The organism is Vibrio hepatarius, from assembly GCF_001274785.1.
Classification (GTDB): Bacteria; Pseudomonadota; Gammaproteobacteria; order Enterobacterales; family Vibrionaceae; genus Vibrio; species Vibrio hepatarius.
In genome coordinates this window covers 1-230,686 of record NZ_LHPI01000012.1, presented here as the reverse complement: position 1 = coordinate 230,686, position 230,686 = coordinate 1, and the positions used below count along the sequence as shown (strand labels likewise).

General features: G+C 47.0%; 205 protein-coding genes, 1 tRNA gene, 1 other RNA gene and 1 pseudogene (1 of these 208 cut by a window edge). 135 read left to right on the top strand and 73 right to left on the bottom strand.

The window, feature by feature from the left end:
- The 3 genes from phoB to AKJ31_RS13670 all read left to right on the top strand — a co-directional run.
- On the top strand, nucleotides 1-208 hold the end of the coding sequence (gene phoB, locus AKJ31_RS13680; protein WP_053409657.1) for a phosphate regulon transcriptional regulator PhoB. It extends 482 nt beyond the left edge of the window; the window shows 208 of its 690 coding nt (coding positions 483-690); its start codon lies beyond the left edge, outside the window; the stop codon is at nucleotides 206-208.
- A gap of 67 nt (nucleotides 209-275) precedes the next feature.
- Nucleotides 276-1,574: a phosphate regulon sensor histidine kinase PhoR gene (gene phoR, locus AKJ31_RS13675; protein ID WP_053409656.1), complete on the top strand. Its 1,299-nt coding sequence runs from the start codon at nucleotides 276-278 to the stop codon at nucleotides 1,572-1,574.
- Nucleotides 1,574-2,533 (top strand): PstS family phosphate ABC transporter substrate-binding protein, encoded by a 960-nt coding sequence (locus AKJ31_RS13670; RefSeq protein WP_053409655.1) that lies wholly within the window; start codon nucleotides 1,574-1,576, stop codon nucleotides 2,531-2,533. Before phoR ends, AKJ31_RS13670 begins: the two co-directional genes overlap by 1 nt.
- 36 nt (nucleotides 2,534-2,569) lie before the next feature.
- On the opposite strand, the gene ppx is transcribed toward AKJ31_RS13670, so the two are convergent.
- On the bottom strand, nucleotides 2,570-4,072 hold the full coding sequence (ppx, locus tag AKJ31_RS13665; protein ID WP_053409654.1) for an exopolyphosphatase: 1,503 nt from the start codon (nucleotides 4,070-4,072) through the stop codon (nucleotides 2,570-2,572).
- Complete coding sequence (gene ppk1 / locus AKJ31_RS13660) at nucleotides 4,029-6,155, bottom strand: polyphosphate kinase 1 (protein ID WP_053409653.1); 2,127 nt, start codon at nucleotides 6,153-6,155, stop codon at nucleotides 4,029-4,031. Before ppk1 ends, ppx begins: the two co-directional genes overlap by 44 nt.
- 196 nt (nucleotides 6,156-6,351) lie before the next feature.
- On the opposite strand from ppk1, the gene AKJ31_RS13655 reads away from it, so the two are divergent.
- The 4 genes from AKJ31_RS13655 to phoU are packed head-to-tail and all read left to right on the top strand — an operon-like array spanning nucleotide 6,352 to nucleotide 11,755.
- Nucleotides 6,352-8,535: an ABC transporter permease subunit gene (locus tag AKJ31_RS13655; RefSeq protein WP_053409652.1), complete on the top strand. Its 2,184-nt coding sequence runs from the start codon at nucleotides 6,352-6,354 to the stop codon at nucleotides 8,533-8,535.
- A 26-nt stretch (nucleotides 8,536-8,561) separates the two neighbouring features.
- Nucleotides 8,562-10,208: a phosphate ABC transporter permease PstA gene (pstA, locus tag AKJ31_RS13650; RefSeq protein WP_053409651.1), complete on the top strand. Its 1,647-nt coding sequence runs from the start codon at nucleotides 8,562-8,564 to the stop codon at nucleotides 10,206-10,208.
- A 2-nt stretch (nucleotides 10,209-10,210) separates the two neighbouring features.
- Nucleotides 10,211-11,029: a phosphate ABC transporter ATP-binding protein PstB gene (gene pstB / locus AKJ31_RS13645; protein WP_053409650.1), complete on the top strand. Its 819-nt coding sequence runs from the start codon at nucleotides 10,211-10,213 to the stop codon at nucleotides 11,027-11,029.
- Nucleotides 11,030-11,056: 27 nt separating this feature from the next.
- Nucleotides 11,057-11,755: a phosphate signaling complex protein PhoU gene (gene phoU, locus AKJ31_RS13640; protein ID WP_053409649.1), complete on the top strand. Its 699-nt coding sequence runs from the start codon at nucleotides 11,057-11,059 to the stop codon at nucleotides 11,753-11,755.
- A gap of 6 nt (nucleotides 11,756-11,761) precedes the next feature.
- Here phoU and ppk2 read toward each other — a convergent pair whose 3' ends face one another.
- From ppk2 to AKJ31_RS13620, 4 genes are all read right to left on the bottom strand, one after another.
- Complete coding sequence (gene ppk2, locus AKJ31_RS13635) at nucleotides 11,762-12,544, bottom strand: polyphosphate kinase 2 (protein ID WP_053409648.1); 783 nt, start codon at nucleotides 12,542-12,544, stop codon at nucleotides 11,762-11,764.
- An 84-nt stretch (nucleotides 12,545-12,628) separates the two neighbouring features.
- Nucleotides 12,629-13,375 (bottom strand): copper homeostasis protein CutC, encoded by a 747-nt coding sequence (locus AKJ31_RS13630; RefSeq protein WP_053409647.1) that lies wholly within the window; start codon nucleotides 13,373-13,375, stop codon nucleotides 12,629-12,631.
- A gap of 142 nt (nucleotides 13,376-13,517) precedes the next feature.
- The gene (locus AKJ31_RS13625; RefSeq protein ID WP_053409646.1) at nucleotides 13,518-13,820 is read right to left on the bottom strand and encodes a YebG family protein; all 303 of its coding nucleotides are present in this window, start codon (nucleotides 13,818-13,820) and stop codon (nucleotides 13,518-13,520) included.
- Nucleotides 13,821-13,921: 101 nt separating this feature from the next.
- Entirely contained in the window at nucleotides 13,922-14,815 is an 894-nt protein-coding gene (locus AKJ31_RS13620; protein ID WP_053409645.1) for a LysR substrate-binding domain-containing protein, read from the bottom strand.
- A gap of 111 nt (nucleotides 14,816-14,926) precedes the next feature.
- On the opposite strand from AKJ31_RS13620, the gene AKJ31_RS13615 reads away from it, so the two are divergent.
- Entirely contained in the window at nucleotides 14,927-15,901 is a 975-nt protein-coding gene (locus AKJ31_RS13615) for a TDT family transporter (RefSeq protein WP_053409644.1), read from the top strand.
- Between the two features lie 60 nt (nucleotides 15,902-15,961).
- Here AKJ31_RS13615 and AKJ31_RS13610 read toward each other — a convergent pair whose 3' ends face one another.
- Together AKJ31_RS13610 and AKJ31_RS13605 are read right to left on the bottom strand one after the other, a co-directional pair.
- On the bottom strand, nucleotides 15,962-17,275 hold the full coding sequence (locus tag AKJ31_RS13610) for a mechanosensitive ion channel family protein (protein ID WP_157052360.1): 1,314 nt from the start codon (nucleotides 17,273-17,275) through the stop codon (nucleotides 15,962-15,964).
- Between the two features lie 265 nt (nucleotides 17,276-17,540).
- Complete coding sequence (locus AKJ31_RS13605) at nucleotides 17,541-19,361, bottom strand: DUF3413 domain-containing protein (RefSeq protein WP_053409642.1); 1,821 nt, start codon at nucleotides 19,359-19,361, stop codon at nucleotides 17,541-17,543.
- A 249-nt stretch (nucleotides 19,362-19,610) separates the two neighbouring features.
- Between AKJ31_RS13605 and recC the strand changes: the two genes are divergently transcribed.
- From recC to recD, 3 genes are all read left to right on the top strand, one after another.
- Nucleotides 19,611-23,075: an exodeoxyribonuclease V subunit gamma gene (recC, locus tag AKJ31_RS13600; protein WP_053409641.1), complete on the top strand. Its 3,465-nt coding sequence runs from the start codon at nucleotides 19,611-19,613 to the stop codon at nucleotides 23,073-23,075.
- Between the two features lie 273 nt (nucleotides 23,076-23,348).
- Complete coding sequence (gene recB, locus AKJ31_RS13595; protein ID WP_053409640.1) at nucleotides 23,349-26,969, top strand: exodeoxyribonuclease V subunit beta; 3,621 nt, start codon at nucleotides 23,349-23,351, stop codon at nucleotides 26,967-26,969.
- A gap of 2 nt (nucleotides 26,970-26,971) precedes the next feature.
- Complete coding sequence (gene recD / locus AKJ31_RS13590) at nucleotides 26,972-29,080, top strand: exodeoxyribonuclease V subunit alpha (protein WP_053409639.1); 2,109 nt, start codon at nucleotides 26,972-26,974, stop codon at nucleotides 29,078-29,080.
- Between the two features lie 69 nt (nucleotides 29,081-29,149).
- On the opposite strand, the gene AKJ31_RS13585 is transcribed toward recD, so the two are convergent.
- Nucleotides 29,150-29,335, bottom strand: a complete 186-nt coding sequence (locus AKJ31_RS13585; protein WP_072161342.1) for a hypothetical protein — start codon at nucleotides 29,333-29,335, stop codon at nucleotides 29,150-29,152.
- A 210-nt stretch (nucleotides 29,336-29,545) separates the two neighbouring features.
- On the bottom strand, nucleotides 29,546-30,883 hold the full coding sequence (gene argA / locus AKJ31_RS13580; RefSeq protein ID WP_053409638.1) for an amino-acid N-acetyltransferase: 1,338 nt from the start codon (nucleotides 30,881-30,883) through the stop codon (nucleotides 29,546-29,548).
- Nucleotides 30,884-31,167: 284 nt separating this feature from the next.
- Between argA and AKJ31_RS13575 the strand changes: the two genes are divergently transcribed.
- The 12 genes from AKJ31_RS13575 (at nucleotide 31,168) to AKJ31_RS13520 (ending at nucleotide 43,550) form a co-directional block, all read left to right on the top strand.
- A complete protein-coding gene (locus AKJ31_RS13575) occupies nucleotides 31,168-31,527 on the top strand; it encodes a DUF2850 domain-containing protein (RefSeq protein ID WP_053409637.1) in 360 nt (119 codons plus the stop codon).
- 69 nt (nucleotides 31,528-31,596) lie between these two features.
- A complete protein-coding gene (gene mltA / locus AKJ31_RS13570) occupies nucleotides 31,597-32,700 on the top strand; it encodes a murein transglycosylase A (protein WP_053409636.1) in 1,104 nt (367 codons plus the stop codon).
- An 88-nt stretch (nucleotides 32,701-32,788) separates the two neighbouring features.
- Nucleotides 32,789-33,598: a tRNA cyclic N6-threonylcarbamoyladenosine(37) synthase TcdA gene (tcdA, locus tag AKJ31_RS13565; protein ID WP_053409635.1), complete on the top strand. Its 810-nt coding sequence runs from the start codon at nucleotides 32,789-32,791 to the stop codon at nucleotides 33,596-33,598.
- A gap of 47 nt (nucleotides 33,599-33,645) precedes the next feature.
- Nucleotides 33,646-34,077 carry a cysteine desulfurase sulfur acceptor subunit CsdE gene (gene csdE / locus AKJ31_RS13560; protein WP_053409634.1) on the top strand — a complete coding sequence of 144 codons (432 nt, stop codon included), beginning with the start codon at nucleotides 33,646-33,648 and terminating at the stop codon, nucleotides 34,075-34,077.
- Nucleotides 34,078-34,289: 212 nt separating this feature from the next.
- Nucleotides 34,290-35,414: a dual-specificity RNA methyltransferase RlmN gene (gene rlmN, locus AKJ31_RS13555; protein ID WP_053409633.1), complete on the top strand. Its 1,125-nt coding sequence runs from the start codon at nucleotides 34,290-34,292 to the stop codon at nucleotides 35,412-35,414.
- A 349-nt stretch (nucleotides 35,415-35,763) separates the two neighbouring features.
- Nucleotides 35,764-36,693, top strand: coding sequence for a RodZ domain-containing protein (locus AKJ31_RS13550; RefSeq protein WP_053409632.1), 930 nt, complete (start codon nucleotides 35,764-35,766; stop codon nucleotides 36,691-36,693).
- Nucleotides 36,694-36,701: 8 nt separating this feature from the next.
- Nucleotides 36,702-37,820, top strand: coding sequence for a flavodoxin-dependent (E)-4-hydroxy-3-methylbut-2-enyl-diphosphate synthase (gene ispG / locus AKJ31_RS13545; RefSeq protein ID WP_053409631.1), 1,119 nt, complete (start codon nucleotides 36,702-36,704; stop codon nucleotides 37,818-37,820).
- A 30-nt stretch (nucleotides 37,821-37,850) separates the two neighbouring features.
- A complete protein-coding gene (hisS, locus tag AKJ31_RS13540; protein ID WP_053409630.1) occupies nucleotides 37,851-39,119 on the top strand; it encodes a histidine--tRNA ligase in 1,269 nt (422 codons plus the stop codon).
- Between the two features lie 62 nt (nucleotides 39,120-39,181).
- On the top strand, nucleotides 39,182-39,796 hold the full coding sequence (locus AKJ31_RS13535) for a YfgM family protein (protein WP_053409629.1): 615 nt from the start codon (nucleotides 39,182-39,184) through the stop codon (nucleotides 39,794-39,796).
- 11 nt (nucleotides 39,797-39,807) lie between these two features.
- On the top strand, nucleotides 39,808-40,968 hold the full coding sequence (gene bamB, locus AKJ31_RS13530; RefSeq protein ID WP_053409628.1) for an outer membrane protein assembly factor BamB: 1,161 nt from the start codon (nucleotides 39,808-39,810) through the stop codon (nucleotides 40,966-40,968).
- 156 nt (nucleotides 40,969-41,124) lie between these two features.
- A complete protein-coding gene (gene der / locus AKJ31_RS13525) occupies nucleotides 41,125-42,612 on the top strand; it encodes a ribosome biogenesis GTPase Der (RefSeq protein WP_053409627.1) in 1,488 nt (495 codons plus the stop codon).
- Nucleotides 42,613-42,683: 71 nt separating this feature from the next.
- Complete coding sequence (locus tag AKJ31_RS13520) at nucleotides 42,684-43,550, top strand: metal-dependent hydrolase (RefSeq protein ID WP_053409626.1); 867 nt, start codon at nucleotides 42,684-42,686, stop codon at nucleotides 43,548-43,550.
- An 85-nt stretch (nucleotides 43,551-43,635) separates the two neighbouring features.
- Here the strand turns inward: AKJ31_RS13520 and AKJ31_RS13515 are convergent, their stop codons facing one another.
- Nucleotides 43,636-45,042, bottom strand: coding sequence for an anion permease (locus tag AKJ31_RS13515; protein WP_053409625.1), 1,407 nt, complete (start codon nucleotides 45,040-45,042; stop codon nucleotides 43,636-43,638).
- A 271-nt stretch (nucleotides 45,043-45,313) separates the two neighbouring features.
- Here AKJ31_RS13515 and AKJ31_RS13510 point away from each other — a divergent pair, with 271 nt between their 5' ends.
- The 3 genes from AKJ31_RS13510 (at nucleotide 45,314) to AKJ31_RS13500 (ending at nucleotide 48,182) form a co-directional block, all read left to right on the top strand.
- Complete coding sequence (locus AKJ31_RS13510) at nucleotides 45,314-46,903, top strand: ATP-binding protein (RefSeq protein ID WP_053409624.1); 1,590 nt, start codon at nucleotides 45,314-45,316, stop codon at nucleotides 46,901-46,903.
- Nucleotides 46,896-47,570: a response regulator gene (locus tag AKJ31_RS13505; RefSeq protein WP_053409623.1), complete on the top strand. Its 675-nt coding sequence runs from the start codon at nucleotides 46,896-46,898 to the stop codon at nucleotides 47,568-47,570. The genes AKJ31_RS13510 and AKJ31_RS13505 overlap by 8 nt, the downstream gene beginning before the upstream one ends.
- A 384-nt stretch (nucleotides 47,571-47,954) precedes the next feature.
- On the top strand, nucleotides 47,955-48,182 hold the full coding sequence (locus AKJ31_RS13500) for a zinc ribbon domain-containing protein (RefSeq protein WP_053409622.1): 228 nt from the start codon (nucleotides 47,955-47,957) through the stop codon (nucleotides 48,180-48,182).
- Here the strand turns inward: AKJ31_RS13500 and xseA are convergent.
- Nucleotides 48,179-49,510 (bottom strand): exodeoxyribonuclease VII large subunit, encoded by a 1,332-nt coding sequence (xseA, locus tag AKJ31_RS13495; protein ID WP_053409621.1) that lies wholly within the window; start codon nucleotides 49,508-49,510, stop codon nucleotides 48,179-48,181. The genes AKJ31_RS13500 and xseA overlap by 4 nt on opposite strands.
- Before the next feature lie 233 nt (nucleotides 49,511-49,743).
- Here xseA and guaB point away from each other — a divergent pair, with 233 nt between their 5' ends.
- From guaB to AKJ31_RS13475, 4 genes are all read left to right on the top strand, one after another.
- On the top strand, nucleotides 49,744-51,210 hold the full coding sequence (gene guaB, locus AKJ31_RS13490) for an IMP dehydrogenase (RefSeq protein WP_053409620.1): 1,467 nt from the start codon (nucleotides 49,744-49,746) through the stop codon (nucleotides 51,208-51,210).
- A gap of 99 nt (nucleotides 51,211-51,309) precedes the next feature.
- Nucleotides 51,310-52,863 carry a glutamine-hydrolyzing GMP synthase gene (guaA, locus tag AKJ31_RS13485; RefSeq protein ID WP_053409619.1) on the top strand — a complete coding sequence of 518 codons (1,554 nt, stop codon included), beginning with the start codon at nucleotides 51,310-51,312 and terminating at the stop codon, nucleotides 52,861-52,863.
- A 159-nt stretch (nucleotides 52,864-53,022) separates the two neighbouring features.
- Entirely contained in the window at nucleotides 53,023-54,543 is a 1,521-nt protein-coding gene (locus AKJ31_RS13480; RefSeq protein WP_053409618.1) for a Na+/H+ antiporter NhaC family protein, read from the top strand.
- Nucleotides 54,544-54,757: 214 nt separating this feature from the next.
- A complete protein-coding gene (locus tag AKJ31_RS13475) occupies nucleotides 54,758-56,467 on the top strand; it encodes a glycoside hydrolase family 19 protein (RefSeq protein WP_053409617.1) in 1,710 nt (569 codons plus the stop codon).
- A gap of 119 nt (nucleotides 56,468-56,586) precedes the next feature.
- Here AKJ31_RS13475 and AKJ31_RS13470 read toward each other — a convergent pair whose 3' ends face one another.
- Nucleotides 56,587-59,013 (bottom strand): ABC transporter substrate binding protein, encoded by a 2,427-nt coding sequence (locus AKJ31_RS13470; RefSeq protein WP_169780633.1) that lies wholly within the window; start codon nucleotides 59,011-59,013, stop codon nucleotides 56,587-56,589.
- A 480-nt stretch (nucleotides 59,014-59,493) separates the two neighbouring features.
- Here AKJ31_RS13470 and AKJ31_RS13465 point away from each other — a divergent pair, with 480 nt between their 5' ends.
- The 3 genes from AKJ31_RS13465 to AKJ31_RS13455 all read left to right on the top strand — a co-directional run bounded on the left by AKJ31_RS13465 (nucleotide 59,494) and on the right by AKJ31_RS13455 (nucleotide 62,408).
- Nucleotides 59,494-60,087, top strand: a complete 594-nt coding sequence (locus AKJ31_RS13465; protein ID WP_053409615.1) for an acetate uptake transporter — start codon at nucleotides 59,494-59,496, stop codon at nucleotides 60,085-60,087.
- Between the two features lie 220 nt (nucleotides 60,088-60,307).
- Complete coding sequence (locus tag AKJ31_RS13460) at nucleotides 60,308-61,249, top strand: bile acid:sodium symporter family protein (protein WP_053409614.1); 942 nt, start codon at nucleotides 60,308-60,310, stop codon at nucleotides 61,247-61,249.
- Nucleotides 61,250-61,427: 178 nt separating this feature from the next.
- On the top strand, nucleotides 61,428-62,408 hold the full coding sequence (locus AKJ31_RS13455) for an HAD family hydrolase (RefSeq protein WP_053409613.1): 981 nt from the start codon (nucleotides 61,428-61,430) through the stop codon (nucleotides 62,406-62,408).
- Nucleotides 62,409-62,534: 126 nt separating this feature from the next.
- Here AKJ31_RS13455 and AKJ31_RS13450 read toward each other — a convergent pair whose 3' ends face one another.
- Together AKJ31_RS13450 and AKJ31_RS13445 are read right to left on the bottom strand one after the other, a co-directional pair.
- A complete protein-coding gene (locus tag AKJ31_RS13450) occupies nucleotides 62,535-64,073 on the bottom strand; it encodes an alanine/glycine:cation symporter family protein (RefSeq protein WP_053409612.1) in 1,539 nt (512 codons plus the stop codon).
- Between the two features lie 281 nt (nucleotides 64,074-64,354).
- The gene (locus AKJ31_RS13445; protein WP_053409611.1) at nucleotides 64,355-65,605 is read right to left on the bottom strand and encodes a D-amino acid dehydrogenase; all 1,251 of its coding nucleotides are present in this window, start codon (nucleotides 65,603-65,605) and stop codon (nucleotides 64,355-64,357) included.
- 102 nt (nucleotides 65,606-65,707) lie between these two features.
- Between AKJ31_RS13445 and AKJ31_RS13440 the strand changes: the two genes are divergently transcribed.
- Nucleotides 65,708-66,604, top strand: a complete 897-nt coding sequence (locus AKJ31_RS13440; RefSeq protein WP_053409610.1) for a LysR substrate-binding domain-containing protein — start codon at nucleotides 65,708-65,710, stop codon at nucleotides 66,602-66,604.
- Nucleotides 66,605-66,665: 61 nt separating this feature from the next.
- On the opposite strand, the gene AKJ31_RS13435 is transcribed toward AKJ31_RS13440, so the two are convergent.
- The gene (locus tag AKJ31_RS13435) at nucleotides 66,666-67,391 is read right to left on the bottom strand and encodes a DUF3581 domain-containing protein (RefSeq protein WP_053409609.1); all 726 of its coding nucleotides are present in this window, start codon (nucleotides 67,389-67,391) and stop codon (nucleotides 66,666-66,668) included.
- Between the two features lie 159 nt (nucleotides 67,392-67,550).
- Nucleotides 67,551-68,099, bottom strand: coding sequence for a hypothetical protein (locus tag AKJ31_RS13430; protein WP_053409608.1), 549 nt, complete (start codon nucleotides 68,097-68,099; stop codon nucleotides 67,551-67,553).
- Nucleotides 68,100-68,377: 278 nt separating this feature from the next.
- On the opposite strand from AKJ31_RS13430, the gene AKJ31_RS13425 reads away from it, so the two are divergent.
- Nucleotides 68,378-69,646, top strand: a complete 1,269-nt coding sequence (locus tag AKJ31_RS13425; protein WP_053409607.1) for an O-acetylhomoserine aminocarboxypropyltransferase/cysteine synthase family protein — start codon at nucleotides 68,378-68,380, stop codon at nucleotides 69,644-69,646.
- A gap of 77 nt (nucleotides 69,647-69,723) precedes the next feature.
- On the opposite strand, the gene AKJ31_RS13420 is transcribed toward AKJ31_RS13425, so the two are convergent.
- Together AKJ31_RS13420 and AKJ31_RS13415 are read right to left on the bottom strand one after the other, a co-directional pair.
- A complete protein-coding gene (locus AKJ31_RS13420) occupies nucleotides 69,724-71,262 on the bottom strand; it encodes a bifunctional GNAT family N-acetyltransferase/carbon-nitrogen hydrolase family protein (RefSeq protein WP_053409606.1) in 1,539 nt (512 codons plus the stop codon).
- A gap of 57 nt (nucleotides 71,263-71,319) precedes the next feature.
- Complete coding sequence (locus tag AKJ31_RS13415) at nucleotides 71,320-72,201, bottom strand: LysR family transcriptional regulator (protein ID WP_053409605.1); 882 nt, start codon at nucleotides 72,199-72,201, stop codon at nucleotides 71,320-71,322.
- 108 nt (nucleotides 72,202-72,309) lie between these two features.
- Here AKJ31_RS13415 and AKJ31_RS13410 point away from each other — a divergent pair, with 108 nt between their 5' ends.
- The gene (locus AKJ31_RS13410) at nucleotides 72,310-73,170 is read left to right on the top strand and encodes an MBL fold metallo-hydrolase (protein WP_053409604.1); all 861 of its coding nucleotides are present in this window, start codon (nucleotides 72,310-72,312) and stop codon (nucleotides 73,168-73,170) included.
- 54 nt (nucleotides 73,171-73,224) lie between these two features.
- On the opposite strand, the gene AKJ31_RS13405 is transcribed toward AKJ31_RS13410, so the two are convergent.
- On the bottom strand, nucleotides 73,225-74,559 hold the full coding sequence (locus tag AKJ31_RS13405) for an MBL fold metallo-hydrolase RNA specificity domain-containing protein (protein ID WP_053409603.1): 1,335 nt from the start codon (nucleotides 74,557-74,559) through the stop codon (nucleotides 73,225-73,227).
- Between the two features lie 348 nt (nucleotides 74,560-74,907).
- Between AKJ31_RS13405 and AKJ31_RS13400 the strand changes: the two genes are divergently transcribed.
- On the top strand, nucleotides 74,908-77,796 hold the full coding sequence (locus AKJ31_RS13400) for a ligand-binding sensor domain-containing protein (protein ID WP_083439982.1): 2,889 nt from the start codon (nucleotides 74,908-74,910) through the stop codon (nucleotides 77,794-77,796).
- Between the two features lie 62 nt (nucleotides 77,797-77,858).
- Here the strand turns inward: AKJ31_RS13400 and AKJ31_RS13395 are convergent, their stop codons facing one another.
- Complete coding sequence (locus AKJ31_RS13395; protein ID WP_053409602.1) at nucleotides 77,859-78,821, bottom strand: L-threonylcarbamoyladenylate synthase; 963 nt, start codon at nucleotides 78,819-78,821, stop codon at nucleotides 77,859-77,861.
- Between the two features lie 624 nt (nucleotides 78,822-79,445).
- Here AKJ31_RS13395 and AKJ31_RS13390 point away from each other — a divergent pair.
- The 4 genes from AKJ31_RS13390 (at nucleotide 79,446) to pepE (ending at nucleotide 83,715) form a co-directional block, all read left to right on the top strand.
- Nucleotides 79,446-80,300, top strand: coding sequence for a MurR/RpiR family transcriptional regulator (locus AKJ31_RS13390; protein ID WP_053409601.1), 855 nt, complete (start codon nucleotides 79,446-79,448; stop codon nucleotides 80,298-80,300).
- A 65-nt stretch (nucleotides 80,301-80,365) separates the two neighbouring features.
- Nucleotides 80,366-81,727: a C4-dicarboxylate transporter DcuC gene (gene dcuC / locus AKJ31_RS13385; RefSeq protein ID WP_053409600.1), complete on the top strand. Its 1,362-nt coding sequence runs from the start codon at nucleotides 80,366-80,368 to the stop codon at nucleotides 81,725-81,727.
- 11 nt (nucleotides 81,728-81,738) lie between these two features.
- On the top strand, nucleotides 81,739-82,980 hold the full coding sequence (pepT, locus tag AKJ31_RS13380; RefSeq protein ID WP_053409599.1) for a peptidase T: 1,242 nt from the start codon (nucleotides 81,739-81,741) through the stop codon (nucleotides 82,978-82,980).
- Nucleotides 82,981-82,992: 12 nt separating this feature from the next.
- Nucleotides 82,993-83,715: a dipeptidase PepE gene (pepE, locus tag AKJ31_RS13375; RefSeq protein ID WP_053409598.1), complete on the top strand. Its 723-nt coding sequence runs from the start codon at nucleotides 82,993-82,995 to the stop codon at nucleotides 83,713-83,715.
- A gap of 324 nt (nucleotides 83,716-84,039) precedes the next feature.
- Here the strand turns inward: pepE and AKJ31_RS13370 are convergent, their stop codons facing one another.
- Entirely contained in the window at nucleotides 84,040-84,609 is a 570-nt protein-coding gene (locus AKJ31_RS13370) for a hypothetical protein (protein ID WP_245639058.1), read from the bottom strand.
- Between the two features lie 179 nt (nucleotides 84,610-84,788).
- On the opposite strand from AKJ31_RS13370, the gene AKJ31_RS13365 reads away from it, so the two are divergent.
- Together AKJ31_RS13365 and AKJ31_RS13360 are read left to right on the top strand one after the other, a co-directional pair.
- Nucleotides 84,789-85,061 (top strand): helix-turn-helix transcriptional regulator, encoded by a 273-nt coding sequence (locus AKJ31_RS13365; RefSeq protein WP_245639057.1) that lies wholly within the window; start codon nucleotides 84,789-84,791, stop codon nucleotides 85,059-85,061.
- Complete coding sequence (locus tag AKJ31_RS13360) at nucleotides 85,058-85,903, top strand: hypothetical protein (RefSeq protein ID WP_053409597.1); 846 nt, start codon at nucleotides 85,058-85,060, stop codon at nucleotides 85,901-85,903. The genes AKJ31_RS13365 and AKJ31_RS13360 overlap by 4 nt, the downstream gene beginning before the upstream one ends.
- 136 nt (nucleotides 85,904-86,039) lie before the next feature.
- Here the strand turns inward: AKJ31_RS13360 and AKJ31_RS13355 are convergent, their stop codons facing one another.
- From AKJ31_RS13355 to smpB, 5 genes are all read right to left on the bottom strand, one after another.
- Nucleotides 86,040-86,783 carry a helix-turn-helix transcriptional regulator gene (locus AKJ31_RS13355; RefSeq protein ID WP_032551361.1) on the bottom strand — a complete coding sequence of 248 codons (744 nt, stop codon included), beginning with the start codon at nucleotides 86,781-86,783 and terminating at the stop codon, nucleotides 86,040-86,042.
- Nucleotides 86,776-87,624, bottom strand: coding sequence for an EAL domain-containing protein (locus AKJ31_RS13350; protein ID WP_245639056.1), 849 nt, complete (start codon nucleotides 87,622-87,624; stop codon nucleotides 86,776-86,778). The genes AKJ31_RS13355 and AKJ31_RS13350 overlap by 8 nt, the downstream gene beginning before the upstream one ends.
- Nucleotides 87,625-88,141: 517 nt before the next feature.
- A complete protein-coding gene (locus tag AKJ31_RS13345; protein WP_053409596.1) occupies nucleotides 88,142-89,356 on the bottom strand; it encodes an integrase domain-containing protein in 1,215 nt (404 codons plus the stop codon).
- Between the two features lie 185 nt (nucleotides 89,357-89,541).
- Nucleotides 89,542-89,909, bottom strand: a transfer-messenger RNA (tmRNA) gene (gene ssrA / locus AKJ31_RS22610).
- A 68-nt stretch (nucleotides 89,910-89,977) separates the two neighbouring features.
- Nucleotides 89,978-90,466 (bottom strand): SsrA-binding protein SmpB, encoded by a 489-nt coding sequence (smpB, locus tag AKJ31_RS13340; protein WP_053409595.1) that lies wholly within the window; start codon nucleotides 90,464-90,466, stop codon nucleotides 89,978-89,980.
- A gap of 118 nt (nucleotides 90,467-90,584) precedes the next feature.
- Between smpB and AKJ31_RS13335 the strand changes: the two genes are divergently transcribed.
- Together AKJ31_RS13335 and AKJ31_RS13330 are read left to right on the top strand one after the other, a co-directional pair.
- Nucleotides 90,585-91,013 carry an SRPBCC family protein gene (locus tag AKJ31_RS13335; RefSeq protein ID WP_053409594.1) on the top strand — a complete coding sequence of 143 codons (429 nt, stop codon included), beginning with the start codon at nucleotides 90,585-90,587 and terminating at the stop codon, nucleotides 91,011-91,013.
- A gap of 4 nt (nucleotides 91,014-91,017) precedes the next feature.
- Entirely contained in the window at nucleotides 91,018-91,365 is a 348-nt protein-coding gene (locus tag AKJ31_RS13330; protein ID WP_053409593.1) for an RnfH family protein, read from the top strand.
- A 92-nt stretch (nucleotides 91,366-91,457) separates the two neighbouring features.
- Here the strand turns inward: AKJ31_RS13330 and bamE are convergent, their stop codons facing one another.
- The 3 genes from bamE to nadK form a co-directional block, all read right to left on the bottom strand.
- Nucleotides 91,458-91,817 (bottom strand): outer membrane protein assembly factor BamE, encoded by a 360-nt coding sequence (gene bamE / locus AKJ31_RS13325; protein ID WP_053409592.1) that lies wholly within the window; start codon nucleotides 91,815-91,817, stop codon nucleotides 91,458-91,460.
- Between the two features lie 182 nt (nucleotides 91,818-91,999).
- Nucleotides 92,000-93,664 (bottom strand): DNA repair protein RecN, encoded by a 1,665-nt coding sequence (gene recN / locus AKJ31_RS13320; protein ID WP_053409591.1) that lies wholly within the window; start codon nucleotides 93,662-93,664, stop codon nucleotides 92,000-92,002.
- 243 nt (nucleotides 93,665-93,907) lie between these two features.
- Nucleotides 93,908-94,792 carry an NAD(+) kinase gene (gene nadK / locus AKJ31_RS13315; RefSeq protein ID WP_053409590.1) on the bottom strand — a complete coding sequence of 295 codons (885 nt, stop codon included), beginning with the start codon at nucleotides 94,790-94,792 and terminating at the stop codon, nucleotides 93,908-93,910.
- 145 nt (nucleotides 94,793-94,937) lie between these two features.
- On the opposite strand from nadK, the gene grpE reads away from it, so the two are divergent.
- From grpE to dnaJ, 4 genes are all read left to right on the top strand, one after another.
- A complete protein-coding gene (gene grpE, locus AKJ31_RS13310; RefSeq protein ID WP_053409589.1) occupies nucleotides 94,938-95,534 on the top strand; it encodes a nucleotide exchange factor GrpE in 597 nt (198 codons plus the stop codon).
- Between the two features lie 292 nt (nucleotides 95,535-95,826).
- Complete coding sequence (locus AKJ31_RS13305) at nucleotides 95,827-97,110, top strand: dicarboxylate/amino acid:cation symporter (protein WP_053409588.1); 1,284 nt, start codon at nucleotides 95,827-95,829, stop codon at nucleotides 97,108-97,110.
- Nucleotides 97,111-97,423: 313 nt separating this feature from the next.
- Nucleotides 97,424-99,337, top strand: a complete 1,914-nt coding sequence (dnaK, locus tag AKJ31_RS13300; RefSeq protein WP_053409587.1) for a molecular chaperone DnaK — start codon at nucleotides 97,424-97,426, stop codon at nucleotides 99,335-99,337.
- 211 nt (nucleotides 99,338-99,548) lie between these two features.
- Complete coding sequence (dnaJ, locus tag AKJ31_RS13295) at nucleotides 99,549-100,691, top strand: molecular chaperone DnaJ (RefSeq protein ID WP_053409725.1); 1,143 nt, start codon at nucleotides 99,549-99,551, stop codon at nucleotides 100,689-100,691.
- Between the two features lie 61 nt (nucleotides 100,692-100,752).
- Here dnaJ and AKJ31_RS13290 read toward each other — a convergent pair whose 3' ends face one another.
- Entirely contained in the window at nucleotides 100,753-101,190 is a 438-nt protein-coding gene (locus AKJ31_RS13290) for a type IV pilin protein (RefSeq protein WP_053409724.1), read from the bottom strand.
- A 96-nt stretch (nucleotides 101,191-101,286) separates the two neighbouring features.
- Between AKJ31_RS13290 and AKJ31_RS13285 the strand changes: the two genes are divergently transcribed.
- From AKJ31_RS13285 to tadA, 6 genes are all read left to right on the top strand, one after another.
- A complete protein-coding gene (locus AKJ31_RS13285) occupies nucleotides 101,287-101,793 on the top strand; it encodes a GspH/FimT family pseudopilin (RefSeq protein ID WP_053409586.1) in 507 nt (168 codons plus the stop codon).
- Nucleotides 101,774-102,412 (top strand): PilW family protein, encoded by a 639-nt coding sequence (locus tag AKJ31_RS13280; protein ID WP_053409585.1) that lies wholly within the window; start codon nucleotides 101,774-101,776, stop codon nucleotides 102,410-102,412. Before AKJ31_RS13285 ends, AKJ31_RS13280 begins: the two co-directional genes overlap by 20 nt.
- On the top strand, nucleotides 102,409-103,659 hold the full coding sequence (locus tag AKJ31_RS13275; protein ID WP_053409584.1) for a hypothetical protein: 1,251 nt from the start codon (nucleotides 102,409-102,411) through the stop codon (nucleotides 103,657-103,659). Before AKJ31_RS13280 ends, AKJ31_RS13275 begins: the two co-directional genes overlap by 4 nt.
- Before the next feature lie 22 nt (nucleotides 103,660-103,681).
- Nucleotides 103,682-104,101 (top strand): type IV pilus modification PilV family protein, encoded by a 420-nt coding sequence (locus AKJ31_RS13270; protein ID WP_053409723.1) that lies wholly within the window; start codon nucleotides 103,682-103,684, stop codon nucleotides 104,099-104,101.
- A gap of 275 nt (nucleotides 104,102-104,376) precedes the next feature.
- The gene (locus tag AKJ31_RS13265) at nucleotides 104,377-105,936 is read left to right on the top strand and encodes an AbgT family transporter (RefSeq protein WP_053409583.1); all 1,560 of its coding nucleotides are present in this window, start codon (nucleotides 104,377-104,379) and stop codon (nucleotides 105,934-105,936) included.
- Nucleotides 105,937-106,053: 117 nt separating this feature from the next.
- Entirely contained in the window at nucleotides 106,054-106,575 is a 522-nt protein-coding gene (gene tadA, locus AKJ31_RS13260) for a tRNA adenosine(34) deaminase TadA (protein WP_053409582.1), read from the top strand.
- Nucleotides 106,576-106,619: 44 nt separating this feature from the next.
- On the opposite strand, the gene AKJ31_RS23535 is transcribed toward tadA, so the two are convergent.
- Both AKJ31_RS23535 and mltF read right to left on the bottom strand, forming a co-directional pair.
- Complete coding sequence (locus AKJ31_RS23535) at nucleotides 106,620-106,754, bottom strand: hypothetical protein (RefSeq protein ID WP_281173353.1); 135 nt, start codon at nucleotides 106,752-106,754, stop codon at nucleotides 106,620-106,622.
- Between the two features lie 238 nt (nucleotides 106,755-106,992).
- Entirely contained in the window at nucleotides 106,993-108,522 is a 1,530-nt protein-coding gene (mltF, locus tag AKJ31_RS13255) for a membrane-bound lytic murein transglycosylase MltF (protein ID WP_053409581.1), read from the bottom strand.
- 283 nt (nucleotides 108,523-108,805) lie between these two features.
- Between mltF and purL the strand changes: the two genes are divergently transcribed.
- Both purL and AKJ31_RS13245 read left to right on the top strand, forming a co-directional pair.
- A complete protein-coding gene (gene purL / locus AKJ31_RS13250; protein ID WP_053409580.1) occupies nucleotides 108,806-112,699 on the top strand; it encodes a phosphoribosylformylglycinamidine synthase in 3,894 nt (1,297 codons plus the stop codon).
- Nucleotides 112,700-112,919: 220 nt separating this feature from the next.
- Nucleotides 112,920-113,144, top strand: a pseudogene (locus AKJ31_RS13245) (DUF3622 domain-containing protein); the annotation flags it as partial.
- 55 nt (nucleotides 113,145-113,199) lie between these two features.
- Here AKJ31_RS13245 and AKJ31_RS13240 read toward each other — a convergent pair.
- The 5 genes from AKJ31_RS13240 to purM all read right to left on the bottom strand — a co-directional run bounded on the left by AKJ31_RS13240 (nucleotide 113,200) and on the right by purM (nucleotide 116,163).
- Nucleotides 113,200-113,391 carry a DUF4250 domain-containing protein gene (locus AKJ31_RS13240; protein WP_053409579.1) on the bottom strand — a complete coding sequence of 64 codons (192 nt, stop codon included), beginning with the start codon at nucleotides 113,389-113,391 and terminating at the stop codon, nucleotides 113,200-113,202.
- 2 nt (nucleotides 113,392-113,393) lie between these two features.
- Entirely contained in the window at nucleotides 113,394-113,597 is a 204-nt protein-coding gene (locus AKJ31_RS13235; RefSeq protein ID WP_053409578.1) for a YaeP family protein, read from the bottom strand.
- A 122-nt stretch (nucleotides 113,598-113,719) separates the two neighbouring features.
- Entirely contained in the window at nucleotides 113,720-114,370 is a 651-nt protein-coding gene (locus AKJ31_RS13230; RefSeq protein WP_053409577.1) for a tellurite resistance TerB family protein, read from the bottom strand.
- A 111-nt stretch (nucleotides 114,371-114,481) separates the two neighbouring features.
- Nucleotides 114,482-115,120, bottom strand: coding sequence for a phosphoribosylglycinamide formyltransferase (gene purN, locus AKJ31_RS13225; protein ID WP_053409576.1), 639 nt, complete (start codon nucleotides 115,118-115,120; stop codon nucleotides 114,482-114,484).
- A gap of 2 nt (nucleotides 115,121-115,122) precedes the next feature.
- Nucleotides 115,123-116,163, bottom strand: a complete 1,041-nt coding sequence (gene purM, locus AKJ31_RS13220) for a phosphoribosylformylglycinamidine cyclo-ligase (protein WP_053409575.1) — start codon at nucleotides 116,161-116,163, stop codon at nucleotides 115,123-115,125.
- Nucleotides 116,164-116,340: 177 nt separating this feature from the next.
- Between purM and upp the strand changes: the two genes are divergently transcribed.
- On the top strand, nucleotides 116,341-116,967 hold the full coding sequence (gene upp, locus AKJ31_RS13215; RefSeq protein ID WP_053409574.1) for a uracil phosphoribosyltransferase: 627 nt from the start codon (nucleotides 116,341-116,343) through the stop codon (nucleotides 116,965-116,967).
- 71 nt (nucleotides 116,968-117,038) lie between these two features.
- Here the strand turns inward: upp and rluF are convergent, their stop codons facing one another.
- The 3 genes from rluF to AKJ31_RS22605 form a co-directional block, all read right to left on the bottom strand.
- On the bottom strand, nucleotides 117,039-118,070 hold the full coding sequence (rluF, locus tag AKJ31_RS13210) for a 23S rRNA pseudouridine(2604) synthase RluF (RefSeq protein ID WP_053409573.1): 1,032 nt from the start codon (nucleotides 118,068-118,070) through the stop codon (nucleotides 117,039-117,041).
- A gap of 93 nt (nucleotides 118,071-118,163) precedes the next feature.
- Entirely contained in the window at nucleotides 118,164-118,745 is a 582-nt protein-coding gene (gene smrA, locus AKJ31_RS13205; RefSeq protein ID WP_053409572.1) for a DNA endonuclease SmrA, read from the bottom strand.
- Between the two features lie 145 nt (nucleotides 118,746-118,890).
- A complete protein-coding gene (locus tag AKJ31_RS22605) occupies nucleotides 118,891-119,031 on the bottom strand; it encodes a DUF3149 domain-containing protein (RefSeq protein WP_072161340.1) in 141 nt (46 codons plus the stop codon).
- A 265-nt stretch (nucleotides 119,032-119,296) separates the two neighbouring features.
- Between AKJ31_RS22605 and AKJ31_RS13200 the strand changes: the two genes are divergently transcribed.
- A tRNA-Pro gene (locus AKJ31_RS13200) sits at nucleotides 119,297-119,373 on the top strand.
- A 63-nt stretch (nucleotides 119,374-119,436) separates the two neighbouring features.
- Here AKJ31_RS13200 and AKJ31_RS13195 read toward each other — a convergent pair.
- Both AKJ31_RS13195 and AKJ31_RS13190 read right to left on the bottom strand, forming a co-directional pair.
- Complete coding sequence (locus AKJ31_RS13195) at nucleotides 119,437-120,303, bottom strand: TraB/GumN family protein (protein WP_053409571.1); 867 nt, start codon at nucleotides 120,301-120,303, stop codon at nucleotides 119,437-119,439.
- 205 nt (nucleotides 120,304-120,508) lie between these two features.
- A complete protein-coding gene (locus AKJ31_RS13190; protein ID WP_053409570.1) occupies nucleotides 120,509-121,894 on the bottom strand; it encodes a peptide MFS transporter in 1,386 nt (461 codons plus the stop codon).
- Nucleotides 121,895-122,188: 294 nt separating this feature from the next.
- Between AKJ31_RS13190 and rfaH the strand changes: the two genes are divergently transcribed.
- Nucleotides 122,189-122,683, top strand: a complete 495-nt coding sequence (gene rfaH / locus AKJ31_RS13185; protein WP_053409569.1) for a transcription/translation regulatory transformer protein RfaH — start codon at nucleotides 122,189-122,191, stop codon at nucleotides 122,681-122,683.
- Nucleotides 122,684-122,715: 32 nt separating this feature from the next.
- On the opposite strand, the gene asnB is transcribed toward rfaH, so the two are convergent.
- The 4 genes from asnB to nagA form a co-directional block, all read right to left on the bottom strand.
- Nucleotides 122,716-124,380 carry an asparagine synthase B gene (gene asnB, locus AKJ31_RS13180; RefSeq protein WP_053409568.1) on the bottom strand — a complete coding sequence of 555 codons (1,665 nt, stop codon included), beginning with the start codon at nucleotides 124,378-124,380 and terminating at the stop codon, nucleotides 122,716-122,718.
- A 208-nt stretch (nucleotides 124,381-124,588) separates the two neighbouring features.
- The gene (locus AKJ31_RS13175; RefSeq protein ID WP_053409567.1) at nucleotides 124,589-126,181 is read right to left on the bottom strand and encodes a cation:proton antiporter family protein; all 1,593 of its coding nucleotides are present in this window, start codon (nucleotides 126,179-126,181) and stop codon (nucleotides 124,589-124,591) included.
- 85 nt (nucleotides 126,182-126,266) lie between these two features.
- Nucleotides 126,267-127,481 (bottom strand): DNA-binding transcriptional regulator NagC, encoded by a 1,215-nt coding sequence (gene nagC / locus AKJ31_RS13170; RefSeq protein WP_053409566.1) that lies wholly within the window; start codon nucleotides 127,479-127,481, stop codon nucleotides 126,267-126,269.
- A gap of 2 nt (nucleotides 127,482-127,483) precedes the next feature.
- Nucleotides 127,484-128,620 carry an N-acetylglucosamine-6-phosphate deacetylase gene (gene nagA, locus AKJ31_RS13165; protein ID WP_053409565.1) on the bottom strand — a complete coding sequence of 379 codons (1,137 nt, stop codon included), beginning with the start codon at nucleotides 128,618-128,620 and terminating at the stop codon, nucleotides 127,484-127,486.
- Nucleotides 128,621-129,100: 480 nt separating this feature from the next.
- Here nagA and nagE point away from each other — a divergent pair, with 480 nt between their 5' ends.
- Both nagE and glnS read left to right on the top strand, forming a co-directional pair.
- Nucleotides 129,101-130,672: an N-acetylglucosamine-specific PTS transporter subunit IIBC gene (gene nagE, locus AKJ31_RS13160; protein WP_053409564.1), complete on the top strand. Its 1,572-nt coding sequence runs from the start codon at nucleotides 129,101-129,103 to the stop codon at nucleotides 130,670-130,672.
- Between the two features lie 264 nt (nucleotides 130,673-130,936).
- Nucleotides 130,937-132,607: a glutamine--tRNA ligase gene (glnS, locus tag AKJ31_RS13155; protein ID WP_053409563.1), complete on the top strand. Its 1,671-nt coding sequence runs from the start codon at nucleotides 130,937-130,939 to the stop codon at nucleotides 132,605-132,607.
- A 104-nt stretch (nucleotides 132,608-132,711) separates the two neighbouring features.
- Here the strand turns inward: glnS and fcrX are convergent, their stop codons facing one another.
- The gene (gene fcrX, locus AKJ31_RS13150) at nucleotides 132,712-133,161 is read right to left on the bottom strand and encodes a ferric iron uptake transcriptional regulator FcrX (RefSeq protein WP_053409562.1); all 450 of its coding nucleotides are present in this window, start codon (nucleotides 133,159-133,161) and stop codon (nucleotides 132,712-132,714) included.
- 199 nt (nucleotides 133,162-133,360) lie between these two features.
- Here fcrX and AKJ31_RS13145 point away from each other — a divergent pair, with 199 nt between their 5' ends.
- A complete protein-coding gene (locus AKJ31_RS13145) occupies nucleotides 133,361-133,861 on the top strand; it encodes a DUF4442 domain-containing protein (protein WP_053409561.1) in 501 nt (166 codons plus the stop codon).
- A gap of 53 nt (nucleotides 133,862-133,914) precedes the next feature.
- Here AKJ31_RS13145 and fldA read toward each other — a convergent pair whose 3' ends face one another.
- From fldA to AKJ31_RS13130, 3 genes are all read right to left on the bottom strand, one after another.
- The gene (gene fldA, locus AKJ31_RS13140; RefSeq protein ID WP_053409560.1) at nucleotides 133,915-134,448 is read right to left on the bottom strand and encodes a flavodoxin FldA; all 534 of its coding nucleotides are present in this window, start codon (nucleotides 134,446-134,448) and stop codon (nucleotides 133,915-133,917) included.
- Between the two features lie 45 nt (nucleotides 134,449-134,493).
- Nucleotides 134,494-134,715, bottom strand: a complete 222-nt coding sequence (locus AKJ31_RS13135) for a DUF2788 domain-containing protein (protein ID WP_053409559.1) — start codon at nucleotides 134,713-134,715, stop codon at nucleotides 134,494-134,496.
- A gap of 94 nt (nucleotides 134,716-134,809) precedes the next feature.
- Nucleotides 134,810-135,574 (bottom strand): alpha/beta fold hydrolase, encoded by a 765-nt coding sequence (locus AKJ31_RS13130; protein WP_053409558.1) that lies wholly within the window; start codon nucleotides 135,572-135,574, stop codon nucleotides 134,810-134,812.
- 141 nt (nucleotides 135,575-135,715) lie between these two features.
- Here AKJ31_RS13130 and seqA point away from each other — a divergent pair, with 141 nt between their 5' ends.
- Together seqA and pgm are read left to right on the top strand one after the other, a co-directional pair.
- Nucleotides 135,716-136,255, top strand: coding sequence for a replication initiation negative regulator SeqA (gene seqA / locus AKJ31_RS13125; RefSeq protein WP_053409557.1), 540 nt, complete (start codon nucleotides 135,716-135,718; stop codon nucleotides 136,253-136,255).
- An 87-nt stretch (nucleotides 136,256-136,342) separates the two neighbouring features.
- Entirely contained in the window at nucleotides 136,343-137,989 is a 1,647-nt protein-coding gene (gene pgm, locus AKJ31_RS13120) for a phosphoglucomutase (alpha-D-glucose-1,6-bisphosphate-dependent) (RefSeq protein WP_053409556.1), read from the top strand.
- A 68-nt stretch (nucleotides 137,990-138,057) separates the two neighbouring features.
- Here the strand turns inward: pgm and AKJ31_RS13115 are convergent, their stop codons facing one another.
- A complete protein-coding gene (locus tag AKJ31_RS13115; protein WP_053409555.1) occupies nucleotides 138,058-138,822 on the bottom strand; it encodes a DUF1853 family protein in 765 nt (254 codons plus the stop codon).
- 127 nt (nucleotides 138,823-138,949) lie between these two features.
- Between AKJ31_RS13115 and AKJ31_RS13110 the strand changes: the two genes are divergently transcribed.
- Nucleotides 138,950-139,708, top strand: coding sequence for a Nif3-like dinuclear metal center hexameric protein (locus AKJ31_RS13110; RefSeq protein ID WP_053409554.1), 759 nt, complete (start codon nucleotides 138,950-138,952; stop codon nucleotides 139,706-139,708).
- Nucleotides 139,709-139,780: 72 nt separating this feature from the next.
- Here AKJ31_RS13110 and AKJ31_RS13105 read toward each other — a convergent pair whose 3' ends face one another.
- Nucleotides 139,781-141,070, bottom strand: a complete 1,290-nt coding sequence (locus tag AKJ31_RS13105) for a citrate synthase (protein ID WP_053409553.1) — start codon at nucleotides 141,068-141,070, stop codon at nucleotides 139,781-139,783.
- A 395-nt stretch (nucleotides 141,071-141,465) separates the two neighbouring features.
- On the opposite strand from AKJ31_RS13105, the gene sdhC reads away from it, so the two are divergent.
- From sdhC to sucD, 8 genes are all read left to right on the top strand, one after another.
- A complete protein-coding gene (sdhC, locus tag AKJ31_RS13100) occupies nucleotides 141,466-141,858 on the top strand; it encodes a succinate dehydrogenase cytochrome b556 subunit (protein ID WP_053409552.1) in 393 nt (130 codons plus the stop codon).
- A complete protein-coding gene (sdhD, locus tag AKJ31_RS13095; protein ID WP_053409551.1) occupies nucleotides 141,852-142,196 on the top strand; it encodes a succinate dehydrogenase, hydrophobic membrane anchor protein in 345 nt (114 codons plus the stop codon). Before sdhC ends, sdhD begins: the two co-directional genes overlap by 7 nt.
- Nucleotides 142,197-143,963, top strand: coding sequence for a succinate dehydrogenase flavoprotein subunit (gene sdhA, locus AKJ31_RS13090; RefSeq protein WP_053409550.1), 1,767 nt, complete (start codon nucleotides 142,197-142,199; stop codon nucleotides 143,961-143,963).
- Nucleotides 143,964-143,981: 18 nt separating this feature from the next.
- Nucleotides 143,982-144,692 (top strand): succinate dehydrogenase iron-sulfur subunit, encoded by a 711-nt coding sequence (locus AKJ31_RS13085; RefSeq protein WP_053409549.1) that lies wholly within the window; start codon nucleotides 143,982-143,984, stop codon nucleotides 144,690-144,692.
- A 97-nt stretch (nucleotides 144,693-144,789) separates the two neighbouring features.
- Nucleotides 144,790-147,615 carry a 2-oxoglutarate dehydrogenase E1 component gene (sucA, locus tag AKJ31_RS13080; RefSeq protein WP_053409548.1) on the top strand — a complete coding sequence of 942 codons (2,826 nt, stop codon included), beginning with the start codon at nucleotides 144,790-144,792 and terminating at the stop codon, nucleotides 147,613-147,615.
- 28 nt (nucleotides 147,616-147,643) lie between these two features.
- Nucleotides 147,644-148,849 (top strand): 2-oxoglutarate dehydrogenase complex dihydrolipoyllysine-residue succinyltransferase, encoded by a 1,206-nt coding sequence (gene odhB / locus AKJ31_RS13075; protein WP_053409547.1) that lies wholly within the window; start codon nucleotides 147,644-147,646, stop codon nucleotides 148,847-148,849.
- Between the two features lie 190 nt (nucleotides 148,850-149,039).
- Complete coding sequence (gene sucC, locus AKJ31_RS13070; RefSeq protein ID WP_053409546.1) at nucleotides 149,040-150,206, top strand: ADP-forming succinate--CoA ligase subunit beta; 1,167 nt, start codon at nucleotides 149,040-149,042, stop codon at nucleotides 150,204-150,206.
- Nucleotides 150,206-151,078, top strand: coding sequence for a succinate--CoA ligase subunit alpha (gene sucD, locus AKJ31_RS13065; RefSeq protein ID WP_045953798.1), 873 nt, complete (start codon nucleotides 150,206-150,208; stop codon nucleotides 151,076-151,078). Before sucC ends, sucD begins: the two co-directional genes overlap by 1 nt.
- Nucleotides 151,079-151,162: 84 nt before the next feature.
- On the opposite strand, the gene AKJ31_RS13060 is transcribed toward sucD, so the two are convergent.
- Nucleotides 151,163-151,444, bottom strand: coding sequence for a hypothetical protein (locus AKJ31_RS13060; RefSeq protein ID WP_053409545.1), 282 nt, complete (start codon nucleotides 151,442-151,444; stop codon nucleotides 151,163-151,165).
- Nucleotides 151,445-152,232: 788 nt separating this feature from the next.
- Between AKJ31_RS13060 and AKJ31_RS13055 the strand changes: the two genes are divergently transcribed.
- Nucleotides 152,233-152,751 (top strand): GNAT family N-acetyltransferase, encoded by a 519-nt coding sequence (locus tag AKJ31_RS13055; protein WP_053409544.1) that lies wholly within the window; start codon nucleotides 152,233-152,235, stop codon nucleotides 152,749-152,751.
- Here the strand turns inward: AKJ31_RS13055 and AKJ31_RS13050 are convergent.
- Both AKJ31_RS13050 and AKJ31_RS13045 read right to left on the bottom strand, forming a co-directional pair.
- The gene (locus AKJ31_RS13050; protein WP_053409543.1) at nucleotides 152,699-152,998 is read right to left on the bottom strand and encodes a DUF3301 domain-containing protein; all 300 of its coding nucleotides are present in this window, start codon (nucleotides 152,996-152,998) and stop codon (nucleotides 152,699-152,701) included. The two genes, AKJ31_RS13055 and AKJ31_RS13050, sit on opposite strands and share 53 nt — an antisense overlap.
- A complete protein-coding gene (locus AKJ31_RS13045; protein ID WP_053409542.1) occupies nucleotides 152,995-154,038 on the bottom strand; it encodes a DUF3549 family protein in 1,044 nt (347 codons plus the stop codon). Before AKJ31_RS13045 ends, AKJ31_RS13050 begins: the two co-directional genes overlap by 4 nt.
- Nucleotides 154,039-154,114: 76 nt before the next feature.
- On the opposite strand from AKJ31_RS13045, the gene AKJ31_RS13040 reads away from it, so the two are divergent.
- The 3 genes from AKJ31_RS13040 to AKJ31_RS13030 all read left to right on the top strand — a co-directional run bounded on the left by AKJ31_RS13040 (nucleotide 154,115) and on the right by AKJ31_RS13030 (nucleotide 156,029).
- Entirely contained in the window at nucleotides 154,115-154,429 is a 315-nt protein-coding gene (locus AKJ31_RS13040) for a YqcC family protein (RefSeq protein ID WP_053409541.1), read from the top strand.
- Nucleotides 154,429-155,151: a tRNA pseudouridine(65) synthase TruC gene (gene truC / locus AKJ31_RS13035; protein WP_053409540.1), complete on the top strand. Its 723-nt coding sequence runs from the start codon at nucleotides 154,429-154,431 to the stop codon at nucleotides 155,149-155,151. The genes AKJ31_RS13040 and truC overlap by 1 nt, the downstream gene beginning before the upstream one ends.
- Before the next feature lie 257 nt (nucleotides 155,152-155,408).
- Entirely contained in the window at nucleotides 155,409-156,029 is a 621-nt protein-coding gene (locus AKJ31_RS13030; RefSeq protein ID WP_169780632.1) for a YrbL family protein, read from the top strand.
- 64 nt (nucleotides 156,030-156,093) lie between these two features.
- On the opposite strand, the gene dxs is transcribed toward AKJ31_RS13030, so the two are convergent.
- Genes dxs through xseB form a run of 3 tightly spaced genes read right to left on the bottom strand, consistent with a single transcriptional unit; the run spans nucleotide 156,094 to nucleotide 159,127 of the window.
- On the bottom strand, nucleotides 156,094-157,959 hold the full coding sequence (gene dxs, locus AKJ31_RS13025) for a 1-deoxy-D-xylulose-5-phosphate synthase (RefSeq protein WP_053409538.1): 1,866 nt from the start codon (nucleotides 157,957-157,959) through the stop codon (nucleotides 156,094-156,096).
- A 20-nt stretch (nucleotides 157,960-157,979) separates the two neighbouring features.
- On the bottom strand, nucleotides 157,980-158,864 hold the full coding sequence (gene ispA / locus AKJ31_RS13020; protein WP_053409537.1) for a (2E,6E)-farnesyl diphosphate synthase: 885 nt from the start codon (nucleotides 158,862-158,864) through the stop codon (nucleotides 157,980-157,982).
- A 20-nt stretch (nucleotides 158,865-158,884) separates the two neighbouring features.
- Nucleotides 158,885-159,127, bottom strand: a complete 243-nt coding sequence (gene xseB, locus AKJ31_RS13015) for an exodeoxyribonuclease VII small subunit (RefSeq protein WP_053409536.1) — start codon at nucleotides 159,125-159,127, stop codon at nucleotides 158,885-158,887.
- A 249-nt stretch (nucleotides 159,128-159,376) separates the two neighbouring features.
- Between xseB and pomA the strand changes: the two genes are divergently transcribed.
- From pomA to rlmM, 12 genes are all read left to right on the top strand, one after another.
- Nucleotides 159,377-160,141 (top strand): flagellar motor protein PomA, encoded by a 765-nt coding sequence (gene pomA / locus AKJ31_RS13010; protein WP_053409535.1) that lies wholly within the window; start codon nucleotides 159,377-159,379, stop codon nucleotides 160,139-160,141.
- Between the two features lie 9 nt (nucleotides 160,142-160,150).
- Nucleotides 160,151-161,101: a flagellar motor protein MotB gene (locus AKJ31_RS13005; protein ID WP_053409534.1), complete on the top strand. Its 951-nt coding sequence runs from the start codon at nucleotides 160,151-160,153 to the stop codon at nucleotides 161,099-161,101.
- 162 nt (nucleotides 161,102-161,263) lie between these two features.
- A complete protein-coding gene (gene thiI / locus AKJ31_RS13000; RefSeq protein WP_053409533.1) occupies nucleotides 161,264-162,712 on the top strand; it encodes a tRNA uracil 4-sulfurtransferase ThiI in 1,449 nt (482 codons plus the stop codon).
- A 713-nt stretch (nucleotides 162,713-163,425) separates the two neighbouring features.
- Nucleotides 163,426-164,307 (top strand): ubiquinol oxidase subunit II, encoded by an 882-nt coding sequence (gene cyoA, locus AKJ31_RS12995; RefSeq protein ID WP_083439980.1) that lies wholly within the window; start codon nucleotides 163,426-163,428, stop codon nucleotides 164,305-164,307.
- Nucleotides 164,308-164,311: 4 nt separating this feature from the next.
- Nucleotides 164,312-166,348, top strand: coding sequence for a cytochrome o ubiquinol oxidase subunit I (cyoB, locus tag AKJ31_RS12990; protein WP_053409531.1), 2,037 nt, complete (start codon nucleotides 164,312-164,314; stop codon nucleotides 166,346-166,348).
- On the top strand, nucleotides 166,338-166,940 hold the full coding sequence (cyoC, locus tag AKJ31_RS12985; RefSeq protein WP_045954971.1) for a cytochrome o ubiquinol oxidase subunit III: 603 nt from the start codon (nucleotides 166,338-166,340) through the stop codon (nucleotides 166,938-166,940). Before cyoB ends, cyoC begins: the two co-directional genes overlap by 11 nt.
- Complete coding sequence (gene cyoD, locus AKJ31_RS12980; RefSeq protein WP_053409530.1) at nucleotides 166,940-167,251, top strand: cytochrome o ubiquinol oxidase subunit IV; 312 nt, start codon at nucleotides 166,940-166,942, stop codon at nucleotides 167,249-167,251. Before cyoC ends, cyoD begins: the two co-directional genes overlap by 1 nt.
- Nucleotides 167,212-168,126, top strand: a complete 915-nt coding sequence (gene cyoE, locus AKJ31_RS12975) for a heme o synthase (protein ID WP_211263061.1) — start codon at nucleotides 167,212-167,214, stop codon at nucleotides 168,124-168,126. The genes cyoD and cyoE overlap by 40 nt, the downstream gene beginning before the upstream one ends.
- A 413-nt stretch (nucleotides 168,127-168,539) precedes the next feature.
- Nucleotides 168,540-169,448 carry a transcriptional regulator GcvA gene (locus AKJ31_RS12970; RefSeq protein WP_053409528.1) on the top strand — a complete coding sequence of 303 codons (909 nt, stop codon included), beginning with the start codon at nucleotides 168,540-168,542 and terminating at the stop codon, nucleotides 169,446-169,448.
- The gene (locus tag AKJ31_RS12965) at nucleotides 169,441-170,067 is read left to right on the top strand and encodes an alpha/beta fold hydrolase (protein WP_053409527.1); all 627 of its coding nucleotides are present in this window, start codon (nucleotides 169,441-169,443) and stop codon (nucleotides 170,065-170,067) included. The genes AKJ31_RS12970 and AKJ31_RS12965 overlap by 8 nt, the downstream gene beginning before the upstream one ends.
- Nucleotides 170,054-170,455 (top strand): DUF423 domain-containing protein, encoded by a 402-nt coding sequence (locus tag AKJ31_RS12960; RefSeq protein ID WP_416340951.1) that lies wholly within the window; start codon nucleotides 170,054-170,056, stop codon nucleotides 170,453-170,455. The genes AKJ31_RS12965 and AKJ31_RS12960 overlap by 14 nt, the downstream gene beginning before the upstream one ends.
- Nucleotides 170,452-171,543 carry a 23S rRNA (cytidine(2498)-2'-O)-methyltransferase RlmM gene (rlmM, locus tag AKJ31_RS12955; protein ID WP_053409526.1) on the top strand — a complete coding sequence of 364 codons (1,092 nt, stop codon included), beginning with the start codon at nucleotides 170,452-170,454 and terminating at the stop codon, nucleotides 171,541-171,543. The genes AKJ31_RS12960 and rlmM overlap by 4 nt, the downstream gene beginning before the upstream one ends.
- 67 nt (nucleotides 171,544-171,610) lie before the next feature.
- Here rlmM and xni read toward each other — a convergent pair whose 3' ends face one another.
- The 5 genes from xni to queF form a co-directional block, all read right to left on the bottom strand.
- The gene (xni, locus tag AKJ31_RS12950; RefSeq protein WP_053409525.1) at nucleotides 171,611-172,390 is read right to left on the bottom strand and encodes a flap endonuclease Xni; all 780 of its coding nucleotides are present in this window, start codon (nucleotides 172,388-172,390) and stop codon (nucleotides 171,611-171,613) included.
- 65 nt (nucleotides 172,391-172,455) lie between these two features.
- Nucleotides 172,456-173,820, bottom strand: coding sequence for a nucleotide 5'-monophosphate nucleosidase PpnN (gene ppnN / locus AKJ31_RS12945; RefSeq protein ID WP_053409524.1), 1,365 nt, complete (start codon nucleotides 173,818-173,820; stop codon nucleotides 172,456-172,458).
- 161 nt (nucleotides 173,821-173,981) lie between these two features.
- Entirely contained in the window at nucleotides 173,982-175,535 is a 1,554-nt protein-coding gene (locus AKJ31_RS12940; RefSeq protein WP_053409523.1) for a GGDEF domain-containing protein, read from the bottom strand.
- Nucleotides 175,536-175,647: 112 nt separating this feature from the next.
- Entirely contained in the window at nucleotides 175,648-177,918 is a 2,271-nt protein-coding gene (locus AKJ31_RS12935) for a tetratricopeptide repeat protein (protein ID WP_053409522.1), read from the bottom strand.
- Between the two features lie 14 nt (nucleotides 177,919-177,932).
- Nucleotides 177,933-178,778 (bottom strand): NADPH-dependent 7-cyano-7-deazaguanine reductase QueF, encoded by an 846-nt coding sequence (queF, locus tag AKJ31_RS12930; RefSeq protein ID WP_053409521.1) that lies wholly within the window; start codon nucleotides 178,776-178,778, stop codon nucleotides 177,933-177,935.
- 133 nt (nucleotides 178,779-178,911) lie between these two features.
- Here queF and syd point away from each other — a divergent pair, with 133 nt between their 5' ends.
- Nucleotides 178,912-179,457, top strand: a complete 546-nt coding sequence (syd, locus tag AKJ31_RS12925) for a SecY-interacting protein (RefSeq protein ID WP_053409520.1) — start codon at nucleotides 178,912-178,914, stop codon at nucleotides 179,455-179,457.
- 2 nt (nucleotides 179,458-179,459) lie between these two features.
- A complete protein-coding gene (locus AKJ31_RS12920) occupies nucleotides 179,460-180,236 on the top strand; it encodes a Zn-ribbon-containing protein (protein ID WP_053409519.1) in 777 nt (258 codons plus the stop codon).
- A 26-nt stretch (nucleotides 180,237-180,262) separates the two neighbouring features.
- Here AKJ31_RS12920 and AKJ31_RS12915 read toward each other — a convergent pair whose 3' ends face one another.
- The 4 genes from AKJ31_RS12915 to AKJ31_RS12900 are packed head-to-tail and all read right to left on the bottom strand — an operon-like array spanning nucleotide 180,263 to nucleotide 182,631.
- Nucleotides 180,263-180,442, bottom strand: a complete 180-nt coding sequence (locus AKJ31_RS12915) for a DUF2897 family protein (protein ID WP_053409518.1) — start codon at nucleotides 180,440-180,442, stop codon at nucleotides 180,263-180,265.
- A 9-nt stretch (nucleotides 180,443-180,451) separates the two neighbouring features.
- A complete protein-coding gene (locus AKJ31_RS12910) occupies nucleotides 180,452-181,126 on the bottom strand; it encodes a M15 family metallopeptidase (RefSeq protein ID WP_053409517.1) in 675 nt (224 codons plus the stop codon).
- A gap of 2 nt (nucleotides 181,127-181,128) precedes the next feature.
- Nucleotides 181,129-182,262, bottom strand: coding sequence for a succinyl-diaminopimelate desuccinylase (gene dapE, locus AKJ31_RS12905; protein WP_053409516.1), 1,134 nt, complete (start codon nucleotides 182,260-182,262; stop codon nucleotides 181,129-181,131).
- A gap of 21 nt (nucleotides 182,263-182,283) precedes the next feature.
- Nucleotides 182,284-182,631 (bottom strand): ArsC family reductase, encoded by a 348-nt coding sequence (locus tag AKJ31_RS12900; protein ID WP_053409515.1) that lies wholly within the window; start codon nucleotides 182,629-182,631, stop codon nucleotides 182,284-182,286.
- A gap of 212 nt (nucleotides 182,632-182,843) precedes the next feature.
- On the opposite strand from AKJ31_RS12900, the gene AKJ31_RS12895 reads away from it, so the two are divergent.
- The gene (locus tag AKJ31_RS12895) at nucleotides 182,844-183,131 is read left to right on the top strand and encodes a winged helix-turn-helix domain-containing protein (protein WP_053409514.1); all 288 of its coding nucleotides are present in this window, start codon (nucleotides 182,844-182,846) and stop codon (nucleotides 183,129-183,131) included.
- A gap of 101 nt (nucleotides 183,132-183,232) precedes the next feature.
- Here AKJ31_RS12895 and AKJ31_RS12890 read toward each other — a convergent pair whose 3' ends face one another.
- On the bottom strand, nucleotides 183,233-183,583 hold the full coding sequence (locus AKJ31_RS12890) for a DUF2956 domain-containing protein (RefSeq protein ID WP_416340962.1): 351 nt from the start codon (nucleotides 183,581-183,583) through the stop codon (nucleotides 183,233-183,235).
- A gap of 87 nt (nucleotides 183,584-183,670) precedes the next feature.
- Here AKJ31_RS12890 and AKJ31_RS12885 point away from each other — a divergent pair, with 87 nt between their 5' ends.
- Nucleotides 183,671-184,204, top strand: a complete 534-nt coding sequence (locus AKJ31_RS12885; protein ID WP_053409513.1) for a TPR domain-containing protein — start codon at nucleotides 183,671-183,673, stop codon at nucleotides 184,202-184,204.
- Nucleotides 184,205-184,272: 68 nt separating this feature from the next.
- Here AKJ31_RS12885 and nrfA read toward each other — a convergent pair whose 3' ends face one another.
- Nucleotides 184,273-185,664: an ammonia-forming nitrite reductase cytochrome c552 subunit gene (gene nrfA / locus AKJ31_RS12880; RefSeq protein WP_211263060.1), complete on the bottom strand. Its 1,392-nt coding sequence runs from the start codon at nucleotides 185,662-185,664 to the stop codon at nucleotides 184,273-184,275.
- Between the two features lie 516 nt (nucleotides 185,665-186,180).
- Here nrfA and nrfB point away from each other — a divergent pair.
- From nrfB to flhB, 33 genes are all read left to right on the top strand, one after another.
- Entirely contained in the window at nucleotides 186,181-186,768 is a 588-nt protein-coding gene (nrfB, locus tag AKJ31_RS12875; protein ID WP_053409511.1) for a cytochrome c nitrite reductase pentaheme subunit, read from the top strand.
- Between the two features lies 1 nt (nucleotide 186,769).
- Nucleotides 186,770-187,456 carry a cytochrome c nitrite reductase Fe-S protein gene (gene nrfC / locus AKJ31_RS12870; RefSeq protein ID WP_053409510.1) on the top strand — a complete coding sequence of 229 codons (687 nt, stop codon included), beginning with the start codon at nucleotides 186,770-186,772 and terminating at the stop codon, nucleotides 187,454-187,456.
- Nucleotides 187,457-187,458: 2 nt separating this feature from the next.
- Nucleotides 187,459-188,430 carry a cytochrome c nitrite reductase subunit NrfD gene (gene nrfD, locus AKJ31_RS12865; RefSeq protein WP_053409509.1) on the top strand — a complete coding sequence of 324 codons (972 nt, stop codon included), beginning with the start codon at nucleotides 187,459-187,461 and terminating at the stop codon, nucleotides 188,428-188,430.
- Between the two features lie 2 nt (nucleotides 188,431-188,432).
- Complete coding sequence (locus AKJ31_RS12860; RefSeq protein WP_053409508.1) at nucleotides 188,433-190,340, top strand: heme lyase CcmF/NrfE family subunit; 1,908 nt, start codon at nucleotides 188,433-188,435, stop codon at nucleotides 190,338-190,340.
- On the top strand, nucleotides 190,318-190,857 hold the full coding sequence (locus AKJ31_RS12855) for a DsbE family thiol:disulfide interchange protein (RefSeq protein WP_053409507.1): 540 nt from the start codon (nucleotides 190,318-190,320) through the stop codon (nucleotides 190,855-190,857). Before AKJ31_RS12860 ends, AKJ31_RS12855 begins: the two co-directional genes overlap by 23 nt.
- The gene (gene nrfF / locus AKJ31_RS12850) at nucleotides 190,854-191,297 is read left to right on the top strand and encodes a heme lyase NrfEFG subunit NrfF (RefSeq protein WP_053409506.1); all 444 of its coding nucleotides are present in this window, start codon (nucleotides 190,854-190,856) and stop codon (nucleotides 191,295-191,297) included. The genes AKJ31_RS12855 and nrfF overlap by 4 nt, the downstream gene beginning before the upstream one ends.
- 121 nt (nucleotides 191,298-191,418) lie before the next feature.
- Nucleotides 191,419-191,877, top strand: a complete 459-nt coding sequence (locus AKJ31_RS12845) for a DUF2919 domain-containing protein (protein ID WP_053409505.1) — start codon at nucleotides 191,419-191,421, stop codon at nucleotides 191,875-191,877.
- A 158-nt stretch (nucleotides 191,878-192,035) separates the two neighbouring features.
- Nucleotides 192,036-192,938 (top strand): Dyp-type peroxidase, encoded by a 903-nt coding sequence (locus tag AKJ31_RS12840; RefSeq protein WP_053409504.1) that lies wholly within the window; start codon nucleotides 192,036-192,038, stop codon nucleotides 192,936-192,938.
- A gap of 124 nt (nucleotides 192,939-193,062) precedes the next feature.
- A complete protein-coding gene (locus AKJ31_RS12835) occupies nucleotides 193,063-194,196 on the top strand; it encodes a flagellin (RefSeq protein ID WP_053409503.1) in 1,134 nt (377 codons plus the stop codon).
- Between the two features lie 244 nt (nucleotides 194,197-194,440).
- Complete coding sequence (locus tag AKJ31_RS12830; protein WP_053409502.1) at nucleotides 194,441-195,574, top strand: flagellin; 1,134 nt, start codon at nucleotides 194,441-194,443, stop codon at nucleotides 195,572-195,574.
- A 246-nt stretch (nucleotides 195,575-195,820) separates the two neighbouring features.
- Nucleotides 195,821-196,954 carry a flagellin gene (locus AKJ31_RS12825; RefSeq protein WP_053409501.1) on the top strand — a complete coding sequence of 378 codons (1,134 nt, stop codon included), beginning with the start codon at nucleotides 195,821-195,823 and terminating at the stop codon, nucleotides 196,952-196,954.
- Between the two features lie 71 nt (nucleotides 196,955-197,025).
- Nucleotides 197,026-197,454, top strand: a complete 429-nt coding sequence (gene flaG / locus AKJ31_RS12820; RefSeq protein ID WP_053409500.1) for a flagellar protein FlaG — start codon at nucleotides 197,026-197,028, stop codon at nucleotides 197,452-197,454.
- 20 nt (nucleotides 197,455-197,474) lie between these two features.
- A complete protein-coding gene (gene fliD, locus AKJ31_RS12815) occupies nucleotides 197,475-199,499 on the top strand; it encodes a flagellar filament capping protein FliD (RefSeq protein ID WP_053409499.1) in 2,025 nt (674 codons plus the stop codon).
- Nucleotides 199,500-199,542: 43 nt separating this feature from the next.
- Nucleotides 199,543-199,806: a flagellar protein FliT gene (gene fliT / locus AKJ31_RS12810; protein ID WP_245639055.1), complete on the top strand. Its 264-nt coding sequence runs from the start codon at nucleotides 199,543-199,545 to the stop codon at nucleotides 199,804-199,806.
- Nucleotides 199,807-199,822: 16 nt separating this feature from the next.
- Nucleotides 199,823-200,233: a flagellar export chaperone FliS gene (gene fliS / locus AKJ31_RS12805; protein WP_053409497.1), complete on the top strand. Its 411-nt coding sequence runs from the start codon at nucleotides 199,823-199,825 to the stop codon at nucleotides 200,231-200,233.
- 260 nt (nucleotides 200,234-200,493) lie between these two features.
- Nucleotides 200,494-201,948: a sigma-54 dependent transcriptional regulator gene (locus tag AKJ31_RS12800; protein WP_053409496.1), complete on the top strand. Its 1,455-nt coding sequence runs from the start codon at nucleotides 200,494-200,496 to the stop codon at nucleotides 201,946-201,948.
- A 110-nt stretch (nucleotides 201,949-202,058) separates the two neighbouring features.
- On the top strand, nucleotides 202,059-203,117 hold the full coding sequence (locus AKJ31_RS12795; RefSeq protein ID WP_053409495.1) for a sensor histidine kinase: 1,059 nt from the start codon (nucleotides 202,059-202,061) through the stop codon (nucleotides 203,115-203,117).
- 2 nt (nucleotides 203,118-203,119) lie between these two features.
- On the top strand, nucleotides 203,120-204,526 hold the full coding sequence (locus AKJ31_RS12790) for a sigma-54-dependent transcriptional regulator (RefSeq protein ID WP_053409494.1): 1,407 nt from the start codon (nucleotides 203,120-203,122) through the stop codon (nucleotides 204,524-204,526).
- A 97-nt stretch (nucleotides 204,527-204,623) separates the two neighbouring features.
- Entirely contained in the window at nucleotides 204,624-204,935 is a 312-nt protein-coding gene (fliE, locus tag AKJ31_RS12785; RefSeq protein ID WP_053409493.1) for a flagellar hook-basal body complex protein FliE, read from the top strand.
- 16 nt (nucleotides 204,936-204,951) lie between these two features.
- Nucleotides 204,952-206,703, top strand: coding sequence for a flagellar basal-body MS-ring/collar protein FliF (gene fliF, locus AKJ31_RS12780; protein ID WP_053409492.1), 1,752 nt, complete (start codon nucleotides 204,952-204,954; stop codon nucleotides 206,701-206,703).
- A complete protein-coding gene (gene fliG / locus AKJ31_RS12775) occupies nucleotides 206,696-207,757 on the top strand; it encodes a flagellar motor switch protein FliG (protein WP_053409491.1) in 1,062 nt (353 codons plus the stop codon). The genes fliF and fliG overlap by 8 nt, the downstream gene beginning before the upstream one ends.
- 23 nt (nucleotides 207,758-207,780) lie before the next feature.
- Nucleotides 207,781-208,581, top strand: coding sequence for a flagellar assembly protein FliH (gene fliH, locus AKJ31_RS12770; RefSeq protein WP_053409490.1), 801 nt, complete (start codon nucleotides 207,781-207,783; stop codon nucleotides 208,579-208,581).
- A complete protein-coding gene (gene fliI / locus AKJ31_RS12765; protein ID WP_053409489.1) occupies nucleotides 208,581-209,903 on the top strand; it encodes a flagellar protein export ATPase FliI in 1,323 nt (440 codons plus the stop codon). Before fliH ends, fliI begins: the two co-directional genes overlap by 1 nt.
- Before the next feature lie 6 nt (nucleotides 209,904-209,909).
- Nucleotides 209,910-210,353, top strand: coding sequence for a flagellar export protein FliJ (gene fliJ, locus AKJ31_RS12760; RefSeq protein ID WP_053409488.1), 444 nt, complete (start codon nucleotides 209,910-209,912; stop codon nucleotides 210,351-210,353).
- A 109-nt stretch (nucleotides 210,354-210,462) separates the two neighbouring features.
- Complete coding sequence (locus AKJ31_RS12755) at nucleotides 210,463-212,337, top strand: flagellar hook-length control protein FliK (RefSeq protein ID WP_053409487.1); 1,875 nt, start codon at nucleotides 210,463-210,465, stop codon at nucleotides 212,335-212,337.
- Between the two features lie 36 nt (nucleotides 212,338-212,373).
- Nucleotides 212,374-212,871, top strand: a complete 498-nt coding sequence (gene fliL / locus AKJ31_RS12750; RefSeq protein WP_053409486.1) for a flagellar basal body-associated protein FliL — start codon at nucleotides 212,374-212,376, stop codon at nucleotides 212,869-212,871.
- 7 nt (nucleotides 212,872-212,878) lie between these two features.
- Entirely contained in the window at nucleotides 212,879-213,928 is a 1,050-nt protein-coding gene (gene fliM / locus AKJ31_RS12745; protein WP_053409485.1) for a flagellar motor switch protein FliM, read from the top strand.
- 21 nt (nucleotides 213,929-213,949) lie between these two features.
- Complete coding sequence (gene fliN, locus AKJ31_RS12740) at nucleotides 213,950-214,360, top strand: flagellar motor switch protein FliN (RefSeq protein WP_053409484.1); 411 nt, start codon at nucleotides 213,950-213,952, stop codon at nucleotides 214,358-214,360.
- 3 nt (nucleotides 214,361-214,363) lie between these two features.
- On the top strand, nucleotides 214,364-214,780 hold the full coding sequence (gene fliO, locus AKJ31_RS12735) for a flagellar biosynthetic protein FliO (RefSeq protein WP_053409483.1): 417 nt from the start codon (nucleotides 214,364-214,366) through the stop codon (nucleotides 214,778-214,780).
- Nucleotides 214,767-215,642, top strand: a complete 876-nt coding sequence (fliP, locus tag AKJ31_RS12730; protein WP_053409482.1) for a flagellar type III secretion system pore protein FliP — start codon at nucleotides 214,767-214,769, stop codon at nucleotides 215,640-215,642. Before fliO ends, fliP begins: the two co-directional genes overlap by 14 nt.
- A 12-nt stretch (nucleotides 215,643-215,654) precedes the next feature.
- On the top strand, nucleotides 215,655-215,924 hold the full coding sequence (fliQ, locus tag AKJ31_RS12725; protein ID WP_053409481.1) for a flagellar biosynthesis protein FliQ: 270 nt from the start codon (nucleotides 215,655-215,657) through the stop codon (nucleotides 215,922-215,924).
- 3 nt (nucleotides 215,925-215,927) lie between these two features.
- On the top strand, nucleotides 215,928-216,710 hold the full coding sequence (fliR, locus tag AKJ31_RS12720; RefSeq protein ID WP_053409480.1) for a flagellar biosynthetic protein FliR: 783 nt from the start codon (nucleotides 215,928-215,930) through the stop codon (nucleotides 216,708-216,710).
- A 14-nt stretch (nucleotides 216,711-216,724) separates the two neighbouring features.
- Complete coding sequence (flhB, locus tag AKJ31_RS12715) at nucleotides 216,725-217,855, top strand: flagellar biosynthesis protein FlhB (RefSeq protein WP_053409479.1); 1,131 nt, start codon at nucleotides 216,725-216,727, stop codon at nucleotides 217,853-217,855.
- Nucleotides 217,856-217,874: 19 nt separating this feature from the next.
- Here the strand turns inward: flhB and smrB are convergent, their stop codons facing one another.
- The gene (smrB, locus tag AKJ31_RS12710; RefSeq protein ID WP_053409478.1) at nucleotides 217,875-218,405 is read right to left on the bottom strand and encodes an endonuclease SmrB; all 531 of its coding nucleotides are present in this window, start codon (nucleotides 218,403-218,405) and stop codon (nucleotides 217,875-217,877) included.
- Nucleotides 218,406-218,468: 63 nt separating this feature from the next.
- On the opposite strand from smrB, the gene prmB reads away from it, so the two are divergent.
- Entirely contained in the window at nucleotides 218,469-219,401 is a 933-nt protein-coding gene (prmB, locus tag AKJ31_RS12705) for a 50S ribosomal protein L3 N(5)-glutamine methyltransferase (protein ID WP_053409477.1), read from the top strand.
- A gap of 187 nt (nucleotides 219,402-219,588) precedes the next feature.
- On the top strand, nucleotides 219,589-220,674 hold the full coding sequence (gene aroC, locus AKJ31_RS12700; RefSeq protein ID WP_053409476.1) for a chorismate synthase: 1,086 nt from the start codon (nucleotides 219,589-219,591) through the stop codon (nucleotides 220,672-220,674).
- A gap of 62 nt (nucleotides 220,675-220,736) precedes the next feature.
- Here the strand turns inward: aroC and AKJ31_RS12695 are convergent, their stop codons facing one another.
- On the bottom strand, nucleotides 220,737-221,360 hold the full coding sequence (locus tag AKJ31_RS12695) for a trimeric intracellular cation channel family protein (RefSeq protein ID WP_053409475.1): 624 nt from the start codon (nucleotides 221,358-221,360) through the stop codon (nucleotides 220,737-220,739).
- A 222-nt stretch (nucleotides 221,361-221,582) separates the two neighbouring features.
- On the opposite strand from AKJ31_RS12695, the gene AKJ31_RS12690 reads away from it, so the two are divergent.
- Nucleotides 221,583-222,113: an elongation factor P hydroxylase gene (locus AKJ31_RS12690; RefSeq protein WP_053409474.1), complete on the top strand. Its 531-nt coding sequence runs from the start codon at nucleotides 221,583-221,585 to the stop codon at nucleotides 222,111-222,113.
- 110 nt (nucleotides 222,114-222,223) lie between these two features.
- Nucleotides 222,224-222,487 carry a YfcL family protein gene (locus AKJ31_RS12685; protein WP_053409473.1) on the top strand — a complete coding sequence of 88 codons (264 nt, stop codon included), beginning with the start codon at nucleotides 222,224-222,226 and terminating at the stop codon, nucleotides 222,485-222,487.
- Between the two features lie 66 nt (nucleotides 222,488-222,553).
- Here AKJ31_RS12685 and mnmC read toward each other — a convergent pair whose 3' ends face one another.
- Nucleotides 222,554-224,572, bottom strand: a complete 2,019-nt coding sequence (gene mnmC / locus AKJ31_RS12680) for a bifunctional tRNA (5-methylaminomethyl-2-thiouridine)(34)-methyltransferase MnmC2/FAD-dependent 5-carboxymethylaminomethyl-2-thiouridine(34) oxidoreductase MnmC1 (RefSeq protein ID WP_053409472.1) — start codon at nucleotides 224,570-224,572, stop codon at nucleotides 222,554-222,556.
- 128 nt (nucleotides 224,573-224,700) lie between these two features.
- Between mnmC and fabB the strand changes: the two genes are divergently transcribed.
- From fabB to AKJ31_RS12660, 4 genes are all read left to right on the top strand, one after another.
- On the top strand, nucleotides 224,701-225,912 hold the full coding sequence (gene fabB, locus AKJ31_RS12675; protein WP_053409471.1) for a beta-ketoacyl-ACP synthase I: 1,212 nt from the start codon (nucleotides 224,701-224,703) through the stop codon (nucleotides 225,910-225,912).
- A gap of 253 nt (nucleotides 225,913-226,165) precedes the next feature.
- A complete protein-coding gene (locus AKJ31_RS12670; RefSeq protein WP_053409470.1) occupies nucleotides 226,166-227,299 on the top strand; it encodes a 4-phosphoerythronate dehydrogenase in 1,134 nt (377 codons plus the stop codon).
- Nucleotides 227,296-228,309: an aspartate-semialdehyde dehydrogenase gene (locus AKJ31_RS12665; RefSeq protein WP_053409469.1), complete on the top strand. Its 1,014-nt coding sequence runs from the start codon at nucleotides 227,296-227,298 to the stop codon at nucleotides 228,307-228,309. Before AKJ31_RS12670 ends, AKJ31_RS12665 begins: the two co-directional genes overlap by 4 nt.
- A 200-nt stretch (nucleotides 228,310-228,509) precedes the next feature.
- A partial coding sequence (locus AKJ31_RS12660; protein ID WP_281173352.1) for a FimV/HubP family polar landmark protein occupies nucleotides 228,510-230,686 on the top strand: 2,177 nt, incomplete at its 3' end.

Below are 230,686 nucleotides of genomic sequence, written 5' to 3'. Positions count from 1 at the left end.
AATGCTGCATTTCTTTATGACTCACCAAGAACGCGTTTACAGCCGTGAGCAGCTACTCAACAACGTTTGGGGCACCAACGTATACGTTGAGGACCGTACGGTCGACGTGCATATTCGTCGCCTACGCAAAGCACTAGAAAATGCAGGCCACGACAAACTGATTCAGACAGTACGTGGCGCGGGATATCGTTTCTCAACGAAATCATAGTACCTAGCTAGAGCAACTCCGCCCAAGTCTTGTGGGCGGAACTCATTGGTACATATTGGAGAGGTAAGTGGTAGAACGGTTAACTTGGAAGAAGCTAGCCTGGGAGCTGGCTTTTTTTTACACCCCTTGGATAGTGGTCGGGTGGATATTCGGCTACATGCCGTGGTTGCTGCTGGCAGCAACGGTGATTCAACTTGTTTGGCACCTGCACAATCAAATGCGATTGTCGGCGTGGTTATGGGACGAAAAGCGCTTAACGCCACCGTCTGGTACTGGTAACTGGGAGTCGTTGTTCAACGGCATCTACCGTCTGCAACAACGCCAACGTAAAAAACGTAAAGAGTTAACCAACCTCATTCGCCGTTTCCGTAACGGTGCGGAATCGTTACCCGATGCCGTTGTGGTCTTCCGTGGTGAAGGCAACATTGTCTGGTGCAACCGACTCGCACAACATCTATTAGGCTTTAAATGGCCTGACGATTCTGGTCAACCGATCTCCAACCTGATCCGCACGCCCGATTTTATCAAATACCTCAATAAGAAAGACTTCTCTGAGCCGTTGGAAATGCGCTCGCCGCTTAATGTCGAGCGTATGCTGGAACTGCGTATTGTACCGTACACAGAAGGTGAACACCTGATGGTGGTACGTGATGTCAGCCAGCTTAAACAATTGGAAGGCATGCGCCGTAACTTCTTTGCCAACGTTTCGCATGAATTACGTACGCCGATGACCGTGTTACAAGGTTATCTGGAAATGACCGAAGACCCGGATATGGTCGTCGGCCCGATGTGGAGCAAAGCGCACGGTGTGATGACCGAGCAGCTTAACCGTATGAACAGTCTGGTCAACCAACTGCTTACTTTGTCTAAAATTGAAGCTGCGCCGATGCACGAGCTCGACGAAGTGGTCAACGTGCCAGCGATGCTGGAAGTGCTAGAAAAAGAAGCCGCCAGCTTGAGTGGCGACCAAGAACATAAGCTCAAGTTTGAAGTTGACGAAAAGCTGCGTGTGCTGGGGGATGAAGACCAGTTGCGCAGTGCGATTTCTAACTTGGTTTACAACGCGGTTAAGTACACGCCTGCTGGCGCAGAGATTAATGTGCGTTGGTATAAAACACCGCAAGGTGCTTGTTTAGAAGTGCAGGACAGTGGTGATGGTATCGAACCTCAACACTTGCACCGTTTGACCGAACGTTTCTACCGCGTCGATAAAGCGCGCTCACGTGATACGGGCGGTAGCGGTCTTGGTCTAGCGATCGTTAAGCACGCCTTAACGCACCACGACTCACACCTCAATATCCAGAGCCAAGTGGGCGTAGGCAGTAAGTTCTCGTTCGTACTGCCAAAACGCTTAGTGGTGTACTAATGAAGTTAGTGCTCACTACGATTTTATCAGCGTCTTTAACCAGCTTTGCTGCGCATGCAGAAGCCATTCCCGATTATCACAAGGTGCACGGTATTACCGGTACCTTAACCAGTGTTGGCTCTGATACCTTGGCGGGCATGACGACGCTATGGTTTGAAGAGTTCAAACAGATGTATCCAAGCGTGAATGGTCAAGTACAGGCCTCTGGCTCGTCAACCGCACCGCCAGCACTCACCGAACGAACCGCGCAATTTGGACCGATGAGCCGTCCGATGCGTAATCGTGAGATAGAAGCGTTTGAGCGTGAACACGGCTATAAACCGACTGAATTGCGCGTAGCGATTGATGCGATTGGTATTTTTGTCCATCGGGACAACCCGATCAAAGGCATCAATTTCCAGCAGTTAGACAGCATCTTCTCCGCTACATTGCGTTGCGGGGCAACACAATCTATCTCTACTTGGTCAGAACTTGGCTTGGATTATCAGTGGGCGAAACGCAGTATCCAGTTGTTTGGCCGTAACTCGGTATCAGGCACGTATGGCTACTTTAAAAACAATGCGCTGTGCGGCGGCGACTTTAAAAATAGCGTTAACGAACAACCAGGCTCAGCCTCTGTAGTCCAGTCGGTGGCCTCTGCGGTAAATACCATTGGCTACTCAGGGGTAGGGTATAAAGTTTCGGGGGTGAAGCTGTTACCTGTTGCTAAACAGGGCAATCAGTACATCGAAGCGAATCAAGCTAACATCTTGTCAGGTAAGTACCCACTATCGCGTTACTTGTATGTATACGTGAATAAGCATCCGTCGAAACCGCTTTCTCCGGTAGCGAGTGAGTTTATTCGTTACATCTTTTCTGCTCAGGGACAAGAGCAAGTCGAGAAAGACGGTTACATCCCAATCTCAGCGGACATTGCCCGTCAGGAGCTACAAAAAGTCGGGTTGTTAAGCGCAGAGTAGACTTGCTCTGCGCTGAGAATGTTTCACAACCTGAAGTTAGAAATCGAGTTCCCAACCTACGTTGTGCCAATACTCCTGCTCGGTTAGCAAATCCGCGTGGAGCAACTTGTTATGCTCCAGCCAATCTGGCTCATCCGAATTGAGTGTCCACTTATCGCCGTCGACGGTTAATGACAACGGTGGCAACGGGTCATCGTTACGCTGGCCGTTGACCAATATCGCAAGGCGCAAGATGCGGATCAGACCGATGATGTGCTTTTTCTTGTAGAGAGAAAACTCTTCCATTTCATTCAGTTTGAGCGCTTTACGTTGAAAGCGCACCAACATCGCCAATACACGCTGTTGCTCGCGGTTGAAGCCGGGCATATAAGTGTGACGAAGGATGTAGGCAGAATGGCGATGAAATGCCTGTAAGCTGATGTTGAGTCCGACTTCGTGCAGTAGCGCACTCCATTCGAGTAAGTCCGACAGCTCAGAGCTTTTCTTGATGCTCAGATCAGAATGGACCTGCTGGAAAAACTCCTGAGCCTGACCTTTGATCTTAGCTGCGTGCTCGAGGTCGACCAGATGTTTGCTGGCAAGGTTTTCTGTGGTGCGCATGCGGATGTCAGAACGCTTAAACGCATCTTCCATCTCGAACAGTAGACCTTCACGTAACGCGCCCTCAGAGAAGTGCATTTCGCTGATTTTCAGGTCTTTGATAATCGCTGACAGAATCGCGACACCAGCGGCAAACACGGGTTTACGCTCCGGCGTTAAGCCAGCAAGCTCGATATCGTCGATGGTTTGCCATTCGCACAGTTTCTCGACCAGTTTATCCAGGCGCTTGGCGTTGATTAAACCGTCTTCAAACCCGAGACCAATTAGAACCTCCCGGATGGCTTTGATGGTTCCCGAAGAGCCAAAGGCGATATCCCAGCCTTTTTTACGGTAGCGATGAGCGATCGATTCTAGTTTTTGCTCTGCCGCGAGTGTGGCGTTGGCAAAGTTCTTTTTCGACAGTTTACCGTTAGCAAAATAGCGGTTGGTGTAGCTCACACAACCCATTTGCTTACTGTTGATCAGCTCGGGTTCAAACCCTTTGCCGATGATCATCTCGGTACTTCCACCACCGATATCGACCACCAGCTTAGAATCAGACTCTGGCTGGGTGTGGGCAACGCCAAGATAAATCAAACGCGCTTCTTCTACGCCGGGAATGATTTCAATCGGAAATGGCAGCACTTCTTGAGCGCGCTGCAAAAAGATATGGGCGTTGTTTGCCTGACGCAAAGTATGGGTCGCAGCGATACGGACGTTGTCTTCTTCGAATCCCTGCAGGCGCTCGGCAAACATGGCCAGCACTTCTAATCCACGCTCGATGGAGGCGTTATCGAGGTTTTTCTGGCTGTCTAAACCCGACGCAAGACGAACGCGCTGTTTGTGGCGGCTGACGAGTTGTAAGTCTTGGTCGACGACTTTCGCCACCACCATGTGGAAACTGTTAGAGCCGAGATCAATCGCGGCTACGTCTCGAATCTGCGGGGATTGATTCTTCATATTTAGGCTGTTCTTTACGTTTTTTGGTTTGTCTTTCTACATTTTTAAGATAGTCGTAAATAGCAATCTGCGAACGGACTTTCTTGCGGTTTCCGCGCGGAACATAAGTGTTGCTCATTTCTTTATCGATCCAGCGTGCTTTCACTGTATCGGTAAAGTGGATATTAATGATATCAATAATGCGCTGTTTTAGACGTTCGTCACGCACTGGGGCGGTCACTTCGATACGGTAGTCGATATTACGCGTCATCCAGTCAGCCGAAGAGATATAAACTTGTGGGTCTCCGTCGTTATGGGTGATCAGTACACGAGGATGCTCCAAGAATCGGTCGACAATACTGATGATCTGGATATTGTCGCTCACCCCTTCCACGCCAGGAACCAGCGAACACATACCGCGAATGATCATTTTAATGTCGACGCCGAAGGTGCTGGCGCCGTACAGTTTGTTGATTAAACCACGGTCGACCAAGTTGTTCACTTTGAGTGTAATCGACGCTTTTTTGCCTAGCTTGGCGTTGGTGATTTCGTTGTCGATCAAACGATAAAGCTGCTTACGCGAGTTACGCGGCGAGACCAATAAATGGTTGAAGCGCACCGGACGGTAAGGGTTTTCTATGTAGCCAAAGACATTACGCACTTCGTCGGTTAAATCTGGGTCGGCGGTCAGTAACGAGAAGTCGGTGTAGATACGCGCGGTTTTCTCGTGGAAGTTACCGGTACCTATGTGCGCGTAGCTAACTACCTCGTCGCCTTCTTTGCGGCTGATCAGCAGTAGCTTAGAGTGGATCTTAAGCCCCGGCGCGCCAAAGATGACGTGCACGCCGGCTTCGGTTAGTACGCGAGACCATTCGATATTTGCCTCTTCGTCAAAACGCGCTTGTAGCTCGACCACCACGGTCACTTGCTTGCCATTGTGGACCGCATCGATCAGTGAGTTCATCAGGCGCGAGTCTTTTGCCACGCGATAGATGTTGATTTTGATGCTCAGGACTTTCGGGTCAAATGAGGCTTGCCTTACCAGTTCACTGATGTGGTCAAAGGTGTGGTACGGGTAATAGAGGAGAATATCTTGCGCTCTGATCGCGTCAAATTTGTTGGCGTAGCCTTCAAAATCGGCACATTTCATCGGTGGCAGCGGTTTATTCTCTAAATAGTCGCGACCGACATTAGGGAAACCGATAAAGTCTTTGAAGTTGTGGTAACGTGCGCCGGGGATTAGGCTGTCATAGTTAGAAATTTGCAGTTTTTCACACAACAGCGCCAGCATTTCAGGTGGCATGTCGCGCTGATAAACAAAGCGTACTGGCATCGCGGTTAAACGCTGACTTAAACCTTCCGACATTTGTTCCAGTAAGCTGTGTTCAACCTCGTGGCTCAAGTCGTATTCCGCGTCACGTGTCATTTTCATCGCGTAGCCGTGCAGCTCTTCAAAATCGAAAAAACCGCGGAACAGTTCATCCAAGCAGTAGCGGATAATATTATCGAGCAGAATAATGGTTTTACGACGTTTGCCTTTTTGCTCCGGTACCATGACAAAGCGAGGCAAGTGGTCGGTCGGGATTTCGATCAGCGCGTATTGGCTTTGCTCCTGATTTTTAATGTCGACCGCAATGTAAGCGTATTCGTCTTTTAAGAATTGCAGTACATCGATATCGTCATGCAGCAGCAACGGGGTGATATGCGGAAGGACTTCACTGGTAAAATATTTTTTTACCCACTTTTGTTGCGCTTCGCTGAGTTGGGTTTCGTTGACCAGAAAAATTCGCCGACGCGCCATTTCTCGGATCAGTTCGGCGTACAGTTCGTCAAAGCTTTCATTCAATCTGAGCGCTTTGGTCTGCATTTTTGTCAGTAAGTGTTTGGAGTTGTCGTTGCCGCCACGTTCTTGGTTAATCAGAATTCGGCGTTTTACATCGGCAAAGCGAACTTTGTAGAACTCGTCTAAATTGTTGGAAAATATACCTAAAAAGCGAATGCGCTCGATGAGAGGAACACTCTTGTCGGCTGCTTCTTGTAGCACCCGTTCATTGAATGACAACCAGCTTAGTTCCTTCTCGATATACAGCTTCTCTGCGCTCATGGTCTTATCTTCCTAACGTAACTGACGAAAGTGGAGGACTGATTTGTCCTTCAAGCGTAGCAAATTAAGATCTTTATATGACACTTTTATGGCAATTTTTTATTGCATTGTTTTCAGCGGTTTAATGGGATCTGTAATATAATTGTCACCTAATCGACATATTATACATCTGGGTTAATTTAAGTAAGTGAGACAAATGGCCAAAGCCGAATTTTCATTACGTGAGCGTGATCGAAAGCGATTGATTAAAGACCGTTTGGTTCGGTTTGCGGTATCGACAGGTGGTGTCGGTGTTTTAGCGGCTTTGGTGCTGATCTTTGTTTATCTTGCGATGATGGTTCTGCCGTTGTTTTCCGACGCGCAGCTGACGCCAAACGTCGCCAAACAGAGCGTGCAAGTTGCGCAACCTGTCGCGCTTGGCGTGGATGATTACGGTGAGCATGCTTATTTAATTTCCCAGCAAGGCTCCATCGATTTTTGGCAACTCAATAGCCTTGCTACTCAGCCAACACATAGCGTGCAAATCTCGGGTGACTACAGCTTGTTTGCGAAAAGTGTCGCCGCTCAAGGTTGGTTTGCTTTTGCCAATCCATCTGGTGAAGTGACGTTATTTCGACCTGAAATGACCAGTACTCTGCAAGGACAAAAACGCGCATTTTCTCCTTCTGTTGAACAGCAAACAGTACCGCTTAGCTTAAAGGGTGAAGATGACTTAAAGCAGTTCGCGTTTGCTTATGACGAGCAGATTACTTTAGCGGGTTACTACCAGGACGGGCGCGTGAAAGTGGTGTGGCAAGACCAAGCGGAGTCGCCTGTCAGCTATACCTTTAATCAACCGTTTGCTGGTTTAGAACAACTGATTTTAACGCCAGACGGCAATACACTTTATCTGCGTACTGGCTCAGAGCTGGTCGTGGCGAAGAAAGTGCAGCAACGTTTTGTCGTTCGTGAAATTGTCGATTTGAGTCTAGGCGAAGAAAAACACGTCGTGAGCGATATCCAGTTGTTGTCAGGCGCGTACTCGCTACTGGTTAGCCATCGTGACGGATTGGTCTCGCAATGGTTTGACGTGCTCAGTGACGGCGAGCGAAAACTGACTCATATTCGTGAATTTAAGCTCGCGTCGGCGCTGCAGTTTTTATTGCCAGATACGTACCGCAAGGGCTTCTACAGCTTCTACATCAATGGCACGGTCCAAAGCCATTACACCACCAGTGAAAAGCTGGTGATCTTCAATCGCGCTTATGAAAAAGCGCCGCAACTGGCGGCGATGTCGAGCAATGAAAAGTTCTTAATTGCGCTGTCATCATCGACGCTGTCGTTGGCGAAAATCGATAATCCGTTCCCTGAAATTTCATTGTCGTCGCTGTGGCAAAAGGTCTGGTATGAAAGCTACCCAGAGCCTGCCTATGTTTGGCAGACAACCTCAGCTAATGATTCGTTTGAAGCGAAATTTAGCTTAGTTCCAATTGCATTTGGTACGTTGAAAGCGGCTGCGTTTGCGATGTTGTTTGCTGTACCGATCGCGGTGCTGGGCGCGGTTTATACGGCCTACTTTATGACGCCGAAAATGCGCCGCGTAGTGAAACCTTCGATTGAACTGATGGAAGCGCTGCCCACGGTAATCATCGGCTTCTTAGCGGGGTTGTGGTTTGCGCCGATTGTCGAGCGCCACCTTGCCGCTGTGGTCAGCCTGATGCTGTTTTTACCATTGCTGATTGTATTGGTGGGATTGGCGTGGCATAAGCTTCCTCGCGCTTGGGTGAGCCGCTTTGCCAATGGTTGGCACGCGGTGATCTTAATGCCAGTCATCGTGTTATTTGTTAGCGCGATTTTGTCGCAAAGCGGCGCAATCGAGCAGTGGTTGTTCGCGGGTGATGTGCGCGTCTTCCTAGCCGAACAGGGCATCGACTTTGACCAGCGCAACGCGTTAGTGGTCGGCTTTGCGATGGGCTTCGCCGTAATACCGACCATTTTTACCATCGCCGAAGACGCGATTTTCTCGGTTCCGAAACACTTGTCTGATGGCTCATTAGCGCTTGGTGCCACCCAATGGCAAACCCTGATTCACGTGGTGCTACTGACTGCAAGCCCAGGTATTTTCTCCGCGATTATGATGGGTCTGGGCCGTGCGGTGGGAGAAACGATGATAGTACTGATGGCGACAGGTAACACTCCGGTGATGGACTGGAACATCCTTGAAGGGATGCGCACCTTATCAGCCACCATTGCGGTGGAAATGCCAGAGTCGGAAGTCGGCAGCTCGCATTACCGAATATTATTCCTCGCTGCGCTGATACTGTTGGTGTTTACCTTTGCGGTGAACTCAGTCGCGGAGTGGGTAAGACAAAGATTAAGAGAAAAATATCGTGCGCTTTGAGCAAGTTATGGAAGGAACAGATAGCCGTGTTTAAGTGGCTCAAATCAGGCTCTCCATGGATATGGTTAACCGGCGGTGCGGTCAGCATCAGTCTGTTGTCCGTATTGGGTTTGCTGCTGCTTATTGGTTGGAAAGGACTGTCTTATTTTTGGCCTGCGCCTTTGTATCAGTGGGAAACTGAACAAGGCAAAGTATTGGTAGGTCAGCTCTACGCAGAAGAGTATGTTCAGATCAGTCACCTTGAAGAAATGGATGTCGAACTGCCGAAAGAGATACAAGAAAAGGGCTTAGTCAAACGTCTTAGCATCAAAGTTGCTAACCGAGACATCTATCCGGCCGACTTTGTCTCTATCTTAGAAATCGATGTGTTGAAGCGCACTAAACCGCAGGGTTGGGCGGTGGTCGAGCGTACACGAGGCGGCGACTTCTACGGTGTGCCTCAGGGCTACTACCTAGAAGACGGTTCAGTCGTCAAAAACTACCAACAACAGATGCAGCTGGGTTTGGAGTTCGCCGACTCAGTGCGTAGTGACATCGATAAACTGGTGAGCAAACAGATTCGTGTGTTAAGTGCTCAAGCGGAAAAGTTGCGACTAGAGCAACGCAAAAGAGAACTCAACGGCACGCTGGACCAAGCGTTTATGACCCGTTTTGATAGTCAGTCGGCGATCATTAGCGAGCAGTTGACAGAAATGGAGTCGCGTTTGGATGACTTACGCCGCCAACTAGAGCAGCAAGGGTTGCTGATCCAAGACATGTACGGCGATGTGCACAAAATTCCGCTCAATTACGCTTTAGATATTTGGTATCCAAATCAAATGTCGTTGGGTGAAAAGTTGATCCATTGGGGTAAACAAGGTTGGAAGTTCTTGTCTCAAGACCCGCGCGAGTCAAACTCAGAAGGTGGTGTATTCCCGGCGATGTTTGGCACCGTATTGATGGTGTTGATCATGTCGATCATTGTGATGCCACTCGGTGTGATTGCGGCAATCTATCTGCACGAATACGCGAAGAACAATGCTTTCACCCGTATCATTCGCGTCGCGGTCATTAACTTGGCGGGTGTACCATCCATTGTCTACGGGGTATTTGGTTTAGGCTTTTTCGTTTATACCCTAGGTGGTTCGATTGACGCGCTGTTTTACGAAGAGCGCTTACCGGCGCCGACATTCGGTACACCTGGTCTATTGTGGTCAGCGTTGACGCTGGCGGTTCTGACGCTACCAGTCGTGATTGTTGCGACGGAAGAAGGCTTAACCCGTATACCTAGTTCGGTTCGTCACGGCTCGCTGGCATTAGGCGCAACGCAGTTTGAAACCATGTGGCGAATCGTGTTGCCGATGGCGAGTCCAGCAATCATCACCGGATTAATTCTTGCGGTAGCCCGTGCCGCTGGCGAAGTAGCGCCGTTAATGCTGGTGGGGGTGGTGAAACTGGCCTCAAGCTTACCAGTCGACAGCCAGTTCCCGTTCTTACACCTAGAGCGTAAATTTATGCACTTAGGCTTTCATGTCTATGATGTTGGCTTCCAAACCACTAATATTGAAAGTGCAAGGCCACTGGTTTATGCCACGTCATTTTTGCTCGTTACGGTGATCATTGGGTTGAACCTGACCGCAATTAGCATCCGCAATAACTTGCGCGAGAAATATCGAACCTTGGGACAAGATTAAAGATGTTTTCAGTAGATCAAACTCTGGGGTATCCAGCCCCGTTAGATGTGAACAACTTAAGCGATGAGCAAACCGCGATTGCCATCGAAGAGCTTAATTTGTTCTATCAAAACGCCCAAGCGTTGACCGATATCTCGATGCGAATCCCCAAAGGTCAGGTAACGGCGTTTATCGGTCCGTCGGGCTGCGGTAAATCGACGCTGCTGCGTTGCATCAATCGTATGAACGATCTGGTGGAAGGGTGCCGAGTGGAAGGCAAGGTCAAGCTGTACAATAAAAACGTCTACCATCCGGAAGTGGATGTTGCGACCTTGCGCCGCCGAGTCGGAATGGTCTTCCAAAGACCGAATCCATTCCCCAAATCGATTTATGAAAATGTGGTTTACGGGCTACGTCTGCAAGGCATTAAGAACAGTCGAGTGTTGGATGATGCGGTGGAACGTTCGTTGCGTTCAGCAGCGCTTTGGGATGAAGTCAAAGACCGACTGCACGAAAACGCATTTGGTTTGTCTGGTGGTCAGCAGCAACGTTTGGTGATTGCCCGCGCGATTGCGATTGAACCAGAGGTGCTATTGCTCGACGAACCAACATCGGCGTTGGATCCAATCTCAACCTTGACCATTGAAGAACTGATCAATGACCTGAAAACCAAATATACTGTAGTTATCGTTACGCATAACATGCAGCAAGCGGCGAGGGTAAGCGATCACACGGCGTTTATTCATATGGGTAAGTTGATAGAGTACTCAGATACCGATTCTATTTTTACTTCACCATTGAAAAAGCAGACCGAAGACTACATTACTGGTAGATACGGTTAAGAAAACTAAGGGAGTTAGAGACATTTCATGAATTTTGGTCGTCACATTTCAGGTCAGTTTAATGTCGAGCTCGAATCGATCCGTACCCATGTATTAACCATGGGGGGTTTGGTTGAGCAGCAATTGTCATTCGCTATGCAGGCGTTGAATAAAGAGGACATTGAACTAGCAAGAAAAGTGGTGCGCGACGACCATAAAGTCAACGCGATGGAAGTCTCTATCGACGAAGCTTGTACCCGTATTATCGCTAAGCGACAGCCGACCGCGAAAGATTTACGTTTGATCATGGCGATCATCAAAACCATTACCGACCTTGAACGTATCGGCGATGTCGCGACTAAGATGGCGTATGTGGCGATCGAAAGTCCTTCCTCTAAAGAGCGCCAATTTCAGGTTTCGCTCGAGCCTTTGTGCCGTCAGGCGATCACTATGCTGCACCAAGTACTGGATGCGTTCGCGCGTATGGACGTAGATGCAGCGGCAGAAGTGTACAAGCTAGATGATAAAATTGATGCAGAATACGAAGCGGTGATCCGTCAGCTAATGACCTACATGATGGAAGACCCGAAAAACATTCCCAATATCCTACAGGTCATGTGGTCAGCGCGCGCAATTGAGCGAGTTGGTGACCGCTGCCAAAACATTTGTGAATACATCATCTACTTCGTCAAAGGCAAAGACGTTCGCCACCTTGGTGAGCAAAGCATCGATGACGCGTTGAAGTAATACGCCCTAATACCTCTGCGGGACAAAGGTTTGTTCTTCGACGGGGGCGCGTATATAGCCTTCTTTATTCAACTCGGGTAGCTCAATTGGTGGGTAATCCACTTCCTGATAATCAATCTGGCTCAACAAATGGCTGATGCAGTTTAGCCGCGCGCGCTTTTTGTCATCAGAAGGCACAACCCACCACGGGCAATGTTTCGAATCAGTGTGCAGAAACATCTTGTCTTTGGCTTCTGAATATTCCACCCAGCGGTTGCGTGATTCCAAATCCATTGGGCTGAATTTCCATCGTTTCAGCGGAGTGTTGATGCGGTCCAGAAAGCGCTGTTCTTGCTCTTCGTCGGAAACGGAAAACCAGTATTTGATCAGGATAATCCCCGAGCGTTGCAGCATGCGTTCGAATTCTGGACAAGAGCGGAGAAATTCTTCGTACTCATCTTCGTTACAAAAGCCCATCACTTTTTCGACCCCTGCGCGGTTATACCAACTGCGGTCAAACAGCACGATTTCTCCGGCAGAAGGTAAATGCGCCACATAACGCTGGAAGTACCACTGGGTCTTTTCTTTTTCCGTTGGGGCAGGTAGGGCTGCGACGCGGCAGATACGAGGGTTGAGCTTTTCGGTAATGCGTTTGATGACGCCACCTTTGCCAGCGGCGTCTCGACCTTCAAAGATTACGACGACTTTGAGTCCGTCACGTTTTACCCATTCTTGCAGTTTCACTAACTCGACTTGCAAGCGTTCTAGCTCTTTGTGATAGAACTTTTTATCCAGCTTTCCGTTGCCCATACTCTGCTCCTTGCGAGATAGCTAACTATTGGTCTCTATATTCAATATGTTAGCATCGCGAGTGTGCAAAGACGTATCTCGAAGTTAAGAACTGAGAGCCTCAACGACCTGACGAATGGCGTTGGAATCGGTAACCGGAATCGCAAAATCATCGACGTCCTGTGCGCCCATTTTTGCGCTCTCGGCCACTAACGCCATTTTACTTGGGCGAGTGGTTTTTCCGGACAGATGTACTTCTCGCACGCCAGTTTTTTCCACCAACTTCGCCACATTGCTGGCGTTAAGTCCTGCGCCAGCCATGATTGAAATTCGTCCGTCTGCTTGTTTGACCATCTTGGCTAATGTGTCGGCCCCTTGTTCGACATTCGCCGCTAAGCCAGAGGTTAATACTCGTTCGCAACCTAGACCAATAATCGCTTCCAGCGCTTGTTCTGCGTTTCTGCACTGGTCGATAGCTCGGTGGAAAGTCACGCCCAGTCCGTATAATTTTGCTCTCTCTACCAATTGCTGAGCTAAGAGGAGATCAACGTCACCATTGGCTTTTAGGACGCCAAACACAACCCCTTGCAGTCCTGCTTCTGCGGCAGCTTCGATGTCATGCATCATTGAATCAATGTCATCTTGGTCGTAGAGAAAATCCCCTTGGCGCGGACGAATCATGGCGTAAACGGGTACGGTTGAGATCTCGGCGGCTTTTTTCATCAGGCCAAAGCTTGGCGTCAATCCGCCTAACGACAGGGACGAGCACAGCTCGATGCGCGTTGCTCCGCCAGATATTGCATTGTGTAGGGATTCTAAGTTGTCGATACAAACTTCAATGTGGTAGTTCATTGGACTGCTCTCAGGTGAGGAATAGAGGTATTTTAGCCTGTTTGAAATAGTGCAATTAGGGTAAAGATAACGGTTTTGCTTTTCCCTAAATAGAAAAAACCTCAGCAATGGCTGAGGTTTTCTGATTGGCTGGTTTGGGTGCTTATGCCGCGTCTTCTTGAGCTTCTGGCTCTTCTTTATCAACCGCAGCCACTTTTGCTTTCTTTGGTGCAGGTTTGCGTTTTGCGCCCAGTGCGTACAGCACTTCTTCTTTGTTTTGTGCCAGAAACATAGCCAAGTCTTCTTGCTTGCCTTCGTCTTCCAGCAGTTCACTTTTACCTAGTAGCTCAAATAGCTCGTCCGCCATATCAAGCATTTTATCGTATGCGTCAGCTTCCGCTTTAGAGGTAAAAGTCATTTTCTCTTCTCCATTGCGTTCTACCACGTACTTGACGATTACAGCCATGGTTGGTCCTCTAGTTAAATTTGCCCAAGTAATTACTGTCTGTTTATACAGTTTTTGACCAGTTAAGTCCAGACAACCCCTAGGATATGCGAACTAGGTGGTTACTCTTTACTCCACTGGTCACAGAATTCGATAAAGCTTTTCAATAAAGGGCTTTGGTATTTCTCTTTGTGCACCAGCAGCCAATAACGGCGTTTCATATCCAGTGGCAATTTGAGCTCTACCACACGGCCATCTTTTAGCGCTGGTTCGGCGGCGAGTTTAGATAAGCAGCCTAGTCCTAATCCTGCCGATACACAGTTAATCAGCGCCTCGGTTGTGTTGAGCTGAAACGCTTCTTGCCACTGCTCGATACGTGGGGCGATCGCGCGGAGGAAAAACTCTCTCGAGCCCGAGCCTGCTTCGCGCAAAATCCAATCGCTGTTTTCTAAGTGGCCGACAGTAAAGCTTTGTTGAGTGGCTAACGGAGATGACGGTGAGCATATCACGCACATTTCATCTTCGCTAAACTGCTGAGAAATCAACTGCGGGTGCAGAGTTTTACCTTCGATCAAGGCAATATCGAGCTCGTAATCGACCAACTTTTCACAAATCAATGCCGAGTTGGAAATGAATAGGCTTTGCGATTTGTGCCCGGTGTGGTTTCTGAAATCGCTTAACAAATAAGGCGCGACTTGATTGCCAATAGTGTCACTGGCGCCAATTCTCAACGCACCAACAAGCGTTTGGTCACCCTCAAACAGCTGCTCAATGTTCTCTGCGCGCTCGATCAGTTCATCGGCGAGAGGCAGAAGTTTTTGTCCTTCCTGATTGAGAATCAGTCGGTTATTGACCCGGTCAAATAAAGAATGACCGATCTGCTTTTCCAGTTCGGCGAGCGACATACTCACCGCCGCTTTGGAGAGAAACAAGGCTTCCGACGCGGACGTTAGCGTGTCGTGTTGGGTGATGGCGATAAACACCCGTAACTGTTTAAGTGAGATATTGCTGGCCATAATATGATGTTTAGTATTACTGAACGTTTGTTTTAAATAATTAGATATATTAGAACGAAGTGCAAGTGTAATATCGCTGACATCAACAGTGAGTCTGTCTGTGAGGTCAACATGATTCAGAAAACAAAAGCGAAAGTAATGGCTGCACCAACCCCAATGGCGGGTTTGGCGCTTGGTATCGCCAGCTTGGGCTGGAGTTGGGAGAATGCGATTGAGCTACAAGGCTACGGACAGTGGATGAGCTCTGGGATCGCGAGTGTGTTGCTGGTGGTATTGGCGACGAAGTTTTTGCTGCATAACCACCTGCTAAGAGAGGACCTTGCTCATCCTGTAGTCGGCAGTGTTGTGCCGACGTTTGCGATGGCGACCATGGTAGTGTCGAACTCACTTGGTCATTTTTACTCAATCGTAGGTGATGTGCTTTGGTTGATTGCGGTTCTTTTGCATATTGTGTTTTTGGTGAGCTTTGTTTACCACCGTTTGCAAGATTTTGAATTGCATCATATGGTTCCAAGCTGGTTTGTACCGCCGGTGGGCATTATCGTCGCGGACGTGTCGTTTTCGGGTAACCCAGCGTTAGCGCCGATCGCACATGGCGCTTTAGTGTTTGGCATGTGTGCGTACGCCGTCATGTTACCTATGATGATTTATCGCTTTATGTTTACTCATGAGATTCCTGACGCGGCAAAACCGACGATGGCGATCATGGCAGCGCCAGCGAGTCTTTCGCTGGCGGGGTATCTAACTGTTGTCAGCACGCCATCTCCGGTGGTGATTGCGTTGCTGTTTGGTATTGCAGTGTTGATGACGGCGATTATCTACTTGGCGTTTTTCAAACTGCTGAGACTGCCATTCAGTCCAGGTTATGCCGCCTTTACCTTTCCGATGGTGATTGGTGCGACGGCGTTATTTAAAATGGCGAACTGGATGGAAACACACGGACTAGCCGAGCACTATATCGCGCAAGTGCGTGGGTTGGCGGGTATTGAGTTAGTGGTTGCGACGCTTGTGGTGGGTTATGTTGCACTGCAGTACATCAATCATCTGTTGGTCAAACCGCGTTTAATGACCGCGCACCACGCTTAATGTCCGTTCTCAATCGAGCCCCTTGGCTGACTCCAAGGGGCTTTTTTGTTGCTCCAGTATTTAAGGTTTCTTGGCAAACTCCTCGCCATCGCCAGTAGACACCACCCGAATATCGCGTTGTGGGAATGGAATCTCGATGCCATTGTTTTGCAGGGTTTCGAGAATGATTAGCAATAGGTCACCTCCGACCCGATTGCGCCCGTCATCAATCCCTTCCATCCAAAATTCTACAAACATATTGATCCCTGAATCCCCGAAGCTGTCTATTTCACAATCCGGGCGCTCTTCAAACGGAACACTCGGGCCGCTCAATACTTGCGGGTGAGAGGCCACCGCAGTTTTGATTAGCTCTACCATGCTGCGAACATCGGTTTTATAAGCGACTGAAAAATCGACTCGGTAGCGTTGTTTGGTGTTTTTGTGCGTCCAGTTGGTAAACGAGCTGGAGATGAACTTTTCGTTCGGAACCACAATATCTTTACCATCAAAGGTTTCGAGTGTGGTTGAGCGCATATTGAGCTCGGTGACCGTTCCCGTACGGCCGTCTTCCATCTCTATGTAATCTCCGACGGAAATCGAGCGGTCAAAAATAATGATGATGCCGGAGATAAAGTTCGAGGCTATTGCTTGTAGACCAAAACCCAGCCCAACACCGACCGCGCCACCGAATACCGCCAACGCGGTGAGGTTGATGCCCATCAACTGCAGGATCAGAAGAATAACGGTAAAAAACAGCGTGACTTCAAACACTTTGGCGACAATTTCACGCGTACGAAAGTCGAGTGATTGTTGCTTACGAATGATGGTTTGACCGGTGGCGTTTGAGACGCGCCCGAGCCAGAAAAGTAACGAGCCAAAAATCAGCGTTCTGACCAGGCCGTACGCGGACAAATGAATATTGCCCAGTTCAATCGACATCGATTCGAGGATGTTAATGATGTCATCGAGTATCCCGATGGCGTAAAACACCAGAATCGGAATACCAATCCAGCGAAACGCGATCGCAACCAGAGGAGTTCTGATCACTAGCGTAATAAAGGAGTTGAACAGCAACAGAATAGCAATCGCAAATGCCACTTTGATCACCCAACCATGTTGGATATAGAGCTGGCTGAACTCGAGAGAAATCCTCAGTAGCAGTATCGCCAAGATAGGGAATAGCAGTTTGCCGCAGCGATAGACCAAGGTTCGAATTGGGAAGTCACTCTCTGGAGACGGTGGTGCGCGCAGAATGGGGACGTACTTATACACCCGATTCGCCAGAAGATACGCGAGCAAATAGATTAGAGTGATAATACCAATCTGACTGTATGTTTCGACACTGGACATGGAGGCAATAAAAGAGTGGTAGTAACCAGTGATAAAATCCATCATCGACTCCTTACTTTGCTTGTCCTATGTGTGGGCAAACTCAGAGATTGAGATACAAGGCATCTCGGTAAGGGCATATCCAAGGCGCTTTAAATTTTGGATTAATAAGTGTTTAACGTTGTGATTAAGTGTTGTAGCAATTTGCTTATTCGTCCAGAAACGAACTCTGACAGAAAGGCTTTAGTACGAGAGTTAGTGTGATAGTCGTGAATGGAAAAATACACCCCAGCAGGAACGGTGCTGGGGTGCTTTGTTGAGATTTTTGAGGTTAACGGTGATAGAAACGGGACATATCGCCCAAGGCTGAACGAATCACATCAACCGGAACTGGTTGATCATCCTCGACTTGCAATTGACGATCAAATTGCTGTGAATGACCGCCGGGGTTGACCACCAGCATTGTCTCTTTCCCTACCAGAGCGTAGTTGTAGTAACTGCCAGCGATAAACCAGTCGCGAGATTCGTTATCGTCAAACAGATCGTAACCGACACTGTAAGAAGAGGTATCGGCATCGACATCAAACAGCATATTCATTAACGTCGGCACAATATCGTAATGGGTGGTGCGATAGTCGATTTGCGCTGGTTGCTGGTCGGGAAGATAGACATACAGCGGCACTTTAACCTGCGTATCGCTGTAGTTACCCGAATGCCCCCAATAGTTCATCTTGTGATCGTTAAACTCTTCACCGTGATCGGACGTTATCACCACGATAGTGTTGTCCAAATCGACGTTCTCCAGCACCTTTTCGATCAAGTTATCAATGTAGTAGAGCGAGTTCTTATATCGATTGTGGTACAGCGACGCGTCAAACTCATTGTCGAGTAGGATATGGTCAACACGTTCCCAGTAAGGCTTAAACTTGGCAAAGTCAGGCTCAGGAAAATCGGTACCATGAGCCGCGTCGTAGAACAAGAAACTGAAGTAAGGCTTATCGCTTTGCTCACTCTGGAACTGAATAAACTCGTCGGTAATTTCTTGATCGCGCTCAGATTTGCTATCACCACCACGCTGCAACGTCAGGTTTTTCACATTCTTAAATACCGTACGTGACAGCGGTGGACTGGTCAGTGGCGCAGAACCAAAGATTCCCATCCGGTAGCCTTGTTGTTGCAGGGTATTGATGAATACCGGAGAGGTTTGGCTAGCATGAAAACTGTCCCAATAAGTCGCAGGCAAACTGTAGAACAGGCTGAATATGCCCGCTTGCGTCGAGTTGCCACCGCTCATGTGTTGGGTGAAGTTAGAGGTTTTGCCGATAAACTGACTGACGTTAGGCATCACGTCTGGCGTTACATCGCTATAACGCCAGGCATCGATTAAGATGAACAAAACATTGGGTTGTTTGTTTTTGGCGACCACATTCACTGGCTCTAGCGGGTAGTTGAGCGCACTGCTTTCAACGTTGGTCAACTCAACGCGATTCTTTGACGCGATACTCTCATCCACTAGCTGATGTTTATAGATAAACTTGCGTGCGGTGAGCGGGTAGTAAAGCGGCCAGTTATTGGAAAACTGGCTGACTTCATCGTCGTACAATGCATTTTTGTACGCGTGCACGGCTTGGGTACTAAGCAACAATGCGAACCACACACCAATCAGAACGAACTTCGCTCGGCTATGAAGCAATCTAGTGCTCAGCCAAACCGTGCACGCCAGACCAAGGACCAGTAACGCCACATCGCCGATAAAAATCAGCCAACTCATCCAAGAGATACCAAAGACTTCGTCAGCGCCTTCAAAGAACATCCGAATCATGAGTGCGTTGATGTGCAGTTTGTATTGCTGGAAGACCAAAATATCGACTTTAAGCATCACCAACATAAAGATCGCGATAGCAATAACCACACCTTTAAACCAGCGTGGTGGCAGAACAGAAAACAGCAAGCTTAGCAGCATGAATGGCACAGCAATCAAGCCCAGCCATGCGTATTGAGTTGAGAGCAGGTAGTAACCCTGCAATAACGTCAGTGGTTCAGATTGGTTGCTTGACACTAAAAAGGGATAGCAAGCTATTGCCAAGTAAGGGACAAAGCAAGCAAAAAAGGCAACTAGCCAAGCGCTGTTAGAAGTAACTTTACGAAACATACGTTTTTTTACTTATATTAATATCAGTGCTGAAGTATAAAACAGTGTTTTTTATTTCGGAATATTGCGACGTAAATCACACTGTGTACTGAAGTGTAAGATTTCGCTTACATGTTAAATTTAGATGTTTCGTGACCAGTTTGTGTATTAGCTAACCTTTTGTTATCTCGAGTCTCAAGATTGCTGCGGGAAAAATTTTCCCTGTGCTAAGCTAGCTCACAGTTTAAACTGGCGCTCGGTGCACTTATTTTGTTTACTGTTTACCACTCCAACCAAGTTGATATCCTCAAGTCGCTGTTAGTTGAGCTGATTCGTCTCAATCCACTCGAAAATCCGTTCGAAGCGGAGCAGATTCTGGTGCAAAGCCCAGGTATGTCTCAGTGGTTAAAAATGGAGTTGGCGAAAGAGTTTGGTGTGGCTGCCAACATCGAATTTCCGCTGCCTGCGACCTTTATCTGGAACATGTTTACCGAAGTGCTTCCCGATGTGCCAAAACGCAGTGCTTTCAACAAAGAAGCGATGACGTGGAAGTTGATGACGATCTTGCCAAGCATGTTGGAGCTGCCAGAGTTCGCCGCGCTCAACCGTTACTTGGACAATGACCCTGATGCCAGTAAGTTGTACCAATTGGCGGAAAAAATCGCCGATATTTTTGATGGCTACTTGGTGTATCGCCCAGAATGGATAGCCGCGTGGGAAGCAGGGCAACGCGTAGCCGAGCTTGAAGATGAGCACCCATGGCAGCCACTACTTTGGCAGGCGCTTTATGATCATACTGTTGCCCTCGACCAATCACCGTATCATCGCGCCAATTTATACGAGCATTTTATCGAAACGCTCGATAACTACAGCGGCAATTTTGAACACCTACCGAAGCGTTTATTTGTTTTTGGTATCACTTCACTGCCGCCGCGCTACATGGATGCACTGAAAGCCATCGGTGAACACATTGATGTGCATTTAATGTTCACCAACCCGTGTCGTTATTACTGGGGTGAAGTGCGCGATCGAAAATACCTTGCGCGATTGGCAGCCCAGCACCGTAAACACCTCGTCTGGCAACAAGATCATTCAGAACAAGATGGGGAAAGCGCCCAGCTTAAAGGCAGCCTCGAAGACAATCTCTCTGACGAGCTCCATACCAACGTGGTTGGCAACAGCTTGTTGGCGTCAATGGGCAAACTTGGCCGCGATAATATGTATTTGTTGTCGCAGTTGGAGTCGCACGAAATTGAAGCTTTTGTCGATGTTGAGCGCGATTCGCTGCTCCATCAACTGCAAGCCGATATCCTTAACCTTGAGGAACACCAAGACGACCAAGCGCTAGAAACCAGCCAGCATAAACAAGTCGTTTTGACTGGCGACCGCTCGTTGTCTCTGCACGCTTGTCATAGTCCAATGCGTGAAGTGGAAGTGCTGCACGACCAACTGTTGGCGATGTTTGACGCTGACCCAACGCTTAAGCCGCGCGATATCATCGTCATGGTTGCCGACATCAATGCCTACAGCCCGGCTATCCAAGCTGTATTCGGTAATGCGCCGGGTGAACGTTATATTCCTTATTCGATTTCAGACCGTACGGCAGACCAAGAAAGCCCGATCTTAAACGCCTTTATGCAGTTGGTGAGCCTGCCGAACACCCGTTGTCTGGCCTCTGAGCTGCTAGAGCTTTTGGAAACACCGGCGATCTTGGCGCGCTTTGCGTTGAGCGAAGACGATTTCATCCAAGCCAAACAGTGGGTTGAAGAGTCTGGCATTCGCTGGGGACTGAACGCATCGACCGGACGCGAATTTGATCTGCCAGAGACGGTACAGAACACGTGGCAATTTGGTATTCAGCGGATGTTATTGGGCTATGCGATGCCAGAATCTGCGGGGCTGTTTGCTTCAACCTCTGGCGCGATTTCGCCGTTTAACGAAGTTCAGGGCATGGGCGCAGAGCTGGCGGGTAAACTGGCACACTTTATCGAAACCATTGATAGCTACCGCACTAAGCTGGCTCGCACGCAATCCGTCGACAGTTGGCGAGAAGTGTTAACCCATTTGTTGGATGACTTTTTCACCGTCGAGTTAGAAGGCGAAGCGGCGCTTAAATCGATCCGCGATACCTTGGCGGCGCTCAAAGAGCAGCTTACCGATGCGGCGTTTGAGCAACCACTGACGCCATCGATCATCAGCCAATATCTACAAAATAAGTTGTCTGGTACAAGAGTGAGTCAGCGTTTCCTCGCCGGACAAGTCAACTTCTGTACCTTGATGCCAATGCGCTCAATACCTTTCAAAACCGTCTGTTTGCTGGGGATGAATGACGGGATCTACCCGCGTTCTGTTCCGCCAGAAGGGTTTGACTTAATGAACGGCCGCGCGAAACCTGGTGACCGTTCGCGCCGAGACGATGACCGCTATCTGTTCTTAGAAGCGATGTTATCGGCGCAGCAAACTTTGTACATCAGCTACGTTGGCCGTTCGATACAAGACAACACCGAGCGAGTTCCGTCGGTATTGGTATCTGAGCTGATGGAATATTGCCACCAGAACTATTGTTTAGCTGGTGACGAAGCACTGCCTTGTGATGATTCAGGTGACCAACTGCTGAAAGTTTTGATTCACCACCATCCTATGGTGCCGTTTTCTGTTGATGCGTTTGTCGGTGAACAAGCCAGTTATGCGAAAGAGTGGTTGCCGGCGGCGAATCGACAAGGACAAGGTGGTGGCGAGTTTAATCGTCAGTTGAGTGACTACCTTGACGGTGCGACGTATCCATTGGAGCTCGATTTGGTCGAGTTGCAACGGTTTTGGCGTTTGCCCGTGCAGTATTTCTTCAACCGACGCTTAAAGGTGGTGTTTGAACCGCCATTGCCAGTCATGGAAGATGATGAACCGTTTGTTCTGGGCGGGCTGGAAAGCTATCAAATGCGCGACAACTTACTCGCTACTTTGCTAGGGCAGCAACTGGAGGGACAAGCCGATACTCAAGCGATCATTTCCCAATTTGTTGAGCAGCAGCGAGCGCAGGGCAAACTGCCTGTCGGTGCATTTGGTGACATCGAATTCGAAACCAACCGCGTGCAAACGCAAGAGCTAGTAGAGAAACTGACTTGGTTGTGTCAATCCCAAGGTGATGACTTAGAAGTCAAACTCACTTTTGATCTGCTCGGTGAAAGTAAACCGATCCATTTAACCGGTTGGTTAACCCAGCACTACGCCTCTGGTCTAATTCGTTTTCGCAGCGGGGCTATTCGCGCGCAAGATTATCTGGCCGCATGGATTGACCACCTTGCGATGTGTGCGATGAAACAAGCTAAGCGAACCCATCTTATCGGTTATGACCGCAAAGAGGGCGTAGTTCACCTTGTTTACCCACCGATTGACGACGCATCACAAGCTAAGTCGTTGTTGGCTGAGTTGGTTCGTTTGTTCTATCAAGGGATGACGCAGCCTTTGGCCTATTTCCCTAAAACCGCACTCGCGAGCGTTGAAGCGGGCTTTAGCCGTGGTAATTGGGTCGATGATGAAGAAAAATCATTGAAGAAAATGGCAGACACATTTAACGATGGTTACATGGTGAATGGCGAAGGTAACAACGCGTATATTGCACGCATTTGGCCAACGTGGAACGAGGAACTAGCGAAACAGGTTCGCACTCTGGCGGCGTTAGTGATTCAAGCACCAAGATTGGCGGCGAAAACACTCGAAGATATGGAATCGTCGTGAAGATCAAATTGGGAAATTAAGTGGCCGCCAGTAAATCATTATTGTGTAGGGCGTTCGCTGTACGGCCACAGGTCAGAGGGACCATGATTGGGTTGGTATCTTGCAGCGGTTGCTGCTCAACGCGTGCGGTGGATACTAGCGGTTCGTACAGCGTTCTGCCGTGAGGCAGATCTCATTAAGATCTTATGTACCAAGCAGTTTTACTAATAATTTGCATTTTTAAGTCAGGATCACATTGGCATTCCGACTTTTTGTTTTAAAGGCTAGATATTTATGACAGCAACGTCAGTAGCGACAACGCTAAATACTATGACTTTTCCATTGCACGGAGCGCGTTTGATCGAAGCATCGGCGGGCACAGGCAAGACCTTCACCATTGCTGGTTTATACCTCCGTTTGCTTTTGGGTCATGGCAGTCCTGAAACAAAACATCGGGTGCCGTTAACGGTCGACCAAATCCTTGTCGTAACGTTTACCGAAGCTGCGACCGCCGAATTACGTGACCGTATCCGCGCGCGTATCCACGCCGCAAGGCTTGCTTTTTCGCGAAGCAAAAGTGATGACCCAGTCATCGCGCCGTTGCTGGAAGAGATTGCCGACCACAAGCAAGCAGCAGAAATACTGCTTCAAGCCGAAAGACAAATGGACGAAGCCGCGGTGTATACCATTCACGGTTTCTGCCAACGGATGTTAACGCAAAACGCGTTTGAGTCTGGCAGCCGTTTTAGCAACGAGTTCGTTACCGACGAAAGCCACCTCAAAGCGCAGATTGTCGCGGACTACTGGCGACGCAACTTCTATCCGTTGCCGATCCATCTTGCGGGTGAAGTGCGCCGAATTTGGTCTGCGCCGTCTGATCTGCTGGGTGATATCAGTCGTTATCTTACGGGCGCGCCGCTGAAACTGACGGTCGAAGCGATGCAAGGCAGCTTGGCCGATCTGCACCAAGCCAACTTAGCGCGCATCAACGAGTTGAAAGCTGCATGGCGTGAAAGCCAAGACGACTACCTCACGCTGATCAGCGATTCGGACGTGAACAAGCGCAGTTATAGCAAAAAATCATTGCCTGCGTGGCTTGAAGCAGTGAACGAATGGGCGGCGAGTGAAACCAGCGGCTATGACTATCCGGATAAGCTGGAGAAGTTTGCGCAAAACGTGCTGGTCGAAAAGACTCCGAAAGGCACGCCGCCTACACATCCGGTGTTTGCGGAGATTGAAAGCTTCCTTGCCCAGCCCATTTCACTTAAAGCGCCGATTCTGGCTCATGCGATCGAACATTGTCGTGACATGCTTGCTCAAGCAAAACAGCAGAAACAGTGGCTATCATTTGATGACTTATTGACGAATCTCTCTGCGTCGATTGATAGCGATGAATCAATGCTGTTGGCAGAGCGCATTCGCTCACTTTATCCGGTGGCGATGATCGATGAATTTCAGGATACCGACCCACTGCAATACAGTATTTTTAGCCGCATTTATCTGCATAACCCTGAATGCGGTTTGTTTATGATCGGTGACCCGAAACAGGCGATTTATGGCTTCCGTGGCGCAGATATTTTTACCTACATTAAAGCACGTAAGCAGGTCTCTTCTCATTTTACGCTTGGGACTAACTGGCGCTCGAGTGCTGAAATGGTCTCGGCGGTGAATCAGGTGTTTGCATTGCCTGACAGCCCATTTATCTACGACCAAGACATCCCATTTACCCCTGTCCATTACAGTCCGAATGCCGAACAACGGATTTGGACCATCGATGGTCAAAAGCAACCTGCGTTAACCTATTGGCTGCAGGACGCCGACGACAAACCGCTTGCTAAAGGCGAGTATTTAAACGCGATGGCGCAAGCGAGCGCAGACCAAATCCACGCGATTCTTAGCGCTGCACAACAAGAGCAAGCCTACTTTGAAACCGGTAAAGGTAAACAAGTTATCCAAGCGGGTGACATTGCCGTGTTGGTCAGGACGGGTAACGAAGGGCGGATGATCAAAGAGGCGTTGGCGAAACAAGGCATTGCCAGCGTTTATCTTTCAAACCGAGACAGTGTGTTTACCTCCACGGTTGCACAGGACTTGCAGCGACTATTGCAAGCGGTGCTGACGCCGGAAAATGATCGAGCGTTGCGCGCAAGTTTGGCGTCTGAACTGTTTGCCCTTGATGCCGGCACACTCGATAAGCTCAATAACGATGAGAATGAGTGGGAAAACGCGATCAATGAGTTCAAGGAATACCGTAAGCTTTGGACTCAGCGCGGTGTGCTGCCGATGCTGCGCAGCGTGATCAGCAAGCGTCATATTGCCGAGCGATTACTTGAAGAGCAAAGCGGTGAGCGCACTTTGACCGATTTAATGCACATCGGGGAACTGTTACAGCAGGCGAGTATTGAACTCGATAGCGACCACGGTCTATTGCGTTGGCTGGCACAGTCGATCAGTGATGCAGAAAATGGCTTGGGCGGCAGTGAGGACGAAATCCAGCGCTTAGAATCCGAAAGGAACTTGGTACAAATCGTCACGATTCACAAATCGAAAGGTCTTGAGTATGACTTGGTGATGTTGCCGTTTGTGCTCAGTTATCGAGAAGCGAGTGAAGCCAAATACTACGATGCAGAAAGTGACCGCACTGTGCTGGATATAAGCGGGCAGGGTGACTCACTCAAGCAAGCGGACAAAGAACGCCTTGCGGAAGATTTACGCTTAATCTATGTGGCGCTGACCCGTGCAGTCTACGGCTGTTTTATCGGCGCTGCCCCGATTCGTAACGGACGTTCAAGCAAAGAGCCAACTGGCGTGCACCGCAGTGCAATGGGCTACCTGTTGCAAAATGGCCAAGAAGGTGGCATCAACGATTTAACCCTCGCTATTCAGAAACAGGTCGAGCAGCTTGATTGTGTCGCGTTGGCTGATTTACCAGAACCACACGACACGCCGTTTGTTGCTAGCCAATCACAAGCGCAATCATTGCGCGCGCGCGAGCTGCAAAATGGCATCGACCGCAGCTGGCGTATCACCAGTTATTCTGGCTTGATTAAGCAAGGCCACTCGACCCATGGCGACGATGCGCTGACAGACTTAATGCGCCTGGATGTTGACTCGTCTGGAGAGCAAGACCAAGAAGAAGTGCTTGAGCCAGAACGAACGATTTTCACTTTTCCACGCGGTGCAAGGCCAGGTACGTTCCTGCACAGCTTGTTTGAAGAAGTAGAGTTTACGCAACCCGCGACCGGCGATGAGAACACGCAGGTGATCTTGGCGCTGATGGAAAGCGAACAGCTCGAAGAAGAGTGGCTACCCGTCTTACAACAGCTGATCGATACGGTGCTAGCAACGCCACTCGACGGTAAGAAGTTAACACTCAACCATAAGCAGCCGTCACAACGCTTGGTGGAAATGGAATTCTTGTTACCGATAGAAGTGCTGGCGGCGCCAGCGTTAAACCGCGTGATTCAACGTCATGACCCATTATCAGCCAAAGCGGGTGATCTTGGTTTTCAAACTGTGCACGGCATGCTCAAGGGCTTTATCGACTTAGTGTTTGAACACAATGGTCAGTATTTTGTCTTGGACTGGAAGTCGAACTATTTAGGCGATGACGTAAGCCACTATCACGGCGAGGCGCTGAAATCGGCGATGGCTGAGCACAGATACGACCTGCAATATCAAATCTACGCGTTAGCACTGCACCGCTTTTTACGCAGCCGCTTACCGAACTACGATTATCAGCAACATTTTGGCGGTGTCTACTATCTCTTCCTACGTGGTATGGATGGTGAAAGCGAGCACGGCATCTTCTCGGCCAAACCGAGCTTGGAGTTTTTACAAGATATGGACCGCTTAATTGACGGACAAAATATCGATACCAGACACAACAGTTCTGGCCAGATGGAGTTGATTTAATCATGCAGAACTTGGTAGAGAAATTAAAACAACTAGCAGAGAAAGGTTCAATTCGTCAGCTTGATTACCAATTTGCCCGCTTTATCTTGGCGCAGTCACAAGACCAAGCATTAGCGTTTATTGCAGGTGTAGTCAGCAGTGAGTTGGGCAAAGGTCATATCTGTTTGCCATTGCATGATTCACAAGGACAGCCGGTTGATTTGGCCGCCAAACTCGGGTTGTTTGGCGATGCTGCACTTGAACTTAACCAGCAGCTCATTGCGACTGATTGGCGTGAGTTGCTTACGGCTTCGGCTTTGGTTGGTCAACAAGGTGAAGCATTACCTTTGATGTTTGACGGTGAACGACTCTATTTGCACCGCTACTGGCATTATGAAATCGCCCTTGCTGAGAGATTAAATAGCTTTGGGACACCCATGCTCCTAAAGCCCGATGAAGTACAAAAACTTTCAGAGCTGCTCGCGCACTTGTTTGCGAGAAACTATCGCTATCTGTTTGAAGATATTAAGAAATTAGAGCAAGAGTCGAAAGTTACACCGGTCGCTTTACAGCGTTTGGTGTGTGACCACTTAGATGTCGTTGACGATGAAAATCTCGATTGGCCTACGATAGGCCAAAAGCTCCAAGGCGTATCAAAAATCGAGCAACTATCTGTGTTGGAACAGTTGGTGCCGTTGTCTGCGTGTGTTAACTGGCAAAAAGTCGCAGCCGCGATTGCGTTGAGCAAACGCTTTGCGGTGATCTCCGGCGGACCGGGCACGGGTAAAACGACGACGGTAACCAAACTGCTTGCGGCACTGATTGAACAAGCGAAACAACTGGGTGAGCTGCCTACGATTAAGCTGGTGGCGCCGACCGGTAAAGCCGCCGCAAGGTTAACCGAGTCGATTGGTAAAGCGATTGACGAGCTTCCGGTTTCACCAGAGCTAAAGCAAGCGATCCCGACTGACGCGAGCACAATTCACCGTTTGCTGGGCGCAATCCCAAACAGCGCGGAATTCAGACATAACCACGATAATCCATTGCACCTAGATATTTTGGTGGTCGACGAAGCGTCGATGGTTGATTTACCTATGATGTACAAGTTGGTCGACGCGCTGCCAAAGCACGCACGTTTAATTCTACTGGGTGACAAAGATCAGTTGGCGTCTGTAGAAGCCGGCGCTGTGCTGGGAGATATTTGCTCGTTTAACCAGTTTGGTTACAGCGCTCAGCAAGGCGCTCTGGTTGCACAATTGACGGGTTATCAAACCCTTGCTCAAGGAAATAGTCAAACAACGAGTATCGCCGATAGTCTGTGTATGCTGCAAAAAAGTTATCGCTTCGATGCGCGCTCCGGTATCGGACAACTGGCTAAAGCGGTTAACTCAGGTTCGGCGCAAAACGTCGATAATGTTTGGCACAAAGACTTTAGCGACATCGCGAAGTTTCCAATCGACAGCCAGCATTACAACCAGCTGATTCAGTCGTTAGTGACCGAATACGCGCCTTACCTCAAACGTGCCTCGCAAGCCGAGATGGATCCAGACAGCGGCGAACCAGAGCGCATTGAGCGCCGAGCAAAAGCTGCGTTAGATGCTTTTGCACAATGTCGTCTGCTGTGTGCTGTGCGCGAAGGAGACTTTGGCGTGGCAGGGCTTAACTTGCGGATCGAAAAAGCACTCGCGGCACGAAAGTTAATCCAAGTTCAGGATGAGATCTGGTATCACGGCCGACCGGTTATGGTTACGCGCAATGACCATGCGCTTGGTCTGTACAATGGTGACATCGGCATTTGTATTCGTGATGAGGTCGAAGGTGAGAGTAAGTTAAAGGTGTTCTTTGAATTACCTGACGGTAGCGTGAAGTCGGTACTGCCAAGCCGAGTGCCGGAGCATGAAACTGCCTACGCGATGACGATCCATAAATCACAGGGTAGTGAGTTTAGTCATACCTTGATGATTTTGCCGCCGGACTTTACCCCGATACTGACGCGAGAGCTAATCTACACAGGCATTACACGGGCTAAACATCGTTTAAGCTTGTATGTTGATGATCGAGTAGTGAAGCGTGGGATTAAAGTGAAAACCGAACGAGCCAGTGGTTTAGTCAGTCGATTGTCGCGCAGTTAATTAAGTACCATTAGTTAAATTACGAGTGGGGTGGGGAAGCGCATAACCATCCCTGGTTTGCTGTTAGGTTTACAGTGATGTGGTAAATGAGATACTGCGGATTTGGTATTTTTCCTGATAGTTAAGGATAAATGCCTTCATCCCTTCGGTCACTGGAAATACACAGTGAACGTCTAGCCCTGCTAGCAATTGGTTATCGGCCATATCCCAAAAGCTCTGAACCGAGTTACAAATTATAGTTTTGATGGGTTTCATCGAATGTTGCTCTTAATGACGTTGTTTCAGTCTCAAGCAATCCGTGCGACTTAATCACAAGATTAAGCGGAGATAAGTCCAATAGGCTCCCGAAACGGGAGCCTAAATTTTAACCAAGAGATGATATGAAATAAAGGGCATCCTAGTAAGAAATTTCATCAAGTTAACCAAATAACGTACTGAGACGATAAATTTCATACTTTTGATTGATCAAAGTTCTATCGCGAGCACCTTCGATTTTCGCTGATAGTTGTAGAAGTTTTGTTTTTGCGACGGCAGGAAGTTCACCCCCATCTCGTGGAAGCCTTGCTCTCTGAACCAGTGTAAACTGTGGGTCGTGAGAACAAATAGATACTTCAAACCTTGTGCTTTTGATTGCAGCTTCATGTGATTGAGCAACAACAATCCTCGATTTCCGTCGCGGTATTCTGGGTGAATCGCCACGCAGGCCATTTCTGCCATCTTGTCCTGCACATAGGGGTAAAGCGCCGCGCAACCGATGATCAGGCCGTCTTTCTCAATGATGGTGAACTGATGGATCTCTTGCTCCAACTGCTCGCGGGAGCGTCTGACCAAAATGCCTTGTTCCTCAAGCGGGCGAATCAAATCCAAGATACCACCGATGTCATCGATGTCGGCCAGGCGAACTTGCTCCGCACTGGCTTCGACGATTTGCGTACCGATACCGTCTAGCGAGAACAATTCCTGAATCAATGCACCGTCTACTTTGTAGCTCACCAAGTGGCTGCGAGGAACGCCTGCGCGACAGGCAGTAGTTGCCGCACGCAAGAAACGTAGTGTGCCTGACGAATTGCCACCCTCAAGCTCAGAATCAGTGACCAGCTTTTGCAATATCTGCTCTGCTTCTCGAGGGAACAGTTCGGCAACCGCGTTACCTTGTTCGTCAATGACCCCTTGCTCAGAACAAAAGCCGATCAGCTTGTCGGCCTTGAGTTTGACCGCAACCTGAGTCGCGACTTCTTCTGATAACAGGTTAAATGATTCACCAGTCACTGAGCTGGCGATTGGCCCAAGTAACACAATCGAGCCTTGGTCAAGCATACGGTTAATGCCCGCGACATCAATACGACGAATGCGCCCGCTGTGGCAGTAATCGACGCCATCATCCACCCCAAGTGGTTGCGAGATTACAAAGTTACCGCTGACGACGTTAAGCTGTGCACCAGCCATCGGCGTATTGCTCAAGCTCATAGAAAGCTGGGCTGTGATCGAAAGCTGTAGCTGTCCCGCGGCCTGCATAACGTATTGCAGCGAGGTTTCGTCGGTTATGCGCACCCCTTTGTGGTAGGGCGTGTCGTAGTTGTTTTGTTCGAGTATGGCATTGATTTGTGGGCGTGCGCCGTGCACCAAGACGATTTTTACCCCAAGACTATGCAACAGGGCGAGATCGCTGATGATGTTAGAAAAGTTATGATCTGCCACCGCTTCACCACCAATCATGATCACCATGGTTTTTCCACGGTGAGCGTTGACGTAAGGAACAGACTGTCTAAATCCTTTTACTAATGCTGTGTTTCTAATCTTCACGCTACAATCCGAAATGAATTTATATTTATGGATAGTGCAATTTTATTCTTTTTTCGGCAAGTGGTTTTTCTATGCAGATGAACAAAGTCTTTATTTAGATCATTGTTCGGTATTGTCACTGGTGGTATTTAAACAAGCCTGAACAATGGACTCATGCGATTGAGCTGTGATGCCATTGTGATGATCTTAGATTTCAATCAACAGGTGATCTTATCAATACCGCAATAGTTAAACAGAAAGTCAACGCACTCAGTGTAAGCAAGAAGAAGCGCTTTGAGCGTTTGATGCAAGCCAGCATTATCGCTATCGCGGCGGTAATTGTCGCGCTATCCATGCCGATCTTTGAACGCATTCAAGATGCGATTCACCCGAAAGCACCTTTATATGGCACTTGGGTTGAGCAAGATGTCGCTGGTTATTCTGTTGACTCTTTTACGCTCAGTGACAAGGGCGTGAAAATTGCTGGGCGCTATGTAGGTACGCGGTTTTCTTTTGATGGAACATTGGTCGAATTTAGCGTTGGCGAAGAGCGAAAAACGTTCAAAGTGCTAGATGCAAATATGAGCGAAATGAAGCTGATCTCCGAGTCTCACTACCAACCTGTTTATCGATTGTCAGAGAAATTCAAAAATAACATTCGTTAACGTCTCTCTCGTTGCGCTATTCCTTTGAGTTTGTCATCCTGAGCGGATTGCTGGAAAGGAATAAAATCTGTGTTCAAAAAATATCTTCCAATCGCCGCAGCCAGTTTACTGTTTGGCTGTGCGCAACCGACCGACCGTGCCCAACAATATCTTGATGGAGAGTTCAACTCCATTTTGAATAAATCTGCAGTCGTTGAATCGGATAAACCGCGAGACTTTACTGAGTTTCAAAAGCAAGCTGAGCAAGTGGTAAATAAGTCATCGTCAATGGCGGCGATGTATCAGCCTTTGTATGCCAAGCTCAACGAGTGGGTGCTGCAAAGCGGCGATCCAAGTGAGCTAGCCAACTTTGATATCCAAGCTGCGCAACTTGGCGGTGGCGACAAGAAAGGTAATGTGTTGTTCACTGGCTATTTTTCTCCGGTGATTGAGCTACGCCACGAACCAAACGAAACCTTCAAATACCCTTTATACCGCAAACCGAGTTGTAGTTCAGACTGTCCAACACGCGCGCAAATCTATGCAGGTGCGCTTGAAGGTCAAGGTCTAGAGTTGGGCTACGCAGCGAACATGATTGATCCGTTTTTGATGGAAGTGCAGGGCAGTGGCTTTGTGCATTTTGAAGATGACGACACGCTTGAGTATTTTGCCTACGGCGGTAAAAACAACAAGGCTTACATCAGTATCGGTAAAGTGCTGATCGAGCGAGAGCTGGTCACACGTGAAAACATGTCGATGAAAGCCATCAAAGAGTGGGTATTAGCGAATGATGAAGAGACGGTACGCGAACTGCTAGAGCAAAACCCGTCTTACGTGTTCTTTAACCCTCAAGCCGATGCGCCAGTGACGGGCTCGGCTGGAATCCCGTTGTTGCCAATGGCGTCTGTCGCGGGAGACCGTTCTATCTTACCGATGGGGACGCCAATTCTTGCAGAAGTGCCATTATTAAACGCGGATGGCAGCTGGAGTGGCGCGCACCAGTTACGTCTGCTGATCGTGTTGGATACCGGTGGCGCAGTTAAGCAAAACCATCTGGACCTTTACCACGGTATGGGACCACGAGCGGGAACCGAGGCCGGCCATTACAAACACTTTGGTCGAGTCTGGAAGCTAGGGTTAGACAACTCAAGTACGCAAGCTCCTTGGGCATTGCCACCAGAAAAGCTACAATAACCCTCTGACCTAGACTTTTTAATAAAGAGTGCGTATAAAACGCACTCTTTATTTTTGTATCACGATATTTTGGCGGAAAACTAGCACCATGCGCGAACTCGACACTCCGGCTTCTGACAACTACAACCAACGTTTTGGCGGCACGCGTCGTCTATACGGTAACAGCGAAGTTGAAATTCTTCGTGCCGCTCACGTTTGTGTGATTGGCATTGGTGGTGTCGGCTCTTGGGCCGTGGAAGCGCTGGCGCGTACTGGGATTGGTGAGTTAACACTGATCGATATGGACGACGTGTGCGTGACCAATATCAACCGCCAAATCCACGCGATGTCTGGTACGGTTGGGCAAAGCAAAATCGAAGTGATGGCTGAGCGCGTTAAGCTGATTAATCCTGAGTGTAAAGTGAATCTGATTGATGACTTCATTACGCCAGACAATCAACACCAATACCTCAGCAAAGAGTTTGACTACGTGTTGGATGCGATTGATAGCGTCAAAGCGAAAGCGTCTTTGCTGGCGTACTGTCGCAGTAATAAAATCAAAGTAATTACTACGGGCGGTGCTGGCGGGCAGGTGGATCCGACACAAATCCAAGTAGCGGACCTGACCAAAACCATTCAGGACCCGTTGGCAAAGAAAATCAAAGATACGTTGCGTCGTCATCATAATTTTCCAAAGAATCCACAGCGTAAGTTTGGTATTGATTGTGTTTTCTCGACCGAGCAACTTAAATACCCACAACCTGATGGCAGCGTGTGTGGCGTAAAGTCGACCGCAGAAGGACCCAAACGCATGGACTGTGCGAGTGGTTTTGGTGCAGCGACCGTTGTCACTGCTACGTTCGGTTTTGTTGCTGTTTCGCGCATTGTTGAAAAACTCATTCAGAAATACAGCAAATAAGCGTTAAAGCGCGTTACGCTGATTGCCACATTGATTTGGAGCGTGTTATGTCATCTTTTCCTGTTTCTCCATTTGGTCAAGAGATCACCGCAGAGGCGATAGTCTCTACTATGCAGAACTTTAAAGGTTGGGAAGACCGTTACCGCCAAGTGATTCAGTGGGGGAAAAAGCTGCCTCAGATGCCGGAAGAGCTGAAGTCTGAGCAGGTAACTGTATCTGGGTGTGAAAGCCAAGTATGGCTAGTGAGCGAACAAGTGAACGGTCACTGGCATTTTTGTGCAGATTCCGACGCTCGTATCGTGCGCGGGTTAATTGCTTTGGTGATGGCAGCGTATGAAGGAAAATCGAGTCAAGAAATCCAACAGTTCGATATCGATGCTTATTTCGAGCAACTAGGATTGATCGCGCATTTGAGCCCGTCTCGAGGCAATGGATTAAAAGCGATTGTCGAGCAAATCAAACAACAGACCGCGCTGTAACCACGTCTATAAATTCTATCCAAATTATCTAAATGGCTCATCAGTGAGCCATTTTTTATGCCGATTTTACGTAGTCAAAATTGCTGTGTAAAATTTAATCACACGATTTATTAATGCCTTAATAAATCAAGGGACTTGCTGCTCTTGTTGTCACTGCGTAAAGGCTGTACAATTCGCGCCCTTAATCTATGTTCCGTCGTTTGAGAGGCCACATGACCACTGAAAAAATCAATCTACTCGACTTTGATCGCAAGGGTATGCGTCAGTTTTTCGCTGAAGAGTTAGGTGAAAAAGCGTTCCGTGCAGATCAGGTAATGAAGTGGATCTACCATTTCGGTGTTGATGACTTTAACAACATGACCAACCTCAACAAGAAGTTGCGTGAGAAGCTACTGCACAAGTGCGAAATCAAAGCACCAACGGTTGCAGAAGCTCAGCACTCTTCTGACGGTACGATCAAGTGGGCGATGAAAGTAGGCGACCAAGACGTTGAAACGGTATACATCCCAGAAGATGACCGTGCAACGTTGTGTGTGTCTTCGCAGGTAGGTTGTGCGCTGGAATGTAAATTCTGCTCAACGGCTCAACAAGGCTTTAACCGTAACCTTAAAGTCTCTGAAATCATTGGTCAGGTATGGCGCGCTGCGCGTGAAATCGGCTTGCAGAAAGAGACTGGTCGTCGCCCAATTACCAACGTGGTAATGATGGGTATGGGTGAGCCTCTACTGAACATGAAGAACCTGATCCCGGCATTAGAAATTATGCTGGATGATCTTGGTTTTGGTCTTTCTAAGCGTCGCGTTACCGTTTCTACTTCTGGTGTCGTTTCTGGCCTTGACCAAATGACGGGCAAAATCGATGTAGCACTGGCGATTTCTCTACACGCGCCGAACGATAAATTGCGTAGCGAAATCATGCCAATTAACGACCGCTGGGATATCCAAGATTTCTTGGCGTCAGTTCGTCGTTATATCGCGTCTTCAAACGCAAACCGCGGTAAGGTAACGGTAGAGTATGTGCTGCTCGACCACGTCAACGACGATATGGACCACGCACGTGAACTAGCGGAGCTGATGAAAGACACGCCTTGTAAGATCAACTTGATTCCGTTTAACCCGTACCCAGGTTCACCTTACAAAAAACCAAGTAACTCGCGCATCGACCGTTTCCAGAAAACACTGATGCAATACGAACATACAGTGACGGTACGTAAGACTCGTGGAGACGACATTGACGCGGCATGTGGTCAGTTGGTTGGTGATGTCATTGACCGAACCAAACGTACAGCGATGCTCAAAGCCGCGAAAGGCGATACCATCGCCGTGAAAGCGGTATAAGTAAATATTCACATGAAAAAGCCAGAGCAATGCTCTGGCTTTTTTATCGTCGCTAGGACGATAAAATGGAATATATCACCGAGATGTGCCGCGATCTTATGTCAATTTAAGGAAAAACCTTGAGCTGCCTGTAAATTATGCACTTCTTCTATGTTGTTTCATCTTTGATATCTATTAGAATGAAAAGTTAGCGTTCTAGAGAATTAACTCTGCATTTAGTAGCACGCACGAGATTTGGAGTCTGTTTCCAAACGAATAAGTATTTGAGTACGTCCACGACATCGCTACCCATAACGAATAAAAAAAGTGATGTGAAATCCACTCATTCAGTCGAGAGATAAGTTAAGACATGACAGCTGACAAAGAGATTACAGCACCAGAAGAACAAACCAATGTGGTACAAGCCGGTACCTTATTAAAACAAAAACGAGAGCAACTAGGTTTAAGCCAAAAACAAATCGCCGACCGTCTGCGTCTGCGCGTTTCGATTATTCAAAGTATCGAGAGCAACCAGTTTGCTTCTGATCAAGTCGCCACTTTCACTAAAGGTTATCTTCGTTCATACGCCAAAGCGGTCGGTATGGACGTAAACACGGTATTGAAAGCCTATTCCAGCGAAGAAAAAGCCGTAGAGCCAGAAGCGCAAGAAATGAAAAGCTTTTCGCGCAAAACCAATCGTGAAAAACACGACAGCCGCATTATGACGCTGACTTGGGGTATCGTGATTGTCATTATCGGTATTTCTTCATTGTGGTGGTGGCAAAACCAAGAGACTGCGGTTGAAGACCTCACCTCGTCAACCGAGCAAGAACAAGAGATCGAACAACAGTTAAGTGACGAGCAGTTAGCGGAGTTGCCTGCTGAGCATGACTTCACCACTTTAGAAGCTGATGCGCCTCTAGACGTTGAACCTCAAGCGGGAGTGACAACCGAAGAGCAAGACAATACCGTCGTTGAGGCAGAAGAGCCGATGACGGGCGAAGAAGCGCTAAATGACAGCCCGGCAGAAGAACCTGTCTCTGCAGCAGAACTGACCAGTGCGGGCAATACACTAAAGATTACGTTCAACGGTGATTGCTGGATTTCGGTCAAAGACGATCTGGGTAACACACTTTCTACTGGTGTGAAAAAAGCCGGACAAAGCCTCGAATTGGCGGGTCAACTGCCATATAAAGTGATTTTAGGTGCGCCAGAAAACGTTTCAATGACATTATCAAGTGAACCTGTCGACCTTTCTGGGTATACTTCAGGCAAAGTAGCAAGATTCACCTTACCTTAGACATTACTATGCAACACGAATCTCCTATCAAACGTCGCCCATCGACTCGTATTTACGTGGGCGATGTACCTATTGGTGATGGTGCACCGATAGCGGTGCAGTCAATGACAAACACCAGAACAACAGACGTAGCAGCGACTGTTGCACAAATTAAAGCGCTCGAGAATGTTGGTGCAGATATTGTGCGCGTGTCGGTTCCGACCATGGAAGCGGCGGAAGCATTCAAGCTGATCAAACAACAAGTCAACATTCCATTGGTGGCTGATATTCACTTCGACTACCGCATTGCGCTGAAAGTAGCTGAATATGGTGTCGATTGTTTGCGTATTAACCCGGGCAATATCGGTAAAGAAGACCGTATTCGCGCGGTGGTTGATTGCGCTCGTGACAAGAACATCCCAATCCGTATCGGTGTGAATGGTGGCTCGTTAGAGAAAGACATTCAGATGAAATACGGTGAGCCAACACCAGAGGCGTTGGTGGAATCGGCGATGCGTCATGTGGATATTCTTGACCGTCTTAACTTCGACCAATTCAAAGTCAGCGTGAAAGCGTCAGATGTTTTCCTTGCCGTAGACTCTTACCGTTTGTTGGCGAAGAAAATCGACCAGCCTCTGCACTTGGGTATCACCGAAGCGGGTGGTGCTCGTGCGGGCGCGGTGAAGTCGTCGGTCGGTCTGGGCATGCTTTTGGCGGAAGGGATTGGTGATACGCTGCGTATCTCTTTGGCAGCGAACCCTGTTGAAGAGATCAAAGTCGGTTTTGATATCCTTAAATCGCTAAGAATCCGCTCTCGTGGCATCAACTTTATTGCCTGTCCGAGCTGTTCACGTCAGGAATTTGATGTAATTGGTACGGTGAACGCACTGGAAGAGCGCCTAGAAGACATTATTACGCCAATGGATGTATCGATCATCGGTTGTGTGGTGAATGGTCCGGGTGAAGCAGAAGTGTCGCACTTAGGTCTGGCGGGCAGTAACAAGAAGAGCGCTTTTTACGAAGACGGCAAACGTCAGAAAGAGCGTTTTGACAACGATGATCTTGTTAGTCAGCTAGAAGCGAAAATTCGTGCAAAAGCGGCGCTAATGGACGAGCAAAACCGCATTAACGTTAAAGTTCAAGATTAAATAAATTCAACGAAGATTACGGTAACTATCGTGGCAAAAACTATTCAAGCAATTCGAGGCATGAACGACTGCCTCCCAACTCAATCTCCACTGTGGCAAAAGCTAGAGAACACAGTGAAACACGTAATCAGCGCATACGGTTACAACGAAGTGCGCATGCCAATCGTTGAAGAAACAAATCTGTTCAGTCGTGCTGTTGGTGAAGAGACTGATGTGGTTTCAAAAGAGATGTACACGTTCGAAGACCGTAACGGTGATAGCTTAACGCTGCGCCCAGAAGGTACGGCCGGTTGTGTACGTGCATGTATTCAAAATAGCCTTATCAACCGTGACGAGCAGCGTCTTTGGTACATGGGCCCAATGTTCCGCCATGAGCGCCCGCAAAAAGGTCGTTACCGTCAATTCCACCAGTGTGGTGTGGAAGTCTTTGGTCTAAACGGTCCAGACGTTGACGCAGAACTTATTATGATGACGGCGCGTCTATGGCGTGAGCTCGGCATCGATAAGCACGTTCGCCTTGAACTGAACTCAATCGGTTCTCTAGAAGATCGTGCAAACTACCGCATTGCGTTGGTTGCTTTCCTTGAACAGCACGTCGACGTTCTGGATGATGATTGTAAGCGTCGCATGCACACCAACCCGCTACGTGTACTGGATACTAAGAACCCAGACATCCAAGCGGTTTTAGGTGATGCGCCTCGCTTATCTGACTATTTAGGTGATGAATCTAAACAACATTTTGCTGGTTTGTGTGAACTTCTTGACGCGGCTGGTATCGAATACACAGTGAACGAACGTTTAGTTCGTGGCTTGGATTACTACAACCGCACGGTATTTGAATGGATCACTGAAAGCTTAGGTGCTCAAGGTACCGTTTGTGGTGGTGGTCGTTACGACGGTCTGGTTGAACAGCTAGGCGGTAAAGCAACGCCAGCAGTTGGTTTCGCAATGGGCCTAGAGCGTTTGGTGCTAATGCTAGAAACACTTGAACTGACAGATGTTCGTCGCAGCGTTGACGTTTACATGGTGACAGCAGGTGAAGGCACCATGATGGCGGGTTTGAAGCTGGCTGAACAGCTACGCGAGCAAGTACCGGGCCTACGTGTGATGAACCACTTTGGTGGCGGTAACTTCAAGAAGCAATTTAAGCGCGCAGACAAAGTTGGTGCTGCAGTCGCACTAGTACTTGGCGAGAATGAAGTTGCAGACGGCACCGTGGTATTGAAAGACCTAATCGGTGGCACGCAAGAAACCTACAGCCAAGCTGACGTTACTGCGAAACTCGCAGAATTGGTTTAAGTAACATATTTGGAAGTGGCGATGACATATCGCCACTTTTTTAGATTTTAAGAGGACAGGAAGTGGAACTCTACGATACTGAAGAACAACAAGTAGAAGCGATCAAAGACTGGTGGAAAGAGAACGGTAAAGCGGTGATCTTAGGTGCCGTTGTTGGTATTGGCGGCTTGCTTGGCTGGCGCTACTACCAAGATTCTGTTGCATCGGCTCAAGAAGCTGCGTCTGAAAGCTACACGGCAGCGGTACAACAAATCGCAGCGAGTGGCGTAGAAGCAGAAGCGGACGTTCAAAGCTTTATTGATGCGAATAAAGACTCTCAATACTCAGTACTGGCCGCGCTGCAATTGGCAAAAGTCCAAGTAGAAGCGGGCAACCTTGACGAAGCGCTTGCTCAACTAGAGTGGGCACAATCGGCAACGGATGACCAAGCTGTTTCAGCAGTGATTCACTACCGTCTTGCTCGTCTAAAAGCAGAGCAAGGTGAGTTTGACGCCGCAATCAACGAGCTTGCAGCAATCGCAGACGAAAGCTGGGCAGGCCGTGTGGCTGAATTACGCGGAGATATTTTACTCCGTAAAGGCGACACTCAAGCAGCATACGCGGCTTACACTGAAGCACAGCAAAGCGGTGATGCTAGCCAAACGCTTCAAATGAAGCTGGATGATCTAGCCAAGTAAGGGCGATAAGCATGAAGGAAATGCTGAAAAAAGCGCTGGCAATCGCGATATGTGCAGGAGTACTTGCAGGTTGTGCGGGTGAAGAAGACACCATTATCATGGCTCCAGTGCCTCAAGTAGATAGTGAATTCTCACCAAAAACGTTGTGGAGTGCTTCAGTCGGTGATGGTGTGTCAAACTACTATTCGAAGCTGACGCCAGCGTATGCTTACGGAAAAGTGTTTGTTGCCAGTCGTGATGGTGAAGTGAAAGCACTTGATCCTGAAACAGGTAAACTGATTTGGGAACAAGACGTTGAAGAAGAAGTCTCGGCGCGACTGTCTGGTGGTTTAACCGCTGGCTACAGCCAAATCTTTATCGGCAGCGAGAACGGTCAGGTACTGGCTCTTAACGAAGAAACTGGTGAACTGAATTGGCGTGTTGACGTAGATGGCGAAGTTTTGTCTGCACCAGCCACCGACAATAACTTAGTGATCGTTCACACCGACAAAGGCAGTTTGTTGGCACTTGACCAGCAAGACGGAACGCAAAAGTGGACCATCAGTACTGAAGTGCCTAACTTGACGCTACGCGGCAGCAGTTCTCCAGTCACTATGTCTGGTGGTGTCTTCTGGGGAACAGCAAATGGTCGTCTAGCGGCGGCGATTGTTGAGCGTGGGCAGTTGATTTGGCAACAACCTATCGGTCTTCCTCAGGGCGCAACGGAAATTGACCGCCTTGTTGACGTTGACGCTTCACCACTGGTTCTTGGTGGTACGCTGTACATCATCGGCTTCAACGGTCAGTTAACGGCGATCGACTTGCGTTCAGGCAAACCAGTTTGGAAACGTAACTACTCGTCGGCGACCAACATCGCGAGTGACGCTCGACGTCTGTTTATCGTCACCGAGAAAGATCACTTAGTCGCATTTGACGCACGCAGTGGTACCGAGCTTTGGAGCAACGACAAACTAGAGCACCGATTAGTTACAGCTCCTGCTGTGATTGATGGCTACGTTGTTGTCGGTGACAGCGAAGGTTACCTCTACTGGCTTGACCCGAGTAGCGGTGAGTTTGTCGCTAAACAAGAAGTGGATAGCAGCGGCTTTGCGGTTCCACCAGTCGTAGTGCCGGGTGGTTACGTATTAACAACCCGTGATGGCGATGTAAAGAAACTGACGATCAACGAGTAATCGTGTGATACAATTCACATTCGGCTCCTAGCTGGTAACAGTTGGGAGCCGTTTTATTGAGAAAAGATAAGTTTAATCTGTAGTTATAGGTAAACACTGGTCAGGCGACAAGTCATTACCTATAACTACATAAGAAAGAATATTGTAGAGGTTATTATGGTACCTGTTGTTGCTCTGGTTGGGCGTCCAAACGTTGGTAAATCAACGTTATTTAACCGATTAACTCGTACGCGTGACGCTTTGGTTGCGGACTTCCCTGGCTTGACTCGTGACCGTAAATACGGCCAAGCGAAACTTGGTGAACACGAATTTATCGTTATCGATACAGGTGGTATCGACGGCACCGAAGAAGGTGTGGAAACAAAAATGGCAGAACAATCGCTTGCGGCGATTGACGAAGCTGATGTTGTGCTATTTATGGTGGATGGCCGTGCTGGTCTAACACCTGCGGATATCGCGATTTCGAACCACCTGCGTAAAATTGAAAAACCATCAATGTTGGTAGTAAACAAAGTTGATGGCATCGATGCGGATGCGGCATCAGCAGATTTTTGGCAGTTGGGCGTGGAAAACATGTACCAAATCGCTGCGGCTCACGGCCGTGGTGTTGGTGCGCTGATTGACCGTGCGTTAAACCCATTTGCAGAAAAAATGGCTGAAGAAGCGCAAGGTGAAATCGAAGACCTGACTGATTTTATCGACGAAGAAGAAGAAAAGCTGGACTACACCGAAGAAGAAGCGGAAGCCGAGTTTAAGCGCCTTCAGGATCAGCCGATCAAGCTAGCGATCATCGGTCGTCCAAACGTGGGTAAATCAACCCTGACTAACCGTATTTTGGGTGAAGAGCGTGTGGTTGTGTACGATATGCCGGGTACAACGCGTGACTCCATCTACATCCCAATGGAGCGTGATGGTCGTGAGTACGTATTGATTGATACTGCAGGTGTTCGTCGTCGTAAACGCATCAACGAAACGGTTGAAAAGTTCTCAGTGGTTAAAACACTGAAAGCGATTGAAGATGCGAACGTTGTTCTAGTTGTAATCGATGCACGTGAAAACATCTCAGACCAAGACCTAAGCCTATTAGGCTTTGCTCTTAACGCAGGTCGCTCGATTGTTATCGCAGTGAACAAGTGGGATGGCTTGGATACAGACGTAAAAGAGCAAGTGAAGAAAGAGCTAGACCGTCGTCTCGGCTTTGTTGACTTTGCGCGTATTCACTTCATTTCTGCATTGCACGGTACAGGCGTTGGTCACTTGTTCGAATCGGTTCAAGAAGCGTACAAATCAGCGACAACTCGCGTGGGTACATCTGTTCTGACTCGTATCATGAAGATGGCGACAGAAGATCACCAGCCACCATTGATTCGTGGTCGTCGTGTGAAGCTTAAGTACGCGCACGCAGGTGGTTACAATCCACCGATCGTGGTTATCCACGGTAACCAGGTGAACGAACTGCCTGATTCGTACAAACGTTACCTGATGAACTACTACCGTAAATCTTTGGAGATCATGGGTACGCCAATCCGTATCAACTTCCAGAGCAGCGATAACCCGTTTGAAAACAAAACAAACAAGATGACTCTGTCTCAAGAGCGTAAACGCAAACGCTTGATGAGCATGGTGAAAAATCGCAAGAAATAACCAATCCCTTGATTGAAAAAAAGCGCCGTAGTTATCTATTGGCGCTTTTTTGTCACTGAGAGCTTTGAAGCATGAAAGTTACCCCAACCATTACTCAGTTTTGCCACAGCACGTGGACGTTGGACGCGCAAGTTCAGCACGTTAGCCAAGCTAAGCAGTGTGTCTATGTCGTTATTGACCAAACCCCGTTTCATCCCGTTAGCCACATTTGGCCAGACCATCCTGCGGATAAAGGTTGGTTGAATGGTGAAGTGGTTATCGATTGTCAAGTCGGGGCCGTTGAACTTGCCAGTGGTGAGTTATACGTTGGACAAGAGATCCCAGTAAAGCGTGATCAACCAGGTTGGGTATTTGTTGTCGTTCACTGCTTAGCTGAGAACTCACTAAGCCTATCGGTTGGGCAAGAGGTGACGTTGGAAGTGGACAAAGCGTATCAACAGTCACTCAGCCGGGGTCACAGTGCTGGACATATTGCTTACCTCGCGCTGAATAAAGTACTCAATCAAAACGGCTATTGGCGAAAAGACGCAGACCGTAAAGACCCTCATGGCCACTACGACTTCAACAGCTACGCGCAAGTGACTAGCTTTGTGACGCCAGATCAGTGCCTTGATTGTTACCGACTGGGCAAAACGCTGCGCAAACGTGGTCTTAATAGCGCTGACTTGCTACAAAACCTCGCTGATGTCGAACTAAAGGTGAACCAACAAGTCGCGGCTTGGTTAGCTTTGGGCGCGGCAATTCATATCGAATGCCACGGGGAAGCGTTAACGGATTCACGTTACTGGCAGTGTGATTTGGGAGAGGGTGAGCCTGCGGTGATCCCTTGCGGTGGCACCCATGCGTCAAGTTTAGAAGAGTATGCGCAAATTCAGGTTCAACTAAAAGCTATCGATGAGCAGAATATTGAAATGCTGACCCTAGTGACGGAGAAGTAACAGTCTCAGCGAAGTAAGAGTCACGATGAAGTAACTTGACGACAAATAAAAAAGCCCGCACTTAGCGGGCTTTTTTGTCACTGGATTACCACATTCCCAGCATCTTCCACCAAGCGCCACCGATAAAGAAAAATACCGGAATAACGATCAGTGAGAAGACGAAACCAATCTTCCACCAGTTCTGCAAGGTGTGGAAACCAGCGCCAAACAGAATCGGAGCAGGGCCTGACGAGTAGTGCGTAGTCGACATGTATAAGTTACTAAAGATACCAAGCACAATAGCTGCCAGCATCGGAGGCGCGCCCGCTGCGATGGCAATAGCTAAGAAGGCGGAGTACATTGCGCTGATGTGTGCCATCGCGCTCGCCATCATGTAGTGGCTGTAGTAGTAAACGAGTAGCAGGATTGCCAAGGTCGTTAACCAGCCGTAGCCTGAAAGCGAGCTGCCGATCATATCGCCAAACCAGCCAATGAAGCCCAGTTTGTTCAGTTGCGCCGCCATCATCACTAACACCGCAAACCAAGTAATGGTGTGCCACGCTTCTTTTTCTTGTAACACCGCATCCCAAGTGATGGTACGGGTGATAAGCAGGAATACTAAGCCCAATAGCGCGGTAACGGTTGAGTGAATCCCTAGTGTTGGACCCAGCACCCATAAACTGACCATGCCGATGAAAGTAATACACACCATCCATTCATCACGGGTCATTGCGCCCATTTCTGACAGTTTCTGGCGCGCGATTAAACGCATCTCAGGAGTCTTTTTCAGTTCTGGCGGGAAGACGAGATACATTACGAGAGGGATCAAGAATAGACATACCACCCCAGGTACAATCGCCGCTAATGCCCAAGCGCCCCAAGTGATCTCAACGCCTTGCTCTTTAGCGAAGTTGGCCGCCAATGGGTTACCCGCCATCGAGGTCAAGAACATTGCACAGGTGATCGCATTACACTGGAAGATACACTGAACCAAGAACGCACCAATTTTATTTTCGGTACCTTTCTCCGGATCGGAGTCGTAAGCGTTGGCGACAGAACGGAAAAGAGGAGAAATGATCCCGCCACAGCGCGCTGTTGTGCTCGGTGTCGCTGGGGCAAAAAGTAAATCCGTTAACACTAGGCCGTAAGCCAAACCTAATGAGCTGTTACCGAGTTTAGAAATAAACCAGTAACCGACGCGACGACCAAAGCCGGTGCTAATAAAACCGCGTGAAATAAAGAACGCGGCGGCAATCATCCAGATAGTTGGATGGGCAAAACCAGTCAATGCCGTTTTAATCGGTAGTACATCGAGTAAGGTGGCGGCGGTCAGTCCCATCAAAGCCATCGCGCCAAGTGGTAGTGGGGCGATGATCAAACTTAGCACCGTAACGACAAAGATTGTCATCATGTGCCAAGCTTGTTCTGATAGTCCTTCTGGGATTGGGCTGAACCAAAGGATCACCCCGATAACGACTAGTGAAAGTAATCGTATGTTGGTTGAAGTTAGCATAGAAACCTCCGTGGATTTTTTGCCAACTTAACCAGTGAAATCTTATTGAAACCTGTGTTAAATCAAAAACGCTCAGCATTGCTCAAGTGAGTGAATAACATTGAAAAGCAGTGCAAATATCGCATGTAATAGGTCTGCGATTAGGCGCATTAAAATAATTAAAATCATAAACGTCAAAGGCGGGATCTTTTTCAATTTCGCGGCAAGCTGGGCTGAATTACACCAAAGAACAACGTATTCTAGCTACTCACGGTTTTCGACAGACAAAGCTATGGCGCCACGAATATTCCCCCATTCTTTTACCATGCACCTAACGCTGCTGTTGTGTGGCGCATTGATGCTGAGTTCCATCGGTTGGTGGATAGTCAGCACACAAAGATTGAATCAGGTGTTATCTGAACAAGTCGCGTTACGCGCGCAAGTTCAATCTCAACAGTTAGCGAAACTCTCTTCGTTGCTTGACGCGGTAGAAAGGAAAAGCAGTGATGATGTCAGTCGTATTGTGCGTGTTCTGCAACAAGAAACAGACGCGGATTTTATTACTGTCAGTGACAACAACGGTATTCGCTTAGCGCACCCAGTTGAGGGACGTATCGGTTTGCCTGTGGTTGGCGGCGATATTGAGAGAGCACTGACAACTGGCGAAGCGTATTTATCTCACGGTATTGGTTCATTGGGACCATCGGTGCGCTATATCTCACCATTGTTTGGCTCGTCTGGAGAGATTATCGGCATGATCAAAGTCGGTTATCTCAAGCAGTCGATCGCCGTTGTGAACCACGAAACGCTCTCGCCATTACTGATATTTGCTGCGTTGAGTATGGCGATTTCCGGCTTGGTTGCCTGGCGATTCTCCGAATACGTACGAGATAAGATGCAACACTTGGAGCCGTGGCAGCTCAATCAAGCGCTCAAAACCAATCAAGGCGTACTTCAAGCGGCGCACGAGGGGCTAATGGCGGTCAACAGCGACCAACAACTCTACTTAATTAATGATTCGGCAAAATGGTTGCTCGGTGTTAAACAAGCTTTGGAGCTACCTGAACCCCTTGTGAACTATATTCATGACGAAGGGGCATTTTCTCTGCATGGTGAAGATTACATTGACCGCTTGGTCAGAGTGAACGGACGCAGCCTCGTTGTAACCCGAGTGACACTGCGCAATCAGGATAGCCAACAAGCCGGAGCGGTATTCAGCCTGCGTACCCAGCAGGAACTGCAACTGCTCTCCAATAAGATTAGCCAAGTCAGTCAGTATCTCGAATCGGTGCGCGTGACTCGGCATGAGTACCAGAATAAGCTCTCTTCACTCGCGGGTTTGCTGCAATTGGGCCACGTTGAACAAGCGTTGAGTCTGGTGTTATCACAAGCGAAAACCAACCAAGCGAATATGGACAGCGTTAAGCAGCTGCAATCTTTGCCACTCATTTCCGGGTTAATCCTCGCCAATGTCGGCAAAGCGGCGGAGAGGGGGATTGACGTTGATCTCGCTGAATTACACGGCTGGAGTGCGCTACCGAGTAAAATGGATGAAGAACTGCTGAGTTCGCTGTTTGGCAACTTGATCAGTAACAGCATTGAGGCCTTGGAGAAAACGCAGCATGGTCTGATCCGTATTGCGATGTACGACACCACCACTGAGCGCGTGTTATCGGTTGCCAATAACGGTCCAGCCATCAATGTCAGTTTGGAAGTATTGTGCCAACTGGGTTACACCACCAAAGCCGATTTCCATGATCACGGCATTGGTATGCATTTGGTTCAGTCGATTGTGGAATCTGTCGGTGGGCATATCGAATTAGACAGTGACCAAGAAGAAACATCATTTACAGTATATTTCACTAAGGAAGGCGATGTTTAAGGTATTAATTATTGAAGACGATCGGGATATTGCCGCGCTTCATGCGCACTTTATCGAGAAAGATACGCGCTTTCAGGTATTAGGTATCGCGGCGAACTTGGCAAACGCGCGTGAGTTACTCGCGATTACCCATGTCGACTTGCTGGTGGTCGATAACTATTTGCCGGATGGACTCGGGGTTGAGTTTTTGTTGGAGCTTTTGAGCAGCCCGAAGAAGCCTCAATGTATTCTGGTCACGGCAGCCAATGATGTGACGACAGTACAAAATGCGCTTAGATACGGCGCACTGGATTATCTGGTAAAACCGCTGGACTACAGCCGACTCGCCGAAAGCTTAGATAAGTACTGCCTGATGCAACAAACATTGACTCAAGGCTGTAAACTCGCCCAAGGTGCTGTCGATACTTTATTCCATAACCAAAGAGCGCAGCAAAAATCGACCACTACAGACGCTTACACGTTGAAGCAAATTGTCGACCAGTTCCACCATGCTAATGTTGAAATGACCGTAAGTTCGATTGCCAAGAGCTTTGGTATCAGCAAAAGTACCGCTCGTCGTTATTTGGATAAAGCGGTAGAGGACGGAGAGTTGATCGCCTTCTTAGAGCATGGGAAAGTCGGAAGACCGACACGTATATATCGTCGTCCACACATTGAAACCTCTTGAGTCATAAGGGCTACAATTGGAACGACAGCGAGTGAAAATTCGAATTACATGCAGTTGTAACTCGAACGCATTTTGAGATGATCTTTTTATTAAATATCGTAAAATTTAATTTTTCTTTCTGTATTGGTTTTTTGTGTCGTTTAAAATTCAAAGACAGGATATGTAACTTATGCTTTCGGTGTGTGGTTATATAAATGTTCTTTTAGGTGCAGATCGCTGATCAAGGGGGAAATTACCGATGATCTTGCTTTGATCATGATTATCATACCTGTTGGTTACCGTGAATGAATTGCTGACAGCAAAAACTATGACAGAAGTCATAGTGCGGATATTGGATAGACTTTACTTTAGTTAAAGCTAATTTAATCAGTTTCGAGTAGAACAATGAACGAAAACAAATGCCCTGATTGTCAGGTAGAGCTTGAGTGGTCTGGTCAATACCATTGTCATCAATGCGCGGGAGACTTTAAAAAGGTCGGTTTTTGCCCAGATTGCGATGCAGAGTTAGAGAAATTACAAGCGTGTGGTGCGGCAAACTACTTTTGTAATAGCTGTAACGAACTCAAATCTAAGTCTCGAGTCCGTTTTGAGTTTCACAAACTCGCAGACTAAACGACGGTTGAGCGTATTTCGCCTTCAGACAAGCGGGTGACCAAAGTGTCACCCGTTTTGGTATCACTCGCTTTGGTAATCACTTTACCTGATTCGTTTTGTGTAATTGAGTAACCGCGTTTTAGGGTGGCTAGCGGACTGACGGTATCAAGCTTTTCTGCAGCCAACGCGAGTTGGTGTCTGGTATTGAGCAGCTTTCTATCCATTGCATCAAGCAGCTTTTGTTCCAAATACTGTAAAGACGACTTTTGTTGGTTGAGTCGTTTTACTGGCGAGTGCAATTGGAGTTTATATTGCTGACGCTCGACTTTCTGTAAACGCGAAGCAATAAAATGATCCATCGAACGTTGTAAACGCAGTTGTAACTCATCAAGTTGTTGGCTTTGACGTTGCAGTTGATGGCTTGGGTGCTGCCTTTCCAAACGGTGAGTTAGCGAGGTAGATAGCTTGCTTTGTTGGCTGAGGTAATAGCGCATGGCACTCATCAGCTTTTGCTGACGTGCGACAAACGCCTGCTCTTTATGGCTGTTGTCTCTGCTGACTAATTCTGCGGCTGCCGACGGTGTTGGCGCGCGCATATCAGCAACAAAATCGGCGATAGTGACGTCGATTTCATGTCCTACCGCACTGATAATGGGTATCTGACTGGCTGCAATTGTTCGTGCGACGATCTCATTGTTAAAGCACCAAAGGTCTTCTAATGAGCCTCCGCCACGGCCAACAATAAGCACATCACATTCGTTACGGCTGTTTGCACGCCCAATGGCTTGAGCGATTTCAATGGCCGCCGCATCCCCTTGAACTGTCGTTGGATAGATGACAACTGGAAGCGATGGGTCTCGACGCTTAAGTACATCCAAAATATCGTGCAGCGCAGCGCCTGTTTTTGAAGTGATCACACCGACACATTTAGGGTGCTCGGGTAGGGTTTGCTTATTGGTTTGGGCAAACAGTCCTTCCGCTGCCAGCTTCATTTTAAGTTCTTCAAACTCTTGCTGTAGACGGCCATCGCCTTCAGGTTGCATGCTTTCGATGATCAATTGGTAATCACCGCGTGGCTCATACAAAGAGAGACGAGCTTTAACGATAACTTGATTGCCGTTTGTCGGTTTGAAAGTCACACGACGGTTATTGCCACGGAACATGGCACATTTTACTTGAGCGCGGGAATCTTTAAGCGTGAAGTACCAGTGTCCTGATACCGGAGCTGAGAAGTTGGAGATTTCGCCAATCAACCAAACAATACCCATTTCATTTTCGAGTAACAGACGGACTTCTGCGTTGAGACGTGAAACAGTGAAGATGTTTTGGTTGGTCTGAGATGGCACAGCTAATCTCGCGGACATAGGTATGGAAATTAGCGGCAATATAATACATAGCAAGGGGGTAAATGCAAGAAAAAAATTAAAAAATTTGTAGTCAAGCGATTGCGTTAACCGTATAATCCCTCCGCAATATCTAATCCAAATGTAGCTTGTGAACAAAAACTCGCTGCCCTCATTATGCGAAACGATGAGACTTTGGATTGTTCTTTTACTCCTCTAATTGTGAGATATTGCAAATGCTAAGAATTGCCAAAGAAGCGCTGACATTCGACGACGTATTACTTGTGCCAGCACACTCCACCGTTCTCCCAAACACAGCTGATCTTCGCACTCAGCTGACCAAGAACATCACCCTAAACATTCCTATGATTTCGGCATCTATGGATACCGTTACTGAAGCTCGTCTAGCTATCGCGCTAGCGCAAGAGGGTGGCATTGGCTTTATCCACAAGAACATGTCTATTGAACAACAAGCTGCCGAAGTTCGTAAAGTAAAGAGTTTCGAAGCTGGTGTTGTATCAGACCCTGTGACAGTGAACCCAGACGCAACCATCGCTGACGTAGTCGCTCTGACTGAAAAGCACGGTTTTGCAGGCTTCCCTGTAGTAACAGAGCACAACGAACTGGTCGGTATCATCACTGGCCGTGACGTACGCTTTGTGACTGACCTATCTAAGAAAGTTTCTGCAGTAATGACGCCGAAAGAACGTCTGGCTTCTGTAAACGAAGGTGCAACTCGCGAAGAAGTTCAAGAGAAAATGCACGAAGCGCGCGTTGAAAAAGTATTGGTAGTGAACGACGAGTTCAAACTAACCGGTATGATCACTGCAAAAGACTTCCATAAAGCAGAACGTAAACCAAACGCATGTAAAGATGATCGTGGTCGTCTACGTGTTGGCGCAGCAGTTGGTGCTGGTGCGGGTAACGAAGAGCGTGTTGCGGCACTTGTTGAAGCAGGCGTTGACGTACTACTTATCGACTCTTCTCACGGTCACTCTGAAGGCGTTCTACAACGTATTCGTGACACACGTGCAGCGCACCCAGATCTAGACATCATCGGCGGTAACGTAGCAACAGGTGCTGGTGCGAGAGCACTTATCGAAGCTGGCGTAAGCGCAGTGAAAGTGGGTATTGGCCCTGGTTCTATCTGTACGACTCGTATCGTAACAGGCGTTGGTGTTCCTCAAATCACAGCAATCGCAGACGCGGCTGAAGTAGCGAACGAATACGGCGTTCCAGTGATTGCCGACGGTGGTATCCGTTTCTCTGGCGACATCTGTAAAGCAATCGTTGCTGGTGCATCATGTGTGATGGTTGGTTCTATGTTTGCTGGTACAGAAGAAGCACCGGGCGAAGTGATTCTTTACAACGGTCGTTCTTACAAAGCTTACCGTGGTATGGGTTCTCTAGGTGCGATGTCTCAAGGTTCTTCTGACCGTTACTTCCAGTCTGATAACGCAGCAGACAAGCTTGTTCCTGAAGGCATCGAAGGTCGTATCGCATACAAAGGCCGCCTAAAAGAGATCGTACACCAACAAATGGGTGGTCTACGTTCAAGCATGGGCCTAACAGGTTCTGCAACTATCGAAGATATGCGTACTAAAGCTGAATTTGTACGTATCTCTGGCGCGGGTATGCAAGAATCTCACGTACACGACGTTCAGATCACTAAGGAAGCACCAAACTACCGTCTAGGTAACTAATAGCCTAACGTAAACGTTTGCTTTTTCCTTGAAGCATTAAGAAGAGGCGAGTACACTCGCCTCGGTTTTAATCACTTAGCCTAAAAAAGACTGCTCAAAATGACTAAAAATATCCATGACCAACGTATTCTGATCTTGGACTTCGGTTCTCAGTACACTCAATTAGTTGCCCGTCGCGTACGTGAAATCGGCGTTTACTGTGAACTATGGAGCTGGGATGTAGAAGAAGCGGATATTCGCGAATTCAACCCAGATGGCATCATCCTATCTGGTGGCCCTGAAAGCGTAACGGAAGAGAACTCTCCACGCGCACCTCAATATGTATTTGACTCAGGTGTTCCTGTGCTTGGCGTATGTTACGGCATGCAGACCATGGCAGAGCAGCTAGGTGGTAAAGTAGCGGGCTCAAACGAGCGTGAGTTTGGCTACGCACAAGTTAAAGTTTCTGGCGAATCTGCACTATTTAAAGATCTTGAAGCAACTCAAGACGTATGGATGAGCCACGGCGACAAAGTAGTAGAAATTCCAGCAGACTTCGTAAAAGTTGGTGAGACAGATACGTGTCCTTACGCAGCGATGGCGAATGAAGAGAAGAAATACTACGGCGTTCAGTTCCACCCAGAAGTGACGCACACCAAACAAGGCCTACAAATGCTAGAGAACTTTGTTCTTGGCGTATGTGGTTGTGAGCGTCTATGGACATCAGAATCTATCATCGAAGACGCGGTTGCTCGCATTAAAGAGCAAGTGGGTGACGACGAAGTGATCCTAGGTCTATCTGGCGGTGTGGATTCATCGGTTGTTGCTATGCTGGTTCACCGCGCGATTGGCGATAAGCTAACGTGTGTATTCGTCGATAACGGTCTGCTTCGTCTGAACGAAGGTCAGCAAGTAATGGATATGTTTGGCGACAAGTTCGGCTTAAATATCATCAAAGTTGACGCAGAAGAGCGTTTCCTTGAAGCACTAAAAGGCAAGTCTGACCCAGAAGAAAAACGTAAGACTATCGGCCACGTGTTCGTAGACGTATTCGATGAAGAATCGAAGAAGCTGAAAAACGCGAAGTGGCTAGCTCAGGGTACTATCTACCCAGACGTTATTGAGTCAGCGGCTTCTAAAACCGGCAAAGCGCACGTGATCAAATCACACCATAACGTGGGCGGTCTGCCTGAAGATATGGAAATGGGTCTGGTTGAGCCACTACGTGAGCTGTTTAAAGATGAAGTTCGTAAGATCGGTCTAGAGCTAGGTCTTCCTTACAACATGCTTTACCGCCACCCATTCCCAGGTCCGGGTCTAGGTGTTCGCGTTCTTGGTGAGATCAAGAAAGAATACTGTGACTTGCTACGTCGTGCTGATGCTATCTTCATTGAAGAGCTTCACGCAGCAGACCTATACAACAAAGTGTCTCAAGCGTTCACGGTATTCCTACCAGTTCGCTCTGTAGGTGTAATGGGCGATGGCCGTAAGTACGACTGGGTTGTATCACTGCGCGCAGTTGAAACCATCGACTTTATGACGGCGCATTGGGCACACCTACCGTACGACTTCCTAGGTAAAGTATCTAACCGCATTATCAACGAAGTTGACGGCATTTCACGTGTTGTTTACGACATTTCTGGTAAGCCACCAGCGACAATCGAGTGGGAATAACCCGCTTCGAGCATGTTTGATAAAACCAGCCTTCGGGCTGGTTTTTTTGTGCTTAAAATTTGTGAATAGGTGACTCAACTTTTTGTGATAGATATATACATGCGATTGGATTAAATATATATTCATTTTTGTTGTTTAAATATTAAAAATGGTATTGCTATGGAACAGGCTGACGTTACCTCTCTCATTCCCATCCTTATTACTCTTTTTCTCGCGCTGACTACACGAAATGTCGTCGTTGGTTTATTCGCCGGTGTGGTTAGTGGTGTCGCCATGCTTGAAGGCTCCTTTGTCGAAAAAGGACCGCTAGAATCGTTTAGTGCATTGATGAAAAGTTACCTACTCCCGCAACTTACTGATAGCTATAACGCTGGTGTGATTTTGTTATTAGTGTTCATCGGTGGTTTCGTCGCTCTGATGGAAAAGTCAGGCGGTGGTGTTGCCTTTGCTAAAAAGGTCACTCAGTGGGTGGCGAGTAAATGCCAAGCTCAGATCTCTGCATGGTTTGGTGGTGTCGTTATCTTCTTCTCAGACCTTGGCACGCCCTTGATTGTGGGCCCCGTGTTCCGACCTTTATTTGATAAGCTAAAAGTATCACGTCAAAAATTAGCTTTTATTATCGACTCCACATCATCTCCCGTTGCTATCTTGATTCCTTTTATCGGGTGGGGCGTTTACATCATGGGCTTGATTCAAAAGGAATTTACGGCTCTAAATGTCACTATGAGTGATTGGGATGCTTTTGTTGGCGCCATTCCGTACCAATTTTACGCCTTTCTAGCGATTGCGATTGTACCGATTGTCTCTTTCTTCAGGTTGGACTTCGGCCCGATGGCAAAGGCTGAACAGTTAGCCGAACAAGGTTCCGACTTTGGGAAAGTTCAGGAATCGATGAATGTGTTTATGCATAAAAATGCAAAATCCAGTTTTGTTTGGGCGCCTTTGCTCGTTATGCTGGTGGTGCTTTGTACCATCCTAGTACCACATGGTTTTCCATTTCAAAAAGTGGCGGGCTCAACGTTTAGAGCGGCACTCTCATCGGCGTATTTCTTTGCCGCATTTACGTTAATTGCGCTGATGGCGTTCTATGGAGTTAGAAAGTTGTCAGACGGTATCCAAGTCTATCTGAAAGGCATGTCAAACATGATGTCGGTTGCGGTTATCTTGGTACTGGCTTGGGCGCTTAGCTCAGTTGGGAAAGAACTGGGCGCGGCGGCATACATTGCTGAACAAGCTCAAGCAGGATTCCCTTATTGGCTATTGCCAGCGGTTGCCTTTTTGCTTGCCAGTATTATCTCGTTCGCGACGGGGTCGTCTTGGGGAACGTTCGCCATCATGATGCCATTGGTGATCCCAACTGCTGTGGCGATTGACGCTCCTTTGCTGGTTTGTATTGGTGCGGTGTTGTCTGGTGGTCTGTTTGGTGACCACTGTTCTCCAATCTCTGAAACGACGATTTTGTCGTCAACAGGGGCAGGGTGTGAGCAGTATGAGCACTTCCGTACACAGTTGCCTTACGCGATGTTGAATGGCGTGATTGCGCTTGGGTGCTTCCTCTTGGCCGGAATTGCTGCCTCGCCAGTGATTGTTCTTGCGGCGATTGTGGCTCAGTTAGCTATTTACTATGTGTTGTCCAAACGGAAACCAACCGAGCAACTTGAGTCCATTTCGGCAGAGTAATAACGATAGAAATATCATCAAACGGAGGCGTAGTCAGCCTCCGTTTTTCTTTTGAGTCAAGGTAACATTTTTCTTGCGACGTAATGTGGGCAGGGACTTATTTATTAATTTTGTCTCGCAGAATGAACTCACTTCGCTCTGTGTTTTTTATATATGATCCACTATGTGTCTAGTCATTTCTTGTACATTGTATTGTTAAACTAGGAGACTAGATATGTTTGCACTCAAACATCTTCCTATTGCATTGAGTTGTGTCCTAGCGGCACAAGCAAATGCAAGTATGAATATCCAACCCGATCCGCTTAATCCAACCGGTTACGTTGTTTCACGGGCAGACATCGAAGCGGCCGAGCAGCAGAAGACCGCTGACCCTATGTATCAAATATGGTCACAAGCGCTCCGAACTGCACCGAATACCTTAGTTGAAGCGATTGAACCCGGCAGCGCAACCAATCCTGATAACGTTAAGCGAGCAGAGAAAGTCTTCCCTCAAACGGAGTGGGATTTTCTGACTCATATGGCAGCTCCGGAATATACGTACACGCGATTTTTACGAGCGATCGGTAAGTTCCCTGCATTTTGTGCCGAGTATACAGACGGGCGTGATTCCGACGCTATTTGTAAGCGTTCTATCGTAACTGCATTTGCTCACTTTGCTCAGGAAACCGGTGGACACATTTCGAAAGACAACGTGTCTGACAACCCACTTTCGCTAGAAGAGTGGCAGCAAGCGTTGGTGCACGTGCGTGAAATGGGCTGGTCAGAAGGGCAAGCTGGTTACACCACAGGTTGTGGTCAGAACGATTGGCAAAACAAGAAATGGCCATGTGCCGCTGGGCAGGGTTACTTTGGGCGTGGCGCTAAACAGCTCTCTTATCACTTTAACTATGGTGCCTTCTCTGAAGTGATGTTTGACGGCGATGCGACCGTCCTACTTAACAATCCGGGCTTGGTTGCGGACTCTTGGTTGAACTTAGCTTCTGCGATTTGGTTCTTCTTAACTCCACAAGCACCAAAGCCTGCGATGTTGCATGTTATCGACCGCACTTGGGTTCCGTCTCAACGCGAAACTGACGCCGGTATTGGTTATGGTTTTGGTACCACGATTAACATCATCAACGGTGGGATCGAATGTGGTGAACAAAACAAAGACAAAGGTCAGCCAGTCAACCGCATTCGTTACTGGGAAGGATTGTCGTCACACTACCAAATCCCTATTGAAGCCGACGAAAAGAACACGTGTTGGCAGCAAACTCCATACGGAAGCTTAAACTTAAATGGAGCAACCGATGTGCTCTACACCAACTGGGATGGAAATTGGAAATACTATGCAGACCGACCGGGTGGTTACTCGTTTGAGTGTGAGTTAGTGGGCTTCCAAACCGCGTACTCTGCGCTGGTTCCGGGGGATTACGAGAAGTGTGTGACGAACTTGTATGAATCGCACACAAGTTGGCCAGAAGTTCGAGTTGTAGAGCAACTTGATCCGGTCGACCCAGGCACCGGTGATGGTACAGGCAACGAATGGGATGCCAACAAGGTGTATTCCGGTGGTGAAGAGGTGACTTACCAAGGTGCGACATATCGAGCGAAATGGTGGACTCAAGGTCACGAGCCGAGTTTAGGTGGTCCTTGGGAGTTGATCGCAGGAACGCCAACCGAGCCTGCGCCTGAGCCTACTCCAGATCCGATTCCGGAGCCAACGCCAGAACCCACTCCGGATCCAGAACCGACACCAGAACCTGAGCCAACACCAAATCCGGATACAGGTACATTCATTCAGTGGCAGCCGGGCGAAACTCAAGTCGCGGACGGAGATAAAGTCACATACAACGGTAAGTGTTTTATCGCTAAGAACGGCCCTGGTGTATGGGAAAGTCCAACTCAATCAAACTGGTTTTGGGACGAGATTTCCTGCCAATAATATTGCTGTGGTAACTCGGCGTCTGATCAGTTAGCTAAGGCGTTAATGAGTTCTATAGAGTCAATTGCATCAAGCAAAGTCCGCTTCTACGGGCTTTGCTTTTTTGTTGTTTCAACTGGTTAATGCGTCGTCGATTCTATAGATAACGAGCGCCCTGCGGCTTGTTCGAACGGAAGTGGGTGGGAGAAGTAGTACCCCTGACCTAGCTCAACACCCGATTGAAGGCATAGTTCGTAGTCACTGAGATCTTCGATACCTTCAGCCAACACTCTTAAACCTAAGCTAGAACATAAATGGCATAGATGGGTCAGAGACTCTTTGGAGTATGCCTGATGAGTGACAAAGCGTTTATCCAGCTTAGAAATGTATAACGGGATACTCTTCAAGCAAGACAAAGAGGAATAGCCGCTACCAAAGTCGTCCAATGCCAAACGAATGTTTCTCGCTTTAAATTCATTGAGTGTATCGATGAAGGTAGGTTCTTCGAGAAACTTATCTTCGGTAATTTCAATGATGAGTCGGTTGATGTCTTGTCCGCTTGTTCTAAATTGAGCCTCCAGTTCGTCCAACACGTCGATCACCATTAGCTGAGCATGACTAAGGTTGATGGTTAGAAACGTATTGGGGTCAGATATGGCAAGGAAACGGCACGCCGCTTTAAAGGTTTCAACCGTGAGCGTATGTATGGCACCGGTTAACTCACACGCACGTACGACCAACGGTGGCGGAACGCTTGAACCGTCATCGTATGTCAACCTAAGTAGCATTTCATAACCCACGGTTTGCCTTGTTTTCATTTCGACAATCGGTTGGACGTAAAAGTCAAAATCGCGCTGCTCTCGGATCAACTTTTGTACATGTGCGCTGGCGTTGTTCAGTTGCGCGACATTTGAGTCGTATTCTTGAACATAAGGCAGGATCTTGTTTCCGCCAGCACTTTTGGCCTGATAAAGCGCCATATCAGTGTATTTGAGCGAATCAGATGAGTCACTGAGTTGCGCTGTGTGAATCATCCCACCACTGACCGTGACTTTTACGCTCGCTTCGTCCTCTACGTAATAGGGGTGGTTAAAACAATTGATGATTGAAGATGAAACCTCATTTTGATCAAGCCCATCAGCCGGAAAGACAATGCAAAATTCGTCACCACCAATCCGAAACACGCTTTTGGCATGAGGAAGGTTCTTTTCAAGTCTATCTGCGACTTGACTGACGATGCTATCACCCGTTTTATGACCGTAGTAATCATTAATCAACTTAAACTGGTCGATATCGATATAGACCACAATATAGTCACTCGATTCGTATTTTATCGATTTCAACCAGGTTTCGAAATTGAATCGATTTTTCAGCCCGGTGAGAGTGTCAATATTGGCTTCTCTATCTAACAGTAAATTGGTCTTCTCCAGTTGATTTTGAATACTTTCTCTTTTCCTGATGTTTTTAAATAATGCGATATTAGTAATCAGTAGTACGGTCAATAATAGGCTGGTGATTGATATTTGTAGCCAATATTCTTTCCATGGATTAAAAGGCTGGCCAATAATATAAGAGGAAGAGGGAAGTATAGATGGCGAAATATCATATTTGACCAAGCGATCATAACGAAAAATATAACTGCCAATATCTTCTTTGACCATGTCAATCTCGGCAGTAGAGGTACCTTTAAGGATCTTAATCGCTTGGTTTGCCGCTAGTAGCCCCGACTTTTTGGCGTTAATCACTTTGCCTCCCGTCACGCCATAATCGATCAATTGTTCATGCATGGCATAGACAGGTTGGCTTGACGCGGTGCTGATGCGGTTAGCTCCTTCTGCGAGTGATACATAGCGGTTGGACGCATCACTGTAGTACGAGCCGAAGATAATTCCTGTATCATCAGTCAGCTTATTTACATAGTGTTCTAAATCACCCAGTTTCTCATTGCCGTATATACGTTCAAAAGTGATATTGGGGTACTGCTCAAAGGTTGTCGATATCGTATCCCAACGGGCTTCACCAGTTGGCGTCTTGTCAAAAATAAGCAGTATTTTTTTTACTTTAGGGTTGGTTTTCAATATCAAGTCGATATTTTCGACAAAGGGTTCAACTTCAAAAACACCGGTAAATAAATTTCGGTCTAATACGTCGGCTAATGCAATATTATTTACACCGACAAAAACAACTGGACTGTTTTTGAAAATTTCGTTGTGAAATCTGCGAACAAAGTTAAGTGCATTATCATCGGTTGCAATGACTAAACTGAGTGTTTTGTCTTTAAACTTGTAGCCATAGTCACTTCTTAAGCGCTGAATATATTCTTCACCAAAACCATACTCTTTGGTATCCATAAACTCGATATCAAGTGAGTGATAACCTGATTTCGCAAGCTCATTTTTGATGGTGTTAACCAGATTATCCGTCCAAGGGAAACTGCTGTGGTAGGAATTGAGGATTAACACATTGTGCTCATCGGCATGGGCGTATGTAGGGGCATAGCAAAGCACGCTAACCATGAAGGCATACAGTAGCTTTTTAACTGAGTCAACTTGAATTAGACGGCGCAAGACGGTGTTAAGTACCTTGCTGAAATACCATCTTACTAGTCCAAAATTCAATAATTTCAATCGACTATCACCCATTTTGTTCATCAGTATAGAAATTTAAGCACAGAAGTACGTATGTTGCTGACTATTTAGTGAATTGCTTTTGAGATCGTGATGAGTTAGCGGTGAATAAAAGAATTTATGTAATATATGTCACGTTTTTTTGCTGTTTTTATACACTATTCAGTCGCTTAACGATTGATCCTTGAGTGGCTTAAGTTGTTATTGATAACTTAAATGAATAGCTGGCGTCCGACTTCACCTCTATTTTTACACGAGGCACTGAAGCGTATTTTTCGAAGCTTTATGAGCTGAGCAAACTTACACCACTTTGAGAGCAAAACTGCAAACTTAGTTTGTGAAAAAACGCGTTTGTGTTTGAGTGCTGCTTCATTAAACTTCGCGCGTAATTTTTATTAACTTTTTTTAAAGGTGCGCAAAATGTCAACGAAATTGGCAAACCCAGCTCCATTAGGCCTAATGGGCTTCGGGATGACCACAATCCTGCTAAACATCCATAATGCAGGTTTTTTCCCAATTGATTCAATGATTCTAGCAATGGGAATCTTCTACGGTGGTCTTGGCCAAGTTCTTGTAGGTATGATGTGCTTCAAACGTGGCGACACATTCGGTACCACTGCGTTTACTTCTTACGGCCTATTTTGGCTGACACTGGTTGGTATTATCGTGATGCCTAACATGGGCCTTCCTGCTAGCCCAGCAAACTTCATGGGCTGGTACTTAGCGCTTTGGGGCATTTTCACTGGCTTCATGTTCATCGGCTCTCTATGCTACCCAACCGCAAAACAGATCGTGTTCGGTTCACTAACGGTACTGTTCTTCCTACTGGCGGCTCGTGACTTTACAGGCAGTGAGTTTATCGGCACTATCGCGGGTATTGAGGGTATCTTCTGTGGTGCGAGCGCAATCTACTTCGCAATGGCGCAGGTGCTAAACAACGAATACGGTCGCACAGTACTACCAGTTGGTACAGCGAAAGTGACTCGCCAAGTTGAAACTGCTGTCGCAGCTTAATTCAACCTTGTTGCGAAAAGGTCGGCCAAGTGCCGGCCTTTTTTGTATCTGCCGTTAGCTGAATTAAATTTTGCGCTAACATAGGAGCGCAAAGCGGCGTTGCTTCACTGAGATAATGACTATTTAGATATAAATACAATTGTATATATCACGCCGAGTGGGGTAGGTTAGAGATTGGAGCAAGAAATACCACTGAAATACAAAAACGGAATGTATCACTATGTTAAGGACAATCACTCAACTCTTTCCTTTGTGGGCGGCGCTATTCTCGGCCTTCGCTTACTTTTCTCCCGCTGCGTTTGTCGACCTTAAAAGCCAAATCGTGCCTTTATTGACGATCATCATGCTGGCAATGGGGTTAACGCTCAGACCGAAAGATTTTCTCAACGTGCTCAGCAATAAAAAAGCGGTGGGCATCGGATTGGTATTGCAGTTCACCGTCATGCCGAGCGCGGCACTGTTGATTAGTATGCTATTGGCATTCGACCCAGTTCTTACCGTTGGCATGGTATTGGTCGGCAGTGTTGCGGGTGGTACCGCGTCCAATGTCATCTGTTACTTGGCCAAGGGTGATGTCGCACTGTCGATCACCATGACGTCGATATCTACTCTCTGTGGTGTGGTGCTAACTCCGTTTCTAGTCCAGCTTCTCGCTGGTCAGAATATTGATGTGCCAGTGATGGCGATGCTGATGAGCTTAGTCAAGATTGTCTTGCTGCCCGTTGGTGTCGGTTTACTGCTGAATGTCTTTATGCACCGAGTAACCGAAAAGCTTGAGCCTATTTTACCGTTGGTTTCTATGGTGGCTATCGTGTTGATCATTGCTATCGTTGTCGCGCTGAACGCGAAGCAGTTGGCGAGTATAGGTCCAATTGTTGCCCTCGCTGTTGTATTGCATAACGGTATTGGTTTGGCATCAGGTTACTGGATCAGCCGTTGGTTTGGTTTTAATCACACCATAAGCCGCACTGTAGCGCTTGAAGTGGGTTTGCAAAATTCAGGATTGGCGACGGCGTTGGCGATGAAATTCTTCACGCCTGCTTCAGCAGTGGCAGGGACGATTTTCTCTGTTTGGCATAACCTATCGGGTTCGTTACTAGCGGGCTACTGGGCTAAACGTCCTACCGATGATGAAAAACTCAAAGTGCAAACCAGCAACTAAAATACAAATTGAGTAATAAAGAAGGCGAACCTTGAGTTCGCCTTTTCTATAAGTGGATGTATTAAATAGGAAACGTCTTATTTCGTGATTGTTGTGATCGATTCTGAGTTTTTTCTTAAACAATCATCCATTATTAACACTCCCTTAAATATTTCCTTAGTCTACGAGTGACTCATCGATGAAAACAAAGATCAAAACAACATTCGCCCTGGTCGTCGCTAGTCTGTCTTTACCCGTGTTGGCACAAACAAGTGACCCGTTACCATCGTGGAATGATGGTCAGGTTAAACAACAGATCATCCGCTTTGTGAATCAGGTAACCGACAGTAGCTCACCAAACTATGTGGCTCCGGCTGACCGCATCGCCACTTTTGATAATGACGGAACGCTATGGTCTGAGAAGCCGATGTACTTTCAGATTTTGTTTGCGCTAGACCAAATAAAGGCACAAGCGAAACAACACCCAGAGTGGAGTAAGAAAGAACCGTACTCATTGGTGTTAAGTGGGCAGCTCGATAAGTTGGCGTTGGACGATGTGTTAACCATGGTCAAAGAAACCCATACCGGTATGAGTAGCGATGAATTTACCGAGACCGTCAAAGTCTGGATTGCAACGGCGAAGCACCCGGTAACAGGATTGCCTTACACCGATATGGTTTTTCAGCCGATGTTGGAGCTACTGGATTACTTAGACGAAAACCAGTTTAAGAACTTTATCGTTTCTGGTGGCGGTAATGCCTTTATGCGCGCGTGGGCATCGGATGTATACGGTATTCCGTCAGAGCGCATCGTTGGAACTCGCTTGTCGACCGAATTCGTTAACGAGGATGGCAAGTATCAAGTTAAGCGAACCGCAGGCATCGAAGTGGTGGATGATAAAGCTGAGAAGCCGCAGCAGATCTATCAACATATCGGTAAGCGTCCAATTGCCTCGTTTGGTAATTCTGACGGTGATTTACAGATGTTGCAGTGGACAACATCCGGAGACGGCGCGCGTCTAGCTTTGTATGTTCACCATACGGATGCTCAGCGCGAGTGGAAATATGACCGCGAGTCCGAGGTAGGTAGATTAGATAAAGGATTAGATGAAGCAAAGCAAAAAGGTTGGCTAGTGGTTGATATGGCAAAAGACTGGAATCAGGTTTATCCCGCTAAATAACTGAATGTGAAAAAAAGGGTTAGCCAATTGGCTAACCCTTTTTCATACCCATAGTTTTAATTAGAGTGGGTCACTGCTTTTTCTTATAGTTGTTGCCTAACAACTGACGTTGTAGGTCAAATCAGCTTAGAGTGACGGTTGCTCTACAGGCTTTGATTCAGCTTCTGCTTCTGGCTGTTTACCTGTCTTACGACGGTATTTGTCTTCCCAGTAGTCAGCGCCTTTGATGCCTAGTTTAACAGGGTTGAACGTGTACTCTTCCACACCTTGTTTCTGCTGCTCTTCGTAGTCTTTTAGCGCTTTAAGTGCAGGTTTAGACATGAAGAAGATGATCAGAATACCAACGATGTTCAACCAAGCCATCAGACCAACACCCACATCACCCATAGCCCAAGCTAGGTTTGCTGTCTTCACTGTGCCGTAGAATACGACCGCGATAAGAGCAACTTTCAGTAGGAACATCAGACCGTTTACTTTCACGAAACGACGGATGTAAGCCACGTTTGTTTCCGCGATGTAGTAGTAAGCCAGAATGGTTGTGAAGGCGAAGAAGAACAGTGCGATAGCGATAAACGGCTTACCGATACCTGGCATTGCACTTTCGATAGCCATCTGGGTGAATACAGGACCGTTTGCTGCAATGTCTGCTGCTACGTTCTGAACTAGGAAACCTTCAGCGCCGTGTACGTTGTATGCACCAGTGATGATGATCATGAACGCTGTTGCAGAACACACCAATAGCGTATCAATGTAGATAGAGAACGACTGAACCAGACCTTGTTGTGCTGGGTGCTCTACGCTTGCTGCTGCCGCCGCGTGAGGACCTGTACCTTGACCTGCTTCGTTCGAGTAAACACCACGTTTAACACCCCAACCGATTGCAGCACCGAAGCCTGCCATTGGCGTGAACGCATCGCCAACGATCATTGAGAATACGCGAGGTACTTCGCTGATGTTTAGTAGGATGATGACAAATGCAGTGATGATGTAAGCCAGCGCCATGAAAGGTACTACGATCTGTGTGAAGCTCGCGATACGCTTAACACCACCGAAGATGATGAACGCTAGAATGACGGAGATAACAGTACCAGTAAAGATTTTAGCGAAACTGAACGTACCCAGTGCTGTTTCAATCATTGCGCCAGAGCCAAACGCCGCTTCTACTGCGTTACCAATACTGTTTGACTGAACGCCAGGCAGTAGGAAACCACAAGCAAAGATAGTTGCGATAGCGAAAACCCAAGCGTACCAAGTTTGACCCATTGCTTTTTCAATGTAGTAAGCTGGACCACCACGGAATTCGCCGTTGTCTTCTTCTTTGTAGATCTGCGCCAGTGTTGATTCTGCGTATGCTGTAGCCGCACCGAAGAACGCCACCACCCACATCCAGAATACTGCACCTGGACCACCGAAACCGATAGCCGCTGCAACACCCGCGATGTTACCAGTACCCACACGACCAGAAAGCGAAACCGCTAGAGCTTGGAATGATGAGATACCTTTCGATGAGCTTTTGCCTGAAAGAAGTAGACGCCACATCTCGGTGAAATGACGAACTTGAACGAAACGAGTCATGATTGAGTAGAACAAACCGGCGCCTAGGCACAGATAGATCAGTACCGGGCTCCATATGATTCCATTCAGAAAATCAACTAAAGACTGCATAAGTATTTTCCCTGTTGTGTTTGTAGTGATTGTTTTATGAGCAGAATATTAACCTTTTTGTAACTTGCCTGTTAATGAATTTATGCTTTTTAATTGATTTGCGTGAACTGAGACACAGAATGCTAGAGAAATGTTAAAACACGGAGTTATTTGTGGGAGGTAGAGGGAAATGCTTGGATATCTAGTTAATTTGAGCGAATAGATAGCGCATTATATGTACAGCGCTATCTATTATTGGAACTTTTGTATGCTATTTATACGATTTACTTTAGCGATTACTACTATTTTTGGTATCTAAACGCGCTTAGTTCTTCGTATTGTTTGTTTTGTTGAGTCACAACGTCGGTCAAAATTTCCGCAGAACCACACGCCATTGTCCAACCTAGCGTACCGTGACCAGTGTTGGTGAACAGGTTACTGATCGGTGTTGCACCGATAATTGGAGTGCCGTCTGGAGTCATAGGACGGAAACCTGTCCAGTAATCCGCTTGAGACAGATCTACACCGTCTGGGAATAAGTTGCTAACAACGTGGTTCAGTGTTGCCAGACGCTTATCTGGTAACGCAGCGTCAAAGCCTGCTAATTCTGCTGTGCCTGCGACACGGATACGTTGGTCAAAGCGAGTAACGGCAACCTTGTACGTCTCATCCATGATGGTTGATTGCGGAGCAAATGCTTCGTTGATAACCGGCAACGTCAATGAGTACCCTTTTACTGGGTAAACAGGGATATCGATACCTAAAGAGTCCATCAGGTGCTTCGAGTAGCTGCCCATGGCAACCACAAACGTATCGCCTTCTACCAAACCTTTATCCGTTTCTGCTGCGATGATACGGCCGTTTTGCTGCTTCAAGTTCTTTACTGAGGTCTCAAACAGGAACTCAACGCCAGCTTCTTCTGCTAGTGCTTGAAGGTGCTGACAGAACAAGTAACAGTCACCCGTTTCGTCATCAGGTAGGTGTAGGCCACCAACCAGGTTACCCTGAATGTTTGCAAGACCCGGCTCTTGAGTTAGACACTCTTTTGCATCCAGTAGACGGAAACGTGTACCGCTTTCTTCAAGCAACGCCATGTCTTTCTCTACCGCTTTCAACTGCTTTTCATCACGGAAGATCTGTAGCGTACCTTGCTTACGACCTTGGTACTGAAGATTATGCTTTTGGTTTAACTCTGCTAAACACTCTCGGCTGCGGTTAGCAATAGTTAACATACGAGCTTTGTTGATGCGGTACTTGTCTAACTGACAGTTGAACAGCATCTTTGTCGCCCAACTCATTAGCTCTGGGCTTAGAGATGGCTTGATTTTTAGTGGAGCGTGCTCTTCCAATAGCCACTTTAACGCTTTAGTTGGAATGCCTGGTGCTGCCCACGGCGAGGAGTAGCCGTACGAGATCTGACCAGCGTTTGCGAAACTTGTTTCTTCCGCTGCACGTGACTGACGATCAATCACAGTTACTTCACATCCAGCTTGGCGCAAGTACCAAGCACTGGTTAATCCAACAACACCGCTTCCTAATACGACAACTTTCACAATAAGCTCCACACTTTTGAAATTTTGCCAAGCATGATTGATTTACATCTGGTTAACAATAGATATAAATTAATATCACTGTTTAGAAAAATTAAAAGCTATATGAAATCTGCATTACTCCATGGCATCAACCTGATTTGTATCGTCTCACGTCACCACAGCCTAACCAGCGCGGCGAGAGAGCTAAATTTGACCACTGGTGCAGTCAGCCAACAGTTGCAAGCAATTGAAGACAGACTAGGTTTTACTGTATTTGAACGACATGCTCGCGGGATTCGTTTAACCGAGCGAGGCAAAAAGCTGGTGGACTCGGTCAATCATCATTTGGCGGCGATTGAAGAAAATATCTACCAGCTCACCCGAGTGTCGGATAGTAAAGAGATCCGCTTGAAGCTGACGCCGTCACTGGCGTTTAAGTGGTTGGTCCCGCGGCTAGAGAACTTTCAAAAGCAATATCCAGATATCCAGATCCATACCTTTGCCGAAGGTGCATTGGTAGACAGCGAGAGCCGCGACTTTGATATCGCGATTGACTATGGTCCAATCCCGTACAAATTCGCCGAGGCCGAATTGTTGATGGAAGAGTCTTTATTGCCAGTGATGAGCCCGAGTTATTACGCCCAGTTTCCAGACTTGGCGGAGAATCGTGCAACTTGGAAGAAGACGACATTACTGCACGATGCAATGCCGTGGCACGGTGCGCCTAAGGATTACGAATGGCTTTATTGGGCCTCGCAGCATGAACTCGACTTTAATACCAATCAAGGGCACTTCTTTAACCGAACCGACATGGCAATGTCAGCGGCCGAAGCTGGGGTGGGGATCGCGCTTGCCCGTATGGCATTGCTAGGCAAAGAAGTAGAACAAAATCGTTTAGTCGCACCGCTAAAGCCAATCAAAGCGAATGCTGGATACTTTATTATCACCCACGTTGATAACCCGCACACCCGGCTATTCAAGCATTGGTTAAGAGAACAGAGTGTACTGAAAGCGGGTTAATTACCCGATAGGCATAAAAAAACAGCCCGCATTTGCGGGCTGTTTTTTTGTATATTCTGCGTTAGGCAACGTTTTCAAACTGCTGCATAAACGCCTCTTTGCGCGCATGGAAACGCTCAACCAGATCGTCTACTGCGGCTTGGTCATAAGGTTTCAGGCCACTTGCGACCATACGTTTAACGCCTTTACCGATCACTTCACCTTGCTCTTTAAATGCAAAGTTCATCGTTACCACACCGCGCTTACCTTCAACGTCAAAGCTCGCGCCAGTAAATTCTACTTCAGGGTGGGTCAGGTCAAAGCGTGTAAACTCCACTTCCATGCTTTCATAAATCACTAACGGACGCTGGCAGTTGATCATCATCTGCTGTTCTTCCATTAGGGGAACCATAATGTGTGGGAAGTTCATGCCAGAAAACTTGACGTAATTGGTCACAACATGCTCGATGAACGCTGCATCGTGGCTCACTTCGCCTTCGCGAGACATGTGCAAATACTCCTTGTTATTCGCATCAACCAGCGCACTTTCTTTGTCGCATTTGTTCTCAACTGACAACGCAACCCCGTCGTTAACCATGCCCGAGAAGTCAAAACGCATTTTCTTGCTGATGCCTTCTTTGCTTAGCAACACGGCAAACAGAAGATCGCCAGGTACACAAAAGCGCTTGCTGTCTTCATCGTGGATAGGGTTAAAGTCACCCGCTACTTTTTTAGCAAAATGACTTGCTTGTTGGCGGGTAAATTGGAACTGGTCGTTTTCTTGCGAAAAGTACGGTGTCAGGAACATATTTTCAATCACGTAGCTAAAACTGCGCCGAAGTATACATTAAGCTCACGGTTTAAATGGTCTATCCAGATGGACAGTTTTATTTTATCGCCTTTAACTGAACTTAATTATTTGATTGTAATTAATTTTCCTGTTTTTTGTTGGGGTGGTTTGTCTGTATTAACTGACTTGTTGCCAATCCTCCAACGTAATTTCATCGGCTTTGTATTGATTGGCAAAGTGCTCGATCAATAGTGCTAAATGCGCTCCCGTGTCGCACATAGTATCGGCAACCAGGTCTTGCGAAACATGAATCGCCGAGCCTTGCGGTTGCGCTGCAGTAGCAAGCAGGACCGGCACAATAAATTTATCCGCGCAGATCGGGTGATGCTGTTTAAAACTACGAGCTTGGTTGTCGCTTTGCTCAATGGACTCAGCAGAGTAGTCGGCCGCATCCATATTGAGGCAAACGACAAACACCAGCCCACGATAAAGAATCACCGCATCACAGCGCGTATTCAGTCTTGGCGCTTCAAGGTTCAACAACAAGCTGCCTGATAGATGTGGAAGTTGTTGCAATTGCTCCTGCAGCAACGCGACTTTCTTCTGCCACTTTGCTCGCTCATTTTTCGCAAACTGATTGATAAATGCAGCAAGAGCGGACTCTCCACCCGTTAGGTTTAATCGAGAAAAATCATAAATAGACGAAGAATAAACAGGTGCACTCATAGTTAGCTAAATCGGGTTGGCAAGTTGAGGCGGCAGTATAAACAAGCGCTAAAGTAGATGCGACGTGTGGAACGGTAAACTGTGCGGCGCGCCATCTGGTGGCGCGCTGCTTTGATACACTTGGTGAATAAATCGACTGATTTTAGTGCTGTATGTCCAATTAAATGGAACTTGGTTGTGATAGTGTCGAGAGATTCGTGCGCTTATCTCGCAGCACTTCGTGAGCGTAGATAGACGTAAGAGTTCAACGACCCGCATATAATAAGCAAGGAAAGCGAATGAAAGACGAGACTTTATCGATCCACTTTGGCTACGAAACTGACCCAACAACCAAAGCCGTAGCAACGCCTATCTATCAGACCGTGGCTTACGAGTTTGATAATGCCCAACACGGCGCCGACCTGTTTAACCTCGAAGTTCCGGGGAATATCTACACTCGCATTATGAACCCAACCAACGACGTGCTAGAAAAACGTATGGCGGCGTTAGAAGGCGGTATCGCTGGTTTGGTGGTGAGTGCAGGTAGCGCGGCGATCAACTACGCGATCCTGACTCTGGCTCAGGCAGGGGACAACATCGTCTCGACTCCGCAACTCTACGGTGGCACTTACACCTTGTTTGCTCATATGTTGCCGAATCAGGGAATTGAGGTGAAATTTGCCAAAGACGATAAACCGGAGAGCTTGGCTGAGCTTATCGATGAAAACACCAAAGCGGTTTACTGTGAAAGTATCGGTAACCCAGCTGGCAACATTATCGATTTAGAGCGCGTGGCTGAACTGGCGCATGCGCAGGGCGTGCCTGTGATCGTCGATAATACGGTTGCGACGCCGGTATTGTGTAAGCCGATTGAATTTGGCGCCGATATTGTGGTGCATTCATTGACCAAATACGTTGGCGGTCATGGTACGACATTGGGCGGAGTGATCGTCGATTCGGGCAAGTTCCCGTGGGCACAACACAATGACCGTTTCCCTGTGTTCAACCAACCTGAACCGTCTTATCACGGTGTGGTGTACACCGAAGCGTTTGGTGAAGCAGCGTTTATTGGTCGCGCGCGTACTGTGCCACTACGCAACACTGGCGCGGCGCTGTCTCCAATGAATGCGTTTATGCTGATGCAAGGTCTGGAGACGTTATCGCTGCGCATGGAAAGGCACACAGAGAACGCACAGAAAGTGGCGGAATACCTCAGCGGGCACGATAACGTCAGCTGGGTAAGTTACGCTGGTTTGCCATCTTCAGAGCACTATCCGTTGGCGGAGAAATACATGCAGGGTAAGCCTTCAGCGATCTTATCGTTTGGCTTGAAAGGCGGTTATGATGCTGGGGTACGTTTCTACGATGCGCTGCAGATCTTCAAACGCCTTGTGAATATCGGCGATGCGAAGTCATTGGCTTGTCACCCTGCGTCAACCACTCACCGTCAGCTAAGCGAAGATGAACAGCGTCAAGCAGGCGTATCACCAGAGATGATTCGTCTGTCGGTGGGCATCGAGCACATTGACGATATTCTTGCGGATCTAGAACAAGCGTTAAGCGCTTAAATTAGCGCTGTAGTTATCTCGAACGCCAATACAATCGCCAGCCTCAAGGGCTGGCGATTTGCTGTTTATTTTCTCGTTCACTCCGAGCTATCTGAGCGGATGAACTCTCCGTAAATGTCCTTTCGACGGTGTTTAAGGTTGGTGACCGAACCTTCGGTATTAAGCTGCTTTAGCTTGGTCAGGTCGACATCGGCAAAGATGATCATCTCGGTGTTGGCACTGGCTTCCGTGAGCGTCGCATCGTGTGGGAAATAGATATCTGACGGAGAAAATACCGCTGATTGAGCGTATTGAATATCGACGTTGTCTACACGCGGCAAGTTGCCAACGCTTCCGCCAATCGCGACATAACATTCGTTTTCAATCGCGCGCGCCTGAGAGCAGATTCGAACCCGTTGATAGCCGTTTTTGGTATCGGTCCAGAATGGCACAAAGATGATTTGCACGTCTTGCTCTGCCATCATTCGTCCGAGTTCTGGGAACTCGCTGTCGTAACAAATCAGAATGCCGACACGACCAGCATCGGTATCGAATACTTTGACATTGTCGCCGCCGTCGATCACCCAGTCTCTCTGTTCGTGAGGCGTGATGTGGATTTTGTACTGCGCATCAATGCTGCCATCGCGCTGCAACAAGTAAGAAACGTTATACAACTTACCGTCTTCAAACACTGGCACGCTGCCCGCAATGATATTGATGTTGTAAGTCACCGCCATCTGCGAGAAACGGTTTTTGATGTCTTCGCTAAATTCGGCCAAAAAGCGGATCGCTTCTACCGAGTTTTGCCCATTCTTCATCCCCATCAGTGGTGCATTGAAGAATTCCGGAAACAGGGCGAAGTCCGCTTTGTAGTTGGAGAGTGATGAAACAAAGAACTCGGCTTGGTCCATTAAATCATCGAGGTTGTGCATCGCACGCATTTGCCACTGGACAACACCGATACGCACCAGTGTCTTTTCGATATCGTGAACCGAGGTGATGTCTTCTTCATAGAAGAAATTATCCCATTCCAACAGCGTCGCGTAGCCTTGTGACGAGTCGTCTTCTGGCAAGTAACCGCGCATTAAGCGTTTAACGTCAAAGTCATTGGCGAGCTGGAAAGACAAGATTGGGTCGTGCAACTCGCGGCGTTTTACTTTCTCAATGTACTCGGTCACGCTGAGTTCGTCGGCGTGTTTATGGTAATTAGGAATGCGTCCGCCAGCGAGAATCGCTTTGAAGTTTTTGCTACGACACAGCTCTTTACGCGCATCGTACAGGCGTCGGCCCAAACGCAAACCGCGGTAATCTGGGTGAACAAAAACATCCAGTCCGTACATCGCATCGCCAGTCACTTGGTTTTGGATGACGTTGTTCTCGGTAATGATATCGGTGTAGACATGGGGCAGGGAGAAACGGTTGTAATCGACTTTGATTGTCAGCGCCGCGCCAACAATTTTTCCATTATCTTCAATGCATATTTGTCCATCAGGAAACTGGTGGATCAAATCCATAATGGTCATTCGTGGCCAAGAGCCACCCACGTCGTGAAACACCAAGTCCATGAGCTGAGCAAGCTCGGGATAATCACTGGCTTCGATTGTTCTAAGTGAAAGTTTAGGTGTGTTGTTATCCATAACAGTGTTCCATTTTTTACAGCATTAAAATTAGCCTAACACAAACAAAACGGATTCTTAATCCATCTTAAAATATTGGACGAGAAAGTCGATCAGTGCTCGGACTGGATGAGCTAAGTGTTTTCGCGAGGGATAAAGTAGATACATTTTTAAGCTGGTGAGCTGCCAATCGGGTAGTACCCAGTTGAGCTCGCCGCGTGCAATTTTTTCATCAGCCAAGTATTCCGGTTGCATCGAAACGCCCAGCCCAGCAATTGAGCCGTGCAGTAATACCGTTGCTTCATTGGCGCTAATATCACACGACACTTCCACATCGTGTTTTTGTTCACCTTTGGTCAATTGCCAAACATGGCGGCCAAAGTTTTTGTAACCCAAACAGCGGTGCTTGGTTAAGTCTGTTGGGTGGGCGATCTCTGGATGCGACGCCAAGTATTCTGGAGATGCAACCAGTTTAGAGTGGCAAATCGCAAAGCAGCGCCCGACCAATGCTGGGTCAGGGTCATTGGTAGTACGAATCGCCAAATCGATGCGCTCACTGACCATATCGACCGCGCGGTCCTGAGCGTCGATATCGATCTTGATGCCCGGATATTGCTGGCGGAATTGTTGCAACGCTGGCATCAACATCGAAAAGCCAAACGACATACTGACCGAAATACGAACGAAACCTTGTAGGCTTTGTTTCGGCATCAGATTCTCTTCAATCAGCAGGGCTTGCTCCACCCAGCGCTGTAACTCTGGCAGCATTTGCTCCCCAACACTGGTGAGCGATACCTTACGGGTTGTTCGTTGCAACAGCCGCGCGCCAAGCCAGTTTTCAACCGCTTCGACGTTTCGGGTTACCATAGGCCGAGAGATGTCTAAGCGCTCTGATGTCGCGGTAAAGCTTTCGGTCTGTGCTACATCCAGCAGCACTTTCACTGCAGTGAGTCTATCCATCGATATGTTCGAATTATGAAATAATGATGAAAACAATAGGCTCTTTTTCGAAATAAATCCACCCTCTACTATGCGCTTACAGCACACAACATGATTAGGAATAAACAAATGAAAGCGCTAACTACACTAGCTTTATTAATGGCGACCTCTACTGCGGCGATGGCGAAAACGGACTTAACCTTTGACGTCTATAACGCGGATGAACACAGCTTTAACGTTACCTCGACTTTGGTCGTCGGCGAGACAGAAAGCCTGCTGATCGACACTGGCTTTACTCGCGCTGACGCACTGCGTATTGCAGCAAAAGTGCTTGATGCGGGTAAGCCTCTAAAAACGATTTTTATTAGCCAAGCGGATCCAGACTACTATTTTGGTGCGTCACAACTGCTGGAGATTTTCCCTGAAGCACACGTCGTGACTACGGCGGCGGTACGTGAAGCGATCGCTAAAAAACTAGAAAAGAAAATCAGTTTTTGGGGACCGAAAATGGGTTTAAACGCACCGCAAAATCCAAAACTGCCTGAGGTACTAAAAGCAGATAGTTTGATGGTGGATGATGCGAAAATCGAAATCCGTGGTACACAAGGCGTGTTGGCACATCGACCATACTTGTGGGTGCCGAGTGAAAAGGCAATTTTAGGCAACGTTGGTATTGTTGAAGGGATGCATGTTTGGATGGCAGATACCCAAAGTGACGCCGAGGTTGACGCTTGGTTGGCGCAGTTGGAAGAGATGCAATCCCTTAAGCCAAAATTTGTTGTCCCAGGCCACATGACAGCATCTGGCAAACTGGACGCGAGCAACATCAGCTACACGCACACTTGGATTGAACGTTTTGTCTCGGCAAAAAACAGCAGTAAAAACAGCGCGGCACTCATCGATGCGATGAGTGAATACTATCCCGAACTCGCTTCCGATTTTAGCCTAGAGCTTGGCGCGCAAGTCCATATGAAAGAAGCGAAGTGGTAATCTCGCTCTGAGTTCCTGCTGATATCAAATATCAGCAGGATCGTTTCGTATACTTTACTCTTCAACGTGATAACCAAGTTGGCGAAGCTCTGCGGCAAAACGTTGCTGGGTTTCAGGCTCTCCATGGATCAAATGGATGGCTTTAGGTTTGTCCGCGATGCCTTGAATAAAGCGCAGTAAGTCGTGTTTATCAGCGTGCGCTGAGTAGCCGGACATCGTATGGATTCGGGCGTTGACTTCCACTTCTTCATTGTCGATTTCAACCAGCATTGCGCCTGATTGGATTTCTTTCCCCAGTGTCCCTTCGGCTTGGTAGCCAGCAATCAACAGGTCGGTCCGCTCGTCTGGCAGCAAAGCTTTAAGGTAATCCATAATCCGCCCGCCCTGACACATTCCCGAAGCAGCAACCACGATCGCCGCTTCCCCCGTTGACTTCAAACGATTGACCAACTTTAAGTGGCTGCGATGGTCATCAACCGTGACACATTGATCAAAGGCTAAAGGGTGGCGTTTCATACTCAAGCGCTGTTTGGCTTCTTGCCCCCAAAGTTGTTTGAAGTGCCGGTAGGATTCGGTCACTTTTTGCGCCATTGGTGAGTCGAGAATGATCGGCAGATTGGCGTCGAGTTGGTGAGTGAAAACCAACTGTTCAATATCAAATAGCAGCTCTTGCGTTCTACCGACACTGAACGCAGGAATCAAAATCGTGCCGCCGTCCGCTAATGAGCGGTCAATGATGGCTTTTAGGCGCTCTCCCCGCGCAGCAATGTCTTCGTGTTCTGCATCGCCATAAGTGGATTCAATGTACAAGTAGTCCGCCCGCTGAGGAGAAACAGGATCGGGCAGTAGTGGAGTGTTGCTCGGACCTAAGTCACCAGAAAAGACCACGACCTCTTGGTTTGGCAAGCGAATCTCAACGTAAGCGGACCCTAAGATATGCCCAGCTGGCTGAAATCGCGCGTAAAGCGTGTCAGATTGTGGTTGCTCAGAAATCTTTGAGGGTAGGGCAAACCATTCACCATAACTCTTGGCATGAATCAGCTTGGTGATGCTTTTAATAACATGCGCTGCTTCGCGTGAGGTTAAACCTTGCTGTATTTTCAAACCGTCTTCGAGCATCAAAGGTACGAGCTCGGCGGTTGCCGCGCTGCAATAGATCGGTTGGTTAAATCCGGAGGCGAGTAACCAAGGCAAGCGACCGATATGGTCGATGTGGGTATGCGTGAGCAGTAGGGCGTCAATCAGACTCGTGGTGAAGTCGATTTCAAGTGGTCTGTCGTCAACGCCTTGAAACAATCCGCAATCGATCAGAATTGTTTGTCTGCCTGCTCGTAGTTCATGGCATGAGCCTGTAACAGTATCTTTACCACCGTGGTGGATGACTTCCATATTGCCTTCCTGATGTGCTTTAACCCATTGGCTATTATCTCTAGCATAACTGGCAAACAAGAAATGGGAGAGGGGAGCCGTTCTGTAAAAATAACCAATGAATCTTCGACTCTTCGTTGCAGATAATCTATGAACCAAGATCACGCAAAGATTAAAAGGTGTACAGTTTTATTCTTTGGATTGTGCAATAAATGAGATTTTAGTCACATTGGCGTGAGTAGATATTTACTAGATAGTGAATTGCATACGTCAAACGTTGTTGCTATATCAGAGATAAATTATATTCACCTTATCAATATGAAATTAGCTTTCTACTCTTCTCATTTCAGCCGGAGTCAGTGACTTTAAATGAAAATAAAACTGTGGTTGCAGGCGTTGCCTTGGCGATTGTTATTTATCGCTGCGTTCGCCATTCCAACCCAATCATCAGCTCAGCCAACCCTTCTTTCTGACTACTTTATCGAAACTTGGAACTCGAACAACGGTTTGCCACATAACAGCGTCAATGCGATCGCTCAAACGGACGATGGTTACCTATGGTTCGCGACTTGGGAAGGTGTGGCTCGATACAACGGATTAGAGTTTACGTTGTTTGACCGAAGTCCAACGACCTACATGCTTGATTCTGGCTCTCGTGCCTTAACCGCCGAGCAAGGAAATCGTCTTTGGGTCGGTGGCGCGCGCGGCAGTTTTACCTTAAGACAAGGGGCGACGTGGTTTGGTCAAGATGCCGCACCGAGCCTGGTCAATCATATATATCAGGATGAAAACAAAAACCTCTGGTTAGCGATTCAGGGGAAAGGGTTAGTTTATCGACCTTATCTTGATGATGCTGAATACGGCCAAGAGCAGTGGTTATTGCAGGATCTGACTGCTTATCGAATCACTCAAGGTCGCGCAGGAAAGGTGTTGGTGGCGACAGAGCAAGGTTTGTACCGCTTACAAGGTATGACACCGGAATTGATTACCACTCCAGAGTTTAAACGTGTGCAGTACTTATCGAGAGCGAACAACGGTGATCTATTATTGGGCACAGACAATGGCGCTTGGCGTTGGGACGGGCAAAGTTTAAATGAAATCGATAGTGCGCTACGCAATATCAGCGTAACCGTGATTGAAGAGGATAACTCGGATTGCGTGTGGATCGGCACGGTAAACAATGGTGTCGCTCGATACAGTCAGGTTGGGCTAGAGTTTTTTGATGCCAGCAAAGGATTACCAAACAACCGGATTCTCTCTTGGTTTCAAGATATGGAAGGCGGGATTTGGATCGGAACCAATGGTGGCGTGATACGTTTGCGAGAAGCGCCGGTCGTCGCGATTACCACTCGTCAGGGGTTAGTTGGCAACTATGTGCGCAGTGTGTTGGGTTTGGACGCGCAGCGCCTACTGGTAGGCAGCAGCAATGGCTTAAGCGTGGTGAATAGCCAAACTGGCTACAGCGCAGAGGTGATTTCGGATTCGGTTTCGGTACTCAGTCTTGCGGCCACGCAATCAGAGCAAATTCTGGTCGGCACTTACCAACACGGTGTGCTGCGCTATCATAACGGTGAACTAACGCCGGAGTTCGATAAGCGCAATGGTTTACCAGTGAATGAAGTCAGAGCTATTTTGCAAGACAGTAAAGGGAATCTCTGGTTTGGTACGCCTGTGGGTTTAGTTCGAGAGTCCCCAGATAAGACAATCGACTATTACACCAAAGAGCACGGCGGGTTAAATGGTAGTTATGTGATGTCTCTTGCCGAAGATGAATTTGGCAAAATATGGGTCGGCACCGGCGTGGGCGTGAGCTATTTCGACGGTGACCAATTTGTCTCTCTGGACTTAGACGAGTTGGAACAAGCGCAGTACGCGTTTGGCTTTTACATCGAAGCGGGTTTTGTCTGGATCGCTACAGACCGCGGCATCATTCGCTACCAACAAAGTAACGGTGCAATGGCGTTAGTGGGTCGCCCTCAAGGACTACCGATTGATAAATTTTTCCAAGTGGTCAAAGACGATCAAGGCTATTTCTGGCTGTCGAGTAACCGAGGTATCTGGCGCATTAGCTACCAAGCTGCGCATCAGGTAGCGGATGGTGATGCGACGCAAATTGAATTTGAACACTATGATCAAAACGATGGGATGGCGAGCAGCCAAGCTAACGGTGGCTCAAATCCAGCGGCGGTTAAAGCTCAAGACGGGACGCTGTATTTTGCTACCGCCAATGGGGTCGCAGCGATTAACTCGGAGCGTTTGACTACCGCCAGTCAGTACCGTTTCCCGGTGGTACTTGAATCAGTATCGTTTGATTCGAACAGTGTTAACCGAGATGAGTTAGGGCAAGCGCCAGCCGGAACGCACCGCGTGGTGTTTGATTATGTTGGTCTGGGTTTTGTGATGCCTGATCGCCTGCAATACCGAACCAAACTGCAAGGGTTTGACAGTGACTGGGTCTATCGGGGCAACTCGACGATAGCGGAGTACACCAACCTTCCACCGGGTGAGTATCAGTTGATGCTCAGTGCTCGCTATCCTTATAGCGAATGGCAAGACAGTAAGCCTCTCTATCGCTTTACCGTTGCGCCACAATTCTGGCAGAGACTAGATGTTAGACTTGTGGCATTTATTGTCGTTCTATTTGTGATCGCTTCCTTGGTGCGCTTTAGAATCCATAAGCTCGAAAAAAACGAACACAAACTAAAAGCGCTGGTTGAAGCTCAAACCAAAGAGCTGAGAAAACAAGCTAAAAACTATGAGCTACTTTCAAAAGAAGACGCCTTGAGCCGCTTACCCAACCGACGTGCTTTCGATATCCATCTCAATGAGACATTCAATCACGCACGGCAGAATCAATTAGAGTTCTATGTTGCGATTCTGGATATCGATTACTTCAAAAAGATCAACGATAAGTACTCGCATATTATCGGTGATAAGGCGGTGGTCGCGATTGCCCAAACGTTAGCTGAATATGTTGGAGACAGGTCTAAAGTGGCTCGTTGGGGCGGCGAAGAGTTCACCATTATGTATAACGGCGAAGATGTTTATGACTACTTCGATGCCTTAAGGCAACGCATTGAGCAAAGCGATTTTTCTGATGTTGCCGAGGATTTAACGCTGACTGTCAGCATTGGCGTATCGACTAACCGAGGCACAGAAAGCTACGAAGAAGTGGTGAAACAAGCGGATCACGCGTTATTGCAAGCCAAGCGCAGTGGGCGTAATCGAGTGGAAATCTACGCCGAAAATGAACACTAGTGTGAGTCACTTGAAATGAAAAAGCCGGGAGTATAGGTCTCCCGGCTTTTTGTTTTTTGATATTAGAGTTTTGATTGGGCGCGATTCAAACGATCGTGCACCGCAAACCACTCTTCGGTGACAGGAGGGCGCTCCACCCAGATCTCGTCACATTGCCATTTGTCCGCGTCGTCTAGTGAGCGGTAGAGGTCGTGCGAGTACTGTGCGACATCGCTCGGCATCTGCTTAGCGGTGAACTCGGCGCTGGCCACTAGAGGTGTTAAATGCAGATAAGCAATTTTGTTGCCGTTAGTCTCAGGCAGGTTCTCAGCATCCACCAAACGGACTTTGGTATTCGGTTGGTAATGACTGGTCACATTGCCCGGCACGGCAACCGAATGGGCTTTCGGAGACAGCACTTCTTCTCCCAGAGTCTCTGACAATTGCGCCGCAGTAATTGGACCAGTACGCAAAATTCGGAATGGCTTTTGCGTCAAGTCGATAATGGTTGATTCCAAACCGTGGGCACAATCACCACCATCCAATACCGCTGCGATCTTACCGCCCAGAGAATTCAATACATGCTCGGCGGAAGTTGGGCTGAGCTTTTTATATGGGTTCGCCGAAGGAGCCGCGACCGCCATACCGGAAGATTGGAGCAGAGTACTGAACACATCATGCGCTGGCATACGAATCCCGATGGTATCTAGTCCACCCGTCACAACTGGCGTTGCTTGAGGCGCTTTGTTTAACAATAAAGTGACAGGGCCTGGCCAGTAAGCGCTAGCGATCGTATACGCTTCGCTTGGAATGTCTGTCGTCCAATCGGTCAACTGCTCGACGCTACCAATATGAACAATCAGTGGGTGATTCGCTGGACGTCCTTTCGCGGCGAAGATCTTCTTCACGGCTTCTGGGTTTGCTGCATCAGCGGCAAGACCGTAAACCGTTTCGGTTGGAATCGCGACAAGTTCACCGCTCGCTAAGATCTGCTTAGCTTGTTCAATGTCTTTTTGTTCGCGTGCTGAAAGGTGTAGCGTGTTCAATGTAACTTCCTCAGGGGATGGGTGTAGCATGACTAAATACAGCAACCGTGAGTAAATGGTGTCGTTAGAATACTTCTCATCCGATTGCCGGCAGACATTTTAGCCATCTTTAAAAATTTTTCGACGATTTATTGAGTATCAATTGTATCTAAACATCTTGCTCCTCTAGAGCTTTCGCCAGTCATGAGCGCCATGTCTTCAAGCCATCTTCAAAAGTAATTACGATTCAGTAACTAACGACAAGCAAACGACACCAGTGAGCAAATGCCGCGTCGGATAAACGCAGATCAGGACGTGCATGTTAACTTCTAAGAAGCGTGTCAGTCGCGAAATCCAGAGACGAACATCGTGAAAAAGTTCAGCTCAGTCTCAACCAACGCTTTTATTATTCGGTTTTTATTTATTCTCGATAAAAATACCCGAGTAAAAATATAAACATTATTCGCCATTTATTTTTACGAATAATTTTGAGTGAAAAATATTGATAATTCGTAGTGATATTGTTTATTTAAAGATCTTTTCCCACTTTAATCACATTTTAATCATGGGAAAAATATATTCCCTTGAAGGTCTCATTATATTGGCAGGAAAATTATCCCATAGAAACTAAACTATGGGAAAACGATGAATAAGCAGGAATTTATCGATAGCGTCAATGATATTGGCTCTCTTACACCGACAGAGAAGCTAATCGTCAGCTATTTCATCAAAAACTTTCCCATGTTGCCGTTTGCCAAGATGGATGAGCTGTGCAAAAACATCGGCGTGGGCAAAGCAACACTCGGGCGCTTCCTCAACCGTTTAGGTTTTAGTGGCTTTATCCAGTTCAAGAAGCTGGTTTCTCAAGATTTGGTACAAGAGTTAACCACGCCGATTGAACGCTGCCACAGCTCACAGTCGGTTCATCCTCAAGAAGGTTTGCTCAGCCAGCACTTTGAAGAAGTAATGAACAACATGGAAGAAACGTATCGTACGCTTTCTCCACATGATGTTGATAACGCGGTTAACTGCCTTTTAAACCCGAAAGGCAAGTTGTATGTTATGGGCAGTGCCTCTGCTGAAGCGCTTTCAAATTACTTCTATCTCCTCGCGAGATATTTGCGCAAAGACGTGGTGCTGCTTAAAGCTGATGCATCGACTTTGCCTCACCAATTGGTTGACGTAGATGAGAATGACACCTTGTTGGCGATCTCTTACCACCGTTTTTCCAGTATTACCGTGCGTTGCGTACGTTGGTTTCATCAGTATGGAGGCAAGATCATTGTCCTCACCGACCAACAGGTGAACCCGTTTGTCTCTTACTCAGATATTCAATTCTCGGTCGCCAGCCATAGTGACGGTCTGTTCAATAACCGCACATCAGGCTTTTCTTTAATCGAATTGTTGATCAAAGGAATGTCTATTCACGCAGATAAAGACCAACGCTTTAGCCGCATAGAGAATACCTTCAACGAGTTCGAAATATTCAATCGAAAGTAAATCTATTTAGCTAATTAAAATTACGCTCTTCTTCGGAAGAATATTCATTATATTAGAGGTGTAACATGATTACATACCTAGCCATTCCTATTATCTTTGGCGTCGGATATTTTATTATTAAAAAATATAATACTCAGGCGGTGCTATTAATTGCGGGTTTATTAATGATCGCCTTGGGCGTACTCAACGGGCATGAAGATTTTATGCCTAAAGGCGGTAAACCTACCGGTGCCGCTTTCGTTGACTTTTTTGAAGTGATTAAGGTTATTGCCTCTTCGACGCTGGCGAAACTTGGCTTGATCATTATGGCCGTTGGTGGTTTTTCAAAGTACATGAGCCATATTGGTGCAGCCAATGCGATGGTACAAATGGCGACTAAACCGCTGTCTTACATTAAAAACCCTTACTTAGTATTGGCGATGGCGTACATTACCGGCCAGCTAATCAATATCTTTATTCCGAGCGCGACCGGTTTGGCCTTATTGCTGTTGGTTGCAATGTATCCGGTATTGGTCGGGGTTGGTTGTAACCCAGCAGCTGCGGCTGCGGTAGTTGCAACCACAGGTTGCTTGGACTTAGGCCCAGCGTCATCTGCGGCGAATAAAGCGGCGGAAGTATCCGGCATTGATGTAGCAACGTATTTCGTGAGCTATCAAATGGTGGTTTCTGTTGCAGCGATGATTGTTATTGCCGTGCTGCACTTTGTTTGTCAGCGATACTTCGATATCAAAGACGAAGAGAAAGGCGTTAAGCATGAGTTTAATGTCGAAGAAAAGGAGCAGCGCCAAGTGCCTAAATGGTTTGCGATTTTACCTGTGCTGCCTTTGGTTCTTCTGCTAACGTTCAGTAAGTTTGCGATCACTAGTATTCGCATGGATGTCGTGACAGCAATGTTTATTTCTTTGTTCGTTGCGATGGTGTGCGATTTTATTGTGACTCGCGATGGCAAATCCGTTGCGGCGTCATTGAAAGTATATCTAGATGGCATGGGAGCGGTATTTGCGAGCGTGGTAAGTTTGATCATCGCAGCGCAAGTATTTGTAACAGGATTAGGTTCTATTGGTTTTATCGGTCTGCTACTTAACTCAGCATCCAGTTTTGGTTTTGGTTACTTGGCGATGGTGCTCGTTTTGGTCGGCATTATCACGCTAGTGACTCTACTGTCTGGCTCAGGCAATGCGTCATTCTTTAGCTTCTCTAACCTAGCGCCGGATGTTGCGGCTCAAGTAGGCGCGCCAATCGCAGCGGTGGCACTGCCAATGCAGTTAGCTTCCGGCTTGATGCGCTCAGCGTCTCCAGTGGCAGGCGTTATCATTGCATGTTCTGCGGTCGCGAATGTTTCTCCGATTGACTTGGCGAAGCGTACCGTGATCCCTATGGCTGGTGGTTTGGCTACGGTTCTTGCGGCTTCACAACTGCTAATTTAAGGGGAAGTGTTATGGATATCGTCGAACGATTTATCAGTTATACCCAAATCAATACCACAACCAATCGCGCTAACGGAGCGGCGGGCATTATGCCTTCCTCTCCGGGGCAAATGGTGTTAGCTCAGCAGTTGGCGAAAGAGCTACAAGCGTTAGGCATGACAGAGGTCAATGTCGCAGAGACCGCGATAGTTACCGCGACGCTACCAGCAAACATTGATAAAGATGCGCCAGTGGTTTCGTTCTTTGCTCATTTAGATACCAGCGCAGAACAAAGCGCTGATACCAAAGCGCAAATCAAACCTCACGACAGCGATGCTATTTGTTTAAATGAACGCTTAGGGATTTATCTGAGCGAGAAAGAGTATCCAGAACTTGCGCAGTACCGCGGTGACGACATCATTGTTACCGACGGTACTAGCTTGTTAGGTGCTGATGATAAAGCAGCAATTGCGGCGATTATGGATGCGTTGCAGCACTTTCAATCTCATCCAGAAGAGCCCCACGGCACAGTCAAAGTTGCCTTTGTACCCGATGAGGAACAAGGCTTACGCGGTGCTAAAGCGTTCGATGTGGATTCATTTGGCGCCGACTTCGGCTTTACTCTCGATTGCTGTGGTATCGGCGAATTTGTGTGTGAAAACTGGAACGCGGGCAACGCGGTTGTGACTTTTACTGGTCAATCCGCGCATCCGATGTCAGCCAAAGGCAAGTTGAAGAACTCCTTGCTGATGGCGCACAAGTTCATCGCGATGTTGCCACCTGGCGAAGCACCGGAATATACCGAAGGGCGCGAAGGTTATTACTGGGTGAAAGATCTGAAAGGCAACAGTGCTAAAACAGTATTGAACCTAGATATTCGTGACTTCTCCAAGCTGGGCTACCAGCAACGCATGGCATTTTTGCAGCAACTCGCCGACAGTTGTAATGCGTTGTGGGGCGGTGTGGAGATTGAACTCAGTGATCGCTATGAAAACGTCGCTAATAGTCTGCAAGGTGACAGCGCGTATGTGGTGGAAATCGCAGAGCAGGCGTATGCGAGAAACCAAATCGAGATGAAGCGTGTGCCGATGCGCGGTGGTTATGATGGCGCTGTGTTGTCACAAAAAGGGCTACCTTGTCCGAACTTGTTTACTGGCGCACATAATTTTCACTCCATCTATGAATACTTACCTGTGAAATCACTGCGAGCGGCGAGTGATGTAGTGAAAGACATCATCAGGCTGACGAGTGAACAACCTTTGAATCGTAATTAGCGGAGATACGCCATGAATGTATTGTTGTTTAGTAATGGCAAAGTTGCTGGAAATACCTCACTCCTGGAGTTTGGTATTGATTGGGTTGCAGAAGCAATTGAACGTACCGGCGCAAAGAAATTGTTGTTTATACCTTTTGCGATGATTCGCGGAGAGTATGACGATAGGCTGGCACAGTTAAACAGTGTGGTTGCCCCGTTTGGTGCGAGCGTTACTGGTATCCACCAAGCGCAAGACCCCGTAGAGGCAATCAAAGCGGCAGATGGTTTTATTGTCAGTGGCGGTAACACTTGGGTCTTGAACAAGATGCTGCATGACCAAGGACTAATTGGACCGCTGAGAAACGCCATTTTGAAGCAAGACAAGCTATATATTGGTTGGAGTGCGGGAACCAACATTGCCTGCCCAACAATTCGAACCACTAACGATATGCCAATTGTGTCTGCGGCCATTCTACCGTCACTCAACTTGGTACCGTTTCAGATCAACCCTCACTACATTGAAGCCAACATTTCTGGCCACATGGGCGAAACAAGAGATGAACGTATCGAAGAGTTTCTGATCCAAAACCCACATGAGATCGTGGTCGGGATTCCAGAAGGCACTATGTTGAAAGTTGAAGGGGGCAAGCTTACTTACCACACCGCAACAGGCGCTCCGTTGAAGCTGTTCCAATACCAGCAAGAAGCGAAATACTTTAACGCTCAAGACGACATTCAAGCCTTTATGGAATAAGGCTTAATGCTTACTCTGAAAGCGCAAAACGGTGATAAGAAGTTATCACCGTTTTTATTTCTAGAGCGTTAAAAGGCAAATAAAAAGGCCGCTAACTCATTGAGTTAGCGGCCTTCCAAACGTTTGGTGGAGCTGGCGTCATCTGAAACTGCTTATTATGTTACTGATTTTAAAGTTAAAATCTAAATTTATTTATTGGTTTGGGTAACTTAATGGGTACTAAAAGAAAAACTGAGTTATTTTGAAAAAGTGTGACCAATGTCGAGTATGTTCATGACACCTTACTCTTGTGACCTAAACTCTTGCACCAGATAGATTACATTTCTATTCTGAGAAATCTTCTTCTCGAAACACTTCTGATTCTCTTCTTACGTGAGGTTTCTTGCGAATTACTCTTTTTGGACGACGACACTCGCCAATGAGCTGGATTTGTTTTTTAATATAGCTTTCCTTTTTTAATCTTACTATGAGTACCTCACTCCATTTCTCTACCATTCTTAAACGATGTTTTTGTGTACTGACCACTCGTTTAGCGATGAACGGTGTCTCATATCCCGAGTCTTCAAGAAAGTTAGATATAGCTTTGTCATTGAATCCTTGTTGTTCTTTGAACTTAACTATGTTGTGGATTTGCATCAGGTATAGAGCTTCTTTGCGGCTCGCTTTACCTTCAAAACTTCCGTCTAAAAAAGTACCAAGACAAAGCTCGATAATAGCGGATAAATTTTCACTGTTACGGAGTTCCTTTCTTGAGAAGCCAAGTTTAGTTCCAATTGCATCAAGTATGTCTAGTGAGATATCTGACACGTGAATTCTCTTGGTTACGAGTCCTGAATCTTTTCTTCTCTGTGTTACAAATTGTTGTCTTATAGCGGCATCACTTTTACGTTTCATAATCCATTCTCGTTACTTGTTACCAACTACACGCTACACGATCTGTCTATCTAATTGAATGCTTTTTTTATGTGAGACTCACAATATATGGTTGTATCATTATGTTTCTTAAGTGTTTTTATTTTGTGAGGCTCACAGATTTTGTGAGGCTCACAAGATGCCTTTTTCCGTTTGATAAGATGGCTCCATTATTTGAAGCAGAGAAAAAAGACATGGCGAATGATAGATATATGAAAATTGGAGAAGTGCTTGAGAGAACTTCCTACAGCCGAGCTCAGATCTATCGCTTGATGAAATCAGGAGAGTTTCCAAGTGCATATAGACTCTCAAAAAACCGAGTGGCATGGAAAGAATCTGAAGTAGATGCTTGGGTTGAAGAGCGGCAAAGTATTTTTCTAGTACCGCAATTAGATAAAGGACAAAAGCTACTCGAAGAGGTATGGAGAAGATGAAACTAGACATATTCTTAGCTGGCATCAGATTAGAAGAGTGTGATTGGTTAATGAGCGAGTACGAAGCCTATTTAGAGAACGATTATCGTATTAAGCTGCTCAGAAAAATGGCTGATCATGTCTATCAAAGTCGTGGTCAAAGATACAGTTGTGGTCAATTGCATGAGTTGGCAGATAAGCTAGAGTCTTGCAATGAAGGTTTATACCAGTGTAAGAGTGTGGCATGTAAAAAATGCAATCGTCTGTTTAAAATAGAACGTGTTAACAACATCATTGCTTCAATCTTGCTTGACCAAGAGCAAGCACTGGATGCCGAATACGGTATCTATACTATTGTTCAATACTCGCGTGGAGTCGATGCATATGACTTCGTCAATTATGATATCCCTAAAGATAAGGACAGATTGAGAAAGTTACTATCTAGATGTGGTATCAGTGGTCCGGTATTGGGGGCGTTCGAGTTAGATTTTCATGATTCACCACAAAAATGGTTACCTCATTATCATGTTCTTATGCGTAAATCGGGTAACGAAGAAGCGATTGAGCGGCTAGGAGAGAGGTTATCGAAGCTTCACCCTAAGCACATTAAGCAGAATAGACAAGCTAGGCCATTTATGAAGCAGGAGTTCAGAGATCCTCTCAAGCAATTGAGTTATTTACATAAGTTGGCTTGTTTTGAAGTTCGCGATTATCAATCGTTTTGGGGGACGAATCTGACTAAGAAGTATCGGCTGAACAAATTGATGTTCTGTGAATCACTTTGTTGGTTAGATGAACAAGACAGAAGAACGTTGCCATTTCAATGGAATGCGAGAGCGTGGTTAAAGAAGTCCAAAGTGTAATCTACGATTTTTGTTGACTACACGAATACCACCTATCTCGAATGCTTAAATAGGTAGTTTTAAGAAACACCAATACAACACTAGTCGACTATTAATTGTGTTCTAGTCACAAGATGTTTATTTCAAATTTTTTGACTTAATAGACGCGCTCGCGCTGCGTTTCTTTTTGTTTATAGTCCATTAAGTTAACAAATTGCTTGGGAGAATTTCCATATGTTTCCTTAAATTTTTTGCAAAAGTAAGATGCGCTAGAAAAACCTGTTAAGTGAGCTACCTTTTTTATAGGATGTTTTTTCTTTAATAGTAAATACGCAGCTTTATTCATTCTTGCTGAAAGTATCAAGTCTGATAATGTGGTTTTTTCTTGAGATATCCTCCTCATAAGTGTAGCTTTTGACATATTAAGACTTTTGGATATTTCTTCTGCTGTCCAACGATGTTGGATTTTTTTAGATATTAGACGATGAATACGTTCAGATATAGAATCAGTTCTTTTAAGATCAAATTTCTTTAGAGTTCTAAAAGCATCTCTATTTATCAATTCGTGTAAAAAATCAGTATGGTCGAAAATGCCATTTTGAACATGGATCAACGAATCGATATAAGGTTTCATTTTTTTAAACGTATAGCTATCATAATCCATATCACACATCACTAAATATAAAGAAAAGTCATCGGATAACTCTTCTTTCAACGAAAAATTTATTAATGTATTTGAGGGTAACTGAATCAAAGCTTCACCCTCGATCACGATGACGCATCCTGGGTATGAGATAGCCCCGAAAAAATCAGTAAGTTTAATTATGTGTTTTGACTTAGATACAAAGCTTCCGGTATCTTTTGTTTTTAAATTTACTCTTATCTTTCTTATCTTAAACATGTTCTTTATTCAATATGTTCATCTTTCTTTTTAGCTGTGTCCAGCTCACTGGAGGAGAATAAAAGTATCCTTGAACCAGAACATTAAGGTTCTTCACAACGTCATGCTGATAAGAAGTTTCGACGCCTTCTAAAATAATACCTTTCTTGGCGTAAGGAGATATTACTCTCAATAGATAGTTTATTGTATTAATGTCGTCGCAGTTATGGTGAAGGAAAGACTTGTCTATTTTGATGTAATCCCAATCAATAAATCCTAGTGATATGTTTGCAACATTGTTTTTATGATAATAATCATCTAATAACAATCCTACACCAGAGCGCTTTAATAATCTGATACTACTTTGCAAGCGGCCACAATTTACATCACAGTCGATATCTGTAATTTCAATATCAAAGTTAACGTCACGTTCATTTAAGAGGCTCTGCAAAAAAAACCTATCCTTTAAACATGACAAAGTGATATTAACAGTTATAGGAATATGGACTTTTAGATCACTACAGAACTTAATTTGAGCTAGCGCGACCATTTTTATGAACTCTTGATCAATTTCAGAGAAAAACGTTTCGTTGTAACAAATCTCACCGGAATCGCTCAAGACTTTAGATAGGATCTCAAGGTGCCTTACTTGTCTATGCTTCAAGTCGATTATTGGTTGAAACAAAAATTCAAGCTTAACAAATGATGCATCGCTTCTTACGATGACTCCACTGTCCGTGTAGTTATATTCGTACATATTATTCTTCAATGAACTGATGTTGTTTTCCGTATCATCTATATGCATCACTTTTCCGTCTACTAAGCGCGTTGATCTTACAAAAGATTGAGTTGATATTTTCATTATTAATAAGCGTCATAATCCTGACGCACAAGAAACTATTGAAATAACAAAACGGCATGCCATTTATTTACTATCTTGTTAGGGGCTAGACGGTTACGATCAAAACGTGATTTCGGTTCAGAGATTGCGTTAAAATTTTTCCTTTTGCTTGATAATGATCTCTATTTGTTATGGGTGTCACATTTTTTTTCAAATTGACGAGTAACAGTTTCTACTTGGGAGGGTTAGAAAAGAAAGACTGATTGCTCTCGCTCGAGATCGCTTAATCAACTAACGGATTCTCACTCAGCCTTCCAATGCTAATATTTAACAGTATTTCACTACATATAAAGCTATCAGATGTTCATTTTGAAACGTTGTCGTCAAAATTAATGTCATTATCGCCTGAGGCTGATCTACAACTCTAACGGCTAAGTCAGTTCTTTTACTCCTGTTCGATGACTTAGCAGCTCTTCGCTGTTTAGAAGCAACTAAATTTCTTTTTAGCATCACGATAATTGTTGTATTTCAAAGTGCGCTAGCTCAGCGCAATACCTGTTCGAGTTGCATCAACAATATGCTTGCTCCACCAAGCCATAAGATCTCTTCTACGTTCTAGGTAATCTGTTCGGCTATATGCACGATGTGTTTTGTTACCAATAAGGTGAGCGAGTGCTGATTCAATTAAAATGTAGTCGTGTCCAGCTGCATTGAGCGTTGAGCTAGCTATGGAGCGTAAACCATGGGAAACTAACCGACCTCCAAACCCCATGCGTTTTAGAGCCATATTAGCTGTTTGACTATGCATTGGTTTTTTTGGATCTGTTGCCGACGGAAAAACATATTCGCTCTTTACTCTCATCGAGCTCATCACATTTAATAGAACGATGACTTCGTCCGTTAGAGGTATTCGGTGTTTTTTGCGTTTTTTCATCCTTTCTGCAGGTATTGTCCAAACTCGACTTTCTAAATCGAATTCTGACCACTTGGCTCCAGCTGCTTCGTTTGGTCTGGTCATTGTATGTAGTTGAAACTTGATAAGGTTTCGTGTCGAACGCTTGATACTTGCTTCGCTTAAAGTTGCCATCAATTCGGGTAATTCGTGTGGCTCTAGCGCTTTCATATGCTCTTGTTGAGGCTTTTTAAAAGTAGCAAAAATATTGCTTATTGGATTGGCGTTAATTAAGCCGCTGTGCATAGCGTACAGCATGACTTCATTTAGCCGTTGAGATAATCGTTTGAGTGTTTCTAAAGAACCTTTGGCTTCTACAACCCTTAGAGTTTGAATTACAGTCTGAGCTGTAACCATAGAGATAGGTTGTGAGCCCAAAGAAGGAAAAACATGTAGCTCAAGTGAACGCCAGATATCTTTCGCATAATCTTCGGTAACTGTTGATTTCTTTTGCTCCATCCATTGCTGTGAAACATTGAATAACGTGTGCTTATATATAGCGTCGGCTTTTTCCTTTTCTTCTTTTTTGTGGTGTTTTGGATCAATGCTTAGTGCTACTAGCTCACGGTGACCTTCGGTTATTTTCCGTGCATTAGCTATTGATAGATCTGGGTACTTGCCTAAGGTTATATTGCTGCGTTTCCCTGTTGCTGGACTCTTGTATACGAAACGCCAAGATTTAGTTCCATTTGGCATTATTCTAAGCTGCAAGCCTCGTCCATCACTGAGCAATTGCTCTTTGCCAGTTGGTTTTGTGCTTTTGACTTTTTTATCTGTCAGTTGAACTGCTGGTCTTGCCATTTTAAACCTATTTAGTACCCGAAATATCTTGGATGAGAGTATAGGGTAACTGGGCGGGTACTAAAAACGTGAGCAGATATGAGACGCGATGAGACAGAATAAGACAGGGGAGTGAGCTAAGTGATTGAATTTTTGATATTTTAGGTACAAAAAAGGCCACCCGAAGGTGGCCTTTTCCAAACGTTTGGTGGAGCTGGCGGGAGTTGAACCCGCGTCCGAAAACCATTCATCTTTGGTACTACATGCTTAGTCGATCTTTAATTTCACCACCCACCTGCGAACCGACACGCTAATGAATGGCTATCCTGAATTATAATTCGCCGTTCATCTCTCAGGCGGGAGAATCCGGGCTAGCGCGTTTGGGTTTGATCCCTCGTTGGTCCCCGTCTTACGTGCGGAAGCTAGGGCGAGAGAGCTCTTAGCAGGTTATTAAGCTGCTAGTGCGTAGTTTTCGTCGTTTGCGACTATTTTTTTGCGGTTTGTTAACGAGGCCTACCGCACCTCGGCATGCACCTTGGACTTCAAAATTCCCGTCGAATCCTAAATCAGCCCCAAAGGTATAAACGGCATAGTATCAGAAAAGGCTTCGCTGTCTAGTACTATGCGTCTAAGTGGTTAAGATTAACGCAGGTTGTTGCTCTTCATTACGCGAGCTTTCTGACGTTGCCAATCTCGATCTTTAATATCAGTACGTTTGTCGTGCAGTTTCTTACCTTTCGCTACACCGATTTTAATCTTCACCCAAGAGCGAGACCAGTATAGGGAAAGGGCTGTTAGCGTCATACCTTCACGGTTGATGCGACCTAACAAGTTGTCGAGTTCACGACGGCTCATAAGTAGTTTACGCACGCGTGTCGGGTTCGCGACTACGTGTGTCGATGCCTGATTTAGAGGAGTGATTGTCATGCCACTCACAAAGGCTTCACCGTCACGCATAAATACGTAACTTTCAGAAATATTGGCTTTACCTTGGCGAAGGGCTTTCACTTCCCACCCTTGTAGCTCCATGCCTGCTTCGATTTCATCTTCGATGAAATACTCGTGGCGAGCTTTTTTGTTTAGCGCGATGGTATTGCTACCCGCTTTTTGTTTGGATTTTTTCTTTGCCATAATGGCTGCATTATACGGTCAGTCATGACGTTATGAAATCCCTTTATTTGCGCTGAGTGCAAATAAAAGTAAAATTGCATTCAGCTTGAGGTTCAAGCAGTTGCTATGAGGAGTCAATATGAAGCAAGTCAGCCGTTCTGCCTTGGTATCGTTTAGTGCAGAGCAGATGTACAATCTGGTCAATGATGTTGCCAGCTATCCAGAATTTTTGCCTGGATGTTCAGGTTCGCGCGTTCTGGAGTCGAGTACAGGTGCAATGGTTGCTTCTGTTGATGTTTCAAAAGCGGGTATCAGCAAAACCTTTACAACGTCAAATGAGCTTAGCCCAGGCGAGTCGATTGTGATGAACCTCGTCGACGGCCCATTCAAAATGCTTAAAGGCGGTTGGTTCTTTACCGCGTTAGATGAGCAAGCGTGTAAAGTAGAACTAAAACTGGAGTTTGAGTTCTCTAGCAAAATGATTGAAATGGCGTTTGGCAAGATTTTTAACGAGCTCACCAACAATATGGTGAATGCGTTTACTCAACGCGCAAAACAGGTGTATTAGTGTCATGAGTATTGAGTCTGACATGATTCATGTCGAAGTGGTGTATGCGCTTCCAGACGAGCAACGAGTATTCACGTTAGTCGTGAATAAAGAGATGTCGGTTGAAGAGATCATCAAACAATCAGGCGTGTTGGAACAATACCCTGAGATCGACCTAAAGAAAAACAAGGTCGGGGTCTTTAGCCGCAACGTGAAACTGGATGCGACGGTGAGAGACAAAGACCGGATCGAAATTTACCGACCGCTGCTGGCTGATCCGAAAGAGATTCGCCGCAAACGAGCAGAGCAAGCCAAAGCGGCTGGGGCGGCAGACCCCGTAACTGGCGGTAAGAAGAATCCACTGCGTAAATAATGTAAGAATGAAAATAGAAAAAGCCCATCAAGTGATGGGCTTTTTGTTTGCGTGTTAAGCAGTAATACGTTGTTGCCGTGACTAAGCTAGGCTTAGTTGATGCTTTCGAAAAACTCGGCACTAGGCTGGTAGTCACCAGAAACCTCAACTAACTGACCATTGCTGTTGAAGTTTACTATGAGATTCTTCTGCTCTGGGTCGCTATGACCTTCTGTGCGGTGGTAAATGTAGTACCACGTATCTGGGTAGCCATTTTCAACCAGCATAGGCGAGCCCATTACATAGCGTACTTGCTCTTTTGTCATACCGAATTTCAGGGTATCAACCGCTTCTTGTTCGATGTAGTTGCCTTGATTTATATCGATGCGATAAACCAATTTTTCGAGCAATGAGCAGCCTGTCAGAGTAGACATAGCCAGAGGCACTGCGATAAGCCACTTTGTTAGTTGCATACTTAAATTCTTATTCAGGTATTTTTTAAAACTTTGCCGATAATAAACAAGCTGAGCGTCAATGTAAAAAGCTCGTGATGTTTTGAATTGATTCAGACTGCGAATTTTGAATTAAGTTGCAAAGTCGAGTTAAAAAACGTTCAGAAAGTGATTTTAACTCGACTTTATCTTGAGAAGTGCGCTTAAGCGGCGATAAGCAGTTCGCGAGCGTTGGCTAAGGTGGATTCGGTAATTTGGCTACCACCTAATAGGCGAGCGAGCTCTGAAACGCGTTGGTCGTTATCGAGTCTGTTCATTTGCGTTTCTGTTTTGCCCGCTTTAGTTTGTTTGGCAACAAACAGTTGCTGATGACCACAACCTGCTACTTGAGGTAGGTGAGTGACACACAGTACTTGAGTCGATTCGCCCAGTTTACGCAGCATCTTACCGACAACGGCAGCTGTTGGGCCGCTGATACCTACATCGACCTCATCAAAGATCAGGCTTGGTGTATCAACTTTCTGCGCGGTGATCACTTGGATGGCAAGTGAGATGCGAGAAAGCTCACCACCAGAGGCGACTTTAGCGATCGGCTGCATCGGTTGACCCGGGTTAGTCGATACAACAAAGCAGACGTTATCCATACCCAGCGGCGAAGGGTGAGTCCCTTGATTCTCCACTTCAATACAGAACTTGGCTTTTTCCATGCTCAATTCGTGCATGCTTTCAGTAATCAGCTTGTTTAACTCTTTCGCGTAGCGGCAGCGCGATTTGTGTAACTTTTCTGCCGCATTCAAGAACGCCTGATATTTTGCTTCTACATCTTGTTCTAACTCACCAAGACGTTCGTCTGAACAATCCAAGGCTTCTATTTGTGCTAACAGCTCTTGATGGTGCTGATATAACTCATCCGGTAACACATGGTGTTTTCTTGCGATCGACATTACTTTAGAAAAACGCTCTTCCACGTAAGCCATTCGAGCTGGGTCAACGTCAATACTGTCTAAGTAACTTCTTAGCTCACTGTTGGCTTCTTCTATTTGGATGATCGCTTCTGCCATCATGTTTGGTAGCTCAGCTAATCTTTCATCCAACTCAGCCAATTGAATTAAGGAGTGATTGGCTGATTGCAAAATACCAAGCGCATTAACTTCTTCGCCTTCGTAAATAAGCTCGATCGCTTGTTGGCAGGTAGAGGCGAGTTCGCCACTGTTGGACAGCCGTTTGTGCTCTTGTTCAAGCTCTGCATATTCTTCCTCACCAAGTGATAGCTCGTTGAGCTCTTTAATTTGGTATTCGAGCAACTGCTTTTGCGCAAGATTCGCCGCGCTATTCTCTTTTAGCTGCTTAAGATCATTGTCGGCCTGACGCCAACTTTGATAAGCGTTGCGGGTACTTTTTAGCAAGTTAGTATGACCGGCATATTGATCAAGCATGGCCATTTGATATTCCGATTTCATCAAATGGTGGTGAGCATGCTGACCGTGGATATTGATCAGCAATTGACCCAGTGCTTTTAGTTGAGATAAAGGTACTGGGCTGCCGTTGATAAAGGCTCGTGAGCGGCCTTCTTTGCTGACAATTCGACGTAGGATACAGTCACTGCCATCCAATAGGTCGTTGTCTTCTAGCCAACGTGTTGCGTGAATATTGTTATCGAGGGAGAAAGCCGCACTGACTTCGGTTTTTTCTTCCCCTTGGCGTACCATGCTGGCTTCTGCGCGTCCGCCAAGACATAAACCAAGTGCATCGATGGCGATAGATTTACCTGCACCCGTTTCACCTGTAATGGTGGTCATGCCCTGAGATAGCTCCAGCTGTAGAGATTTAACAATAGCAAAATTATTAACACTTAGATGAGCCAGCATTTTGTTGTACCTGTTTAAATGAACAATACTGTATATAAGTGCAGTATATACTGTTTCTTTATACAGTAAAGATGGCGGTGAAAATTTTTGTGGTTGGGTTCAAATTGTCGCTGGTGGAGCGTCTGCTAAATAACAAGGAGGGTTTGTTGGTAACAAGGGACAGGCAAAGAGTGGTAGGGAGTAGGCAATAAAAAAGGTTGATGTTTGTGCATCAACCTTGGGATCTCGAATCTCTTTTGAGAGTTAAAACAAACGGCTAGACCAGCCGAGCTTGTTTCTTAACACGTGGTAGTAGCTGTAGTCTTTAGGGTGGATCAGCTTCAACACATTTGGACTTTGATAGATGTGAATCTCGTCGCCGGGTGACACAGGTAACGAGACTTGTCCGTCGCAGCTGACCTCTTGTGTGCCACGATTGTCTGGCGAGACAATCAACTTGATACGGCGTTTACTATCGACAACCAATGGGCGGCTCGATAGCGTGTGTGGGAACATTGGTACCAGCGAAATTGCGTTCAAGCTTGGCGATAGAATTGGGCCACCACCTGAGAGTGAATAGGCGGTAGAGCCTGTCGGAGTGGACACAATGATGCCGTCGGCGCGCAAGGAGAACGCAAAGCTGTCGTCAATGTAGACTTCGAACTCGATCATGTGTGCGACTTGGCCTGGGTGCAGAACGGCCTCATTTAATGCTGCGTTGTGGCTTTTGACTTGACCGTGACGGTGAACTTCAGCTTCGAGTAGAAAGCGTTGCTCCTCAATAAACTCGCCTTTCAATACTGCTTCGAGTGCAGATTTAAAGTCTTCTGGGTTGAGGTCGGTTAAGAAACCCAAGTTGCCACGGTTTACCCCGATAACAGAGACGTTGAAGCGTGAAAGTACTCTTGCTGCACCGAGCATATTACCATCGCCGCCGACGACGATGGCTAAATCTGCGACTTTGCCCAATTGGATCAGGCTAGCAAAATCCTCTTGAGGAACATCGTCTAGAATCTCGATCAATCTATCGTCGATAAAAACCTGATAACCTTCAGACTTTAGCCAGGTATAAAGCTCCCTGTGAGTCTGAATTGCCTGCTGATCTCGTGGTTTACCAATGATGGCGATCACTTCAAAAGGTTTTTTCATAGGTTTTCCGCACTAAATAGGCTTGAATCAATAATCTTCATCCCCATAATAATGGCAAGTTAGCTATTTATGCGAATTTTTGTGTCCCCCAGCGCGATAAATGTGATTTGCTGGGAGCCAAATATAGTTGAATTCTGGAGATATCATGAGCAACGAAGAAAACAAAGTTACTGAAGAAGAGCTAGATCAAATCATCGAGGAAGCTGAGAAGGTGGAAGCGGCTGCACAAGAAGCAGAAGCTGAACTTGAAGAAATTGGTGATGAGAAAGACGCTAAAATTGCTCAACTAGAAGCGGCACTATTGACCAGCGAAGCAAAAGTGCAAGAGCAGCAAGACTCTGTTCTTCGTGCGAAAGCAGAAGTTGAGAACATGCGTCGTCGTACTGAGCAAGAGATCGACAAAGCGCGTAAATACGCACTAAACAAATTTGCTGAAGAGCTTCTTCCGGTTATTGATAACCTAGAGCGTGCGATTCAAGCTGCGGATAGTGAAGTTGAAGCGGTGAAGCCAATTCTGGAAGGTGTGGAACTGACTCACAAAACTTTCGTTGATACGGTGGCTAAGTTTGGTCTGAAAGAAATCAACCCAGAAGGTGAAACTTTCAACCCAGAGTTGCACCAAGCGATGTCGATTCAAGAAAGCCCAGATCACGAATCAAACACTGTTATGTTCGTTATGCAAAAAGGTTACGAGCTGAATGGTCGCGTGATTCGTCCTGCGATGGTGATGGTTGCTAAATAAGCGGCAGACGACAATCCGTTCAAATTTTGTAAAAGAGAGGCCAAAAGCCTCTCTTTTTTTGATCCTGTCAGACCAGTTTATTAGGTTCGGTGTAAAGCTTTGATTTGGGGAAAAAGTTTCCTTTGGTGTTAATTTGGAAAATAAGTTTCCAATACGATATATGTAACATTATTGTAAAGAAACGCTTTGATTTGTGATTTTTTTGTGTATTGTGCGTGGTGTCTGCCGAATATTCTAGGTAGATAAGCTACAAAACTATAAATATCTAACACAACATATTGGAGATTGAGGCATGGATAAATCGCTTTCGAGTAAGATTTTTGTCGGTCTATTTGCTGGCTTACTCATCGGTACCGCGATTCAGTACTTATTTAGCGGTATTGCGATTTTTGATACGTACTTACTAGGTGCGGCAGAAGGGGTAGGTGGTATGTTTGTATCACTGATCAAACTATTGGTTGTGCCTCTGGTTTACGTATCTATCGTCTGCGGTATTGTTGATCTAAAAGACATCACTGCATTTGGTCGTCTTGGTGGAAAAACTTTTGCTCTATACATTATCAACACCATCATCGCCATCACTGCTGCGTTAACTATCGGTATGATTGTTCAACCGGGTGCTGACGCGCATCTGGCTGGGACCATTTCAGAGTCGATCCAACTGACAACAACTGAAACCCCAGATATTTTCTCTCTAGTGGTTAACATCGTACCTAGCAACCCTGTCCAAGCATTTGCTAACGGCGACATGCTACAAATCATCTTTATGGCGATTTTAACTGGCCTAGCGATTCAAGCACTTGATTCTCGTGGTGGTCCTGCAATTCGTACCTTCAAGATGGCGAATGAGATCATGATGAAGCTCGTTGGTCTTGTGATGAGCCTAGCGCCATACGGTGTTCTTGCACTGATGATTCAGTTGGGTGCAACGCTTGATGCGCACACGCTACTGTCTGTAGCTGGCTACGTCGCTTTGGTTATTGCCATGTTGGTGTTCTGGATTTTCGTGTTCTACCCAACCGCAGTAGGCCTAGCGACAGGGACTTCTCCAAAAACGTTCTTGCGTGCAACTCGTGAGCAGATCTTGTTCTCGCTATCAACGGCAAGCTCGAACGCAACCATTCCGGTAACCATGCGCACGCTGACAGACAAGCTGAAAGTGTCTAAGTCAGTGGCAGGTTTCGGTGTGCCACTGGGCGCGACGATGAACATGTCTGGTGTATCTATTTACATTACGCTAGCAACAATTTTTGTCGCGAACGCATTTGGCCAACCAATCAACTCAGCGGACGTGTTTACTCTTGGTTTAACTATCCTACTGCTATCTGTTGGTGCGGGTGGTGTTCCGGGCGGCGGTATCGTAATGGTCGGTGTGTTGCTTCACCAACTAGGCCTACCACCAGAAGGTTTGGCAATTGTTGCCGCGGTAGACCGTATTAACGATATGTTCTGTACCTCATCAAACGTGGTGGGTGATACAGCAGTGAACACTATCGTAGCGAAAAGTGAAGGCGAAATTGATAAAGCGGAAGTAGAAACCGAAGTCGACGCAAAACCAGCGCAAGCAAACGCGTAAGCTACTTATTCTTTCACGAGCAATTTTAAAGCGAGGCCATGTGTCTCGCTTTTTCTTTGGCCATAAATAACCTTATTCAAATTGAATTAGCCATATTTAGTCCCCATAAAAGGATATATACGGCGGGTTTAAAGAAAAAAATACGTTTTTTTTTACTTTGTCCCTTGAAAACCTATTCGACGCCCTTATCTATGGGGCATAAGAGAAGCAAACATAATTATTTTTGTTTGTGAGCAAGGGTTGAAACCCGATTCTCCATCCCCACATAGGGGATATAGCAAAACGAAAATAGAATTTATTCGGAGATAGCCTGATGGGTAAAATCATTGGTATTGACTTAGGTACTACTAACTCTTGTGTTGCTGTACTAGACGGCGACAAACCACGCGTAATCGAAAACGCGGAAGGTGAGCGTACAACGGCATCAGTTATTGCATACACAGATGGTGAGACGCTAGTAGGTCAGCCTGCAAAACGTCAAGCAGTAACAAACCCAGAAAACACGCTATTTGCAATCAAGCGTCTAATCGGTCGTCGTTTCGAAGACGAAGAAGTTCAGCGTGACATCGAAATCATGCCTTACAAAATCGTTAAGGCAGACAACGGTGATGCATGGGTAGAAGCGAAAGGCCAAAAAATGGCGGCTCCTCAGGTTTCTGCTGAAGTACTTAAGAAAATGAAGAAAACTGCTGAAGACTTCCTAGGTGAGGAAGTAACTGGCGCAGTTATCACAGTTCCTGCTTACTTTAACGATGCTCAGCGTCAAGCGACTAAAGATGCTGGCCGTATTGCAGGTCTAGAAGTTAAACGTATCATCAATGAGCCAACAGCGGCAGCACTGGCTTACGGCCTAGACAAGAAAGGCGGTGACCGCACTATCGCTGTTTACGACCTTGGTGGTGGTACATTCGATATCTCAATCATCGAGATTGACGAAGTTGAAGGCGAGAAAACGTTCGAAGTACTAGCAACTAACGGTGACACTCACCTAGGTGGTGAAGACTTTGATAACCGTCTAATCAACTACTTGGTTGAAGAGTTCAAGAAAGAACAAGGTATCGATCTTAAGAACGATCCATTAGCAATGCAGCGTGTTAAAGAAGCAGCAGAAAAAGCGAAAATTGAGCTTTCTTCTACTTCGCAAACAGACGTAAACCTACCTTACGTGACTGCAGATGCGACTGGTCCTAAGCACATGAACGTAAAAGTGACTCGTGCGAAACTAGAATCTCTAGTTGAAGACCTAGTACAACGTTCTCTTGAGCCACTAAAAGTTGCTCTAGCTGACGCTGACCTATCAGTAAACGACATCACTGACGTAATCCTAGTGGGTGGTCAGACTCGTATGCCTATGGTTCAAGCTAAAGTAGCTGAGTTCTTTGGTAAAGAAGCGCGTCGTGACGTGAACCCAGACGAAGCAGTAGCAATGGGTGCTGCAGTTCAGGGTGGTGTTCTTGCTGGTGAAGTTAAAGACGTTCTACTACTAGACGTAACTCCACTGTCTCTAGGTATCGAGACAATGGGGGGTGTAATGACTAAGCTAGTTGAGAAGAACACAACGATCCCAACTAAAGCGAACCAAGTTTTCTCTACTGCAGAAGACAACCAGAGCGCGGTAACTATCCACGTTCTACAAGGTGAGCGTAAGCAAGCGATGTACAACAAGTCTCTAGGTCAATTCAACCTAGAAGGCATCCAGCCTGCACCACGTGGCATGCCACAAATTGAAGTAACTTTCGACCTTGATGCGGACGGTATCCTACACGTATCAGCGAAAGACAAGCAGACTGGCAAAGAGCAGAAGATCACTATCCAGGCATCTGGCGGTCTAAGCGACGATGAAATCGAGAAAATGGTTCAAGAAGCAGAAGCTAACAAAGAAGCGGACAAGAAGTTCGAAGAGCTAGCAGCTGCACGTAACCAAGCTGACCAAATGATCCACGGTACTCGTAAGCAAATCGAAGAAGCAGGTGATGCTCTTCCAGCGGACGAGAAAGAGAAGATCGAAGCTGCAATTACAGAACTTGAAGAAGCTCGTAAAGGCGAAGACAAAGAAGCAATTGACGCAAAAGTTCAGGCTCTAATGACTGCTGCTCAAAAGCTAATGGAAATCGCTCAGCAAAAAGCTCAAGCACAACAAGGTGCTGAAGCTGGCGCTCAACAACAGTCTGCTGAAGACGACGTTGTAGACGCAGAGTTTGAAGAAGTTAAAGACGATAAGAAGTAATTCAATCACCGAGTAGATGGGAACGTCTACTCGGGTTGAAGCTCCTTATTGGAATCTCTTTGCGGGCGTTTGAGGTAACTCTAACGCCCGCATGTTTGTAGATAAGAATGTCTTTCTAGCTAAGCGCTTTTCTGATGAAAGCCTTTACCTAAAACGATACAAACACCAAGCGGCAGTGGCCGTTTGCAGTACTACATTGGTGACGAAGAACATGTCAAAACGTGATTTTTACGAAGTATTAGGCGTAAGCCGTGATGCATCAGAGCGTGATATCAAGAAGGCGTACAAACGCCTTGCAATGAAATTCCACCCGGACCGTAACCAGGGTGATGAATCTGCTGCGGATAAGTTTAAAGAAGTAAAAGAAGCGTACGAAATCCTAACCGACCCTCAGAAGAAAGCCGCGTATGACCAATACGGTCACGCAGCCTTTGAACAAGGCGGTATGGGCGGTGGCGGCTTCGGTGGCGGCGGCGCTGATTTTGGTGACATCTTTGGTGATGTATTTGGCGATATCTTCGGTGGTGGTCGTCGTGGCGGTGGTCATGCGCGTGCACAACGCGGAGCAGACCTTCGTTACAACATGGAACTGACGCTTGAAGAAGCCGTTCGCGGTGTGTCAAAAGAAATCGAAGTTCCAACACTGGTTCACTGTGATAGCTGTGACGGTAGCGGCGCGAAGAAAGGCACGTCAGCTGAAACTTGTGGCACCTGTCATGGTCACGGTCAAGTGCAGATGCGCCAAGGTTTCTTCGCTGTTCAGCAGACCTGTCCTACCTGTCATGGTAAAGGTAAGATCATTAAAGACCCATGTAATGTGTGTCATGGTCAAGGTCGTAAGCAGAAAACCAAAACACTTAACGTTAAGATCCCTGCGGGTGTGGATACTGGCGACCGTATTCGTCTCTCTGGCGAAGGTGAAGCAGGCGAAATGGGTGCACCAGCCGGTGACCTATACGTTCAGGTACACGTGAAAGACCACCATATCTTCGAACGTGACGGCAATAACCTGTACTGTGAGGTTCCGGTAAGTTTTGCAATGGCAGCATTGGGTGGGGAAGTTGAAGTTCCGACACTTGATGGTCGTGTAAATCTGAAAGTGCCTTCTGAAACGCAGACTGGTCGTATGTTCCGTATGCGTGGCAAAGGCGTGAAAGGCGTTCGTGGTGGTGGTATCGGCGACCTCATCGTTAAATTGGTTGTTGAAACGCCGGTGAACCTAAGCTCTCGCCAAAAAGACTTACTGAAAGAGTTTGAAGAATCTTGTGGCGGCGAAGCGGCAACTAAGCACAAGCCAAAGTCTGAAGGTTTCTTTAATGGCGTGAAGAAGTTCTTTGATGACCTAACCAGCTAAGTCCGGTTGAGTACAGTAAAAAAGCCTGCAGCAATGCAGGCTTTTTTGATCGGTTTAATCTCTATTTCCAACACGCTGAAGGTGTTCCTTCGCCTGTTTGAGTCAAGGTCAGGCTGGTGTAACTTGTACCGTCGCACTTATCGCTATTTTGCCCTTTGGTGGACTGAGGCGTCGCTGTGATCGTGTACCCCGTCGAGGTGGTGGTAAGGTTCATCGCGTATCGGTCCGTATCACTGTCGCAGATTATACAAACACCACCAGAGATGATGCCAGTCGCTGAATAACCCGCGTTATAATTTTCTTCTAGCTTAAGTTGTATTTTCGCCATGTCTGCGAGCGCTTGGCTTCTGTGCCCCTCTACGACATATGCGGTGTAGCTAGGTAACGCGATTGCTGCAAGTATTCCGAGTATCACTACGGCGATCATTATTTCGATCAGACTCATACCTTTCTCATTGCAAGCCATTCTTTTGCATCTAATTTTTCGAATCATTTCCATTTGTTCCACCTCTACAGTCAATCTATTTTTGGTAGCTGCTAGCATCGGTGCAAGCGGATTCGTATAAATCACATTGTTTTCAAAGGAATTTGGGAAATGCCTCGCGGGTTTACTCTATTGGAATTACTTATCACTATCGTCGTGCTCACAGCGATGATGGCGTTTGCTGTCCCGAGCTTTTCAGCTTTATCGGGGCAAACAAAAATGACCCAGTTAGCGAGCTCATTGCAGACATTTCTCCATCAAGCAAAATCAGAAGCGGTGTTTCGCAATCAAGATTTGTGGGCACATATTGATATACCGACTAACCCAGATTCCACTGGTTCGTGGCGGATTGTTTTGACAGATGCAGATACCCCAGGAGTGGGGACCACATTTAAGGTCTTTTCTGGCTCTCCGTTCATCAACATTAGCGTTGCGCCTAACTATGTTTCAGACCAAATAAAGTTTGATGGCGTACGTGGGAAGATCACCGGCGGTTCCATTTCGTTTCATCCGGCAGACGACAGTAGCGAAGAGCTGGTTCTTAAATCTTCGTATGGAGCGAGTCGTATTTTAGTCTGTGGAGAAGGGGGAAGCCGCTATGGTTACCCAGCTTGTTAAAAAGCAGAAAGGCGCATCGTTAATTGAATTTATGATTGCCTCTGTGATCGGCGTGATTGCGATTGGCATCATCGGCTCGCTGTTTATTTCGTCACAACGTACGGCAAGCAAACGTGGTCAGGAATTGTTATTGCTGCAGAATATGGCAGGCACGCTACAGCAGATAAAAGAGGACGCCCAAAGAGCGGGATATGATGGTGTCGATACGGGATCATTAAAGCTCTCTGGCGCTACTGACACCATTCACGTACAAAGCTCACCGGACATGCTGGGTTACATTTACCGTATTGCGCCTTCGGGTGTTGCAAGCTTGCGGAGTGTCGTCTATCGACACGCGCCAGTTTCTGGTAGCGCAAGTTCTCTGAAGATATGCGAAAAGACTCAGTCGTCGCCGATGTTAGTAGCTTCAGCCGCGGACTCTGGTTACAAAGGGGTATGTTTCTCTGTTTTCGACCCTAAGCAAATCGATGTTACCGCGTTTTCAGCCGTCACCCATTCGGTAGCAGGGGGTAAGGTGAGCAGTGCAGTGACGACGGTATCAATGACCGCTCAGTTGACGAATAACGTTTCAGTCAATCGAACGATGAGCGTTGAAATTAAACACAGGAACTGGCAATGAGAAAGTATCAAGCTGGCGTGGCTGCGCTATTGGTGACCTGTTTGTTGCTCGCTGCCTCGTTAGTGATCGTTTTAACTTCTTACCGCAATGTTTTTTATCAAATTAAACGAGCGCAAAATGAAGTCACAAGTAGACAGCAACACTGGCTGGCGGAAGGTGCATTGGAATGTGGTTGGGCGCAATTTAAACCAATCAAATCGATTCCCGCAACAGTGACAGACTGTGGTTCGGGCTTAGCGATCGTTCCTTCGTTTGAGGTGACACAAGCGGGTTATATGGTCAAGGCTGACGTTGGTTTTGCATCTCTTAAAAAAGAGATCCAGATGGGTGGCGACTTGGGGTATGGGGCGATGCAATCCAGTGCTGATGTCTATTTTCACTCCAGTGCTACATTCTCTACCCCAGACCCAGGCGCTTTGGGCTCCGACGGCTGGGAGTGCATAGCGTTAACTTATAAAAACCGATTCTACTCATCAGTGGTCGACAACAAAGGTGTTATCCACGGTGACTCGCCTTTTGCTGACTTCTCTAATCCGAGCAGTCTTGATTGTGCCAACACTGCGACCAATAACTATTTGTCATCTGCGACAGGTGGCGCAGGAGCAGGAAAAGACTTTGCACAGAATACACACCTGAAACCGTTTGAGTCATTTTTCGGTGTCGAAGAAGCAGATCACGACAAAGTTCGAGATAATGGGACATTTACCATTCTGGATGCGGGTGGCTCAGGTGCACTCCTACCTAGCTGCGGAACCCAACTGACAACTCAGATACTGAGTGGAAATCATCACCTCTGGGTAGAAGGTAGCTGCGAGATTACCCAAACAGAATATAACGGTTTGGTTAATGCGACACAGGGGACGAATGGCGTGACCGTTATGGTTCACGATGGTTTGTTCTCGGTGATGGGGACCCCTGCAACGGGCGCAACAACCAATAAGTTTAAAGGCGTATTATTCCACTTTAACTATGCCTATACCCCATCAGTTGGAGACTGGTCTGGGTTAGCGGCAAATGCACATTTGAACCACGTACCATCAGTTGTTGAGGATAGTTACCGCACTATTGCTTCGTATTACCAACATGGTGCTTTCTTAGTTTCTGGTGGGCAGTATTTTGATTCTGATGGTCAAGCAGCGGTATTTTTTGACTCCTTAGACTTTAGATACAACAAAGACATCATCGATAACTCGCGCAACGCCAATGTTGTACCTCGCTGGAGAAAGGGGAGTTGGTATGCGAAATAATCTCGTAAAACCAAAGCACGCTATGGGTGTATCCAAACAACAAGGCTTTAGCTTAATTGAGATTCTGATTGCCTTTGTTTTGATAGGTATTGGCGCTCTGGGATTGATCAAACTGCAAACTTACGTTGAGCAGCGTGCCGACTATGCGGCTCACAGTATCCAAGCGCTACACCTAGCGGAAAAGAAACTGGAGTGGTTTCGGACTCGCGGAGCTTCTGCTGCTGCCTCTAGTATTGCGGTTGCCGATTTTAATACCAGCATTGTTGATGGCAATGACACTACCCATCCGTTGTATTCATTGAGTTGGTCAGTACCAAGCACAACCTTATCTGGTGCGGTTAAAACGGTGGTGATTGACGCCTATTGGCAGGATAGGTTTGGGCAAACTCAAAAAGTTCGGCTACAAACCATGCTATCGAAATTCAGCGAATTTGATAACTAGTGGATACCAACACTGTTTTAAGGAGTGGTGAGGTACGACAGTGCTTTATTCTATACATTGCACATTTGTATCGAGATTGTTTTTAGACATGAAAGGTATTGTTTACGTGCTGTTGTGACGTGATGGCATTTTTGCAAAATATATCTCCAAATATGGAAAAACCTTTGGAATGCTGTGCTTTCATAAAGTGATTTTAATAGAATGTTTGGCTGAAAGACGACTGAAATAATAATTCATAAAAGTCTAGGTCAACAACATCACATTATGGAGTTACGATGAGTAACCAAGCTGTAAATACAACTCCAGCCACTAAGCCGAGTGGTATGGATAGATTTTTAAATTTTATTGAGCGCGCGGGTAATAAGATCCCAGACCCTGCGATTTTGTTCTTTTGGGCATTAGTGATCACTTGGGGCGCGTCAGCGCTGCTTTCAAACGTATCGTTTGACTTAGTTAACCCTCGAACTGGCGATGTGCTTGCGATCAACAACCTTCTTACCGGCGAATCTTTAGCAAGCTTCCTAGCCAACATGGTGAAAACGTTCACTGGTTTTGCGCCTCTCGGTATCGTGCTGGTTGCGATGCTAGGTGTGGGGGTCGCTGATTCTTCAGGTTTCATCACTACTGGTCTTAAGAAGATGCTGAACTTCACGCCAGCGAAACTTCTTACACCAATGCTGATTCTTGTCGCGATCGTATCGCACACAGCGGCAGATGCAGGCTACGTTCTGGTTATTCCTCTTGGTGGTATTATTTTCCACGCAGCAGGTCGTCACCCATTAGCGGGTATTGCGGCGGCGTTTGCCGGTGTATCGGGTGGTTTCTCAGCAAACTTTATCCCTTCGGGCATTGACCCTCTATTGGCTGGCTTTACTCAAACTGCAGCGCAGGTTCTTGACCCTGAATACGTTGTAAACCCATTAGCGAACATCTTTTTTACTGGTCTGTCTTCGATCATCATCGTAGCTATCGGCTGGTATGTGACAGAGAAAATCATCGAACCACGTTTAGCGAATACACCAATTGATGAGGATGCAGAAAAAGCTCCGGATCTTGGCTCTTTCACTGAGCTTGAGTCAAAAGCCTTCCGCTACGCGGGGTGGTCAATGCTGGCGGGCATTGCAGCATTAGTCGCTGCACTGATTCCAGAAACGTCAGCTCTGCGTTCTCCAGAAGGTGAAATTACCGCGTTCTCAGCACCGATCATGAAGTCGATTGTGCCGCTGATCTTTATCTTGTTTATTATCCCTGGTTACGTTTACGGTAAAGTGTCTGGCACATTTAAGACCAGCAACGACATCGTTAAGGCAATGGCGGATACGATGTCGACGATGGGTGCTTACATCGTAATGGCATTCTTCTGTGCTCAGTTCTTGTCTGCTTTTGCTCAGTCAAACATCGGCACCATGTTGGCACTGTACGGTGCGCAAGGTTTGAAAGCGATGAATCTGCCAGGTGAAGCGACGATCATTGGTATGATTCTGCTAACAGCAGCGGTAAACCTATTGATCGGTTCTGCATCAGCGAAATGGGCATTGATTGGTCCGATCCTAGTGCCAATGCTAATGGCTGTAGGCATCTCGCCAGAACTGTCTCAAGCGGCATACCGTGTGGGCGATTCAGTATCTAACATCATCTCTCCATTGATGGTGTTCTTCCCGCTGGTTGTGGTTTACTGTCAACGCTATGTGAAATCGACCGGTATCGGTACACTCGCATCACTGATGATGCCATTCTCAATCGCGATGCTGATTGGTTGGTCTATCTTCCTACTAGGTTACTGGGCGCTGGGTATCCCGCTAGGCATCCAAGCACCTTACACCTACACGATGTAACCGTTCGTCGCTTAAAGCTCAAGGCTCGCATTATCGCGGGCCTTTTTGTTTTTCTCCGATCCATTTTCGGCTATTCTTAGCGGCAATGAACTACTCCGAACGTAATAGGATACTCCCTTGTCACAATCGTCATTTACTCCAGAAGATGAACAGTTTATGCGCCGAGCGATAGAGCTTGCTCGCATCGCAGAATCAGAAGGAGAAGTCCCTGTAGGGGCGTTGTTAGTCAAAGATGGTGAAGTGATAGCAGAAGGGTGGAACCGATCTATTGGTGCTCATGACGCGACTGCGCACGCTGAGATTCAAACTCTACGTAAAGCCGGGGAAGTACTACAAAACTACCGCTTGTTGGATACCACTTTGTACGTGACGTTGGAGCCGTGTCCGATGTGTGCAGGTGCTTTACTACATAGTCGTGTGAAACGAATTGTGTTTGGCGCGCCTGATTTAAAAGCCGGGGCTGCAGGGACAGTGCTGAACCTGTTTGAGCACCAAGCGGCTTATCACTACGCCGACGTGGAGCGTGGTCTATTAGAGCAGGAATGCCGAGAACAGTTACAAAGCTTCTTTAAGCGTCGTCGAAAAGAAAAGAAAGCGGAAAGAAAGGCACAGCAGTTGGAGCAAGGGAACGAGTCGTAAGATTTGAAGCAAACATCCGAATACTAGATGTTTGCTTGCTGGGATTACTCTGAGATTAACTGCATGAACGCGCGGTGACGCGCAATGACTTTTTTCTTGTTGTTGCTCAGTCTTCGCTTGCGGCGGTTTGAAGCAACAGTTTTATTTACTCGTCTTGATGGCATTTTATGTCGACGCATAAAACAACCTCCTCTAGGAAACTACGTATCGACTATATTTGACAATCGTGAACGTCGTAAAGTGTTCGCGATTTGTCGTTTTATAGCATCCAATTGTTACTGTTTTATAAATGCAAACCTACGTTTAGATACTAGCACTATATGCGGGTGGGCAATGGGGAACTCAAGTACGTGTCTAAAATTCTTTGTGATGAATAAAAGGCACGTACTTGGTTTTAATTCCTCGAGTTTACGAAGGCTACTCTTCTTGGTCAGACTCTGATTCTGTCTCATCTTCAAAGGCAGCTTCTGCATCCGAAAGGGCAGAGTCAGGCACCTGAATTACGGTGAAATCGCTGTTGTCGAGGTCATTATTCTCGACAGTTTGCTGTTCCACGTGTCCGATGATGCTCTGGTAATAACGTCGGATGTTTTCAACATAGTTTTTCGCTTCGTCACCGCGAGCATAGCCATAACGCGTCTGGCTAAAGTATTTCTGTTGGCGCAGCAACGGCAATCTTTCTTTTACATCAGACCATGCATCTGGATTACCACCTTGTTTTTTCGTTAGGCGGCGAGCATCCATCACGTGTCCATAGCCGACGTTGTACGAGGCCAGCGCAAACCAAATCTTCTCGTGGGTTTCAACAGAGTCAGGCACTCGTTCAACCATACGTCGTAGGTATTCGACGCCGCCTTTGACCGACTGCTCCGGATTTAAACGATCGGTCACGCCGACGCTTTTTGCGGTTGGCAGCGTCAACATCATCATACCGCGTACGCCTGTTGGTGATTTGGCTCTCGGGTTCCAATGTGATTCTTGGTACGCCAACGCCGCCACTAAGCGCCAATCAAACTCATCAGAGTATTTCTTAAATAGTGGTGACCACTTAGGCAGTTTAGAATCCAGCGCACGGATAAAGGCGCGGGTATCAACGTAATCAAATGAGTCGATATGACCAATGTACTTCTCTTCTAGCGAGGCTAATTGCCCCGACTGTTTAGTCTGACCAAAGAACTCGATCAGCATAGCGTAAAGACTTTCATCTTGTGAGCGGCGCAAGAACCAAGAGATGGGTTGGTCTTCGGTTAACTCGAACGCCAAAGCAATATCAGGATAAATACGCTGAGACAAATGCACTTCAACCGAGTCAGCCACGGTAAACGCCAGTTCGCCAGTTGCGACTTTCTTTAGCAGATCGTTGACGTCAGAGTTGTTATCGACTTGGTAAGAAAAGTCAGGGTTTTGCTGTTTGATATCGGCAAGGGTCTGATTAAAGTGGGAATCTCCGATGATCTGAATAATGGCTTTGCCATCGTTTTGCTCAATCAGCTCATCTTGTTTTTCTAAAAGCTGTTTAAGGTTACGTGGGCGCCACTGGCCTTTTTTATACACCAGTTGTTGGCTGACGTAGTAGTAAGCAGGACCTGGTCTGAAGTTTTTCAAGCGCTCTGGCGATTGGGTTAAACCCGCCGCAATAATGTCGATTTCACCGTTACGTAGCGCCGGGTAAAGACTCGAAATGCGGTACGCAGGTTTCATTTCTAATTTGACGCCAAGTTCATCGGCGAACTCACGCGCAAGTTCGTAATCCAAACCCGCTTGACCATCTGGGCCAATGTAATAGGAAAGCTGATTGTTGAGCGTCCCGACACGCAGTACACCGCGTTCGCGAATTTGTTCGAGTTCGCTCTTAGGTTCTGACTCGATTTGGCACCCTGTCAGCGTGATCGCCGCCAACAGTATTGAGCCTAAATAGCGAAAGTAATTTAAGTAATGCTTTTTCATTCAATGACAATCTCATAATCCAGTAGAGCATTTATATCAAAGTGAGAAGACATGGCAAGACAGGGAATTCGTAATCGGAGACAGTTCTTCCTTTTGGTCGAGCTCAAAATTGACAAAAAAAGTGACGCAAACGGTTGCTTTTGGTGTTACATCACAAAAACAATTGCTATATAATGCGCTCGCAAAGGAGAGGTGGAATCGGTATAAGTTCGACTAGATTTAATCTAAGTGGCTGAATTTATTCCAATATCACCTTAATCAATTGCATAAGAGACCTAAGCACATGAGAATTTTGCGTGGCTCCCCAGCTCTATCTGAGTTTCGTGTTAATAAACTACTGGAACTTTGTCGTGAACAAGACTTACCTGTTACAGGTATTTACGCAGAGTTTATGCACTTTGCTGATCTTACCGCTGATCTGGATGCGCCTGAGTTAGAAAAGTTAGAAAAACTGCTTACTTACGGCCCAACGATCGAAGAGCACGAGCCTCAAGGTCTTTTGCTTCTAGTGACCCCTCGTCCGGGTACTATCTCACCTTGGTCTTCTAAATCTACCGATATTGCGAAAAACTGTGGTCTAAGCAAAGTTAAGCGTCTTGAGCGCGGTACAGCTTACTATGTTGAAGCTACGTCAGAACTATCTCCAGCTCAAGTTGATGCAGTGAAAGCGCTAATCCACGATCGTATGATGGAAAGCGTGTTCACAGAACTTGAAGCCGCGTCAGCACTATTTACTGTCGCAGAGCCTAAGCCTGTCGCGCATGTTGATATCTTAGCAGGCGGTCGTGTTGCACTGGAAGAAGCAAACGTTTCCCTAGGTTTGGCGCTAGCAGAAGATGAAATTGATTATTTAGTAGAGAACTTTACTAAGCTAGGTCGTAACCCTAACGACATCGAGCTGATGATGTTTGCTCAGGCGAACTCAGAGCACTGTCGTCATAAGATCTTTAATGCAGACTGGACTATCGATGGCGTAGACCAAGAGAAGTCGCTGTTTAAGATGATCAAAAACACATTCGAAACGACGCCAGACCACGTTCTGTCTGCTTACAAAGATAACGCAGCGGTAATGACTGGTTCTAAAGTCGGTCGTTTCTTCCCAGATCCGAAATCTCGTCAATACACTTACCACCATGAAGATGCACACATCTTGATGAAGGTAGAGACGCACAACCACCCAACGGCAATCTCTCCATGGCCGGGCGCATCAACGGGTTCAGGTGGTGAAATCCGTGATGAAGGCGCGACCGGTATCGGTGGTAAGCCAAAAGCGGGTCTGGTTGGCTTCACAACTTCTAACTTGCGTATTCCAGGTTTTGAACAGCCGTGGGAAACGGACTTCGGTAAGCCGGGTCGTATCGTAAACGCACTAGACATCATGCTTGAAGGTCCTCTAGGCGGCGCGGCATTCAACAACGAATTTGGTCGTCCAAACCTACTAGGCTACTTCCGTACCTACGAAGAGAAAGTGACTTCTCACGCAGGTGAAGAAGTGCGTGGTTACCACAAGCCAATCATGATTGCTGGTGGTATGGGTAACATCCGTGACGAGCACGTACAGAAGAAAGAGATCCCAGTAGGCGCGAGCCTAATCGTTCTTGGTGGTCCGGCAATGAACATCGGTCTTGGTGGCGGTGCGGCGTCTTCAATGGCGTCTGGTCAGTCAGCAGAAGATCTGGACTTTGCTTCAGTACAACGTGAAAACCCAGAGATGGAGCGTCGTTGTCAGGAAGTGATCGACCGTTGTTGGCAGCTAGGTGAAGAGAACCCAATCGCATTTATCCACGATGTGGGTGCGGGCGGTATCTCTAACGCACTTCCTGAGCTTTGTGACGACGGTGAGCGTGGCGGTAAGTTCCAGCTACGTGATGTACCAAATGATGAATTGAGCATGAGCCCTCTGGAAATCTGGTGTAACGAATCTCAGGAGCGTTATGTTCTTGCGGTAGCGCCAGAAAACATGGAAGCGTTCGATGCGATCTGTAAGCGCGAGCGTGCACCATACGCTGTGGTTGGTGTGGCAACAGAAGAGCGTCATCTAACTCTAGAAGACTCTCACTTCGATAACACGCCAATTGATATGCCAATGGATATCTTGCTTGGTAAAACACCGAAGATGCACCGTGAAGCGACGACATTGAAAGTAGATAGCCCGGCGATTGCGCGCGATGGCATCGAAATCAACGAAGCGGTTGATCGCGTACTTCGTCTACCAACGGTTGCTGAGAAAACCTTCCTGATTACTATCGGCGACCGCTCTGTTACTGGTTTGGTTGCTCGTGATCAGATGGTTGGTCCTTGGCAGGTGCCTGTCGCGAACTGTGCGGTTACAGCGGCAAGTTACGATACCTACCACGGTGAAGCGATGTCGATGGGTGAGCGTACTCCGGTTGCTCTACTAGACTTCGGCGCATCTGCTCGTCTGGCGGTTGGTGAGTCTCTGACTAACATCGCAGCGACTGACATCGGCGATATTAAACGCATTAAGCTGTCTGCGAACTGGATGTCTCCAGCAGGCCACCCTGGTGAAGACGCAGGTCTTTACGAAGCAGTGAAAGCGGTTGGTGAAGAGCTGTGTCCAGCGCTAGGTTTGACTATCCCTGTTGGTAAAGACTCAATGTCGATGAAGACCAAGTGGGAAGAGAATGGTGAAAGCAAAGAAGTAACTTCTCCACTGTCGCTGGTAATCACTGCGTTTGGCCGTGTTGAAGACGTGCGTAAGACAGTAACGCCTCAGCTACGCACTGACAAAGGTAATTCTTCACTTGTTCTTGTTGACTTGGGTAACGGCAAAAACCGTTTGGGTGCAACAGCACTGGCACAGGTTTACAAGCAGCTGGGTGACAAGCCGGCAGACGTAGACAACGCTGAGCAGCTAAAAGGCTTCTTTGATGCAATGCAAACACTGGTTCGTGACGACAAGCTGCTTGCTTACCACGATAAAGGTGACGGCGGTCTATTTGTAACGCTGGCTGAGATGGCATTCGCGGGCCACTGTGGTGTGAAAGCGAACATCGCAGAGCTTGGTGACGATGCGCTGGCGGTTCTATTTAACGAAGAACTAGGTGCGGTTGTTCAGGTTAAGAACGACGACCTGGATTCAGTTCTGTCTACGCTAGCGGCAAACGGCTTAGAAGCATGTTCACATGTGATTGGCAGCGTTGAAGCATCAGACGACTTTGTTATCACGTCTGGTGATGATGTTGTGCTTAAGCGTTCACGTACCGAACTACGAGTTATCTGGGCAGAAACCACGCATAAAATGCAGGCGCTACGTGATAACCCAGCATGTGCAGACCAAGAATTTGAAGCGAAGAAAGACAACTCAGACCCAGGCCTGAATGTTTCACTAAGCTTTGATGTGAATGAAGATATCGCAGCCCCTTACATTGCGAAAGGCGCGAAACCTAAGATGGCGATTCTTCGTGAGCAAGGCGTAAACTCTCACGTTGAAATGGCAGCAGCGTTTGACCGTGCTGGTTTTGAAGCAACTGACATCCACATGAGCGATATTCTGACAGGCCAAGCGGCACTGGATGAATACCAAGGTCTGGTCGCTTGTGGTGGTTTCTCTTACGGTGACGTATTAGGCGCGGGTGAAGGTTGGGCGAAGTCTATCCTGTTTAACGCACAAGCGCGTGAGCAGTTCCAAGCGTTTTTCAACCGTGAAGAAACCTTCTCTCTAGGTGTGTGTAACGGCTGTCAGATGCTTTCTAACCTGAAAGAACTGATTCCAGGTGCAGACTTGTGGCCACGTTTTGTTCGCAACGAATCTGAGCGTTTTGAAGCGCGCTTTAGCTTAGTTGAAGTACAGAAGTCTGATTCTGTGTTCTTCGATGGCATGGCTGGCTCTCGTATGCCAATCGCGGTATCTCACGGTGAAGGTCGCGTCGAAGTACGTGACGGTGAGCACCTAAACGCAATTGAAGCGTCAGGTACTGTAGCGCTACGTTACGTTGATAATAACGGCAACCCAACGCAACAATACCCGAACAACCCGAATGGTTCGCCAAATGCGATTACCGGTCTGACTACAGCTGACGGCCGTGTAACCATTATGATGCCTCACCCTGAGCGTGTATTCCGCACGGTTGCAAACTCTTGGGCTCCAGAAGGTTGGGGTGAAAACGGTGCTTGGATGCGTATGTTCCAAAACGCACGTAAGAATATCGGCTAACTGCTGGTTAAATGTTTGATGAAGAAAGCGCAAGCCAAGTGGTTTGCGCTTTTTGTTTGGGACAGAGAAAAATTTTTTCGATAGGGCAAATTTTTACAGCTTAGCGACAACATTTATGCTCTAATACCGCGCTTGCCAAGGGAAGGGGCGAAACGAGCTTCATACCGATGGATAGCTGATAGCTCAAAGCACAACAAACAACTTCCTTGAGGGTAATCAAATGTCTAAATTCGCTGTACGTGTATCGGAAAAACGCGGTGGCTGGTGTGCGGAAATCACACGCCAAGTAACATCGAGAAAAACGGTCGTATCAAAAAGAGAAACCGGTTTTGAGTCAGAAGAGCTGGCGAAAGCTTGGGGCGAACAAGAGTTAGCAGGTTTTATCAAAAACCAAACTGAGCGAAACTCTCGTAAGTCTGCGCAGAGAAAAGCGCGCAACGCTGAATAACACGCTTGATGCAAAAAGGTTGACGATATCGTCAACCTTTTTTGTATTTGTCTTAACGAAACTGTCCAGCTTCTGGTAAGAAATCAAACCCTGCACTCGCGAGCTTAGCTTCTAAGGCTGCTTTGTCGATATCGAAGAAGTTTGCCAATTTATCGAGATCACCGGCAAAGTCATCACGAAGCTTCATATTCACAATGCTCATCAGCATGACAGGATCCATGCTTTCAAAGTTTGCTAGATTCATCTCTAGTCCTCAAAGTCTGAAATCAATAGATTGGCCGCCGCAAACGCTGCTTTTTCTCGCGCTTCCATTGGTAAAGATTCATCGGCAGCAATGTCATTCAACGCTTTAACAGCACATGAGATCGCTTTTGGAACATAAGCCTGATCGCCGCTGCCGATCTGAGCATAAAGTTCGCGAATCAGCTCACAGCATCCGTATACTTGCATGGTTAAACCCTAAATAAATGATAACTGCTCTCAAATATACACATCCCGCAGCGGAAACTCAAAGCCAGAGATTGAGCTATCTCAAGGGGATGTGACAATTGTTTTTTCTTTGTGCACACGCTTTAACTTTTCAGTTGTTGCTCAAGCTGATAGGTGACATCCGAGGACAACTGCAGCTGCTTAGCCAGTTCTTGAAGATACGCTTTTTCCATAAAGTTTTGCTCGTCAACGACAATTAACGACGCAAGATAAATCTCAGAAGCCTGCTGCGGTGTTTGTGCTAAGCGAGCTACATCTGCTGGGTCGAGTGGTTTGTTTAGTTCTGAATGCAGCAGGGCTTGCAGGTGCGTGTCTGCTCCCGCGTCTTTTACTGCTGCTTCGATACGTTGCATTTCTTGTTGATCTACGTGACCGTCGGCTTTCGCCGCTGCAATCATCGCTTTGAGGATCAGCTCACTGTGGACATTGTCTTCAGGGTTAAAATTGTCTTCAGTCGGAGTGGTCCCTTGCTTATGTTGAGAATCGTTGTAGACCTTGTAAGCGAGGGCTGCTAACGCCGCGACACCACCAATTTTCAACGCGTTTTTGCCAGCTTTCTTACCGAACTTTTTGCTCTTTTTGGAGCCCATAAGCAAGCTTACTAAGCCGCCACCAACCGCGCCTGCGCCTAATGACTTGAACGTACCAGAACTGGATTGTTTTTTGATTTGCTGCTGACCTTGTTTGAGCAGGTCAGAATTTAATGCTTGGTTGAGTAGATTTTTAAGATCCATAGACCACCTCCTGATGTTGTTCAGAATAGCGAGTCATATATGAACCTAAGATTAACTAAAATGGCGAGCACTAGGCTCGCCGAATAAATAAATTGATAGCTGGTGGCTAGGTTATTCTTGCGCGTAGCCGTGAATACCAAGCTGCTCGCCATCAAGAAACGCTTTGCCGTTCTTCATTTCTAAACGATCTTCAACCATCCACTTAACAACCAATGGGTAGATTTTATGCTCTTGAGTTTGTACTCGAGCCGTGAGCGTTTCTACGTTGTCTTCATCAAAGATCGGCACTTTAGCTTGGAGGATGACGGGCCCGCCATCCAACTGTTCTGTAACGAAATGTACGCTAGTTCCGTGTTCTTCGTCACCAGCGTGGATCGCACGCTGGTAAGTGTTGAGGCCCGGATACTTAGGTAGCAGAGAAGGGTGGATATTGATCATACGTCCCATGTAATGACGGACAAATTCGCCACTCAAAATACGCATGTAACCGGCCAAAACAATCACGTCAGGTCGATATTCATCAATCTGCTTCATCAGTTCATGGTCAAAAGCGTCTCGTGTATCAAACGCTTTCGGGTCAAGAAAGTGGCCAGCAGCGCCAGCCTTCTTTGCTCTTTCTAACGCATAAGCTGTTGCTTTGTTCGAAAAAACAGCCGTCACTCGTCCGGTATCAATGCTGGTTTCACAAGCATCGATAATCGCTTGCAAGTTTGAACCATTCCCTGAAACTAAAACAACAATACTCTTCATTATTACTTGATCTCTACTTGTTCTTCGCCAGCTTCAGCTTGTGCAATCTCGCCAATTACCCACGCATTTTCGCCTTCTGCGTTCAGTAGTTTTACTGCTGCTTCAGCTTGGTCTTGTGGTAGCGCGACGATTAGACCAACACCACAGTTAAAGGTGCGGTACATTTCGTGAGTGTCTACGTTGCCTTTCTCTTGTAACCATTTGAAGATCACTGGCCATTCCCAGCTGTTACCATCGATAACTGCTTTTGTACCTTCAGGTAGTACACGTGGAATGTTTTCCCAGAAACCGCCGCCTGTAATGTGAGAGATGGCGTGGATGTCATGCGCTTCGATCATTTTCAGCGCTGACTTAATGTAAATCTTTGTTGGTTCTAGAAGGTGCTCACCGATAGTGCGACCTGCGAGCTGTTCGCTCTTGTCTGCACCAGACACTTCTAGAATCTTGCGGATTAGCGAGTAACCATTTGAATGAGGACCGCTTGAGCCAACCGCGATCAGCGCGTCACCCGCTGCGACTTTAGTACCGTCGATAACGTCTTCTTTCTCAACAACACCGACGCAGAAGCCAGCAACGTCGTAGTCTTCGCCTTCGTACATGCCCGGCATTTCCGCAGTTTCACCACCGATCAGTGCACAACCTGCTTGTAGACAGCCATCAGCAATGCCCGATACTACGTCTGCTGCGGTATCAACATCTAGCTTACCTGTCGCGTAGTAATCAAGGAAGAATAGTGGCTCAGCACCTTGTACGATCAGGTCGTTTACACACATTGCGACTAAGTCGATACCAATGGTGTCGTGCTTATTCATATCCAAAGCAAGGCGGAGCTTCGTGCCTACACCGTCAGTGCCTGAAACTAGAACTGGGTGCTTGTATTTGGTTGGCAGTTCACATAGTGCGCCAAAGCCACCAATACCACCCATTACTTCTGGGCGACGCGTGCGTTTTACAGCACCTTTAATACGGTCAACAAGAGCGTTGCCTGCATCAATATCAACGCCAGCATCTTTATAGCTTAGAGAAGTGTTATTAGCACTCACAGTGAAGTCCTCGGTTTTGAAAGTGGGTATGAAAACGGCGCTATTCTAACAGTGGATAAACCCATATAGCAAACGTTTGCGTGGGTTTTTTCTTTTGTTCTATCGCAAGAAATTGTTAATGAAATCGTTTATAATCTGAAGGTTTGTTTAAAAATCATCAAATACCCGGAGATGGAAATGAAAGTTGTTGAAGTAAAACACCCTCTTGTTAAGCACAAAATTGGTCTAATGAGAGAAGGTGACATCAGCACTAAGCGCTTTCGCGAGCTGGCGACAGAAGTAGGTAGCCTACTGACTTACGAAGCGACTGCAGACTTTGAAACGGAAAAAGTAACCATTGACGGTTGGAACGGTCCAGTGGAAGTTGACCAAATTAAAGGTAAGAAGGTAACAGTAGTGCCGATCTTACGCGCAGGTCTGGGTATGATGGATGGTGTTCTTGAGCACATGCCAAGCGCACGTATCAGCGTAGTTGGTATCTACCGTGACGAAGAAACACTGGAACCTGTTCCTTATTTCAACAAGCTAGCGTCTAACATCGACGAGCGTATCGCTTTGGTTGTTGACCCAATGCTAGCAACTGGCGGCTCAATGATCGCAACGATTGACTTGCTAAAAGAGAAAGGCTGTAACCAAATTAAAGTTCTGGTTCTTGTTGCAGCACCTGAAGGTATTGAAGCATTAGAAAAAGCGCACCCAGAAGTGGAGCTTTACACTGCGGCAATCGATGAGAAGCTAAACGACAAAGGCTACATCGTTCCGGGTCTAGGTGATGCGGGTGATAAGATTTTCGGTACTAAGTAATTGAATTACTGACGTAATCGAACACGAAAAAGGGGAGCTGATGCTCCCCTTTGTTGTTTTTGGCTATTTGATTACTTTTTTAAGCTCAAAGTGCCGTTTGTTCTTGGTTTATTTGCAGTGCGTGGTTGATTGCCCGCTTTGGGTTTGTAAGCCGTTTTCCCTTTGCCCGAATCAGAGCGTTGGTTGGTATTTGGTTTGCCGTGACGCCCTTTCTTTGAATTTGGCGCATGGCGAAGCTCATCAGCGTTGCGGCCTTTAAACGTGCGTTGCTTTTGATTACGGCGAGCTTTCGAATCATGATTTTCATCGCGGCTATCAAATAGTTTTGCATCGGTCGCTTTGCGGATCTGTTTGCCGCGGCTATCAAGTTTCGAGGCTTCTTCCGTGCTGATTGAGCCTTCACACATCGCGAGGATTTCCGCGACTTCAGCATCAGTCAAATAGCGCCACTGACCGTTTGGAATACCATCTAGGGTGATGTTCATGATACGCACGCGGCGCAACTTGAATACTTCGTAACCTAACGCTTCACACATACGGCGAATCTGACGGTTCAAACCTTGTGTCAGTACGATACGAAAAGCGTACTTGGTTTCTTTGGTCACTTTGCACGGCAAAGTGACTGTATCTAGGATCTCAACACCCGAACTCATTTTTTGGATGAACTGGTCGGTGATCGGTTTATCGACTCGTACCACGTACTCTTTTTCGTGGTTATTACCTGCACGAAGGATCTTGTTAACGATGTCGCCGTCATTGGTCAGGAAGATCAAACCATCAGAAGGTTTGTCGAGGCGACCAATAGGGAAGATACGTTTCTTATGGCCGATGAAATCAACGATGTTGCCTGGAATGTCACGCTCTGTCGTACAGGTAATGCCGGTCGGCTTGTTTAACGCAATATAAATCGGCTTCTCTTTGGCACTAACGGGTTTCCCGTCGACACAAACATCATCACCAGCAACAACCTTGGTGCCCATTTCAGGCACTTTACCGTTAATGGTAACGCGGCCTTGTTCGATAAGCTTGTCTGCTTCTCGGCGTGAACAAAAGCCTGTTTCACTGATGAATTTGTTGAGTCGTTTGGCTAAATCTTGTGACATGTTGGTTCTCTCTAACGTTTCACAACGGCATGTTGATGGAAATGAAAAAGCAGCCGTGAAGGCTGCTTTAATATTCTAGCACTGAGGCTTTGTTTAACCCAAACGCTTTTGATGGCGTTCGCGAGTTTCGATTTTCTTGTCTGCGCTTTTCTTCAATAAAACATAAACGGCGCCCGTTCCACCATGAAACCGTTGTGCACTATGGGCGCATTGGACTTCGTTGATTTGTTCCAGCCACTGAGCAACAAAGCTCTTCATTAACGCGGGTGGATTTGATTTCTCTCCGCGTCCGTGAACGATCACTACGGTGCGGATATCCATCGCCATACACTGTTTCAGAAACTGTACAACTTCATCTCTTGCCTGTTTTAGTGTTCGGCGGTGTAAGTCCAGCCTAGCTTGGATAGGGTATTTGCCTAAGCGAAGTTTGCGGTAAACCCCGTCTTGTACGCCGTTACGTTTAAACTCAATGATGTCTTCTGGTTTGATCATTGGCGCGTGATCGACAGAAAGGTATTCAGGGTCATCTTCCGTCAACCAAATTGCGGCTTCGCGTTTTGCCAATTGAGCATCAGAGACACTATGTTGTTTTTTGTGTTCGGCAGTGTCTTGTTGAATTGGTTTAACATCGCCCATCATTTCTTGAAACAGGGCTAAATCATCATCGTGAGACATAACGGCATCTCAGAGTAAGGAATCAGTGTTGTCAGTATATCAACGATAGGATTAAGTGGGAGCAAAAAATAAAAAACCGAAGTAGACAATGTATCTACTTCGGTGCAAAGCGAACGTCTATTACGAGAATAGGGCTAAGCGATTTCTAGTGAGGAGATTTGTCGTTCATCACTTTGTAAACGAAGTAGCCGCCGTAAAACAGCATTAGACCCAAAGCGCCGAAAATTACTAGCATTGAAGACAGACCTACCGCATTACCAAATAGGAGTTCAAGCCAAAAGTCCATATTTCCTCCAATGAATACAAAGTGTGTTGACAGGTGTAAAGGTAAACTGAGGTTAAATATGCAACACTGATCTGGATCAATTGTTGTCTTTTGGTTGCGCACTTGTTTTTGTTGGTGTGTTTTTGCTCACATTTTGTAGCCCGCTGATGGCGTTTTAGCCAAGTGAACGGAATTTTTGAAAAAAGTCGGGAAATGGCTTGCGTTAGAGGCCAGAATCCGTAATATACGCTTCCGTTGACGGGCAAAATGCTCGAATAAAACGTCTCGGTGAATAGCGCAGTTTGGTAGCGCATCTGGTTTGGGACCAGAGGGTCGGGGGTTCGAATCCCTCTTCACCGACCACATTCTAAGCCTTAGCAGAAATGCTGGGGCTTTTTCGTTTTGTGTTTGTTATAACCTAAGCTATTAACTCTGATAGTGACAGTCGACGCTTTTGCTGTGTGACAATTGCGTGACTTTAAAGCCTTTGTTTTGCAGCAAGCTCAGTACATTTTGTTCGCCAACCAGGTGAAGTGTGCCGACCACCATAACGTATGAACCTTTTGGGTTTGGTAGCCAACTTGGGTCAGCGAGTTTATTGACCCAGTTTTTATTACGCTGGTAAATAAACGCATCTTCAAACTCCGGCGACATTTCTGTTAGCGTCGCAAACTCATTCAGTTTGTTCAGATCTCCGGCTTTCCAACTGTCGATCAGACAATGTGTTGCTATCTCGGCGTCTTCAAATTCATCCAGCACGCTGAGCAAAAACTCTTTGCCGCCTTCTGCTTGACCTGTCAGTAAGTCGATTTGAAACTGAAGTGACTCTAGGCTGAATACTGGGATATTTTTTGTGGTCGCTTTGTATATCAACCTCAAGTCGACGCCATCATCAGAGCGGTAGCCGAAGCTTTCAATTTGCTTCATTTGGATACCAATCGCAGCCGCCCATGGCGCGGTGTTGAGTAACTGTTCTGGGTTCATCGATAGCTGGGAAGCGATCTGGTTCAAGCGTGTTTGCTGCTCTTTACTCAGCACATCTTTACTTTGGATAGTGATTTCTGGGTAGACGACACCTTGGGTCTTACGCACATCCGCTTCAATGATTAAGCCATCACTTGTTTGCAGTCTGTCGTTAATCGTCGATGGGAGAGGGAACATGGTTTCGTCACCTACGTGTACGGAACCTAAAATCAGATAAGTCACTCCTCCTTTTTCGGCTTGCCAGTAGAGTGGTTCAGCATTTATTGCGGTGGAGATAAAAAGCAGTAGTGCCAACAAACTTTTATACATGTAATGTCCTTATTCGAACAATAATCTTTTGCTTCAAGTATATAGTGAGTTTGCGAGGCTGAATATTTTGCTGCTTGGTAATGGGACTTAGGTAAAGCTGTGAGGGACAAACATTCAATGCAGATTGACGAAGGATATAAAAAAGCGGTCATTCCACGAATTGGAACGACCGCTTGCACTTTATTTCGTAACTTGACGTAAGGTCTTAAGCAGGTTGCGCTGCAGGCTCGCTTTCTTCCGCTAGTTGGGCAGATGATTCCGCACCATGCATCCAGCGCACCAGAGTGCCCGAGAACATCAGAAGCAGAACACCTGAGAGAGTGGCAGTAATTGCGATACCACCAAAGATAGACAGCGCACCCAACTCACCCACGTGTGAGCCGATAAGGCCTGCGACGTAGTTTGCGATGGCGTTAAAGCCGAACCAAGCGCCCATCATTAATGATGCTAGACGTAGCGGAGCTAGCTTGGTGACCATGGATAAGCCGATTGGGGATAGGCATAACTCACCCAGTGTATGGAAGAAGAATGCGCCAACTAACCATAGCATCGAAGTTTTCACGCTCGTGTCGCCGCCTTGTTCCATAACCGCGCCAACCATACAAACAAAGCCTAACGCTAAGAAGAACAGAGCCAGCGCGAATTTAACCGGAGAGTTTGGTTCTTTCTTGCCCATTTTTACCCATAGCGCAGCGAGAACTGGCGCTAAGGTAATTATGAAGAATGGGTTAAGCGACTGGAACCAAGCTGCTGGTACTTCAAATGAACCAATCATACGGTCAGTGTATTGCTGGGTGTAGATGTTCATCAGACCACCTGCTTGTTCAAAGCCAGCCCAGAATACAATCACAAACAGGCCCATGACCAAAACCACTTTGAGTCGGTCGACTTCTTGCTTGGTTAGTGGCTGCTTTTTCTGCGCTTGCTTGTTTTCCAAATCACGCACTGCCGCAGGCTCAACGCCGATATTACCCAACCAAGACTGAGCTAGGCCCATTTGCATAATTAAGCTGATCACCATGCCTGCGCCCGCAACGATAAAACCCGCTTTCCAACCAAACTCGTTGGTAACAGAACCGGATACAACGCCAGCAAGCAGTGCGCCGAGGTTGATACCCATATAGAAAATCGTAAATGCTCCGTCACGACGGTTGTCGCCTTCTTGGTATAAATCACCAACCATGGTTGAGATGTTTGGTTTAAATAGACCGTTACCTGAGATTAGGAGCGCTAGACCAAGGTAGAAAGTGTGAATTGCACTCAGTCCTAGAACATCTGCTGGCATCGCCAGTGTGAACTGACCTACCGCCATCAACGCACCACCGATGAGAATTGAACGGCGTTGGCCTAAGTAGTTGTCGGCCAACCAACCACCAATTAAAGGCGTGATATAAACTAAGCCAGTGTAGATACCGTAAAGATCGAGTGCATCTTTGGTTGACCAGCCCATACCACCATTAATTGTTGTATCGGTTAAGTAAAGTACCAAGATGGCGCGCATTGCGTAATATGAGAAGCGTTCCCATAACTCAGTACCAAAAAGAAGGAATAGGCCGCGAGGGTGGCCAAGAATTTGATGTTGTTTTGCCATAAGTTTTGTTAATGCCGTGCATTAAAGTTTTTAATTTGTCATTACGTATACATCTTAGAGAAAACGACTTCAATTGAGATAAATTTAAGACTTTATGTAGTTTGGTTGATAAGGTTATGAAAATTAATAGAAAAGTTTAGTTAAACGTACTGATTAAACGGTGGGAAAACTTATTTTCCAATTTGGTGACTTGTAAAGTTGGCCAAATGAGAGTGCGAAATGTACTTACAATTTCGCACATACATATAAGTGACAAAATGCTAGGATGTGCAAAAAACACGGTTGGCTATATATATGAAACAATGGTATTTACTTTATTGTAAGCGCAGCGAACAAAAGCGTGCCAAATTGCACTTAGAAAACCAAGGCGTCGCATGCTATTACCCAGAAACTGCGGTTGAGAAAATCGTTCGGGGTAAAAGACAAATTAAAAGCGAGCCTTTGTTTCCGTCTTATGTATTCGCGCATTTCGACCCTGAAACAGGGCCAACATTCACTACGATCCGCTCTACACGTGGCGTGATTGACTTTGTTGGTAAAGGTGCGACGCCACAAGTGTTGGATGATTCATTGATCGAAACCTTGAAAGAGATCGAGCAACTGCAATTGCATTCGCAATGTGATTCTTTGCCGGCGAAAGGTGATGTGGTGAGAGTCGCTGGTGGGCAGTTTTCGGGTATTGAAGCGATTTATCAAGAAGCAGATGGGGAAACCCGTTCTATTCTACTGGTGAAAATGCTCAGTAAACCTGTTGAGGTCAGCGTCGAAAATAGACACCTAGAGATATAAAAAGAGGCACCGATTGGTGCCTCTTTTTTTGATTAGTATGCGTCGTTGTGTACGGTCTGAACGGCGCGACCTGATGGGTCAACACAGTTTTTGAATGATTCATCCCACTCAATCGCTTTCGCAGATGAACACGCCACTGATGGACCACCAGGCACACATTCTGCTGCCGATGGAAGAGGGAATAGCTCTTCAAAGATCTCGCGGTAAACGTAGCCTTCTTTTGTCGTTGGCGTGTTGTAAGGGAAGCGGTATTGCGCCGTTTCCATTTGCTGATCCGTTACCTTCGCTTCCGCCACTTCTTTCAATGTATCAATCCAGCTGTAGCCAACACCGTCAGAGAACTGCTCTTTCTGACGCCATGCAATTGAATCTGGTAAGTAGTGTTCAAAACACTCGCGTAGGATGTGTTTTTCCATCTTACCGTTGCCACACATCTTATCCGCTGGGTTTAGACGCATTGCCACGTCGATAAACTCTTTATCTAGGAAAGGTACACGACCTTCTACGCCCCAAGCGGCAAGAGACTTGTTTGCACGTGCACAGTCAAACATGTTCAATGCCAGCAGCTTACGAACGGTTTCTTCGTGGAACTCTTTCGCGTTTGGCGCTTTGTGGAAGTAGAGGTAGCCACCGAAGATTTCATCAGCGCCTTCACCAGACAGTACCATCTTGATGCCCATCGCTTTGATCTTACGTCCCATTAGGTACATAGGCGTTGAAGCACGAATCGTGGTTACGTCGTAAGTCTCGATGTGGTAAATCACGTCACGAATGGCGTCTAGACCTTCTTGGATGGTGTATGTCATTTCGTGGTGTACGGTACCAATCTTGTCAGCCACTTCACGAGCAGCTTTCAAATCTGGTGCGCCTTCTAGACCAACAGCGAATGAGTGAAGTTGAGGCCACCAAGCTTCTGACTTCTCATCGTCTTCGATACGCATTGCAGCAAAGCGTTTTGCAACAGCTGAAGTAATAGAAGAATCAAGACCACCAGAAAGCAACACACCGTAAGGTACGTCCGTCATTAGCTGGCGTTTAACCGCGGCTTCTAGCGCTTCAGTCAGTTCTTCTTTGCTTGTTACGTTGTTTTTTACTGCATCGTATTCGTTCCAGTCACGAGTGTAGTAACGCTGTGGCTCAGAGTCAGCTGACGAGTAGTAACAACCCGGAGGGAATTCGCTGATGGTTTTACATACTGGCGTTAGTGCTTTCATCTCTGAAGCAACGTAGTAGTTGCCGTGTTCATCGTAACCTTGGTATAGAGGAATAATACCGATGTGGTCGCGACCAACTAGGTAAACATCTTTTTCTTCATCGTAAAGAACGAACGCGAAGATACCGTTTAGCTCTTCAAGCAGCTCTATACCTTTATCTTGGTATAGTGCGAGGATAACTTCACAGTCTGAATCTGTTTGGAAGTCGTATTTGCCTTCGTAGCGAGCGCGAATCTCTTTGTGGTTGTAGATCTCACCGTTCACCGCAAGGATGTGTTTTTTATCTGGGCTAATTAGAGGCTGAGCACCACTATTTAGACCTACGATCGCTAAACGCTCGTGAGCAAGAATTGCTTTGTCAGAGGCATAGATACCTGACCAGTCTGGGCCACGGTGGCGCAGTTTTTTAGACATTTCCAGTGCAACAGGGCGAAGCGCCTGAGCATCACTTTTGATATCCAAAATGCCGAAGATAGAACACATACAACTTCCCTTTAAAATTTATTTAACTCGTTGACTCCAATTTGCCATCTTGATTAAAAAAAGCAACCAACATCGATTAAAAAAATAATAAAACAGCCATTGATGTGAATTTTTTCTAATTTAACCTGCACTTTATTGAATGAGATCTATATTTTGTCGGTTTTTTATCCAAAAAATAAGGCTGCCTAAGTGGCAGCCTTATAAAAAGTTAGCGAGTAGGGGGGCTAAATGACGGTTGGAGTTGCTTGCAAACATGGCGAGCAAAACCGCTACCAGCCTCGCTGTAAATGTTAAACGCAGCATCGACGCCTTTTTCCGTTAAGCTATCTAGCTGGTCTTGATACTCAGCGATTGCCGCTATTTGCCCTTTGAAATTACGACGTTGTAGCTGGTCTAACGCAATTTGGTTACCTTGGTGATGCGGCATGGCAAGCAGTACCAGTTTCACGTTGGCAGTGTCGAGAATTCGTTCCCAGAAATCCGAGTCAGTTGCGTCGCCTGCGATAACGTTTCGGCCTTCTTCTCGATGTTGCTTCGCCGCGTCTTCGCGTACTTCAATCCCCAAGCTAATGCTGCCGTAACGGTTTTTGAGCTCATCATATGCGCCAGTGCCGATACGTCCCATCCCGAGGATAAGGATCTGTGCATGCCCAGGATTGATCAATTTATCTCTGGTGTTGAGTTGTTCTGCAGCATGCTCACGCAACCAGTGGCTAGAGTGTTGATAGATTCGGTGTCCATAACGGTTGATAGGCGCCGCCAAAACAAACGAAATGGATACCGCAATGGCAATCGCAACCAGAATATCACCGCTCATCCAGCCCATCTTAAATGCTAAGCCGCCGACAATTAGGCCAAATTCGCTGTAGTTGAACAGGCTCAATGAGGCAAGTAACGAGGTACGAACGCGGAATTTAAACGCGTTGATCACTACGAAATAGAGAATGCCTTTCAGTGGTAGCAGCAACAAGAACAAGATCGCCAATGCGAAGCCTGACCATGTTGGTTGCTCAGATAGACCGATATTTAAGAAGAAACATACAAGGAACAGTTCTTTGAGGTTAAACAGCGACTTGGATAGCTCAGAGGCTTTCTTGTGGCCAGCGAGTAGCATACCCAAGATAAGCGCGCCGAGATCGGGCTTCATGCCAACCAGTTCAAATAGACCTGCACCGACGACAAGCGCAAAGAAAATGCCGAACAAGACTAACATCTCGCCGTGGCCTACCCAGTCTAGGACTTTGTAGAATATCGGTCTGAGTAGTGGCAGCGCGAACAAGCCGATGGCGTACCATTCAGGAAGTTTGCCAGTAGACGCGGTCAGGAAGATCACGGCAAAGATATCCTGCATAACCAGAATACCGATCGCGAGCGTGCCGTAGGTCGCGTTCATTTCACCTTTTTCTTGCAGTGACTTAACGGCAAACACCGTACTAGAGAAAGACAGAGCGAAGCCAAGTAACAGGATTTGGTCAATCGACATTGCCGCGAGTGAACTAATGCCTAAAAACTTAAAGCACAGCAGTGCAGCGCTGAATATTGCCGTTGAACAAACGTTATGAATGGTTGAGCCCGCCCAAATTTCTTTGGAGAGCAGGGTTTTAATCTCGAGTTTCAGACCGATGGTGAACAGCAGTAGCGTCACCCCCAGATCTGCGAGAGTGACGATTGTCGAATCACTTTCAAAACCAAACGCGTTGAGTCCGAATCCCGCAAGCAGGAAGCCAACTAAAGGGGGAAGGTTGAGCTTAAGCGCAATAAAACCAGCTAAAAAAGCAGCAGATATGAGTATCAGTTCCATAGTTATTCTTATGATTTTGTCCCAAAGAAAAAGGCTGCGTCTTTCGACGCAGCCCGTATTCTAACTCAACTGATTGCGTAGGCGATCAATCTTCAAGTAATTTTTGTAACAAAACGCCGTTCAGCATCGCTCGTTTAATCATCGCAAACGCGCCCAGTGTCGGCTGTTTGTCGATTTCTGATGTGACGATAGGCAAATCACTATGGAAAGTGGTGAGAGATTGGTTTTCTACGTTACGACGAATTGCAGGGAAAACAATATCTTCACACTGAGTAATGTCACCCGCGATGACAACTTTTTGCGGGTTAAACAAGTTGATCGTAATGGCAATCGCTTTACCAAGTTGGTTGCCAACGCGGACTAAGCTCTGTTTAGCCAACTCATCTCCAAGATTAGCGTGTTCACACACATCGCTAATCGAAATAGAGTCCAGTGTGGTTAAGCTAGATTCATAACCTTGAGAGATTAGCTTGTTCACGCGCTCAACAATCGCAGGGTTAGCTGCAACGGTTTCAAGGCAGCCGAAATTACCACAGGTACATTGCTCACCAAGTGGATCGATCTGAATGTGTCCAATTTCACCAACGTTACGGTTATGACCTAAGAACACCTGACCATTAACGATGATACCGGCACCAGTACCACGGTGAACACTGACTAAGATTGAATCTTGGCAGTCACGGCTAGCACCAAAGTAATGTTCCGCTAACGCCATACCACGAACGTCGTTCCCAACGAAACACTGCACGTGGAAGGTGTTGTTGATTAATTCAGAAAGGCTCAGCTTATCAATCGAGATATTCGGCATGTATTCCACCACACCGTCTTCTGGATTAACCAGGCCGGGTAGAGAGATACCGATAGCGATAAGTTGATTGATGACATTCTGATTAGAAGAGATGAACTGCTTAAGATGGGCGATCAGACCGTCAACCAACTCTTCTTGAGTGGTGTAGAAAAACTCAGTGTAGTCAGACGCGAGTTCTTTTCCACCAAGATTGTAAAGACTGAATTGCATGTAGTCTCGGCCGATACGCACTGCGACTGAGTGGAAAGGCTCGACTTCTGTCGTAAGAGAGATTGCTCTACGACCGCCTGTAGAGGCTTGTTGCGCGACCTCTTTGATTAGGCCGCGCTCAAGTAGTTGGCGGGTTATTTTTGTAACACTCGCAGGCGCCAGTTGACTAGCATCAGCAACTTGAATCCTTGAAATAGGACCTTGCTGGTCAATCAGTCTGTATACTGCTGCACTGTTTAGTTGTTTTACTAAATCTACGTTACCTATTTGTCCGCCATTCATTCTTATTTTTGCTCGTACTGTCCGTTAACAATAGTCGCTTGAACATTGAAGTCACGGTCGAATACCGTGAGGTTTGCAATCATGCCTTTTTTCACACGGCCTAGCTTGTCTTCTACACCAATTGCTTTCGCTGGGTAGAGAGTTGCCATTCGAAGTGCTTCGTCCAAAGCGATACCGACGTGCTCAACTGTGTTTTGAACTGCTTCAATCATAGTTAGTGCTGAGCCGCCAAGCGTGCCGTTTTCATCAACACACTTACCATCTCGGTAATATACTTTCTTACCAACAAAAATAAAGTAATCCATGTCGGCGCCTGCAGGAGCTGTGGCATCCGTCACTAATACTAATTTTTCACCTTTAATTTTGTGAGCGATACGAATGTTTGCATAGTCGACATGGAACCCGTCGGCAATGATACCCGCGTAAACGTCAGGGGTATCGTAGATAGCACCGACAACACCAGGTTCACGACCGACCATTGGGGTCATCGCATTGAATAAATGAGTTGCAAATGAGATGCCCGCTTCAAAACCACGACGAGCTTCTGCGTAGGTTGCGTTAGTGTGACCAATCGATACTACGATACCAGCATCTTTCAGGCGTTCGATGTGCTCAGGTTCATTGTGTTCTGGTGCCAGCGTCACTTTGGTGATCACGTCTGCGTTTTCACACATGTAATCGATCATGCTGTCGTCAGAAGGTCGGATGTAATCGACGCTATGAATGCCTTTTTTTGCAACGTTAAGGTATGGACCTTCAAGGTGCAGACCTAAAGACTGGTTCTGGTATTGAGCGTGGTATTCGCGAGCCGCAGCGATCGCTTGCTTCATGTCTTCGTCTGAAGAGGTGATAAGAGTCGGTAAGAAGCTAGTACAACCGGATTTTAGGTTTGCCTCGTGCATGATTTGCATTGTTTTTGCTGTGATCTCATCGTTGAGCATCACGCCACCACAGCCATTTAACTGCAGGTCGATGAAACCTGGGCTTAAGTTGGCGCCATTTAGGTCGCGAGTTTCGATGTCTTTAGGAAGTTCTGAAACTGGGCATACCTTGTCGATCAGTTCATTTTTGATGATCACAGCGTGGTCAACCAGAACATCGCTGCCAGTATAGATTTTACAGTTTGTAAGCGCGTACATGGTTAGTTAATCCTTATGTTGAGATTCTTAATACTTTTCAGTCGTCTAATTGAAGTATAAACACAGATGAGCGGACTTTATTTGTGACATTCAATTAGATCGCAAATTATCTTTTAGCAAACGAAAAATTCTTCCTGATTAGGATGGCATTTTACATGGAGAACCAGAGGCTCTACGAGTGAGTCATATAGTGGCCTACCAATTATTAATGCATTGTTTGATAGGGGATAACGCCAATCTAATCGTCTAAAGGATACTGCGAATCTTATCTTACGATTACCATTTTTTTGTATTGTAAAATAAGTTTTATGATCTCGCTAGCAAAATCCTTTGTCCCTACTCATTTCTGGTGATTATGATCACAAATGAAGAGGTTTTAATTTGCGGAGCAAAATTAATCTCATAAACTGAACAGGACTAAATTGAGCAGCTAAAAAAAGTCGCTCAACCAAAATACAAATCCTATAGGGGGAACTTAAGGTGAATATTCTTGGATATGCGCAAAAGTTAGGTAAAGCACTTATGCTTCCTATCGCAACGCTTCCAGTTGCGGCGCTCTTACTACGTTTGGGTCAAGGCGACCTACTGGATATCCCATTCATGGCGCAAGCTGGTGGTGCGATCTTCAGTCAACTTCCATTATTATTCGGTCTAGGTATCGCGATCGGTCTATCAAAAGACGGTCAAGGTGCTGCAGGCCTAGCTGGTGCAGTTGCGTACTTCGTTATTACTGCGACAGCAACAACAATCAACGCTGACATTAACATGTCATTCTTCGGTGGTATCATCGCTGGTATTATCGCTGGTCACTCATACAACGCTTTCCACGCAACACGTCTTCCTGAGTGGTTGGCATTCTTCTCTGGTAAACGTCTAGTTCCTATCATGGCGGGTCTATTCTCGCTAGTAGCTGGTGCTATTGCTGGTGTTGTATGGCCAAGTATCCAAGGTGGTCTTGATGCTCTTGCTCACGCGGTATCAACGTCAGGCGCTGTAGGTCAGTTCGTATACGGTACTCTTAACCGTGCACTTATCCCTGTAGGTCTTCACCACGTTCTTAACTCATACTTCTGGTTCGGTATGGGTACGTGTCAAGAAGTTCTAGTAACTGGCGCACAAGCAGCTGGTAACGCTCTTCCTGCTCTACAACAGCTTTGTGTTGACCCTGCTCTAGCTAAGACTCTTGTTGCTGGTCAAACTCACACATTTGAATTCGCTAACTCTGTAACTCCAGAAATCACTGCAACAGTTAAAGAAGTAACTGAAACAGTTAAATCTGGTGACCTACACCGTTACTTCGGCGGCGACAAGTCTGCTGGCGTATTCATGAACGGTTTCTTCCCTGTAATGATGTTCGGCCTACCAGGTGCGGCTCTAGCGATGTACTTTGCAGCGCCAGTTGAAAAACGTCATCAAGTGGGTGGTGCACTATTCTCAGTAGCGTTCTGTTCATTCCTAACTGGTATCACAGAGCCTCTAGAGTTCATGTTCGTGTTCCTAGCTCCAGCACTATACGCAATGCACGCAGTATTCACTGGTCTTGCTCTAGTCGTTGCAAACATGTTTGGCACACTGCACGGTTTCGGTTTCTCAGCGGGTCTAATCGACTTCGTATTGAACTGGGGTCTAGCAACTAAACCGTTCGTACTACTACTAATCGGTCTAGGCTTTGGTGCTCTATACTTCTTCACTTTCACATTCGCTATCCGCGCATTCAACCTGAAATCACCAGGCCGTGAAGATGACGATGAAGCAGTAGCAGCGCCTGCTGGTGAAGCTAAGAACGGCGACTTAGCGCGTCAATACTTGAAAGCTCTAGGTGGTCACGAGAACCTAACGTCAATCGACGCTTGTATCACTCGTCTACGTCTAACACTGAAAGATCGCTCTGTGGCTGACGAAGTCGTACTTAAAAAACTAGGTGCGAAAGGTGTAGTGAAACTAGGTGAAAACAACCTACAAGTTATCCTTGGTCCTCTAGCGGAAATCGTTGCTGGCGAAATGAAAGCAATCGGTGCTAACGAAGACCTATCGGACGTGAAACTACCATAACGTACTTTGTTAGTCTCAATATCGATGAAAGCCTCCTTCGGGAGGCTTTTTGCTTTTATGGACCGTAATTATAGAACTGGCGAAAAGCTAAGCGAGTTTGCTATCAATCGGTGGAAATCGAGCAATATTTGCGAATTAAACAAGAGTTCTTATTGTGCTAAGGCTAAGAATTGTGGATCATTAGACGTTATATACGTTGGTGGGAAATATCCCCACTGAACGAGATTTTCTCTGAACAATACTACAACAATTGAGGTGCTATAGATGAGTGAAGCTGAAGCTCGTCCATCGAATTTCATTCGCCAAATCATCGACAAAGATTTAGCGGATGGCAAACACACAAGCGTGCATACTCGTTTCCCGCCAGAGCCAAACGGTTATCTGCACATCGGTCACGCTAAGTCAATTTGCTTGAACTTTGGTATTGCTCAGGACTATCAGGGTAAATGTAACCTGCGTTTTGACGACACTAACCCTGAAAAAGAAGACGTAGAATACGTTGAGTCAATTAAGAATGATGTGAGCTGGTTAGGCTTCGAGTGGGATGGTGACGTATGTTACTCATCAAACTACTTCGACAAGCTGTACGAGTTTGCAGTGGAATTAATTAACAAAGGCTTAGCGTACGTTGAAGAGCTAAGTCCTGAGCAGATCCGCGAATACCGCGGCACACTGACTGCACCTGGTAAGCCAAGTCCTTACCGTGACCGTAGCGTTGAAGAAAACTTAGCGCTATTTGAAAAAATGCGTGCTGGTGGCTTTGAGGAAGGTAAAGCGTGTCTTCGTGCGAAGATCGATATGTCTTCGTCGTTCATGGTGATGCGTGATCCTGTGCTTTACCGTGTCCGTTTTGCAACTCACCACCAAACAGGTGACAAGTGGTGCATCTATCCAATGTACGACTTTACGCACTGTATTTCTGATGCGTTAGAAGGCATTACGCACTCGCTATGTACGCTAGAGTTCCAAGATAACCGCCGTCTTTACGATTGGGTGTTGGAAAACATCACGATTGATTGTCAGCCGCATCAGTACGAGTTTAGCCGCCTAAACCTTGAGTACACCGTGATGTCTAAGCGTAAGCTAAACCAGTTAGTAAGCGAAAAGCTTGTAAACGGCTGGGATGATCCACGTATGCCGACTATCTCTGGTCTGCGTCGTCGTGGCTTCACGCCAGGCTCAATCCGTGAGTTCTGTAAGCGTATCGGTGTGACTAAGCAAGACAACATGATCGAGATGAGTTCACTCGAGTCTTGTATCCGTGACGATCTAAACGAAAACGCGCCACGCGCGATGGCAGTTCTGGACCCGGTGAAAGTCGTGATTGAAAACTACGACGCGGACAAAGTCGAAATGCTGACGGTTGCTAACCACCCGAACAAACCAGAAATGGGCGAGCGTGAAGTTCCGTTCACTCGCGAAGTTTGGATTGAGCGTGAAGACTTCCGTGAAGAAGCGAACAAGAAGTACAAGCGTTTGGTTCTGGGTAAAGAAGTTCGTCTACGTGGTGCTTACGTGATTAAAGCGGAGCGTATTGAGAAAGATGCAGAAGGTAATATTACTACTATCTTCTGTTCTTACGACGATGAAACGTTAGGCAAAAACCCAGCAGATGGCCGTAAAGTGAAGGGTGTTATTCACTGGGTATCTGCGGATAAAGGTCTTCCTGCTGAAATTCGTCTATACGATCGTTTGTTCACCGTACCAAACCCAGCGGCAGCGGATAATTTTGCTGAAACAATCAACCCAGATTCACTGCAAGTGAAGCGCGGTTATGTGGAGCCAAGCTTAGCTTCAGCGGAAGCTGAGAAAGGTTACCAATTTGAGCGTATGGGTTACTTCTGCGCCGACGCAAAAGACTCTAAAGCAGATGCTTTGGTGTTCAACCGCACGGTTGGCCTACGCGATACTTGGGCTAAAATTGAAGCTCAGTAATTGCTAGATATATGAAAAAGCCAGTCTTCGGACTGGCTTTTTTGTGTCTGACGATAAATAGCAGATAAAATAAAAGCGCTCATTGAGCGCTTTAAAATCTAAGATTATTTCTTCGGCTTGTGTGCGTCAGGGTTCTCTTTACAGCTGCCGTCGCCACATTTGCCGTATAGGTACAAGCTGTGGTTAGTCAGTGTAACGTTATATCTCGCCGCAATTTCTTTCTGACGTTCTTCGATAAGGTCGTCAGAGAATTCAATCACTTCACCACAGTCCAGACAAACTAAGTGATCGTGGTGGTGTTGCGTCGATAGCTCAAATACAGACTTACCGCCTTCAAAATGGTGGCGAGTCACAATACCTGCATCATCAAATTGGTTTAATACGCGGTATACGGTAGCTAGACCAATCTCTTCTCCTAGATCAATCAGCTTTTTATATAGCTCTTCAGCACTAATATGTTGGCATTCTGGTTGCTGTAGTACTTCTAAAATCTTCAGTCTTGGTAGTGTAACCTTAAGACCAGCATCCTTAAGCGCTTGGTTGTTGTCTGACATATACTTTCCTGTTGATGATCTGCAGTAATTAACAGAATTCAATATTCCTATCATTATAGGGCAGTAGGAGATAACAATAAACCACGAACTTCAAAGGGTTACTAGGGATTTATTATAAACCCGTGCCAAGTCACTGATCATACAACTCTGACCAGTTACAATTAATTAACATTGTAACGAATAAACTCAGGGAATAAAAATGAAATCATGGATGGATATCGCTGATAAGCCCAATGTCGTCAGGCATGCATTGAACTTATGGCCGCCATTCTGGGGTTCGGGTATTAAGATCCTTTCAATAAGTGACGACTTTCGCCAAGTCAAAGTGAAGCTCAAATTACGCTGGTGGAACAAAAATGCCAACCGTACTCAGTATGGAGGCAGTATCTTCTCACTGACTGACCCTGTGTACGCACTCATGCTGATGGGAATTTTAGGTAAGCAGTACTATGTTTGGGATAAGCAGGCGAGCATCAACTTCATCAAGCCGGGTCAAAGCGACTTATATGCAGATTTCGTCATTTCTCAGCCGTTGCTCGACGATATCCTGCAACAAACCGCGAGTGGTGAAAAGTGCTTTCCTGAATTTATTGTTCACGTGAAGGACAAAGATGGGAACGTGGTGTCTGAGGTTCAGCGCCAACTTTATGTACGTAAGAAGCCGCAGTACCGAGAGTGCGTGCAAGAGCAAGCTGCTTAACGTTCAGATACAAAAAAACCTCCATCGCGGAGGTTTTTTTATCGAAATGCAGATTAGCCTTCTAGTTCAGCTAAACACATTTCCTCATGAATTTGTTTGCACCAGTTGTTAACACGCTCTTCGGTGAGCTCTGGCTGACGGTCTTCATCGATACATAGACCAACGAATTGGCTGTCGTCGCCTTCAACAAGTGCTTTTGATGCTTCAAACTCGTAGCTTTCAGTAGAAGTGTAACCTAGGATAGTGCCACCTTTCGCTTCAACGATGTCACGAACGGTACCCATAGCGTCACAGAAGTATTCTGCGTAATCTTCTTGGTCACCACAACCAAAGATAGCAACTAGTTTTGTAGAGAAATCAATTTGCTCTAGCTCAGGGAAAAAGTCATCCCAGTCGCACTGTGCTTCGCCGTAGTACCAAGTTGGGATACCTAGTAGCAGCAGGTCGAAGTTATCGATGTCTTCTTTGCTACTCTTAGCAATATCTTGAACGTGAACTAGTTGTTTACCTAGTTGTTTTTGAATCATCTTTGCAACAGCTTCAGTGTTACCTGTGTCGCTACCGAAGAAGATACCTACACTTGCCATAGATTCGTTACCTTTACTATTTTTTTGTTGTGGCTAAACCGGAGATCAACCCAGTCCTGTGCCTTCCCAGCTGATTTGAATAATGCCTTTGGCAATGAAACCCGCACAGCCTAAGAATAGAACCAGCCATACTATGCGACGACCAAAAGGAGGAACATTGCCTGCTTTGAGGACATCTTTAATCGCCATACCAATTAAGAAAAAGATAGACGCAAAAAGTAAGTCGAGACCAATCGACTCGAGCATGTTCATATAGTCGTAGAGCATGGAATCCCTTTATGCCAAAATACTTGCGCTGCACTATACCACTGTTAATAGATAAAGTTAACGGGCAGGGTGCAACAGACCTCTCATTCTGTTTTTACGAAATAAACTTGCGAATTGCTCTTAGCACTTCCGCCGGTTTTTCCGCGTGTAACCAGTGACCCGTATTGGCAATCACGTGCGCTTTCGCATTGGCAAATTGCTTTTGGACTTCGCTTTGGTGTTCTGTAGTTAAGTAGTCAGAATCACCACCTTTGATAAACAGGGTAGGTGTGGTGATTTTCTCAATTGGATTCCAACCCAGAATTTCCCAATAGTTATTCCAAAGGCTTTCTACGTTAAAACGCCATTCAAGATGCTCACCGCTGTTATACAGCGATTTACCCAAAAATTGTCGTACGCCTTCTAGCTCAATATGCTGGGCTAAAATCTCCAAAGCTTGTTTACGTGTAGTTGGCTTTTGCGCCAATACCGCTTTTAGTCCGGCAAACACATTGTCGTGGCGGCTTTGGCTGTATTTGACTGGCGCCATATCCAAAACGATCAGTTGGGTGATCTGTTCTTTGGCAAGCTCTGCCAGTTTCATCGCGACCTTGCCACCCATTGAGTGACCAATCACCGAGTATTGCTCGAGTTCTAACGACTGGATTAACTGATACACATCTTGCGCCATCAGTTCGTAATTATGCTCATCGCTTTGGAAAGAGAGTCCGTGATTGCGTAAATCGACGCTGACCACCTGATGATCTTGGCGCAAGTCTCTTGCCAGCAAACCTAAATTATCTAAGTTTCCAAACAGTCCGTGGATCAAAATGGTGGTGTGACCCTCACCTTCAATTTTGTAGTTGAGCAGTTGTGACATTTTATTTTATTCGTTGTGGTTGAACCTAGAGTCTCACTAAAGGCTTCATTCTGCTTTAGATATAGGATCTGAAACTCGCATCTTGAGGTTACTTGGGTATATAATCCCCCAGAGTTTAAACATAGAGATTGTGAAAAGCGAATGAAAACAATAGAGGTTGATGAGGATCTATACCGTTACATCGCAAGTCAAACCCAACATATTGGTGAGAGTGCGTCAGATATTTTACGTCGTCTTTTGGAAGTTGATGGTAAAAATCGACAACCAGCACCAGTAGTACCGGTTCAGCCACAAGGAATTGTGGTAAGCCGAGACGCGATCAAAGAAGAAAAAGTTGATGGCGTAAAAGAGATGCGTTCTCTACTGATTTCCGATGAGTTTGCCGGACTGAAAAAAGCGATTGATCGATTCATGCTGGTGCTTTCTACATTACACCGCATCGACCCAACTGGTTTTTCTGAAGCAACTCAAGTTAAAGGCCGTAAACGCGTTTACTTTGCTGACAACGAGCAAACCTTATTAGAGAGCGGCAATACGACGAAACCAAAAGCGATTCCTGGCTCCCCTTTCTGGGTTATTACCAACAATAACACTAGCCGCAAGCGCCAAATGGTCGATCAATTGATGACTCGCATGAGTTTTCCTGCTGATCTGACTGAAAAGGTTGCTAACTCAATTTAGAGAATTCTGATAAAAACCTCATAATGCGTGGCTCGTCTCCGTTATTATGAGGTTTTTACTTCTATTATTCTAAGAAAGGATGTCACTATGGCTATACACCCGCGCGCTGGACAAAAAGCGCAACAACAGGACTTACACAACATTCCTGCTTTAGTATCTAACTACTTCCTCCTTCAACCAGACCCAGCAAATCCGGCACACAAAGTTGAGTTTGGTACTTCAGGCCATAGAGGCACAGCCGATAAATCCACTTTTAACGAAAACCACATTCTCGCTATCGCGCAAGCTATCGCTGAAGTACGAGCTGAAAAAGGCACAACTGGACCTTTGTTTGTCGGTAAAGATACCCATGCCTTGTCTGAACCTGCGTTCTCAAGCGTGGTCGAAGTTTTGGTGGCAAATGGCGTAAACGTTATTGCTCAGCAAGACAATGGTTACACGCCAACGCCAGGTATTTCTCATGCGATTTTGACGTACAACCTAAACAACGAACAAAAAGCAGATGGCATTGTTATCACGCCATCGCATAACCCACCACAAGACGGTGGTATCAAATACAACCCAACTCATGGTGGTCCTGCTGAGGGTGAACTGACTCAAGCGATTCAAGACCGTGCTAATGAGCTGATTGCCGAAGGTCTACAAGGCGTGAAGCGTATGCCGCTTGCTGAAGCGAAAGCCTCGCCACTGTTTGTCGAATTGGATTTGGTGAAGCCATACATTGATGACTTGGTGAACGTTATCGATATGGAAGCGATCCAAAAAGCCAACCTTAAGATCGGTGTTGACCCACTAGGTGGTAGTGGTATCGATTACTGGCGCCAAATCGCGAAAGCGTACGATCTGAATCTAACGCTGGTAAGTGAAGCCATTGACCCTTCATTCCAGTTTATGTCTTTAGATAAAGACGGCGTAGTGCGTATGGACTGCTCATCACCTTACGCGATGGCTGGTTTGTTGGCGTTGAAAGACGACTATGATCTTGCGTTTGGTAACGACCCAGATTATGACCGCCACGGCATCGTGACACCAAAAGGTCTGATGAATCCTAACCACTACCTAGCGGTATGTATCGACTACCTTTACCGCCATCGTCAAGCTTGGGGGAAAGATGTTGCTGTTGGTAAGACACTGGTATCAAGCGCGTTGATTGACCGAGTTGTCGCAGACCTTGGCCGTGAACTGTGTGAAGTTCCGGTTGGCTTTAAGTGGTTTGTTGATGGTCTTTTTGAGGGCAAATTCGGCTTTGGTGGTGAAGAAAGTGCAGGTGCTTCTTTCTTACGTAAAGACGGCACACCTTGGTCGACGGATAAAGACGGCATCATTCTGTGTCTGCTCGCGGCAGAAATAACAGCAGTAACAGGCAAGAACCCACAAGAATACTACGAAGAGTTAGCCGCTAAACACGGCGAATCTCAGTACAACCGTATTCAAGCGGTTGCCAACGGACCTCAGAAAGACGTGCTGAAGAAACTGTCTGCAGAAATGGTAACAGCAGATACGTTGGCTGGTGATGCAATCACGGCACGTTTGACTCACGCTCCGGGTAATGGCGCAGCAATCGGTGGATTGAAAGTGACGACTGAGAACGGTTGGTTTGCTGCTCGTCCTTCTGGTACAGAAGACATCTACAAGATTTACTGTGAAAGCTTCAAAGGTGAAGAACACCTAAAACAAATCGAAGCGGAAGCGCAAGAGATTGTGAATCAGGTATTCGCAAACGCAGGTCTATAAAAGACACTGAGTTACGCGAAAAATAGAACAAAGGGTTGGTGTTTATACCAACCCTTTTTGTTGCCACTTTAGTTACTGCGATGGTTATTGGGCCAAGTGTCGGGTACGACAAACCAAAATTGACCTTGTCGAGTTTGAGCATGAACAAATCGCCCTTGTGGTTTTTCTAACGGCTGGTTGAATTCGGTGATGCCCGTTGCCCAACAAGCTTTATCCAACTCGAAGAGTTCCTCTTCAATTTGTTCCCACTGACTTTGATAACACCAATAGCCTGTAATTTGGCTGGCGTTGAGTGTAAAACCTAAGCATTCGCTTGGTACCGTTTCTTGAGTAAATGGGTTGATGTATAAGCGGCCTTGTAACAACAGATGCTCGGATAAATTATCCAGATGCGGATATTGATGCTTAAACGGTTCTGAAGCGCTCATCTTTAGTTGGTGGTTGAGCATTCTCGCCAGTTTTTTATCTAGCTGATCATGGGCGTTGGGACCAAACCAAGTTCCTTGATGTAGCAGGTAAAATTTGATCGCGACTTCCCAATGTTCGAGTTGATTGGATTGATGATTCTTGAGGATAAGATCGATCGCGCCGAGAGTTTGTCCGTTATTGTGATTGATTTGCGCTTCATCGAGCACGATGGAATAGCGCCCACTTTGTTTGAGTAACTCAGTACACAAATGCTGGTAAAGAAAACCGAGCCTCGGGTTGCCAGTGTATTCGCTGTTTTGGAATGGTTTCACATCAATGTCTTCGAGTGAGACGAACGGTGGAGTCAGCTCAAAAAGTGACGGCGAATTGGCAATCCATGTATAAAAGCGTTGCAGCTGGTTCATCTTAAATCCTGATTGTTGGCATCTTGCCGTAAACGTCTTGTTCTATTGTAACCATTTCTGATTGCATCTAGCATCACCCATATCGTTCGAATACACTGGGTGAATGGCGAAGTAAGCGGAAGTCAGAATGAATAATTTACAACTGGAAAAAGTACTAAACGAGCTGTTGTCTCCTCAATTGATTAAAGATTATGCGCCGAACGGACTGCAGGTTGAGGGCAAAGCGGAGATCAAACGAGTCGTAACCGGTGTCACGGCTTCACAGGCATTGATCGACAAAGCGGTAGAGTTAAACGCCGACGCATTATTGGTTCACCATGGTTACTTTTGGAAAGGTGAGCCAGAGCCAATTCGAGGAATGAAAGGCAAGCGAATTCGTACCTTGATCAAAAATGACATCAATCTATATGGTTACCATTTGCCTCTCGATATTCATCCCGAGTTAGGTAATAACGCCAAATTGGCTTGCCTGTTAGAAATAGAAGTGGAAGGTGGTTTAGAAGGGCATCCTCAGTCTGTTGCTATGTACGGTCGTTTAAAGCAGCCGCTCAGTGGTAAAGAGTTTGCCGATAGAATTAACCAAGTGCTTAATCGAGTTCCATTACATATCGCGCCTGAAGATGGTGACAAAATCATTGAAACCGTGGGTTGGTGTACAGGTGGTGGACAAGACTTTATAGAGTTGGCGGTTTCCAACGGTTTAGATGCGTTTATTTCCGGGGAGATCTCGGAGCGTACCACCTATACCGCGCGTGAAATGGGTATCCATTACTTCTCTGCGGGTCATCATGCGACAGAACGTTATGGGGTAAAAGCGTTAGGCGAGTGGCTCGCACGCGAACATGAATTAGACGTGACGTTTATCGATATCGATAATCCGGTTTAATCTAAGCAGAAAAGAAAAAGGTTGGCGCTTGGCCAACCTTTTTTATTGCTTCTATATCACTAACGAAAGTGATTACTCGCGTTCGTGCATAGGTTTGAAATCACGTTGCTCTTCACCTGTGTAAAGCTGACGAGGGCGGCCGATACGGTTTAGTGGGTCACTGTGCATTTCGTTCCAGTGAGCAATCCAACCGATAGTACGTGAAATCGCGAAGATAACCGTAAACATAGATACAGGGATACCAATCGCTTTAAGGATGATGCCTGAGTAGAAATCTACGTTCGGGTAAAGTTTCTTCGATACAAAGTATTCGTCAGAAAGCGCGATACGCTCAAGTTCCATTGCTACGTCTAGTAGTGGATCTTTAATGTTTAGCTCTTTCAGTACTTCGTGACATGTTTCGCGCATTACTGTCGCACGTGGGTCGTAGTTTTTGTAAACACGGTGACCAAAGCCCATTAGGCGGAATGGGTCATCTTTGTCCTTAGCACGTTCAACGTACTCAGGAATGTTTTCAACACTACCGATCTCTTCAAGCATCTTCAGACATGCTTCGTTAGCACCACCGTGAGCAGGACCCCATAGGGATGCGATACCCGCGGCAATACATGCGAATGGGTTCGCGCCAGAAGAACCAGCTAGACGAACGGTCGATGTTGACGCGTTTTGCTCATGGTCTGCGTGAAGAGTAAAGATTTTATCCATCGCGCGAGCTACAACAGGGTTAACTTCGTACTCTTCACATGGGTTTGCGAACATCATGTGTAGGTAGTTTTCTGCGTAGCTTAGGTCGTTACGTGGGTAGATGAACGGTTGACCAACTGAGTACTTGTAACACATAGCAGCCAGAGTAGGCATTTTAGACAGTAGTCGGTATGCCGCGATCTCGCGGTGTTCATCATTATTAATGTCGAGTGAATCGTGGTAGAACGCAGCAAGTGCACCAACCACACCACACATAACCGCCATTGGGTGAGCATCACGACGGAAGCCATGGAAAAAGCTTGCGATTTGCTCATGTACCATCGTATGACGAGTTACTGTGGTTTTGAATTGTTCGTATTGTTCACGTGTAGGGGCTTCACCATAAAGAAGGATATAACATACTTCTAAGTAATCAGCGTTATTAGCTAACTGATCAATCGGGTAACCGCGGTGTAGAAGAATACCTTTTCCACCGTCGATGTACGTGATTTGAGATTCACAGGATGCAGTGGCAAGAAAACCAGGGTCAAAAGTGAAAAATCCATTTGCTCCCAGTGTACGAACGTCAATTACAGGGGTACCTAAAGCACCTTCCATAATTGGCAGCTCGATCGGCGCTTGACCTTCAACATGAAGGGTAGCTTTCTTATCTGCCATAACAATCTCCTTTGTTTATTATTTAATCCGTCCAGGATGTTTGTGTGACATTTTTGTACGTGCATTCGTTATCAAAGTCAATTTATCTCCTCTGATGTGTGCACTTGTTATGATTTTTTGAACACGTAACGCTAAAAACCTGTCCTGTGTAGCAAAAATTGTTACATCAATTGTATTAGAATGTTGCCAGCCGTATAGTGGCGCAGTAAATTTTGGTGGAAACCTAATAAATTCAAGGCTTGAAACAAAAGTGAGGTGAAGTTTTAATCCTTGTTGTTAACAAAAATTTTACAAAATACTCAGCAGTTTGATGGGGGTAGTTGTTAAATAAATGTTAACTTTTGTAGGTTTGCAACCAAAATTCGTTCATAACTATAAATGCTCAATGGAGCTGAGTGAGCAAGCCCGTGAAAGAAAGAAAGTCAAGACCTGTTAATTTAGATTTACAGACCATTCGCTTTCCGATCACTGCAATCGCATCTATCTTACACCGAGTCTCCGGTGTAATTACGTTTGTCGCGGTCGGGATCCTGCTTTGGTTACTATCCATATCCTTAAATTCCCCAGCTGGCTACGCAGAAGCAGTCGACATTGTTGATGGCTTTTTTGTGAAGTTTATCTTGTGGGGCATTCTAACGGCATTGGCCTACCATATTGCTGGCGGTATTCGTCATCTACTTATGGACCTAGGTCATTTTGAAGAGCTGGAATCTGGCGCAATGAGCGCTAAGGTTGCATTCGCAGCGACAGCCGTTCTGTCACTATTAGCAGGGGTATTGGTATGGTAAAACACATTTCCTCATTTGGTCGTAATGGTGTACACGATTACCTACTGATTCGTGCTACCGCGATCATCATGACGCTTTATACTGTTTATCTGGTTAGCTTCTGCGCTTTCACAGATATTTCTTACGTATCTTGGACCCAATTCTTTGGTGGCACGTTCACTAAAGTCTTTACGATGCTTGCATTGGTTTCTGTTCTTATCCACGCCTGGATTGGTTTGTGGCAAGTGCTAACAGACTACATTAAGTGCGCTAAGCTTCGTGGTGGCCTACAGTTAGGTGTTATTGCTGTTCTGTTTGGTTACTTCTTCTCTGGTCTATTTATTCTGTGGGGTGCGTAAGTGTCTATTCCAGTTCGCGAATTTGATGCCGTAGTAATCGGCGCTGGTGGTGCAGGCATGCGTGCTGCGCTACAAATCTCAGAGCAAGGCCTAAGCTGTGCTCTACTATCAAAAGTTTTCCCAACTCGTTCTCATACCGTATCTGCACAGGGTGGTATCACTGTAGCGCTCGGTAATGCGCACGAAGACCATTGGGAACAACACATGTACGATACGGTCAAAGGTTCTGACTACATCGGCGACCAAGATGCGATCGAATACATGTGTAAAAACGGTCCAGAATCGGTTATCGAATTAGAGAAAATGGGTCTTCCTTTCTCTCGTTTTGACAATGGTACAATTTACCAACGCCCATTTGGTGGACAGTCAAAGAACTTTGGCGGTGAACAAGCTGCACGTACAGCTGCTGCAGCTGACCGTACGGGCCACGCATTGTTGCATACGCTTTACCAACAAAATATTAAGCATAAAACAACCGTATTCTCTGAGTGGTATGCGCTTGATCTCGTTAAAAACGAAGACGGTGTTGTTTTAGGTTGTACTGCACTTTGTATGGAAACGGGTGAGGTTTGTTACTTCAAGTCTAAAGCGACAATCCTAGCGACAGGCGGTGCAGGTCGTATTTACGCGTCAACAACTAACGCACACATCAACACGGGTGATGGTGTTGGTATGGCACTACGTGCTGGCGTACCAATGCAAGACATGGAAATGTGGCAGTTCCACCCGACAGGTATCGCTGGTGCTGGTGTTCTAGTTACTGAAGGCTGTCGTGGTGAAGGTGGTTACCTACTAAACAAAGATGGTGAACGCTTCATGGAACGTTACGCACCAAACGCGAAAGACCTTGCTGGTCGTGACGTGGTTGCGCGTTCAATGATGATTGAGATCCGTGAAGGCCGCGGTTGTGATGGTCCTTGGGGTCCACACATCAAACTCAAACTGGATCACCTAGGTAAAGACACACTTGAATCTCGTCTGCCGGGTGTATGTGAGCTTTCTCGTACGTTTGCACACGTGGATCCAGTTAAAGAACCGATTCCAGTTATTCCAACCTGTCACTATATGATGGGTGGTATTCCAACTCAGGTATCAGGTCAGGCAATCAAACAAGATCAAAATGGTGCAGATGTTGAAATCCAAGGCCTATTCGCTTGTGGTGAAATCGCATCTGTATCTGTGCACGGTGCTAACCGTCTAGGTGGTAACTCACTTCTAGACTTGGTGGTATTTGGTCGTGCAACAGGCCTGCATCTTGGTGAAACTTTGCTTAAGCAAGCTGACGCTAAACCTGCCACTGAAGCTGATATTGAACGTTCTCTTGAGCGTTACAACCGTTGGGAAAACAGTACTGACGGTGAAGACCCAGCACAGATTCGCAAAGACCTACAGCAATGCATGCAAAACAACTTCTCGGTATTCCGCGAAGGCGATGCAATGGCGAAAGGTTTAGAAGAGTTGAAGGCGATTCGCGAGCGTTTGAAAAACGCACACCTTGCGGACAAGTCGACAGAGTTCAACACGCAGCGTATTGAGTGTTTAGAACTAGAAAACTTGATGGAAACAGCGTTTGCAACAGCTGTAGCGGCTAACTACCGTACAGAAAGTCGTGGTGCGCATGCTCGTTTTGACTTCCCAGATCGTAACGATGAGCAGTGGCTATGTCACTCTATCTACAATCCGGAAACTGAGTCGATGACGAAGCGTGATGTAAACATGGAACCTGTTCATCGTGAAGCTTTTCCACCAAAAGCACGTACGTACTAAGGAAAGGAGGGTAAGAATATGAAACTGAATTTCTCTTTGTACCGCTACAACCCGGATGTCGACCAAAAGCCTTACATGAAAGAGTACACACTTGAAGTGGAAGATGGCTCTGACATGATGCTATTGGATGCTCTGATCCTGTTGAAAGAGCAAGATCCAAGCATTTCTTTCCGCCGCTCGTGTCGTGAAGGCGTTTGTGGTTCGGATGGTTTAAACATGAATGGTAAGAACGGTCTTGCATGTATCACTCCGCTATCTGCACTGCAAGGTGATAAAATTGTTATCCGTCCACTACCGGGGCTTCCAGTTGTTCGCGATCTTATCGTTGACATGACGCAGTTCTACGATAACTATGCGAAAGTGAAGCCATTCTTGATTGATGATGGTGCATTACCACCGTCTCGTGAGAACTTGCAAACTCCAGATGAACGTGCACATTTAGATGGATTGTACGAATGTATCATGTGTGCATGTTGTACGACATCTTGTCCATCGTTCTGGTGGAACCCAGATAAATTTATCGGCCCAGCTGGTCTTCTAGCCGCTTACCGTTGGTTAATTGATAGCCGCGATACAGCAACAGACGAACGCTTATCAAATCTTGATGATGCATTTAGCGTTTTCCGTTGCCATGGCATCATGAATTGTGTAAGTGTTTGTCCTAAAGGGCTAAACCCAACGAAAGCAATTGGTCATATTAAGACTATGCTTGTAAACCGTTCGGTTTAAATTTAATAACAAAATTGCCGGTCACGATGGTGTGACCGGCTTTTAATAGCTCGGCAAAGACCGAAGCAAACGTGAAAACTACTGGTTAAGGGAAAATATGCACAACGGCGTGATGAAGGCATGGCTCGAGTCTTCACACTTGGCTGGCGCCAATGCAACGTATGTAGAGGACCTCTACGAACTGTATCTAAGTGATCCCGATCTGGTAAGTGAGGAGTGGAAACGCGTTTTTGATGGCCTACCTAAGCCTTCAGATGAAGTGGTCGAACAACCACATTCGCGTGTCCGTGACTACTTCCGACGACTCGCTCAAGAAACAAAGCATTACAGTGTCCAAGTTAGTGATCCAGATGTCGACGCTAAACAAGTTAAAGTACTTCAATTAATCAATGCTTACCGTTTCCGAGGACACGAAGCGGCACAGCTTGACCCTCTAGGTTTATGGCAGCGCCCACCTGTGGCGGAGCTAGAACCTGCATTTCACAATCTCACCCAAGATGACCTTGAAGAGTCCTTCAACGTAGGTTCTTTTGCTATCGGCCAAGAAACGATGCAACTGAAAGACATCTACTCGTCTCTGAAGAAAATCTACTGTGGCTCAATCGGTGCAGAATACATGCACATGACAGACACTGAGCAAAAACGTTGGATTCAACAACGTCTTGAATCAGTAGTTGGTCAGCCATCTTTCACTGAAGAAGAAAAACACACATTCCTAGACGAGCTGACTGCAGCTGAAGGTCTAGAGCGTTACTTGGGTGCTAAATTCCCAGGTGCGAAGCGTTTCTCTTTGGAAGGCGGTGATGCACTGATCCCAATGACGAAAGAATTGATTCGTCATGCGGGTACAAGTGGAATGCGTGAAGTGGTTATCGGTATGGCCCACCGTGGTCGTCTGAATATGCTGGTCAACGTTCTAGGTAAGAAACCTCAAGATCTGTTTGATGAGTTTGCGGGTAAGCATGACGAAACATGGGGTACGGGCGATGTTAAGTACCACCAAGGTTTCTCTGCAGACTTTGCGACTCCAGGTGGTGACGTTCACTTAGCACTAGCATTTAACCCATCTCACCTAGAGATCGTAAACCCAGTAGTTATCGGTTCGGTACGTGCTCGTCAGGATCGCTTAGGTGATAAAGACGGCAGCACAGTACTGCCAATCACTATTCACGGTGACTCGGCTATCGCGGGTCAGGGTGTGGTGGCAGAGACATTCAACATGTCTCAAGCGCGTGGTTTCCAAGTCGGCGGTACCGTACGTATCGTAGTGAACAACCAAGTTGGTTTCACAACGTCTAACCCACGTGATACACGCTCAACCATGTACTGTACTGATATCGCGAAGATGGTACAGGCGCCGATTTTCCACGTTAACGCGGATGACCCAGAAGCCGTAGCATTTGTTACACGTATCGCTCTGGATTACCGTAACGAATTTAAACGCGATGTTGTTATCGATTTGGTTTGTTACCGTCGCCACGGTCACAACGAAGCGGACGAGCCAAATGCGACTCAGCCGCTGATGTACCAAAAAATCAAGAAACACCCAACGCCACGTAAGCTATACGCAGACGTACTGATCGAGCGCGGTGTGCTTGGTATCGATACAGCAACGCAACTGGTAAACGAGTATCGCGATGCCCTTGACCACGGTGAAGTTGTGGTAAAAGAGTGGCGTCCAATGGCTCTGCATTCTGTCGACTGGTCACCATACTTAGGGCATGACTGGGATACTGAATGGGCAAACCAGTTTGATAAAGAGCGCTTAATCGAATTAGGCAAGCGTATTTGTCAGTACCCAGAAAGTCATAAGCTACAAAGCCGTGTAAACAAGCTTTACAACGATCGTATTGCGATGGTGAGCGGCGAGAAAGCTATCGACTGGGGTATGGCAGAAACTCTAGCGTACGCAACACTGGTCGATGATGGTAAGCGTATCCGTATCTCGGGTCAGGATTCTGGTCGTGGTACCTTCTTCCACCGTCACTCAGTACTGCATAACCAGAATGACGCAAGTGTTTACATCCCGCTAGCGAATATTCACGACAAGCAAGGTCCTTTCCAAGTATTCGACTCTGTATTGTCTGAAGAAGCGGTACTGGCGTTTGAATATGGTTACGCGACTGCTGAACCAGGTGGTCTGACTATCTGGGAAGCTCAGTTTGGTGATTTCGCCAACGGTGCGCAGGTAGTAATCGACCAATTTATTTCATCTGGTGAGCAGAAATGGGCTCGCTTGTGTGGTCTAACGATGCTTCTACCTCACGGTTACGAAGGTCAGGGCCCTGAGCACTCATCTGCACGTCTTGAGCGTTACCTACAGCTATGTGCTGAACAGAACATGCAAGTGGTTGTGCCATCAACACCTGCACAGGTTTACCACATGATTCGCCGTCAGGTAGTACGCCCAATGCGTCGTCCACTGATTGTTATGTCTCCGAAGTCACTATTGCGTCATCCGCTATGTATTTCTTCTATGGAAGATCTTGCAGAAGGCACTTTCCAACCAGCAATCCCAGAGATTGATAATCTGGATCCTGCGAAAGTGAAACGTGTAGTGTTCTGTTCAGGTAAGGTTTACTTCGACCTTCTTGAGCAGCGTCGTAACAATGAACAAGACGATGTAGCGATTGTTCGTATCGAACAGCTTTACCCATTCCCAATGGAAGACGTAAAAGCAGCTATCGCACCATACACCAATGTAGAAGATTTTGTTTGGTGTCAGGAAGAGCCTCAAAACCAGGGTGCTTGGTACTGTAGCCAACATAACTTCCGTGCTGCTATCCCAGCAGGCGCTGATCTCAAATACGCTGGCCGCCCAGCATCAGCATCTCCTGCAGTAGGTTACATGTCAGTACACTTGAAACAACAGAAAGCGTTAGTTGAAGACGCACTAAACGTGAATACAAAAACTTCGGATTAAGAACTAGAAGTTAAAGGAAGAAACAGATATGACAATTGAAATTCTGGTTCCAGATTTACCTGAATCTGTCGCTGACGCTACGGTAGCAACATGGCACAAGCAACCAGGCGACGTAGTAGAGCGCGATGAAGTACTGGTTGATATCGAAACGGATAAAGTAGTCCTTGAAGTACCAGCGCCAGAAGCGGGTGTTTTGGAAGCGATCATCGAAGTAGAAGGTGCAACCGTACTTTCTAAGCAACTGCTTGCTAAGCTAAAACCTGGCGCAGTTGCGGGAGAGCCAACCGCAGATAAAACGGAAGGTACAGAGGCTTCTCCTGATAAGCGCCACAAAGCGGCACTGACTGAAGAAAGCAACGATGCGCTAAGCCCAGCGGTTCGTCGCCTATTAGCAGAACACAACCTAGAAGCTAGCCAAGTGAAAGGTACTGGTGTTGGTGGTCGTATCACTCGTGAAGATATCGATGCGCACCTAGCGAACGCGAAAGCAGCTCCTAAAGCAGAGGCTCCAGCGGTTGAAGCTCCTGCTGCGGCTCGTAGCCAAAAACGTGTTCCTATGACTCGTCTACGTAAGACAGTTGCGAACCGTCTGCTAGAAGCGAAAAACAGCACGGCGATGCTAACCACGTTCAACGAAGTAAACATGAAGCCAATCATGGACCTTCGTAAGCAGTACAAAGACCAGTTTGAAGAGCGCCACGGTACTCGTCTAGGTTTCATGTCTTTCTACGTGAAAGCAGTAACTGAAGCGCTAAAACGTTACCCAGAAGTGAACGCGTCAATCGATGGCGATGATATCGTTTACCACAACTACTTCGACATCAGCATGGCAGTATCTACGCCACGTGGTCTAGTGACTCCAGTACTGAAAGACTGTGACACACTAGGTTTCGCTGACATCGAAAAAGGCATCAAAGAGCTAGCAATCAAAGGTCGTGATGGCAAACTGACAGTAGACGAGCTAATGGGCGGTAACTTCACTATCACTAACGGTGGTGTGTTCGGTTCATTGATGTCTACGCCAATCATCAACCCACCGCAATCAGCGATTCTTGGTATGCACAAAATCCAAGAGCGTCCAATGGCGGTAAACGGCAAAGTTGAAATCTTGCCGATGATGTACTTGGCACTATCTTACGACCACCGTCTAATCGATGGCCGTGAGTCAGTGGGCTTCCTAGTAACGATTAAAGAGCTACTAGAAGATCCAGCACGTCTGCTATTAGACGTTTAATATCGCTAAAACGTCTAGTCACCCAAGGTGGCTAGACGTCTATAGTTTGCAAGGCTAGACTGCTCAACATCTGGCCTTCATTTGAGTCTCATGACTTATTTGAAAACGCCCTACAGACGCATACGCAGCCAAGACTGCAGCGTTATGGAAATAATAAATCCCTCAAGGGAAGAACAAACGGAATATCAAAATGAATTTGCATGAATACCAAGCCAAACAGCTGTTTGCAGAATTCGGATTGCCAGTGCCTGAAGGCTACGCATGTGATACCCCACAAGAAGCTTTTGAAGCTGCTGGCCGCATCAGTACTGAGAAGAAAGTAGTTAAGTGTCAGGTTCACGCTGGTGGCCGTGGTAAAGCGGGTGGTGTTGAACTGCACGATACCAAAGACGGTGTAAAAGAGTTTGCACAAAAGTGGCTAGGTAAAAACCTAGTAACTTACCAAACAGACGCAAATGGTCAGCCAGTAACTAAAATCCTTGTTGAAGAAGCTTCAAACATTGCTAACGAATTATACCTAGGTGCGGTAGTTGACCGTGCTAGCCGTAAGATCGTTTTCATGGCTTCGACAGAAGGTGGTGTGGAAATCGAAAAAGTTGCGGAAGAAACGCCGGAACTAATCCACAAAGCAGCGATCGATCCGCTAGTAGGCCCACAAGCTTACCAAGGTCGCGAGCTTGCGTTCAAACTTGGTCTTGAAGGCGACCAAATCAAACAATTCGTTAAGATCTTTATGGGTCTTGGCACTATGTTCTCTCAGTACGACCTTGCTCTACTAGAGATCAACCCGCTTGTGATTACTGCTGAAGGCAACCTGCTATGTCTTGATGGTAAGATCAACATCGACTCAAACGCACTTTACCGTCAGCCTAAGCTTCGTGAAATGCACGATCCATCGCAAGAAGATGAGCGAGAAGCGCACGCAGCTCAGTGGGAACTGAACTACGTAGCACTAGACGGTAACGTTGGCTGTATGGTTAACGGTGCAGGTCTAGCAATGGGTACGATGGATATCGTAAACCTACACGGCGGCAAACCAGCTAACTTCCTAGATGTAGGTGGCGGCGCAACCAAAGAACGTGTTGCTGAAGCATTCAAGATCATCCTATCTGATGACAACGTGAAAGCGGTACTTGTAAACATCTTCGGCGGTATCGTACGTTGTGACATGATCGCAGAAGGTATTATCGGTGCGGTTAAAGAGGTAGGTGTAAGCGTACCTGTTGTTGTTCGTCTAGAAGGTACTAACGCTGACTTGGGTCGCGAAGTTCTTGCTAATTCTGATGTTGATATCATTGCTGCTGAGTCGCTAACTGATGCTGCTCAGAAAGTTGTTGCTGCTGCGGAGGCTAAATAATGTCTGTATTAATTAACAAAGACACTAAAGTAATCTGTCAGGGTTTCACTGGTGGTCAAGGTACTTTCCACTCAGAGCAAGCTATCGCATACGGTACGCAAATGGTTGGTGGTGTGTCTCCAGGTAAAGGCGGCCAAACTCACCTAGGTCTTCCTGTGTTCAACACAGTTCGTGAAGCAGTAGAAGCGACTGGCGCAACAGCGACAGTCATCTACGTACCTGCACCTTTCTGTAAAGATGCAATCCTAGAAGCGATTGACGCGGGTATCGAGCTAATCGTAACTATCACGGAAGGCATACCGACAACAGATATGATCGACGTGAAAGTGAAGCTAGAAGAAACTGGCGTTCGCATGATCGGTCCTAACTGTCCGGGTGTTATCACTCCTGATGAGTGTAAGATCGGTATCATGCCTGGTCACATCCACAAGAAAGGTAAAGTAGGTATCGTATCTCGCAGCGGTACTCTGACTTACGAAGCAGTTAAGCAAACCACTGACGAAGGTTTCGGCCAGTCAACTTGTGTTGGTATCGGTGGTGACCCAATCCCAGGTTCAAACTTCATTGATATTCTAAAACTGTTCCAAGAAGACCCAGAAACTGAAGCGATCGTAATGATCGGCGAAATCGGTGGTACAGCGGAAGAAGAAGCGGCAGCGTTCATCAAAGAGAACGTGACTAAACCAGTTGTGTCTTACATCGCTGGTGTAACTGCGCCTCCAGGTAAGCGTATGGGCCACGCTGGTGCGATTATCTCTGGTGGTAAAGGTACTGCTGAAGACAAATTTGCTGCACTAGAAGCGGCTGGCGTTAAGACTGTTAAATCTCTAGCAGAGATCGGTAAAGGTCTACGCGAAGTAACGGGTTGGTAATCAACCGTTACTAGATAAATAGAAAGGCTTGGCAATATGCCAAGCCTTTTTGTTTTCTGGTTCGATACAAGCAGAGCTTTCTCGTTAACCGAGTTTACTCTCCAGTGCAGTGAGTCTTTGCTGTAACTCGGCAACCTGTTTTTCCAGTTCACTGATTCTGTCTTGTTCACTTTGCTGTTTAGCGGCAATTTCTACTTTTGGTACTCGATTAGCACTTTTCCAGCTTTTTAATGCAGTGATTAACGCTGGCATCGGGATTGGCGTACTCAAGCGCGTTTTGACCAACGCGACAGTGGGTTCTTTTCCTTCCTGATGTAACTGTTCCAATACATCTTTGAGCTCTTGGCTGACATCTTGGGTAAGCATATAACCTCCAAATTCCTTTCTTTGCCAATAATACTGACGTTTGCTATCGATAGCGAATAGAGAATTCGGAAACTTGTTGTACGAGATCTCTTACACGCGATGTGAGATAAAACGATTGCGCGTGCTGAGTAAAAGTAGATATTTACCCGTAACATAATGAAAATATTGATATTTATCGATTGTTTAATAGATGTTTCAATAAAGATATTTTTCCGAGGCATTGTCTAATTCGTTATAAAGCGTAGATTAATAGGTGTCGGAAGGATGCTGACACGGAACAGGAACTCACCAAGGACTGGTTATCTTCAGGAAGAAGATTTGGTTGACTAGGATAGTTGACCAGCATGAAGCGAAGGACAGTGTACGGACACGCTCGTTGATAGGATTTCAGCGACAAAGGAATGAACGGACACCTCTAGGATGAGGCGGGATTAAGTATCAGGATGATACAAAGGACACCGCTCAAGGAACAAGTGAAGTTCGCTAACGTGGATTGTTAGCCATCAGGATGAATAGGACACCGCTAGGACGGCGAGGATAGGATTTTACTGAAGGATTCAGTAACTATTATGGAAGATGCATGGAGCACCTTTTGTAGCCGGACTGCTGCGAGTAAGACTATAGCCCCGATACGCAAGTGTCGGGGCTTTTCTTGGTTTCTAACAATATTTTCATCATTAATGCCAAGAAAAATAATCTAGAACAATAACAATATTATTAAGTTGGTATAACTTTTCGGCTTTGTTTTTATAAAACAATAAACAGCTTGCTGTTTACAAGGATGTCTCATGACAATAGTGACTCGCCGATCGTTATTGGTTCCCTATAACGAGTCGTTACAATCTGACTTCTTACTGCTAAATTGCTGTGCAAAAAATAGAGCTCAAATGAATGGGCCGCATACCGTTTCTTCGGCAAAACAACTCTTCGCACGTATGATCCACGACGATACTATCTATGCGCGTGCGGTGCTCGATAGCCGAACTCGTGAATATATGGGGCATGTGTTTATCTCTGATTTGGACGGCGCGCCAGAGCTTGGTTACATCTTTGATAAGCTCTACTGGGGGCAGGGGATCGCTAGCGAAGTGTTGACGGCATTTTTCAATCGTGCGGTTAGAGACTTAGACCTGTCCTATGTCATCGCAACGGTGAATAGCGCCCACACTCCGTCGATCAAAATACTGCAAAAACTCGGATTCAAATTAGTGGCGCACAAGCGTGATACATTTGGACCTTATGACGAGTTTCGTTTTACATCCGATGTGGTGGAACATCAAACTTCGCTAAGTGAAAACCCTGCATAATGAGTGTGCCTTGGTAGCAATCATCACCAAGCGAAGAAAATTCAAACTGATAGACAGAATGCCAACGCCAGACACCGTCTGGCGTTTTTAGTTTATGACCTTTTAACGCGATACTGATGAACTGCAAATCAAGCTGGTCGCACTTTCTAGTCGCGAACAGTTTTGCGAGTTCGGCTTGGCGTCTCTGCTGCCAAAATAGGAAACAGATCAGCGTTAAGCCGAGTATGGCGAGAAGGTCAGCGATCATTCATTACCCTTAGCGGCTTGTTGCAGAGAAAGCAGTGCGTTGGCTAACTCTTGGGATGGGCTGGAATGCAGTAATGGCAGTAGGACCATGCGTAACTCCGGCAGCATAACCAAATCGGCAAATAACTGATTAAACAGAACTTGGTTGCCAGTTTGCGCTAGGCGTAACAAGAAGCTTTCTGCCATTTCTGCTTGAGCGAGCAGATGCCAGCTTCTACCTGCAATCCCAATTAATACTTCTTGGTGACTCAAACGAGGTGAGGCGAGGATCTGCTGTATAACTGGCTGCGCGATTGAGGTATCAGCGCCCGAGAGCGCACGAGCTAATGCGCCCAACAAGAAAATGTCTGGATCATTACTGGTGATTTGCTCAAGCGCCAGTTCGGCAATTCTCAGCGCGAGTTTATCCGGTAAGTTAGTGTGTTCTAGCGCGCCTAGCAGCGCGTAGAGTGGCTCGTTTGGTAGGTGAGGCAATGCCTTACGCAGATTGACACCATTTTGCTCTTGACCCAATCTCGCACAGATATCCGTTACGCCTTGTAAGCCGACGCTGTGCCATTTACCCCAGCCGAGGCCTCCAGTGAAGTAGTGCTGAGCGTGTTCGTAATACTGGCTGCACGGCAAGTCGAGTTGTGCGCGGACTTGACTGTGGAACACCGCCATTTTTTCCTCGGCTGGTTTGAAGGTATAAGGGTTGTTAGACAGCTTTTGTTGTTGCTCTTCACTCATCTCTTGGCTTAGGCGCGTACCCATCGCTTCTACCACATACTTAATGAAGTTCCCCACATCGGCTTGTTTTAATAAACCGCGTTCATCCAACTCGAACTTCAAAAACCAAATCCAAGGTTGTTTATGCTCGTTCCAGTAAGCAATGGCCAAGTGCGCTTTACGCTGTAATGGAAAAGGGTAAGGTAGCTGTCCTTTTTCCACGTCAGCGAAGACTTTATTGTCTATCTGCTTGATACGACGTCCAAGATCATATACTTGGTAGTGGCAATCGCTATTGGTCAATAGTTGGGTAAGGGTATGTATGTTTTCCATTAGTGAATAGTCCTAACTTTCTTTCCTCTATAAATGGTACTCTTACGCCTATTTTCAAGGTCACCATGATGTGTTTATGACAAAAGAACAACAATTGTTATTACTTCTCGACCAATTGTCACCATTAATGCAGCGTTTAAACCTGTGGCAGGAACACGCGCCGCAAGTGGAAGCATTGCAAAGTAGCGAACCTTTCGCGTTAGATCGCTTAGCGCCAGAGCAATGGCTTCAATGGGTGTTTATACCGAAGATGTTCGTCATCATTGAGCAAAAACAGCCTTTACCGCGTGGATTTGCGATCACCCCCTATTTTGAAGAATGCTGGAAAGAGCATAGTGAGTACATGCCTCTTATCTCTTTGTTACGTTCCATTGACGAGGTATGCGCGTAATGTTGGAAATCATTTATCAAGACGAGTATTTCGTTGCAGTCAATAAGCCTGCGGGAATGTTGGTCCATCGCAGTTGGTTAGATAAGCGTGAAACTCAGTTCGTGATGCAAACCTTGCGTGACCAGATCGGTCAGCATGTGTTTCCTCTGCACCGATTAGACCGCCCAACTTCTGGTGTGTTGATTTTTGCGTTGTCGAGTGAAGTAGCGTCGCAAGTGATGCCGATGTTTGCCAATCACGAAATGGAGAAAACCTATCATGCGATCGTCCGTGGTTGGATTGAAGAGCAAGGGCGTTTGGATTACGCCCTAAAAGTGGAACTCGACAAAATCGCCGATAAGCATGCTAGCCAAGATAAAGAAGCGCAAGAGGCGATTACGGATTATAAGCCGCTGGCAAAGGTGGAGATTCCATATTCGACGGGTAAATTTCCTACCACTCGTTACTGCCTTATGGAGATGCAGCCGCTAACTGGACGCAAACATCAACTGAGACGCCATATGGCGCACCTACGTCATCCGATTGTTGGTGATACCACTCATGGTGACGGTAAACATAATAAGCTGTTTAGAGACGTTTTTGACTCACATAGATTGCTGCTGCATTCATCATCGTTGAAGTTTGTTCATCCGTTCACGCAGCAAGAAATCGTCATTAAAGCGAGTGTGGATCAAACCTGGCAACGTCTGTGCACTGAGTTTGGTTGGGTAATACCAGAGTAGAATGCGCGCTTTTTAAGCAAGTTTATCACTATCTTTCTGAATTTATTGGATATAAAAATGTGTCCTTTAAATGCATTTCTGGTTTTTATTTATTAATAATTTTTTATTATTACTCTTATTAATAAACTGGCAAGCTTCCTTTGCCTTCGAGGCGGTAGTGATTGTTTGTTCATCGAGGATGAGACAGTGACTACTAGTAAGTGATGGGTGGCTTTGTGGCTGCTCATCGATGTGTCAGTTTATGTGAAAGCGTAACCATGATTATTATTGATAAGTCACAATTTGTCGGTAAAGGTCACCATAGAGAAGTCTACCGTCACCCCAAGCAGTCAGCACTGTGCGTAAAAATCAATGTTGATGAACACTATGACACTCGCGAGATTGAGCGTGAAAACGCCTATTTCGAACATCTTGAGAAACGCGGGATCCACTGGGAATCGCTATCTCGCTACTACGGTGATATTCAAACTGACTTGGGTGTGGGCTCAGTGTTTGATTTGATTTTGGATGACGACGATAGTGTGTCGAAAACGTTGGGCTATTATCTTGCCGATGAGAGCAGGACGGGTAAATACTATCGACATTTACTCAACGCACTCGCCAAGTTAAGAGATGGCTTGCTTCGCGATAGGATCATTACCAAAAGCCTGGCTCACCGTAACATCGTCTGCCAGAAGACCTCAACCGGTATTTCTCGGATGGTTGTGATTGATAATATTGGTAACGCAGAGTTTATCCCTATCAGCAGCTATATAAGCTTTTTCGGCAAACGCAAAGTGCAGCGTAAGTGGTTACGTTTTGAAGATAAGCTGGTGGCAGAGTTTGCTGAAAATGGCAGCTTGAAACGCATGCTGAGAGAACTAAAACAAACCGCTTGACCGTTGTTGGGCGTTGAGTATTAAAAAGCCCTCCATTATCGGAGGGCTTTCTTGTGTTTCTTACTTACTTCTGCATATATTGGCGAATCGAAGCTTCGATGCCCTTGGCGTCCAATCCAAGTTCTTCATGCAGCTCTTCTTGGGTGCCTTGTGCGATGAACTGGTCTGGCAAACCTAGATTTAGAACAGGTTTCAGCAGTTTTTCCTGCATCATAAACTCAATCACCCCTGCCCCTGCACCGCCAGCAATCGCGTTCTCTTCCAATGTGACGATGACATCGTGCTCGGCCACCAACTGACGAATTAACGCTTCATCTAGCGGTTTAACAAAACGCATGTCAGCCACAGTAGCGTTAAGCGTGTCAGCTGCTTGCAGCGCATTTGCTAGGAACGTACCGAAGCTGAGGATAGCAACTTTCTCGCCTTTACGTACGATACGACCTTTACCGATCTCAAGCGCGGTAAACTCTTGCTCAATCTCAGTGCCCATGCCTGTACCACGAGGGTAACGAACCGCAGATGGACCGTTGTGCTTATGACCAGTGTAAAGCATCTGGCGACACTCATTTTCGTCACTCGGCGCCATAATCACCATGTTGGGAATGCAGCGCATAAAGCTTAAGTCAAACGCGCCTTGGTGGGTTTGACCATCTGCGCCCACGAGACCTGCGCGGTCGATGGCGAACATCACTGGCAGGTTCATGATCGCGACATCATGGATCAGTTGATCGTAACCACGCTGAAGGAAGGTCGAGTAAATCGCCACGATAGGGTTGTTACCCGCGATTGCCATACCCGTCGCCAGTGTGACCGCGTGCTGCTCTGCGATAGCAACATCGAAGTATTGTTCTGGATACTCTTTCGAGAAACGAACCATACCAGAGCCTTCACGCATCGCAGGCGTAATCGCCATTAGCTTAGGGTCTTGCGCGGCCATATCGCATAGGAAGTCACCAAAGATCTTCGAGAAGCTTGGCTTACCACCGCTGCTTTTTGGCAGAGAGCTGTGGCTTGGGTCAAACTTAGGTACGCCGTGATAACCGATCGGATCTTTCTCCGCTGGCTCATAGCCTTTACCTTTCTTAGTCATGATATGCAGGAACTGAGGGCCTTTCAGCTCGCGCATGTTTTTCAGTGTCTTAACCAGCTCGTTAACATCGTGTCCGTCAACCGGACCAATGTAGTTAAAACCGAACTCTTCAAACAGTGTGCCTGGAACCACCATGCCTTTGAGGTGTTCTTCGGTACGACGAACCAACTCTTTGATTGGAGGAACGCCAGACAGTACTTTCTTACCGCCTTCACGAATAGAGGTGTACAGGCTACCAGAAAGTACTTGAGCAAGGTGGTTGTTCAGCGCGCCGACGTTCTCTGAAATCGACATTTCGTTGTCGTTGAGAATCACCAACATATCTGGATGAACATCGCCAGCGTGGTTCATCGCTTCGAATGCCATGCCTGCGGTAATCGCACCGTCACCGATAACGCTGATAACTTTACGATCCTTGCCTTCTTTACCGGCACTGATCGCCATCCCCAATGCTGCACTGATTGAGGTAGAAGAGTGTCCGACAGATAAGGTGTCGTATTCGCTCTCTTCGCGCCACGGGAATGGGTGTAGGCCGTTCTTTTGGCGAATGGTCGGCATTTGGTCACGACGACCCGTCAAAATTTTATGTGGGTATGCCTGATGACCAACATCCCAGACCAACTGGTCAAATGGCGTGTTGTAAACGTAATGCAATGCGACCGTCAACTCTACCGTGCCTAAGCCAGACGCTAAGTGTCCGCTTGATTGGCTCACTGAGTTGAGTAAGTAAGTACGTAGCTCGTCACATAGCTTAGGTAGCATCTCCTTAGGAAGGCTACGCAGTTCGTCTGGGGTATTTGCCAGAGCCAGTGTCGGATACTTTGAAATATCAAGAGTCATATATTTGCGCGCTTATAGTGTTAGTTCTTGCGCTCGATGACATATCGGGCGAACTCTTCGAGTAACTCTGTATTGTATGGGATAGCTTCCAATGCTTGAAGTGCTTCATGTAACAGAGTGTGAGCTTTGTTGACAGCGCCTTCCAACCCTAAGAGAGCAGGGTAGGTGCTTTTGTTTAATTCTTGGTCAGAACCTTGTGGTTTGCCCAGAGTTTCCGTATCACTGATGATATCTAGAATGTCGTCTTGAACCTGAAACGCTAAGCCGATCGCATCGGCGTATTTATCGAGTAAAGGTAGCACTTCGACCCCTTTTTCACCCGCAGCTAGCGCGCCAAGTCTAATCGCGCATTTCATCAATGCACCGGTTTTATGGCGATGAATTTCTTCTAGTTCTTCAAGAGAAATTGAACGATTTTCGGCAGAAAGATCAAGAGATTGCCCCATACACATTCCGCTAGCACCAGACGCTTGAGCCAAAGTGCTGACCATCTTAATGCGATTCGCTTCTGCTTCTGGCGCCAGTTTGCCGTCAGCAAGAATCGTAAACGCTAAGGTTTGCAGCGCATCGCCAGTGAGAATCGCGGTTGCTTCATCAAACTTGATGTGACAGGTAGGCTGACCGCGACGCAGCTCGTCATCGTCCATCGCTGGTAGGTCATCGTGAATCAGCGAATAGGCGTGAATGCACTCAACCGCGGCGGCTGGAGCGTCAAGCGCTTCAACGTCGCACCCTAGCATTTGTCCGGTGATGTAAACCAGAAATGGGCGCGCCCGTTTGCCTCCTAGCAGCAAACCATAACGCATGGCGTCGATCAAAGGTTGCTCTTGGTGAGGAAGTTGGTTAAGCCATTCTTCTAACTGAACGTTGTTACGTTGTTGGAATGAGGTTAGAGCCTCTTGCATAGGTATATCTTCTAAATCAATTATTCTGGCTGAGCGTCAAACTGACTAAGCGGCGCTTCGTCATCGTTACTTAGTAAAATACTGACGCGTTGTTCTGCATCATTTAGCTTACCTTGACCCGCACGAGCCAGTGCAATGCCGCGCTCGAATTTCTTCAAAGCATCGTCCAGTGCAAGGTCACCATTTTCAAGGCTTTCTACGATCGTATCGAGCTCTTGGATGGTCGCCTCAAAGGTCATATTTTCAGGTTTCTTGCTCGCCATAATATATCTGCGTTGATAAAGATGCACGAAAGTTACCTTAGCGGCTAATAATGGTCAAATTTAACCGAGTAAATTTGTCAGAAAAATCGACTTCGTACTGTGATAACGCGGATATTGGTCAACACTTAGTGACTTGCTGGTTTACTAGTTGGAACAAGTCTCTATATTAGGAGCTAGAAATTACTAAAGATCTGAAAATGCAGCCGATATAATTTGGTAGAAGCTCAGAGATAGCATGAGGAGTGCTTTGTGGATTTAGCAACGCTGTTAGGACTGATTGGCGGTTTGGCTTTCGTCATCATGGCAATGATACTTGGCGGAAGTATCATGATGTTCGTCGATGTCACGTCTATTCTAATCGTAGTTGGTGGTTCAACCTTCGTTGTGTTGATGAAGTTTACTATCGGACAGTTCTTCGGTGCCGCCAAAATCGCGGGTAAGGCCTTCATGTTTAAGGTGGATGAGCCAGAAGACCTCATCGCTAAAGTGGTAGAAATGGCTGACGCTGCGCGTAAAGGCGGTTTCCTCGCTTTAGAAGAAATGGAGATCTCCAATAATTTCATGCAAAAGGGTATCGATTTGCTGGTTGACGGTCATGACGCTGACGTCGTGCGCGCCGCACTGCAAAAAGATATTTCTCTGACCGACGAGCGACACGAGTTTGGTTCAAGCGTATTCCGCGCGTTTGGTGATGTTGCTCCAGCGATGGGGATGATCGGTACGCTGGTTGGTCTGGTTGCTATGCTTTCAAACATGGATGACCCAAAAGCAATCGGTCCTGCGATGGCAGTTGCCCTTTTGACAACACTGTATGGTGCGATTCTATCCAACATGATTTTCTTCCCGATCGCGGACAAGCTATCGCTACGTCGTGAGCAGGAAAAACTCAACCGTCGCCTGATTATGGATGGCGTATTGGCTATCCAAGATGGGCAAAACCCACGCGTTATCGACAGCTACCTGAAAAACTACCTCAATGAAGGTAAGCGTAGTCTTGATGTAGATAACGAGTAAGGAACCGTTATGGATGATGATAACGAATGCAAATGTCCACCACCGGGGCTGCCGCTCTGGATGGGTACGTTTGCCGATTTGATGTCACTGCTGATGTGTTTCTTCGTACTGCTGCTTTCGTTTTCGGAAATGGACGTACTGAAATTTAAACAAATCGCCGGTTCAATGAAGTTCGCCTTTGGTGTGCAAAATCGCCTTGAAGTCAAAGACATTCCGAAAGGTACCAGCATCATCGCGCAAGAGTTTCGACCAGGTCGACCTGAGCCGACGCCGATTGACGTCATCATGCAGCAGACCATCGATATTACTCAGCAAACACTTGAGTTCCATGAAGGTGAGTCTGACCGTGCTGGTGGTAACCAGCGTGATACTGGCAAACTCACTGGGGGTCAATCACCAGATACGTCGACGCAAAACAATCAGAACTCTGAATCTGACAGCCAACAGCAACAGTCTGAGATGTCTGAAGAGATGGAAACGCTGATGGAAGCGATCATGAAAGCGTTGGCACGTGAGATTGAGCAAGGCGCGATAGAGGTGGAAAACCTCGGTCAGCAAATTGATATTCGAATTCGTGAAAAGGGCGCTTTCCCAGAAGGTTCGGCATTCTTGCAGCCTAAGTTCAGACCACTGGTGCGTCAGATCGCTGAGTTGGTGAAAGACGTTCCGGGCGTGATTCGCGTATCTGGACACACCGATAACCAGCGTCTCGACTCTGAACTGTATCGCTCGAATTGGGATCTGTCTGCTCAGCGCGCAGTTTCGGTAGCGCAGGAGATGGAAAAAGTCCGTGGCTTTAACCATGAACGCTTGCGAGTACGAGGTATGGCCGACACCGAGCCGCTAGGGCCAAATACGACGGAAACCCAGCGAGCGCGTAACCGCCGCGTAGAGATCAGCATTATGCAGGGTGAGCCAATCTACAGCGACGAAGTCCCCGCATTGCAAAATACCCCCTAAACTGAAAGACGAGCGTTAAGCTCGTCTTTTTTATGAGCGGTCTATCATGTATAATCTTGCGCCCTTAGCGGGGTAGCCTCTATTTTGTTCCCAGATGGACAGAATTAAGAGCGGCTGCAACGCGAAACTGTTTTGCGAAACTTGTAACTTGTGAAGTGAATTATGAAATTTATCGTTAAGCCCCATCCAGAAATCTTCGTAAAAAGTGAATCGGTACGTAAGCGCTTCACAAAGATTCTCGAGTGTAATATTCGCAACATCATTAAGGCTCGTACTGAGTCTGTCGCGGTGTTTAACCGTCGTGACCACATTGAAGTGACATCAGAATCTTCTCAGTACTACAAAGAAGTGGTTGAAGTTCTGACTCATACCCCAGGTATCCATCACGTACTTGAAGTTCAGCAATCAGAGTTTACGGACCTGCATAACATCTTCGAGCAAGTGTTAGAGTTGAACCGTGCCAACATCGAAGGCAAAACCTTTGTGGTACGTGCGAAGCGTCGTGGTAAGCATGACTTCACCTCTATCGAACTTGAACGCTACGTTGGTGGCGGCCTGAATCAAGCGGTTGAAAGCGCGAGCGTAAAACTGCGTAACCCTGAAGTGACAGTAAAAGTTGAAGTGGCTGGCGATAAGCTAAACCAAGTCATTGCTCGTCATAAAGGTCTGGGTGGCTTTCCTCTTGGTACACAAGAAGACGTACTCAGCTTGATTTCTGGCGGTTTTGACTCAGGTGTTTCAAGTTACCTGCACATCAAACGTGGCTCAAAAGTACACTACTGTTTCTTTAACTTAGGTGGTCCAGCACACGAGATCGGTGTTAAGCAGGTTTCTCACTACCTATGGAACAAGTACGGTTCCTCAGCAAAAGTACGTTTCATCTCAGTAGATTTCGAACCTGTCGTGGCTGAAATCTTAGAGAAAGTCGATGACGGTCAAATGGGCGTGATTCTTAAGCGTATGTTTATGCGTGCGGCGGGAATGATCGCTGAGAAATTTGGCATTCAAGCGCTTGTGACCGGTGAAGCTTTAGGTCAGGTGTCTAGCCAGACGCTTACCAACCTACGTCATATTGACGGCGTAACGGATTCACTTATCCTTCGCCCACTGATTAACTGGGATAAAGAAGACATCATTAATCTAGCGCGTGAAATCGGCACGGAAGACTTCGCTAAGACCATGCCAGAATATTGTGGCGTGATCTCTAAGAAGCCAACAGTGAAAGCGGTAAAAGCGAAGCTGGAAGCCGAAGAAGAGAAGTTTAACTTCGAGATTCTAGAGCAAGTCGTACGTGAAGCGCGTCAGATGGATATTCGTGATATCGCGAAAGAAACTGAGCAAGCGGCACCTGAAGTTGAGCAAGTTCAAGCGGTAGAACAGCATGCGATTGTGCTCGATATTCGTAGCCCAGAAGAGGAAGACGACAACCCGCTAGAAATTGAAGGTGTGGATGTGAAACACATTCCTTTCTACAGGCTAGGTACTCAGTTTGGTGACTTGGACCAAAACAAAACTTACCTGCTTTACTGTGACCGTGGTGTTATGAGTCGCCTACAGGCGCTTTACCTGCAAGAGCAGGGCTTTAACAACGTTAAAGTGTACCGTCCGTAAACGGTAGAACTGTTGAATCTAAAGCGCAAATCGGCCATCGATTTGCGCTTTTTTATTGCCTGTTATTCGGCGGTAGCTAAAATCATTTCTAACTAAATTACGCGTTCTAATCCCCTTTATATAAGCTCTTATGAACTCGCTTTTCCTCTCATATGTATGCTGTTCATGTGCCAAATTCATACAATGTCCCGCTTAAAGCGGTAGGGGCACATTCTTTGATTAATAAACACCATGCTAAAGTTAAGTGAATTAACTTTGGTGATCTAAGTCACGTTTATGTAGGGCCGATAACCGAGCGAACTACAGAAATTCCGCGCTTATCCCCACTCGAAATATCAATCTTTTCATCAATAACTAGCCCTTATCAGAACTGCGTTTGTTGTGTGGCACGTACTCTTCGTATTGCTTGGCAGTCGCAAGTATACGGCTATGTAATTTCATTATTGGAAGGTTAGTTTCCAAGTTCGAATGATGAGCTTTTGCCGCTAACTCCTCATAATGCGCCGGATGTAACAATGTGTTTCAGAGTGTAACAATAAGCTCACACTAAGAGTGTGGTTTTAACCTTCACTCACCCCGTTTTGTTTCGCTCTGATAACAACGTTACTCATGCTCAACACATAAACATTCTAATGACTATAACAACTGGTTCTTAGCTTGATACCGATCGTAATGGCATTTGCTTTGAAACCAGACAACCATCGAGAAAGTTAATGGAAGCCTCAAGATATAAACGCATCTTGTCGAGGGGGAGTTTGGCGTGCGTCATACTTATGCTCTCAGGATGTAATTCTGCTTTGCTTGACCCGAAAGGTGCTATTGGTGTCCAAGAGAAAGAGCTGATCATCACCGCTCTTTTGCTGATGTTAATCGTCGTGATCCCTGTGATTCTGATGACGATTTACTTCGCTTATCGATACCGAGCAAGTAACACCGACGAAGAGTACGCACCAGAATGGTCGCACTCGACCAAAATCGAAGTGGTGGTATGGACAATTCCAATCATCATTATCGCCATTCTTGCCACCATCACTTGGCGTTCTACCCACGAACTAGAGCCATCCAAACCTCTGGTGAGTGATGTCAAACCGATGACGATTGAAGTGGTCTCGCTTGATTGGAAATGGCTGTTCATCTATCCGGAAGAAAACATCGCAACGGTAAACTACGTGGCGTTCCCGAAAGATGTACCTGTGACCTTTAAGCTGACTTCAGACAACATCATGAACGCGTTCTTTATCCCGCGTTTGGGTACTCAGATTTACGCGATGCCAGGCATGGTGACTAAGTTGAATCTGATCGCTAACCACGAAGGGGACTACAAGGGCTTTGCGTCGAACTACAGCGGCGAAGGTTTCTCGCAGATGAAGTTCACCGCATCGGCAATGCCGGATCGCGCAGCATTCCTCAACTGGGTGCAAAAAGTGAAAGCGAGCCCTGATCGAATCGAAGACTGGGAGCAATACAGCTCGCTGGCTGAGCCAAGCGTCGCTGCGCCCGTCACTCTGTTCTCAAGTGTTCCTCCGTTTCTGTTCAGCAACGTCGTGACCCAACATCCGGGTTCCATGAACTGTTTGCCTGACAACCAAGGATAATCACATGTTTGGAAGATTAACTCTGGATTCAATTCCATATCACGAGCCGATCATCATCATCACGCTGGCTATCGTCGCGTTGGTGGGATTGGCTGTGGTGGTTGCCGTGACCAAAGCTGGAAAATGGCAATACCTATGGAATGAATGGTTTACTTCGGTAGACCACAAAAAACTTGGCTTCATGTACATCGCTGTAGCGATGTTGATGCTTGTACGTGGCTTTGCGGACGCAGTGATGATGCGTAGCCAGCAGCTACTTTCCTCTGCGGGTGAAGCCGGCTACTTGCCGCCGCATCACTATGACCAAATCTTTACCGCGCACGGCGTGATCATGATTTTCTTCGTTGCGATGCCGCTCGTGATTGGTCTGATGAACATCATCGTGCCGCTGCAAATCGGCGCACGTGACGTGGCTTTTCCGTATCTGAATAACTTGAGCTTTTGGCTGTTTGTAGTTGGTGTGATCCTGACTAACATGTCGCTAGGTTTGGGTGAATTTGGCCGTACCGGTTGGTTGGCGTATCCGCCGCTGTCTGGCATTGAAGCGAGTCCGGGCGTCGGGGTCGACTATTGGATTTGGGCGCTGCAGATATCTGGTGTCGGTACCACGCTAACGGGTGTGAACTTCTTCGCCACCATTTTGCGTATGCGCACGCCGTCAATGCCAATGATGAAGATGCCAGTTTTCACGTGGGCGTCATTGTGTGCCAACATTCTGATCATCATTTCGTTCCCTATTCTGACTGTCACCATCGCACTGCTGACGCTCGACCGTTACTTGGGTATGCACTTCTTTACCAATGATCTTGGCGGCAACGTAATGATGTACGTCAACCTGATTTGGGCATGGGGCCACCCAGAAGTGTACATCTTGGTGCTGCCAATCTTTGGTGTGTTCTCAGAAGTGACGGCAACCTTCTCGCGTAAAAAGCTATTCGGTTACACCTCACTGGTGTGGGCGACGATCGTTATTACCATTCTGGCGTTCGTAGTTTGGCTGCATCACTTCTTTACTATGGGTTCTGGCGCAAACGTGAATGCGTTCTTTGGTATCGCGACGATGATCATTTCTATCCCAACCGGGGTGAAGATCTTCAACTGGCTGTTCACCATGTACAAAGGCCGCATTCGCTTTACCACACCGATGATGTGGACGGTAGGTTTCCTAATTACCTTCACCGTTGGTGGTATGACGGGCGTACTGATGGCGGTACCGGGTGCGGATTTCGTTCTGCATAACTCTGTATTCCTAATCGCACACTTCCATAACGTGATTATCGGTGGTGTGGTGTTCGGTTGTTTTGCGGCGATCACTTACTGGTTCCCGAAAGCGACCGGTTTCACCATGAATGAAACTTGGGGCAAACGCGCATTCTATCTGTGGATTGTCGGTTTCTTGATGGCGTTCCTGCCGCTTTACGCGCTGGGCTTTATGGGTATGACCCGTCGTTTGAGCCAAGACATCAACCCGGAATACTTCCCGCTATTGGCTGTTGCGGCAGCGGGTACGGTTGTGATTGCGCTGGGCGTGTTGTCTCAGTTCATCCAAATCTACGTGAGTATTCGTGACCGAGAGCAAAACCGTGACCTAACGGGTGACCCTTGGGGCGGTCGTACAATGGAATGGGCAACGTCTTCACCTCCGCCGTTCTACAATTTTGCTCATCTGCCAAAAGGCGATGTACTGGACGCGTTTTGGTACCAGAAGCAAAGTGGCGAGTTCGATCCAATGAAAGAAGTGGAATACGAACGCATCCATATGCCGAAGAATACGGCAACGGGTATTTATGTGTCGGCTTGGGCGTTGGTCTTTGGCTTTGCGATGATCTGGTACATCTGGTGGCTAGCGGCAGCAAGTTTGGTGGGGATCGTTGTGACGTGTATTCAACACAGCTACAACGATGACGTGGACTACTACGTTGAAGTGGAAGAGATCAAAGCGATCGAAGCCGCTCGCCGAGCTCAGTTAGAAGAAGCGAAGAAAGGAACCGTGAAAGACAGCGAAAACAGCGATGAGCTGGAGGTGACCTATGCAAACTAATGTCGCAGCTCATCATGACCACGATCACCATCATGACACGAATGGCAACAAGCTGTTTGGGTTCTGGGTTTACCTGATGAGCGACTGCGTATTGTTTGCGACCTTGTTCGCGACATACGCTGTGCTGTCGAGCAACTCGATTGCAGGTCCTACAGGTAAAGAGATTTTCGAACTGCCGTTCGTGTTTGTCGAAACCATGCTGCTGCTATTCAGTAGTATCACCTTCGGTTTTGGCATTATTGCGATGAAGCGTAACGACGTGGCGGGTCTCAAGCGTTGGATGTTAGTGACGTTTGCGCTAGGTCTTGGCTTTATCTGTATGGAAGTCTACGAGTTCCATCACCTGATTGAAGAAGGCTATGGCCCGCAGACCAGTGCGTTCCTATCGGCATTCTTTACGCTGGTTGGCACGCACGGCCTGCACGTGACCTTTGGTCTAATTTGGTTAGCGGTGGCTTATCATCAGCTTTCTACTAAAGGTCTGAATGACAACATGGCGATGCGTTTTAACTGCTTGAGCCTGTTCTGGCATTTCCTAGATATTGTTTGGATTTGTGTCTTTACCATCGTTTACTTAATGGGGGTGATGTAATGGGCCAACATGTTGAAACTAGCTCGTCGGATTACGTAAAAGGCTTCGTTGCGTCGCTGATCTTAACGGTGATTCCGTTCTACTTCGTCTGGGCGCAAACGCTGCCAGCGAGCACCACTTACGTTGTGATGTTTACCTGTGCTTTGGTGCAGATTTTTGTGCACTTTAAGTACTTCCTACACATGGAAGCGAAAACGTCAGACGGGCGTTGGAACTTGGTGTCATTGATGTTTACCGCCATTGTTGTGCTGATCCTGATCGCTGGTTCGATCTGGATTGTTTACAACATGAACGTCAACATGAAGTTGTAGGCACGGGTATGCTGAAAAGTTATTTGTCTATCACCAAACCGGGCATTATTTTCGGCAACCTGATTTCGGTTGCGGCGGGGTTCTTCCTCGCCGCAAAATCAGAACCAGCGAGTCTGACGTTGTTTTTAACAACCTTGGCTGGCGTGGGGCTGGTGATTGCTTCAGGTTGTGTGGTGAACAATATTTTTGACCGCGATATCGATCAAAAGATGGCGCGGACACAAAATCGTGAGACCGTAAAAGGGAACATCAATATTGATGTCGCCTTTGTCTATGCCTTGGCGATGTTGCTGGTGGGAACGGCACTGCTGTTCCAATTAGTCAATCCGCTTTCGGCGGTCGTGGTGCTGCTCGGCTACGTCTACTACGTGTTCTTCTACACCATGTGGTACAAACGCAACTCAGTATACGGCACTCTTGTTGGCAGTATCTCTGGCGCCGTGCCACCATTAGTGGGCTACTTGGCGGTGACCAACTTCATCAGCTTAGAAGCAATTCTGTTGTTTACCATGTTCTGCTTATGGCAAATGCCGCATTCCTACGCGATTGCGATGTTCCGCATGCAAGACTACCGAGATGCAGAGATTCCTGTTTTGCCAGTCAAAGAGGGGATTCACAAAGCGCACCGACACATGAAAGCGTATGTGGTGGCGTTTGGCGCAGTATCGTTGGGATTATTTTTACTTGGTGAAGCCGGGTATGAATACTTAGCGGTTGCAGCTGTGGTTTGCTTTATGTGGACGAAGGTGACCTTTCGCAGTATTGACGACAGTAACTACGTCGCGTGGTCAAAATCGGTATTTAAAGTCTCGCTGCTGGTGGTGATGGGGATAAGTGGTGTGCTTGGCGTCGAGCTATTGCCAGCTATTATCTAATACCCACTTAAACAGCGAACCGAATCCGGTTTATTGAACGTCACTCTTTGCTGCGGTGACTACTTGATAGTGCTTCAGCTAATAAGGAGTGGCGTTTTTGTATCTGCGGAAAAATGGCATAAAAAAACACCGCCATCTAGGCGGTGCTAAAAAATTTGACAGACAGGTCAAAATAAATACAGGAAGTATGTTTCGTTCCATCTTGGTACGAAACGGTGGTAGAAATCCTACCTAACTCGAAATACGAGTTTGCAAACACAACATCGCAGCAAAGTGCCAATTGATTCCATAAGAATCAAGCCGTTCAGGCTCTTTACTGCGGGGGGAAATATAGAATTTCTCTGGTCGTCAGGCAATGGACATTTTATAATGTTTCAGATTAAAAAAACTAATCCCATATAAAGAAGGGTGCCATGTCCAGAAGATTGCCTCCGTTAAACTCATTAAAGGTGTTTGAGGCCGCAGCGCGTCATTTGAGCTTTACTCGTGCAGCTGAAGAGTTGTTTGTTACTCAAGCCGCGGTGAGTCATCAGATTAAAGCGTTAGAAGAATTCCTCGGCTTAAAGCTTTTTCGCAGAAGAAATCGCTCTCTACTTCTTACCGAAGAAGGTCAGAGCTATTTCTTAGACATTAAAGATATTTTCACTTCATTAGCAGAAGCTACTGATAAAGTTCTTGAACGCAGTGAAAAAGGTGCGTTAACTATCAGTTTACCGCCAAGTTTTGCTATTCAGTGGCTAGTGCCGCGTTTGGCAGACTTTAACCAACAAGAGCCAGATATCGACGTTCGCATCAAAGCGGTGGACATGGACGAAGGATCTTTGACTGACGACGTTGATGTGGCGATTTATTATGGACGAGGTAATTGGCCGGGGCTTCGTGCCGACAAGTTGTATCAAGAATTTTTGATTCCACTTTGTTCACCATCGCTACTTTTAGGTAACAAACCATTAGAAACACTAAGTGATTTAAGCAAGCATACGTTACTGCACGATACATCTCGTAAAGATTGGAAACAATTTGCTAAGCAGAACGGTATCGAAGGGGTCAATGTTAACCACGGCCCGATCTTTAGTCACTCGACAATGGTTCTTCAGGCAGCAGCACATGGACAAGGTGTGGCTCTGGGTAACAACGTGTTGGCGCAACCTGAGTTAGAAGCAGGGCGTTTGATCGCGCCATTCGATGAAGTGTTGGTTACCAAAAATGCGTTCTATGTGGTTTGTCATGAGAAACAAGCCGACATGGGGCGTATCGCCACTTTCCGTGACTGGATGTTAGCGAAGGCGCAAAGTGAGCAAGAGGATTTGTTAGATGACTAATTACCTGATTGATGGAGAGCAGGGCGCGCCGATTTTTATTTTTGCTCACGGAGCAGGTGCAGGAATGGACCATGATTTCATGTCTGCCGTCGCGCAAGGCTTGGCTAAGCATGGAATTCAGGTGATACGCTTTAATTTTCCTTATATGGTTAAGCGCGCGGAAGATGGTAAGAGACGTCCGCCAGACCGAGCGCCAAAACTGCTTGAAGCTTATCAACAAGTGATTGCTGAGTACGCGCAGCAGCGTAGCGTGATTATCGGTGGTAAATCCATGGGTGGTCGAATGGCCAGCCTGCTGGCTAATGATGAAAACGTTGCTGCGGTCGCTTGTCTGGGGTATCCATTCCATCCGCCGGGCAAACCTGAGAATTACAAAGGCGAGCATTTGGCTTCTGTGGCAAAGCCGCTGCTGATTTTACAAGGTGAGCGAGATACCTTTGGCAAAAAGGAAGAGTTTAGCGACTTTGCTCTATCATCGAGTGTACAAGTTGAGTTTTTGCCCGACGGTGACCACAGCTTTAAACCACGTAAAAAATCGGGTCACACTGAGCAGGGCAATATTGACTTGGCGGTACAACGTTTAGCGAAATTTATTTTTGAGGTATATGGTGAAAAGTAATCAGCTGGTCGCGTTTGGCGGAGTGTTAGCAGGTATTGGTGTTGCACTAGGCGCTTTTGCCGCACATGGGTTGAAGAAGGTGTTGTCGTCGTATTTGATTGAAGTATTTAATACTGGCGTTCAGTATCAATTCGTTCATGCACTGGCTATTTTGTTGTGCGGAGTATTAATTCGCTCTTCTTTGACCGAGAAATCACAAAAATATTTCGCCCTCGCTGCGATTTGCTTTATCATCGGCATCTTTTGTTTTAGCGGCAGTCTTTACGCATTGGCATTAACGGGCATTAAATGGTTTGGCCCAATTACCCCGTTTGGTGGTGTAACTTTTATGCTAGGTTGGGGACTGTTCGTTTTCGCAGCGCTACATAATAAAGAGGTGAATCAGTGAAACAGGTAATGCTCTACTGCCGTTCAGGTTTCGAGAAAGAATGTGCAGGAGAAATTCAAGACCGCGCGACGCAACTTGAAGTGTTCGGTTTCCCTCGCCTGAAAAACAACACGGGCTACGTCCTGTTTGAATGTTACCAAGACGGCGACGCTGAAAAGTTGGTAAAAGGACTCGATTTCAAGTCATTGATTTTCGCTCGTCAGATGTTTGCTGTTGCGACTGAAATCCAAGAACTGCCACGTGAAGACCGCATTTCGCCAATTCTTGACCAATTGAGCGACGTTGAAAGTATGCCTCGTTGCGGTGACATCCGTATCGAAACACCAGATACCAACGAAGCAAAAGAACTGCTCAAGTTCTGCCGTAAGTTTACGGTACCGATGCGCCAAGCGTTGCGTGGTAAAGGCATTCTATTTCCGAAAGACAGCCCGAAAAAACCGGTATTGCACATCTGTTTTGTCGCGCCGGGGCATTGTTTTGTCGGTTACTCGTTGCCGTCAAACAACTCGCAATTCTTTATGGGTATTCCGCGCCTGAAATTCCCAGCAGATGCGCCGAGCCGTTCCACACTGAAACTGGAAGAAGCCTTCCATGTATTCATCCCGCGTGACGAATGGGATGAACGCCTAGCGCCTGGTATGTGGGGTGTTGATTTAGGTGCCTGTCCGGGTGGTTGGACTTACCAACTGGTGAAACGCTCGATGTTTGTTCATGCGGTTGATAACGGCATGATGGCAGACAGCCTGATGGAAACTGGTCAGGTTAAGCATCACCAAGAAGACGGCTTTAAGTTTGAGCCTGCGCGTAAGAACGTGACTTGGCTTATCTGTGATATGGTGGAAAAACCGTCTCGCGTTGCGCAACTGATGGGTGAGTGGATCATCAGCGGTTGGGCGAAAGAAGCGATCTTTAACCTAAAACTGCCGATGAAAGGCCGTTATGACGAAGTGTTGGAAGATATCGAAAACCTGAAAATCTTTCTTAAAGAGCATGGCGTGAAGTTCAGACTGCAAGCGAAACACTTATACCATGACCGCGAAGAGATCACGGTGCACATTCAGTGTTTGTCGAACATCTCCCCGCATTAATCGCACTATCGATACGAAAAAGGCTCTGATTTCAGAGCCTTTTTTAATGTCTGTAATTTGCCAGTTGCTAGACTTCGTTGGGACCGTTGTAACGTAAATCTTGCAAGTTAAAACCCAGCTCGATATCGGTTTTTAGCGCAGATACTTGCTTCGACTTACGTGCCGCGTCAATGTGTTCGTCGAGCTTTTTGCGGTATTTAGCCGGCAGCTCTTCGCTGGCATACGCTTGCTCAATATCGTTGAACTGAGTCAGGATCTCTTTGGCTGCTTTTGGTCCAATCCCTGCTACGCCAGGTACTTGGCTCGAACTCACTCCCGCTAAGCCCCAGTAATCGGCTAGCTGTTTTGGTTTGACGCCAAATTCTTTTTCGATAAACGGCTCGTCCAACCATCGATGTTGGAAATAGTCGCGGATTTGCAGCGTCGGTGAAAGCAACTGACAATACCCTTTGTCGGTCGAGATAATCGTCACTTTCTCATTATGCTCCGCCACTTTTACTGCCAAGGTTGCGACCAAATCATCCGCTTCATCGCCTTCTGACAGGAGCGAATCAATACCTAACTTCCACCATGCATCCTGAATCGACTCCAGTCCTTCCATCAGTGGTTCTGGCATCGGCTTTCTGTTTTGTTTGTATTCAGGGAGGATATCCGCTCGCCAACCACGGTCTTGAAGGTGGTGGTCAAACACCGCGATGATATGGGTAGGTTGAGACTCTTTAATGATTTTATTCAGCGTACGCGTCGTGGTGGTAATGGTTCTTGCTATATCGTTGGGATCCGGCTGGGCAGAATGCACGCGGCGAATAAGATTGAGGGCGTCGATAATAACAAGATGAATAGACATAGAAGCTAAAAAAATAAGGGCAATGAAGCCCTTATTGTATCGGATGAGTGATAGATTACCAGCGACTAGTCGCCAGTCTTGATTCGGTAACACGGCTCGTAAGCTGTGCCGCCAGGTAGCTTCATGCGGTCTTGCTCGACAAAGTCGCGCAGAAGCTTGTCCATCTTCTTCATCAGGCTCAAGTCACCGTCTAAGGTAAATGGGCCATATTTCTCAATCTCATGGATACCATCGGCTTTGACGTTACCCGCCACAATGCCGGAAAATGCTTGGCGCAATGCTGCGGCTAAGTTTTCTGGACGTTGGTTAAGGTGCAAGTCTAGGCTCGCCATGTTTTCGTGTGTTGGCTCGAACGGCAACTGGAATTCCGGTTCGATTTTCAATAACCAGTTAAAGCTATAAGCGTCGCCTGTGTCTTTGCGGTGCTGGCGAACGTCTTCCATGCCGCGTTTCATAATTCTCGCAACGCGAGCCGGATCATCAATTACGATTTCATAGTGTCGCTGCGCCGCTTCACCCAATGTATCACCGACAAATTGGTCGATTGAACGGAAGTACTCTTCACTTTCTTTCGGACCAGTGAGTACGATTGGCAACGGTTGATTACCGTTTTCTGGGTGCATCATAATGCCCAAGATGTACAGCAACTCCTCGGCTGTGCCTGCGCCGCCTGGGAAGATCACAATGCCATGCGCCATACGAACAAACGCTTCAAGACGCTTTTCGATGTCCGGCATGATGATCAGCTCGTTGACGATCGGGTTTGGTGGCTCAGCCGCGATGATCGAAGGTTCTGTCAGACCAAGGTAGCGTTGGTCATAATAACGCTGTTTTGCGTGACCGATCGCCGCCCCTTTCATTGGGCCTTCCATCGCACCCGGACCACAACCGGTACAGATGTTCAGCTCACGCAAGCCCAGTTCATGGCCGACTTCACGTGTGTATTGATATTCAGTTGGGTTGATTGAGTGCCCGCCCCAACACACCACGAGATTCGGTTCGATTCCTGGCGTTAGCGCGCCTGCGTTACGCAAAATACCAAACACCAAGTTGGTGATATGGCTGGCGTTGGTCAGGTTCAGACGCTGGTTGTCTGCCAAGTGCATGTTGACGTAAACAATGTCTCGTAGCACCGAGAACAAGTGCTCTTGAATACCTTTGATAATGTGTCCATCAACAAAGGCGTGGTCTGGCGCGTTAGTCAGTTCAAGCTTGATCCCGCGCTCACGGCGCACGACGTTAACATCAAACGACTTGTATTTGTCTAAAAGTTCTTTGGAGTTGTCTGTGTGACTACCAGAGTTCAGTACCGCAAGGGTACAGTTACGGTAGAGTTGGTACAGATCACTGGAGGCGGTTTTCTTAAGGCGCTCAACTTCGAGTTGAGAGAGAAGATCCATACTACCAGCCGGACTGATATGAGTGATCATAGTAATCTCCTTGACTAGAATCGAACTCTCCATGAGTTACTAGTTATGGTGGCCTAATCGTGATAACAACAGAACGACAAGGTAATAACTAGCTTAGCACGTTTTTTGTAACAAAAGTCTAACTGATTGATATTTATATGACATTGGTAGAACTGCGTGGGTTATTTCCACATCAGTTGGCTGGCGCCACGTGATTTGCCTTCTTTGAGTAGACGGTTGAGTCGTTCGAGTAGTTCTTCTGGGGTGTCGGACTCTTGGAACGAGGTGCTGGCTGCCGACAGTGTGATAGTCAGGTGTTGGTCGCGGAACTTAAACGGTAATTTAGATACCTGAGTCTGAATTTTTTGGATCAGTTGGAAGCAGTCGGTATCTGAGCGCTCCGGTAGAATCATAATAAATTCTTCGCCACCAAAGCGAGCGACGGTATCTTGGTCGTTGGTTGCACCTTTGATGGTACGCGCGATGATTTTCAGCGCCTTGTCACCAGCGGTATAGCCAAAGCTGTCATTGATGGATTTGAACCCGTCGATATCAAGCAGTACCACACGTAGGTTGTGCTGGGTTCTTATCCAGCGGCGATATTCAATCTCCAACTGGTCGGAAAATGCGGTGCGGTTGTGAACTTTAGTCAGAGGATCAAGCAAGATGCGTTGCGCCTGATCTTCTAGGCGGCGGCGATAGTCTTGCGTCAGTTCAAACAGCGCTTCGAGTTGGTTCTTACCGTGATTCATACGCTCAATCAGCGCTTGTTCGCGTTGCTCAGCGTGGCGCAAACGCTCTGAAACTGAGGTGAGTTGGTCGATAAGCGGACTAACTTCGCTGCGTAGTGCCGACAATTCGGTCGCGTCTTTGACGGTCGAACTGGTTTTGGTGATCAACTCTGACAGCTCTTCATTCATTTCCTGACGCTGTTCGAAATAGCTTTGCGATTGGTGGGCATTTTGTGACGAGCTTTTCATCGAAGAGGCGAGGGAAGTATTCACCTGTTCAAGAAACTGTTCCGAGGTTTTACGCTCGTAGTGCGTGCCATCAATAACCAATTTTAACGTTTGTAGCGTTAGCTCAAGCAGCTCGTGTGTGTTCACACCGACCAAAAGTTTAGCGCGGATATCTGCGAGTTGGTCACCGGATTCGCCTTCGAAGTCGAGTTCGGTAATGAAATTCTGTAATTGGTCAGAAAGTCGTAGCAATAACTCTCTGTCAGAAGTATTTGAAATTTGGTTGAGAAGCGTGTTTGGGTTAGCGGTAATGATTTTGACAGAACGTTCATAGAGACCAAGAAGCTTCATCGCTTGCTCTGTGTTTGGCCTTTTAATCCCGTTTGAGTAGCTCAGTAGATCTCTGAGGTCTCGTTTGATTTTTGTCGGTAAGCCAGCAAGGCGAAGCAGTGTCTCTCCGCTGTGCTTAATCTGCGAATCTAAGTGTTCCGTCTGTTTGTCCATAGCCACGCCTTGTTGTTTGAGCAAGCGTTCGAGTACGGCCAATTTTGGAATGAGGGAGCTTACGTCTTGTTGTTGCTCAATGGCTTTTTTTAGCTCTCTTAAACCAGCCTGTAATCGTGGGTTCTCGCTTTTATAGGCGTCGGTCATCGACGCAATAATACGCTTGAGTACCTTTTGCTCTCTAGTAAATTTGAACGACGCATCTCTTTGTGTCAACCGAAGTTGTTCTAATTGAGATTTTAATTCGTGAAGCTCTTGTTCTAGAACGCCCATAGAAAACTAAACTTACAGACCAGCGGACAGTATCCACTCTTATTTATGAATCTATAGATAGTATCAAAATAATAAATCTCGTCACCGCTTAATATGCTCGATTGCTGAGGATTTATTCATCTTTTAATAATTTTTTGATACTCTCCTCATTCTTATAAGAAGAATGAACTTTAATTAGCCCTTGATTAATTGAATGTTTACACGCTTTCCGAATATTTCCTGTCGCCAAACTTGCCGCTGGTGCATTTTCAATCGCTTTCAGGTACACCCATTGGCTGCAGTGCTCTTTCATGCTTAATGTGCGGGCAGTGCTGGTTGACATCAGTAGAATATCAACCAATTCCTTATCGTTGACCGCAGTATAAGCCCTGGGTAGGAAAGGGTAGTCTGCCATTCCCATTCTAATGATACGATTGATATTACGTTTTGGTTCAAATTCTGCGACCCATTGCTGAATTTTGTTAAACACCAATTCAGGATCGGTCTCTTGCTCGCTGTTGGGTTCGATATAGAGCAGGTTTGCGTCTGAAAAATGATAGATACGCGCTGGGTGTTTAACACGCTCTCTTAAATATTCGCCGAACGCTCTTTCCAGTTTAAGTCCTTCTTCATAGCCATGCTGTAAATACATATTACGCAGGAAAGGAACGTCAATCATGGTAAAACGTAGGCGGTCGTTGAGTGGCTCATGAATTAGCTCGCCAACATGCCATTTTTCGAATTTATTGATGCTTTCTTCTAAAGATACTGGAAGTTTTGCATTTAGCATCCGTAGGTTTTTTAATCCCGAACGGGAGTGGGTAAATAGATCGTTATTTAATCGGTCGAGTTCTTCGCGTTGCACACTGATGATATGTCCACGACGCAAAATAAAAATAAACAACAATGCGCTGATGATAAATAAAGTGAAGGTGATCTTCTGGAACTTTAAATACTCGTTATGGGTTTTTTCCAGCTCTTTTTTCTGTCCAACTAAGTGTAATGTTTGCTCGACGAATTCTTTTTGTTGGCGGAATGCGTCTTCACTGATCAGGTCGAGCTTTTCTTGTTCAATCAGCGCCAGCGAGTTGTAGTGCTTTAAATACTCAAGCGCATTCTGATAGTCACCGCTAAGTTCATAGCCCAAATAAATAAGCTGATAAGCTGACTTTTGTGCGCTGACATCACCAGTTTGTTTTGCAATAGCCAAAGCTTGCTGGGCGTTGCTCAGGACCGCATCGGCATTTTGTTTATAGCTCGCCAATCCAGCTTCTAATAGTAAGGCATGAGCCTTCAGTCTAGGAATATCCGCGTATTCAAGCAGAGTTTGTGCACGGTCTAGGTATTGCTCGGCGAGCGGGTAGTTCACCAAATGTAAGTAGGTTGCGGCGAGAGAGATTCGGATATCAATCACGCTTTCCACGTTACTTTGGATTCGTTCGTGGTCCATCGCGTTGAAGTAATGAACCAGAGCGAGATTGTATTTGCCTTGGTCGTAATTAATGTCACCGATACGTTTCAGTGTTGGTGCCAGTAAAGGTGAATTTTCGTAGTTGTCATAAAAGTCAGCCGCTTGAGACAAGTGTTCGCTGGCTTTATCCAGTACGCGGCGTTCGTAAAATAGCTGGCCTAGGGTGCGGTTTACTTCTGCAAGCAAAATGCCGGAGTCGCTTTCGATCGCTTTCCAATAGCTCAGCAGTAACTCTGAAAGCGCAAGGTTATATTGCTTGTTGGCAAGGTAGTGCTTACCTAAAGTGGTATGGAATTGAATCGAGGTATAGTTCGATTTCGATTCATCGGCGTGTGCTTTAGCAATTTGATACAAGCTTTCCGCTTTGCTCGATAGGCCATCAACTGAGGCGATATCGGCTTTTAACATGGTCATCTTGTACTGGAGTCCACGCGCTAATTGCTGCGGATTCTGAATTTGTTCGAAGCTTGTTTGCCAGTCATCCAATGCCGATAGGGCCGCACGTGAGTCTCCAGACATCAGCCAACGCATTCGGATGTCGAGCAACTGCAAATCCAGTTTTAAAAACGGCAGGTTATATTTGGTGGCTAAGCCTTTTGCTTCCGCGAGATGTTGCAGAGCAATGTGCTGATTGCCCAAATTGAACTCGGCGCGCGCGAGGATTCTCAGAGCATCGATAGAGCTGCCAGGCGAACGGGTGCGACTATCACTTTCATCGCGTGATACCGAAGAAGGACTCTGCTCGGTTTGAGCGGATAGGGTACGCTGAGCCAAATAGTTGCTGGCGAGTTGCTTAGACTGCTTAGGTACAATATCAACCAGACTATTGGCTTCACTAAGCATAGTCGATGAGTAGACCGTTGCCGTCGCAACGTGCGTGGTCAGCAGCAGAACAAGTGCGCCTAGCCAGCGCGCCCAGCGTAATTTAGCCATCCGATTCTTTTTCCTTATTGGCGAGCCATTCTTTGGTTATGGTTTGGCTGAGCTTGCTCAGTCGAGCGGTACGGGTTGATGTCCAAGCCGCCACGTCGAGTGTAACGCGCGTAAACCGTCAGCTTCTCAGGTTGGCAGTATTTCATGATGTCGGTAAAAATACGTTCAACACATTGCTCGTGGAACTCATTGTGTTCACGGAACGACACGATGTAACGCAGCAACGCTTCACGGTCGATTTGTTGGCCGCGATATTGAATCTCAACGCTGCCCCAGTCTGGTTGATTCGTGATCAGGCAGTTAGATTTCAACAGGTGGCTGTGCAAGCTTTCTTCGACGATTTGCTCTGAGGTTGCGCCTTGGAGTAAAGAGTCATCAAAGTCGTAGCTTAGGATCTCGATGTCTTGGTCGTCAATGCAATCGCCGTCCATTGTCACGATCACGGAGTCTGTGTAGTCAACCACAGAGCGTACCGTGACGCCAACTTCTTCACCTGCGCAGGCAGAAAGATCTTTCTTTAGTGTTGCTTCGACCTCGTCCCAACTGGCAAAACGAGTTTGGTTAAAACTGTTGAGATACAGCTTAAACGATTTTGATTCGATTAGATTGTCGCTGGTGGCGGGAATCGATACTTCACCGACCGCAACTTGTGGTAGGCCTTTTTCGTTCAGCCAAGAAAGCTCGTAAAGAGTCCAAATATCGCAGCCTTTGAACGGCAATTGTTCGCCAAGTTCGAGGTCATTTCGGTTTAGGCTACGTGGCACTGGTTGCAGTAGAGTGGGATCGTATTGATTCGCGTACTCGGTCTTTTGACCCAGAGTCAGACCCGCCAACTCTTTTGCATCAGAATATTTGCTCATACTTAGGTTCATTTTCTATTAGAATGTCGAGAATTTTACGAAATCCCGCGCCTAAAAGCGAATACTGATACCCACCTAAATAAGCGCTGATGTGCTTAAACTCTGTGGTGTCGCGATGAAATTGGAGATTCTAATGGCTGATAATGCCTTGCAAGCGTTGCTCTCATTCAGTGAAAACTACCGCCAAGCTTACCTCGAAAAGCATGGACATTTACCTACCAGCGAAGAGTTAGTGGACTTGGTTTCCCCGTGTGTCGAGAAAAAACACGCGGATCACGTTGAGTGGCAAGCTTATCAGCGCGAACAAGCCGCCGATTTTACCAATGTAGAAAATGGCATTGAGTTAACTCTGCACGATGACATTAAAACCTTCTATGGGTCGCAATACAGCGCGGATATGGAAGCGACTTGGAACGGCAATCAGCTATGTTTGCTTCAAGTATGGAGCGATGATGATTTCGTCCGCCTGCAAGAAAATATCCTTGGTCACTTGGTGACGCAACGTCGACTCAAGCTTAAGCCAACGGTATTTATTGCTGCCACCGACGCTGAGTTAGACGTGATTTCGATCTGTAACCTGACGGGTAATGTTGTGCTTGAGCGACTTGGTACAGATAAACGGGACGTGTTGGCACAAGATGTGGCTGAGTTCTTAACCCATTTAACCCCAGCGGTATAACAATGTACGTAGTAGAACTTCAATTTGAATGCTTTGACAACACTACCGTGTCTGCGGTCGACAAAGCCATCAACGGATTAATGGACGCACTGCGTTACAACGGTCAGGTGCTGGGCCGTGAGTTTCCAATCGTTATGGGCGATGGCGAATTCTTTGTGCGCGCGGTTTGCCCAGAGCAAGAAAGCCTGCATCCGAAGTATCACTCGGATTTCGTTAACGTGTGCATCGGTCGGTTGGCTGAAGCTTGTTTGTTAGCGCCTAAAGTGCGTTTACTCGGGCGAGATTTAAATTCAGAGGCGGCTGCAGAAGAAGAGACACCAAGCTGGCAAGTGTTGTATACGACTTACGTGCATACCTGTTCGCCACTGCGCAGTGGTGAGTCTTTGCTACCGATCCCACTTTATCGCAACGGACCAACTCTGAACGGTGACCACAAAGCGGTGATTAAGTGGCAAACCGAGTGGCAAGCGTGTGACGAGATCCAAATGGCGGGCGCGTGTCGTGCTGAGCACGCGGCGCTGCACGAGATATGCGATGCCGATAGTGTATTATTCCGTCGTGGCTGGGATTTGCGTGGTCGCATTGAGTACGTGACTAAGATTCCGACTTACTACTACCAATATCGCGTGGGTGGTAAAAGCCTCGCCGATGAACAGGCACGCAAATGTCCAAAGTGTGGTGGCGAGTGGCTGCTAGACGAGCCGCTGCATGACATTTTCCACTTTAAGTGCGATGACTGTCGAATTGTATCGAATATCTCTTGGGATCATATTAAGTGATTCGCTAGACAATAAAAGACCCGCAGTTATTGCGGGTCTTTTTTATTCTCTTCGTTCTCATCTCGAACGTCAGTCGGGGGCGTTTTCGGCTGTCGACTCTTGAGGTTAAATTTCATCTTCGCGGTGTACTTTAACGCCGCAATATTACCGATGATCACGCTCAAGACGATGACAATGATAACCCAAGGGTTCGTTAACCATTCCATCTTTCCCCCTTATTGAGAGATGTTTGTAATGAATTGATTGTATATGCTTTCGAGATTATCGAGTACTACTTCTTTGCCGATCAGAGCGCTGGTTTGGATCTGTTGTTGTAATACTTCCAGAGTCAACTGAGCCAAACAACTCTGTGCTGTCGCACGATGGCTGATATGCCAAGGTTCGCAAGCCACGCCGCCCCTATCTTCTTGATACGGAAAAAAGAAGCCAAAATCGGCGAGATGATGTTTTAACCAAGCGTAAAACGGCTGTTGGTGACCTGTTAGGTACTCCCAAGGTTCGAGCTGTAAGCTAACGCCTTGCGGTAAACTGTCTCGGTCATAGAGGTCGAAATCGGTTCCCCAATGGTGACGACTTGCACCGGGTAGGGCAGACCAACGTAAAATCGCCAGTACTTTCTCTCTCTCCGAGAGTGTAGCCACGTCCATTGGTTGGCTTTGACTATCTAAGATAGTCGTTTCACCGGCCATTTTTCGATTCCAGATCAGCATTTGGCGTTCAAAGTCACGAAAGCCGCTGGCAAGACACAAGTTAAATCCGGCTTGCGTCGCCGCGTCTTTCAGTGCCAACAAGTCTTGCGCGACCTGCGGGTGGACGAGAAACGATTTTTGTCCGACGAAAGTATCCACCAAGTGGGTGGATACTTTTCCAGTTAACTGCTCAGCACTCATGCTCACGCGAGAAGATTCTCCAGCGTTCTCTGATACATTTGCGTCAGCTTCTCTAGGTCGTCAACTTTGACGCACTCGTTCACCTTGTGGATCGTCGCGTTCACTGGACCAAGCTCGACCACTTGGCCGCCCATACGCGCGATAAATCGACCGTCGGACGTACCGCCTGTCGTCAATAGCGCAGGTTTAGTTTGATTGACCGCATCCACCGCATCCACAACGGCATCCAGCAAATCACCGGTATCGGTCAGGAACGGGTCGCCGTTGAACGTCCACTTAAGATCATAATCGAGGTCATGTTTGTCCAAGGTTTCGGTAACGCGCTGCACGATGGCTTCGTTGTTCAATTCGGTGCTGAAACGTAGGTTAAACTGCACGTTGAACTCACCAGGGATCACGTTTGAGGCGCCTGTGCCTGCGTGTACGTTAGGGATTTGGAAACTGGTCGGTGGGAAGTAGTCGTTGCCTTGGTCCCACTCGGTTGTCGCCAATTCGTGAATGGCCAGCAGAGATTGATGAACCGGGTTTTTCGCTAAGTGAGGGTAAGCAACGTGACCTTGCACGCCTTTCACCGTTAGGTCACCAGTGATTGAGCCACGACGACCATTTTTCACTACGTCGCCAACCACTTCGGTACTGGAGGGTTCGCCAACAATACACATGTCGATGTTTTCGCCACGCGCCATCAAGGCTTCAACCACGCGTACCGTACCATTGATGAACGGACCTTCTTCGTCCGAGGTGATCAAAAAGCCAATCGAGCCTTTATGGTCTGGGTTTTCAGCAATAAACTGCTCTACCGCGACCACCATACTCGCCAGTGAGCCTTTCATGTCAGCAGCGCCACGACCGTGGAGGAAACCGTCTTTGATTGTCGGTTCAAACGGTGGGGTATCCCATTGTTCTAGCTTGCCAGCCGGAACCACGTCTGTGTGTCCAGCGAAAGCAAATAATGGAGCCTCTTTACCACGGCGAGCCCAAAAGTTGGTGGTATCTTCAAATACCATGACCTCAATTTCAAAGCCCAAAGCTTTAAGACGCTTGATCATCACGTCTTGGCAACCTGCGTCTTCTGGGGTTACCGATTGGCGGCTAATTAAATCTTTTGCGAGAGCCAGAGTAGGGCTGTCAGTCATCCTTGAAATCCTTACGAAAAATTATGAAAAAATAGCGGCGTATTGATCGGCTTTGAAACCTAAGTGGTAGTCGTTGCCTACAACCAGAATTGGGCGCTTGATCATCGCTGGCTGTTCAACCAATAACTCAATGGCGTTGGCTTCATTGAGGTTATCTTTTTGTTCTTGCGTCAGTTGACGGTAAGTGGTTCCGCGTTTGTTGAGTACGTTTTCCCAGCCTAGCTGTTGGCAAAAGCTTTCAACCATCGCCTTGTCGACGCCTTGTTTACGGTAATCATGAAACTGGTATTCCACGCCTTCTGCTTCTAGCCATTTCTTAGTTTTTTTGATTGTGTCGCAGTTAGGAATGCCATACATGGTAATTGTCATAAATAACCCTTTGGAAAAGTGACTTAGTTTGTATTTTTGCTATTGCAGCATCCTATCAGGAACAGTCGGGAGAGACAAAAGTGTGATGGAGATATTTCATAAGTCGAATAAAAGCCATAGCAATCAATAGCGATCGTAGAGTTATTGATCAAACGCAACACAATGTCGCGTAAAACAGAAATAATGACCTTAGAAATTTATAGGAGGTATCAATGGAACTGAGTCCTGTTTTTGCAAGGCGACTGTATTTAGCACTACTCGTAGAGAGTTTAGAGCGACCAAACGTGCCAAAACTAATCGAGAAAACAGGTTGGCCACGCCGAACCATTCAAGATGTGATTAAGGCACTGCCGGGAATCGGCATAGAGTTGATGTTTGTTCAAGATGGGCGTCGCCATAACGACGGCTATTATCAACTGTCCGATTGGGGCCCATTCGATAGTCAATGGGTCTTAGATAGAGAATCTGCGATTGCTGCAAGTCTGGGCTTTAAAGCTTAAATAGATTTCTATGTCTCTGTGTATGGGCACTCATCGCCATACACCATTCATTCGATAACGCTAAAATCGCGCCAATTGGTTGGCGCGATTTTTTATTTGTACTACTGGAACTGCGTTAAGTAGACAGCAAATCCCACCCAACTGACCACTAATAACACCCACGGAATAAGTGCCGAGTTGGTCGACTCTGTGCTCTTGAGAACTGTGGTTTCAACGCTGTCATCCACATCAGTCTGTTGAGTTTGTTTTGTTCTCTGAACCTTCTTCTTGGCTTTGTCCGCTTGTCGCGCTTTTTCTTTTTGCTGCTTTTTGTATAAAGCGATGCCTTTTTCTATGCCTTGAGAGATCAGTTTCGTTTGTTCTTTCGTCTGGCCTGGCTTTTGAGTGGCCTTGGCAATTTTCATTGCTTCCTGCTGAGTTTCCTGCGATGGAACGACCTTTTTCTTCATCATGTGATAACTATTGCTGGATCAAAGATATAGCTATCGTACCACGTTATACTGCTTTCTTAATTGAGAAATACCACAGAGGCTGACTCCATGAATAAAGTTGTTATTGCTGGCGCTGCGTTGGCGATACCGGTATTTCTTTGGTTACGCGGGACGCCGCCGGAGCAGGTGGTGTTAGAGCGTGGAGTACTAAGCCACGACCAGCAGATGTTGGAGATTCAAACCAAGCTTAAGCAAGACCCGAATCAGGCCGAACTTTGGTTTCAACTCGGACACGGGTATGTGAACGAGCAGGACTTTAAATCTGCGTTGACCTGTTTTGATTACGCGCTGCGATTAAGTGATGAACCTAGTGCAAGCCAATTGGCCGCGAAAGCCACCGCACTTTACTACCTGAACAAGCAACAAATGACGACTGCGGTTAGCGACCTTTTGCAACAGGCGTTGGCGTTGGACAACGCTAATCTCACGGCATTGTCATTGATTGCCAACGACCACTTTGTCAGCTCTCGTTATCAGCAAGCGATCGATGTTTGGGCGCAGATGCTCGACTCACAGCATAGAGACTTAGACCGAGTGTCAATCATTCACTCGCTTAACCAAGCCAAGCAGTTATTGAAATAGACAAGAACTGAATTAACAGATATGAAAAAGCCGGCGACTTGCCGGCTTTTTTGTTAACGAGATGGCCACTATTGGTAGCTGGCCTCACGTTTCTCCGCTGCTTTTTCCCATTCAGGAACTACGGTTTCTAAGAAGTGTTTCTTCTCAGCTTTCATTTGTTCCATATCCATGCCCAATGCCTGTTGCGCTTTCTCTTTGGTTGAGATGTCAGGTAGCGCGACGGCTTCAGTCATACCTTTGGTTGCCAGTAAGCGAGCCAGCTTCGTACGTGCATCGGCTGCTCTGTCGACTGCGGTACCCAACACTTCTAGCGCGACTTCAGGTGCGTGCATGTGTACGCCGTGAGAGGCAATTGCGTAGTCCCAGCGCCATTGTGCATGGCGGATGTCTTGCAGAATGTCAGACATTTCAGCTTCGGTTGCACCTGCATCCCACGCTGCGCCCGCTTCAAAGTGAGCTGCGACGATCTGCTTCTCTGCCGTTAGTTTCATGTTAAGTACTTGAGCTTTACGTGAAGAGACGATTTCGCGCAGTTGGTCTTTCGACTGAGTATGACAGTTGGCACACGTGTCTTCGAAGCGGTCAAACGGATTGCCGACTTTGTGGTCGGTATAGACGGTGCCGTCTTCTTTGGTCACTTTTGGCATATGACAGTCGACACACACCACTTTGTTTTTACCGTGGATGCCTTCTCGCCATGTTTCGTAGCCTGGGTGCTGTGCTTTCAACATTGGCGCTTTGGATACTTTGTGCGTCCAATCTTTGAAGTTAAGCGCGTCGTAGTATTTCTCCATATCGTCTACGCTGGTGCCCATATCCCAAGGGAACTTCACTGCTTTGGTTGGACCGGTGAAGTAGTACTCTACGTGACATTGACCACATACAGACGCTTGTTGGTCCAAACGCGATTGTTTATCGAAAGGTTTGTCGATCGCTTGGAACGCGCGCTCAACATACGGTTTCGCCAGTGCCAGTGCTGGTTCCCCATTCTTGAACGCTTCGCTGCCCGTGTCATGGCAGTCTGCACAGCCAATAGGGTTAGCAATCTGGTCGCCTAGTCGCGCCCATTTACCTTCAAAGTAGCCATCTTCACCACGCTCTTCGATTACGCGGCCAACATCTGGGCTTTTACAGCTCCAGCACGCCATCGGCATTGGACCTGAGTTAGCATCAGTTGGACCGCCGGTACGCAAAGTTTGTCGCACATCGTCGAGTGCGTAAAAGTGGCCACGTGCCTTATTGTAGTCCTTAGCAAAACCATAACCCGCCCACATGATGACCATGTTAGGATCTTCGGCTAATGCATCTTCTATATGTTCGCTCTCAGATGTTGCTTTCCAAGACTGGTACTGATCGGGGTGATCTTGTTCGTACGCTTGGTTACGTGGGTCGATTAAGCCTTTTTCTTCAGACGCAGCTAAGCTGCCGGTGCTCATCGCTGAGCTGACCAACAATATCATTGCCGCTGCGGATTTTGGTATCCAGTGCAATTGTTTCACAGTGCTATCTCCATGATTCTGATTTTTATAAACAGCGTTGTGAACTGGCTATATCAAAATAAAGAATTGGAGAACTGTTTTAAATTCTAATTAATAGGTTAGAACAAAATAAGAGGCTAAAGATTAATCATTGTTTTAGATCAAGTTTGATATGTGACTTATGCCAAAGTTAATTTCATATACCCCTAAAGGGGTAGTTGTAGTATCAAGGTATTAGATAATGTTGTCTATTAATAATCAAATATTTAATGCCAATGACCTTAGTTAAATAAAGGTGATAAAGATCGATATTTAGACAGATTTATCTACCTCTTAAGAGTCATAGGAGTAATATATTTATTGAAGCGTTGTGGCTTATTCAAAATAAGAATTGATCTCATTTGGCACTATTTAAATTTAGTGTCAGAGGGTATTAATTTTTACCGGAACATTATGTTTATTTTGATGAATATAACTCCGGAATAAGGAAAGGATAATATGGGCAATATAAAGTTGGCCATAGTCATAATGCTGAAATCACTTCTCGCATTCTGCCTCTATGGTTATTCTCTTCATGCCGTTGCCGACACTTCAAGCTTGCAATCTGAAGGCCAAAACGCTCGCCATGAAGTTACTCTTATCCGTGACAAGGACTATAAATGTGTCCAATGTCATAAGGATGCCAAAGAAACGTTACAAGGCTCTCATGGCGAAGATGCGCACAAGATCCTTGGCCGTGAAGTCAATTGTACCGAATGTCATAACAACATAGGTCCGGATCACCGTGAAGGTGCGCCTAAAGTCACTAAGTACTCAAGCGCGCAATCGCAGCAAGGTACGGACAAAGTGTTCTTAGACCCATCCGAGATACTCAAAGCGAACAGTCAGTGTACCGATTGTCACCAGCCCAAATACTTGCGCGAAGATAACTGGACACACGACGTGCACGCAAAGAATCTGACTTGTTCGAACTGTCATGATGTTCACGCCAGTAAAACGAAAGTGCTGAGCTTAGACCGTAAGTCTCAGATAAAACTGTGCGTGGATTGCCACTCTGACTTTAATCAAAACAAAAAGGAGGAGTGAGATGAGTTGTTCTAGACGAAATTTCATCGCTGGCACTGGTGCGTTGATTTTTACCACAGGTGTTGCGGGTACTGCGGTTTTGAATAGCCGTAAGACGCTCGCCAATGTCGAGCAGGTGGGTGAAAAACGTTACGGCATGCTCCACGATGAAACGGCGTGTATTGGCTGTACGGCTTGTACCGAAGCGTGTCGTGAAGTGAATAATGTGCCGGAAGGCGTGTCGCGCTTAGAAATCATTCGCAGTGAGCCACAAGGCGAGTTTCCTGATGTTGATTACCGTTTTACCCGTAAATCTTGCCAACATTGTGAAAATCCACCTTGTGTTTATGTTTGCCCTACAGGCGCTGCTTACAAAGACGAAGAAACCGGCATTATCGACGTTCATCAAGAGAAATGTGTTGGTTGTGGTTACTGCTTAGCCGCGTGTCCTTATCAAGTACGTTTCTTTAACCCTGAAAACAAATCAGCGGATAAATGTAACTTCTGTCGAGACACCAATTTGGCACAGGGCAAACTGCCGGCGTGTGTTGAATCTTGTCCGACTAAAGCACTGACGTTTGGTGATCTCAACGATCCTGAGAGCGAAATCAATCGCGTGCTGAAGACGGAAGTAGTGTATCGCGACAAAGTCCACTTAGGCACCAGACCTAAGTTGTACAAAATTCCTCATCAGAAAGGGGAGGTGTAGTCATGAACGGATTTGAAAGTGCATTCCACTTTGACTCTCTGGTTTGGGATTGGATCATTGCGATCTACCTGTTTTTAGCGGGTATGTCTGCTGGCGCAGTGATGATCGGTATCTATCTTAAACGCAAAGTGATTGAAGGTGACCCAGCCAACAACGGTATTTTAAAAGCTGTCGCTTGGTTAGCGCCTTTCGGTATTATCGTTGGCTTGTTGATTTTGGTGTTCCACTTAACCAAACCCCTCGAGTTTTGGAAGATCATGATTTACTACAACCCAACTTCTGTAATGTCGATGGGTGTGGTGTTGTTCCAAGTCTACATGGCGGTACTGTTTGTCTGGATTGGCGTGATTTTCCGTCATCAGGTCATCAACTTCTGCGAAGGCAAACTGCCTGGCGGGCTGCTCAACTTTGTCGATACGATTTTGCTCAAAGCGAAAAACGTCAACAATCCACTTGAGTTGTTCTTAGGCTTTTTGGCGATTGTGCTCGCCGCGTACACCGGCTTCCTGCTGTCCGCACTAAAAACTTATCCAATGCTCAATAACCCGGTACTGCCGATCTTATTCTTGTTCTCGAGTTTATCGTCTGGTGCTGCGGCGTGTTTGCTGTTTGGTATTTTGGTGTTCAAAGAGTCGGCAAGCAGTCCAAGTGTCTCTTGGGTACACGGTTTTGAGCGTCCCGTGGTGTTGTTTGAGTTGTTTGTCTTAGTGACATTCTTCACAGGGCTTATTTTCAGCGGCGGGCAAAACGAAGCGGCGGCGTGGAACGCGATCGGTGGCGGTTTCTGGTCGAACTGGTTCTGGTTTGGCGTCGTGTTAGTGGGGATGTTATTGCCACTGACGCTCAATGCTATTTCACCGAAATCAGTACGTCATAACGGTGGCTACATCTTTGTTGTGACCATGCTGAGCTTGTTTGGGGTATTGATGCTACGTACCTTTATCTTGTACGCCGGACAAATGACGGTCGTATAACTATGTTAGGGGAGTCGGGACTTTTAGCTTTGGTACTGATCGCACTGCTCAGCAGTTTGAGTTTTGCGCATTACGGTTGGTGCCGTTTTCAAGCCAAGCGTTCTGGTGCTTCCCTTACGTTCATTTCTAGGCTGAACGCGGTGTTGGCGACGTTCAGCCTTGCTGCATTAGCCAGTCTGTTTCTCAGTGACCAATTCCAGTTTGCTTATGTTGCTGCGCACTCTAACTCAGCGTTACCGCCATTTTTTAAGTTTGCTGCAGTTTGGGGTGGCCATGAAGGGTCAATGCTGTTTTGGGTGTTTACCCTTTGTTTGTGGTCTGGGTTGATATCACTTCATTCTCTGCATCAGTCCCGTTACTTTCAAAACGTGTTGTGGGTAATGAGTGGTTTTGTTGCCGCTTTTGCTTGGTTTACTCTTTTGGCGTCCAATCCGTTTTCTTATGCAGAGTTGTTTGTCACTGAAGGACGAGACTTAAATCCGATGTTGCAAGATATCGGGCTCATTTTTCATCCCCCTTTGCTCTATCTCGGTTATATCGGTTTTTCGACGGTGTTGGCGTTTGCCCTTGCGGCGCTGCTAGACAACCAGTACGACCATCGCTGGGTAGAATATTGTCGAACTTGGGTGATTTCGGCGTGGATGTTACTGACACTTGGGATCTTGATAGGTTCTTGGTGGGCTTACAATGAACTTGGTTGGGGTGGCTGGTGGTTCTGGGATCCGGTAGAGAATGCCTCGTTGCTGCCTTGGCTGACGGGCAGCGCGCTGCTGCATTCACTGGTTGCTTCTGCGCGTCACCAACAACTGAAACTTTGGTCGTTGAGCCTCGCGTTGGTGACGTTTTGTTTAAGCATTCTCGGCACGTTTATTGTTCGTTCAGGTGTGTTGACGTCGGTGCACGCTTTCGCCGTTGACCCGACCAAGGGTGTTGCGTTGTTAGCTATCTTGGCCGTGACACTGCTGTGTTCATTTATTTTGCTGTTTAAACACGCCGACAGGATCAAAAGTGCTCGATTTAACGCTATTGCAAGTCGTGGTTACGCGGTTTTTCTCGCGACGGGTTTGTTTTGTGTTGCCACTTTTACTGTGTTTCTCGGCACCTTTTACCCGATGATTTATGAGCTACTCGGTTTAGGCGCAATTTCGGTCGGCGCGCCGTATTTCAATGCGTTGATGTTGCCCTTGACGATAGGCGCACTGCTACTCATGGGCATCGTACCTTATCTCAAGTGGCGTAAAGGGACGCTGCTTTCACTGCGCAATCTTGTCTTGGTTTGGTTGGTTTCATTCACTGTGGGTATCGGCTGTTATCTTGCGCAGGTGAAAGATTGGCAGGCTGTTGTCGCTTTGGTATGGGGCTTAGCAGCTTGGGTGATCAGTTCGCATTTGTATCTGTTGTGGCGTCACCGTCGTTTGAGTTTTATGGTGCTGGCGCATATCGGTATCGCGATGTTATGTGTTGGCGCGGCGATGAACGGTTATCACTCCTATGAGCTGAATAGGAAAATGGCGCCAGAAACCAGCATTGATATCGATAACTTCCGCGTGGAGTATCAAGAAACCCTCTGGTACGTCGGTCCTAACTATACCGCAGAACAAGCGAGTATCCGTTTTAGTTTCGAGCAAGGACAGGCGTTTGTCGTCAAACCAGAGCGACGTCATTACCAAGTTCGAGTGATGAACATGAGCGAACCCGCGATTTATTCGACTTGGCACGGTGACTACTATGTCACACTTGGCGCAAAGGTTGATAGCCAGTCCTACGCGGTGAAAATACAATATCGAGCCTATATTTTGTGGATTTGGTGCGGGGCTTTGTTGATCATTTTGGGCGCTTTTCTGCCGCTACTGAAACAGGTCTCTGTGCTGACAACGAGAACATCACATGGCGCTATTCAAGAGTCGTAAAGTCTTCATTTTCATTTTGTTAGTTATCGGTTTGGTGGGTTTTCTGCTTGCTGGGCTGCAATCCGAGTCAAACGGTAACCGCAGTCAAACGGTGGTGCGCACTTTCCCCTTGGTTTCAACTACGCTACTGAATGGCCAGTCGATCGAGAGTGCGAGCTCATTACTAGATAACGAATATCAGTTAGTGAATGTTTGGGCGTCTTGGTGTGGGGTCTGTAAATCGGAGCATTCATATCTGATGACGCTAGCACAGAGTGGTGTGCCCATTATTGGCCTCAACTACCGTGACCAGCAATTGGCGGCGACTGGCTACTTGAAGGATGCGGGTAATCCTTACGAAGAAATCATCTACGACCCCAAAGGACAGCTGAGTATCGAACTCGGTGTAGTGGGTACGCCCGAAACCTATTTAGTTAATGCCAGCGGTGAGGTCATTTATAAACACTATGGCAAGTTGACCGAAAAGGCATGGCAGAAGCGTTTTGCCCGCTACTTTGAACAGGACGCGACGCTATGAACCGAGCCATCTGTTTATTGATGTTGGTGCTAGTCAGTACGTTCAGTGTCGCTCAGTCGAGTCAAAGCGAAATATTTGTCGCACCAGATAGCGAGTTGGAAAGACAAGTTGAACTGTTCGAGTTTAAAACCCCTCAGCTACAACAAAGCGCAATCGAGCTTGCGAAGTCATTGCGTTGTCCTCAGTGCCAAAACCAGAACTTAGTCGAGTCAAATTCACCATTGGCGAAAGACTTACGTTTGATTGTCTTCAACAAGATCAACAGCGGTGAGAGCGAGCAACAAGTGATCGACTTTATGACCGCAAGATACGGCGAGTTTGTTCTCTACAAGCCGAGCTTTACCTGGAAAAACGCCTTGTTGTGGGGGTTACCAGTGTTATTGCTGGTGGCGTTTCTGTTGGTCTCTTTCAAATCGGTGGGCAAGACAGAGCGAGAATAATATCGCTGTGCGGCATTGCTCTGTTGTTGGTCGATTGTTCCTTTTATAACAAAATACTACTCGTATTTTCTGTTCATTCAGTTACATTGAAACACATTGAAATTGATGGTTGTGGCAGTAAGTGCGGTATTCTCTCGAACAATATGACAAACATGGTTTCCTGAAAGCGCCCAAGTGGTTGTGGTTAGGATGGCTGTTCATGGCGAAAGCGTGGGTGGTGTTTGTTGTTGCAGGTGCGAGCCGAGAAAGCGGTAGCAAGATCCTGACTATCGTCTATCCTGATCACTCTATGCTTTACCTTGGTTTGGCCATGGGGTTACCGAGTATTGCGTTGATGTGGCTGATAAGTTTACGCAGCCCAGAGCGAAAATGGGTGAACTGGATTGTCAGTTGGGGGAAACCCGTGACGCTGCTAACCGTTGCCAGCCAGTTTAGTCAGAGTCTGTACCACGTCTATCTAGAGCACGGCGCATTCAGTTGGGTCAACGGGATGACGCTGGTAGCGCTGCTTTGGTTTGGCATTTATGTCCTGCAAAGTCGAAGTGTGCGCGACAGTTTGAAAACTCCAGCGTTGGCTTGAACACCAGCTAGATGACCACCATCAATATATTAAAATAAAAACTTAATACACTAAGCAACTAACTTAATAAAATATGTTAAGTCTATATAAGTCAACGCTCTGCTAGAGCCAAAGAGCGGTCACTTATATAGACTGGTATACAAAGTGAGGAACTAATAATGTCTAACCCTCAAAGTGCAATTCTTCCTGAAGCGAGCCCTTTTGCTCAGTACACGCTTCTGAAAGTGACACAAAACCCTCAGCTTGTTCTGGAACAGCTGCAAGCTCTACCTGCTTTGGTAGCAGAGCTGAACAGCAACCAACCAGGTGCGAATCTCGCGATCTCTATCGCTTTCACTAAATCATTTTGGCAGCAGCTTGATGTCGCGATGCCAGAAGAGCTGATTGACTTCCCAGTACTGGGAGAAGGTGACATTGTCGCGCCAAGTACAGACGTTGACGTATTGATTCATGTTCATTCAAACCGTCACGACCTGCATTTCTACCTGTTGCGTAAGTTTATGTCGTCTGTGTCAGACAGCGTCGACATTGTCGATGAGACAAACGGCTATCGCTACCTTGATGCGCGCGATATGACAGACTTTATCGACGGCACGGAAAACCCGAAAGACGGCCAACGTGCGGAAGTCGCGATCATCCCGGGTGGTGAGTTTGCGGGTGGTAGCTACGTGATGGTGCAACGCTTTGTCCACAATCTACCTGCATGGAACCGTTTGAATGTTTCTGCGCAAGAGAAAGTGATTGGTCGTACTAAGCCAGACTCTATTGAGTTGGATGACGTACCAGCGGCATCACATGTCGGTCGTGTTGATATTAAGGAAGAAGGCAAAGGTCTTAAGATTGTACGTCATAGCTTGCCATACGGCACGGTGTCGGGCGATCACGGCTTACTTTTCATCGCTTACTGTCACACACTTCATAACTTTAAAGCGATGTTAGAAAGCATGTACGGCGCCACTGATGGCAAAACCGACCAACTGCTACGCTTTACCAGTGCCAAAACGGGTGCGTACTTCTTTGCACCATCGGCTGACATGCTGCAAAGCTTAAGCGTAAAGTAACGACAGCCCCACATTAACTATCAAAAAAGCCGAGCTGACTAGCTCGGCTTTTTTACGTTTTTAATTAAAGAATTACCGCGCAGGCCGATACATAAAGTAACCCCGAGGAGGAAAGTACGTAACTATGGCCATTACTGTTAATACCAACGTCTCTGCAATGACAGCGCAGCGTCACCTGACGAATGCGACGGATTTGTTGAACCAATCTCTGGAGCGCTTAGCTTCGGGGAGTCGTATTAATAGCGCCAAAGACGACGCCGCAGGGTTACAAATCTCGAATCGTCTTGAATCGCAAATGCGTGGTCTGGATGTCGCAGTAAGAAACGCCAATGATGGCATTTCGATTATGCAAACGGCAGAAGGGGCAATGCAGGAAACCACCAATCTTCTTCAACGTATGCGTGACTTATCTTTACAGTCCGCGAATGGCTCTAACAGCAAAGCAGAGCGAGATGCGTTACAAGAAGAAATGGCGGCTTTAAACGATGAATTGAACCGAATCGCCGAAACGACCTCTTTTGGTGGTCGAAAATTGCTCAATGGCTCGTTTTCGTCTTCCTCATTTCAAATTGGTGCTGCATCGGGTGAAGCGGTACAGGTTTCTCTGAAAAACATGCGCTCAGACAGCTTAGCAATGGGCGGTTTTAGCTATCTTGCCGCAGCGAAAGTGGATGACAGCTGGCAAGTTTCGCAAGGCAACCACATGCTCAACATGCAGTACACCGATAGCAACGGGGTAGAGCAAAACATTCAGATTAAAGCCAAAGTTGGCGATGACATCGAAGAGCTCGCAACCTATATCAATGGCCAGACCGATAAGGTGTCGGCATCGGTCAACGAAGATGGGCAACTGCAGATTTATATGGCAGGCAAAGAGACCTCTGGTGCGATTACGTTTAGTGGTAGTTTAGCGCAGCAACTGCAGATGAATCTGGCGGGTTATGAAGCGGTTGATAACCTCGACATTTCTAATGTGGGCGGGGCACAAAGAGCGGTTTCAGTGATTGATACGGCGTTGAAGTATGTGGATAGCCACCGCGCTGAGTTAGGGGCAATGCAGAATCGATTTAGTCACGCGATCAATAACCTTGATAACGTACATGAAAATCTCGCGGCTTCTAACAGCAGAATCAAAGATACCGACTATGCCAAAGAAACCACGCAGATGGTTAAGCAGCAGATTCTGCAACAGGTCAGCACTTCTATCTTGGCGCAAGCCAAACAACAACCAAATTTAGCACTGACGCTACTAACTTAATTGTCAAAAAAGATAATGTTATCGACAAGCCTGTTTAAAGCTTTAGAGAAAAAAATCCTTTTTTGGCACTTTTCTCCACTTAATCACGTTTTTTCTCACAAACGGACTTTTTTCAAAAAAAACTTAAAAAAATCCTCAAGGTTTCGCAAATCGCGCCGTTAATAAAAGTAACTTTGAGAGAACTACTTGGTTTTCCGAGACGTCGGAAACCGGAAACATCGGAAAATCAATTGGAGAGATCACCATGGCAGTAAATGTAAACACTAACGTATCAGCAATGACAGCTCAGCGTCACCTAAACAACGCTAACAACGCACAACAAACGTCGATGGAACGCCTATCTTCTGGCTTCAAAATCAACAGTGCTAAAGATGACGCAGCGGGTCTACAAATCTCTAACCGTTTGAACGTTCAAAGTCGCGGTCTTGATGTGGCTGTACGTAACGCGAACGACGGTATTTCTATCGCACAGACTGCTGAAGGTGCGATGAACGAAACAACTAACATCCTACAACGTATGCGTGACCTATCGCTTCAATCTGCGAATGGTTCAAACTCTAAATCAGAGCGCGTAGCGATTCAGGAAGAAGTAACCGCTCTTAACGACGAGCTTAACCGTATCGCAGAAACTACATCTTTTGGTGGTAACAAACTGCTAAACGGCACTTTCACTACTAAGTCTTTCCAAATTGGTGCAGACAATGGTGAAGCAGTAATGCTGACTCTGAACGACATGCGTTCAGACAACGTTGGCATGGGTGGCGCGAGCTACAAAGCGGCTAACGCGAAAGATTCAGATTGGACAGTATCAGACACAGCAAACGACCTAACTATCTCTCTAACAGATACAGACGGCGTAGCGCAAACTATCGAAATCACTGCTAAAGCAGGCGACGACATCGAAGAGCTAGCGACTTACATCAACGGTCAAACTGATATGGTTAAAGCGTCTGTTGATGAAGACGGCGCACTACAAATCTTCGCTGGTACAAACAAAGTTGAAGGTGAAGTAACGTTTGCAGGCGGTCTAGCTGGTGAACTAAGCATGGGTACTTCAAGCGCAGTAACTGTTGATACTATCGACGTAACTTCAGTAGGTGGCGCGCAAGAATCTGTTGCTATCATCGACTCTGCTCTTAAGTATGTAGATAGCCACCGTGCTGAATTGGGTGCATTCCAAAACCGTTTCAACCACGCTATCAACAACTTGGACAACATTAACGAAAACGTGAATGCGTCTAAGAGCCGAATCAAAGACACTGACTTTGCGAAAGAAACAACTGCACTAACTAAGTCTCAGATTCTTTCTCAAGCTTCAAGCTCTATTCTTGCTCAAGCGAAGCAAGCGCCAAACGCGGCACTAAGCCTACTTGGCTAAGCAAAATCGCTTTAATAAAAAATCCAGCTTCGGCTGGATTTTTTTATGTCTGAAATCTGCCACATCCACTCTACTTGGGCGTATTTATCCAATATGGATCACATTTCTTATCGTTATACGAAAAAAATCATAATTTTGCTAAAGGTTATAGAAACACCGCCGTTACAAGACTGAGAGAAATGAGATGTGCGAAAGCGAGGTGAGAGACGCGGACGCACATCGCCCTAATGCCTAAGGAGATCGAATATGGCAATTAACGTGAACACCAATGTGTCTGCGATGACTGCTCAGCGCCACCTTAATGGTGCGGCTGAAGGTATGCAGAAGTCGATGGAGCGTCTATCGTCTGGTTACAAAATCAACAGTGCCCGAGACGACGCTGCTGGCCTACAAATCTCAAACCGTTTGACGTCGCAAAGTCGTGGTCTCGACATGGCGGTGAAAAACGCAAATGATGGTATTTCTATCGCGCAGACTGCGGAAGGTGCGATGAATGAAACGACCAACATCCTTCAACGTATGCGTGATTTGGCGCTGCAATCTTCAAATGGTTCAAACTCGCGCTCAGAGCGTGTGGCGATCCAAGAAGAAGTGACCGCGCTGAACGACGAACTTAACCGTATTGCAGAAACTACGTCATTTGGTGGTAACAAGCTACTAAACGGCAACTTCGGTAGTAAATCATTCCAGATCGGCGCAAGTTCAGGTGAAGCTGTTCAGCTTACAATGAAAAACATGCGTTCTGATACGACCGATATGGGTGGTAAAGCGTACGTTGCAGCGAGCGGTCAAGCAGCAGATTGGACAGTGAGTGCAGGTTCTACTGACCTAACGCTGGACTATACTGATGTTCACGGTGAAGTGAAGTCACTGACGATCAACGCGAAAGAAGGCGATGATATCGAACAGTTGGCAACTTACATCAACGGTCAAAACGACGATGTGAAAGCGTCTGTGGGTGAAGACGGTAAGCTACAACTTTTTGCCGCATCGAACAAAGTTGCAACTGACGTAACTATCGGTGGCGCTTTAGGTACAGAAATCGGTTTCGGCGCAGCGGAAGATAGAACCGTTGCAGACATCGACGTATCGACTGTTTCGGGTTCACAAATGGCGGTATCTATCATCGATGGCGCTTTGAAAAACGTTGACAGTCAGCGTGCAGAATTAGGTGCATTCCAAAACCGTTTCGGCCATGCGATCAACAACTTGGATAACATCAACGAGAACGTAAACGCATCTCGCAGCCGTATCCAAGACACTGACTTCGCGAAAGAAACAACGGCGATGACCAAGTCTCAAATTTTGCAGCAAGCGAGTACTTCTATCCTAGCTCAAGCTAAGCAGTCTCCATCTGCCGCACTTAGCCTATTAGGTTAAGCGGTAGTTTGATAGTAGCTTATTGTTAGCAGCGTAATGCTGCTGACTACCAAGGTGGAAGGGAGATTGTTATGGAGATACCATCCTACACATCGAACATTCAGCCTTATGGCCTGGAAAGTGGCACTAAAATTGCTTCAAATAATGAAAATGCACAGCTCGATTCTATACTGAAGGAGCCGCAAGTAAGCGAAAGGATAAACGCTCAATCTGTGCAATCTGTTGAGAAGTTAGTCGAAGCGAGCAAAGAGCGCGAGAAGCTAAACAGAGAAACACGGGAAAGACTTGTTGAGCAGATGAATGACTTTATTTCATCCATCAATAAGGGGTTATCGTTTCGGGTCGATGAAGCATCCGGCAGGGATGTGGTGACTATTTACGAAGCGGATACTGGCGATATTATTCGTCAGATTCCAGATGAAGAAGTACTAGAGATAGTGCGCCGCCTAAGGGAACAGACAGCCAGATATTCATCGGGTTTACTGAACCAAACGGTGTAATCGTATTTTGAGGTGATTGAATGAGTTTTGGCCCAATAGGGATGAATACTGGCATGGATATCAATTCCATGGTCAGCAAAGTTGTCGATTCAGAGCGCGTGCCTAAACAGCAGCGTATCGATAACGAGCGGACCAAAATTGATTCTAGTATCAGTGCCTATGGGCGGCTCAGAGAGTCGCTGGATACAATGAAAAATCTCATGTCGAATTTTCGTCAGGAGAAAGCATTCGCCGCTCGGAAAGTCGAGACGACGGATGATACTGTTGTATCCGCGACTGCAACCACAGATGCCATTGCCGGTCGCTATTCTATCGATGTGTTGCAGCTTGCTCAGAGTCATAAGATTGCGTCAGACGTATTGCCGGAAGACGCAAAATTTGGCCCGGGTAAGTTGCAAGTTTCACTCGGCAGCAAAAAATTCACTATCGATGTTGCCGCCAATTCAAAGCTGATTGATGTCGTTCGTGGCATTAACGGTACAAAATCTAACCCTGGTGTGCGTGCGTCTGTTATCAACGACACAGCAGGACCTCGTCTGATCGTTGCATCAACGTTATCAGGTGAGCAAAACGACCTATCTATTACGACTGATGCCCAACCGGGCAACTTGCTTAAACAACTCGAATACAAAACGCTAGAGCAACGGGTGAAAGACCTCGAGAATGCTCGCGCAGCTGCGCAAGAGTTGTTGGTTCCGCTGTCACCGCAAGAGCAAGAAATTGCCGATAAAATTGCCCAGCGCAATATTGAGGCGGCAAAACTTGTCGACCAAGAGATTGCCGACGCGAGCAAGCAAGCGGCAATTAAAGCTGACCCTAACGCAGCCAAAGAAGCGATCCCGGGTAACGAATTGTCGGCCAACGCCGCAACTGCCGCAGCGCAGGCAGGTATCGATGCCAATAAATACATTCGACCAGAAGACCGTATTCCAGGCTGGACAGAAACCGCGTCTGGGACTCTACTCGACTCTTACTGGGAACCCGAAGCGGAACTGGACGCAAAAGCGCTGGAAAAATCTTCCGATGTACCCGGCTGGACCAACACGGCTTCGGGTACATTGACTGACTCCTATGTGACGCCAAAAGAAGCGCAAGCGCGTATTGAAGCGGAACAGGCACGTATTGAACAGCAAATCGCACAAGAAAAAGCGGAACTTAGCCGGAAAGTGGCGGCGGGCGAGCTGAGTGCAGAAGAGGCGAAGCAGCTTGAGCGCGCAAAACTGTCTAAAGAAGAGCGTGAGTACCTAGAGCGTTTAGACCAAGCGCAAGCTGACCTTGATGCCGCGCAAAGCTCTTTTGATACTTACCGCGGAATGACGCAAGTGCAAGCCGCGCAAGATTCCAAAGTGGTACTGGATGGCGTGGCTCAGTTATCCAGTAACAACAATATTATCGAAGACGCGATCGATGGCGTCGATCTGACGCTAAAAGGGCGTACTGAAAAAGGTAAACCGCTGTCGGAAATTGATATCGAATATGACCGTCAAGGCGTCCGAGAAGATATAGAGCGATTTGTCGCCGCGTACAACCAGTTCTATCAACTCTCACAAGAGTTAAGTGGTGTTGACCCAAGAACCGGAATGGCGGGACCGCTATCTGGTGACAGCATTGTGCGTAGCGCAGATTCTCGTTTGAAATCTGTCTTCTCGACCGCGATAGAACCTGCGTCGGACGATCTCAAGAGACTGACTGAGTTTGGTATTACGACGACTCGTCAGGGTAACCTTGAAATCAACTACAACTTACTCGACCGCCAGCTCAACAATAACTTTGATAAGTTGGAAGCATTTTTTGGTGGTAACCAAGGTTTTGCTAAGAAAGTAGAAGATGCGATTCAAGGTCTGACTGGGGTGACCGGTGCGATTCGTACTCGCGAACGCAGTATGATGGATCGTACCTATAAGCTTCAAGACGATCAGGCGGCGCTAGATCGCCGAATGGATAATCTTGAGAAGCGTACGCACGCCAAATTCTCGGCGATGCAAGATGCGACGGGTAAGATGCAGTCTCAACTCGCGGGTATGATGAATGCACTCGGCCGATAGTTTTGACAATCTTTTGGGAGAGTTTTGTGGTTTAAATCACAAAATGTTAGCGTGTTTGCATCAAGACGAGCCAGATGTTGAAGAAATTTCGCATTTGGTCGATATAAGAGAACAGTTATTGCATCAGCTTTTGAGTTTGATTGGTCAAAACGAACAATTGGCAAATTCAAAGCAGTGGCAACAAGCCGTCGATGAGACCAAATCATTGGTTAAGTTGATGGAAGAGAAAACCAATCAGTTTGGTTTATCGTTACGTAAGTATCAGCACGGGAAACGTTCCGTACAGCAATACAAGAAATTTTTATAGTTTAAGAGGGTTGTTTATGCGTGGTTCACTACAGGCTTACAAGAAGGTATCGGTTGATAGCCAGCTCAGTGCGGCCTCCCCGCATAAAATTGTTCAAATGTTGATGGCAGGCGCGATCGAGCGTTTGATTCAAGCAAAAGCGGCGATGGAGCAAGGTAACATCCCAGCCAAAGGTGAGCGCCTAGGTAAAGCGCTGGATATCATCATCAGTTTACGTAGTTGTCTATCGATGGATGATGGCGGTGATATTGCGAAGAATCTCGATCAGCTTTACGAATTTATGATTACGCAAGTGACGGAAGCAAACCATAAGAACGACCCTAAACTAATTGATGATGTGGTTGAGATTATTCGTGAGATTAAGTCGGCTTGGGATCAGATTCCGCAAGAGTTCCACAACCTAACTGCATCAGACGTTGGTATTTAACGTCAATAATTAAGCATTTAGTTGTATACTAAGTCAAAATTTTGCCAATTGGTTTTGGGCTAACATCACACCTGCTCATTGCTTGGTTGCCTTATTTTTTATATCAAATAGAATAGAAGTCACTAACTAGCCTAGTGGCTTTTTTTGTTGCTGAAATTTATTCATAGTTCATCGTTGTTTCTTCTATCCTTGGTAGGAGTCACGTTAGAAGTGTAGACCAGCCACAACATTCAAAAAAATAAAGGCAATTATTCTCACCTATGCAAGGTTTAGCGAAACTACTTGTGATTGAAGATGATGCGCAAGCGCGTACCAATCTCAGTAATATTTTAGAATTTGTTGGAGAGCAGTGCGAAGCGATCGGCTCTGACCAAGTTGAAGGGATCGATTGGTCGGCGATATGGTCAGGTTGTATTGTTGGTTCGTTGACCAGCAATAAGCTGCCAGAGCAGCTTTTCTACGCTAACCATATTCCTTTGCTGACTGCGGGCAAACACTCTTATCCAGTTGAAGAGCTACCACATTATGTCGGTGAGCTAGAATACCCTCTTAACTACCCGCAACTAAGCGAAGCGCTGCGCCATTGTAAAGACTTCTTAGGCCGTAAAGGTATGAACGTTGTTTCGAGTGCGCGTAAGAATACGTTATTCAGAAGTCTTGTTGGCCAGAGCCAAGGTATCAAAGAAGTTCGACACCTGATTGAACAAGTGTCGAATACCGAAGCTAATGTACTTATTTTGGGTGAGTCTGGTACTGGTAAAGAAGTTGTAGCTCGCAACATTCACTATCATTCTTCTCGCCGAGGTGGTCCGTTTGTACCGATCAACTGTGGCGCGATCCCAGCAGACTTACTAGAGAGTGAATTATTCGGCCATGAAAAAGGCGCGTTTACTGGTGCGATTACATCACGTAAAGGCCGTTTTGAACTGGCTGAAGGCGGAACACTTTTCTTAGACGAAATTGGCGATATGCCAATGCCGATGCAAGTCAAACTATTACGTGTGCTGCAAGAGCGTTGCTTTGAGCGTGTGGGTGGAAACGCAACAATTCGTGCTGATGTGCGCGTTATTGCGGCGACTCACCGCGACCTTGAAGTGATGATCGGTGAAAAGTCATTCCGTGAGGACCTTTATTACCGTCTCAATGTTTTCCCGATTGAAATGCCAGCGCTGCGCGACCGTAAACAAGATACGCCGTTGTTATTGCAAGAGTTGATGACGCGTATGGAAGCCGAAGGGGCGCAACCAATCTGCTTTACGCCTCGAGCGATCAACTCGCTCATGGAACATGATTGGCCGGGCAACGTTCGTGAGTTGGCGAACTTAGTTGAACGCATGATTATCCTGTATCCGAACAGTTTGGTGGATGTAAACCACTTACCAACCAAGTACCGTTACAGCGATATTCCGGAGTTTCAGCCGGGTTACAACAGTGCTTTAACTATCGAAGAGCAAGAGCGTGACGCGTTTTACGACATCTTCTCTGAAGACTTCAGTATTGAGTCATCGGAAATCTTCAATAATGAAGAGGACGCTCCACAAGATTTACCTCCAGAAGGGGTGAACTTGAAAGAAATGCTGGCGGACCTGGAAGTGAACATGATCAACCAGGCCCTGGAAGCTCAGGGTGGGGTAGTTGCACGCGCCGCTGACATGCTAGGCATGCGTCGTACCACGCTTGTTGAGAAGATGCGCAAGTATAATTTACAGCGCTAACCATAGCGTCAAAATTTCGGCCTTAACATAACTCATTGAAAAATATATAAAATAGCCTGGAATGCTTTTTGCATGACAGGCTATTGTTGTTTTTAAGGCAGAAATTCGTCATGCAGCCCACGTCAATCTCAGAAAATCAGACCCCGCTCGGAACCGTTGAAGAGCAAGTAGAGCGCTACAAACAGGTGCTAGATGTTATGCCTGCGGGTGTCATTTTGCTCGACACGCAGGGTATCGTTCGTGAAGCGAATCCTGAAGCGCAAAAATTGCTTGAAGTGCCGCTTGTTGGAGAACGCTGGTTTGAGGTGATTCAGCAGGCTTTTGCACCACGTGAAGACGATGGGCACGAAATTTCGCTACGTAATGGACGCAAAGTGCGTTTGGCCATTTCTGCGTCTGCAACGGGGCAATTAATTTTAATTACCGACCTGACCGAAACACGCTTGCTGCAGTCTCGCATCAGTGATTTACAGCGTTTGTCGTCATTGGGACGAATGGTTGCTTCTTTGGCTCATCAAGTTCGTACCCCTTTGTCCAGCGCGATGTTGTACGCATCGAACCTTGCCGCGCCAAACTTACAGCCTGCAACCAAAGAGCGCTTTCAAACTAAATTGATGGATCGCCTGCATGACCTAGAAAAGCAGGTGAATGACATGCTGCTGTTCGCTAAAGGTGGCGACAATAAAGTGGTCAAGCAGTTCTCGATTGCAGATCTCGTCGCAGAGTTCTCACCTATGGTCGAAGCGGCACTGAAAAACAACCAAATTGATTATTTCCTCGAAGTTGAGCAGGAAGAGGTCACTTTACTCGGTAACGCTAATGCTATCGCTTCTGCATTGAGTAACTTAGTGATGAACGCGATCCAAATCGCGGGCAAAGAGTCACAAATTGATGTGTTCTTCCGACCAGTAAACAACGAATTAAAAATTTCGGTACAAGACAGTGGTCCCGGTGTACCGAAAGAGCTGCAAAGCAAAATCATGGAACCTTTCTTTACCACTCGTTCCCAAGGAACCGGACTCGGCCTTGCGGTGGTGCAAATGGTATGTCGAGCCCACGACGGTAAGCTGGAGTTAATCTCCGAGCCCGGCGATGGTGCTTGTTTTACGATGTGTATCCCACTTGAACGCCACCCTAACAATGAACAAGAACCAAAGACTGGAGAGTAACAATGGCTCAAAGCAAAGTACTGATTGTTGAAGACGATGAAGGTTTGCGCGAAGCGTTAGTCGATACGCTGGCTCTTGCAGGCTACGAATGGCTGGAAGCCGACAGTGCTGAAGATGCGCTGGTTAAGCTCAAGTCTAACGATGTCGATATTGTGGTCTCTGACGTTCAAATGGCAGGTATGGGTGGTCTGGCATTACTACGTAATATCAAACAGCATTGGCCAAATTTGCCAGTACTATTGATGACGGCTTACGCCAACATTGAAGACGCGGTCTCGGCAATGAAAGACGGCGCGATTGACTACATGGCGAAGCCATTTGCACCGGAAGTGCTGCTGAATATGGTCAGCCGCTATGCGCCGGTTAAATCGGATGACAACGGCGATGCCGTGGTTGCAGATGAAAAAAGTATTAAGTTATTGGCGCTGGCAGACAAAGTAGCTAAAACGGATGCGGGCGTGATGATTCTTGGTCCTAGCGGGTCAGGTAAAGAAGTGATGTCTCGTTATATCCATAATGCGTCACTGCGTAAAGACGGGCCTTTTGTTGCGATCAACTGTGCGGCGATTCCAGACAACATGTTAGAAGCCACCTTGTTCGGTTACGAAAAAGGCGCGTTTACCGGCGCGGTTCAAGCGTGTCCGGGCAAATTTGAGCAAGCGCAAGGCGGCACTATCTTGTTGGATGAAATCAGCGAGATGGACTTAAACCTGCAAGCGAAACTATTGCGAGTATTGCAAGAGCGTGAAGTGGAACGTCTTGGTAGTCGCAAGAGCATTAAGCTTGATGTTCGCGTACTCGCGACCAGTAACCGCGACCTCAAGCAGTACGTGCAAGAAGGCAACTTCCGTGAAGATTTATACTACCGTCTGAACGTATTCCCAATCGCGTGGCCAGCATTGTGTGACCGTCCGGGAGATATTGCGCCACTAGCGCAGCATTTGACCGAGCGCCACTGCCAAAAATTGGGAATGCCACTGCCGTCGATCACCGAGTGCGCTGTCAACAAACTGCTGACTTACACTTGGCCGGGTAACGTACGTGAGCTGGATAACGTTGTTCAACGTGCACTTATCTTGAGCGAAAATGGCTCGATCAGCGCAGATCATATCTTATTAGAAGGTTTAGATTGGCAAGACGCTTCCAGTCTGCAACGCGTTGTCGAAACAGGTGGGATTGCAGCACCGGATGTAAAACCGGTCGCTGAACCAGAGCAGATTAAGCTGGCGTCATTAGGTGCAGGTTTAGGTGGTGAACTGCGAGACCAAGAGTTTGCCATCATTCTTGAGACTCTGGTTGAATGTAATGGTCGCCGTAAAGACATGGCAGAAAAGCTAGGGATCAGTCCACGAACCTTGCGCTACAAACTCGCTAAAATGCGTGATGCAGGGATTGATATTCCAAACTAACGTGCTATTTTCGCTGTTTAGGCATTATGGCACGTAGTTTGCAGCGTCATTAATATAACAACGATATCAGTCAAAGAGTTGACGGGCAGAGGTCTTGATGAAAATTGATGGTTTCCAAAGCGAAATGCAAGCAATGATGTTTGAAGCAGGTAACACTAAGCCTACCGCGACAGGTCAGAGTGTTGGCGCCGACTTTAGCGCATTACTAAACAATGCTATCAACAACGTCAACGGTCTTTCTAAAACATCGAGTGACCTGCAAATGCGATTTGACCGAGGTGACCAAGACGTCTCTCTGTCGGATGTGATGATCGCAAGAAACAAATCCAGTGTGGCTTTTGAAGCGACAATTCAAGTACGCAACAAGCTTGTTGAAGCGTACAAAGAACTGATGAATATGCCAGTTTAATCAATAGGTGTAGTCTGTGGCAGAGCAAAATCAATCAACAGATCTTACGATTTCTGACGCGAGTGCAGATGGGACTGCGTTGGCGACGACGGATATGGATTCTGGCGTACAAAATCCCGATCTGGATGAAAAGAGCAGTTCTAAGTTTGACATGGCGGTAGGTGAATTTGACCTTGTTCGTCAGATTGTCCTCGTCCTTTCCATTTCTATCTGTGTTGCGTTAATCGTGATGCTGTTTTTCTGGGTAAAAGAGCCAGAAATGCGTCCGTTAGGCGCTTATGAGACCGAAGAACTGATCCCAGTTCTTGATTACCTCGACCAGCAAAAGCTCGACTACAAACTGGAAGGCAACACCATCCTTGTGCCTTCAAGCGAATACAACAACCTAAAACTGGATATGGTGCGTGCAGGCTTAAACCAAGAGAAGCAAGCCGGCGACGACATTCTTCTGCAAGATATGGGCTTTGGTGTATCGCAGCGCCTTGAGCAAGAGCGTTTAAAACTCAGCCGCGAGCGTCAACTGTCTAAAGCCATCGAAGCGATGAAACAAGTGCGTAAAGCGCGTGTTTTATTGGCACTACCAAAGCAAAGTGTCTTTGTTCGCCATAATCAGGAAGCGTCGGCTTCGGTGTTCTTGACGCTTAATACCGGCGCAAATTTAAAGCAAGAAGAAGTCGATTCTATCGTTGATATGGTCGCGAGTGCCGTACCTGGTATGAAGCCAAACCGTATTACCGTTACCGACCAGCATGGTCGACTACTTAGCTCGGGCAGTGAAGATGCGGCTTCATCGGCGCGTCGTAAGGAACACGAGCTAGAGCGTAAGCAAGAGCAAGCGTTACGTGACAAGATTGATTCTGTGCTGATCCCGATTCTCGGCTTTGGCAACTACACCGCGCAGGTTGATATTGAACTCGACTTCAGTGCAATCGAACAAACTCGCAAGAGCTTTGACCCAAATACACCGTCTACCCGTAGTGAATACACACTTGAAGACTACAACAACGGCAGCGTTATTGCTGGTGTTCCGGGAGCTCTGAGCAACCAACCACCTGCTGATGCTTCGATTCCCCAAGACGTGGCTCAGATGAAAGACGGCACCAATGTCGGCCAAGGTTCGGTTCATAAAGAAGCAACGCGTAACTTTGAGTTAGATACCACCATCAGTCACGAACGTCGTCAAACTGGTGTGGTGAATCGCCAAACGGTGGCGGTTGCAATTAAGAATCGCGCAATTGTGAATCCAGATACGGGTGAGACAACTTATCAACCGCTGTCAGATGCTGATCTGGCTTCTATCCGCCAAGTATTGATTGGTGCGGTCGGTTTCAACCAGAACCGCGGCGACTTACTCAACGTACTGAGCATGCAGTTTGCAGAACCTGAAGTGCAAGTCATCGAAGATGCGCCAATTTGGGAACACCCGAATTTCAACGATTGGGTTCGCTGGTTTGCAAGTGCGCTAGTTATTATCGTTGTGGTGCTTGTACTTGTTCGCCCTGCGATGAAGAAACTGCTTAACCCAGCAGCAGAAGAAGATGACGATCAACTATACGGTCCTGATGGTCTGCCGATTGGCGCAGACGGTGAGACCAGCCTCATTGGCAGTGATTTAGACGGTGGCGAGCTGTTTGAGTTTGGTTCAAGTATCGACTTACCAAACCTACATAAAGATGAAGACGTACTGAAAGCAGTTCGTGCACTGGTGGCGAATGAACCTGAGCTTGCCGCTCAAGTAGTGAAGAATTGGATGCGAGACGATGGCTAACGATATAGTTCCTCAAGAGCAGGGTGGTGACCTTGTAGAAGGCGCCAATACAGTCGACATTTCGACGATTTCAGGTGAAGAGCGCGCGGCAATTCTACTGTTGAGCCTCAACGAGGCTGACGCTGCGGGCATCATCCGTCACTTAGAACCGAAACAAGTTCAGCGCGTAGGTAGTGCGATGGCACGCGCGACGGACTTAAGCCAAGACAAAGTGGGTGCAGTGCACCGTGCATTTTTGGAAGATATCCAGAAATACACCAACATTGGTATGGGCAGCGAAGACTTTATGCGTAACGCCTTGGTTGCCGCACTAGGTGAAGACAAGGCGAATAACCTTGTTGACCAAATCCTACTTGGCACCGGCTCGAAAGGTCTGGATTCACTGAAATGGATGGATCCGCGCCAAGTGGCGAGCATTATTCTTAACGAGCACCCACAGATTCAAACTATCGTCTTGTCTTACCTTGAACCGGACCAGTCTGCCGAGATCCTGTCTCAGTTCTCTGAACGTGACCGTCTCGACTTGATGATGCGTATCGCCAACCTTGAAGAAGTTCAACCATCTGCACTGGCAGAGTTGAACGAAATCATGGAGAAACAGTTCGCTGGTCAAGCGGGCGCACAAGCAGCCAAGATTGGCGGCCTGAAGGCAGCGGCAGAGATCATGAACTACATGGACAACAACGTCGAAGGCATCTTGATGGACCAAATCCGTGATCAAGACGAAGACATGGCGACGCAAATCCAAGACCTTATGTTCGTGTTCGAAAACCTTGTCGAAGTCGACGATCAAGGTATTCAGAAATTGCTGCGTGATGTACCACAAGACGTACTTCAACGTGCACTGAAAGGCGCTGATGATTCACTTCGCGACAAGATCTTCAAGAACATGTCTAAGCGTGCCGCTGAGATGATGCGCGATGACCTTGAAGCGATGCCACCGATCAAAGTATCGGATGTGGAAGCTGCGCAGAAAGAGATTCTGGCAATCGCGCGTCGCATGGCCGACTCTGGCGAAATTATGCTGGGTGGCGGCGCAGACGAATTCTTGTAATGACCATTCTCAAGTAGGTATCTATGTCTGGGGAAAGAAAACGCGGGTTCTTGCGTTTAGATGACGACGAAGTCGTTCAAAAAGCCGAACGTTGGGGCATGCCTGACTACACGCCTGAGCAACACGCTAAGGCGAAAGAAACGGCTATGAACTACGACCCTAGCTGGATGCCTGACTTTTCAGAAACCGTTGAAGAAGCTCCGGTCGAGTTGACCGAAGAAGAAATCGAACTGATTAAGCAACAAGCTTACCAAGAAGGTCTTCATCAGGGGCAAGAAGCGGGTTTCAAACAAGGTTACGAAAAGGGTAAAGAGCAGGGCTTAGCTGACGGTCATCAAGAAGGCCTAGAAGCAGGTAAGCTGGAAGGCGTCGCATCTGGACAAGAATTTATCCAACAGCAAGTGCAAACCTTTGTTGGCTTGGCGAACCAGTTTGCCCAGCCGCTTGAGTTGATGAATGCTCAGGTGGAAAGGCAGCTTGTCGACATGGTGCTGACGCTAGTTAAAGAAGTGGTACACGTCGAAGTTCAGACCAATCCTCAAGTTATCCTGGATACGATTAAACAGTCGGTAGAGTCTCTGCCGATTTCTGGTCACGCGATTACCCTGAAACTTCATCCTGACGACGTAGAAATCATTCGCTCTTCGTATGGTGAGGACGATATTGAGTTTCGTAACTGGACGCTAATGAGCGAACCAGCACTTAACCGCGGCGACGTCCAAATTGAAGCGGGCGAATCGAGCGTCAATTATCGAATGGAAGATCGTATTCGCAACGTGATTCAAAGTTTCTGTGGAGTTAACCGTCACCAAGGTGGTGAATAGTGCTAGCACTCGCAGATCGTCTTTCTCAATACAAAACCAGCGGTTTAACCTGCCGACCTGTTGCGTCCGGTAAGCTGGTGCGTGTTGTTGGCTTAACACTGGAAGCGACCGGCTGCCGAGCGCCTATTGGCAGCTTGTGTAAAGTCGAAACCATGCACGGAGAAATGGAAGCCGAAGTGGTGGGGTTCTCCGGAGAAAACTTATTCTTGATGCCGAGTGAGCAAATCACCGGTGTGTTACCCGGGGCAAAAGTGACCCCAATGACCAGTGAAACCGGTCTTTCTGTTGGCATGGAACTGCTGGGACGAGTGATCGATGGTGTGGGTAATCCGCTCGATGGGTTGGGTCCTATCTATACTGAAAAACGCGCTCCATTCAACGCCGAACCAATCAACCCACTGGCACGTAAGCCTATATCTGAGCCGCTAGACGTTGGCATTAAAGCCATCAACGGATTATTGACGGTCGGCAAAGGCCAACGTATTGGTCTGTTTGCCGGCTCTGGTGTGGGTAAGTCGGTCACGCTCGGCATGATGACCCGAGGAACCACCGCGCAAGTAGTGGTCGTGGGGCTAATCGGTGAGCGTGGACGAGAAGTTAAAGAATTTATCGAAGAAATCCTCGGTGTTGATGGGCGCCAACGTTCGGTTGTCGTTGCAGCGCCAGCGGACTCTTCCCCTTTGATGCGCCTAAAAGGCTGCCAAACTGCGCTGACTATCGCGGAATATTTCCGTGACCAAGGTTTAGATGTTCTATTGTTGATGGACTCTTTGACTCGTTTTGCTCAGGCGCAGCGTGAGATCGCACTGTCAGTGGGTGAGCCACCTGCAACCAAAGGTTATCCGCCATCGGTGTTTGCTAAGTTGCCTGCGTTGGTTGAACGTGCGGGTAACGGAAGCCCAGAACAGGGTTCTATCACCGCTTTCTTTACCGTTTTAACCGAAGGTGATGACCTTCAGGACCCAATTGCCGATGCATCGCGAGCGATCCTCGATGGTCACGTGGTGCTATCTCGTGAAATGGCCGATGCGGGTCATTATCCGGCGATCGATGTCGAGAAATCGGTCAGCCGTGTCATGCCTCAAATTACCAGCGAAGAGCACATCTTGATGTCGAAAGCAGTACGCCAAGTGCTTTCCGTTTGTCGTAAAAATCAGGATCTTGTTTCGATCGGTGCTTACAAACCGGGAACCGATCCTGCGATAGATAGCGCCTTCACCTTAAAACCGCAATTAGATACCTACTTACAACAGTCGATGAAAGAGAGTGTGCCGTACGATATGTGCGTCAACATGCTGCGTAATCTGCTGCAAGGGGGCTAATAGGGGATGGATAACGCGTTAGAGTTTCTTTTAGAGCAGAGTAGAGAGCGAGAAAACCAAGCGGTGCTGGCGCTCAACCAAGCGCGCTCTGAACTCGAAGGTTACTACCAGCAGTTACAACAGATTGAAAAGTATCGCCTCGACTATTGTCAGCAATTGGTTGACCGTGGTCAGCAAGGGTTAACCGCGAGTCAGTACAGCCATTTAAACCGATTCCTCACGACGTTAGATGAAACCTTAGCGAAGCAAAAGCAGGCGGAAGCGCACTTTAAAGACCAAGTTGAGCATTGCGAGCAGAATTGGTTAGAAAGCCGTAAACAACGCCGTTCGTACGAATGGTTGATCGAAAAGAAGCAGACCGAACGCACCAAGCTAGAAAATGCACGCGAGCAAAAGCAGATGGATGAGTTCGCGACGCTGCAGTTTTCGCGTCGACTAAGTAATCAATAAACACCTAGCCTCAGTGGTTTGGCGTAGTTTTTGCAAGGTTAGAGGTTAACTTGGCAATCATTGCCGCTGCAATTGTGCTTTACCTTTAGCCTGCTTAGGTGACTTGAGTATGAATATAAACCTATCCACCGTAACGGAAACCCCTAAAGCGACAAAGGCCGCCTCTGAGGTCGTGCCCGAAGGCGAAGAGGTGGTAGCCACCGAAGGTTTTTTCGCAAAACTGGCGTCTTTGCTGACAGGCGGTGAAACCAAAGGTGAAGCGGTTGAGGGCAAGCAACCAAATACTGTTTCTGATATCGCTCCTGAGCTACTGGCTAGCGATGAAGCTCCTGCTGACGAAGACGTTGTCACTGCAGGCGAAGACGGCAGCAAAGTTAAAGCTAGCGAGACTCAGTCACTTGAAAGCAAGAGCTCTGAAGAGGAATCGACAGACACGTTACTGAGCAAAAAAGTGGTTTCCGACGTTGACGAATCCGCGACCAGTAAGGCACGGGCCGAAGCAACAGACAAACCTGCCGATGCCAAAGGTGAATCACCATCGAGTAACCGCGACGCGCAAAAAATCGTTGCTGATAATCAAGAAGTGTTAAAGCGTCTAAACGATTCGAATAATGCGTTGAAAGTAGACAACGGCAAGCCTTTGCCACAAGCAGAGGTCGCTGATGTAAGTGAGATTGCTGACACGAGTGAGGTCGCTGACGCAGTTGCGACCTCTACTAATACAGAATCGGTTAAACAACTAAAACGCGGTGAAGAAACATCTGACGTTGCCGTTGAAGAAATCGAAACGACAGACGCTAAACAGGCGGTTGTTGTGCCAGAAGCGGCGAAGAAGTTTATCCAGCCTGATGAAGCGGTGCAAGCCCCAAATGTGGTGACCGACACAGAAACGCCAGAGCAGGTCGAGCAAATGGTAGAAAGCAAGTTGGTGCCGCCGACGATTGCCAAAACTCAGACAGTTGAACCGCAGATAGTTGAGTCGCAAAAAGTCGCAGCAACAAAATCCGTTGAGACAGTATCATTAGACGACACGGTTTCTTCTGATGATACTGAAATAAAAGCTACGGCTGAAACTGAACAAGCGACAGAAGCGGTTATCCCTTGGGCTGGGAGCAAAGAGGCCGTCGCAACGGATGCAGTAAGCCCAAAAGTGGTTGAAGCACCGAGAGTGCAACACGGCGCGGTTGCTCAGTCGGTTCAAAGTGCCTTGATGCAGACTCCACAACACGCTCAGGCCCAAGCGCAAGCATTGAATGTCGCGGCGGCTGATGTGGCAGAAGTTAGCGCCAATCAATTACAGCAAGTGGCGGCAGCGGCCAATTCCGCAGCAAGCTCAGTTGCTTCTGAGCAAGTGATGCTCAAAGCCGCGATGGGCGCAAAAGCGGCCGCTAGTCTTCTAAGTGCGTCGTCAAATTCAAATTCTGCTGGTGAGCCGGCGACGGCAGGAGAATCGTCGTTTGCCAATCAACTTGCTCAAGCGGCTGGAATACAGCAAACCGCCACTGGTCAGCCAAGAGCAGAACAAGCTCAAGCGAGTGCACAATTACCTCTGCAACTAAACCGCGAGATGGCAAGTGACCAAATGGCAGAGCGAGTGCAAATGATGATGTCGAAAAACTTAAAGAACATCGATATCCGTCTAGATCCGCCAGAGCTGGGCCGAATGCAGATTCGCATGAATATGAATGGCGATGGCGCGACCGTGCACTTTACCGTTGCTAACCAACAAGCGAGAGATGCACTCGAACAAAGTATGCCTCGATTACGTGAGATGTTAGCTCAGCAAGGGGTACAATTGGGTGATACCTCAGTGCAGCAACAATCGAGCGGCCAACAGCAGAATCGCTACGCGGCCAATGAGCAATCGCATTCTGGTCAAGGAAACAGCGGTCCGTCTGGCGTAGGTGAAGAAAACCTTGAAGCAGACATCAATCTTGATTTGAATGTCACAACAAAGCGTGATGGAATTAGTTATTACGCTTAAACTGTGAAAATACCAACATAAAGAGAATGTTAAGTTATGGCAATCGAAGAAGTAGAAACGGAAGCGCCGAAAGGAAAAAGCAAGTTAATCATCATTATTGTGGCGGCAGTCGTTCTTCTACTTGGTGGCGGTGGCGCGGCATTTTTCCTATTGGGATCCGATGACGGCGCATCAGGTGATAACGCGGCGCAGCAAGAGCTGGTCACGCCTGCTGAACCTGTTGCGTACGTGAATATTGCGCAACCATTCATCTTTAATATCACTGGCGACAAGCGTGACCGTCTAGTGCAGATTAAAGTGCAGCTAATGGTGCGTGGTACAGAGAATGAAAACTTGGCACGCTATCACTCGCCATTAGTTGAAAGTACTTTATTGAGCACGTTTGCTTCAGCAACGGTTGAGCAGTTGCGCAGTGCCAATGGTCGCATTGAGCTGCGTGATAAGGCGACGGACGATATCAAAGCCAGCCTGAACCGAGCTGTAGGACAGCCTGTTATCGAGCGTGTTCTATTTACCGACTTTGTCATCCAATAGGTGAATCGTGACTGATCTATTAAGCCAAGATGAAATCGATGCGTTGCTCCACGGCGTAGATGATGTCGATGAAATCGAAGACGAAATTGAAACGGAAGGTAATTCTGCCGTAGATTTCGACTTCTCATCGCAAGACCGCATTGTTCGTGGTCGCATGCCTACGCTGGAGTTGATCAACGAACGTTTTGCGCGTCACTTGCGTATCAGCTTGTTTAACATGCTGCGCAAAACCGCTGAAGTGTCGATCAATGGCGTACAGATGATGAAGTTTGGTGAATACCAAAATACCCTCTACGTCCCAACCAGTCTTAACATGGTGCGTTTCAGACCGTTAAAAGGTACGGCACTGATCACTATGGAAGCGCGTTTGGTATTCATCTTAGTTGAAAACTTCTTTGGCGGTGATGGCCGTTTCCATGCACGTATTGAAGGTCGCGAGTTTACCCCAACCGAGCGACGCATTGTGCAGCTACTGCTGAAGATCGTCTTTGAAGACTATAAAGAAGCTTGGTCGCCAGTCATGGGCGTTGAGTTCGAGTATCTCGACTCGGAAGTGAACCCAAGTATGGCGAACATTGTCAGCCCAACCGAAGTCATTGTCGTGAGTTCATTCCATATCGAAGTCGACGGTGGCGGTGGCGATTTCCACGTTGTGATGCCGTACTCGATGGTTGAGCCGATCCGTGAGCTACTCGATGCGGGTGTCCAGTCGGATAAGATGGAAACTGACGTTCGCTGGAGCACGGCACTGCGCGAAGAGATCATGGACGTGCCAGTGAACTGTCGTGTTGATTTGCTCGAACAAGATATCTCTTTGCGTGACTTAATGGAACTAAGACCGGGCGACATTATTCCGGTAAATATGCCTGAACACGCCGTGATGTTTGTGGAAGACTTACCGACGTTCCGAGTGAAAATGGGACGTTCTGGTGACCACATTGCGGTTCAGGTCTCAGAGAAAATTAGACGACCAGATGTGGTCAAAACCGACATCGCCTTCCTAGGCAAAGACGTTATCTCAGAACTTGAAGATGACGAAGGCGATCTCGACGATTAATCAGAATTGTAGGTATTAAATATGGCAACAAGTGATGACCAAAAACTCGCTGACGAATGGGCAGCTGCGTTAGGTGAAGATCCGAATGCGCCAGATGTCGACGTCGATGAAGTAATGTCTGCTCAACTTGATGAGCTAAAAGACACCTCTTCACCGATTTCTGACGACGAGCGCCGTAAGCTCGATACGATTCTGGACATTCCGGTGACTATCTCAATGGAAGTCGGCCGTTCGCAAATCAGTATTCGTAACTTACTGCAACTGAACCAAGGTTCGGTAGTGGAGCTAGAGCGCCTCGCGGGTGAGTCTCTAGACGTATTGGTTAACGGTACGCTCATTGCGCATGGCGAAGTGGTTGTGGTGAACGATAAGTTCGGTATCCGTCTCACTGACGTTATTAGCCAGACAGAACGTATTAAAAAGCTAAGGTAGAGTATGGCTCATCAAGTAAATGGGTACTTACTCTGCGCTCTGACGCTGTTCTCAACTTCTGCATTGGCAGCGACTCCGACTAGCCAACTTGACTGGGCGACCACTTTTGGGTCGCTTTTGTTCGTTATTGCGTTCATTTTGTTTTTGGCCTGGGTGCTAAAACGCATGAAGATCCCTTCATTTGGTAACCAACAAGGTTTAAGTGTGGTTCGCCAAATCGCGGTCGGCAGTAAAGAGCGCATCATGATTGTTCAAGCAGGGGAAGAACAGTTTTTGGTTGGTGTCACCGCGCACTCAATCCAACTGATATCCAAACTGGATAAACCTTTGTCTCAGGAGGAGCTGAACCAGTCGACATTAGCGTCCAGCCCATTTGCTAATCAATTGACTCAGCTGTTGAAAAAGAATGATAAGAACTAGCCGATTTTCAGCTCTTTTACTCACATTTGCTCTTGCACTGCTTTCGACATTCACTTTTGCGCAAGAAGAGATAGAGACGCCTATTCCAGCCAATACCGCGCCAGCCGAATCGGTCACCGTGTCTGCGATGGATAGAGCCGAAGCCAACGCTCGTACTATTTCTACTGGGATGGTCACCGGTGGTGGTGGCGGTATCCCAGCGCTGACCATGACCACTAACCCAGATGGCAGTGAAGACTACTCGGTAAACCTGCAGATTTTGGCGCTGATGACCATGCTGGGCTTTTTGCCTGCGATGGTCATTTTGATGACTTCGTTCACTCGAATCGTGGTGGTGATGTCGATTTTGCGTCAGGCGATGGGTTTGCAACAAACGCCGTCAAACCAAGTCATTATTGGTATCGCGATCTTTTTGACCTTCTTCATTATGTCGCCGGTGCTAAATAAGATTAACGATCAGGCGATCCAGCCCTACATCAACGAACAAATTTCGGCGCGGCAGGCATTTGACCTTGCCCAGGTTCCGATGAAAGACTTTATGCTCAAGCAGACCCGAGTCAAAGACCTAGAAACCTTCGTGAATATCTCAGGTTCAACCGCCACCGCGCCAGAAGACGTTTCTATGGCGGTGTTGATTCCTGCGTTTATTACCTCGGAGCTAAAAACCGCGTTCCAGATTGGCTTTATGCTGTTCTTACCGTTTTTGATTATCGACTTGGTGGTGGCGTCGGTTCTGATGGCGATGGGTATGATGATGCTATCGCCAATGATCGTATCGCTGCCGTTTAAGTTGATGTTATTTGTGCTCGTTGATGGTTGGAACTTAATTCTCTCCACCTTAGCCGGCAGTTTTGCCTTGTAGCGGGAGGAAACGATGACTCCTGAAATGTTTGTCGAACTGTTTAGAGACGCGCTGTGGATGGTGCTGATCATGGTGTGTGCCATTATCATTCCCAGCCTGCTTATCGGTTTGGTGGTGGCAATCTTCCAAGCCGCAACGTCGATCAACGAACAGACCTTGAGTTTTTTACCGCGTTTGATCGTTACGCTGCTGGCGTTGATGCTGTTCGCCCACTGGATGACGCAAATCCTGATGGAGTTTTTCTTCTCCATGGTTGAGCGTTTGCCACAAGTGCTCTATTAGCCTATGGAATATCCGGCTAGCCTCATACTTGACTGGATCGCCAATTACTTTTGGCCGTATACCCGTATCGCAGCGATGTTGATGGTGATGTCGGTGACCGGTGCGCGTTTTGTTTCCACTCGGGTGCGACTCTACTTAGGTCTAGCGATCACGTTCGCGGTGATGCCAGCAATCCCTGCGGTTCCAGACAATATCGAATTACTTTCGTTTGCCGGATTTATGACCTTGCTTGAGCAGGTCATCATCGGTGTCGCGATGGGTACCGTTACCCAATTTATGATCCAGACATTTGTTATTCTCGGTCAGATCTTGGGTATGCAGTCGAGTTTGGGTTTTGCTTCGATGGTGGACCCGGCAAACGGACAAAACACGCCATTGCTCGGTCAACTGTTTATGTTTCTCGCCACTATGTTCTTTTTGGCCACTGATGGCCATTTGAAGATGATCATGCTAGTGGTGATGAGTTTTAAATCTCTGCCAATCGGGACTGGCGCGCTGACTAACGTCGATTTTCGTGAGCTGGCGCTGTGGTTGGGAACCATGTTTAAGGTGGCACTGAGTATGTCGTTGTCCGGCATTATCGCGCTGCTGACGATTAACCTTTCCTTTGGTGTAATGACGCGTGCCGCGCCTCAGCTCAATATTTTTTCCCTTGGTTTTGCCTTTGCCTTGATCGTGGGTTTGTTGCTGTGTTGGTACATTCTTGGCGGCTTGTTTAATCACTATGAGCTATTCTGGCTACAGGGTGAGGCGCAGATTTGTAGCCTTATCCGGTTGAACTGTTAAGTTAGGAGACTGAATTGGCAGAATCAGACGGTCAAGAACGCACCGAAGACGCCACGCCCAAGCGCTTGCAACAGGCCCGTGAAAAAGGGCAGGTTGCAAGGTCAAAAGAGTTAGCGTCGGTATCGGTCTTAGTGGTTGGTTCTATCGCCTTAATGTGGTTTGGTGAGAGCCTTGCACGCGCCTTGTATACCATTATGGGCCGCTTGTTCAGCCTATCGCGCGAAGAGATATTTGACCTACCAAAGCTGATGGATATCGCGTTAGGCTCACTCTCCAGTCTAATTGCTCCGCTGATTCTGATCCTGGTTACCTTGTTTGTCGCTGCGGTCGCTGGCGCGGCTGGAGTCGGTGGGATCAGCTTTTCTGCCGAAGCGGCGATGCCGAAACTGTCGAAAATGAACCCGCTCAGCGGCCTGAAACGCATGGTTGGTATGCAGAGTTGGGTGGAGCTGATCAAATCAATTCTTAAAGTCACTCTAGTGTCTGGTATGGCGTTTTACCTGATTAACGCTGCCAAACAGGACTTGTTCCAGCTCAGCTTAGATGTGTTTCCGCAAAACATCTTCCACGCCTTAGATATCCTGCTTAATTTTATCCTGTTGATCAGTTGCTCACTGCTGATCGTCGTCGCTATCGATATTCCGTTCCAGATCTGGCAACACGCCAATCAACTTAAAATGACCAAGCAAGAGGTCAAAGATGAGTACAAAGAGACGGAAGGTAAGCCGGAGGTAAAAGGCCGGATTCGTATGTTGCAGCGTGAAGCGGCGCAGCGGCGAATGATGGCGGAAGTACCTCAAGCGGACGTGATTGTCACCAACCCGGAGCACTTCTCGGTCGCACTGCGTTATAAGCAGAACTCTGATCGCGCACCGATTGTGGTCGCCAAAGGTACTGACCATATGGCGCTCAAGATCCGTGAAATAGCCCGCGAGCACGATATCTATGTGATTCCAGCACCACCGCTCGCGCGTGCGCTTTACCACTCAACGGAACTGGAGCAGGAGATCCCAGACGGCCTGTTTACTGCGGTAGCGCAAGTGCTGGCTTATGTTTTCCAGCTTAAACAGTACCGCAAACGGGGCGGGCAGAGACCAAACCTCAAAACGTCTGAACTGCCGATCCCGCCAGATTTACGTAAGTAACGGAAGCGACTGGCTCGAGTTACTTCTCAGGAATCGACAGCAGTACGAGTAGCGCGCCATCACCGCCAAATTCTAACGGAGCTTGGTGGAAAGCCATCACGTCTGGGTGCTGTGCGAGCCAGAGCGGGGCTTTCTGTTTGAGGATATGTTTGCCGATGCCGTGTTGAACGCAGGCACAGGCGATTTCGTTCTTAATGCAGTACGCAATCATCGCACCGAGTTCGCGTTTGGCTTCTAACTGAGTCATGCCGTGCATATCAAGAAACACGTCCGGTACATACACACCACGTCTTAGACGTTTGACCTCATATTGGGAAACATCATCACGCGCATAGCGGGTCGGGCCATCTTCGCTCAGTAAAGGTACAAACTCATCTGAGAAGTAAAATTCACTGTCGCTTGCTTCTCGCGCATCTCGCTTGATTTCTTTTTGCTTAGTGTTTCTTTTTGGTTGCTGGACTATGGTATCCTGTTGCAACTTTTTTACGCCTTGTACTGCATCCCTGAAAAGGGCGAATTCGTCATCGATGTCGGTGTCTTTTTTGCTCATCGGGTTTATAAATACGTATATCAAATGTTATTGGCAGTATTGTAGCGCTTTTCGGAGGCAATTTTGGATAAGATTTTTGTAGAAGAAGCGGTATCAGAACTTCACACGCTTCAAGATATGATTCGTTGGACAGTGAGCCGTTTCAACGCCGCGAACCTATTTTATGGTCACGGCACTGATAACGCATGGGATGAAGCGGTGCAACTCATCTTGCCTACGCTGTACCTGCCAATCGATGTGCCTCCGCATGTAATGAACTCACGCTTAACCACCAGTGAGCGTATGCGTATTGTTGAGCGCGTGGTAAAACGCATCAATGAGCGCACTCCAACCGCCTACCTGACTAACAAAGCGTGGTTCTGTGGTCTTGAGTTTTTTGTTGACGAACGTGTACTTGTGCCACGTTCTCCAATCGGTGAACTTATCCAAGCAGAATTCCAACCTTGGTTGGTTGAAGAGCCAGTGCGCATTATGGACCTATGTACTGGTAGCGGCTGTATTGCGATTGCATGTGCGTATGCGTTCCCTGACGCTGAAGTCGATGCGATTGATATTTCAACCGACGCGCTGCAAGTGGCTGAACAAAACGTTCAGGACCACGGTATGGAGCAGCAGGTGTTCCCAATTCGCTCTGACCTGTTCCGCGATTTACCAAAAGAAAAATACAACCTAATCGTATCTAACCCGCCATACGTGGACCAAGAAGATATGAACAGCCTGCCAGATGAGTTTACTCACGAGCCGGAGCTAGGTTTAGCAGCAGGTACAGACGGTCTGAAACTGGTTCGCCGTATTTTAGCTAACGCACCGGACTACTTGACTGACAACGGTATTCTTATCTGTGAAGTCGGCAACTCGATGGTTCACATGATGGAGCAATACCCGCAGATTCCATTTACGTGGATTGAGTTCGAAAACGGCGGCCACGGTGTATTTATGCTCACGCGTGAGCAAATGCTTGAACACGCAGAAGAATTCTCTCTCTACAAAGACTAATAAAGTCTCGTAAAGCTGAATGAACAACAACGCTAAGTCGCAAGGCTTAGCGTTTTTTTATTCTAAAAGGAAAGCAAAATAGTTCCACTTTAGGGGTTTACATCAAACCGTAATAAAGACACTATGAATTTACGAACAATTGACGTGTAAAGCTCAATTTACGGAGCAAATAAAATTTGAGGAAGTAATGGCAGGAAACAGTATCGGACAACATTTCCGAGTCACCACATTCGGGGAGAGTCACGGTATCGCACTAGGATGTATCGTCGACGGATGCCCTCCAGGCTTGGAAATTACAGAAGCAGATATTCAAATCGATTTGGACCGTCGTCGTCCGGGCACTTCTCGCTATACCACTCAGCGTCGTGAACCTGATGAAGTGAAAATTCTCTCTGGCGTGTTTGAAGGTAAAACCACGGGTACTTCTATCGGTCTGCTGATTGAAAATACAGACCAGCGCTCGAAAGACTATTCTGAGATCAAAGATAAGTTCCGTCCGGGACACGCTGATTACACTTACCACCAAAAATACGGTATTCGTGATTATCGAGGTGGCGGTCGTTCGTCAGCTCGTGAAACCGCGATGCGTGTTGCGGCTGGATCGATTGCGAAGAAATACCTAAAGCAGGAATTTGGTGTCGAAATTCGTGCTTACCTGTCACAAATGGGTGACGTATCGATTGATAAAGTCGACTGGGATGAAATCGAGAACAACGCGTTCTTCTGTCCAGATGCCGATAAAGTCGATGCGTTCGACCAACTGATCCGTGACCTGAAAAAGCAAGGTGATTCGATTGGTGCCAAGCTACAGGTTGTTGCGACTAACGTGCCTGTTGGTCTTGGCGAGCCAGTCTTTGACCGTTTAGACGCTGATATTGCCCACGCGCTGATGAGCATCAACGCGGTGAAAGGGGTGGAGATTGGTGACGGTTTTGATGTTGTAAGCCAAAAAGGCAGCCAACACCGTGATACGCTTAACCCTGATGGGTTTGGCAGTAACCACGCCGGCGGTATCTTGGGTGGCATCTCTACTGGGCAAGATGTCGTCGCTAACATTGCGTTGAAACCGACATCGAGTATTACGGTTCCGGGTGACACCATCACCAAACAAGGTGAGCCGACTCAGCTAATTACCAAAGGCCGTCACGACCCTTGTGTGGGCATTCGTGCGGTGCCAATTGCAGAAGCAATGTTGGCGATTGTGCTGATGGATCACTTGCTGCGTCATCGCGGTCAAAATCACGGCGTCACAACCGAAACCCCGCAGATTTAATCGCATAACAAAAAACGCCAATCAAATGATTGGCGTTTTTTCTATCTGCATCTATTCAGCAATTAGTGGAGCGAGTTTTCTGCTTCCAACTGGAATGACGGTAAACGCCATTTGAATCTTACCGCAGCCATGCGCAGCATGTAACCCACGACGAGTGTCACGATGGTTGAGGTTACATCGTTGATGCCAAATTCAAGTAATGCTAGGTACAGCGCAGACGCAACTAATGCGATCGACGCGTAAAGCTCCTCGTGCAGTACCAGCGGCGTCTGACGACAAATTAAGTCGCGCAACAGACCACCAAAAACACCAGTGACTAGTGCTGACACCATGCAGATACCAGGGTGCAGTCCCATGCCTAACGCCACTTTGGTACCGATGATACTAAATACAATCAAACCCAGCGCATCAAGGCGAATAAACAGGCCTTTTAATTTAATCACCCATTTCGCCAAGCCAGTTGTCAGTACGCCCGCGACACAAGTGATGGCGAGGAACTCAGGATTTTCCACCCAGCCCAACGGGTAATGCCCCAATAGAATGTCACGAACCGTACCACCACCGATTGCCGTTGCACTAGCGACCAGCATTACGCCAAACCAGTCCATTTTTCTGCGCCCTGCGCTCAATGCACCCGTCATCGCTTCAGCGGTAATACCAATGATATATAAGACACTTAACAGCATAGCCATATCTCAAATTTGTGAAGCCGTTATAAGGCGGCGGTATCATATAATGAATGCGTGAGTGTATTAGGAAATGTGATCTGTGACGAATGAGATTTTGTGGGGGTGAAAACGTTTGACTTATAACTATTTCTAATGTCACTAAGCTAGTGTTCAAATTTGCATTTATCCACAAAAATAGTGAGAATGCCCCCGCAGTATATAAGCTTTCGATGATTTAGCATGAGCCACGCTTACCAAGACCTGATTAAGATTTTTAATGACACCTTCTTTGCCGAGTACAACACCAAGTTGGAATTAGGCAACGATGAGCCTATCTATTTACCTGCTGACGACGCAGTGCCTTACCACCGAATTGTTTTTGCTCGTGGGTTTTACGCATCTGCGATGCATGAGATTGCGCACTGGTGTGTGGCTGGGCCACAACGTCGCTTGTTAGAAGACTTCGGTTATTGGTATGAGCCGGACGGGCGTACCGAGCAAGTGCAGGCGGAATTCGAAAAAGTTGAAATCAGGCCGCAAGCGTATGAATGGATTTTGTCGTTAAGTGCGGGTTTTCCGTTTACGGTAAGTTGCGACAACCTCAATGGCGATTTTGAACCAGACCGACTCGCTTTTATGGCAAAAGTGCATCAAGAAGTGGTGCGCATTTTTGAACAGGGGATTCCACCGCGTGTGGAGCAGCTTTCTCAAGCGCTGCGTGAGTTTTACCAAGTTCCCGAATTACAGCTTTGCCAATTTGAAGTGAAGTAGCGACTGCTACGTAAATAGTTTGCGACTCGGTAGTATTTGCGTTCACTTTGTCAATATGAGAAGCTCGGCGCTGATTTCAAAACGCAAACTGATTTAGGCGAAAAGCAACAATGATTATTGAATTTGAAGAGAAGCTACTTGAGCTGATTGATGCACGTATTTCTAGCGCGTCTGATGATGAACTCTTTGCTGGTGGTTACTTACGTGGTCATATTTCGCTGTCAGCTGCGTCGTGCGAAGAAGAAGGCATTAACGATGTGGAAGAACTAAAAGCTCGTATCCAATCTAGCCTTGACCAAGCGCGCTCTGAGCTTAGCCCAGCAGACCGTACTATCGTCAATGACCTTTGGACTGACCTTGCCAATCAAGCGTAATTCCAATACCGATTGATAATAAAAAACGCCTCGATTGAGGCGTTTTTTATTGCGTATTATTTATCGTTATAGCTCGGTGATCGCTTTGCCTTTACGCAATTTACGCACCCACATTCGGCTTGGGTGAAGCTGCTCTAATACATCAACGGGTAGCGGTAGTGGGTCTCCGCAGATTTGCGAAGCCAGTGTTTCCGCTAGCAGAGGTGCGGAACTCAAACCGCGAGAGCCTAGCCCTAACATACAAAATAGATTTGGGTAGTGTGGTACGGTCGCCGCGTCTTGTTCAGTAGAGGTTTGAAGACCCTTGTAGACCGCTTTCGTTTCTTCTAATGCTCCCACATTACCGACGAAAGGCAGATGGTCACGGCTAACGCAGCGAATCCCTTGACGAGACTGATTACCAGACGTATCCACTTGCTCAGGCCAAGCTTGATTTGGAATACATTTACGCAGCTTATCACCGTTGTCTTGCTGCGCCGCAGGATCAAACTCGTAGTCGAGATGATTGCGGTCGTAGCTGGCACCAATGCAATGCTGGCCGTTGTTTGGGTTCACCGGTGTCATATAGCCGTCGTAACAAAGTACGGTTTTCAGTTGGTTCAGTGTTTCCGTGGTCGGAATGTGGCTGACTTGACCTTTAACCTGGCCGAGCGGGATATCAGCAGTTTGCACGATATCGCCAAACTGGTGGCCGTTAGCGACAACGACCGTATCGTGTTCAAAACGCTGACCGTTCGCTGTCACGTGCCAAGTTTGTTTGTCATTATCCCAGTCCAGCTTTTCTACTTTGCTGTTGAAGTTTGCGGTGAACAACGGGTTTTGCTGCAGCGACGTAATTAATCCTTGAGTCAGTTGTGCAGGGCAAAGCCAACCGCCTAACGGGTAGTGGATACTGGCTTGGTCGATCGGTAAGCCAATTTTTTGACTGGTTTCTTCAGCGCTGAGTTTTGTCATCAATTCAGCCGCAAAGTTGCCTTGCAGCATCTTTTCTAGCTTGACTTGCGCTTTTTCATCCCACATTAGTTGGGTGACGCCACACCAATCATGATCAAACTCGACTGACTCAGCCGCTTGGTCGACAAATTGGCGAGCAAACAGAAACGCTGGGGCAAAAACACGCGAGACATTACTGTGCGAACCGTTAAGCAGTGGATACACCGCGCCTTGTCGGTTACCTGATGCGCCTTGTGCGGCTTGTTCGTCTTGGCAATACAAGGTCACACGTTTACCGCGACGTAACAGTGTTTTAGCCAATGTCGCACTGGCGATGCCGCCACCCACGATAGCGATTGATTCCGTAGAAGCGCTGCCTGTACGGGCAAACCAAGGCTTAACGTTGCCATGAGCGTGACGCTCTTTAAGTGCTCCGGCGATCATGTCACGTTTAGTACCAAAGCCTTTGACCTTTTTCATCTCGAATCCGGCGTCAATCAGGCCTCGGCGTACAAAGCCTGCTGCGGTAAACGTCGCACACGTGCAGTCAACCTTGGCCAGTTTCGCCATGCCGTTAAACAGCTCTTGATTCCACATTTCAGGGTTTTTGCTCGGCGCGAATCCATCGAGGAACCAAGCATCGATGATGCCTTGTTCAGCCACCGGCACTTTCGGCATGCAATCTTTAATGTCGCCAAACCAAAGATCCAGCGTCACCGCGCCATCTTCCAACACAATACGATGACACTCTGGCACCGCGATAGGGTAGTGCTGCTGCAGTTTTTGCGCGTACTCGGCCAGCTCTGGCCACGCTTGGTGCGCTTTAATTAAGTCGTCTTTGCTCAGCGGGTATTTTTCAAAGCTGATGAAATGCAGCTCTTTTAGTGCAGCGTCAGGGTTCTCTTGTCTAAACTGATTGAACCATTGCCACACCGCGAGAAAGTTAAGCCCGGTGCCAAAGCCAGTTTCTCCGATAACAAAGCGGCGCTCGTCATAATCCTGCCATCTCTGTGGGAGATGATTTTGTCCAAGGAATACGTAACGTGTTTCTTCTAAACCGTTTACGTTTGAGAAATAGACGTCATCAAACTGGTCAGAAACGGGTGTGCCTGCGTCATTCCAGCCAAGTTGTGCATTGGTAATCGAAGTCATAATGTCAGAATTTGTGTGATTAGAGCGATAAACTGGGAGCGATTGTACGGATTTATGGGAAAGCTGACCACTTTTGTGCTGTAACTTAGTTATTATCTAGCGGAACTTAGAATTATAGGAATGTCATAATGAAACGTGTCGTAATCACCGGTATGGGTATTGTTTCGAGTATCGGTAACAACGTCGAAGAAGTTTTAGCGTCTCTAAAAGAAGGTAAATCTGGTATCACTGCGTCTGAGCAGTTCAAAGAGAAAGGTCTTCGTTCTCAGGTTTGGGGTGATCTAAAAATCAACCCAGCAGAACATATTGACCGTAAACAGATGCGCTTTATGGGTGATGCGGCTGCGTATGCATACCTATCTATGGAGCAAGCAATTGCAGACGCAGGTCTAACTGAAGAGCAAGTGTCTAACGACCGTACTGGTATTGTTGCGGGTTCTGGTGGTGCTTCTGCGCTAAACCAAACGGTTGCAACTGACATCATGCGTGAGAAAGGCGTAAAACGTGTGGGCCCTTACATGGTTCCTCGTACTATGTCTTCAACTGTATCTGCTTGTTTGGCGACGCCATTCAAAATCCGTGGTGTGAACTACTCAATGAGCTCTGCATGTGCAACATCTGCACACTGTATTGGTCACGCAATGGAACTTATCCAACTGGGTAAACAAGACATCGTATTCGCTGGTGGTGGTGAAGAGCTAGACTGGTCTCAAACTATGATGTTTGATGCGATGGGCGCACTATCAACCAAGTACAACGACACTCCAGAAAAAGCATCACGTACTTACGATGCAGCTCGTGACGGTTTCGTTATCTCTGGCGGCGGCGGCATGCTGGTGGTTGAAGAGCTTGAGCACGCATTGGCTCGTGGCGCGAAAATCTACGGCGAGATCGTTGGCTACGGCGCAACTTCAGATGGTTACGACATGGTAGCGCCATCTGGTGAAGGTGCGGTTCGTTGTATGAAGATGGCAATGCAAGACGTTGACGGTGTGGACTACGTAAACACTCACGGCACGTCAACACCAGTGGGTGATGTGAAAGAGTTAGGCGCTATCCAAGAACTCTTTGGTGACAACAGCCCAGCAATTTCTGCAACTAAAGCGATGACTGGTCACGCGCTAGGTGCGGCAGGTGTTCACGAAGCCATCTACTCAACGCTAATGCTAGACAACGGTTTCATTGCGCCAAGTATTAATATCGAGAATCTAGACGAAGCAGCACAAGGTCTGGATATCGTTACTGAAGCTCGTGAAGTAGAATTGAACACTGTTATGTCAAACAGCTTTGGTTTTGGTGGTACAAACGCAACTCTAGTAATCAAAAAGTACCAAGGCTAACTGAATTTGCCGAGCTCTGTCTTGGCAAAACAGTTTCCAGAGCTGACTAACTCTATTGAGATTAGTCGAACAGACGCAGACTCTGACCCATGGAGAGCGGGTTAGGATCCTTTTGTTCTGGAACTTTGCCCGGCAATTTGCCGGGCATTTTTCTTTCTAAGCCGTGTTTATCTCGACAGGCTCTCTACTTTTCTGCACAATCGCTTTTATTCTCATTTCACAGATAACGACAGGTAAGTCGCACACTCACGCCATGAAAATCCTAATCGACGAAAATATGCCTTATGCCGAACAACTGTTTAGCCAACTTGGTGACGTTGTTCTTAAATCGGGTCGCACGCTCACCGCTGATGACTTAGTGGATGTTGACGCTCTGATGATTCGCTCTGTCACCAAAGTCAACGCGGCGCTGATCGCCAAAGCGAATAAATTGAAATTTGTCGGTACTGCTACGGCGGGGATGGACCACGTTGATCAAGCACTATTGAAAGAGAAAGGTATTTTCTTTACCGCTGCTCCGGGCTGTAACAAGGTCGGTGTCGCCGAGTACGCTTTCAGCGTCATGATGGTGCTGGCTCAGCAGCACGGCTTCTCGGTGTTTGATAAAACCGTTGGGATCATCGGGGCAGGGCAAGTCGGTAGTTATCTGCAGCAATGTTTGGAAGGAATCGGCATCAAGGTGCTGATTAACGATCCACCGAAGCAAGAACAAGGCGATAGCCGAACGTTTACACCGCTTGATACTTTGATTGAGCAAGCGGATATTATCACGCTGCACACTCCTATCACCCGTGATGGTGAACATCCGACTCATCACATGTTTGATGAAGCGCGCCTCAACTCTCTTCGCGGTGACCAGATTTTGATTAATGCGGCACGCGGGCCGATCGTTGATAACACGGCGCTAAAGGCAAGGCTGTTGAAAAATGATGGCTTTATTGCGGCGCTAGATGTGTTTGAATTCGAGCCAGAGGTTGATATGGAGCTTCTGCCTCTGCTAGCATTCGCCACCCCTCACGTCGCCGGTTATGGTCTTGAAGGGAAAGCTCGCGGTACGACGATGATATTCAATAGTTACTGTGAGTTTTTAAATAAAGAATTAAACGCGCATGCCAGTGAGCTGTTGCCAACCGCGCCAGTGCCAAAGTTGGTACTCGACAGAGCGTGGGATGAAGCTACACTGCACACTATCACGCAGCTCATTTATGATGTGCGCAAAGATGACGCATTGTTCCGCCGCGAAATCAGTAAGCCGGGTTCATTTGACCTGATGCGTAAAAACTACTGGGATCGTCGTGAATACAGTGCTGTCACGCTAGTTGGGGATGAGTCTTGTAATCTCTCGCCACTGGCAAAACTAGGTTTTCAGGTTGAGGTAAGTCAATGAGCCAACAATTTAACGTTGCCGTTTTAGGTGCGACCGGTGCGGTCGGTGAAACTATTTTGGAAGTTCTTCAAGAGCGTAAATTCCCTGTGGGTGAGCTATACCTATTGGCGAGCGAACGCAGCGAAGGTAAAACTTACCGCTTTAACGGTAAAACAGTAAAAGTTGAGAACGTAGAGAACTTCGACTGGTCTCAAGTGCATATTGCACTGTTTTCTGCTGGCGGTGAACTGTCTGAAAAGTGGGCGCCAATCGCAGCAGATTCAGGTGTGGTCGTGATCGACAACACCTCACACTTCCGCTACGACTACGACATTCCTTTGGTTGTGCCAGAAGTTAACCCAGAGGCGATTGCAGAGTTTCGCAACCGCAACATCATTGCGAACCCAAACTGCTCAACAATTCAGATGCTGGTTGCATTAAAACCGATCCACGATGCGGTAGGTATTGAGCGTATTAACGTATCGACTTACCAGTCTGTATCAGGTGCAGGTAAATCAGGTATCGACGAGCTAGCAGGCCAAACGGCGAAACTGCTTAACGGTCTTCCAGCGGAAACCAACGAGTTTTCTCAGCAGATCGCGTTTAACTGTATTCCTCAAATCGACAAATTTATGGAAAACGGTTACACCAAAGAAGAAATGAAGATGGTGTGGGAAACGCAAAAAATCTTCAATGACCCATCAATCACGGTTAACCCAACGTGTGTACGAGTGCCAGTATTCTACGGCCACGCAGAAGCGGTTCATGTAGAAACGCGCGCACCTATCGATGCTCAAGAAGTGATTAACTTGCTAGAGCAAACAGAAGGCGTTGAAGTGTTCCACGGTGAAGATTTCCCAACGCAAGTTCGCGATGCTGGCGGTAAAGATAGCGTGATGGTTGGTCGAATCCGTAACGATATTAGCCACCATAGCGGCATTAACTTATGGGTGGTAGCGGACAACGTACGCAAAGGTGCAGCGACCAACGCAGTGCAGATTGCAGAAGTGTTGATTCGCGATTACTACTAATCGCTTACTGATAGCAATATCAAAGCCTCACCGATGTGTGAGGCTTTTTTAATCGTGCAAAGCAAATTTGTGTGAGATTAATGCGATTATGGCGTAAGCCACACATTTTTTGGCTCTATACCTATAGTTTTCACCTCTATATCCGATATATTTAGCAGTTGACCGAATTTCTTTTAATTGAGCACAAAGCTGAGCCTTATATGCGACGACTTCTACAGCGACTACTGTTGCCTTTAGCAATGGTTGCCGTGACTCAAACATCATTTGTAAGCGCAGAGAGCATCCGCCTGAAAGGGCCGAATGGCGAGATCCAGTCATCTCCACAATACTCTGAGCCGCTACTGAATACTTCACGCAGTGCCGAGCCATCCCGCTTTTACGGCCCAACGTCTGGGCAAGAAACTCTCTGGGGTATTGCGTCTAGTCTACGTCCCGACCGCTCGGTATCGATTCAACAGACGTTGTACGCGATCTATCAGCTCAATCCACAGGCTTTTGACGCTCAGAATATCCATGAGCTGATTCCAGGCAGCACACTGCGCATCCCGTCGCTAGAGCAAATCAGCAGTGTTAGTACACAACAAGCCATTCGTGTGATGGATGCGCACCAAGCGCGTCTGCAGCCAGCACCTCAACGTCCGGCTCAGGTGGTAACGCCAACAGTTGAACCTCAGACTGCTCAAGTCGCGGCTCCACAGCCCGTACAACCAGTTGAAAACCAGCAGCCACAACAAGTTGACACTGCGCCAGTATCGCAATCGAATAACGATTTGGCTCAAATCGCCCAACAAGAGAAAGTTCAAGAAACAAAAGCGTTAGAGAAGCAACTCGAGAGCTCAGAAAGCGAGTTAATGGCGCTGGAGGAGAAGAACCTCAAGCTGCGCATGATGTTGGCTCAGGTTCAATCTGAAGTTGATGTCTTAAAAGACGAACTCGGTGACGAAGACCGTATCCGCAATGAAGTGGAAAAACTACTCGAAGCGGAAAGACTGCGTCTTGCTGAAGAGCAAAAAATGGCGCCGTCAGCATTGGATAAACTGCTCTCGAATACTTGGCTGGTAGCTGCACTGGCAATCATTCCTGGCTTGTTAATAGGCGCATTGGTGCTAATGCTGCTTGGTCGCCGTAAACAAGAGCAGGCTCCGCAAGAAGTAGAGCAGCAAACGACGCCGCAAACCGTCGCGCCAGTAGTGGCAGAAACTCTAGACAATGACGTCGATGACGAGTTGATCTTGGATGATGATCTGTTTGGTGAGTCTGAAGACGACGACTTGCTACTCGCAGATGAAGTAGAAGCAGAAGAAAGCGCGCCAGAAGACGATACTGAAGAAGATGTCTTTGCTGGACTAGATGAAGATGAGCTGGACTTAAATCTAGAAGGTGAAGACGGTGAAGATCCATTTGCGGGTATTGATGAAGATGGCGATCTGGATGATGCCTTTACCGAAGTCGATTTAAGCACCAGTGATATCCAAGTCAAAGGTGAAGAAAAAGCGCTTGGGCTTGAAGAAATGGAGCGTGCCTTCGACGAAGTGGTTATCGAAGATGAAAGCGTAAACGAAGGGTTTGACCTGTCTGACTCTGACGATGAGATGATGTCACAAGATGACCTCGATGATCTCCTTGCTCAAGATGTCACTTTGGATGAATCAGACGATGAGTTTGAGCTGGATAAACAAGAGCCATTAGCGGAATCTGAGCAGCTTGAAGACGATTTAGATATCGATAGCTTACTGGCTGAAAACGCCGATTCGTTTGATTTGAGCGACGATGAAGAAACTCAAGCCGTGACGCCAAATGATGATATCGACGACATCTTCGCTATGGTAGAAGCACAGTCTGAAATTGATAGCGAACGCAATCAAGATACTGATGCGACTGACGAAGCGGCTATCGACTTAAGTGATGAGTTTGACGATGCGTTTGATAACAAGTCAGACACAACGGCAGAATCGTCTTTAGACGACGATTCTGCATTTGACGAGCTGATTGGTTTTGAGGAAGACGAAGAACTCAGCGCCGACGATACCAGCTTGTTGGACGAACTGGTTGATGAAGACGAGTTCGACTCCGAATTTAATCTCGACGCTGAACTGGACGAATTGATTGGTGATGATCAAGCCGAGGACGAACTACAGCTTAGTGAAGACAGTACGGATCTACTGGATGAGTTTGTTGACGATAGCGACGCAGATGATATCGGCGACGAGAGCACAGATTTATTCGAAGAACTGCTGGATATTGAGAAGCAAAGCTATGAAGAACCGGAAACCGGTGCAGAAGAAAATTCTGAGCTTGATCCCCTAGCAGTTGTCGATGAACAAACGCTTGACAGCGAACCTGAACTAGAAAATCTTGCAGAAGCAGAAGCAGAAGC

Coding starts and splice junctions, on each gene's coding strand:
- pstB (WP_053409650.1), top strand. CDS start 10,211: ATGTTTTCAGTAGATCAAACTCTGGGGTATCCAGCCCCGTTAGATGTG.
- AKJ31_RS12960 (WP_416340951.1), top strand. CDS start 170,054: ATGGTGAAAAGTAATCAGCTGGTCGCGTTTGGCGGAGTGTTAGCAGGT.
- AKJ31_RS13145 (WP_053409561.1), top strand. CDS start 133,361: ATGAAATCATGGATGGATATCGCTGATAAGCCCAATGTCGTCAGGCAT.
- mnmC (WP_053409472.1), bottom strand. CDS start 224,572: ATGACTTCGATTACCAATGCACAACTTGGCTGGAATGACGCAGGCACA.
- fliQ (WP_053409481.1), top strand. CDS start 215,655: ATGACTCCTGAAATGTTTGTCGAACTGTTTAGAGACGCGCTGTGGATG.
- bamE (WP_053409592.1), bottom strand. CDS start 91,817: ATGCAACTAACAAAGTGGCTTATCGCAGTGCCTCTGGCTATGTCTACT.
- nrfB (WP_053409511.1), top strand. CDS start 186,181: ATGGGCAATATAAAGTTGGCCATAGTCATAATGCTGAAATCACTTCTC.
- AKJ31_RS13055 (WP_053409544.1), top strand. CDS start 152,233: ATGACAATAGTGACTCGCCGATCGTTATTGGTTCCCTATAACGAGTCG.
- sucC (WP_053409546.1), top strand. CDS start 149,040: ATGAATTTGCATGAATACCAAGCCAAACAGCTGTTTGCAGAATTCGGA.
- AKJ31_RS13045 (WP_053409542.1), bottom strand. CDS start 154,038: ATGGAAAACATACATACCCTTACCCAACTATTGACCAATAGCGATTGC.
- AKJ31_RS13500 (WP_053409622.1), top strand. CDS start 47,955: ATGAACGAAAACAAATGCCCTGATTGTCAGGTAGAGCTTGAGTGGTCT.
- AKJ31_RS13480 (WP_053409618.1), top strand. CDS start 53,023: ATGGAACAGGCTGACGTTACCTCTCTCATTCCCATCCTTATTACTCTT.
- asnB (WP_053409568.1), bottom strand. CDS start 124,380: ATGTGTTCTATCTTCGGCATTTTGGATATCAAAAGTGATGCTCAGGCG.
- AKJ31_RS12795 (WP_053409495.1), top strand. CDS start 202,059: ATGCAGCCCACGTCAATCTCAGAAAATCAGACCCCGCTCGGAACCGTT.
- cyoA (WP_083439980.1), top strand. CDS start 163,426: ATGGAAGCCTCAAGATATAAACGCATCTTGTCGAGGGGGAGTTTGGCG.
- recD (WP_053409639.1), top strand. CDS start 26,972: ATGCAGAACTTGGTAGAGAAATTAAAACAACTAGCAGAGAAAGGTTCA.
- recN (WP_053409591.1), bottom strand. CDS start 93,664: ATGCTGGCTCATCTAAGTGTTAATAATTTTGCTATTGTTAAATCTCTA.
- fcrX (WP_053409562.1), bottom strand. CDS start 133,161: ATGTCAGACAACAACCAAGCGCTTAAGGATGCTGGTCTTAAGGTTACA.
- AKJ31_RS13620 (WP_053409645.1), bottom strand. CDS start 14,815: ATGGCCAGCAATATCTCACTTAAACAGTTACGGGTGTTTATCGCCATC.
- AKJ31_RS13450 (WP_053409612.1), bottom strand. CDS start 64,073: ATGCAGTCTTTAGTTGATTTTCTGAATGGAATCATATGGAGCCCGGTA.
- bamB (WP_053409628.1), top strand. CDS start 39,808: ATGAAGGAAATGCTGAAAAAAGCGCTGGCAATCGCGATATGTGCAGGA.
- rluF (WP_053409573.1), bottom strand. CDS start 118,070: ATGTCACAAGATTTAGCCAAACGACTCAACAAATTCATCAGTGAAACA.
- AKJ31_RS13005 (WP_053409534.1), top strand. CDS start 160,151: ATGGATGATGATAACGAATGCAAATGTCCACCACCGGGGCTGCCGCTC.
- mltF (WP_053409581.1), bottom strand. CDS start 108,522: ATGAAAAAGCATTACTTAAATTACTTTCGCTATTTAGGCTCAATACTG.
- AKJ31_RS13515 (WP_053409625.1), bottom strand. CDS start 45,042: ATGCTAACTTCAACCAACATACGATTACTTTCACTAGTCGTTATCGGG.
- AKJ31_RS13350 (WP_245639056.1), bottom strand. CDS start 87,624: ATGAAAATATCAACTCAATCTTTTGTAAGATCAACGCGCTTAGTAGAC.
- syd (WP_053409520.1), top strand. CDS start 178,912: ATGGCTGATAATGCCTTGCAAGCGTTGCTCTCATTCAGTGAAAACTAC.
- glnS (WP_053409563.1), top strand. CDS start 130,937: ATGAGTGAAGCTGAAGCTCGTCCATCGAATTTCATTCGCCAAATCATC.
- AKJ31_RS13585 (WP_072161342.1), bottom strand. CDS start 29,335: ATGAAACCCATCAAAACTATAATTTGTAACTCGGTTCAGAGCTTTTGG.
- AKJ31_RS13615 (WP_053409644.1), top strand. CDS start 14,927: ATGATTCAGAAAACAAAAGCGAAAGTAATGGCTGCACCAACCCCAATG.
- AKJ31_RS13425 (WP_053409607.1), top strand. CDS start 68,378: ATGAAAGACGAGACTTTATCGATCCACTTTGGCTACGAAACTGACCCA.
- AKJ31_RS13265 (WP_053409583.1), top strand. CDS start 104,377: ATGAGTAACCAAGCTGTAAATACAACTCCAGCCACTAAGCCGAGTGGT.
- AKJ31_RS13390 (WP_053409601.1), top strand. CDS start 79,446: ATGAATAAGCAGGAATTTATCGATAGCGTCAATGATATTGGCTCTCTT.
- AKJ31_RS12885 (WP_053409513.1), top strand. CDS start 183,671: ATGAATAAAGTTGTTATTGCTGGCGCTGCGTTGGCGATACCGGTATTT.
- AKJ31_RS13355 (WP_032551361.1), bottom strand. CDS start 86,783: ATGTTTAAGATAAGAAAGATAAGAGTAAATTTAAAAACAAAAGATACC.
- AKJ31_RS13550 (WP_053409632.1), top strand. CDS start 35,764: ATGACAGCTGACAAAGAGATTACAGCACCAGAAGAACAAACCAATGTG.
- fliG (WP_053409491.1), top strand. CDS start 206,696: ATGGCTAACGATATAGTTCCTCAAGAGCAGGGTGGTGACCTTGTAGAA.
- AKJ31_RS13435 (WP_053409609.1), bottom strand. CDS start 67,391: ATGTTCCTGACACCGTACTTTTCGCAAGAAAACGACCAGTTCCAATTT.
- csdE (WP_053409634.1), top strand. CDS start 33,646: ATGTCATCTTTTCCTGTTTCTCCATTTGGTCAAGAGATCACCGCAGAG.
- AKJ31_RS12855 (WP_053409507.1), top strand. CDS start 190,318: ATGGCGCTATTCAAGAGTCGTAAAGTCTTCATTTTCATTTTGTTAGTT.
- AKJ31_RS12825 (WP_053409501.1), top strand. CDS start 195,821: ATGGCAATTAACGTGAACACCAATGTGTCTGCGATGACTGCTCAGCGC.
- AKJ31_RS13370 (WP_245639058.1), bottom strand. CDS start 84,609: ATGAAACGTAAAAGTGATGCCGCTATAAGACAACAATTTGTAACACAG.
- fliS (WP_053409497.1), top strand. CDS start 199,823: ATGCGTGGTTCACTACAGGCTTACAAGAAGGTATCGGTTGATAGCCAG.
- fliO (WP_053409483.1), top strand. CDS start 214,364: ATGGCTCATCAAGTAAATGGGTACTTACTCTGCGCTCTGACGCTGTTC.
- fliH (WP_053409490.1), top strand. CDS start 207,781: ATGTCTGGGGAAAGAAAACGCGGGTTCTTGCGTTTAGATGACGACGAA.
- fliJ (WP_053409488.1), top strand. CDS start 209,910: ATGGATAACGCGTTAGAGTTTCTTTTAGAGCAGAGTAGAGAGCGAGAA.
- AKJ31_RS13605 (WP_053409642.1), bottom strand. CDS start 19,361: ATGTTTCGTAAAGTTACTTCTAACAGCGCTTGGCTAGTTGCCTTTTTT.
- AKJ31_RS23535 (WP_281173353.1), bottom strand. CDS start 106,754: ATGCGTCGACATAAAATGCCATCAAGACGAGTAAATAAAACTGTTGCT.
- AKJ31_RS13630 (WP_053409647.1), bottom strand. CDS start 13,375: ATGAACTACCACATTGAAGTTTGTATCGACAACTTAGAATCCCTACAC.
- fliP (WP_053409482.1), top strand. CDS start 214,767: ATGATAAGAACTAGCCGATTTTCAGCTCTTTTACTCACATTTGCTCTT.
- AKJ31_RS13455 (WP_053409613.1), top strand. CDS start 61,428: ATGAAAACAAAGATCAAAACAACATTCGCCCTGGTCGTCGCTAGTCTG.
- rfaH (WP_053409569.1), top strand. CDS start 122,189: ATGAAACAATGGTATTTACTTTATTGTAAGCGCAGCGAACAAAAGCGT.
- pepT (WP_053409599.1), top strand. CDS start 81,739: ATGGATATCGTCGAACGATTTATCAGTTATACCCAAATCAATACCACA.
- AKJ31_RS13430 (WP_053409608.1), bottom strand. CDS start 68,099: ATGAGTGCACCTGTTTATTCTTCGTCTATTTATGATTTTTCTCGATTA.
- sucA (WP_053409548.1), top strand. CDS start 144,790: ATGCACAACGGCGTGATGAAGGCATGGCTCGAGTCTTCACACTTGGCT.
- AKJ31_RS13505 (WP_053409623.1), top strand. CDS start 46,896: ATGTTTAAGGTATTAATTATTGAAGACGATCGGGATATTGCCGCGCTT.
- AKJ31_RS13030 (WP_169780632.1), top strand. CDS start 155,409: ATGATTATTATTGATAAGTCACAATTTGTCGGTAAAGGTCACCATAGA.
- recB (WP_053409640.1), top strand. CDS start 23,349: ATGACAGCAACGTCAGTAGCGACAACGCTAAATACTATGACTTTTCCA.
- odhB (WP_053409547.1), top strand. CDS start 147,644: ATGACAATTGAAATTCTGGTTCCAGATTTACCTGAATCTGTCGCTGAC.
- flaG (WP_053409500.1), top strand. CDS start 197,026: ATGGAGATACCATCCTACACATCGAACATTCAGCCTTATGGCCTGGAA.
- AKJ31_RS12685 (WP_053409473.1), top strand. CDS start 222,224: ATGATTATTGAATTTGAAGAGAAGCTACTTGAGCTGATTGATGCACGT.
- AKJ31_RS12840 (WP_053409504.1), top strand. CDS start 192,036: ATGTCTAACCCTCAAAGTGCAATTCTTCCTGAAGCGAGCCCTTTTGCT.
- AKJ31_RS12790 (WP_053409494.1), top strand. CDS start 203,120: ATGGCTCAAAGCAAAGTACTGATTGTTGAAGACGATGAAGGTTTGCGC.
- AKJ31_RS13420 (WP_053409606.1), bottom strand. CDS start 71,262: ATGGATAACAACACACCTAAACTTTCACTTAGAACAATCGAAGCCAGT.
- phoU (WP_053409649.1), top strand. CDS start 11,057: ATGAATTTTGGTCGTCACATTTCAGGTCAGTTTAATGTCGAGCTCGAA.
- fliL (WP_053409486.1), top strand. CDS start 212,374: ATGGCAATCGAAGAAGTAGAAACGGAAGCGCCGAAAGGAAAAAGCAAG.
- der (WP_053409627.1), top strand. CDS start 41,125: ATGGTACCTGTTGTTGCTCTGGTTGGGCGTCCAAACGTTGGTAAATCA.
- dxs (WP_053409538.1), bottom strand. CDS start 157,959: ATGACTCTTGATATTTCAAAGTATCCGACACTGGCTCTGGCAAATACC.
- aroC (WP_053409476.1), top strand. CDS start 219,589: ATGGCAGGAAACAGTATCGGACAACATTTCCGAGTCACCACATTCGGG.
- pgm (WP_053409556.1), top strand. CDS start 136,343: ATGGCTATACACCCGCGCGCTGGACAAAAAGCGCAACAACAGGACTTA.
- nadK (WP_053409590.1), bottom strand. CDS start 94,792: ATGAAAAAACCTTTTGAAGTGATCGCCATCATTGGTAAACCACGAGAT.
- AKJ31_RS13520 (WP_053409626.1), top strand. CDS start 42,684: ATGAAAGTTACCCCAACCATTACTCAGTTTTGCCACAGCACGTGGACG.
- fliT (WP_245639055.1), top strand. CDS start 199,543: ATGTTAGCGTGTTTGCATCAAGACGAGCCAGATGTTGAAGAAATTTCG.
- AKJ31_RS12670 (WP_053409470.1), top strand. CDS start 226,166: ATGAAAATCCTAATCGACGAAAATATGCCTTATGCCGAACAACTGTTT.
- AKJ31_RS13405 (WP_053409603.1), bottom strand. CDS start 74,559: ATGGAAGTCATCCACCACGGTGGTAAAGATACTGTTACAGGCTCATGC.
- smrB (WP_053409478.1), bottom strand. CDS start 218,405: ATGAGCAAAAAAGACACCGACATCGATGACGAATTCGCCCTTTTCAGG.
- AKJ31_RS13670 (WP_053409655.1), top strand. CDS start 1,574: ATGAAGTTAGTGCTCACTACGATTTTATCAGCGTCTTTAACCAGCTTT.
- AKJ31_RS13040 (WP_053409541.1), top strand. CDS start 154,115: ATGACAAAAGAACAACAATTGTTATTACTTCTCGACCAATTGTCACCA.
- AKJ31_RS12940 (WP_053409523.1), bottom strand. CDS start 175,535: ATGGGCGTTCTAGAACAAGAGCTTCACGAATTAAAATCTCAATTAGAA.
- AKJ31_RS13190 (WP_053409570.1), bottom strand. CDS start 121,894: ATGGCAAAACAACATCAAATTCTTGGCCACCCTCGCGGCCTATTCCTT.
- AKJ31_RS13625 (WP_053409646.1), bottom strand. CDS start 13,820: ATGGCTGTAATCGTCAAGTACGTGGTAGAACGCAATGGAGAAGAGAAA.
- nrfF (WP_053409506.1), top strand. CDS start 190,854: ATGAACCGAGCCATCTGTTTATTGATGTTGGTGCTAGTCAGTACGTTC.
- xni (WP_053409525.1), bottom strand. CDS start 172,390: ATGTCTATTCATCTTGTTATTATCGACGCCCTCAATCTTATTCGCCGC.
- queF (WP_053409521.1), bottom strand. CDS start 178,778: ATGAGCAAATATTCTGATGCAAAAGAGTTGGCGGGTCTGACTCTGGGT.
- AKJ31_RS13335 (WP_053409594.1), top strand. CDS start 90,585: ATGAAGCAAGTCAGCCGTTCTGCCTTGGTATCGTTTAGTGCAGAGCAG.
- purL (WP_053409580.1), top strand. CDS start 108,806: ATGAGAATTTTGCGTGGCTCCCCAGCTCTATCTGAGTTTCGTGTTAAT.
- AKJ31_RS13290 (WP_053409724.1), bottom strand. CDS start 101,190: ATGGAAATGATTCGAAAAATTAGATGCAAAAGAATGGCTTGCAATGAG.
- purN (WP_053409576.1), bottom strand. CDS start 115,120: ATGAAGAGTATTGTTGTTTTAGTTTCAGGGAATGGTTCAAACTTGCAA.
- AKJ31_RS13195 (WP_053409571.1), bottom strand. CDS start 120,303: ATGTATAAAAGTTTGTTGGCACTACTGCTTTTTATCTCCACCGCAATA.
- ispA (WP_053409537.1), bottom strand. CDS start 158,864: ATGCAAGAGGCTCTAACCTCATTCCAACAACGTAACAACGTTCAGTTA.
- AKJ31_RS13285 (WP_053409586.1), top strand. CDS start 101,287: ATGCCTCGCGGGTTTACTCTATTGGAATTACTTATCACTATCGTCGTG.
- AKJ31_RS13105 (WP_053409553.1), bottom strand. CDS start 141,070: ATGGCAGATAAGAAAGCTACCCTTCATGTTGAAGGTCAAGCGCCGATC.
- fliE (WP_053409493.1), top strand. CDS start 204,624: ATGAAAATTGATGGTTTCCAAAGCGAAATGCAAGCAATGATGTTTGAA.
- cyoB (WP_053409531.1), top strand. CDS start 164,312: ATGTTTGGAAGATTAACTCTGGATTCAATTCCATATCACGAGCCGATC.
- AKJ31_RS12895 (WP_053409514.1), top strand. CDS start 182,844: ATGGAACTGAGTCCTGTTTTTGCAAGGCGACTGTATTTAGCACTACTC.
- AKJ31_RS13305 (WP_053409588.1), top strand. CDS start 95,827: ATGGATAAATCGCTTTCGAGTAAGATTTTTGTCGGTCTATTTGCTGGC.
- ppk2 (WP_053409648.1), bottom strand. CDS start 12,544: ATGGGCAACGGAAAGCTGGATAAAAAGTTCTATCACAAAGAGCTAGAA.
- fldA (WP_053409560.1), bottom strand. CDS start 134,448: ATGGCAAGTGTAGGTATCTTCTTCGGTAGCGACACAGGTAACACTGAA.
- AKJ31_RS13280 (WP_053409585.1), top strand. CDS start 101,774: ATGGTTACCCAGCTTGTTAAAAAGCAGAAAGGCGCATCGTTAATTGAA.
- AKJ31_RS13655 (WP_053409652.1), top strand. CDS start 6,352: ATGGCCAAAGCCGAATTTTCATTACGTGAGCGTGATCGAAAGCGATTG.
- AKJ31_RS12835 (WP_053409503.1), top strand. CDS start 193,063: ATGGCCATTACTGTTAATACCAACGTCTCTGCAATGACAGCGCAGCGT.
- nagC (WP_053409566.1), bottom strand. CDS start 127,481: ATGAATGGCGGACAAATAGGTAACGTAGATTTAGTAAAACAACTAAAC.
- cyoD (WP_053409530.1), top strand. CDS start 166,940: ATGGGCCAACATGTTGAAACTAGCTCGTCGGATTACGTAAAAGGCTTC.
- fabB (WP_053409471.1), top strand. CDS start 224,701: ATGAAACGTGTCGTAATCACCGGTATGGGTATTGTTTCGAGTATCGGT.
- AKJ31_RS13115 (WP_053409555.1), bottom strand. CDS start 138,822: ATGAACCAGCTGCAACGCTTTTATACATGGATTGCCAATTCGCCGTCA.
- smrA (WP_053409572.1), bottom strand. CDS start 118,745: ATGTCTCACGATGATGATTTAGCCCTGTTTCAAGAAATGATGGGCGAT.
- AKJ31_RS13060 (WP_053409545.1), bottom strand. CDS start 151,444: ATGCTTACCCAAGATGTCAGCCAAGAGCTCAAAGATGTATTGGAACAG.
- AKJ31_RS13130 (WP_053409558.1), bottom strand. CDS start 135,574: ATGTCACAACTGCTCAACTACAAAATTGAAGGTGAGGGTCACACCACC.
- ispG (WP_053409631.1), top strand. CDS start 36,702: ATGCAACACGAATCTCCTATCAAACGTCGCCCATCGACTCGTATTTAC.
- sdhD (WP_053409551.1), top strand. CDS start 141,852: ATGGTAAAACACATTTCCTCATTTGGTCGTAATGGTGTACACGATTAC.
- AKJ31_RS13460 (WP_053409614.1), top strand. CDS start 60,308: ATGTTAAGGACAATCACTCAACTCTTTCCTTTGTGGGCGGCGCTATTC.
- dnaK (WP_053409587.1), top strand. CDS start 97,424: ATGGGTAAAATCATTGGTATTGACTTAGGTACTACTAACTCTTGTGTT.
- upp (WP_053409574.1), top strand. CDS start 116,341: ATGAAAGTTGTTGAAGTAAAACACCCTCTTGTTAAGCACAAAATTGGT.
- AKJ31_RS12920 (WP_053409519.1), top strand. CDS start 179,460: ATGTACGTAGTAGAACTTCAATTTGAATGCTTTGACAACACTACCGTG.
- guaB (WP_053409620.1), top strand. CDS start 49,744: ATGCTAAGAATTGCCAAAGAAGCGCTGACATTCGACGACGTATTACTT.
- AKJ31_RS13365 (WP_245639057.1), top strand. CDS start 84,789: ATGGCTCCATTATTTGAAGCAGAGAAAAAAGACATGGCGAATGATAGA.
- AKJ31_RS13475 (WP_053409617.1), top strand. CDS start 54,758: ATGTTTGCACTCAAACATCTTCCTATTGCATTGAGTTGTGTCCTAGCG.
- nrfA (WP_211263060.1), bottom strand. CDS start 185,664: ATGATATTGTTGGTCAGCTCAGCGATGAGCACCGGCAGCTTAGCTGCG.
- dnaJ (WP_053409725.1), top strand. CDS start 99,549: ATGTCAAAACGTGATTTTTACGAAGTATTAGGCGTAAGCCGTGATGCA.
- tcdA (WP_053409635.1), top strand. CDS start 32,789: ATGCGCGAACTCGACACTCCGGCTTCTGACAACTACAACCAACGTTTT.
- AKJ31_RS12910 (WP_053409517.1), bottom strand. CDS start 181,126: ATGAGTGCTGAGCAGTTAACTGGAAAAGTATCCACCCACTTGGTGGAT.
- AKJ31_RS13330 (WP_053409593.1), top strand. CDS start 91,018: ATGAGTATTGAGTCTGACATGATTCATGTCGAAGTGGTGTATGCGCTT.
- AKJ31_RS12665 (WP_053409469.1), top strand. CDS start 227,296: ATGAGCCAACAATTTAACGTTGCCGTTTTAGGTGCGACCGGTGCGGTC.
- ppx (WP_053409654.1), bottom strand. CDS start 4,072: ATGAAGAATCAATCCCCGCAGATTCGAGACGTAGCCGCGATTGATCTC.
- AKJ31_RS13360 (WP_053409597.1), top strand. CDS start 85,058: ATGAAACTAGACATATTCTTAGCTGGCATCAGATTAGAAGAGTGTGAT.
- AKJ31_RS13240 (WP_053409579.1), bottom strand. CDS start 113,391: ATGAATCTAGCAAACTTTGAAAGCATGGATCCTGTCATGCTGATGAGC.
- AKJ31_RS13175 (WP_053409567.1), bottom strand. CDS start 126,181: ATGGAACTGATACTCATATCTGCTGCTTTTTTAGCTGGTTTTATTGCG.
- xseB (WP_053409536.1), bottom strand. CDS start 159,127: ATGGCGAGCAAGAAACCTGAAAATATGACCTTTGAGGCGACCATCCAA.
- thiI (WP_053409533.1), top strand. CDS start 161,264: ATGAAATTTATCGTTAAGCCCCATCCAGAAATCTTCGTAAAAAGTGAA.
- AKJ31_RS13510 (WP_053409624.1), top strand. CDS start 45,314: ATGGCGCCACGAATATTCCCCCATTCTTTTACCATGCACCTAACGCTG.
- AKJ31_RS13050 (WP_053409543.1), bottom strand. CDS start 152,998: ATGATCGCTGACCTTCTCGCCATACTCGGCTTAACGCTGATCTGTTTC.
- AKJ31_RS13415 (WP_053409605.1), bottom strand. CDS start 72,201: ATGGATAGACTCACTGCAGTGAAAGTGCTGCTGGATGTAGCACAGACC.
- AKJ31_RS12900 (WP_053409515.1), bottom strand. CDS start 182,631: ATGACAATTACCATGTATGGCATTCCTAACTGCGACACAATCAAAAAA.
- AKJ31_RS13575 (WP_053409637.1), top strand. CDS start 31,168: ATGCAAGCCAGCATTATCGCTATCGCGGCGGTAATTGTCGCGCTATCC.
- fliN (WP_053409484.1), top strand. CDS start 213,950: ATGGCAACAAGTGATGACCAAAAACTCGCTGACGAATGGGCAGCTGCG.
- AKJ31_RS13230 (WP_053409577.1), bottom strand. CDS start 114,370: ATGGATCTTAAAAATCTACTCAACCAAGCATTAAATTCTGACCTGCTC.
- AKJ31_RS12690 (WP_053409474.1), top strand. CDS start 221,583: ATGAGCCACGCTTACCAAGACCTGATTAAGATTTTTAATGACACCTTC.
- truC (WP_053409540.1), top strand. CDS start 154,429: ATGTTGGAAATCATTTATCAAGACGAGTATTTCGTTGCAGTCAATAAG.
- nrfD (WP_053409509.1), top strand. CDS start 187,459: ATGAACGGATTTGAAAGTGCATTCCACTTTGACTCTCTGGTTTGGGAT.
- AKJ31_RS12830 (WP_053409502.1), top strand. CDS start 194,441: ATGGCAGTAAATGTAAACACTAACGTATCAGCAATGACAGCTCAGCGT.
- pepE (WP_053409598.1), top strand. CDS start 82,993: ATGAATGTATTGTTGTTTAGTAATGGCAAAGTTGCTGGAAATACCTCA.
- AKJ31_RS12695 (WP_053409475.1), bottom strand. CDS start 221,360: ATGCTGTTAAGTGTCTTATATATCATTGGTATTACCGCTGAAGCGATG.
- AKJ31_RS13440 (WP_053409610.1), top strand. CDS start 65,708: ATGAAATCTGCATTACTCCATGGCATCAACCTGATTTGTATCGTCTCA.
- AKJ31_RS22605 (WP_072161340.1), bottom strand. CDS start 119,031: ATGGACTTTTGGCTTGAACTCCTATTTGGTAATGCGGTAGGTCTGTCT.
- rlmN (WP_053409633.1), top strand. CDS start 34,290: ATGACCACTGAAAAAATCAATCTACTCGACTTTGATCGCAAGGGTATG.
- fliR (WP_053409480.1), top strand. CDS start 215,928: ATGGAATATCCGGCTAGCCTCATACTTGACTGGATCGCCAATTACTTT.
- AKJ31_RS13410 (WP_053409604.1), top strand. CDS start 72,310: ATGAAAGCGCTAACTACACTAGCTTTATTAATGGCGACCTCTACTGCG.
- AKJ31_RS13400 (WP_083439982.1), top strand. CDS start 74,908: ATGAAAATAAAACTGTGGTTGCAGGCGTTGCCTTGGCGATTGTTATTT.
- dapE (WP_053409516.1), bottom strand. CDS start 182,262: ATGACTGACAGCCCTACTCTGGCTCTCGCAAAAGATTTAATTAGCCGC.
- dcuC (WP_053409600.1), top strand. CDS start 80,366: ATGATTACATACCTAGCCATTCCTATTATCTTTGGCGTCGGATATTTT.
- AKJ31_RS13275 (WP_053409584.1), top strand. CDS start 102,409: ATGAGAAAGTATCAAGCTGGCGTGGCTGCGCTATTGGTGACCTGTTTG.
- AKJ31_RS12755 (WP_053409487.1), top strand. CDS start 210,463: ATGAATATAAACCTATCCACCGTAACGGAAACCCCTAAAGCGACAAAG.
- AKJ31_RS13465 (WP_053409615.1), top strand. CDS start 59,494: ATGTCAACGAAATTGGCAAACCCAGCTCCATTAGGCCTAATGGGCTTC.
- AKJ31_RS12800 (WP_053409496.1), top strand. CDS start 200,494: ATGCAAGGTTTAGCGAAACTACTTGTGATTGAAGATGATGCGCAAGCG.
- AKJ31_RS13085 (WP_053409549.1), top strand. CDS start 143,982: ATGAAACTGAATTTCTCTTTGTACCGCTACAACCCGGATGTCGACCAA.
- ppnN (WP_053409524.1), bottom strand. CDS start 173,820: ATGATCACTCATATCAGTCCGGCTGGTAGTATGGATCTTCTCTCTCAA.
- sucD (WP_045953798.1), top strand. CDS start 150,206: ATGTCTGTATTAATTAACAAAGACACTAAAGTAATCTGTCAGGGTTTC.
- AKJ31_RS13235 (WP_053409578.1), bottom strand. CDS start 113,597: ATGCAAGTATACGGATGCTGTGAGCTGATTCGCGAACTTTATGCTCAG.
- AKJ31_RS13110 (WP_053409554.1), top strand. CDS start 138,950: ATGAATAATTTACAACTGGAAAAAGTACTAAACGAGCTGTTGTCTCCT.
- smpB (WP_053409595.1), bottom strand. CDS start 90,466: ATGGCAAAGAAAAAATCCAAACAAAAAGCGGGTAGCAATACCATCGCG.
- grpE (WP_053409589.1), top strand. CDS start 94,938: ATGAGCAACGAAGAAAACAAAGTTACTGAAGAAGAGCTAGATCAAATC.
- guaA (WP_053409619.1), top strand. CDS start 51,310: ATGACTAAAAATATCCATGACCAACGTATTCTGATCTTGGACTTCGGT.
- AKJ31_RS13610 (WP_157052360.1), bottom strand. CDS start 17,275: ATGATGGATTTTATCACTGGTTACTACCACTCTTTTATTGCCTCCATG.
- cyoC (WP_045954971.1), top strand. CDS start 166,338: ATGCAAACTAATGTCGCAGCTCATCATGACCACGATCACCATCATGAC.
- AKJ31_RS12935 (WP_053409522.1), bottom strand. CDS start 177,918: ATGGCTAAATTACGCTGGGCGCGCTGGCTAGGCGCACTTGTTCTGCTG.
- nagA (WP_053409565.1), bottom strand. CDS start 128,620: ATGTACGCGCTTACAAACTGTAAAATCTATACTGGCAGCGATGTTCTG.
- AKJ31_RS12965 (WP_053409527.1), top strand. CDS start 169,441: ATGACTAATTACCTGATTGATGGAGAGCAGGGCGCGCCGATTTTTATT.
- AKJ31_RS13135 (WP_053409559.1), bottom strand. CDS start 134,715: ATGCTCTACGACTATATGAACATGCTCGAGTCGATTGGTCTCGACTTA.
- AKJ31_RS12860 (WP_053409508.1), top strand. CDS start 188,433: ATGTTAGGGGAGTCGGGACTTTTAGCTTTGGTACTGATCGCACTGCTC.
- seqA (WP_053409557.1), top strand. CDS start 135,716: ATGAAAACAATAGAGGTTGATGAGGATCTATACCGTTACATCGCAAGT.
- AKJ31_RS13345 (WP_053409596.1), bottom strand. CDS start 89,356: ATGGCAAGACCAGCAGTTCAACTGACAGATAAAAAAGTCAAAAGCACA.
- fliD (WP_053409499.1), top strand. CDS start 197,475: ATGAGTTTTGGCCCAATAGGGATGAATACTGGCATGGATATCAATTCC.
- ppk1 (WP_053409653.1), bottom strand. CDS start 6,155: ATGAGCGCAGAGAAGCTGTATATCGAGAAGGAACTAAGCTGGTTGTCA.
- AKJ31_RS12915 (WP_053409518.1), bottom strand. CDS start 180,442: ATGGAATGGTTAACGAACCCTTGGGTTATCATTGTCATCGTCTTGAGC.
- AKJ31_RS12890 (WP_416340962.1), bottom strand. CDS start 183,583: ATGATGAAGAAAAAGGTCGTTCCATCGCAGGAAACTCAGCAGGAAGCA.
- nrfC (WP_053409510.1), top strand. CDS start 186,770: ATGAGTTGTTCTAGACGAAATTTCATCGCTGGCACTGGTGCGTTGATT.
- AKJ31_RS12970 (WP_053409528.1), top strand. CDS start 168,540: ATGTCCAGAAGATTGCCTCCGTTAAACTCATTAAAGGTGTTTGAGGCC.
- AKJ31_RS13270 (WP_053409723.1), top strand. CDS start 103,682: ATGGGTGTATCCAAACAACAAGGCTTTAGCTTAATTGAGATTCTGATT.